Genomic DNA, 230,686 nt, shown 5'->3' on the forward strand with positions numbered 1-230,686 from the left:
CCGACCCAAAGCGCGCCGTCGGATCACGCGCGCGCTCGATCCTCCGAGACGAAAGACGTTCTCGAGTGTTTGCTCGATCGTGCCGCCAGTGCCGTCGACGCGCCTATCGGGATGCGGATGTTTCGGCTGAATATCGGCGAAGTATTTATCACAGCCGAACCGTCCGGCACCACCTGCCGGGCCGAAGCGGCAGAAAATGAGACACTGGCTGCACCCGACACCAGCAATGGCGAATATCTGGGCCGAGTTGCAGCTTATCTCGATCGCCTGAACCGGGAGGCGGCCGCCGATGAGATCGCGTTGCTTTGGGTTGCGACCTTCTGGCCGCAACGGGGGGCCTAAGGAACCAACGGCATGGGTTCCCGCCTTCTAAATTGCTTAATGGTAGCGCTTTTGTCCGTCGCCCCGGCATCAGGCGCATATGCCTCCTCGCCGGACGTTGCCGAACATGTGCCCGATAATCTGCTGCCATCAGGCGAGATATCCGGAACCGATCCCCTGCTTCTCGCAGACAGCGCATTACAAGGTCGGCGCTTCTTCGAGGCCGAAGCCTATCGCGCCCAGCTTGCCGCAGATCCGCGACCCGAAGCGATGCTACTGCGCGCCGAACTCGCCCTTCTATCCGGTAGCCCAGGCGAAGCTATCGCCTTGATTGATCGTCTAGGAGCAGATTCAACCTATGTTTGCCGCGCGGAAGCCGTCGCTACAACCGCCTTGCTGCAGCTTGGGCAGCCGGATTTGGCGAAAATAAGATCGGACGCCCTCGGCAATAGCTGTCGCGCCGACGCGTTCTACTGGCGTTCGAAGGGTCGAATTGCCTACGCCAGGAGCGACATCGACACGTCCGTCGCCGCCTTTCGAGAAGCTCTTGTCCTCCAGCCATCGGATCGAGGAACGGAAAACGACCTTGCCGTATCGCTCATCGCAGCGGGCGATGCCGAGCAGGCTTCTCGCCTCCTCGCCGCGTTGCTTCATCGCTCGCCTGACGCAACCGATGTATCGCTCAATCTCGATTTTGCGAATGCGATGCGCGGAATCGAGCCTGAGCGAAGACCACAAGAAGATGATGATATGTGGAGCCTCAGACTGCAGTTTGCCGGCCAAGGAGCGCGGCAAGCCAGCCGGCTGGACCTGGCCGAAGCGCTGTTGGCGCGGGCGATGATCAATCGCCCGCGCTACGATCATAACCTGTGGCAGCAATATGCGGAGGTCACCGGACGCGATGATTAACATCATTACCGCCTTCCAATTGCTCTTGACGCTGCTGCTGCTAGCGGCAGCAGCAACGGATATACGCCAACGTAGTATACCGAACATCATCCCCCTACTTATCGTCATCATCTTCGTCGTCGGCTGGATGGCAGGCTTTCCGTTTTCTGGTCTTTGGTGGGCGCATGGCTTTCACTTCTCAGCAGCACTGCTCGTCGGCATGCTTCTCTTTTATTTTGGATGGTTTGGCGGCGGCGATGCAAAGCTTTACGCAGCCTGCGCCTTATGGTTTTCTTTCAGCGACGCCATCTTGCTGTTGTTCGTCACAACCATCTCCGGCGCTATCATCGTGGTCGCGCGCATGCTTATCTTATTTGCAAGGTCGAGCGTTGCATCGAGCGGTCCGGCGAATGGCCTGCGGCAAAAGTCGTCATCGCGATCGATACCCTATGGAGTGGCAATCGCCGCAGGCGGCATCGTCTCCATCTTTTCTGTATATTAGGATCGGCTAACGTTTGAACATAGGCGGACCAGGGACAGGCGCATGAGGTGACCTGCGAACCCGTAGGGCAGCAGCGAAGCGGACGAGTGCGGCGGCGCGAATATTTTGAGCGAAGCGACCGCGAGGAGACTGCGCAGCCGGCGGGGAAATAGTCGCGCCTCCGCGTTTTGGGGCGCCGCGCCGGTCCAGGTCAATTCGCCCGTCGCCGGGAATGGTCCGGTGTCAAGGATGAAACGAGGAAGCACGGCGGCGCAGAACGGATCGCGAGAATTCGTAGCACCTACCGGACTCGCGATCCGCGCCCGTCGATCCACGACCGAGTTCAGTGCATGTACGGCGCACTGTCTCACTAGGGCCAGTTCAGGGCGGAACAGACCGCCAATCGCCGGTTAAGAAATGGGCGCGACGCTGTCGCAGATTGGCGCATCCTGAATTCCCGAACAAATTCCGGCTATGCAATCCGACACGACCAGATAGGACGGGCATACCTACTGCCGGAGTCGGGCCGTTTGCGACCCACGGCCCATTCTCCGGTGGCGAGGGACGAGGCATCTTCGATGTTTTTTCGTTGGGGCGGTGGGAGGGGGAGAGTCTGCACCGCCCCATATTTTCGACAAATTTGATAAACCCGCGAGCCGATGCCGCTTGCGGCGTCGGCTCGCGCGAACGAACGAAACAGCGCCGGTCGCAAAGACGGGCACGTAAATTTGCCGGCGCGAAATTGGGCGGGCGGCCGCATGGCGATCAAGGTCGATATAGGTAATTGAGCGGACCCGACACTTCGGGTCGACCGGGCTTGGCGATGGCAGCAGGCCCATATCTCAATGCCTATGCCGGTGAAGCGTCGTGGCGCAAGGACAATCGCCGCGTGTCTGGACGAAGTTGCTCGATGCCTTGGCTGGGGCGGGTGCGGTAACGAAGAGCACGGCGATCGATAGCACCTACATCAAAGCACAGCACTCGGCCTTCGGTGGAAAAGGGGGCACCAGACGCAGGCGATCGGCCGTTCGCGCGGCGGCTGGACAACCAAAATCCATGCCCTGACCGACGTTCTCGGCCGCCCCTATGCCCTTATGCTGACGGCGGGCAATGTCAGCGATGTGAAGGCGGCTCCGGCACTGCTCGAACGCGCCGGACCGATGCGCTACCTGCTCGGCGACAAAGGCTACGACGCAAACCGGCTGCGGAAGTCCTTGCGCGAGAACGGCACCAGCCCCGTCATTCCGGGGCGCCGCAACCGCAAGCGAGCCATCCGATACGATCAGCACCGCTACCGTAGCCGGCACCTCATCGAAAATGCCTTCTGCCGGATCAAAGACTTCCGCCGGATCGCCACACGCTACGACAAGCTCGCAGCCAACTTCCTCTCTGCAGTAGCGTTGGCCACAACCTTGGCCTTCTGGCTCTGAATGAGTCTCAGCCCTAGGTCAATGTGGAGCTGAATAGCCGTATCGTGCAATCGATATGACCCATGTCGATCATCGACTTGTGCGGCTGGTCTTGTAGTGCTTCGACTATACCAGCCAGTTTCGAACGCTTCGGTCGCCATCATTGCCTCCCGCGTAGTGCGATATCGGGATGAGAAACGCGCGGTTCGACAGAAGCTACCATTGGAGAGGCGAATTCCCTCGGCTCGTCGATAAAAAAGGAGGCCGGCAAGTCTTCGTTAACTCGATGCGGCGAGACTTGTTCCGTTGCAGAAGTGGGGGGCACAAAGCGGCGGGGAGCCGCACGACGGAGAGTCGATGTGCTCGAAAACCAGAAGATCCGTGTGGTGTCGGTTGCCGGCCCGCTCGGCGAGAAACTGACATTGGCCGATCTGCCGCCGCCCGAGACGACGCGGTGGGTCAGCCGACGCAAGGCGCAGGTTGTGGCTGCGGTCGATGGCGGATTGTTGACGCCGGCCGAGGCGTGCGACCGATATTGCATGGACCTGGAGGAACTGACGAACTGGCGGCGCCTGCTCGCGCGCGTCGGCATGCCTGGGCTGCGAACGACGCGCATTCAGCATTATCGCGAGGCGTTCCAGCCCGGAACGCTGCCTTCATAGCGTTGCACGCGGAATCGCCGCCAGCATGGCGCGTTGCGCCTTTCGATCATATTTGGTCACATGGCCAGTTGCCACGAATTGCCCCGTCATTTGGCGGGGCTTTTTAGAATGGCGCAGTGGCACTGGATACCTCGCCCCCCCCCCCCCGCGGGCGAGGTCGAAGGGCCCCGTCAAGGGGCGGGGCCCTTCATTTTTTCTCGAAAGAAAACAGCGTAACGCCTTTCACGCATACTCTGTTCTTTTCGGATCCGAATTCCGATGGCGTGATCGGTTATTACATGCTCGGCATGGGCGTTAACATCATGTGGCTGAAGGAAGAAGCCGGAGGCAGCGGCGCGGGCGGCGAACGAAGCTTCAATCGCGCGGCCACGCAGCGGTTACCCGAACTCGCCCGTCCAGCCATGTTTTCCCCTTTAATCAATAGGCTGAAATCGAGTCCCACCGCTGCGGCTAATTGAAATATCGGTTACATCGTTGATAACCAATATTGTTTGAACCCGATGCTGCCACAACCCGTCGCATGGCGCTTGCTTTTTTGTCACGCCCTCGACCTTTTTCCGGATCAGATAAAAACGGGCTCGCATTGCTTTCCGACGGTCTGGGAGGAGCGTGCCCGATGGCAAGAGATGTCAGCAAATCGCGTCGTACCGGAGCCGCATCGTCGCGGACACCTACCAACTCCATAAAGAAAAGGAGAAAGGCGGGACCTGCGGTTGCCAGGCCAGACTGGCTTGGCGAGCTCGAACTCGGTCCACTCTTTCCTTTTCCCTGGTTTCAGGACCATATCCGCAACCTTTTCGAGAGAGGTCGTCCCGGTCGCCCCGCGATCCGATCCGAAGATCTCGTCGCGTTGCGGATCGAGACGCGCAGCCTCGTCATCGTCCCCGGCCAGCCGCCGCGGCTGAAGAAATCGGGACGGGGATCTGCTTATCTGATCCTGCATTTCCCGCCGCAGTCGTTCGCGGAGGAGACATTTTTCGAACAGACTGCGGACCCCAGTCAGTCGGAAGAATTGCGGCCTCCGCCGGTCCGGGCCCGGATTGCCAATGAATCGCGCCTCGTGTTCACCGTGCCGAACGGGTTCGACATTGAATATTCGCTCGCCTCCGTGCTCGATGCGTGCCGTGACCTCCCCCTGAAGGTCGCAGCGAACGCAAAGCCGCGCGCCGCGAAACCGGGGCGGTTTCATTTCGAGGAATTGCTCGATATCGACCTTGTCCGAAAGCTTCCCGTCAAACGCCGTGCCGCGCTGGCGAGCGCTGCCGCGAGTACGCTGCGGATTGGTGCGGCGAGCGGTGACATTGCAACGGTCCGCGCGCGCCAACTGTCGATCGGTGCGGGCTTCTCGATGGAGGCGACGCTGCCGGGCGGTGTCATCGTCGATCCCGGTATCATCTTGCGGCCGGCCCGACCCGCCGCGCCAGGCGCGACGACCACGTCGATCGAAATGCCTTGGCGGCTGATCCTGTCGCCGCACAGCGGTGGGCGCTGGCGCCACACGAGCGACCTTGTGATCTCGCCGGCGACGCAGCGCACCGAGCTCTGGCATTCGCGGCTCGTCGTGCCGCGCGCCGACGGCACCGAGATCGAGCCGCCATATCCCGATCCCGGGCGGACGACGCGCGCGATCTGGGCGCTGTCGGGCGAGGGCGGCGAGGCGATGCAGCCCGCGATGCAGGGCAATTGGCCCGATAGCGACGCGCTGCCTTCGACCGCCAGTCAGAACCCTTTCCGTACAACGCTCAGCAATTTCGACCGCTACCAGATCCCGCATCTGTCATCGAACTTCGACGTCAAAGGCTATGTCCCCGAACCGCTCGATACCAATATGATGATGCTGACCGCGCTGGGCGGCTGGCTCGACTCGCGCGGCGCGTGGGATCCGCCGGGGCTGAGCGTCGAGGAGTGGGTGCACCGCGCGACAATGGGCCGCGACCATTATGTGCGCGTCGTCTATCGCGGCTATCTGTTTCCCTTTGGCCATCGCGTCGCGCTGATCAAGGTCAGCGAGCGCAAGTTCCACAATGGTAAGGCAACCGCCGAGCAGGCACCCGGCAACGTCGCCTATCTGCGCCAGCGCATGTTCATCGTCATCCGCGAGAAGGAGCGCAGCTATGACGAGGCCTCGTTCCTGAATGCTCAGTCGAGCGATGGCATCCGTCTTGCGCGCCAGTTTCCCTTCTCGCGCATCAAGCTGCTCACCGAAACCACGCCCGATATCGACATGCCCGAAAATTCGGACATCGATAACAACGGACAGCAGATGTTCTGGCCGCGGGTCGGCGGCAAGCCGTTCCGGTTCCAGTGTGCGGGGACCGATCTCGATGGCCGGCGGGTGCTCTTCGACCTGCCTATGATCTTCGTCGACAACACGCTGGCGGCGCCCCGAAAGCGGAACCCGACGACGAAGAAGCTCGATCCGAAATATGGTGTGGCGGAAAGCGCCGCTGTAGTCGCCGCCAGTGCGTACGGCGCGGCGGCGCCCGAATATAACAGCGCGCCGCTCGACTGGCAGCGCGTCGCCCTCGCGCCGAGCCTGAAATCGGGCGACACGTCGGTGCAGGTCGAGCTGATGGAGTTCGGCGGTTTTGCCGAAGCGGGCAACCAGAGCCTGCGCACCAACAGCGACCGGCTGACCCGGCCGATCTGGGTTCCGCGCATGGAGGAGGCGAGCGCGCGCATCGGCCCGATCGCGCATCTGTCGGGCAATCAGGGCGCACATCGGCTCGTCTTCAACCAGCAGTTCCTGCGCGCTGGCTTCGATCCCGCGCCGTCGGGCAACCGCGGCGAAGTGTTCGTCGATGTGATCGCCGGCACGGGGCCGAACCTCGATTTCTCGTCGCAGGGCGACAAGTCGGGCGGCTTCATGCAACCGAACCTGAAGCCCGCGGCGCTGTCGCGCCTCGCGGGGCCGGTGATGAGCGACCCCGCGCAATTCATTCAGGGCAAGATGCCCCCCGGCGCAGGCTTCCCGACATCGATTTCGGACCTGCCATTGCCGTTGCTGTTCGGCTGCATCCCGCTCGGTTCGATCATCGAGGCGGTAACCGACCTTACCGAAAGCCCGGACAAAGTGCCCAAGTTCGTCAGCGAGGCGAGCACCAAGGTCGAAAGCTTCGTCAACGGGCTCGTCCGCCTGTTCGAATTTATTAGCGCCATCGCTTCGCAGCCCGCGGGAATCGCGAACGCCGCGATGACCGCTTTCAAGGCGACGCTCGCCGATCTGGTCGCCCAGGCGCAAGCCTATGCCGCGGCCCAGGTCCAGCCGGTGGTCGCGGCCGCCGATACGGTGCGCGACCGCGTCGAGGATGTCGCTGGCAAGCTTGCCGCGCTGGCGGACAAACTGCTCGATGAGGCCGCAGGCAGTCCCGACCTCGCAAGTCTTCCTGCGAGCATCACCGCCGCGCGGGGCGCCGTGGCCGATTTGCGGACCGCGGCCAATGCCTCGCCGGGCGGTGTCTCGCTCCCGGCGGGCTTCCGCCAGAGCGCGCTCAACGCGGCGCAGAAGCTCGATGCGCTGCTCGCCGATCTCGAGCAGCTTCAGGCGCTCGTCACCGCGGGAAAGACGCTTTGGGACGCGCTCGACGGTATCGTCGGCGATCCCGGCGCGCTCTCTTCGCTGTTCGGCGATCCCACCGCGCTTCGTGCCAAGGTCGAGGCGCTGTCCGATGCGATCGGGCCGTTCCGCACCGCGCTGGAGAATTTCAACCTCCTCAGCGGCGCGCCGCGCAATGCGATCGTCGATGCGCTTGGTGTTGTCGAGGAGATATTGGACGGAGCCGAGGATCTGCTCCGTCTCGTCGAAATGCTCACCGGCGACGAACTGACGATCCGGTTCGACTGGAATCCGGAAATCAACAATTGGTCGCCGACGGGCAGCACGGCTGCCGCCGATGCGCTGTTCCGTGCCAACGACAAGCGCGGCCTGCTCGTCGCGGTAGTCGCCAAGGTCAAGAAGAACGGATCGTCGAGCCCGTCGATCAGCGTGACCTGCGGGCTCAAGCATTTCGATCTCGTGCTCATCGCGCCCGCAAGTTTCATCGAGCTCAATTTCGAGAAGATCGAATTTTCGATCGACAGCGCGGCGAAGATGGATGTCGATGTGCTGCTGTCCGACATCAAGTTCGTCGGGCCGCTGAGCTTCGTCGAGACATTACGCGACCTGATCCCGCTCGACGGCTTTTCGGACCCACCCTACCTCGACATCACCCCGCAGGGGATCGATGCCGGGTTCGATATTTCGCTGCCGTCGATTACCTGCGGTGTCCTCAATATTTCCAACGTCAGCCTCGGGGCCGGCTTCACGGTGCCGTTCATCGGTCAGCCGCTCAGCGTGCGCTTCAATTTCTGTCGCCGCGACCAGCCCTTCCTGCTGACCGTCTATATCTTCGGCGGCGGGGGCTTCTTCGGCGTGACGATTGATCCGGGCGGCGTCCAGATCCTCGAAGCTTCGTTCGAATTCGGCGCGGCCTTTTCGATCGACTTCGGGGTCGCGTCGGGCGGCGTGCATGTCATGGCTGGCATCTATTATCGCATGGAAGGCAACGATGCATCGCTTACCGGCTATTTCCGGCTTGGCGGCCATGTCGATGTGCTGGGGCTGATTACGGCGTCGATCGAGCTTTATCTCGAGCTCCGATACGAATTCAGTTCGGGCAAATGCGTCGGCAAGGCCGAACTGACGATCGAAATATCGGTCTTCATCTTCTCGGGCAGCGTGACGATCACCTGCGAACGCAAGTTCGCGGGATCGAACGGCGACCCGACCTTGCGACAGATGCTGGGCCATGCGCCCGACCTGCCGCTCGCGCAGGAGCTCCAGCAGATCGGCGAAAACGTCGAATATGCGTGGCGCGACCATCTCGAAGCTTTCGCCTGAAGGGGATTGGATCATGGCCAAGTCGCAGATCGTCTGGACCATCTTGCCCTATGGCGCGACCGCTGCGCCGGGCGAGCGCGGCACGCGCCGGCGCGTCAGCGTCGTCGTTTCGCCCCGACTGACCCCGGAAAGCGCCGACGAGCAGATCCTCGCTAAATTCCCCGCCTTCATGAAATGGCCCGATGTGATGAGCAGCGCCAAATTCTCGGTGATCAGCGGCGGCAAGCAGATCGGGCTCGAACTGATTTCGAAGGTCGACCCCGATCTCTGGCGCGAATTCTTCACGGACGAGACGCCCGTCGCGGGCTTCCAGTACATGGACATGAGCGCGGTCAACCTGCGCAGCTATTCGGTGCGCAACATGCTTGGCTATGTGAAGCGCCACTATGGCAAACTCGCCGTGCAGGCCGCTTCGAACCATCCGAGCCTGTTACCCTGGCGTGAGGCGCATCCCGACCTCAAGAAGATGCTCGGCGATGCGGGCACGCGCACGACGGTTATTCCCTTCGGGCGCGACAAGGTCGAGGTGGCGCTGCCCGGCTTTGGCCGCTTCTTCGACGAGAGTTTCGAGGCGGTCATCGACCGGCAGGTGTTCGGGCCGAAGGGTCTTTATCGCGGCGAGGTGCCCGGACCCGCAGCCAAGGACGAGGGCGGTCCCGCCTCAGCGGGCCGGAAAACGCGCCGTGCGATGAACCCCGACTGGTATAACCCGCGTCCGGGCGGGCCGGGCAGTCCGCTCGTTGCGCAGGCCGATGCGGCACTGATGGACCAGTTCCGCTCGGCGGATGAGTATACTCTCTATCAGGCCGACCGCTTCTATCGCCGCGAGCGCCCGAGCGACGCCGAAAGGCGGATGCGCCGTCCGACGTTCGAGAATGTTGCGCCGGCGCCCACTGTCCCCGACTATGATTTCCACCGCATCGTCGCCTCGCTCGCCAATTACCCCGACCTGCTGCGGCGCCTTGGCCTGATCCTCGATTTCGTGTTCGAGGACGAAAGCTGGCTCGAAGAGCGCATCGCCGCCGCGCCCGGCGGGTCGGCCGAAGGACGGCTACAATTGCATATCGACTGGCGCGAAGATCCGGGCGTGAGCGATGTGACACCGCATACCGCCTTCGCAGCCGACAAGGAGCGTTTCGTCGCGCGGCCGCGCGGTGAAGATAATGAGCGCGGGCTTCTGCGCCTCCAATATTCGGACGACAGCCACCGCGAGTCCAAAGGTCTGTTCGATATCTATCAGGTCGACCCCGACGGGGCAGCGCTCAAAACCGTGAACTTCACGCTGACGGCCCAAAACCTCGTAACCCGGCATCTTAGCCTGCGCCAGAAGCACGGCGAGGTGACCTATACGACCGGGGATCGTCAGGGCGTCGCTGCGCTGCGCAGCGGCGGACTCGGCATCTCGCGCCATGGCCGCGCCGTGGATGTCGCGACAGCGGCGGCCGCGGCGACGGCGAAGAATGACGCCATCGCCAACGGATCGGGAAGCGATATCACCCTCTTCGCCGAGGATGTGCATCGCGGCTATCGGGTCGATGTCGCGCCGGTTCCCGATTTCAACGAGGCGGGGCCTTGGCACACGCTCTGCGCCCGGGTCGGCGAATATCGCGTCGTAAACAGCGGCGCCTCGATCGATCTGTCGCCCGACGAGGGCTATGTCTCGGGAGCATCGACGACCTCGGGCGGCCCCGACAGCGACCGGCCCGACGACCATTATCTGCATGAATCGATGTTCCGCTGGTCGGGATGGAGCCTGTGCGCGCCGCGCCCGGGTCTTGCAATCAAGGCCGAGAAGGTCGAGGGGAGCGAGATCCAGGCTGAGGTACCGAGCGCGGGCGGCGAGGTGGCCGAGAAGGGAAGCGGCCTGGTCGCGACCTTCAAGACGCAGAAGGGCACGCTGCCGCGGCTGCGTTTCGGACAACTCTACCGGTTCCGTGCGCGCATCGTCGACCTTGCGGGCAACAGTCTGGCGGTTGACGATCCCACGCTCGGCAAGCTCGAACAGGCGAGCAATGCGGTCGGCTATTGGCGCTTCGAACCCATCGACCCGCCGGTGGTCGTGCATCGCACACGCGTGTCCGAGGGGGAATCGCTCGAACGGATGGTCATCCGCTCCAACTATAACGCCTCTGCCAAGGACTATCTCGCGACCCAGCCGTTCAAGGACGCCATCGCGCTGCCGGCGTCGCAGGACTTTGGCTATGGCGCGGTCAACGAGCGGCATCTCGTGCCGCCAAAATCCTCGCAGCAGCAATGCGAGACGCATGGCCTGTTCGACCCCTGGTTCGGCGATTGGGAGAAGATCAAAGAGGGATATGCGATCGCCGCGCGCGAAGCCGGCACGCTTTATGACGCTTTACCCGGTGCCGAGGTGGAACTCGTCACACCCGCCATCCTTGATGGCGTTGCCACCACCGACAGCGTCCCGCCCGCGATGCCCGACGCGACCAACCCGGTCGGCGACCGGCTCGCCGGCGGCCAATATGTCATTCACGCCGAAAAGCAGGTCGCGACGCCTTGGCTTCCCGACGGCGCGGCGGGCGGGACGGCGATCCGTCCGGCGCCTGGCCATATGCTGCCGGGTGTGACCGGAGAGAAGCAACTCGGGCCTTCGTGTGTCATTCGCATGACCCCGTCGGAGCAGTTCGTCATCCTGATCCGCAACGGCGAGAAATGGCCTGACAGCACCGGCTTCCGGCTGATCCTCGCCGAACGCGAGGCGGCGATCACCTCGCTGCCCTGCGCCGAGGAGTTTCCCGACGACGGCCCGCCGCTATGGGACGAGGCGGCGCGCACGCTGACCTTTTTCGTGCCCAAGGGGCGCGTCGTGCGCCTCGTTTATGCGAGCTTTGCAGACCCCGATTTCATCAAGGACTTCGGCATCCCGCAATGGACCGATGCCGGTGCGAACCGCAATTTCGTCTATCGCACTGCCATGCTCGGAGCGAACTGGCTGATCACGCCGTTCCGCGATCTGGTAATGGTCCATGCGACGCAGGCACCGGTGTGCGAGCCGGAGTTCGCCCTGATGACGCCGAACCGCCAGGCAGGATCGCACGACGTCCAGCTCTTCACTCGCGGCATACGGCTACATGGCCCCTCGACCGGCAAGTTCGAGATTGAGGCGGAGTGGAGTGAGTGGGTCGACGATCTCGCCAAGCCAGGTCCCGAACGCATTCTCCACAAAGGCCAACTCGGCGAGATCAAGCTTGCCGAAAATCACCGCAACGAATTCACGCTGCAACAGGCCGTGGCCGCGCAGATGATCGACCCGGAGGCGCAGCGCGGTGACGTTCATGCGCTCGGCGACACGCGGTTTCGCTTGATCCGCTATCGTATCCGCGCGACGACGCGCTTCCGCGAGTATCTGCCCCCGGCGGTCTATGCTGAGCGCGATGCGGTAACCCGGCTGGGGCCGGTGGCGGTGGGGCGGGCAATGGCGCTGCCGCCGGAGGATGACGCGGGGGCGCCGGTGCTCCCCGATGATGCGGGAAGCGACCAGCAGTCCTTCGTCCCGGCGAGCGCGGCGCCCCGCGATCCACGCGTCCTCTATGTCGTGCCGACCTTCCAATGGCAGGCCGCAAGCAACAACAATGCCAATAATCGCAGCGTGACACGCGATGGCAACGGCTTGCGCGTATGGCTCGACCGGCCCTGGTTCTCGTCGGGCGACGGCGAATTGCTCGGCGTGGTGATCTTCAAGGATGGCGGACGCTTCACCGACATACCGAAGGAGTTTCAACCGCTCGTCACCCAATGGGGCGTCGATCCCTTCTGGGACAGCAGCCTGCCCAAGACGCTGACCCGGGTCAGCGATTTTCCGGCACGCGTGACGTCGGAAGAGGCCCATTTGCAGGAGAAATCAGGTCAGGGCGACCCGTTCGTTGAAGTGGTCGGCCACCGCGTCCATTGGGACGCGGAACGCGGCCTCTGGTATTGCGATATCGAGATCGAACCCGGCACGACCTATACGCCCTTAGTCCGCCTGGCGCTAGTGCGCTACCAGCCCAATGCCCTGCCCGACGCGAAAATATCGAAAGTGGTTCTAGCCGATTTCGCGCAATTGTTGCCCCGGCGGCGCGCCGAGGTGAAATTTTCGGGAACGCGGGTCTTCGCGTCGCTGCGCGGCCCCAATCCGCGGTCGGGCCCGATGCTGTTTCCGGTCGATAGCGAGTATCAGGACATCTCGATCATTCCGGGGCCGCACGAAACCGGCCGCAACCGCGTCGAGCTGGTGCTCCAGACCCGCGACCCCGCGATCGACAGCGACCTTGCATGGGAGGATAGCAGCATTCTTGCCAGCCACGTCGTCGGGGCCGAGACGAGCGCATCATCGGCTGGTATCCTGCTCGAACCGGTCGACCTCGCTACCACCGCGCGCGAACGGGCCGTCATCCGGAACCGCATGGTAAAGGCTGTGCGAGAGGCTGCGGTAAAAAGCTTCGAAACCCGCTCCGGCGCAACAGTCCGACTTGATCCTTCGATCGAACTCAAGCGCATCCCGGGAATCGAGATTCCGACCTTTGAACTCGATCCGCCCTTCTGGGAGGCGACGGTGACGCTTGGCCCTCCGGGCGACCGGCCGCGCCGCTTGATGCTTCGTGAGTTCGAGCGCTTCTATTCCGATCATATTAAGCCCGAGCAGAAAGCCGGCGCAACGCGTCAGCGGCGCATTATCGAAGAAAGGCTAGTGTTCGCCGACATTATTGCGATCTGAAGCCGAAAAAAGGGGGACTGCTCGGGGCGTGGTTCCCTTCGTGTGGCTGCCTCTTGCGAATAGCGACTTTGATCAGCTCCGACATCAATGTGATGGCGGGAAAGGCGTGAATAACGATTTTGCGGGGCGCATTCTGGTATAATATGCTCCTCAAGATTGAGGGACGTCCGCTCTTAACCGAACCCGAAAAGAGCGACTTGCCTTCAAGCGGTCAGACGGTACCAAAGTGCTCTGACTTAGTATGCCCATTGCTGAATTATTCGTTCAGCGATCGTTCGGACTTGCGGCTTAATCTGGCTCCACACGTAGGAGAATTGCCATGAAGAAGCTTCTTGCTGCTGCGGTTCTTGCCGCTGTCGCAATCCCGAGCGCGCCGGCTCTGGCGGACCCGCCGCCTTGGGCGCCCGCGCACGGCAAACGCGCGAAGGACCGGGGTTTGTATGACAGCTACGGCCGCTATTACGAGCCGCGCCGACTCTCGCGCGGCGACCGCATCTGGCGCGCTGACGATGGTCGCTACCATTGTCGCCGTGATAATGGCACCACCGGCCTTATCATCGGCGGTGCTGTCGGGGCCCTTGTTGGCCGTGAACTCGATGGCGGGCGCGACCGCACGGTCGGCACGATCATCGGCGCGGCAGGCGGAGCCCTGCTCGGGCGAGCAATCGACCGCGGCGAACTGAAATGTCGCTGATATGAAGGACGGCGCGAGAGGGACCAGTCTGCTCGCGCCGTCTAATGACACCGCACGCTGTGGGGATGCGCGCGATGAAAAAATCTATCCGATCATCTGACCGCGCATGTGTCGTCCCTTTGTGACGCGGAGTCCCGGTATTCCTGCGCGGTCGAGAACGTGTCGCCAAGATCCTAGTTTTTTTCCGCTAAGGCGGTATCTCGCGCGAGCGTCTGCGAGCTCAATCAGCCCGCCATCAATCGCGGCCAGCAATTAAGCTTTGCGGGGCATGACGTAACCCCCTGATTTTCTCCAACTGTAATTAGAGCAAAGAAGGACCGCAGGCTGGCCCTGCGAGAAGGATGAAAAACATCTGACGCCGGGTCTGCCGAGAGCCCCGGCACCTGGGCTCGTTCGACACGAGTAATTCCAATGACGATGATATATCCGCCGAGTAGCGCAATCGATCTCATGATCGAGCCGCGCCCGACCATGCTGGGGTGCCTAATCAAGGGCAGTGTCCCGCTGCCGACCGCGACGCGAACCGACATCAAGCTCATGCGCTACCTGGCGTCGCTGATGCACAGCCGCGCGAGTCGCGATGTGCTGAACATGACTGGCTTGCTTGCTGACAGCCTGTACATTGAGACGGTCAACGTCATCGTGCGGGCAACCGCTTGCGCTTCGCCGCTGTTCCTCAGCGAGATGGAGGCCGAAGCGATCGCAACCCGGCATCCGGTCGTTTTGTTGCGGCATTCGCAGAGCCAATCGGTCAGTGACGTCTCGATCGACCTCGTTCTTCCCGACGATAGCGATCTTCTTTGGTTTCAGGGCTATCGGCTTTTCCGCGGCCTCTCGGGCGACAGTTGGCTCGTGCCCTCCGGTGACGGTCCCTCGGTCCGATTGTTGCCTCACGGACTGTTTCTGACCGAGCATTCGCCCTACGCCGACGACTGGGACCAGACCGCCGGCATCGAGCGGGCGAGCGCGCATCTCGACGCGCACTTCCGCGGAGGCTGGTCATGGCGATGAAAAAGCTACCTGCGATCGACGGCCTCGATTTTGTCCCGGTCGAAGGAGGCAGCGACCCCAACCTTGTTTTCGGTGTGGTCCGGCGGCGGATAGGTAGCGGTCCACTCCAGACCTCTCCCCATTCCGTACACCGACGCCTTTCGCCCGGGCGCAAGGCCGACGTCGCGGCGCCGTGGGAGCCGTCCTGTTATCGCTGGGACGTCCTGCTTCCGCCGATGGCGCACGACGACTGCCTCGATCCGAAGCGCCTGTGCGAGCAATATGAAGAACAGGCCTTCGAAGGGCAGAAGGATTTGCTCGTCATGATGACGATCCGCTTTCCGGATGCAGACCGGATTCATGCCATTTGGGAAGAGGTGCGTGCTTTCGCTCGCGAACGGCTTTGCCGCGAGCGAAATCTCGCCGTTATCGCCGCCTTCCACCTACCGGTCCAGATCGGCTCGACCAACCCGCCGCATGTCCACCTGATGGCGCTCGCCAGAGAGCTCAAATCGTACGGCTTTGCGGACTTTGTCCGGCCGTTTGCGGCAGATGCGGGTAAGGCGATGTTCGCTACCGAGTGGGCCGAATGGCAGGCACGGCAAGGACGCAGCGCCTGACGCTGTTGGCCTGCCGCCCGGCCACCTTCGGCGCCGAGAACAAACCCGAAAGAAGACCGCTCAGCTGCAGCTGGAGCGAAGAGAAGAAAGCAGCCGCTGTCCAGCCAGCGCTGCCAATGAATGGATCATATATGCCAAAATACCCCAACGCGATCGATCGAGCCGAAGAAATGGAAACGCTGAGGGCCGCGCTCGCTATCGTCCGGACCGCCGGGCTCGAACTCGACGAGAAAGTGCCAATCCTGCCCGTCAAATGCGCTCACTATCTGATCGCGGCCGATGCCGATCTGCTGATCGTTCCGGCCAGTGCCTCGACTGCCAAATATTATCAAGCCGTCGAGGACATCATGGGCCTTTCTCGCTGCGACGCGCTGATGGTCTATGTCGCGCGGCCGGGAACTGGATCGAACCGGGTCGTCGTCAACATCGGGATCCACGGGTTCGTGCCCTTATGGCATCGCGAATATCGCCCATGCCTGATCGAAGGTGTTCTCCATTTCGTACCCGATCAGGATGCGAGCAAACCCGCATTCAAGCTGACCAGGCGCGGGCTGACGCAAGCGGCCGATTTCGACGCGACGAACCCTGATTTTGCCTCGCCCACGAAGAGCGGTGCGGCATCGAAAATATGAAAAGGACAACGTGATGCTGGTGGCGACCATCGAGATCTGGCCTGGGGGTCATGAAGAAGGGAAATACAAGCTTGGTGAAATCACGGCCTCGGATATCTCGGACGGCAATGACTCTGCTTATCTGGTCCGTGTTCAATTCGACGGCTACGAGCCGGAAGGCTTGGCCGCAGTCAATGAAGAAATTCTGCTTTGGGACCACGACAGCAGTGTCGGCGCCATGTCGCTCATCCGGCAGGCGCTGGCCGTTGGGTTGCTTTTGCCCGACCCGACTTCCCGCGAATCCGAAGCTGGGCCTGATCAACCTCGCCGGACGCGCGAGACGATGGGCAAGGCTTCCGGTTCCTCGCGCTCTGAACCCGCCGCCAAGGCTGCTCCTACATTGTTTGCGCCGGAGAACCGGCGCCGGCTGAGCGGATCTGGCCTGCGAACCTTCGTTGCGATCGCCAATCTTTGGGGCCTGACCGAGGAACAGCGCCGGCTGATCCTCGGTTATCCGGCTCGATCGACTTATCGAGGCTGGATCAAGACAGCTTGCGAGTATCGGAGCATCACGCTGAGCGTCGATGTCCTCATACGGATTTCAGCAATGCTCGGGATTTATGCTGGCCTCAAGATCCTGTTTGCCGACGAGGAGGAAGGTTTCGTTTGGCTTCATCAGACACATGATGACCGAGCTTTCGGAGGAGCGGCGCCCATCGATCTCATCACCTCCGGGTTTCAAGATGCGCTGCTGACCGTGCGTCGCTTCTTCGAAGCTGCTCGCGGCGGGCTCTACATGTCCCCGTCATCGGACGAGCGCGATTGGCCGCCCTATGACGATAGCGAGATCAAATTCGTCGATAGGGAAGAGTGAGCGGCGCATCCGCAAAGCCGCCCCACGTCCCCTCGCTCATCATGCTGAATCGCGGCGAAGCTTCCGGGCCATTCGTTCGTGCCTGATCGCTGCCTCGCGAAGTCGGACCGCCAGAAACGAATCGTCGGTCGCGCTCGCTTTCAGGCGGGCGACGCGAGCTAGCTGTTCGTAATAAATGGCATCGCGTTCAGCCTCCATATCCAGCCCGATATCATCGTTAGGTCAACAAATGACTAAGTAGCGTGGGCGGTCAACTCATCGAAGACATATGACGATTCGTATGACAAAGATCCCGCCGAACCGTCGAAAGACAGCATATACGTCTCTGCGCAAGATCGCCGAGAGGCTGGGTGTTCCTTTTATCGTTCGTCCACCGGAAAAATTGTCGACTCTCGACGCCGGGCAAGTTGAACCTACCGACCCTAACGACTAGCCGGGATTGATCGCACGCCAAGGTCGATATGAGGCGATGCAATAGGCCCTCCCTTTTGGGGGTATCGGCGGGGGTATCGGGCCCCCACATACAGATTAAATCTCCGAGAATTTCGCACCAAGTTTCCCGCAAAGTGAATCCCACCCTGTCCGCCATCAGGCGAAATGCAACCGCCGATATTTCCCGCGAAAATAGAGCAAGGGGTCGCGGTGCGGTTCGAACTGCGCGCGGACCACACGGCCGACGAGGATGAAATGGTCGCCCGCTTCGTGGAGCGATTCGCGTTGGCATTCGAACGACACGAGCGAGCCGCCGAGCAGCGGCACGCCGGTTTGACCGGGCGCCCACGGCTGGTTGGCGAACCGGTCTTCGCCCTTCGCGGCGAAGCGGTTCGACGTCGGCTGCTGGCCGATTTGCAGGACATTGACCCCGAAATGCGCCGCGTCGCGCAGTATCGGCGCGGTTCCCGCCGTGTTGGCGATGCACACGAGCAGCAGCGGCGGCTCGAGCGAGACCGAGGTGAAGCTGTTCGCGGTCAATCCGACCGGCGTTCCCGCCGCGTCGAGCGCGGTGACGATCGTGATTCCGGTCGCGAAGCAGCCCATCGCGTCGCGCAGGGTGCGCGGGTCGGACCCCGCCTTGAACTCCATCGCCTCGCGCGGCTGACGACGCTCGAGAAATTCGAGGAGTTGCCCGAGCAGCGCCTCTTTCCGGTCCGATGCAAGCGCGAGGTCGCAATCGTCGATGTCGGCGCTCTCGCCCATCGGTAGCGCGGCGCTGAAGGCATCGCCGGTCGCGCTGCTTTGCGCGGGCGAGAAACCGCCGCGTATCACGAGGGTGGGAACCGCGACGCGGTCGGCAAGACCGTCGGCGATCGCCCCCTCGTCGGCAGGCATGTCGACAACGACCAGCCCGGCGGCAAGGTGGGCACCGTCGAGCGCTAGCGCGCGCGCGGCGACCCATCCGCCGTTGGCTGCGGCGACCACGACGGGGCGCGACCCCATCTGCGCCAGCACCAGGCGGAGATCCTCGACATGCGGCGCCAACTGCTGTTCGTCGCGCAGACCGAGGTTCACGACGCGCCGCCCCGACAGCACGAGCGCGTCGGCGACCTCGCGCCACCCGGCGCGGCCCTGCCCGATGCCGGGGACCAGCAACACCGCGGGGTCGTTCTCGTCGCCCAGCAGATCGGCCGCGAGGCGAACACCGCCGAAACCCTTATATTCGATGAGGCTCAAACATCCCCCTTGCCGCGCCGGCGGGCGCGGACGCCAGCGGGCTTCGATACGATCAAATTGCGAAGAATCGGATCATATCGAAAGCCGTCGCGGCGCGCCAGCGGCGAAGGTCAGCCTTTGGGCGCATCAGGCGCGCAGCGAGGCCAGCCGCTGATCGACGATCGCGTCGGCTTCCGTCATGATCCGGTCGATTAGCTCCTTGCAGGTCGGGATGTCGTGGATGAGCCCCTGCACCATCCCCGCCCAGAAGACGCCCTTCGAAAGGTCGCCGGTCTCGAGCAGTTCGCGCCCCGCCTTGCCGTTCACCAGTTCGGCGACGTCGGCGAAGGTCGCGTCGGGAACCGCGAGGCGGCGCACGACCTCTTCGCTCACCGCGCTCTTGCCGACGCGCGCGGTGTTCTTGAGGCTGCGGAAGATCAGGAAGCTGCCGCGCTCGTCATTCTCGACATAGGCCTGCTTCACATTGTCGTGGATCGGCGCCTCTACCGTTGCGCAGAAGCGCGTGCCCATGTTGATGCCCTCGGCGCCGAGCGACAGCGCTGCGACGAGGCCGCGCCCGTCGCCGAAACCTCCGCTCGCGAGCATCGGTATCTTCACCTTGTCGGCGGCCGCCGGGATCAGGATCAGGCCCGGAATATCATCCTCGCCCGGATGGCCTGCGCATTCGAAGCCATCGATCGAGATGATATCGCAGCCTGCGCGCTCTGCCGACAACGCATGCCGCACCGCGGTGCATTTGTGGAGGATGGTGACGCCGTGGGGCTTGAGCATCTCCCATATCTCGCGCACCGCCTGCGTGCCCGCGGTCTCGACGATCTTGACCCCGCCGTCGATGATCGCCTGCGCATAGGCTTTGTAGTCGGGCGCGTTGATCGTTGGGAACACCGTCAGGTTCACGCCGAACGGCTTGTCGGTCATCGACCGGCATTTTTCGATTTCCTCGCGCAGTGCCTCGGGGCTCGGCTGGGTCAGCGCGGTGATGATGCCGAGGCCGCCGGCGTTCGACACCGCGCTCGCGAGTTCGGCGTAGCCGACGCTCTGCATCCCGCCCTGGACAATCGGATGCTCGATACCCAGCATTTCGGTGATGCGTGTCTTGAAAGCCATATCGATCTCTCCTCAGCGGTCCTGCCCTTACGGCATCTTCGTTCCGGTCCATGAAATAACTTGACGCTTACGTCAACGTCGGGTTGACTAGAAAGAAAGTTAGATAGCGAAGGGAATCGGAATGGCGACGCACGAAGGCATATCGGAACGGGCGCGCGCCATTGCCGAAAAGGTCGAAAGCTTCGTCCGCGAAACCGTCGTTCCCTATGAAAGCGATCCGCGCCGCGACCATCATGGGGCGCCGACCGACGAGCTGGTGATGGAGATGCGCGAACATGCCCGCGCGGCCGGCGTGCTGACGCCGCATATCCTGTCCGACGGCAGTCACCTCAATCAGCGCGAGGCCGCGGTCGTCCTCATCAAAAGCGGGCTGTCGCCGCTCGGCCCGCTCGCGTGCAACACGATGGCGCCCGACGAGGGCAATATGTATCTGCTCGGCAAGGAGGGCAGCCCGGAACTCAAAGAGCGCTTTCTGGAACCGATGGTCGAGGGGCGCGTCCGCTCGGCCTTCTTCATGACCGAGCCCGCCGACGAGGGCGGTGCCGGTTCCGACCCATCGATGATGAAGACGACCTGCCGTCCCGACGGCAATCACTGGGTAATCAACGGCCGCAAGACCTTCATCACCGGCGCCCAAGGCGCGCGCGTCGGCATCGTGATGGCGAAGGCGGATGAAGGCGCGTGCATGTTCCTGATCGACCTGCCCGACCCCGCGATCCGCATCGACCATGTGCCCAATACGATCGACAGCTCGATGCCCGGCGGTCATGCGACGCTGACGATCGACAATCTGCGCGTTCCCGCCGACCAGATGCTCGGCGAGGCCGGCGAAGGCTTTCGTTACGCACAGGTCCGCCTCTCCCCTGCCCGCTTGTCGCACTGCATGCGCTGGCTCGGCGCGTGCATTCGCGCGCACGAGATCGCGACCGACTATGCCAATCGCCGCGAAGCGTTCGGCAAGCCGCTGATCGATCATGAGGGTGTCGGCTTCATGCTCGCCGAAAATATGATCGACCTGAAACAGGCCGAGTTGATGATCGACTGGTGCGCGGGGGTGCTCGACACCGGATCGCTCGGCACCGTCGAAAGCTCGATGGCGAAGGTCGCTGTGTCCGAAGCGCTGATGCGCATCGCCGACCGCTGCGTGCAGGTGATGGGCGGCACCGGGGTCACCGACAAGACGATCGTCGAACAGGTGTTCCGCGAGGTCCGCGCCTTCCGCATCTACGACGGCCCGACCGAGGTCCATAAATGGAGCTTGGCGAAGAAGATTAAGCGTGACTGGAAAGCCGGGCTCGCCTGACGGGCATGCCAGTTGACGGTCGTCGAAACGTAGCGTCAAAACGCTTGACGTTTACGTTAACGTCCGGATGATGACCGGAAACGGTAGGTAGAGGAATCAGGCCGATGTCGATCTTGTACGACGAAGGACAGCAGGCGATCGCGACCGAGTCGCGGCGCGCGATCGAAGCGCGGGTCAGCAAGGATGATCTGCTCCCCTTGCTCCAGATCAGCGGCAAATATCATGAGGGCTTCTGGGCCACGGCGAAGGAACAGGGCTGGACCGCGCTCGCGCTTTCCGAAGACTATGGCGGGCTTGATCTCGGCCTCGTCGAACTCGGGCTGATCGCGCATCAGGCCGGCCGGTCGCTGAGCGGCGCGCCGTTCCTGACGTCGAGCTTTGGCGCGGCGAAGGCCATCGAACTTTACGGCAGCGACGAGCAAAAGACGCGCTGGCTTCCGGGGCTTGCGAGTGGTGAGACGATCGGCGCCATCGCTTTCGCGCAGGGGCCCGATCCCCTGCCCGCCGCGCCGCCGGTTAGGCTGAATGCCGGTCAGGTCGAAGGAACCGCGGTCGGCGTTTCGGGCGGGCTCTTCGCCGATATCGCCATCGCGCTCGTCAGTGAAGGCGGTTCGCCGGTGCTGGCGATCGTCGACCTCACCGGGACCGAGCGCAAGGCGGTCGACAGCTTCGACAACAGCCGTTGTATCGCCGACCTGCTGTTCGCCGGCGCGCAGGCGGAAACGCTGGTGACCGGCGACGCCGCCCGCGCCGCGGCGCTCAACATCCTCGCGCTGCAAGCGGTCGTGACCGCGCATGAACAGACCGGCGGCGCCGAGGCGCTGATGGAGATCGCACGCGACTATGCGCTGACACGCAAGGCGTTCGGCCAGCCGATCGGCGCATTCCAGTCGATCAAGCATCGCATCGCCGAGCTCTATGGTTTTGTGGAACTCGCGCGCGCCAATGCGATTCACGCCGCGGCGCGCGAGGGGCAGGATGATTTCATCACCGCCGCCGCCGCCGCGCGCCTCTCGGCCACCGAGGCTTATGACACCGCGGCGCGCGACTGCGTCCAGATTCACGGCGGCATCGGCGTGACGTGGGAGATCGGGCTGCACCTCCACATGCGCCGCTCGCGTACGCTCGCGCTCGAGCAAGGGAGCAGCTTCTTCTGGGAAGATATACTCGTCGACCGGCTGGCAGGAGCAGGCGCATGACCGATCTCGGAACTTACCGCGCCAAGGCCGCAGCCTGGTGCGAATCGATGGTGCCCGCGTTCGGCAAAGCGGCACGCAAGGGGCTGAGCGTCGAGGAGGATCTCGCACTCGGCCGCCGCTATCAGAAGGCGAAGTTCGACGCCGGTTACGCCGGGATCAACTGGCCGATCGACCTCGGCGGCCAGGGGCTCGGCCATATCGAGAAGATCAGCTTCGAGGGCGAGGAGATGAAGCACGGCTTCCCCAACGTCTATTTCGGTATCTCGCTCGGTATGCCGGTGCCGGTGCTGATGCAGTTCGGCAGCGACCGCGAGTTCGTGAAGGAACGCGTGCTCAAGGCGCTGCAGGGCGAGGAAATCTGGTGCCAGCTCTTTTCGGAACCCTCGGGCGGCACCGACCTCGCCGGCTTGCGTACCCGTGCCGAGACCGACGGCAACGGCTGGAAGATCAACGGGCAGAAGGTCTGGACGAGCTGGGCGCAATATAGCGACTATGGCGTCATCGTCGTGCGCACCGATCCCACGGTCGCGAAGCACAAGGGTCTCACTTACTTCTGGGTCGACATGAGGGCGCCGGGCGTGACGGTGCGCCCGATCAAGCTCGCGGGCGGCGACTCTCACGTCAACGAAGTATTCTTCGACGATGTGAAGATCAGCGACGACCATCGCATGTCGCCGGTCGGCGGCGGCTTCGCTGTCGCGCTCGCGACGCTGATGATCGAGCGCTATGTCGCGACCGACAGCGCGGGATTCGGGCCGCATCTCGACCTGTTCGTCGAGCTTGCGAAGGAGGTGAAGCTGAACGGCCGCCCCGCGATCGAGGATGGCCGCATCCGCCAGCAGATCGCGCGCAACCATGCGATGCGCGCCGGCCTCGACTCGATCAACCGCCGCGCGCGGCTGATGATGCAGGCAGGCATGACGCCGGGTCCCGAAGGGTCGCTCAACAAGCTCGTCGCGGTGCGTTCGCGCCAGAAGCTCTCCGAGCTCGCGCTCGACCTGCAGGGAACGGGCGCCTTCCTCTTTGACGAGCATGCCTCGCCCAAGGACGACTGGGCGTCGAGCTGGATCAACGCACCGACGGGCCGCATCGCGGGCGGATCGGACGAGACTTTGCTCAACACGATCGCCGAGCGCATCCTCGGCCTGCCGCAGGACCATCGGCCCGACAAGGGCATCCCCTTCAACCAGATCCCCGCCTGAGGAGCCTCCCCATGAAAATCGATTCCAGCATATCGGCCGTGGTGACCGGCGGCGCATCGGGCCTCGGCCGCGCAACCGCTGACGCGCTGGCCGCGTCGGGGGTGAAGGTCGCGATCTTCGACATCAACGACGCGCTCGGCGAAGAGGTCGCGGCGTCGATCGGCGGGCTGTTCGTGCATGTCGATATCACCGACGAGCAATCGGTCCTCGACGGCTATGCCAAGGCGCGCGCGGCGCATGGGCAGGAGCGCGTGTGCGTCCACTGCGCGATGACCTCGCGCCGCGGCAAGACGCTCGCCTATGACAAGGAAACGGGCAGCTTCCGTCGCACCCCGACCGAGGATTACGCCTATGGCGTCGCGGGCATTTTGACCGCGAGCTATCGCATCGGTTCGATCGCCGCCGAAGGCATGGCGACGCTCCCCGAAATGGAAGACGGCGAGCGCGGCGCGATCATCTTCACCGCCTCGGTCGCCGCGCAGGACGCACAGATCGGACAGGTCATCTACGGCTCGGCCAAGGCGGGCGTGAACGGCCTCGTCCTGCCGATGGCGCGCGACCTGATGGACCTCGGCATCCGCGTGAACTCGATCATGCCCGGCGTGTTCGGCACGCCGCTGCTCGGCAATATGAACCCGAAGGTGAAGGAAAGCCTCGAAGCCTCGGTCCCCTTCCCCAAGCGGCTCGGCAAGGCCGAGGAATATGCGAGCCTCGCGATGGAAATGGTCCGCAACAATTATTTCAACGGCCAAGCGGTCCGCCTCGATGGCGCGATCCGCATGGCCCCCCGTTAATCTCTCCCGACGAAAGGAATTTCCCATGGCCGAAGCCTATATCATCGACGCCGTCCGCACCCCGCGCGGGATCGGCAAACCCGGCAAGGGCGCGCTGTCGCACCTCCACCCCCAGCATCTCGCCGCGACCGTCCTCGCCGCGATCCGCGACCGCAACAATCTCGACACCGCGACGGTCGACGACATCGTCTGGTCGACCTCGTCGCAGAACGGCAAGCAGGGCGGCGACCTCGGCCGCATGGCGGCGCTGTCGGCGGGTTATGACACCAAGGCATCGGGCACGACGCTCGACCGTTTCTGTGGCGGCGGCATCAGCTCGGTGAACTTCGCTGCGGCGAGCGTGATGAGCGGTATGGAAGACTGCGTCATCGCGGGCGGCACCGAGATGATGAGCTACACGACCGCCCATGCCGCCGAACAGGCGAACGCCGGCCTGCCGCCACGCCTGATGGGTTCGGGCCACGAAGCGCTCGACGAGCTTCACCCGCAATCGCACCAGGGAATTTGCGGCGACGCGATCGCGACGATCGAGGGCATCAGCCGCGAGGATCTCGACGCACTCGCGCTCGTCAGCCAGCAGCGCGCCGACCGCGCGATCAAGGAAGGCCGCTTCGCCAAATCGGTCGTGCCCGTGCACAATCCCGACGGCAGCGTCGCGCTCGACCGTGAGGAGTTCCCCCGCCCCGAAACCACCGCGGAGGGACTAGCGGCGCTGAAACCGAGCTTCGCCGGCCTCGCCGATTTCGACATGGGCGGCGGCTTCACCTTTAGGAAGCAGGTCAACCGCCGCTATCCCGATCTCGAAATCCAGCATTTCCACCATGCCGGCAACTCGTCGGGCGTCGTGGACGGTGCGGCGGCGCTGCTCCTCACGTCGAAGGACTATGCCGACAAGCATGGCCTGAAGCCGCGTGCGCGCGTCGTCGCCTATGCCAATATCGGCGACGATCCGACGCTGATGCTCAACGCTCCCGTTCCGGCGGCGAAGAAGGTGCTCGAAAAGGCGGGGCTCAAAAAGGAAGATATCGACGTCTGGGAAATCAACGAAGCTTTCTCGGTCGTCGCCGAGAAGTTCATTCGCGACCTCGACTTGCCCCGTGAGAAGGTGAACATCAACGGCGGCGCGATGGCGCTCGGCCATCCGATCGGCGCCACGGGATCGATCCTGATCGGCACCGCGCTCGACGAGCTCGAACGCTCGGGCGGCCGCTATGGCCTCGTCACCATGTGCGCCGCCGGCGGCATGGCGCCCGCGATCATCATCGAACGCATTTAAGGCACAGGAGAGCATCATGGCCGGGCCGTTGAAGGGTATCAGGATCATCGAATTTGCCGGCATCGGTCCGGGTCCCTTCTGCGGCATGATGCTCGCCGACCATGGCGCCGAGGTGATCCGTATCGATCGCCCCGGCGGCTTCATGGACCCGCGCGACCCGCTGAGCCGTAACCGCACCTCGATCGCACTCGACATGAAGAATCCTGACGCGGTCCGCATCGCGCGCGAGCTGTGCAAGAGCGCCGACGGGATCATCGAGGGCTATCGCCCCGGCGTGATGGAACGGCTCGGGCTCGGGCCCGAGGTGCTGCTCGCCGACAATCCGAAGCTCGTTTACGGCCGCATGACCGGCTGGGGTCAATTCGGCCCCTATGCGCAGGCGGCGGGTCACGACATCAACTATATCTCGCTGTCGGGCGTCCTCCACGGCATCGGCCGCGCGGGCGAAAAGCCGGTGCCGCCGGTCAATTATGTCGGCGACTTCGGCGGCGGCGGCATGATGCTCGCCTTCGGCATGTCGAGCGCGCTTGTCCACGCCGCGCGTACCGGCGAGGGGCAGGTAATCGACTGCGCGATGACCGACGGCTCGGCTTTGCTTGCCGGCATGACGTGGGGCTTCCTCGCCTCGGGCAGGCTGAAGGACGAGGCGGGCGTCAACATGCTCGACGGCGCGGCGCATTTCTATGACTCCTATGTCTGCGCCGACGGCAAGTTCATCTCGATCGGGTCGATCGAGCCGCAATTCTATGCGCTGCTGCGCGACAAGACTGGGCTGACCGACGACCCCGACTTCGACGCGCAGATGGACCCATCAAAATGGGGACCGCTCAAGGACAAGCTGACCGCGCTGTTCCAGACCAAGACGCGCGACGAATGGTGCGCGATCATGGAAATGACCGACGTCTGCTTCGCGCCGATCCTGTCGCTGGACGAAGCGCCGCAGCATCCGCACAATGTCGAGCGCGAGACCTTCCTGACCGTGGGCGGCGCGACCCAGCCTGCCCCCGCGCCGCGATATTCGGCAACGGTCAACGACACGCCGCGCCCGGCACCCGCCGTTGGCGGCGATGGCGATGCCGTGCTGGCAGGGCTCGGTTATGACGCCGACAAGATTGCGGCGCTGCGCGAAGGCGGCGCGGTCCGTTAGGGCTCAAGCACCGCGCGCGGCCATCGCTTCCCACAGGCCGCGCCCGCCGAAGCCGGCGACCTGACGCCCGAGAATTTGCGCCCAATGGGCGTCGTTGCCGTGCGTGCCGCGCCAGCGCATCAGCGGGATCGTCACGCGGTGGAGGTCATATTCCTCGGTAAAACCGATCGCACCATGGACCTGATGTGCGACGGCGGTGACGACGCCGACCGCGCGATTGGCGCGAAGCTTCGCCGCAGCAATTTCGAAGCCGGCGGCCGACGGATCGAGATCCACCGCGTCGAGGCGCGCCGCTAGCGCCGCCGCCGCCGCATCGACCGCGCGCACCTCGCACGCCATCACGGCGAGCGATTGCTGCACCGCCTGGAACTTGCCGAGCGGGCGACCGAATTGCTGGCGCATGTTCACATGGTCGATCGACAGGGCCAGCGCCTGCCCCATCGCGCCCGCCATCAGGCTGACGGTCGCGGCCGCGCACAGGACCTCACCGGTGCCGGGTAAAATGGTTTCGGCAATCGGCAGATCGGGCACAATCACGCCCGCAATTTGCAGCACGGCGTTCACGTCGCCCCAGTCGCCGCCGAAGCCGCCGTCTTCCTCGGGAACGAGCAGCAGGCCGAAACCAGCCTCTTCGACCGGCGCGATGCCAGCGGCCGCGGCATCGACGAACACCGCGCGCGCGGTATCGCACAGCATGTCGCGCGCCGCGCTCACCGAAGGCCCAGCCCGCGTGCGATGATCCCGCGGATCACTTCGCGCGTCCCGCCGCGCAGTGAAAAGCTCGGCGACGCGATGAGCAACGCGCGGAGCAGTTTCGCGAGATCGTCGGGATCGTCCCAGCCGCAAGTCACGATCGCCTGCACGCGGCGCGGCATATCCTGTTCGAAGGCATTGCCCAGTTCCTTGACCACCGACGCCTCGACCATCGGATCCTCGCCCGCCGCGAGCTTCGCCGCGGTCGACATCGAGAGCTGGCGGAGCGTCCACATTTCGGCGGTGAGTTCGCCGATCAGACCCGCGACCGCCGGATCGGGGGCGGGCCCCGCCGCATCGATCAACGCGACCAGCAGCGCGTGGCTCGACAGATAGCGTTCAGGGCCCGATCGCTCGAGGCCGAGTTCGGCGGTAACCTGTTTCCATCCCTGCCCGCGCTCGCCGACCAGGGCGCCGTGCGGGACGAGGACGTCGTCGAAGAAGACTTCGTTGAAATCATGATGCCCCGCCATGTCTATGATCGGGCGGATCGTGATGCCGGGGGTGTCGAGGTCGATCAGCAACTGGCTGAGCCCTGCATTGCGCTCGCTGCCTTCTTCGGTGCGAACGAGCGCGAGCATGATGTGTGAGAAATGCGCGCCGGTGGTCCAGATTTTCTGGCCGTTGATGCGCCAGCCGTCGGCGGTCTCGCGCGCTGTCGTTCGCACGGCGGCGAGGTCCGAACCGGCGCCGGGTTCGGAAAGGCCGATGCAGGCGTAGAGTTCGCCTTTCGCAATGCCGGGCAGGTAACGCTGCCGCTGTTCCTCGCTGCCATAGCGCAGGATCAGCGGCCCCGTCTGCCGGTCCGCGATCCAGTGCGCGCCGACCGGGGCCCCCGCCGCGAGCAATTCCTCGATCACGACATAGCGTTCGAGCGGATGCCGGTCGCCGCCGCCATATTGCGCGGGCAGCGTCATGCCGATGTAACCCGCGGCGCCGAGCGCACGGCTGAAATCCGCATCGAAGCTCGCCCAGCAATTCGCTCGTGCCACGACATCGCCGGTCGGCTGGTTCATCGCAAGCCAAGCCCGTAAATCGGTGCGCAGTGCCGCAACATCGCCGGGCGGATCGAACGGATAGAGCGCAAAGCCTTGCATGTCGTACCAGCCATGCAATAGCTTTGGTTAGGCAGCAAAGGATAATTGAAGATGGGCGAATTTTTGAGTGTCGAGCGGCGGGGCAAGATCGCGATCCTGACGATGATCAAGCCCGAAAGCATGAATGCGATCGGCACTCACGAGGATTGTCAGGACATCATCGACACGCTGCGCACCCTCGGCGACGACCGCGGCGTCAGCGCGATCATCCTGACCGGCAGCGGCAAGGCGTTCAGCGCCGGCGGGAACCTGAAAGGCATGCAGGACCGCACCGGCATCGGCGTGCTCGACCAGCCCGATTCCACGCGCGCCAATTACCGCAAGGGGGTGCAGGCGGTGATCCGCGCGCTGATGGACTGCGAGGTGCCGATGATCGCCGCGGTCAACGGCCATGCGATCGGGCTCGGCTGCGACCTTGCCTGCACCTGCGATATCCGCATCGCCGCCGAAAGCGCGAAGTTCGCGTGCAGCTTTATCAAGGTCGGGATCGTCCCCGGCGACGGCGGCGCCTGGCTGCTCCAGAAGGTGCTCGGCTATCCGCGCGCCGCCGAACTTTTCCTGACCGGCGACCGCTTTGACGCGGTGCAGGCAAAGGAATATGGTCTGGTGACGGACGTCGTGCCCGATGCGGATCTGCTCGACCGTGCGATCGCCATCGCCGAGCGGATCGTCTGCAACCCGCCCCGCGCGCTGCGTCTGACGAAGCGTTTGCTGCGCGAAGCGCAGCACAGCCGGATGAGCGATATTTTGGAATTGAGCGCAGCCTATCAGGCGATCGTCCATGAAACCGCGGATAACCGCGAGGCGATCAATGCGTTCGTCGAAAAGCGTCCCCCCATGTTTACAGGAGAATGACCATGCTCGCCGAGCGTGTCCTGCCGCTGTCCGGCATCCATAATTTCCGCGACTATGGCGGGTACGCCGTCGATGGCAACGGGCGGCTGCGCGACGGGATGCTGTGGCGTTCGGCGCATCACGAGGCGGCGACCGACGAGGATCTGACGGCGCTCGACGCGCTGGGGCTCGAGACGGTCGTCGACCTCCGCGGTGACGACGAGCGCGAACTTCATCCGTGCCGGCGCTCGGACAATTTCTCGGCGCGTGTGCTGTTCGCGGGCGGCGTGACCGCAGGCCTCGCGCCGCATCTGCAGGCGGCGGGCGGGACGATCGACGTCGCGACGGCGCGCGAGCGGATGATCGATACCTATGCCGGGATGCCCTATCGCCCCGCGCTCGTCGCGACACTGCGGCTCTATCTCGCCGCGCTGTCCGAATATGATGCGCCCAGCCTCGTCCACTGCGTCGCGGGCAAGGATCGCACCGGCTTTGCGGTTGCGATCGTCCACCGGCTGCTCGGCGTCCATGAGGATGATCTGATGCACGATTATCTGCTCACCAACACCGCGGGCAAGATCGAGGAACGCATCGCACAGGGCGCTGCGCATATCCGTTCGCGCTATGGCGCCGAAATCCATGACGATGCGATCCGCGCGCTGATGTCGGTCAACCCTTCCTATCTCGACGCCGCGCTCGCCACAGTGCGCCGCGACCATGGCGATATCCCGACCTATGCCGAGGCGGTGCTGAACTTCACCCCCGAAATGCGCGAAGCGATGCTCGACCGGCTGGTGGTCTAGGGGTCTATTCGCCCCTCACCAGCACCCCTCCCTGGACCACCGCGTCGACGCTTTCGAGCTGGCGCACGTCGGCGAGTGGGTCGCCGTCGACCGCGACGATGTCGGCATAGCGCCCGACCGCGATCGCACCGACGTCCTGCTCGCGGCCGAGCGCCTCGGCGGCGCTCTTGGTCGCAGCCTGGATCGCTTGCAGCGGGGTCATGCCGTAATCGACCATGACGCGGAACTGCTTGCCGACGTCGCCGTGCGGCATCACCCCGGCGTCGGAGCCGAACACCATGCGCACGCCCGCCTTCACCGCTTTGCGGAAATTGTCGCGCTGGATCTGCGCGATCTCGCGGTCCTTGCGCAGATTGTCCTCGAGCACGCCGTTCTTCGCGCCTTCGGCCTGGGTATATTCGGTGTTGTAGATATCCATCGAGAACCACACCGGCCGCTTGCGCGCCACCGCCATGCGGATGCCCTCGTCGTCGACCAGGCTGACATGTTCGATCGTATCGATTCCTGCGGCGATCGCGGCGCGGATGCCCTCGGCGCCATGCGCGTGGGCGGCGACGCGCAGCCCCCATTGATGCGCCTCGTCGGCGATGGCGGCGAGTTCCTTTTCGGAGACCTGCAACTGACCCGGCTCGGTGTTGCGCGAAAAGACGCCGCCGGTCGCGCAGACCTTGATCACCTCGGCGCCATATTTGCGCTGGCGGCGGACCTGATAGCGAAGCTCGTCGGGCGTATCACCGATGCCCTCTTCCTTGCCGTCCTTCTTCTCGAGGCTGGGCGGCAGGTAAGTGCTGTCGCAATGACCGCCGGTCGCGCCGAGCGCATAGCCAGCGGGGACGATGCGCGGGCCGGTGGCATAGCCCGCGTCGATCGCCTGCTTGAGCCCGATATCGTTGCGGTCGCTCGACCCGACGTTGCGCACCGTCGTGAAGCCCGCGCCGAGCATGTCGTTCGCATTCTTGACCGCGGTCATGCCCCAGAAGCTGTCGGTGAATTCGAGCCCGCGATAGCCGCCGATGTCGGCGGGACCATCAAGATGGACGTGCATATCGATTAGCCCCGGCAGCAGCGTCTTGTCGCCGAGGTCGACATGTTTGACGTTCGATCCCCAGCGCACCGTGCGCGCGTCGGCGATGTTCGTGATGCGGCCGTCGGCGCCGACGAAGATCGCGGGATTGTCGACCGTCTTGCCGGTCAGCACATCGACGTAACGCGCGGCGGTGATGACGGTCTGGCCGGCACCGTCCTGCGCCCGCACCGGGAGCGCGGCGGCTCCCGCCAGCGTCGTCGAGACAAAGATGATTCCCCGCAGAAAACTGCCGAACTTCACTCGCGATTGCATGTTTTTCCCGCCCCTTTTCAGTGCCCGCAAAATAGATGGCAAAACGGGACTTAATAGGACAGCAGAATTTTCACGCGGCGGTGATTTTATGTCGTGCCAGATAGTCGTAACCGGGACGGCAGGCATCGGCGACCGCCCGCCCCTCCGCCGTCAGTTCGGGTTGCGGTTTGTCGGGCGGACCGAATCCCGTACTCGACGCGACGGCATCGTACCAGTGCGAGGCCCAGACGCCATCCGTGTCGTGAATCCCGGCTTTCCAGCGCAGCATCGCGGGGTCCCATGCGATGTCGAGCGCCGCGCACAATTTCTGCAGCATCGCCGACGGATCGTGCAATATGTCGGCGCTGTCGATCACCGGCGGCGCGTGGCCAAGCCGGTCGGCCTCGCGGTCGAAAAATTCGACCTGCTTCGCGGTGCCGAGGTGATCGGGGCGCACCGCAACGCGCTTTGCCGCATAGCTCGCGATCACGCGCGCGGGGTCGCGGATCAGGAAGGCGTGGCGCAGGCCGGGAAGATCGTCATAGGCGATCGGGCCGACCATGTGGTGCGCCATATGCTTCTGGTACCAGAGCTTTGCGCCCGTCGGACAGGCGCCGGTCATGCTGCGCGCGACGCCATCCCAGTCGCAGTCCATCGACGCCATGACCGCGTCCATCATCGGCTGCGGATCGCCGGTTTCCTTAAGGTACGCGCCATAAAAGGGCTCGTCGCTGACGAAGCTGTCGGTGCGGCTGCCGAAACTGCGCATCATCGCGGTGGAGAGGTTGCGCGGCCCCGACCACATTGCGATGCGAACGCACTCGCTCACGACCGCGACTGCTCCGCGATGTCGCGCTCGATCAGCGCCTTGTAGAGGGTTTGCAATCGCTCCACCATCGCCCCCCTGCCCTCGGTCAGCTTACGCCCGTCGACCGTGTGCGCGGGTACGACGCCGGCGAAGGTGCCGGTGACGAACGCCTCCTCGGCACCATAGACGTCGGTGAGCGAGAAATTCTTCTCATAGACCGGAATGCCGTTTTCGCGGCAGATACGGATGACATTGCCGCGCGTGATGCCGCCGAGGCAGTAATCGCCGCTCGACGTCCACACCTCGCCCCCGCGCACGATGAAAAAATGGGTCGAATTGCACGTCGCGACGAAGCCGTGCGGGTCGAGCATCAGCGCCTCGTCGGCGCCGGCCTGTGCCGCCTGGATGCACGCGGTGATGCAATTGAGCTTCGAATGCGAATTGAGCTTGGGGTCCTGTACCGCGGGGTCACCGCGCCGGACATGGACGGTGAAAAGCGACAGCCCCTTCTCGACCGTCGCGGGGAGCGGATCCTTGTGCTCGGCGATGATCACGATCGTCGCGGGCGAGATGACGACACGCGGGTCCTGATAGGGCGTCGAACGAATGCCGCGCGTCACCATCAGGCGGATATGGCAATAGTCCATGCCGTTCGCGTCGATCGTGTCGTAAAGGCGCCGTTCGAGCGCGTCGCGCGTGATCCCGATATCCATCGCGATCGCCTTCGCGCCTTCCCATAGCCGATCCAGATGCTGGTCGAGGAATGCCATGCGCCCCTTGTGGACGCGAATACCCTCCCACACGCCGTCGCCGAGCATGAAACCGCTGTCGAACACCGATACGCTTGCCTGCGCCCGGGGAACGAGGGTTCCGTTGACGTTGATGAGGATCGCGTCGTTGCGCGGATCGGGAATGAAATCGTGGGTGCCTTGAGCCATGCCGCAAGGTTAGCCGTTGATCGCCGTCTGTCGAGAGGAAAGCCCGGCCCACCACGCGCCGAGCAGCGCGAAGGCGGTGCCGAGCATCGTGCCGCCCGCGATGTCGCTCGCCCAGTGAACGCCGAGCATGATGCGCGAGAAGCCGTTGAGGATGATCATTGCCACGGCGAGCGTCCAGGCGAAGGGCCGCCAGCGCGCCGGCGCGAGCCAGGCGAGGAGCAGATAGACCACCGCCGCGCTCGTCGCGTGGCCGCTGGGGTAGGAGAAGCTCGTCTGATGGTCGAGATGGTCGATCAGATCAGGCCGCGCGCGGCCGAAGCCGAGTTTGAGCAAGCTCGACGCGAGGTTCGAAAGCAGCGACGCGCCGCCGAGCGCGACCGCGCAGCGCGGCCCGCACCAGTGCCAGACGAGCGCGCAGAGCAGGATGACGATGATCCAGCGCGGGGTGCCGCCGCCGATCCAGCTTGCGCCTTGCATGAAGGCGATGAAGGCGGGGTCGCTTTCGTCGATGCGCAGCGAAAGCAGGTGCGACACCTGCCAGTCGGCATCCTGCGTCCAGCCCGCACCGACGGCGAAGCCGAGCGCGACGACGGCAAGGATCAGCGCGATCGCGGCAGCCACCTGCCTTTGGTTGCGGGTCCTCGTCACTACCGGCGTCACGACCAGTCTCGCCGTGCCGTTCGCGCCGCCGATTGGCGCCAACTGTCCAGATGGGCTGCGAAACGCCGCAACTGTTCCGCCCCGCCGTCGAAGTCATTGTCGATCAAGTGTATTTCCTCCATCGAACCATCGGCGCGGTAGCGAAGGTAAAGGCCGTGCCGCAGGCGGGCGCCCAGCTTCGCCGATGCCGGGCCATCGCCCGGGAGCCGGTCGGCGCGGTCGAAAAGCGCCTCGGCGATGGCATCGAGCGGCAGCGGGTTCGGCCGGGCGCCATAGCTCGGGTGAAAGCGGAGGGCCCCGTTTTCGATCTTCGCCGCCTCGCTGCGCGTGAGGCCCCGGAGGCCGTGCCGGCCGACATAGAAGAGGCAAACCCCGCCCGCGATCATCAGGAACGGGGCCTTGAACGGCGCCAGCGGGTCGCGATGCGGCGCCGGCGCGGGCAGCTCGATATCGGGCAGGCGGACGGTCCGCGGCGGCGCCTCGCGCTCGGCGTGCATCAGGCCGGCGACGGCGAAAGCAATCGCCGCCATCCCCAGGAAGAACAGCGCCTTGAGGACGCTGCCCGTCCGGGAGAAATGAAGGATCGACGGGTTCAAGCGCGCCTAGGGCCAGGACCCGTTAATCGCACGTTCGAGGCGTCGAAATGGCGAAGATATCGGGTTCGGGTGGATGCAGCGGGTAGCACCGCTACTCGCAAGGCCGCGCGGGCCCGAGATCGAAGCCATTTCGACGTCCCTTCGGGATTTGACCGATTTTGCCCATGGCTTCGTCGGCAAGTCTTGAAATATTGACATATTCCTACGCCTCGCCTCCTAGCCCTGAGCAAAATCGCTTCAAACCTCGAACGCGCAATTAACGGGTCCTGGCCCTAGATATGCAGCGGACGTCCGAACGCGGCGAGCACGCCCTCGTGCATCGTCTCGCTGAGCGTCGGGTGCGGGAAGACGGTACCGATGAAATCATCCTCGACCAGTTCGGCGGTCTTGCCGATCGTATAGCCCTGGATCAGTTCGGTGACTTCGGCGCCGATCATGTGCGCGCCCAGCAGTTCGCCGGTCTTGGCGTCGAACACGGTCTTGGTGAAGCCTTCGGACTCGCCCAGCGCGATCGCCTTGCCGTTGCCAATGAAGGGGAAGGTGCCCGCCTTCACCTCGTAACCGAGCTCCTTCGCCTTGGCTTCGGTCAGCCCGACGCTGGCGATCTGCGGGCGGCAATAGGTGCAGCCGGGGATGTTGCGGACGTCCATCGCGTGCGGGTGGTTGCCCGCGATCGCCTCGACCGCGATGATCGATTCGTGCATCGCCTTGTGCGCGAGCCACGGCGGCGCGGTGACGTCGCCGATCGCCCAGAGGCCGGGGACGTTGGTGCGGCACATCGCGTCGGTGTCGATATGCCCCTTGGTCGTCTTCACGCCGAGCGCTTCGAGGCCGATATTCTCGGTGTTCGGAACGATGCCGATCGCGACGATCGCGTGGCTGAACTCGGCGGATTGGACCTTCCCGTCCTTGCCCTTGATCTTCGCCGAAACGCCGTTGGCCGTCGCCTTCAGCTCTTCGACCCCGGCGCCGGTGTGGATCGTCATGCCCTGCTTCTTGAGCGCCTTTTCGAGGAAGGCCGAGACGTCGGCATCCTCGACGGGCACGAGCCGGTCGAGCATTTCGACGACGGTCACTTCGGCGCCCATGTCGCTGTAGAAGCTCGCGAATTCGATCCCGATCGCGCCCGATCCGATGACGAGCAGTTTCTTTGGCATTTCGGGCGGGACGAGCGCGTGGCGATAGGTCCAGATACGCTTGCCATCGGCGGGCGCAAACGGCAGGTCGCGGGCGCGCGCGCCGGTCGCGACGATGATGTTCTTCGCGGTCAGGGTCTCGCTGCCCTTCTCGCCCTTCACCTCGAGCTTACCCGGACTCGCGAGCTTGCCCTCGCCCATATGGACGGTGATCTTGTGCTTCTTCATCAGGAAGGCGACGCCCTGGCTGAGCTGCTTGGCGACCCCGCGGCTGCGCTTCACCACCGCGTCGATATCGGCGCTGATCTGCTGCGCGATCAGGCCGTAATCGCCCGCGTGCTGCATATAGTGATAGATTTCGGCCGAGCGCAGCAGCGCCTTCGTGGGAATGCAGCCCCAGTTGAGGCAGATGCCGCCGAGATTCTCGCGCTCGACGATCGCCGTCTTTAGCCCGAGCTGCGCCGCGCGGATCGCCGCGACATAACCGCCGGGCCCCGAGCCGAGAACGATGAGGTCGTAGTTGGTGTCAGCCACAATTATCTCCTTGTTCGCCATTCCGGCTCCGGAGTTTGTCGATCAACTCCCAGAACACGGAAGCGGCTATAGCCGCATAGGCGAGAAACCATATTTGCCTTGAATCTTCAGGCCAAACCCAACTGGCCGTGGCGGCCAGAATGGCGAGCGCGAGCAGTCCGACCAGCCAATGCAGAAGCTGTCGAACGAAGCGCATCGCCCTTCCCTGTTCAGGCCACCAGCCCCAGCGGGTTCTCCACCAGTTCCTTGAAGGTCTTCATCAGCAGCGCGCCGTCGGCGCCGTCGATCGCGCGGTGGTCGAAGCTGCCGGTCGCCGACATGACGGTCGCGATCGCAAGCGCGTCGTCGACGACATAGGGCCGCTTCTCGCCCGCGCCGATTGCCATGATCATCGCCTGCGGCGGGTTGATCACCGCGGTGAACTGCTTGATCCCCATCATGCCCATGTTCGAGATCGAGGCGGTGCCGCCCTGATATTCGCTGGGCTGGAGCTTGCCTTCCTTCGCCTTGGCAGCGAGTTCGGACATTTCGGTCGAAATCTTCGACATCGACTTGCCGCCCGCGTCGACGATGATCGGCGTGATCAGTCCGCCCGGGATGCTGACCGCGACCGAGATGTCGGCGCGGCTGTATTTGCGCATCACATCGCCGCCGAAGCTGACGTTGCAGGCGGGCACGCGTTCGAGCGCGACCGCGAGCGCCTTGATCAGCATGTCGTTGACGCTGAGCTTGACGCCGCGGCTTTCGAGGCTCGCGTTGAGTTCGCCGCGCAGTTTGAGCAGCGCGTCGAGGCGGATATCGACGGTCAGGTAGATGTGAGGGGATTCCTGCATCGACTGGCTCAGCCGGCGCGCGATTGTCTTGCGCATGCCGCTGAGCTTCTCGTCCTCGTGCGGGATGCCGAAATCGGGAATCGCGCCGGCGGCTGCCGGGGCCGGAGCGGCCGCGGCCGGCGCGGCGGTTGCGGCCGCAGGGGCTGCGGCGCCCGCCGGGGCGCCTTCGAGGTCGGCCTTGACGATGCGGCCGCCCGGGCCGGTGCCGGTCACGCCCTTGAGGTCGATGCCCTGTTCGGCGGCGAGACGCTTGGCGAGCGGGCTCGCCTTGATGCGGTCGCCCGATGCGGCGGGGGCGGCAGCCGGCGCAGGTGCCGGGGTCGGCGCAGGAGCCGCAGCGGGCGCCGGCGCCGGCGCCGGCGCTTCGGCCTTGGACTCGGCCTTTGGTTCGGCGGCGGGCGCGGGCGCAGGCGCCGGTGCAGCCTTCGCGCTCGACGCATCCTCACCCTCGCTCGCGATCGTCGCGATCACGGTGCCGACCTTCACATTGTCGGTACCCTCGGCGACGAGAATTTGCGCAATGGTGCCTTCGTCGACCGCCTCGAACTCCATCGTCGCCTTGTCGGTCTCGATCTCGGCGAGCAGGTCGCCCGACTTGACCGTATCGCCCTCCTTCACCAGCCATTTGGCGAGGGTGCCCTCCTCCATCGTCGGCGAGAGAGCGGGCATTTTCAGTTCGATTGGCATGTCTAGGCTTGTCCCTGTCAGTCTTGCAGGCGGGGCCTGCCGCTACGGATTCTTCTTCGCCATAAGCCCTGTACCGATCAAGGTCCAGCGGGCCAGCTTGCGTTTCATACGAATGTGACGCACTCTTTGGGCCAAGCAAAAACACGAGGGGTCGGGGTGATGCGGACATATCTGGTGGTGATCGATGACAGCCCGGAGGCGTCGCTGGCGTTGCGCTTCGCGGCGCGGCGCGCGGCACGAACGGGCGGAGGCGTCGTCGTGCTCGCGATCATTCCGCCGCATGATTTCGTCGCCTTTGGCGGGGTTCAGGCGACGATCGAGGCCGAAGCGCGCGAGCATGCCGAGGAACTGACCGCCGCGGCTGCCGATGCGGTGGTGCAGGAAGCGGGCGTGACGCCGCAGATATTGATCAAGTCGGGGAAGCCCGTGGAGGTCGTGCGCGAATTGATCGGCGCAAGCGACGAGATCGCCGCGCTGGTCCTCGCGACGGCGCCATCGGGAGCGCCCGGGCCGCTGGTCACGCATTTCACCGGACAGGATGCGGGAACCCTCCCCTGTCCGGTGATGCTGGTGCCGGGCGGGATTGATATCGCCCGGCTCGACGCGCTGAGTTAGGACCGGGTCGCTATTCAGCCCCTGGCGGCCTGCAAATGGCGGCCTTCCGCGCTTCCTGTGCTCACGTGCAAGAAGCACGCTGCGCTCCGGATCACGGAAAACCACCATTTTCGACTCTCCAGGAACTGAATATCGGTCGGTCCTAGGCGGCCGCGACGCGCGGCGTCGCCACCGCTTTCCATTCGAGGATCGCGAAACCGAGCACGCCAAAGGCCTGCGCGACGACCACCGCGATGCCGATGCCGGTCATTCCCGCGGCAAAACTCGCGACGACCGCGAAGCTCGCGGCGACCCAGCCGAGATTGCCGACCGCGATCAGCTTGACCAGCGCGGCGTTCGGCACCTTCTGCAGCGCGGCAACGACCATCAGCAGCGCGGCGGCGAGACAGATCCAGCCACCGATCGCGACGACATCGGCGGGCAGGCCGAGCAGCGCGCCGACCGGCGTCGCGGCGAGCAGGCCGATGGCGAAGACGCCGGTGCAGGTCACGGCGTCGGCGATGAGGATATTCTTGAGGTTGCGGATCGACATAGTGATTCTCCTTTCGACCCGCCCCAATTGGACCGCGAACGGAATGACGTCGATTACGCCAGAGGTAATGGAAAAACCGAAGCCGGGGGTATAGCGGACGTTACGAAGGAGAATGATGATGAAGCCCGCAGCCCTTGGCGAACAGCTCCGCGAATGGCGCGTCCGGCGCCGGATGAGCCAGATGGACCTCGCGCTCGACAGCGAGATTTCGACGCGGCATCTGAGCTTCATCGAAACGGGGCGTTCGAAACCGAGCGCGGCGATGCTACAGCGGCTCGCCGATTGCCTCGAGGTGCCGCACCGCGCACGCAACGCGCTGTTGCTCGCAGGGGGCTATGCCCCCGACTATCAGGAGCGGCCGCTCGACAGCGCCGAGATGGCGGGGATGCGGGCGATCGTCGAGCATGTGCTGAAAGGGCATGAGCCCTACCCCGCGCTCGCGGTCGATCGCCACTGGAACATGGTCGCGGCGAACGCCGCGGTTGCGTTGCTGATGCAGCTCGCGGCGCCCGAATTGTTCGAGCCGCCGGTCAATGTGCTGCGCGTCGCGATGCACCCGAAGGGACTCGCCCCGCACATCGTCAATCACGGCGAATGGCGCGCGCATCTGCTCGAACGGCTCGATCATCAGATCGATGCGAGCGCCGATGCGGGATTGATCGCGCTGCGCGAGGAGCTTGCGGGCTATGGCGCCGGCGCCGACGCGCATGAGGGCAGCGCGGCGAACGGCATCGCGGTGCCGCTGATCCTCGACACGCCGATGGGGCAGATTCGCTTCGTGTCGACGGTGACGATCTTCGGTACGCCGGTCGACATCACGCTGTCGGAACTGGCGATCGAGGCCTTCTTCCCGGCCGATGCCGAGAGCGCGGCCCTGTTGCAGGCCATGGCGGGATCACAATAAAACGTTATCGCCGCCTTCGCGGGGACGCCGATGTTACAACTCGCTGGAGCGAGCCATTTTAATCGTCCGGCTTGGCGCCTTGCGTCACTATTATCAGCTCGTTGCCCGAAATATTCAAGTCACGATGGTCTTTACTGGACAAGCACTCTTCTTAACAGATAGGAGCGGGTTCAAGCGGGGGCTAAGTGATTCAAATCCGGATATTCGTAGCGGCTATGGTCTCGGCGATCTTTGCCACGACCGGCTACGCGCACGAAGCAACGAACCAGGCAGAGTTTGTCGCACGGGGCTCCGTGGAGCAGCCGGCCAGCGTCACCCTTTCGGCTGCCCAGCTTTTCAAACTGGCTGACGAGGCACGAGCGCGGCACGATTTCGCAACGGCAGAAACCGTCTACCGGGCGCTTGCAAAGGACCGCGACCTCGAACTGCGCACCGAAGCGCGGTTCCGCCTCGGCATGATGCTGGCCGACGACCTTAAGCGCTATTCGGATGCGGCGATAGAATTTCGCCGCATTCTCGACGACAAGCCCGACGTCGGCCGGGTACGACTTGAGCTGGCGCGCATGCAGGCCGTGCTCGGCGACCTTGGTGCGGCGCGAAGGGAGTTGCGCGCTGCCGAGGCCGCCGGCCTGCCGCAGGAAGTGGAACAGCTTGTGCGCTTCTATTCGCGCGCGCTCGATGCGCGCAAACCCTTGGGCGGTTCGATCAAGGTGGCGCTGGCACCCGACAGCAATATCAACCGTGCCACACGCTCCGATACGCTAGGCACGGTTATCGGTGACTTCATACTCGACGAGGCGGCGCAGGCGAAATCGGGGATCGGTCTCGATCTCCAGGGGCAGGGTTATATCCGCCTCGGCATCGAGCCCGGGGCGGACCTTCTGGTACGGGCCTCCGGCAGCGCCCTGCTTTATCGCGCCGCCGACTTCAACGATGTCAACGTCGGCATTCAGGCCGGCCCGCAATATGTATGGGGCGGCAACCAACTCACTTTTTCGTTCGGGCCGTCGTGGCGCTGGTACGGGCGCAAGCCCTATAGCAGGACGATCGGCGGTAACGTGAGCTGGCGACGCCCGACGGGCAAGCGAAGCCAGGTGCGGATCGACGGAGGCATCGCGCATCAGACCAACAAACGTAACCCGCTTCAGACAGCGGATAACTTCACCCTGTCAGCAAGCTTCGATCGGGCGTTCAGCGCACGAACGGGCGGTGGGCTGCAGATATACGGGTTCCGCGAGGCCGCGCGCGATCCGGGCTATTCGCTGGCTAGCGGAGGAGCCTCGATCTATTTGTTCCGCGAGCTGGGGCGCGCCACCGTGATCGGCACATTGGGGTACGGCCATCTCGAGGCTGACGCTCGACTGTTTCTCTATCCGGAACGCCGGGTCGAGGATCGTTACAATGCCAGCCTCGCGGTGACGCTGCGGGCTTTGCGTCTTGGTGGCTTTGCGCCGCTGGTGCGCCTCAATTGGGAGCGCAACCGCTCTTCGATCGAAATTTACGACTATCGCCGCGTCGCTGCCGAATTCGGTGTCACATCGGCGTTCTAACGGGGGATTTTCCATGCGATCTGTACATTCTAAAAAGCTCGCGGCGATGGTTTCGTTGACGGCGCTGAGCTTGATGCTGGCCGGCTGCGGTGGCGGCGGCGGCGGTGGCGTCAGTTCAACACCCGTTCCGACTCCTGCGCCCTCCCCGACGCCGGCACCTACCCCGACGCCCACGCCTACTCCGACGCCTGCTCCTACTCCTACTCCGACGCCCACCCCGACGCCCACTCCTACCCCGACACCTACGCCTACTCCTACCCCGACGCCCACACCCACTCCGACGCCACCCAAAATAGTCGGAAAACCAACGGTCAATTCGACATTTGTGTCTTCGGCCAACACCGCCAGCGTCGATTATGATGTCGGCCGGGCTCAACCAGCGTCCGGCGGTGCGGTGGCGGATGCCAAGCTGTCGTATGACGCCAGCACGGACAGCTTCACCCTCGATGTCGGCTCAGAGCAGCTGGTGTTCGGACCGGGCGATGCGAAGACCCCATCCTCCAACCTGCTTCGTTATGAAAAAATTGATGGGAACAAGATCACGCAGCTGGACCTCGATTGGGGCATGCGATCCGACTGGACCACGACCCCCGATTATGTGGCACTCGGCCAGCTCATTTCCCGGCAACGCGACGTTACCACCGGCATCGATCGCTATCGGTCGATCGATTTCGCCTTCGGCCATCCCAGTGTCGCGTCCGCCGTGCCCAAGTCCGGGAACGCCGCATATGACCTGACCTTCAGCGGCACTCGTTCCTCCAATGCCACGGGTAATCTGCTGGATATAGGAGGGCGCGGAACGGCGCTGGTCGATTTCGGAACCGGGCAACTTGAAATATCGGGTCAGACTTCGTCCTTCAATTTCCTCGGCGATGGCATTTCCGGTGCCGAGAGTCTCGGGGAGGTCAGCGCGAGCGGTGCGATCATCGCCGACGAAAATCGCTTTGCAGGCACCTTCACTGCAAAAGCGGGAGCTTCCGACACCTATACGGGCGACATGACCGGATCTTTCTTCGGTCCCGCTGCTGAGGATATCGGCGGGACGCTCTATGGTGCCTCGGGCTCGCTATATTATAGCCTCGCTTTTGCCGGCTATGGCCTGCCGGAGACCGCAGCCGGCGACACACTCGCCAATCTGAAAGGAGTGACGCGGTTCCGGACGGTCCGAACGACCATCTCGCTGCCTCGCTCGGAGCTCTTGAACCCGCCATTGGGGGAAACGATCCTCTACAACGCCGACACCGGAACCTATACGGTTCCCAGTCGGCCGAATCCGGGACTTACGCTTGCAATCGGCTCCGCCAATCGCGCTGCGGACAAGGACGCGGGCGACTTGCGTGCCTATGCGGGGACAGCGGAGGTCGCCGGTACGATGATAGATTATTCGGTTGGCGTGTTCGACGGCGATGCCGATGACATCGAATTGACATATGCCAGTTTCATGCGCGTTTTCACGCATCGCGATGGCGATAGCGGCAGCGACGGCCTCGAATATATCGGCTTCGGCAGCTTCACTCCGCCCGATCAATTGCCGCGGAGCGGCAGCGCCACCTATGCCGGACGCCTTTTCGGCGATATCGACGACGGTTCGAAACTTATTGCCTCGCTCACCGGCCGATCCGATCTTACAGCGAACTTCGGAACGGGGGAACTGACGGCGAGCCTGTTCCCTACCCGCGTTGCGCCCGACGGAGGTCTGACCACGCTTGGCCGGTATGATTTCGCCGGGTCGATCGACGCTTTCACCGCTGCCTTCACCGGAGCATGGAATTTAGGTACCGGGAGCCTGGCCGGTCGTTTTTACGGCAACGCTGCCCAAGAATATACGGCTGTTTTCAACATTAAAGATCCAGCGGTGGGCAATATGACAGGCATCGCTCTAGGTAAGCAAACGGCCCCGTAGGCAGCCGGTCGTCATCGTCTAGCGAACGCAAATCCGGAAGCACTAGCCGGACGATAACATCGACGTCCCCGCCTTCGCGGGGATGTCGAGAGAGACTATTACCGCTTCCGCCCCTTATGCTTGATATTGGCGGGGCGGCCGCGCTTGCCGACCATATGCTTTCCCGCCTTGTCCTTGCCGGTTCTCTTCAGGCCGTCGCGTCGCGGCGGGCGGTTACGGAAACCGCCTTCGGGCGCGTCGGGCAGCTCGAAGCGGAGTGCGCCGCTGATCGGATTGGCATCCATCAGCCGCAGTTCGATCCGCTGTCCGACGGTATAGCTTACCCGTCCATGCTCGCTGTCGAGCGTTCGCGCCGCCTCGTCGTAGAAGAAGCGTTCGCTGCCCAGGGTCGAGACCGGCACGAGCCCGTCGCCGCCGAGCCCGTCGACGGTCGCGAAAAAGCCGAAGGGTTGGACCCCGGTGATGCGCGCGACGAGGATTTCGCCGGTCTTGGTCGCGAGGTAAGCCGCAACATAGCGATCGACGGTCTCGCGCTCGGCCTCCATCGCGCGGCGTTCGAGCGCGCTGATCGTCTCGCCGATGCGCGACAATCCTTTGGCGTCGGCCTCGCCCAGCCCGGTGCGCGCCGGCAGATCCTTGGGCTTGCCGGGCACTTCGAGGCGGTAGCCGTCGACGAGCGCGCGGTGGACGATCAGGTCGGCGTAGCGGCGGATCGGCGAAGTGAAGTGCGCGTAGGAACCGAGCGCGAGGCCGAAATGGCCCGCGTTGGCGGGTCCGTAATAGGCCTGCGTCTGGCTCCGCAGGATCGCCTGCATGATCTCGGGCAGCCGGTCGTCTTCCGAAAACCCGTCGATCAGACGGTTGAACACCGCCGGCGTGATGACCTGCCCCAGCGCGAAGCTCTGTTCGAAGGTTTCGAGATAGTCCTTGAGGCTCACGAGCTTCTCGCGGCTCGGCGGTTCGTGGATGCGGTACATCACCGGCGACTTCTTCGCCTCGAGCGCCTTTGCCGCCGCGACGTTCGCCGCGATCATATAATCCTCGATCAGCCGCATCGAATCGAGCCGGTCGCGGACGCGGATCTCCGCAATGCCGCCCTGCTCGTCGAGGATCACCTGCCGCTCGGGCAGGTCGAGGTCGAGCGGCGCGCGGGCGGCGCGAGCCTTCGCGAGGAGCGCCCAGCACGCCCACAGATTTTTGAGCGTCGGGAGCACGTCGGCGTCCCATTCCTCGCGCGGCGTATCGGCGTCATAGGCCGTCTGCGCATGTTCATAGGCGATGTTCGCGCGCAGCCGCACGAGCGCGCGCGTGAAGCGCCATGACGTCACCTTGCCATGCCTGTCGATCACGAGATGGCACGCCATCGCGGCCCGATCTTCGCCCGCCTTCAGCGAACAGACGCCCGCCGAGAGGGTTTCGGGGAGCATCGGCACGACCTGATCGGGGAAATAGACGCTGTTGCCGCGCCGCCGCGCCTCGCGGTCGAGCGCGCCGTCGGGGCGCACATAATAGCTGACGTCGGCGATCGCGACGATCGCGCGGAAACCGCCCTTGTTGCCGGGGTCTTCGTCGGGGACCGCCCAGACGGCATCGTCATGGTCGCGGGCATCGATGGGGTCGATGGCGACGATCGGCAGGTCGCGTAGATCCTCGCGGCCGTCGGGGGTGAGCGGAAGTTTCGCCGCCTTCTCCGCCTCGGCGAGCGTTTCGCCGTCGAAGACATGCGGAATTTCGTGTCGCGCGATCGCGATCATGCTCAGCGATTTGGGCGCGAAGGGATCGCCGATGCGGTCGATGACCTTCGCCTTGGTCGCGGGCCCGCGTCCCGTCAGTTCGGCGCGCACCAGATCGCCGATCTTGGCATCGCCCTTGTCGGCGACCGCGAAGTCGAAGCGCGCGCGCTTGTCGGCGGGACGGAGCCAGGTCATCGGCTTGCCGCCCGGCCCCACATCCTCGACGAGCACGCCGATCACCATCTCGGCGCTCGCCTGCAGCCGTTTCATCGGGTGCGCGACATGGCCGCTGCCGCGTTCCTCGGTGCGGGCAAGGATGCGGTCACCGACGCCGAGCGCGCCTTTGCGTCCCTGCTCCATCACGCGGAGGCGCGGCGCGGGACCGGCGCCTTCCCAGCGGTCGGGCACCGCCCAGACGTTGCTGCCCTCGATCGCCGCGACGCGCAGCACGGTCACGCGTGGCAGGCCGCCATGTTTGTGAAAGGCACGGCCCGGCGCCAGATCGACGAGCCCCTCGTCGGTCATATCCTTGAGCAGCGCCTTCAGCGCGATCTTGTCATTGCCGTGGAGCGCGAAATGCTTCGCGATCTCCCGCTTTCCGACGGGCTGATCGGACGCCGTAATGAAGTCGAGAATCTGTTGGCTGCTGGGCAAGCCGGGCGAACTATTCGAACGTTTTTTCATTGGCCGAAAGCTATAAGCGCGCCGGCGGGCTTTACCAAGCGATAGCACGCGCTCGTCATCATCAGCCGTAAGCGATCCAGCGCCCCGAGGCGCCCGCCGCGAGCCAAAGGAGCAGCGACGCGGCGGCCATCGCCTGCGCCGGGCGCGGCGCTCCGTCCGTCCAGCCCGCGATGCGCGCGCGCCATATCCACCGAAAGGCGACGGCGTTCGCCAGCGCCGCTGCGATGATGATCAATTTTCGTTCGAAAATGGCCGATCGGGCTAGCGCCGCGCCGTCGGCGGCGAACAGGACCGTGCCGCTGGCCACCATCAGGGCCAGCCCGCCGATGGCGACGGGCGTCAGCGCGCGCGACAGTTCCGCCATCGGCAGGCCCCGCCACAGGCCGATGAACCGCAAGTCGACGACGCCGATGCCGCCGACCAGCATGACGAGGCCCAATAGATGCAGCGTATTGGCGACGGGATAGACGAGTGCCGATCCGCGCGACCAGGGTCCGACGCCGACCGCATCGAGCCACGCGGCGGCGGCGGTCAGAACGGGCTCCACGCGCCCCCCCTCAGCGCAGTTCGACCGTCTTCTTGCCGATCATCACGCGCTCGACACGCATTTCGGTGGCGCCGTCGCGCCGGAGATAGCCGGTCAGGCGAAAGCGTTTGCCGGGCTCGACCTCGGCGCGCGTCAGCCCGCGCGCTTCCATGCGGCCGACCGGGGCCAGGATGACGTCCCAGAGCTTGCCCTTCCAGCGCATTTTGGCGCTGCCATGCGGGTTTCCCCACGACAATTCGGTGAAAGACGCGGTCAGGGTGACCGGCTTGGTCTCGTCATAGGACGACCAGCCATGATGGGCCGCGGCGGGAAGCGCGGCCAAGGCCAGCGTCGTTGCCGCGATCAACAGGGGGTAGCGCATCGACAGTCTCCTTCGAGCCCCTCGATGCGAAGGCTAGAACGCCGCACCCCCTAGCGCAAGGTCGCCGATCAGTAAGTCCGCCCGATCAGCACGCGCTCAACCGCCGGTTCACCGGTGAAGAAGCAGACGCCGTCCGCTGGCGCGGCGTCGAGCGGCGTGTTGCGCATCGTCAGCTTGAGCGCCTTGAGCTGCTCGACGATCTTGTCGAGCTTAGCGCCGCTCGGACGCGACCATTGCACCTCGGCCCAGCCGACGAACTTGTCGTCGCCGGCGAAATGCGCCTTCAGATCGGTAACGTCGCGGCGGATATTGGCGTGGAGCCGCTCGCGCGCCTCGCCGTGAAGGCTCGACTGGATATCCTCGAGCGTCGCGACCGCCTCGGCGACGAAATCGCCTTTGGCGACGAACGCCGAGTTGAGCTTGCCGTCGTCCTTGTAGAGCCGGTCGCGGCGGATCACCGCGACATTGCCGCCGGCGACGTCGCGCGGGCCGACCTCGACGATGAGCGGCGCGCCCTTCTTGACCCAGCCCCAGCGCTTGGTCTGCGCCTTGTTTCCTCCGGTGTCGAGCAGCACGCGCACGGGTTCGCGGAACGCGTCGAGTGCCTTCAGCTGCGTTTCGAGGTCGCGGCAATAGTCGAGGATCGCGGTATCCTCGTCATTGTCGCGGAGCATCGGCACGATGACGATCTGGTGCGGCGCGATGCGCGGCGGACAGCGCAGCCCATCGTCGTCGCCATGCGTCATGATCACGCCGCCGATCATGCGCGTCGACGTGCCCCAGCTCGTCGTGTGGCAGAGGCTGTGTCCGCCGTCCTTGTCCTGATAACGGATGTTCGCGGCTTCGGCGAAGCCGGTGCCGAGATAGTGCGAGGTGCCGGCCTGCAGCGCCTTGCCGTCCTGCATCATCGCCTCGATCGAATAGGTCGCGACGGCGCCGGGGAAACGCTCATTCTCGGGCTTCTCGCCCGCGATGACAGGCATAGCGAGCACGTCCTCGGCAAAGGCGCGGTACATTTCGAGCGCGCGCAGCGTTTCGGCCATCGCGTCGTCCTTGTCGGCATGCGCGGTGTGCCCCTCCTGCCAGAGGAATTCGCTCGTGCGTAGGAACATGCGCGTGCGCATCTCCCAGCGCACGACGTTGGCCCATTGGTTGACCTTCAGCGGCAGGTCGCGCCAGCTCTGCACCCAGCGGCTCATCGCGCTGCCGATGACGGTCTCCGAAGTCGGTCGAACGATCAGCGGCTCTTCGAGCTTCGCTTCCGGATCGGGGACGAGCTTGCCTTTGCCGTCGGCGATCAGCCGGTGATGGGTGACGACCGCCATTTCCTTTGCGAAACCATCGACATGGTCGGCTTCCTTCTCAAAGAAACTCAAGGGAATGAAGAGCGGGAAATAGGCGTTCTGGACGCCAGCGTCCTTGATCGCGGCGTCCATCACCGTCTGGATACGTTCCCAGATGCCATAGCCCCACGGCTTGATGACCATGCAGCCGCGCACTCCCGATTCCTCGGCGAGGTCGGCCTCGGCGATGACGTCCTGATACCAGGCGGCGAAGTCGGCCTGACGGGTTACGCTGAGCGCATGCTTGATCATCTGTCCTGTTTTCTGTGCTTGGGAGCCGGCAGAGCGGCCCCGGTTATTTCTTGGCGAGCTCGGCCTTCAGCTCGGCGATTTCGGCCTTCAGCGCGGCGATCTCGGCATCTTTCGCCTTGCTGTCCGCGGCGCCTGGCATAAAAGCCCCCGCTGCCTGCTGGAACATTTCCATGTTGCGGCGGGTGAGTTCGGCGAGCGGGTTCGCGCCGAGCGCGCCTTCGAACGCCGAACGCACATCCTGCTGGTTCTTGCGAAACGCCGTCATCGAGGCTTCGAGATATTGCGGAACCATCGACTGCATCTTGTCGCCGTACATGCCGATCAGATGGCGCAGGAAATTGACCGGCAGCAGCGTTTCGCCGCGCGTTTCCTCGTCCATGATGATCTGCGTGAGCACATTGTGCGTGATGTCCTCGCCGCTTTTTGCATCGACGACGCGAAAATCGCGGCCATCGCGGACCATCGTGCCCAGATCGTCCAATGTGATATAGCAGCTGCGTTCGGTGTCATAGAGCCGCCGGTTGGCGTATTTCTTGATCGTGACGACGTCGTCTTCCGCTGTCCCCTTGGACTTCGCCATTTTCACCCGCGCTCCCTGCATGACCGGAACCTGGCGACCGCGCCGCACCGGACAGGCTGCCGCATTAGCATCAAATTATGATGCATCGCAACAATCGCAGGCCCAAATGCTCCGCAGCGGGTGTCGGCAGGCGAATCGCGAGTAGGCCTCCCCGGCTCGATCGCGACAGAAAGGATGGCGCGCGCCTGCATCCTGTCCGGCAAAATCACTCGGACTGTCGCAGGTGCGACGGCGCGGGCTAAAAAGGACTCTTTTGCAATTTAGTTACACAAGAAACGTTGTTCACGACATTGTCATTCGAACGATGCCGAACTTCGGGCAATTCATGTCTTTCAAAGACAAGCATATTATCCATATGCGTTCCCCAATCACCGACTTTACTGTTGCGCAAATGACACAGGCCGAGCGCCATCGGCGAGGCGTGACATAAAAATGCCACGCGGGACTTGTGCTCGCGGTTTTTTTGCGTCTTTCTGCGGGTAATCCGTTCATTTTCCGATTTTCGAACGGGCTAACCGGGGAGTTACATTGATGAAGAAGTCGCACCTGCTTTTGGGTGCTACCGCCTTTGCGGTAGCGATATCCGTGAGCCAGCCTGCGTTCGCCCAAGATGCTGCCGCGGCGGAAGCCGCTCCGGCGGATGAGGCCACCAGCAGCACTGACACGCAAGCCATCGTCGTCACCGGCTCGCGCATTCGCCGCGACGAGTTTTCGGTCGCCGAACCGATCACCGTGGTCACCGCCGAAGAAATCACCCAGGCGGGCTTTAACAGCGCCGCCGACGCGCTGCAGAGCAATGCCGTCACCCAGGGTGCGGGCCAGATCAACAACTTCTATGGCGGCTTCGTCACCGATGGCGGCACCGGCGCCAACACGCTGGGTCTGCGCAACCTCGGCCCCAGCCGTACGCTCGTCCTGCTGAACGGCCGCCGCCTCGCACCCGGCGGCACGCGCGGTTCGGTTCTCGCGGCCGACCTCAACGTCCTGCCGACTGCGATTGTCAGCAGCATCGAAGTGCTGAAGGCCGGCGCTTCGTCGATCTACGGTTCGGACGCCGTTGCCGGCGTCGTCAACATCATCACCGACAACAAGCTTCGCGGCCTGCACATCGAAGGCCAGATCAACGTGCCGGAAGTCGGCGCGGGCATCGACAAGCGCGTCGCCGCCTCGTTCGGTTTCGAGAGCGATCGCCTCAACATCATCGGCTCGGTCGAATATCGCAAGCGCAACAAGCTGGCGCGGAACGACGTGCCGTGGCTCGACTGCCCGATCGGGGGCTTCCTGACCGGCGAAGGCACCGAATTCGGCTCGGGCGATGGCGTCGGCTTCGACGGCACGTCCTGCTTCACGCTCGACAACGGCGGCGTGACGATCAACACGCTCGGCCTTCCGACGCGTGCGGCGATTGGGCGCACCAGCGGTACGGTCGGCAACTTCAACCGCTTCGTCCCGGCTCCTGGCCAGACCACCGGCCCGTTCCCGGGCTATCTGGGCGTCGGCACCTATGACCGCGACACCTTCGACCCGATCCAGGAAGAAGAGCCGCTGATCACCGAGGCGGAAATCTACACCGGCTATCTGTCGGGCACCTATAGCACCGACATTCTCGGCAGCGCCGAAATCTATGGCGAGGCGCTCGTTACTCGCCGCAAGTCGGCTTCGCCGCTCTATCGCCAGCTTTCGCTCGACTATGTTCAGGGTAGTCCCCTGCTCCCCGTCGAACTGCGCGATGGTGCATTCCTCAACCCGAACGAAACCTCGGGCGGCAGGCTCGTTGCGGCCCGCGGGTTCATCGGCTTCGGGCTCACCGATTCGCGCCAGCAGGTCGATTATGCCCGCGTGTCGGGCGGCATTCGTGGCGACTTCTTCCTGCCGCAGTGGCGCTATGACGCCTATGTCGGCAAATCGTGGAATGATGGCACCTATGAGATCGAATCGTTCCTGATCGATCGCATGGCCCAGTCGCTCGATGTGGTGGATAACGGCGACGGCACCTTCAGCTGCGCCAGCCTTGCGACGAATCCGAACTGCGTCGCCGCGCCGGCGCTTTCGGCCGACGTGATCGGTGGTCGTTTGCCGCAGGATTGGAAGGACTGGATCCTAGTCAACACGATCGGCAAGACGCAGTTCCGCGAAACGACCTTTGCGTTCAACGTCGACGGTCCGCTGTTCGCGATGCCGGGTGGCGACGTTCAGCTTGCGCTGGGCGCCGAATATCGTCGGCAAAGCATCAACGATCAGCCCGACGTAAACTCGCTGAACGGCAATCTGCTCGGTCTCACCGCCGCGACGCCGACGGTGGGCAAGGATAACGTCAAGGAAATCTATGGCGAAATCTTCGTCCCGATCCTTGCCGACACGCCCGGCTTCTATCGCCTCAACCTGACGGCTTCGGCTCGCTATACGGACTATAAGTCCTATGGCTCGGACACGACGTTCAAGATCGCAGGCGAATGGGAACCGATCCGTGGTTTCGGTCTGCGCGCGAGCTATGGCACCTCTTATCGCGCCCCGGCTCTCGCCGAGCAGTTCCTGGGTGCGACCAGCGGCTTCCTGGGCAGCACGCTCGATCCGTGCGATGATCTGCCGCCTCCGGCCGATCAGAGCCCGAACGAGCAGATCGTTGCGGCGAACTGCGCCTCGATCGGTCTGCCTGCCAACTTCCAGCAGACCAGCGGCATCACGACCTTCCGGGTCGGCGGCGCCGATGCGGGACTGGAGGCCGAAACCTCGAAGAACTGGTCGGTCGGCGTGGTCATCCGTCCGGTTCTGCCCGAATCGGTCGGTCAGCTCTCGCTGTCGCTCGATTATTTCGACATCAAGGTCAGCAACGGCGTTGCCGATCTCGATGCCGGGACGATCCTGAACCGCTGCTATGGGGACGCCAATTTCGACCCCAACGCCGGCTTCTGCCGCTTTGTCGAACGCGACGCGAACAACGCGCTGACCGTGACGAGCAGCTTCGTCAACTTGTCGGAAGACATCCGCAAGGGCTTCGAGTTCAACGGTCGTTATGCGCGTGACCTCTTCGGCGGTCGTTTCACGCTGAACGCCAACGTCACCAAATATACCGAGCAGTCGAGCCGCCTCTTCCCCGAAGAGTTCCTGACCGACATGAACGGCACGGTGGTGAACCCGGACTGGGTCGGCAGCTTCGATGCCACCTACCGGTTCGACAACGTCACGCTGCGTTATGGTCTTGACTGGATCGATGGCGATCGCGACCGGACGTACGAGTTCTTCGCCTATGACGAACTCACCGGCGTGTCGGATCCGGAACTGGTTCAGCTGTATCGTGATAATTATTATCTCGAAGCGGCGAACTACTTCCTCCACTCGGCTTCGGTGCAGTTCAACATTGCAGAGAAGTATGAGCTGACGGTCGGTGTTCAGAACCTGTTCGACACCCAGCCGCCGCGTATCTCGGCAGTCGGTTACACGACCATCGGCAACGCGCCGCTGTATTCGGGTTACGACTATCGCGGCCGCACGTTCTTCGCGAACGCGTCGTTCCAGTTCTGATCTTCACCGATCGGAAAAGAATTTGGGCCCCGAACGCAAGTTCGGGGCCCTTTTCTTTTGTCCTGTTCAAGGAGCCGATCGCGCCGTCATAGCCAATCGCGTTCGAACCGCGCACCTAGTCCTGTCAGCAGCTCATATTGCGAAAGACCGCAGCGCACCGAAGTCGATGGCAGATCATAGTCGAGGGCCAGCCAGTCGCCTTCGTCGATCGCGCGGACATCGCTGACGTCGAAGGCGATCAGGTCCATCGATACGCGGCCCACCAGCGGCAGCATATGCGTTTGCCACCTCGCAAAGGCGCCCGATCCGGCATGGCAACGTAGATAACCGTCGGCATAACCCATATTGGCCACCGCGATCCGGCTGTCGCGCCCTGCGGTCCAGGTTGCGCCATAGCCGACCGTTTCGCCCTGGCACACCTCCCGCACCTGCAACACGCGCGCCTCGGGGAACGCCACTTGCCGGATATGTCCCGCGGCTTCGCCGCGCGGCGTGCCGCCATAGAGCGCGATCCCGGGGCGCGTCAGATCGAACGCATAGTCGGCGCCAAGGCAGACGCCGGCGCTGTTCGCGAGGCTATAGCGCCGCGCGGGAATCGCCTGCCGGACCGCGCTGAACGCCGCCAACTGGCGCACATTTTGTTCGCTGTCCTCATCGGCCGAAGCGAGATGGCTGTGCAGCGTTTCGATGGTCAGGCCGTCGAGCGCGCCGCCGGTCGCCTCGTCGACGCGAAGCCCGAGGCGGTTCATCCCGGTATCGATCATGACGTCGCACGGACGCCCCTCGCCCGCCTCGCGCCAGCGAACGATCTGTTCGAGGCTGCCGAGTACCGGGCGCACCGGGAGCGTACGCGCGGCGATCACGTCGCTCGCGCCGACGCCGTGGAGGACCGACAGCGATACCCCCTCCGGCAACGGCATCAGCGCGGCGGCCTCGGCCCAGGTCGCGACGAAAAAGTCGCGGCATCCCGCGGCGGCAAGGTACCGCATCACCGCGCGGGCGCCGAGACCATAGCCACCGGCCTTGATCGCCGCGCCGCACGCCGCGCCGGCGCTTTGGGCCGCGAGCCAGCGCCAGTTGGCGACGAGGGCTTCGGATGAAAGACGTAAGCGGAGCGGCGACGGTATGGCGATCATTCCCCGCCCCTATACGGCTTGGCAGGCTCCGCCAATGGGGGCGATCAAACCGCGGGCTTGTCCCATTGCCCCTCGACCGGATCCTTCAGCATGAAGGCCGTGACGAGGAAGGCGACGAGCACGACGCCCCAGGTGTACCAGAGCCCCGCATAGGCGTTGCCGGTTTTCGCGACGATGAAGCTCGCGATCAGCGGTAGAAAACCGCCGAAATAGCCGGTTCCGAGATGATAGGGGATCGACAGCGACGAATAGCGGACGTGCGGCGGGAACATCTCCGACAGCAGCGCCGCGACCGGGCCATAGGTGAAGCCCGAGAGCGCACTCAGCCCGAGCAGCGCGAGGAATATGACGGCGATGCCGCCCGCGTTCGGCACCTGCTTCGCGAAATCATAGCCCGTCGCTTCGAGTGCGGGCCGGAGCAGTTCGGGATCCTCGCTCGCGACCTCGCGGTTTCCGATGCGGATCTTGACGCTGTCGAAGCCGCTGCCGGTCTGAACGATCGCATAAGGCACGCCGAGCTTGGTGAGCTCGCCGAGCGTGCGGCTGCACGCGGTCGCCTGCTGCTGCGCGAACGGGTCGAAGCTGCATTGCGAACCCGTCACGGTCACGGGCGCGCGCTCGGCGGCGGCCGAAAGCGCGGGATTGCCGACGCTGCCCATCCACCAGAAGAGCGGGAAGAGCAGCACCAGCGTCGCGGCATAACCCCAGACGATCGGCTTCTTGCGGCCGATCCGGTCGGAGAGTTTCCCGGCCCAGATGAAAAAGCCCATGCCGAGCGCGGCGGCAAAGCCGACGATGATCTCGGCGGCGGTGTCATCGACCTTCATCGGCCCTTTGAGGAACGAGAGGCCGGAGAACATCGCGGTATACCAGATCACGGTCAGGCCCGCGGCGATGCCGAACAGCGCGATGAAGATGCGGCGCGGGTTACCGGGATAGGTGAAGCTTTCCTTGAGCGGGTTTTTGGCAAGCTCGCCCTCCTTCTTCATCGCCTGAAACACCGGGCTTTCGGACAGCTTGAGCCGCATCCAAAGCGAGATGGCGAGCAGGATCAGCGACAGCAGGAAGGGAACGCGCCAGCCCCAGTTTTCCCACATCGCGTCGGGCATCAGCGCCTTGCAGCCGAGCACGACGATGAGGCTCAGCACGAAACCGCCGACGACGCTCGCCTGGATGAAGCTGGTGTAGAAGCCGCGCTTTCCGGGCGGTGAATGTTCGGCGACATAGATCGCCGCGCCGCCATATTCGCCGCCGAGCGCAAGGCCCTGCAGCACGCGGAGCAGGATGACGATGATCGGCGCCGCGATGCCGATCGTCGTCGCCGACGGGATCATGCCGACCCCCGCGGTCGCGATACCCATCAGCGTGACGGTGACGAGGAAGGTATATTTGCGCCCCAGCCGGTCGCCGAGAAAGCCGAACAGCACCGCGCCCAACGGGCGGAAACCGAAACCGACCGCGAACCCCGCCCAGACGAGCAATATTTCGAGAGTCGCGTTATCGCTGGGGAAAAAAGCCTTGCCGATGATCGCCGCAAGCGTGCCGTAGATGAAGAAATCATACCATTCGAACACCGTGCCCGCCGACGATGCGGCAATGACCATGCGGATATCTTTCGCGGTCGGCTGATAGTCCGCGCCATGGTCGGCGACGGCGGCTGCGTCGGTCATAGTCTCTCCCCTGCCCCATTTCCGTTGCCGGGGCTTTGCGCCATCTCTAGCGGGCGCCGGACGGTGCGCAAGCCTTCTTGGCGTAGCGTCATTCCGGTGGCAGACTGGACGCCATGCAGTTCATCGACCTATCGATCCCGATCACCAACGACGTCGTGTCCGACCCGCCGGTGATGCGTCCCAACATCACCTATATGACGCATGAGAACACGTGGGAGCAGATCGCGATGTTCTTCCCCGGGCTGACCCGCGAGGACCTGCCCGATGGCGAAGGCTGGGCGGTCGAGATGCTGTCGCTCAGCACGCACAACGGCACGCATATGGACGCGCCCTGGCACTATCATTCGACCACCGACAGCGGCGCCTCGCCCGCCCCGTCGATCGACGAGGCGCCGCTCGACCTCTTCTTTCGTCCCGGGGTGAAACTCGACTTTTCGGATCGCCCGCACGGCCATGTCGTGAGTGGCGCCGAGGTCGAGGCCGAACTGGCGCGGATCGGCCACGATCTCCAACCGCTCGACATCGTGCTTGTCCAGTCGGGTGCGATCTATGGCACCGACAATTTCACCGATCAGGGCTGCGGCATGGGCGCCGAGGCGACACTGCACCTGACGGAGCGCGGCGTGCAGGTGGTCGGCACCGACGCGTGGAGCTGGGACGCGCCGTTTAGCCACACCGCGAAACGCTGGGCCGAAACGCGCGACCCATCGATCATCTGGGAGGGGCACAAGGCAGGGCGCATCCGGCCCTATTACCAGATCGAAAAGCTCACCAACCTTGCCGCGGTCCCGGCTACGGGTTTCACCTTCAGCTGCTTTCCAGTGAAGATCGAGCGTGCGAGCGCAGGTTGGATCAGGGCGGTGGCGCTGGTGGGCTAGACGTTCCGCGTCAGGAGGATCCAGAGCGTCCAAAGGCTGAGCGCGAGCAGCGTAGCGAAGGTCGCCGCTACGCCGACCTGACGCCCGAGCGGCGCCTGGCCCGGCTCCGATGGCGTGTAAAGGCCGATGATGTGTCCGACGCGGCCGATCAGGAAGATCGCGCCGATGATCATCAGCGCCATATGGTTCGCGCGTACAGTTTCCAGCAGCCCGAGCAGGATGATCGTGATCGGCGCATATTCGGCGAGATTGCCGTGCGCGCGGCTGGCGCTGATCAGCTTGGCGTCGCCATGATCGCCGAACGCGGCCTTGAGGCGCAAGCGCTGGCGGACGGTGTCGATTGCGGTGACGAGTAAAAGCAGCGCGCAAACGGCCGCGACAAAAGCGGTAACCGGTAAAGTCATCGTCCCTCTCCCCTGTGTCGCGCGCAGCCTAACCGGCAAGCGCGGTGCAGGAAAGTCAGAAGAGGCGCGAGCCGTTCGGCACTTCTTTATCGGGCGCGAAGAGGATCACCGCGCCTTCCGCGTCGGCGAAACCGAGCGTCAGCACTTCGGACATGAACTTGCCGATCTGGCGCGGCGGGAAGTTGACGACCGCGGCGACCTGCCGCCCCGCGAGGTCTTCGAGCGGATAGCGGTCGACGATCTGCGCGCTGCTTTTCTTCACACCGATAGCGGGGCCAAAGTCGATTTTCAGCTTAAACGCGGGTTTGCGCGCTTCGGGAAACGGCTCGGCCTCGACGATCGTGCCGATGCGGATATCGACGCGGAGGAAATCGTCAAAGGTGATCGGATTGGCAGCGCCCGCATCAGATTCGTGGTGCATGTGCATTCCAACAAACTCCGTTTGCCCTGAGCCTGTCGAAGGGCCGTTCTTCCTTTCAACGCCGTAGAGGGAAGAGCGGTGCCTCGACAAGCTCAGCACGAACGGGCTTTGAATTACTCCATTTCCAGGATCACCGCGTCGACCGCGAGGCTGTCGCCCTGCGCCGCGTTGACCGTCTTCACGACGCCCGTCTTTTCGGCGCGGAGGATGTTTTCCATTTTCATCGCCTCGACCGTCGCGAGCGGCTGGCCTGCCTCGACCTTGTCGCCTTCGCCGACGTGCAGCGCGACGAGCAGGCCGGGCATCGGGCAGATGAGGAATTTGGAAAGATCGGGCGGGACCTTCTCGATCATGTGGCCCGCGAGCGAGGCGATATGCCAGGGCAGCACGCGCACATCGTGGATGCGCCCGCGCGTCGTCATCTTCCAGCCCGTGCGTGTCTTCGCGACCTTCACCGCGAGTTCGGTCTCGTCGATCTCGGCGATCACCAGCCGGTCGCCCGGGGTATATTCGAGCGCGATGTCGATCCGGTCGCCCTCGACCTTGATATGCTTCTCGCCCACCTTGACCTTGTGCGCGGCGCCGTCGATCGACACCTGCCATTTGGCGGGCGGTTCGAGCCGGTCGCCGAGCTGGCCGTCGGTGCGCCGCGCGCGGTCGGCCTCGGCGCTCGCCATGAAGCCAGCGATCGCGGCGAGCGCGCGCACAACGTCCGCCCCTGCATCCGCGCCGTGGAAGCCCTCGGGATATTCCTCGGCAATGAACCCCGTCGTCAGCTCGCCCGAGCGGAAGCGCGGATGCTGCATAATCGCCGAAACAAAATCGATATTGTGGCCGAGCCCTTCGAGCTCGAAGCGGTCGAGCGCCGCAATCTGCAGATCGGCGGCTTCGTCGCGCGTCTCGCCCCACGTCACCAGCTTGGCGATCATCGGATCGTAGAAGATCGACACCTCGCCGCCCTCCTCGACCCCCGCATCGACGCGCACGCCATCGACCCCGCGCTCGTCGCCTTCCCACGCCGGAACGGGGGTGCGATAGCGCACGAGACGCCCGGTCGAGGGCAGGAAACCGCGATAGGGATCTTCGGCATAGACGCGGTTCTCGATCGCCCAGCCGTCGATCTTGACGTCGTCCTGCGTCATCTCGAGCTTCTCGCCCGCGGCGACGCGGATCATCTGCTCGACCAGGTCGATGCCGGTGATCGCCTCGGTCACCGGATGCTCGACCTGCAGGCGCGTGTTCATTTCGAGGAAGTAGAAGCTTTCGCCCGTCGGGTCGGCGCCCGAGACGATCAGCTCGACCGTGCCCGCGCTGTAATATCCGACGGCCTTCGACAGCGCGACGCATTGCTCACCCATCGCCTTGCGCATTTCGGGCGAGACGAAGGGCGACGGCGCTTCCTCGACCACCTTCTGGTGGCGGCGCTGGATGCTGCACTCGCGCTCGTTGAGGTAGAGCGTGTTGCCGTGCTGGTCGCCGAGGATCTGGATCTCGATGTGGCGCGGATTGAGGATGAACTTCTCGATGAAGACACGGTCGTCGCCAAAGCTGTTGAGCCCCTCGCGCTTGGTCGCCTCGAAGCCTTCGCGGACGTCCTTCTCGTCATAGGCGAGGCGCATGCCCTTGCCGCCGCCGCCGGCGCTGGCCTTCATCATCACCGGATAGCCGATCTCGTTCGAAATCTCGACCGCATGTTCGGTGTCGCGGATCTCGCCGACGAAGCCGGGGACGACGTTGACACCCGCTTCCTTCGCGAGCTTCTTCGACTCGATCTTGTCGCCCATCGCGGCGATCGCGTTCACCGGCGGGCCGATGAAGGCGATATTTTCCTTCGCCAGCGCCTCGGCGAAGCTGGTGCGTTCGGACAGGAAGCCATAGCCCGGATGCACCGCTTCGGCGCCCGTTGCCTTGCAAGCGGCGATGATCTTGTCGGCGATCAGATAGGATTCGGACGCGGGCGACGGGCCGATATGCACGGCTTCATCCGCCATCTGCACGAAGGGCGCGCGCGCATCGGCGTCCGAATAGACGGCGACGGTCGCGATGCCCATGCGGCGCGCGGTCTTGATGACGCGGCAGGCGATTTCGCCGCGGTTGGCGATCAGGATTTTCTTGAACATCTCTCTCAATATTCCTCGATCAAATCTTTGAGTTGTTTGATGCGCGCCTCGGTGAGCTGCGACATGCATCCGCTGATCATCATCGGCTCGGCCGAACCGCCGCGCATCGTGTAGCCCTCGCCGGCGCAATGCTTGTCGCGATAGGTCAGCCAGGCGCGCTGCGCGGCGAGGAGCGTGTCGAAATAGCCGGGGCGATTGTCCTGCGAGCGGTCGAAATCGGCGTCGATTTCCTTCATGCGCGCCGCAGTCAGCTTCCACTGGGCGTTCATCGCCGCATCGGCGCGTTCATATTCCTGGTAGGCGCAAGCGTTGAGTTCGAATTGCGCCATTGCGTTGTCGCAATCGACCTCGGGTTCCTGCGCAGCCGCAGCCAGCGCCATGAGCGTTGCCAATATCATTCCGCGGCCTCCAACTCAGCATCCCGCCGCATCGGCTCTTCGCTCTCCATCGGCCGCAGCCCCAACTTGGCAAACAAGGCGGCGTCGGCATTGTCGCCGCGGTTGCCGGTGGTGAGCAGCTTGTCGCCGGTGAAGATGCTGTTCGCGCCCGCCATGAAGCAGAGCGCCTGCGTCGCCTCCGACATGCTCTCGCGTCCTGCCGACAGGCGCACCATCGACTTCGGCATCGTGATGCGCGCGACCGCGATCGTGCGGACGAATTCGATATCGTCGATCTTCGCGAGCGGCGTGTCGGCGAGCATGTCGCCGAGCACGGTGCCCTTCACCGGCACAAGCGCGTTGACCGGCACGCTTTCGGGATGGCGTTCAAGCGTCGCGAGCGCGTGGATGAAGCCGACGCGGTCGGCGCGCGTCTCGCCCAGCCCGACGATCCCGCCCGAACAGACGTTGATCCCGGCGTTGCGGACTTCATCGAGCGTGTCGAGCCGGTCCTGAAAGGTGCGGGTCGAGATGATATTCTCGTAATTCTCAGGGGAAGTGTCGATATTATGGTTGTAATAGTCGAGCCCCGCGACCGCGAGCGTCTGCGCCTGTTCCTTCGTCAGCATGCCCAGCGTCATGCAGGTTTCCATGCCCATCTGGCGCACGCCCTCGATCATCTCGACGATCGCGGGCATGTCGCGGTCCTTGGGGTTGCGCCAGGCGGCGCCCATGCAGAAGCGCTTCGAGCCCGAATCCTTCGCCTGGGCGGCCGCCTGCAGCACCGCGCGCACGTCCATCAGTTTGGTGGCCTTGAGCCCGGAATCCGCCGATTTGCTCTGCGAGCAATAGCCGCAATCCTCGACGCACCCGCCGGTCTTGATGCTGAGCAAGGTGCAAAGCTGCACCTCGCCGCGTGCATGATGGCGGCGATGGACGCCCTGCGCCTCCCACATCAGTTCGTCGAACGGCAGGTCGAACAGCTCGGCGATTTCTTCGCGCGTCCAGTCGGTACGCGGCAGGTCATCCTGTTCGGCGTTGGGAGAGAGGTTCATGTTCGTCGACCCTTTTCGTTATTTGCAGAAGCGCGTCAGCGCGGCGCCATAGAATTCGAACGGCGGTGTCTCGCCCGCAAGCGGTTCATAGCCGCCATCGGCCCAGGCACGGCGATCGGCATAGGGCACCGAGACCTCGCGGCGATCGGCGTCGCTGCCATAATCGCCGACGCTGTAGAGGGTGAGATCGATATCGGCCTCGGGATCGTCGCAATTGAGGCGGATGATCCCCTTGTTCACGAACTTGTCGCTCGTCTCGAAATAGACGTCGCGCCATGGCCCCTTGGAGTTTTCAAGCCGGGCGAACCAGTCGGTGAAATAGACGTCGTCGAGCTGCTGACGATAGACATGCTCAACAGCGATATCCGGGCGAAACGCGCTTTCACGGCCGCCGGCCTCCGCCGCCGCCGTCTGGCTCGCCGCCAGCCCCGCCAGCATCAGACCCAGCGCGCGGATCACGCGGCATCCTCCAGCGGCGGCATATTGTGGCCGAGCAGGCGCAGGACGTCGGCGGCGCATTCGACGACGTTGCTGCCCGGACCATAGATGCCCTGCACCCCGGCATCGCGCAGATACTGATAATCCTGCGGCGGGATGACGCCGCCTGCGATTACTTTGATGTCGCCGCGGCCCGCCTCTTTCAGCTTGCCGATCAGTTCGGGGATCAGCGTCTTGTGCCCTGCGGCGAGGCTGGACGCGCCAACGACGTCGACGCCGCTGTCGAGCGCGAGTACCACGGTTTCCTCAGGCGTCTGGAACAACGGGCCCGAGACGACGTCGAAGCCCATGTCGCCGAACGCCGACGCGATGACGTTGGCGCCGCGGTCGTGGCCGTCCTGCCCCATCTTGGCGACGAGCAGCTTCGGCTTACGCCCCATCCGGCGTTCGACCGCCGCGACGCCGTCGAGCACCTGCTGCCAGCGGTCGTCGCCCTCGTAAGGCGCGGCGTAGACACCTTTCACCGGGGTCGGCTGCGTGCCGTAGCGCTCGAAGCTTTCTTCCATCGCCGAGCTGATTTCGCCAAGCGTCGCGCGGGCGCGCGCGGCGTCGACCGCATGGGCAAGCAAATTGGTCTCGATCGACTGCGGCGCGGCGGCGGCCTTGCGCAGCGCGTCGAGCGCGGCCTGGCAAGCGGCTTCGTCGCGGCTCGCCTTGGTCTTGTTGATCCGCGCGACCTGCGCCTCGCGCACCTTGGTGTTGTCGACCTCGAGCGTTTCGAGCAGGTCCTCGTCCTTCAGGCGATATTTGTTCACCCCGACGATGACATCGTCACCGCGGTCGACGCGCGCCTGCCGCGCCGCGGCGGCGGTCTCGATCATCGCCTTGGGCCAGCCCGCGGCGACGGCCTTCGCCATGCCGCCCTCCTTCTCGACGCGCTCGATGATCTCCCACGCCTTGTCGACCAGCTCCTGCGTCAGCGCCTCGACATAATAGGAGCCGCCGAGCGGGTCGACGACCTTGGTCATCCCGGTCTCTTCCTGGATGACGATCTGGGTGTTGCGCGCGATGCGGGCGGAGAAGTCCGTCGGCAGCGCGATCGCCTCGTCGAGCGCGTTGGTGTGCAGCGACTGCGTCCCGCCGAGCATCGCCGCCATCGCCTCGATCGTCGTGCGCATCACATTGTTATAGGGGTCCTGCTCGGTGAGCGAGACGCCCGACGTCTGGCAATGGGTGCGCAACATCTTCGACCGCTCGTCCTTGGCGCCGAGGTTGGTCATCACGCGGTGCCAGAGCACACGCGCGGCGCGCAGCTTCGCGATCTCCATGAAGAAGTTCATGCCGATCGCGAAGAAGAAGGATAGGCGCCCCGCGAACTTGTCGATGTCGAGGCCGCTCGCGACGCCGTAGCGCACATATTCGGCGCCGTCGGCGATGGTGAAGGCCAGCTCCTGCACCTGCGTCGCGCCGGCTTCCTGCATATGATAGCCGGAGATCGAGATGCTGTTGAACTTCGGCATCTCGCGGCTGGTATAGCCGAAAATGTCGGAAATGATCCGCATGCTCGGCTCGGGCGGATAGATATAGGTGTTGCGGACCATGAACTCCTTGAGGATGTCGTTCTGGATGGTCCCGTCGAGCAGCTTGCGTTCGACCCCCTGCTCCTCGCCCGCGACGATGAAGAAGGCGAGGATCGGGATCACCGCGCCGTTCATCGTCATCGAAACTGACATCTGGTCGAGCGGAATGCCGTCGAACAGGATCTTCATATCCTCGACGCTGTCGATCGCGACCCCCGCCTTGCCGACGTCGCCGACGACGCGCGGATGATCGCTGTCATAACCGCGGTGCGTCGCGAGATCGAAGGCGACCGACAGGCCCTTCTGCCCCGCCGCGAGGTTGCGGCGATAGAAGGCGTTCGATTCCTCGGCGGTCGAAAAGCCAGCGTACTGCCGGATCGTCCACGGCCGCCCCGCATACATCGACGCGCGCACGCCGCGCGTGAACGGCGCGAAACCGGGCAGGCCGGGGTCAGCGGTCACGTCCTCGGCCGTGTAGAGCGGTTTGACGTCGATCCCCTCGGGGGTCGCCCAGGTGAGGTCCTTGCCCTTCACTTCCTTGTCGGCGGCGGCGACCCATTGGTCGATGGTCGGCTTGTCGGTCATATGCAGTCTCGTTCATGTGCGCCCCGGCGCAAGCCGGGGTCCAGAAGGCGTGGGCCCCGGCTTTCGCCGGGGAACACGGGTCAGTGCGCCGCTTTCGGCATCTCCATAATCTCGGTCAGCACCCCGCCCATATCCTTGGGGTGCAGGAAAAAAATCAGCGTCCCGTGCGCACCGATGCGCGGTTCGCCGAGCACGCGCTTGCCCATCGCCTCGAACTCGGCCTTGGCTGCGTGGATGTCGGGGACTTCGTAGCACATATGATGCTGGCCTCCTGCGGGGTTCTTTTGCAGGAAGCCGGCTATCGACGCATTACCCGGCAATGGTTCGATCAGCTCGATCTGTGTGCCGTTCAGCGCGCCATCGGCTCCGGGCGTATCGACGAAACACACCTTCACCCCCTGCTCGGGCAGGTCGAACGGCTCGTGAATCTGCGTCGCTCCCATCACGTCGCGGTAAAAGACGATACTGTCGGCGATCGACGGCGTCGCGACGCCGATATGATTGAGGCGACCCAGTTTCATCTCATTCTCCTCAGCAACCCGGAACCTGGTCCTTGCCGACCGGTTCATATTTGCCGCTATTCAGCACATATTGCTGCTTGAAGGACCGCGTGCCGGTGTAGGCGACGGTAAAGCTCTTGTCGGGCACGGCCGCAGCGATCCGGCCTTCATATTCCTGTTCGGTCTGGCCGATTCCGGCGCCCGAGCTCATCCCGTTGGTAAAACCGCCACGGTCGACCGGCCCCTCGGGCGTCAACTCGGTCACCACAGCCGAGCCGATCGCGCAGCCCTGCCACACGCCGCCGCCCGCGGTGATCAGATAGGGATTGCGCCCGAGGAGGTTCGTGAAGGCCCAGCTCGTCGCGGCGTTGCCCACCGTGCCGGTGGCGCCGATCCCGATCCATTCGCCCTGTTTGACCCAGCCCGCAGCGCTCGACTTCAGATAATGGATCGCGTTCAGTCCCCCTTCGCTGTGCCCCGCATCGTCGAGCGACCCGGCGCTCAGCAGCACGCCGACATTATTCGGCAGCAGGTGGATCGCGACCGGGCGGAAACGATAGGCCCGTTCGTCGATCGTCCGGGTGGCCTCTGCCCCGGCGCCTTTGGGAAGCCCGAAGGCCGTGCGGAACGCCATATCGATCGTCGTGTCCTCGTCGCTGCCGAGCGTGATCGGAAAGGCTTCCTTCTCCGCATCGACCGGCGTGTCGGGGTCGAACGCCGATGCTGCCGGCGCCGAAAGTCCGGACAGGAGAGCTGCAAAGGCAAGAACGGATTTACGCATCTCGATACCTCATCTGATAGTCGAACATCGCGGCCGCGTTTCCGGGCCGCAGTCCCTAACTATCTCATCCACAGCGAAATTTTAGTGCCCGTTGTCACAGCGGAATATTGTCGTGCTTCTTCCACGGGTTTTCGAGACTCTTGTTCCTGAGCTTCCGTAGCCCCAGCGCGATCCGCTTGCGCGTGTTGTGCGGATGGATGACCTCGTCGATATAGCCGCGCGAGGCGGCGACGAACGGGTTGGCGAAGCGATCCTCATATTCCTTCGTTCGCTCGGCGATCTTTTCGGGGTCGCCGATGTCGCTGCGGAAGATGATCTCGACCGCGCCCTTCGCGCCCATCACCGCGATTTCGGCGGTCGGCCAGGCGTAGTTCAGGTCGCCGCGCAGATGCTTCGACGCCATCACGTCATAGGCGCCGCCATAGGCTTTGCGCGTGATCACCGTGATCTTCGGCACCGTCGCCTCGGCATAGGCGAAGAGCAGCTTGGCGCCATGCTTGATGATGCCGTTATATTCCTGCGCGGTGCCGGGCAAGAAGCCCGGCACGTCGACGAAGGTGATGATCGGAATCTCGAACGCGTCGCAGAAGCGCACGAAGCGCGCCGCCTTCTTCGACGAATTGATGTCGAGCACGCCCGCGAGCACCATCGGCTGGTTCGCGACGATGCCGATCGTGCGCCCCTCGATACGGCCGAAGCCGCAGATGATGTTCGCGGCATGCGCCGGCTGCACCTCGAAGAAGTCGCCCTCGTCGACGGTTTTGCGGATCAACTCGTGCATGTCGTACGGCTGGTTCGCGTTCGGCGGGATCAGCGTGTCGAGGCTGTCCTCGGCACGGTCATAGGGATCGCTCGTCGGGCGGACGGGCACGCCGCTGCGGTTGTTCTCGGGCAGATAATCGAAAAAATCGCGCGCCGCGAGCAGCGCCTCGATATCATTCTCGAACGCATTGTCGGCGACCGAGCTTTTGGTCGTGTGGGTAATGGCGCCGCCGAGTTCCTCCTGCGTCACCACCTCGTTGGTCACCGTTTTCACGACGTCGGGACCGGTGACGAACATGTAGCTCGAATCCTTCACCATGAAGATGAAGTCGGTCATCGCGGGGCTGTAGACCGCTCCGCCCGCGCAGGGGCCCATGATCAGGCTGATTTGCGGCACGACGCCCGATGCCAGCACATTGCGCTGGAACACCTCGGCATAGCCGCCCAATGACGCGACGCCCTCCTGAATGCGCGCGCCACCCGAGTCATTGAGTCCGATGACCGGCGCGCCGACCTTCATCGCATTGTCCATCACCTTCATGATCTTTTCGGCGTGCCGCTCCGACAACGATCCGCCGAACACGGTGAAGTCCTGGCTGAAGACATAGACGAGGCGGCCGTTAATCGTGCCCGACCCGGTGACGACGCCGTCGCCGGGCACCTTCTGGTCCTGCATGCCGAAATCGGTGCAATTATGCTCGACATAGGTGTCGAGTTCCTCGAACGAGCCTTCGTCGAGCAACACGTCGAGCCGCTCGCGCGCGGTCAGCTTGCCCTTGGCGTGCTGCGCGTCGATGCGTTTCTGACCGCCCCCAAGGGCTGCGGCGGCGCGACGGCGTTCCATTTCGGCGATATTGGCGGACAAAGCGGCTCTCCATCAAAATTCGAAAGCGTCGTCTGCCCGCTTCGCATCGCCGAGGCAAATGTGAATTTGCAAAATTGCGAAGTCCGATTTTGCAAAATTTGTTGCGCGCGTATAGGCTCCTCATCCGTTGGGACAACGTCGAGGCGCAATCGATTACGTCTCAAATCGATTGCGCCTCGGCAACCTGCCGAAAAACTCGAGGAAGGAATGCGATGGCTCGGCAGCGCATTTTTGCCGGAACCCGGCTGAAGCAGCTCCGCTTGGATCGCGGCACGATGCAGGCCGTCTTTGCGCAGCAGCTTGGTATTTCGACTTCCTATCTCAGCCAGATCGAGCACGACGACCGCCCGCTGACCCCCGCGCTTCTCGAACGACTGCAACGCCTGTTCCCGCTCGAATGGGAAGAGGTTGCGGCCGATGCCGGCGATCGCCGGGCGGGTGCGCTGCGCGAAGCCGCCGCCGATCCCCTGTTCGCTTCGGCGCCGCTGCCGCCCGAGCAACTCGAACGCGCGGCGCTCCAGCAACCGCAGCTCGCCGACCAGTTCGTCGCGCTCCACGCCGCCTATCGCCGCGCGGGGCAGCGGCTGCAGATAATCGACGAAGCGTTGACCGGCGGCACCGCCGAGGGGAGCCGTCTGCCGTGGGAGGAGGTGCGCGACTGGTTCCACGATGCCGGCAATTATGTCGACAGCATCGACCGTGCGGCGGAGGCGCTCGCGGGGCAATTGCGCGGCAAGGAGCCTTCGCCCGCGATCGAGACGATCGAGCGGCGGCTCCGCGACGCGCTCGGCATTTCGATCGTCTATCAGCAAAGCCAGGTGCTGCGCGATTTCGATGCGACGATGCGCCATCTGGTGATCGACCCGTCGCAGCCTGCCGAAACCCGGCGCTTCCAGCTCGCGCATCAGCTCGCCGCGCTCGCGCTCGCGAAGGAAATCGCCGCGGTGGTCGAGGCTTCGCCGCTGCGCACCGCCGCCGCGCGCCAATTGCTCCATGTCGGCCTCGCCAATTATGCCGCGGGCGCGGTGCTGATGCCCTATGCGCCCTTTCGCGCCAGTGCCCGCGCGGTGCGGCACGACATCGACCGGCTGCGGCTCGAATATGGCGTCAGCTTCGAGCAGGCGTGCCACCGGCTCTCGACGCTCCAGCGCCCCGGCGCGCGCGGTATTCCGATGTTCTTTTGCCGCGTCGACATGGCGGGCAATATTACCAAGCGGCACAGCGCCACGCGCCTGCAGTTCGCGCGCTTCGGCGGCGCCTGTCCGCTGTGGATCGTCCACGAGGCCGCGGCGATCCCCGACCGCATATTGTTCCAGCTCGCCGAGACCCCCGACGGGCTGCGCTATGTGTCGATGGCGAAGGGCCTCGTGAAACCCTCGGGCAGCTATGCGCGCAGCCCCCGGCGCTACGCCGTCGCGCTCGGGTGCGAGGCGCAATATGCCGGTGATTTCGTCTATGCCGACGGAGTCGACGTCGCGGCACCGCAGGCCGCGACGCGCATCGGCCCGTCGTGCCGCATCTGTCCGCGCGACGATTGCGACCAGCGCGCCTTCCCGCCGAGCGACCGCCCGATCCTCGTCGACCCCGACCGGCGCGACGTCGTGCCCTACCGGATCGGCTAGAGTTTCACGATCCCGCGCTCGATCAGGCTGTGCGCCGTCGCGAGGATCGCTTCCTCGGGCGGGCGCATCGTCCAGCCGAGCGTCGCCATGGCATGGCGGCTGTCGCCGCCGCGAACATTGCCCAGCTCGGCGACGAGTTGTTTGAGTTCGGGGCGCACGAGCGCGAGCAGCTTGAGCAGCCAGTCGGGCATCTTCCGCGTCGGCACCTTCCGCGCCTTGTCGCCAAGGTTCGCGGTCAGGATGTTCGCGACGTCGATCATCTTCAGAAACGGTCCCGAGCAGACATAACGTTCGTCGCGGATCGCGGGGGCGGTGAGCGCGCGATAGTGGAGATCGGCGACGTCGCGCACGTCGATAATGCCGAATCCGATGTCGGGGCACATCGGCACCTTGCCTTCGAGCAACTGTTTGACCAGTTCGATCGAGGTCAAGAGATCGTCCGAAAGCAGCGGCCCGAAGACCGCCGCGGGATTGACCGAGGCGAATTCCATGCCGCCGCCTTCGGCCGCGACCCAGTTGCGTGCCGCGCGCTCGGCGACCGTCTTCGAGCGCGGATAGGGCATCACGGCGGGGTTATCGAGGTTGGTCCAGTCGGCTTCGTCGTAAAGTTCGCGCCCCTTGCCATGGCCATAGGCGATCGCCGCCATCGACGAGGTGAGGACGAAGCGTCGGACGCCGGCCGCCTTGGCGAAGCGCAAGGCGCGGAGCGCGCCCTCGCGCGCCGGGACGACCAGTTCGTCGGCATGCTTCGGAACGCCGAGCGGAAAGGGTGAAGCGACATGCGCGACATGGCTGCATTCCGCCATCGCTTCGGCCCAGCCGGCGTCGCGCTCGAGGTCGGCAGCGAAGAAGCGCAGCTTGCCTTTGTCGACGTTCAGCCAGCCGCGCACCTCATCCTCGCGCTTCAGGCTGCGGACCGTCGTGTTCACGGTCCAGCCATTGTCGATCAACTGCCGGATCAGGAAACCCGCGATATAGCCGCTGCCGCCGGTGACCAGTGCCGTGCCCGCCATACGCCCCTCCCCTGTTTTGGAGCGGGGAGGGTAGCAGGATTATTTGAGCAGGACGAGTTCCTCGGCCATGCTGGGGTGCAGCGCGACGGTGGCGTCGAAATCGGCCTTGGTCAGCCCCGCCTTCACCGCGATCGCCGCCGCCTGCAGGATTTCGGGGGCATCGGGGCCGATCATGTGGAGTCCGACAACCTGGTCGGTCGCGGCGTTGATGATCATCTTGTACAGCGCGCGCTCGTTGCGGCCCGCGAGGACATTCTTCATCGCGCGAAAATCGCTGGTGTAGACGCGGATGCTGCCGAGCTTGTTGCGCGCCTCGGCCTCGGTCATGCCAACGGCACCGATCGGCGGGTGGCTGAACACCGCGCTGGGGACGTTGCTGTAATCGACCACGGTCGGCTTCTCGCCATAAAAGGTATCGGCGAAGGCCTGTCCCTCGCGGATTGCCACTGGAGTAAGCTGGATGCGGTCGGTGACGTCACCCACCGCGAATATGCTCGGTACCGACGACTGGTTCGTCTCGTCGACCTTGACCGCGCCCTTGTCGTCGAGTTCGACGCCGAGTTCTTCGAGCCCCAGATTCTTGGTGTTCGGGGTGCGTCCGGTCGCCATCAGCACCGCATCGGCCTCGATCGCATCGCAGCCTTCGAGATGGACGGTGAGCGTTCCGTCGTCCTTCTTTTCGATCGACTGGAACGGCGCGTTGAACTTGAAATCGATGCCCTTGGTCATCGAGATCTGGAGCAACCGGTCGCGGATCTGTTCGTCATAGCCGCGCAGGATCGTGTCGCCGCGATTGACGATTGTCACCTTGCTGCCGAATTCGTTGAAGATGCCGGCAAATTCGTTGGCGATATAGCCGCCGCCCGCGATCACGACGCGCTTCGGCAGCTTTTCGAGATGGAAGACCTCGTTCGAGGTGATCGCATGTTCACTGCCCGGAAATTCGGGAACGTGCGGCCAGCCGCCGGTGGCGATCAGGATGCGTTCGGCGGTGAGTTCGGTCCCGTCGGCAAGCCTTACCTTCTGCGGGCCGGCGACCGTCGCGCGCGTCTTGAGCACGGTGACCTTGTGGTTGTCGAGCGTCTGGCCATAGAGGCCCTCGAGCCGGTCGACCTCGGCAAGCACATTGTCGCGCAGCACCGGCCAGTCGAACTTGCAGTCGGGCACGTCCCAGCCGAACTTGCGCGCGTCGTGGATATCCTCGGCGAAATGGGCGCCGTAGACGAGCAATTTCTTGGGCACGCAGCCGCGGATGACGCAGGTGCCGCCAACCCGATACTCCTCCGCCACCGCGACGCGCGCGCCATGCGAGGCCGCGATGCGCGAGGCGCGGACGCCGCCCGAACCGGCGCCGATGACGAAGAGATCATAGTCGAAATCGCTCATGGAGTACCCCTGGATTGGACAGGCAGGCATTCGCGCCCGGCGCCTATGTGGTTACACGGGCGCGGCTTGCCAATCGAAATTTGCATTCAGTGCCAGCGGCGAGGCCTTCAGTCGCCGAGCGCCGCCTGCATCAGCGCCTGCGTCGCGGCGTCGAACTCCACCGTGCCTTCGGCAAGGCCTTTCGCCATCTCCTTGCCCAGCTCGACCCCGAACTGGTCGAACGGATTGATGCCGAGCAGCACGGCGTTGGCGAAGACGCGATGCTCGTAGAAAGCGATGAGCGCGCCGAGGCTGCGCGGCGTCACCTGATCGAGCAGAATCGTCGTCGAGGGACGGTCGCCCGGATAGTTGCGCGCGCCATCCTCGCTTGCCCGCCCCGTCATCAGCGCCGCGCCCTGTGCGATACAATTGGCGACGAGCGTTTCGTGATGGGCATCGTCGAGCAGATGATCGGGCTCGCGCGCGACGACGAACTCGACCGGGGTCAGATGCGTGCCCTGATGAAGCAGCTGGAACACCGCATGCTGTGCATCGGTGCCGACGCCGCCCCAGGTGATCGGCGCGGTCTGCTGCGCCACGGCCTGCCCCTCGAATGTCACCGACTTGCCGTTCGATTCCATTTCGAGCTGTTGCAGATAGTCGGGAAGCAGGCGCAGCCGCTCGTCATAGGCGAAAACCGCGCGCGTCTGGCACCCGAGGCGATTGGCGTAGACCTGATCGGCGAAGGCCGCGAGCAGGCAGATATTGTCGGCGCCGTCGGCGAGGCGGAAATGGCGATCCATTTCGGCCGCCCCTTCGAGCAGATCGGCGAACGCATCCCAGCCGAGCGCGAGCGCCGCGGGAAAACCGATCGACGACCAGAGCGAATAGCGACCGCCGACGGTTTCGCTGAACGGCAGGATGCGCGTTTCGTCGATGCCCCATTCCATCGCGCGCTCGGGCTTCGCGGTGAGCGCGATGAAGCGGCCCACCGGGTCCTCGACCCCCGCCTCGTCGAGCCATTGCAGCGCCGAATTGGCGTTGAGCAAGGTCTCGGTCGTGGTGAAGGTCTTCGATGCGACCGCGACGAGCGTATGTTCGGGGCTGAACTTGGCGAAAGCTTCGTCGAGCGCCGCGCCATCGACGTTCGACACCACCGCGACGTCATAACGATCGGAATGACGGCCGAGCGCATCGATGAGCAGGTCGGGACCGAGCGCCGATCCGCCGATGCCGATGTGAAGCAAATGGCGGATCTCGCCGAACGCGCCGGCTTCGATCGCGTCGATCATCATCCGCATGCGCTGATGCAGCGCCTGCGCGACATGGACCGATTCCGGCGCGCCGTCACCGCGCTCGGCGCTATGTTCGGCGGCGCGGTCTTCGGTCGGATTGGCGATGCCGCCCGAAAAGAGCGTCTTGCGCCGGCCCGCGAAACCCTGCGCTTCGGCGAGGCCCGACAGGATGGCGATCGCCGAACTGTCGAGATGCGTCTTGGCGAAATCGAAACGGATGTCGGCGACGCTCCGTACCAGCGCCTGCAGGCGCGTCTCCGGATCGGCCGCAACCAGATCGGCAAGCCTCTGCGGCTGCCAGTCGGAAAGCGCCTGCCAAGCGTCGGGTGCGGTCGTCATCGTTTTATATCCTCGAAGGGGGGAGTGAATCGCGACCTTTCTCTAAGCCCGCCGCCCGCGCGGCGCCAGTGGCGTCCGCCGATATTCGCTTGACGTGGCAACCTATTCATCGCCAATGCCGCAGCATGACCAATGCCAGCTTTGCCGCCGATGTGACGCCTCCCACCGGACCCACGCCGCCCGCCCCGACCCCCGCGCCGGTATCCGCCAAGGAAGAGGCCGTCGATACCGTTCGTTTCCTCGCGCTGCTCGCGATCGCGGTGCTGATTTTCCGCAGCTTTTTCCTGTCGCCCTTCAACATTCCGTCGGAATCGATGCAGCCGCGGCTGCTCATCGGCGACTATCTGCTCGTGAACAAGATGGCCTATGGCTATTCGAAATTCAGCCTGCCGTTCAGCGCGCCGCTGATCCCGGGGCGCATTTTTCCGCGCACGCCCGAGCGCGGCGACGTCGTCGTGTTCAAGGCGCCGCCGGTCAACGACAATGACTATATCAAGCGCGTGATCGGCCTGCCCGGCGACAGCGTGCAGGTGAAGGGCGGCATCGTCTGGCTCAACGGCAAGCCGCTGAAGCGCGAAGCCATGCCCGACTTCGTCATCCCGGTGACGCCGAACATGATCGAAGCCTCGCGCGCGACGGGCACCCTGCCCTGCTATTCGCCCGAGTTCGAGGAAGTCGCCGCCGACGGGACGCGCCAGTGCCGTTACAAGCAGTTCAGGGAAACGCTGCCCAGCGGCAAGAGCTATGCGATCCTCGACATCACAACGATCGCCGAGGACAACACCCCGCTCGTCGTCGTGCCCGAGGGGCATATGTTCCTGATGGGCGACAACCGCGACCGCAGCGCCGACAGCCGTTTCCCCGCGATGGAAAATCAGGGCATCGGCCTCGTTCCCGAGGAAAATCTCGTCGGCCACGCGCTCGTCGGCATGTTCTCGACCGACGGTTCCGCAAGCTGGATCAACCCGATCAGCTGGTTCACGGCGGCGCGCTGGGGCCGCATCGGGGACGGTTTTTGAGCGATACGCTGGACACCGGGGCGCTCGCCGGGATTATCGGCTGCACCCCGGATGATCTCGCGCTTTACGACCTTGCGCTGACGCACGGCAGCACCGGGCGCGCCGATTATCAGCGGCTCGAGTTCCTCGGCGACCGGGTGCTCGGGCTCGTCATCGCGTCGGAGCTTTACACGCGCTTTCCCGCCGCGAGCGAGGGCGAGATGTCGTCGCGGCTGCATGTGCTCGCATCGGGGGCGACCTGCGCCGCGATCGCACAGCGGCTCGACCTCCCCGCGCTGATCCGCTTCGGCGCACAGGCGCGCAACGACGGCGGCCGCTACAGCGACAATATCGCCGCCGACGCGATCGAGGCGCTGATCGGCGCGCTCTATCTCGACAAGGGCGCGGAGGCGGCCCGGCAATTCATCCTGACGCATTGGAACGAAATGATCGACGGGCAGCAGGCGGCGCCGAAGCACCCCAAGGCGGCGCTCCAGGAATGGGCGCTCGCGCGCAAGCGCCGCCCGCCCGAATATGAAATCGTGTCGCGCGAAGGCCCCGACCATGCGCCACGCTTCCGCGTCGCGGTGAGCGTCGGCAAGCTCGCGCGCGCCGAGGCCGAGGGCGCCAGCAAACAGGCGGCCGAGAAGGCTGCGGCCGCGGCGTTACTCGCCGAACTCGAAGGACAGGAAAAATGACCCAGCATTGCGGTTTCGTCGCCGTCGTCGGCGCGCCCAACGCGGGCAAATCGACCCTCGTCAACGCGCTCGTCGGCCAGAAGGTCGCGATCGTCAGCCCAAAGGCGCAGACGACGCGCACGCGGCTGATGGGCGTCGCGATGGACGGCGATACGCAGATCATCCTGATCGACACGCCGGGCATCTTTGCCCCCACGCGCCGGCTCGACCGCGCGATGGTCGCCGCAGCCTGGGGCAGCCTCGAGGAAGCCGAGGCGATCCTCGTGATGGTCGACGCCGCCGCCAAACTGACGGGCCGCGTCGAGCGCGTCCTCGAAGGCATCGCGAACCGGCCCGAGAAGAAATATCTGATCCTCAACAAGGTCGACCTGACGAGGAAGGACAAGCTGCTCACGATCGCGACCGAACTCAATGCCAAGGTCGCGTTCGACGAGACCTTCTTCATCTCGGCGAGCAGCGGCGACGGCGTTACGGAGCTCAAGGCGCACCTTGCCAAGCTGATGCCCGAGGGGCCGTGGCATTTCCCCGAAGACGAGGTCAGCGACGCGCCCGAACGCATGCTCGCCGCCGAGATCACGCGCGAACAGCTCTATCGCCAGCTCCACGAGGAACTGCCCTATCAGTCGACGGTCGAGACCGAGCTGTTCAAGACGCGCCCCGACGGCAGCGCCGAGATCCACCAGCAAATCTTCGTCGCGCGCGACAACCAGCGCGCGATCGTGCTCGGCAAGGGCGGTGCGCGCATCAAGGAAATCGGCGCCCGCGCGCGGGCCGAGCTGACCGAGCTGATGGGCCGCAAGGTCCACCTGTTCCTGCACGTCAAGGTCAAGGAAAATTGGGACGAGGACCGCGGCGTTTATCGCGACATGGGGCTCGACTGGGTCGATTGAACAACAGCAACGAGGGGCTAAAAATGATCAAACCGGCTTCCATCATTCTTTTCGACCGTCTGTTTCTGGGGTCGCTGATACTCGGGGTGCTGAATTTCCTGTTCGCGTGGAGCGACGTATCGGAGAAGCTCGCGAGCATGCCCGAGTTTGCGGCGATGGGCTTTGGATCGGGCTTCATCATCGGCACATTCGCCGTCGGCATGATCATCAACCTGATCATCTGGTATTTCATTTCGGCGCGAGCGAGCAAGATCGCCAAATGGATTTTGGTGGTCTTTTTCGCGATCGGGCTGTTGTCGATGCTGAGCAACCTCAACAATCCGCTTGGCCCCCAAGGCATCTCGCTGGGCGTAGCGATCATCATCACCGTCATTCAGGGCGCGGCGGTCTATATGCTGTTCCGGCCCGATGCCGTGGCATGGTTCAATCGCACCCCGCCGGTCGATCCCGACACCTTCCGCTAGGCGCTAGATCCGGCGGCAATCGTTCGGCGGCGGGTTGCCGTCGAAGCGTGCGGTGATCCAGCCGATCGTTTCCTGCGCGCTGTCCTTCGCGCTCGTGCCATGGTCGCCGGTCATGTCGATCCAGCGTGTCGGCGTGCCGCGCCGGCACGCGGCCTTTGCGAATTTGCGTGTCACCGCGGGCGCGACGATCGTATCCTTGCTGCTCTGCGCGATCAGCAGCGGTCCGGGCACACGCGCCGGGTCGACGCTGTTGGCGCGTTCGAACGCGCCGAAAGGCTCGATCTTTTCGATATCCTTGCCCTTCGTCGCGCGGGCGACGGTCAGGATGCCGAGGATCGTGCGGAGCTTCGGCTTTTTGTGAAACTCGACGCAATTATTCTGCGCCAGCCGGTTGATGATGCCCTGGTTGGTGCGATTGGCGATCGGATCGAGCGAAAAGCCATAGAGCGTCGACCAGCTGTGAAGCGCGAAGGATAGGAGCAGCGCGCGCGCATTTTTGTCGCTGCCTTCGCGCAGATTGGCGCCGAGGTCGGTCGGTGGTGCCGCCGCCGCGGTCGCGACGAGCGTCAGGTCGGGCGCATAGCTGCGCGCGGAGATCGCAGTCCAGAGCGCCGCATGGCCGCCCTGCGACTCCCCCCAGACGGCGAAATTGCTTCCCGCCGCCGCGCCCGGAATTTCGCGCGCCGCACGCACGGCATCGAGCACAGCGTTCGCGGTATCGGGACCGACGAGGAACGGGTGCATCGTCGGGCTGGCGAGGCCGATATAGTCGGGCGCGACGACGACATAGCCGCTGCGCACCGCATTCATTCCCGCCGAATATTCGAAGAAGTTGGGACTGAGCGACGGCGCGCATTTCTCCGCGACACCCCAAGCTCCGTGGGTCCAGGCGATGACGCGGCGCGGACGCGGCGAGATCGTCTCCATCGGCGCGGCGACGATGCCTGTGACGGCGAGGCGCTGGCCGTTGCCGCCCGTCGTCCAATATTGCACGCGCCACGCCTGCGTGCCGGGCGGCGTATCGGTCATTGGTTGTGCGGAGATCAGGTAGCGCGGCGGCTGGGCCGACACCGGTGCGGCTACAAGCGCGAAGAAGGCAAGGAAAGCGGCAAGCAGATAGCGCATGGGCAAGTCTCCCCGATGCGCCAGCCTAACATGAGATTACAGAATCGGGAACGTCGGCCGTAACACTCCCCAACTTCGTCATCCCCGCGAAAGCGGGGACCCAGCGAGCAGCCGTCGCAGCTGGGTTCCCGCTTTCGCGGGAATGACGAGTTCTCGGGAACATACTCCGTTGCTTGCGGTTACTCGGCCTTCTTCTTTGCCGGAGCCTTTTTGGCCGAAGCCTTCTTCGCCGCGGCCTTTTTCTTCGGCGCCGCTTTCTTCTTGCCCTTTGCCGGCCCCTTCGCCGCGCGTGCGTCTATCAGCGCGATGGCTTCTTCGAGCGTCAGCGTTGCCGGGTCGGCGGTCTTGGGCAGCGTCGCATTGGTCGTGCCGTCGGTCACATAAGGACCAAAGCGCCCTTCCATCAGCTTCATCTCGCCGCCGCTCGTGGGGTGCGGGCCGAAGGTGTTGAGCGGCTCGGCCTTCGCCCGCCCGCGCCCGCCGCCATTTGCCGCCTCGGCGATACGGACGACCGCGGCGTTCATGCCGATGTCGAAGATCTCCGCAGTGCCCGTCAGCTTGGCATATTTGCCGTCGTGGAGCAGATAGGGGCCGTAGCGCCCGAGCCCGGCCATGATGACCTTGCCGCTTTCGGGATGCACCCCGACCTCGCGCGGCAGGCCGAGGAGCCTGATCGCATAATCGAGATCGAAATCCTCGCCGGGAATATCCTTCGGGATCGACGAACGCTTCGCCTCCTTGCCATCGCCGAGCTGGACATAGGGGCCGAAACGCCCGCTGCGCTTGGTCACTTCCAGCCCGCTTTCGGGATCGGTGCCCAGCGTCTCGGGCCCCGTGTCGGCGCCGTCGCTGCCGCCCGGTTGCGCGAACTTCCGCGTGAACTTGCAGTCGGGATAGTTGCTGCACGCGATGAACGGCCCGAACTTGCCGCCGCGCAGCGCGAGCCGCCCGGTGCCGCAATTGGGGCAGAGGCGCGGATCGCTGCCGTCGCCCTTGTCGGGGAAGAGATAGGGGCCGAGGAACTCGTCGAGCGCCGCGGTGATCTCCGACGGCTTCTGTTCCATCACTTCGCCGGTGCGCGGCTTGAAATCGCGCCAGAAGCGTTCGAGCACCGCCTGCCACTGCGCGCGGCCGCCCGAGACGTCGTCGAGCTCTTCCTCGAGCCCTGCGGTGAAGTCGTAGCCGACATAGCGTTCGAAGAAGCGTTCGAGGAAGGCCGTCAGCAGCCGCCCGCTCTCCTCGGGGATGAAGCGGTTCTTCTCGACCGTCACATAGGCGCGGTCCTTGAGCACCTGCAGGATCGAGGCATAGGTTGACGGGCGCCCGATGCCGAGCTCCTCCATCCTCTTGACGAGGCTCGCCTCCGAATAACGCGGCGGCGGCTGCGTCTCGTGGCTTTCGACCTCGACACCGGTCTTTGCCGGCGCATCGCCCTTCGCCATCGCGGGCAGCAGGCGCGCATCGTCGTCGTCCGCACTATCGTCGCGGCCTTCGTCATAGAGTGCAAGGAAGCCGGGGAATTTCACCACCTGCCCCGTCGCGCGCATCACCGTCTTGCCGGTGCCGTCGGAAAGGTCGACGCTGGTGCGTTCGAGCCGCGCCGACGCCATCTGGCTCGCGAGAGCGCGCTTCCAGATCAGCTCATAGAGGCGCGCATGATCGCCGCTTCCCGCTTTGTCCTTCGAAAAGTCGGTCGGACGGATCGCTTCGTGCGCTTCCTGCGCATTTTTCGCCTTGGTCTGATACTGCCGTGGCTGGTCGGGGACATAACCGCCGTCATAGCGCGTCGCGATGGCTTTGCGCGCGGCGCTGATCGCGCTGCCGTCCATCTGGACGCCGTCGGTGCGCATGTAGGTGATCGCGCCATCCTCGTAGAGCGCCTGCGCGATACGCATCGTGTGGCTCGCCGAGAAGCCCAGCTTGCGCGCCGCCTCCTGCTGGAGGGTCGAGGTCGTGAACGGCGGCGGCGGGTTGCGCGTCAGCGGCTTGGTCTCGACCGCATCGACGGTGAAATGGCCCGCCTTCACATCGGCCTCGGCGGCGCGCGCGTCGGCCTCGGTCGTGATCGACAGCCGCTCGATCTTGTCGCCCTTCCAACGCGAAAGCCGCGCCTTGAACGGCGTTCCAGACATTTCGAACAGCCCGGTGACCGACCAATATTGCTGCGCAACAAAAGCTTCGATCTCGCGCTCGCGTTCGACTATCATGCGCAGCGTAACCGACTGGACCCGCCCCGCCGATTTGGCACCGGGCAGCTTGCGCCACAGCACCGGCGACAGGGTGAAGCCGACGAGATAGTCGAGCGCGCGGCGCGCGCGATACGCGTCGATCAGATCGTCGTCGAGCGCGCGCGGATGCGCCATCGCGTCGGTCACCGCCTGTTTGGTGATCGCGTTGAAGGTCACGCGGTCGACCGAGGCGGGGAGCGCCTTCTTCGCGCGCAGTAACTCCTGCACATGCCAACTGATCGCCTCGCCCTCGCGATCGGGGTCGGTCGCGAGGATCAGGCGGTCGGCGCCCTTGGCGGCGTCCTGAATTTCCTTCAGCCGCTTCGCCTTGTCGGGGTAAAGCTGCCACTGCATCGCGAAGCCGTCGTCGGGATCGACCGAGCCGTCCTTGGGCGGGAGGTCGCGGACATGGCCGTATGATGCCAACACCTTGAAATCGCGCCCGAGATATTTCTCGATCGTTTTCGCCTTAGCGGGCGATTCCACAATTACCAATTGCATGAAAAAATTCGTTCCCCGAAAACTCTTGCGTACATACGCGCGAGGGTGGCGCGGCTGGCGGGATCGTCAACCGAAAATTTCGGCCGTTTTGGACAGGCGGTTGCCGAACGCAAGATAGAATGTGGTCGCGGCCGCAACGCCGAACAACCAACCCGCCTGCGAAAGGGCGTTGGAAAAGAGCATCCAGCTCCACAAGGCGTCGTCATTCGGCAAGGAGATCAGCGAGCCCGCGGCAATCGGAAGGATTTGCCACAGGAACGCCAGTACCGCAACGATCGCACAGCTCAGCCAATATTGCTCGGTCCGATCCCAACTTGCGGACAGCGCTTCCGACACTCCCATGTCCTCTGCCAGCAGGGTCGGCACGGCCAGATACCAGCGCGCCGCGAGATAGATGCCGGGCAGGATCAGCAGCAGCAGGCCCAAGCCGACACCCAGGCCGAACAGCAACCCCACCCCAAAAACCGAGGCAATGCGCAGGCTCGTTTGCTGCGGCAACTCGACCCCGGCCATGCGCAGGATCGTGAGCGTCGCCCAGGCCTGAAGAACCAGATTTGCAGCCATGAAGGCGAACTGCACGCCGACGAACGCATCGGGATAGCGGGTTAACCCGACATCGTATCCGACGCCCGCAACGACCGATATCCCGTAGATGATCGTGAATGTCGCCGCGTCGGAACGAATTTTTGCCAAAGTATCCCGCGCGACGGGCGCCGCCAGCCTTGCATTGAACTCCATTTTGCACTCCCCCGCCACCTGCACCGCCGGAGAGGTGGCGGATGCTTGCGTCATCCGTCAAGAGGATAGAGCAGGCGCCCGCCATCAGGCCAACACCGCGCGATTCTTGCGCTGGCGGGCAAGGCGCATTGGTACATTTTGCCGAAGCGAAGGTGCCGAGCTGCATCAAGGATGTCGCGTTCGACGATCACCCGTTCTGCCAACTGAAGTCGGCGGGCAGGATGCACTTGCCGGCGTCATATTTGCCGACGCTGCGGATGATTTCCCGATCCTCGGGCTCGATGCGGCGGCCGCTGATCTGGCTGTCGATCACGCGGCGGACCAGCGCATCGAGCCGGGTGACGAGATAGCAATCGATCGCCGGCGGCGCGTGCGGATTTCCGACCCCGCTGTCGTCGGTCAGGAACAGGTAGCGCGACTGCGTCGCCGCCGCCATCGCGCGCATCGCATATTCGGCCTTGTCGGCGACGCCCGACGCGGCGACCGGCGTGATATGGATGCGCTTGGCGCGCGCCGCCTCGGCGGCGATCCATGTGCGTCCGAACTTGTCGTCGTGCGGCGGCGCATCGGCGACGAGCAACAGCGATTTCACCGCATCGGGACGCCAGTCCTGCCCCACCGCCCGGATCAACGCCTGATCCATCGCCTCGGGATAATCGCCGCCGCCGTTCGCCTGCTGCTGCGCCAGCGCGCCCTGCACGCGTCCGATGTCGCGGTCGAAGGCGATCGTGCGCGTGACATAATCGTCGCCGAGGTCGCGGTAGAAAACGAAGCCGATGCGGATGTCGAGGTCGCGGTGCTTCGCGGTGATCGCGCCGATGATCGATCGGAGTTCGGCCTGCAGATAGGCGATCTCGTCGCCCATGCTCCCCGTCGTATCGACGACGAGCATCAGGTCGAGCTTGGTCGCCTTCGTCGCCGCCTGGCTGGCGGTCAGCCCGACGGTCTGGCCGCCGTGCGCATCGGCGACGAGCACGGGCCGCGCATCGGCGATAGTACGGCCGCCCTTGCGCGCCGCGACGGTAATGCGTTCGCTCAACCGGTCGAGCCCAGGGAAGAACACCGCGCTGCCGTCGGCCTGCGTCGCCATGGTGATGCTGTTGCCGTCGGAGCAGGTCACGACGACATCGGCGAAGGGGATCGGCTGGCCGCTGCGGTCATGGACCTTGACCGTCACCACGCGGGTCGTGTCGACGCGCGGCAGCGCCCGCACCTCCTGCCCCAGATCGCCGCTACGGTTCACATAGGCTGCATAAAGCTCGGGATTGAGCAGGTCGCCATGCTCGCCCGCGGTCAATATGCCCGATTGCGGCTGCGGTCGCGGGCGCGGTGGATAGGGAGGCACGATGGTCGGGCTGGTCCGCGCATAGTCGCCCGACGAAGCGGCGGGGGGCGGCGGCGCCGACATGTCGCCCGCGCCGCGCTCGACGCTCGATCCAGTGACCACCACCGCCTCGGCGCCATCGTCCGAATGCGCCTCGGGCGCATAGACGGGGGACGGCGGCGGTGGAGGAGGAGGTGCCGGTGGCGGCGGTGCCATCGGCATCGCTTCGTCGCGCGAGTCGCGGCCGCCCCTGGTCTTGTAGTCCGCGTTCGATTGCTGCTGCGGCCGCGCCTCGGGATCGAGCCGCGGCAAGGGATCGGCGGTGCGGCAAAAGCCCTGCTGGCTTCCGGGCGCCTGCGCGTGGGCAGCGGCGATCGGCATCGGCGTCCGGGCCGATGCCAGGATGGCGAACATCGTGACGCCGGTCAGATATCGGCTACGCATCATCAATCTCCCCGCATGTGATACAATATCATCAGCCTGTCGCTCTGCCACTGAACCGTGGCTGAACCGGGATGAATCGTTATATTGCGGTGGCTTAGGGCGCTGTGCCGGTCATCATACCAGCGAAACCCGCGCCCCTGCATGCCGCTCGATCCGGCCTGCCAGCTCGAGTTCGAGGAGGACCAGCTGGACGGTCGCCGCCGCCTGCCCCGACTGCCGGACCAGTTCGTCTATCGCCACCGGTGTAGGGCCGAGCAGCTCGGCGACGCCGCGCCGCTCGCCCTCCCCCGCCTCGACCGGCGCAGCGGCCGCCGCATAGCGGCGCAACGGTTCGCGAACCATGCGCGTGTCGATCGGCCCGACCGCCTCCAGCACATCGTCGACCGTCTGGATCAAGGTCGCGCCCTCGCGGATCAGCAGGTTGCAGCCCTGCGCGCGCGGGTCGAGCGGTGATCCCGGTACCGCCATCACCTCGCGGCCATAATCGCCGGCGCGCCGGGCGGTGATCAGCGACCCCGATTTCGGCGCCGCCTCGATCACCACGGTGCCGTGCGCGACACCGGCGATGATCCGGTTGCGCGACGGAAAATGCCGCGCGAGCGGCTCGGTTCCCGGCGGCTGCTCGGCGATGAGCAGTTGATCGCTCGCGATCTTTTCCTGCAGCGCGGCATTTTCGGGCGGAAAGGCGACGTCGATGCCGCTCGCGATCACGCCCGCCGTCGCCCCGCCCAGCGCGCCGATATGCGCGGCGGTATCGACCCCGCGCGCCAGTCCGCTGACCACCGTGACGTCGCGCGCGGCCAGGTCCGCCGCAAGCTGGCGCGCGAAGCGGCACGCGGCCGCCGATGCGTTGCGCGCGCCGACGATCGCGACGCACGGGCGCCGCAGCATGGACGCATCGCCGCGCACGATGACGACGGGCGGCGCGCCCTCGACCTCGCGCAGCATCGGCGAATAATCATCCTCGTCGCTAAAGACGTGCCGCGCGCCGAGCGCCGCGACCCGCTCGACCTCGCGCTCGGCGACTTCGAGCGGCGCGATCCGCGCCCGCCCTGCCCCGCCGCGCAGCACGAGGTCGGGCAAGGCGTCGAGCGCGGCCTCGCCCGACCCGAACCGCGCCATCAGCTGGTGCCAGCTGACCGGCCCGACATGCGGTGTGCGGATCAATCGCAGCCGCGCCAGCCGCTCGGCGTGGGTCACGCACGCTCCTTGCCGGCGCCGACGCGCGGCTCGGTCCCGGCGCGCAATCGCGCGATATTCTCGCGATGCCGCCAAAGCACGATCACCGCGAGCCCCGCGAGCCCGATTGCATAGACCGGATAGCCGAATGCCAGCGCCGCGATCGGTGCCGACACCGCGCCGAGCATTCCGCCCAGCGACGAGATGCGCAGAAGCAGGACGGTGCCGAGCCACATGACCGCGAATATCAGCCCGATCGGCCAGGCGAGCGCCAACGCCAGCCCGAGCAATGTCGCAACGCCCTTGCCGCCCCTGAAATTCAGCCACACGGGATAGCAATGGCCGATCATCGCCGCCGCGCCCGCGATCATCGCGGCATGATTGCCGAGTTCGGGAACGAAATGCCGTGCGAGCAACACCGCAACCGCGCCCTTCGCGCCGTCGAGGATCAGGGTCGCCGCCGCCAGCTCCTTGCGCCCCGTGCGCAGCACATTGGTCGCGCCGATATTGCCCGATCCGATCTGGCGCAGGTCGCCCGCACCGAACAGCCGCGTCAGGATCACCCCGAACGGGATCGAGCCCAGCAGGTAACCCGCAGCGATCAGCAAAAAAATCGTCATAAAATCCCTGCTCCGTTCGGCCCCTTTTGCCGGGGTTGGAAAAAGCAATCAACGGATTCGGACAGACGATCGCCGAAATGGACAAATCCGTCGTCCCCGAGAAGCCGGGGCGACGGGCATTGACCTCTCACCGCCGCCTGCTAGGCGACGGACATGCAGTCCCCGCCCGCCAGCGCCCCCCTCCTTTTCTTCGATAGCGGCCTCGGCGGGCTCACCGTCCTCGGCCCGACGCGCGCGCTGCTGCCGACCGCGCCGATCGTCTACGCCGCCGATTATGCCGGGCTGCCCTATGGCAAGAAGAGCGACGAGGAACTCGCCGCGCGCGTTCCGGCGCTGCTCGGCCGCCTCGTCGAGCGGTATCAGCCGCGGCTCGCCGTCATCGCGTGCAATACCGCCTCGACGATCGCGCTCGGCCACGTCCGCGCCGCGCTCGACCTGCCGATCGTCGGCACCGTGCCCGCGATCAAGCCCGCGGCCGAAATGACGAAGACCGGCGTGATCGGCGTGCTCGGCACCGAAGCGACGGTTCGCCAGCCCTATGTCGACGATCTGAGCGCGCGCTTCGCCGACGGAAAGACCGTGCTGCGCCACGGCAGCCCCGGGCTCGTCACCGGCGCCGAAGCCAAGCTGCGCGGCGAGGCGGTCGATCCCGACGTGATCGCGCGTGCGATCGCCGGTCTGCGCGATCAGCCAGGCGGCGATGCGATCGACGTCATCGTCCTCGCCTGCACGCATTTCCCGCTGCTTCAGGACGAATTGCAGGCGGCCGCGGGGCCCGGCGTCAGCCTGATCGACGGCGCCGCGGGCATCGCAAGGCGCATCGCCCATCTCACCCAAGGTCAACTTTGGCCCGACACGCCCCAGCCCGGCATTGCCGTCTTCACTCGCAGCGACGACCGCCCGCCCCCGCCGCGCACCGCGCTCGCGCCCTATGGCATCGGATCGGTCGAAACGATCTAGTTCATTCCGCACCGCCGGCGCACGACGCCAGCCAGGCGCGATCCTCGGGCGCGGGGCCCTGCTCGCCCAGGTCGTCCGCACGCGGCATCCCCAAGTCCCGGCCCGCGCCGGTGCAGGAGTGGAAATCGCGTCCACCTTCGACCAGCCGCCCGCCGCACAGACCCAGCTTCCGGTCGATAGCCTGCCAGCCCACCTTCGCCGCGCCCGAAGGCGCGCGCCCGCTGCAATAGGTGTCGGTTTCCGACCCCGGGTCGCCGCAAATTTTCTCGATATGCGCGACATTGGCTTTCACCGTGCCGACAAAGCGCTGTTCATAATAGGCGTTGGTCGCGAAATAGCGCTGGACGCCGCATAGCCGGTCGCCGCGCTGGGCGAGCATTTTATACTCGCAGATTTCCGCGCCCTGATAGGTTTCGCAGCGCATCCAGCTTCCATCGAAAGGTGCCGGCGCCTGCGCGGGTGCCGGATTCGAGATCCAAAGTCCCGCGGCGATCGGCGCGATGGCGGTAATGACAAGACGCATGGCGGAATCATTCCTTTCCGTTTCCGTTCGACTCGCGACTAGCCGCCCCGGATCGAATGCAGGGTGCGATCGATCACAGCAACCGGCAAGGTCACGACGCGGTGGGACAATTTGCCCCAGTTCTGCGAATCGTTCGCACTGGCCTTCGACGCTTTTCGGCGTTATTGGCCCGCATGTTAATAGCCGCCGGGGGAGCGGCACCCAGAATTTGACTGGCACCTGACTGCGGGGCTGAAACGTGAATTACAACGATATCTTCGCACGCGCGATCGACCGGCTGCACGAAGAAGGGCGCTACCGCGTCTTCATCGATATCCTGCGCAACAAGGGCGCTTTCCCGAACGCGCGCTGCTTCGCCGGCCATAACGGACCGAAGCCGATCACCGTCTGGTGCTCGAACGACTATCTCGCGATGGGCCAGCATCCGAAGGTTGTCGCCGCGATGGAAGAGGCGCTGCACGACGTCGGCGCCGGATCGGGCGGCACGCGCAACATCGGCGGCAACACGCATTATCACATCGACCTCGAGGCCGAGCTTGCCGACCTGCACGGCAAGGATGGCGCGCTGCTCTTCACCTCGGGCTATATTTCGAACGAGGCGACGCTCGGCACGCTCGGCAAGCTGCTCCCGAACTGCATCATCTATTCGGACGAACTCAACCACGCCTCGATGATCGCGGGCATCCGCAATTCGGGCTGCGAAAAGCGCGTCTGGCGCCACAACGACCTTGAGCATCTCGAGGAACTGCTCGCCGCCGACGATCCCGAGGCGGCGAAGCTGATCGCGTTCGAAAGCGTCTATTCGATGGACGGCGACGTCGCCCCGATCCACGCGATCTGCGACCTTGCCGAGAAGTATAACGCGCTGACCTATTGCGACGAAGTCCATGCCGTCGGCATGTACGGCCCACGCGGCGGCGGCATCACCGACCGCGACGAAGCGGCGCACCGCGTCACGATCATCGAAGGCACGCTCGGCAAGGCGTTCGGCGTGATGGGCGGCTATATCGCCGCCGAGAAGAATATCATCGACGTGATCCGCTCCTATGCGCCCGGCTTCATCTTCACCACCAGCCTGTCGCCGGTACTCGTCGCGGGCGTGCTCGCGAGCGTGCGGCACCTCAAATCGTCGAGCGTCGAACGCGAGGCGCAGCAGGAAGCAGCCGCCTATCTCAAGCAGAGCTTTCGCGATGCGGGCCTGCCGGTGATGGATTCGACCACACATATCGTCCCGCTGATGGTCGGCGACCCGGTGCGTGCGAAGAAGATCAGCGACATATTGCTCGCCGAATATGGCGTTTATGTGCAGCCGATCAATTTCCCGACCGTCCCGCGCGGTACCGAACGCCTGCGCTTCACCCCGGGTCCGGCGCATGATGAGGCGATGATGCGCGAGCTCACCGAGGCGCTCGTCGAAATCTGGGACCGACTCGAATTGCAGCTTCTGAAGGCGGCGTGACGGCAGCGTGACGGGCGCACCCGGCTATGATGAGGTCGTCGTCGGACGCCGCTCGATCCGCGGTTTCCTCGACAAGCCCGTTCCGAAAGCACTGATCGGCGAAATCCTCGAGGTCGCGATGCGCGCGCCCTCGTCGTTCAACAACCAGTGCTGGAACTTCTCGGTTGTCACCGGCGAACCGCTCGCTGCGATCCGCCGGGGCAACACCGAAGGCATCCTCGCCGGCAAGCCCGACAGCCGCGAGTTCCGCCGCTTCGACGGCATTGCCGACGACCACCGCGCGCGCCAGATCGAGATCGCGAAGCAATTGTTCGGCGCGATGGGGATAGCGCGCGAGGACAAGGACGCGCGTCAGGACTGGGTGCTGCGCGGTTTTCGCCAGTTCGATGCGCCCGTCAGTATCGTCGTCACCTATGACCGCGTGCTGCTCGGCAGCGACATCGCGCCCTTCGACTGCGGCGCGGTGACCAACGCGCTGGTCAACGCGGCCTGGTCGCGCGGGCTCGGCTGCGTGATCAACAGCCAGGGCATCATGCAAAGCCCCGTCGTGCGCGAACATGCGCGCATCCCCGACGATCAGGTCATCATGATCTGCGTCGCGATGGGCTGGCCCGACGGCGACTTTCCGGCGAATGCGGTGGTGTCGAAGCGCAAGAGCGTCGAGGACGCGGTGCGGTTCGTCGGGTTCGAGGATTGATCGGCGAGATTATCTCCAGCGCGATTGGAGCGGGCATGGACTTTTTCGTCGCGGGCCAACTCGACCGTGGGCTGCGCCGGCATTTCTGGTTTCGACTGATCCTTCTTGCAGTGCTGGCAATTGCAGCAGGCCTCGCTGCCGGATCACTGCTTCGCCTTCTGATATAAAAGCAGGAACTTCGCGTGCTGCGGGCGGCACTATCACGACTGCCTTCGACAAGATCGATACGCCCCGATAAGGTGAAGAGTGAATCCGACCTCCCCTTGTTGAAAGATTTTCATGCCAGCACAGCGTTATAGCTACACCGCCATCGCGCTGCACTGGCTCATCGCGCTATTGCTGGCCTTCCAGATCGCGCTCGGCTGGGCGCTCGAAGGCAACAACAGCCCCGAACTCTTCGCGCGATACCAGCTCCACAAGTCGATCGGCATCACGATCCTGCTGCTCAGCCTCGCGCGGCTGGCCGTCCGGTTCATCCTGCCGCGCCCGCCCGCATCCGATGGTCCGGCGTGGACGCGCACGCTCGCCGGCATCGTCCATGGCCTCTTCTATCTGGTGATGATTCTCGGCCCGCTCACGGGTTGGCTGCTCGTTTCGACGGCCCGCGTGCAGGTGCCGACTTTGCTCTACGGCATTGTTCCATGGCCCCACCTGCCCGTCGGCCGCAGCTGGCACGAGCCCGCCGAGAGCATCCACGGCGCGATGGCATGGATCGCGATCGGGCTGTTCCTGCTCCATATCGCCGGCGCGCTTCGCCATCAGTGGCTGCTCGGCAAACCCGAGCTTCAGCGCATGATCCCCTTCGCGCGCGGCAAGGCCGTCGGTGCCGCGATCGGCGCGCTGGCGCTTGTCGCGGGCGCGTTCGCCGTGGGGCAGACGATCTATCCCGAGCGGAGCCGGACTGTCGTGGAGAAAACGATGCCGGTGCCGACTGCCGAACCCGTCGCGCCACCGGCTGCACCCGCCGCTTCAGTGGCCATGGATGCCGAGGCGCCCGTGGAGGATGTCGCCAAGGCGGCCCCCGAAGACACAGGCGAGCCGCTCGCCGACTGGACCGTCGCGCCGAGCGGGCACCTAGGCTTTACCGCGCGCTGGAACGGCGAAGCGGTCAACGGCAGCTTCGACCGCTGGCGCGCCGCCATCCGTTTCAGCCGCGACCACCTTGCCGAGTCGAATATTCGCGTGACCGTCGATCTTGCGTCGGCCGACACGGGCGACGGACAGCGCGACGATTCGCTGAAGGGCAGCGATTTCTTTAACGTCACCGCACGGCCGAACGCGGTCTTCACCGCGCGCGACGTCCGCCACCTGGGCGGCGACCGCTACGAAGCGCGCGGCACGCTCGACCTGCGCGGCGCCAGCAAGCCCGCGACCGTGCGCTTCACGCTGCGCATCGACGGCGACAAGGCGCGCGTCGCGGGGACCGCGCGCATCGACCGCACCGCCTTCGGCGTCGGTCAGGGCGAATGGGCCGCGACCGACGCGATCGCCGCCGCGGTCGACGTCGATTTCTCGTTCAGCGCGACGCGTCCAGCATCCTGACGGCCCCGTAGAAATGCGATCTAGTGCGGGCGCCTGTCGATCCTGACCGACCAGGTATAGCCGCGATACAGCCGGGTTACCGACATCCGCCCCCCGATATCGTTCGCCACTTCGCGCGCCGCCTCGACCAGCATCGCCCGCGGCTCGACATGAAAGCGCGCCAGCCAGCCGAGCAGCACTCCGCGCCACCAGGCGGGCAGTTCCTCCTGCTGGCCGAAATCGACGATGTGAAGCGAGCCATAGGGTGCCAAGTGGCGTGTCGCTTCGCGCATCGCGCCCTGCCAGTCGGGGATCATCGACAGCGTATAGCTCTGGAATATCCGGTCGAACCCGTCGGCCCGAAACAGCGCGTTCGGGTCGAAATCGGTCGCGTCGCCTTCTGCCACCCTGATCCTTTTGGCGAGCCCCGCGCGCGCGATCGAGGCCCGCGCAGTTTTCAGCATTTCGCCCGAGATATCTACGCCGTAAAAGCGCGCGCCCGGCCAGCACCGTGCGGCCGCGATCAGGTTGCGCCCGGTTCCGCAGCCGATTTCGAGTACCCGGCCACCTACCGGGGGCATCAGCTCGTCGATCAACCGGTCGCGGCCGAGCAGATAATATTTGCGGGTCAGGTCATAGATATGACGCTGCTCCCGATAAACGCCGTCCATCCGCGCGGCATGCCCCTCCCCCCGGCGCATGGCTCAGTCCTTCAAAACATAAAGATGGACCCCGCCATAGATCGCCGACCGGTCGCGGCGCGTATAGTCGAGCGACGCTTGTTCGCGATACGCCCAGCGACTTAGCAAATCGTCGGGAAGCCGTCCGGGAAGCAAGGTCGGCTCGGCCGCAGTGCGGAACAGCACGCGTGCGCCGGGCCGGGCCGTACGCGTCACCTCGGTCCACAGCGCCGCGAGCTGCGCGTCGCTCATCCAGTCCTGCGCGTCGAGGAAAATATAGCGATCGAAGCTTGCCGCATCGGCGGCCGCGAGCATGTCGGTCATATTCGCATGAAGCATCGTCACGCGCTCGGCACGCGCCTTCACTGCCGCATAATTCGCCGCCTGCAGATAGGGCGGCAGCGGCACCGTCACCCCTTTGCCATAACCGCGGCCGAACGCCTGCCAGGCGAAATAATTCTCATCGAGCGGGAAGTCGCACGCCAGCTTTTCGAGCCGCGCGCGCAGGACGTCGGCCATCGGTTTGCCGTCGGCGAGCGCGTCATATTGCGCGGGCGGAATGCCGAGACCGAACAGCGACGAGCGTTGGTCGGTAACCCACCGAATGAACTTCCGGTCGAAGAAGGGTGCGAACTTCGCTTCGAAGATCGCGCGCTGCTCCTCGACCGTCCGTGCCGCAAGAAACTGCCGGGGGTCAATGCGATGTATCCGCGCGACCAGATGCGCGAGGCCGATGAAGTTGCCGAGCAGCCCGCGCTTGTAAACGCCGCGCGCAAAACCGTTGATCCGGCGGCGCCCGACAAGATCGCGCCCCTCCCAATAACGCCGGCTCGTCTCGTCGAGATGCGGGCGGACAAAGGCGCGGTAATCGGCGATGTTCGCGCTGCTGTCGGCATCGGCGAAGAAACGGCGAAAGCTGAGATAATCGGGCAGCCGCTGGATCGCGACGCGCTTCAGATGGTTGAGGGCGACATGCGCGGTATTGAGGTCGACCGCGACGATCTCGGCAGGATCGGCGGTTAGATAGGAAAAGACGTTGCAACCCCCGCTCGCGATCGTCGCGATCCGGTTGCCCGGTTCGATCGCCAGCGCCTCCATGTCGACGACCGGGTCCTCCCATATCTGCGCATAAACGAGGCCCTTGAAGGCGAGCGCGAATGCACGGTCGAGCAGGCGCTGCTTCTGTTCGGCATCTTCGCGCACGACCGCGGCGGCGATCTTGCGATTGGGCTGGCTGGCCATGGGTGACGGTCTCCCGGAGATAGGTGGATCCGGGGCCGCGCATGGCAGCTTATGTTGCGATTCCCGCGTCGTTTCGATGACAAATCGGCGACAGCGTCAAAAAACCATCCGTCATTCCCGCGTAGGCGGGAATGACGGAAAGGCCTCAAATCAGTCTCTGCAATATCCTTCGCCTTCCTTGACGATCAGGCATTCCTTCTTGCCAGCGAGATATTTGAGGCCGGTTTCGTCGCCATTGCCGCGGTGCAGGCTCAGATCCTCACTGCCACGCTTGAATCGAATGCCATGCTCGCTGTCTTCGCCGTCATAGGTCCCCTTGGTATCGAGGTCCGACTGCATCTCGAGCTTGTATTTGCCGGGCTCGGCGGGGGTGATCGTCGCATACATGCCCTCGACCCCGGTCCACTTGCCCGCCCAGCTGGCGAAGCGATGCGGCGCGGTGGCCGGATCACTGGCTTCGGCGGTTTCGGGCGGCGCGGTTTCGACCGGAACCTCGGTCGTCGTCGTATCGGTCGGCGCGGGCGCCGGCGCTTCCGCCTTTTCGCAGCCTGCCAGCAGCACGAGCGCCGCGGCACTCGCCAAAATCACGCTTTTCTGCATCTTGCTTCTCCTTCCCCGTCCCAACGCATGCCGGCGGATAAGTTTCCGCCGGCCTATTCGGTGATGATCTCCGCGAACTTCAGCGGGTCGACATTGCCGCCCGACAGGGTGACGAGTGTCGCGTCGGTCACCGACACCTTCCCGGCGAGCACCGCCGCGAGCGCCGCCGCACCGCCAGGCTCGACGACGAGGTGCAATTTCTCGAACGCCAGCCGCATCGCGTCGCGCACCTCGCTCCGCGTCACGACGGCGCCCTTCACGCTGCGCGCCTGCAGCACCGCGAAATTGATCGGCCAGGTTTCGGGCGTCTGAAGCGCGTCGCATTCGGTCGGATAAGCCATATCCTCGACCGAGAGGATTTTGCCCGCGGCAAGGCTACGCGTCACATCGTCCCAGCCCTCGGGCTCGACCGCGACGATCTCGGCATTGGGCAAGGCGAGCGCGAGCCCCGCCGAGAGGCCGCCGCCGCCGCAACAGGCGATCACCTTGTCGGGACCGTCGATGCCGCGCGCCTTCATCTGCGCCGCCGCCTCGATCCCGGCGCTGCCCTGCCCCTCGATGATCCACGGGTCGCCATAGGCATGGACGAGCGTTCCGCCGCGCTCGGCGAGCAGCTTGGCGGCGACCGCATCGCGCGATTCGGTGACGCGATCGTAAAGCACGACCTCGGCGCCGAGCTTGCGCGTCGCGGCGAGCTTCATCGTGGGCGCGTTGCTCGGCATCACGATCGTCGCCTTGATTCCCAGCCGCTTCGCCGCCCAGGCGACGCCTTGCGCATGGTTGCCGCTCGACACGCCGACGACGCCCTCATTGGCCTGCTCGGGGCTGAGGTCGGTCAGCCGGTGCCACGCGCCGCGGATCTTGAACGCGCCGACGGGTTGGAGGCATTCGGCCTTGCACCAGACCGTCCTGCCGTCGATCTCCAGCGGCAACAGCGGCGTTTGCGGCAGCAATGCAGCGACTTTCGCCGCCGCGCGTTCGACCCCTGCGAGCGTGGGCGCACGTGTCGGATCGATCAGGGTATCGGGGCTTTGCTGTGTCATGGCTTCGTCCTATAGGGCGCGGCATACAACACAAGCCGCAGCATAGCGGGCAGGAGATTTTTCATGAGCAAGGTATTGGTGATCGGCGCAGGCGGCGTCGGTTCGGTCGCGGTGCACAAGATGGCCATGAATCCCGACATCTTTCCCGACATCACGCTCGCGAGCCGCCGCAAGTTCAAATGCGACGCGATCGCCGAGTCAGTGAAGGAACGCACGGGCGTCACGATCAAGACCGCCGAGGTCGACGCCGATCATATCGACGCGACCGCGGCGCTGATCCGCTCGATCGGCGCGACGCATGTCGTCAACCTAGCGCTCCCCTATCAGGACCTCACGATCATGGAGGCGTGCCTGTCGACCGGCGCGCATTATCTCGACACCGCGAATTACGAACCGCGCGACGAGGCGAAGTTCGAATATCACTGGCAATGGGCCTATCAGGACCGCTTCAAGGAGGCGGGGCTAATGGCGCTGCTCGGCTCGGGTTTCGACCCTGGGGTGACGAGCGTCTTCACGACATGGCTGCGCAAGCATCATTTCGACCGCATCGACACGCTCGACATTCTCGACTGCAACGGCGGCGACCATGGCCAGCATTTCGCGACCAACTTCAATCCCGAGATCAACATCCGCGAAGTGACCGCGGTCGCGCGCCACTGGGAAAATGGCGACTGGGTCGAAACCCCGCCGATGTCGGTGAAGCAGCAGTTCGATTTCGAGGCCGTCGGCCCGAAGACGATGTACCTCATGTATCATGAGGAAATCGAAAGCCTGAAAACGCACCTGCCCGAGATTCAGCGCATCCGCTTCTGGATGACCTTCGGCGAGGCTTATATCACGCATCTGACCGTGCTCCAGAATGTCGGCATGACGCGGATCGATCCGGTGATCTACGAAGGCCGCGAGATCGTCCCGCTCCAGTTCCTGAAAGCGGTTCTCCCCGAACCGTCGAGCCTCGGCGAGACGACCAAGGGCAAGACCAACATCGGCGTCATCGCGACCGGCCTCGGCAAGGACGGCAAGGAAAAGACGCTCTACCTCTACAATATCTGCGACCATGAGGACGCGTTTGCCGAAACGGGCAACCAGGCGGTGAGCTATACCACCGGCGTGCCCGCGATGATCGGCGCGGCGATGATGGTCACCGGCACGTGGAACGGCGACGGCGTGTTCAACATGGAGCAGATGGATCCGGATCCTTTCATGGACATGCTCAACAAGCACGGCCTGCCGTGGCAAGTGAAGGAACTGGACGCGCCGCTCGATTTCTGATCGCGGTTCGATCCCGAGCCATCGTCAACGATAAAACTCCGTTCGTGCTGAGCTTGTCGAAGCGCCGTTCTTCTTTCGATGTTGCAAAGACAGGACGGCCCTTCGACAAGCTCAGGGCGAACGGTTTTTTGTGCCCGAACAATTGAGAGACATCCTATGAGATTGGCCTTCGCAATCCTCGCGGCGATTGCACTTTCAACCCCCGTCGCCGCCCAATCCGACGACGCCTACGCCCCCGCCCGCGCGATCGTCGCCGATATCGGCAAGATCGTGACGCCGAACGGCGTGCAGGAGACGTTCGAGGTCACGCTCGGCGGCGCGCGGCAGGTCGTGAACGTCCGCGGCTCGGACCGCGACAATCCGATCCTGATCTTCGTCCACGGCGGTCCTGGTGCCGTCGAGATGCCCTTCGCCTGGGCCTTCCAGCGGCCATGGGAAGATGTATTCACCGTCGTCCAGTACGACCAGCGCGGCGCGGGGCGCAGCTATCCGCTGAACGACCCGGAGGCGCTCGCGCCGAGGATGACGCCCGAACGTTATCGCGACGACGCCATCGAGCTGATCGAGTTGCTCAAGAAACGCTATGCCAAGCGCAAGGTCGTGTTGATGGGGCACAGCTGGGGTTCGTTCGTCGGCCTGTCGGTCGCTGTGAAGCGCCCCGATCTTCTCTATGCCTATGTCGGCGTCGGCCAAGGCATCGATTTTCGAGAAGGCGAAAAGGCGGGTATGGCGTGGACGCGCGCCAAGGCGCTGGCGGCGGGCAACACGGAGGCGGTCGCCGCGATCGACGCGCTCGCGCCCTATCCGCAAGGCGAGTTCACGATCGCCAAGGCCGACGGCTGGCGCAAATATGCGATCCCCTATGGCTCGCTGATCTATAACAAGCCCGACCTCAAATATTATTTCCAGACCCCGCGCCTGTCGCCCGAATATACGCCCGCCGATGTGCAGGCTTGGGGCAAGGGCAGCGCATTTTCGGTGACGACGCTCTGGCCGCGGCTCGCCGACGTCAGCTTCAATTCGGTGCGCAAGATGGACGTGCCGATCGTCTTCCTGCTCGGGCGGCATGATTATACCGTGCCGTCGCCGGTGGCGGCCAACTGGTTCGGACAGGTCAAGGCGCCTTCGAAGAAGCTCGTCTGGCTCGAACATTCGGCGCATATGCCGATGGTCGAGGAACCGGGGCATTTCTTTGCCGCGCTGCTCCGCGACGTGCTGCCGCTGACGAAGGATCTCAAATGACTGCCTGGCTCGCGCCGATCGGCCTGCTGTTCGTTTCGAACATCTTCATGACCTTCGCCTGGTACGGCCAGCTCGGCGCGGTGTCGCGGCCCATCTGGCTCGCGGTGCTGATCGCGTGGGGCATTGCCTTCTTCGAATATTGCCTCGTCATCCCGGCGAACCGCATCGGCTATGGCGTTTACAGCGCCGCCGAACTCAAGACCTTGCAAGAAGTGATCACGCTGATCATATTCGCCGGGTTCGCGGTCTTCTGGCTCGGTGAGAAGCTGACCTTGAATCATCTCGTCGGCTTCGGTCTGATCGCGGCGGGGGCGTTCTTCATCTTCAAGGGACCGATCCCGGTCTCATAGGAAATACAGCGACATGGAAACCCGTGCCGGCGATCCCGGAGCCTTTGCCCGCTTCGACCTGACCCGCGTCCCCTCTCCCGCCTTCGTCGTCGATGCGGCGAAAGTGCGCGCCAATCTCGCGCTGCTGCGCCATATCGGCGATGCGTCGGGCGCCCGCGTGCTCGCGGCGCTCAAGGCCTTCTCGATGTGGTCGCTCGGTTCGACGGTTGCCGATTATCTCGACGGCGTGTGTGCCTCGGGCCTCTACGAAGCCAAGCTCGGCCGCGGCGAATATGGCGGGGAAGTCGCGACCTATTGCGCCGGCTACAAGGAAGCCGACCTGCCCGAGATCGCGGCGCTCTCCGACCATCTGATTTTCAATTCGCCGGGACAGATCGCGCGTTTCCGCCCGCTGCTCGACGAACTGCGCGCGAAGGGCGAGACGTTCGACATCGGCCTGCGCATCAATCCGATGCACAGCGAGGGCGAGGTCGCGAAATATGATCCCGCCGCGCCGTGCAGCCGCCTCGGCTTCCCGATCAGCCAATTGCTGCCCGAGCATATGGAGGGCGTCGACGGCGTCCATATGCACAGCCTGTGCGAGCAGGACTTCCCGCCGCTGCAGCGCACCTGGGACGCGGTGCAGCCGATGCTGCGCCCCTTCTTCAGCCAGCTCAAATGGATCAACTTCGGCGGCGGGCACCATGTCACCCGCGCCGACTATCAGGTCGACGACCTGATCGCCTTCCTGAAGCAGGTGCGCGCGGCGACCGACTGCGACGTGATGATCGAGCCCGGCGAGGCGATCGCGCTCGACGCGGGCATCCTCGTCGGCGAGATCCTCGACCTGTTCGACAATGGCATGCCGATCGGCATCACCGATATTTCGGCGACCTGCCACATGCCCGACGTGATCGAAGCGCCGTACCGCCCGGCGATGCTGGGCGAAGGCAGCGAGGGCATGCCGACACGTCTCGGCGGCCCCTCGTGCCTCGCGGGCGACGTGATCGGCGACTATCGCCTCCCCGGCGGCGCGCGCATCGGCCAGCGCTTCGCCTTCCTCGACCAGGCGCATTATTCGATGGTCAAGACGAACACCTTCAACGGCGTGCCGCTGCCGTCGATCTGGCTGTGGGACAGCGAGAGTGACGAACTGAGGCTGATCCGCGGATTCGGCTATGAGGATTTCAAGGCGCGGCTGAGTTAGAACACCGTGCGTCCCCGCGAAGGCGGGGACCCATCTCCTGCCGGCTCAAATTGGCACCAACCGAAGATGGACTCCCGCCTTCGCGGGAGCACACGGCTTTTCAATTTTCCGTCGTACCCATCTCCGCCAGCGCCTGATGGATGTCGCTGACCACGACCGATCCCTCGCCGACCGACGAGGCGACGCGCTTCACCGATCCCTTGCGGACGTCGCCGACGGCATAGATGCGCGGCCAGCTCGTCTCGAACCGGCTTGGCATGCGGTCGAGCGACCAGCCCGCCTTGACGAGCTCGAGCGGCGCGATGTCGGTGCCCGTCTTCACGAAGCCGCGCTCGTCGCACACCATTTCCTTGGGCAGCCAGCTCGTATTCGGGCTCGCGCCGAGGAAGAGGAACAGGAAACCGCAATCGCAATGCCCCTCGTCCCCGGTTTCGCGACAACGATAGGTGAGCCCCGCCAGATGTTCTTCGCCGTGTAGTGCGACGACGTCGGTCGACGCGATGATCTCGATATTCGGATGCTCCTCCAGCCGCTTGACCAGATATTCGGACATCGTCTCGCGGAGGCTGCCCCGACGGAAAATAACATAGACCTTCTTCGCGACGCTCGCGAGATAGATCGCGCCCTGCCCCGCCGAATTGCCCGCCCCGACGATCGTCACCTCGGCATCGCTGCACAGCTGCGCCTCCATCGGCGTCGCGCCATAATAGATGCCGCGACCTTCATATGCTTCGATGCCGTCGATCGGCAGGCTCTGATATTTCGCGCCGCTCGCGACGACCACCGCGCGGCTCCTGAGCTTGCGTCCGTCGGCGAGGTGCAGGCAATAGGCATCGCCATCGCGGTTAATCGAGGCAGCGCGCACCGGCGACACCAGCCGCGCACCGAATTTCTGCGCCTGCACCGTCGCCCGGCGCGCCAGCTCGTTGCCCGAAATGCCAGTCGGAAAGCCGAGATAGTTTTCGATTTTCGACGAGGTTCCCGCCTGCCCGCCGGGCGCGAGCGAATCGAGTGCGATCACCGTCAGCCCTTCGGACGCGGCATAGACCGCCGCGGCCAGCCCGCCGGGCCCGCTTCCCACGACCAGGACATCGGCCGTCGCGCCATCGGGAAGCAGGTCGAGGCCCAGTCCTGCCGCGAGCTGCTCGGGCGTCGGCTGGACCAGCAGTTCGGCCGCGCCGAGGATCGCCACCGGCAATTGCTCCTCGGTCAGCCCGCGCTCGGCGAGCAGATGCGCGGCCACCGGGCCATCGGCGGGGTCGAACCAGCGATGCGCGACGCCATGCTTCATCAGCAGGTCGCGCATCGCATAGACGCTGCGGTCCATCGCCGCGCCGATGATGATCGTGACCGCAAAGCCGCGATGCTTGCTGAATTCGCGCCGCGCCGACAGCACGCGGACGAAGATATCCGAAAAATGGCTGTTGCCCGCGATCAGCCGCTGGAAATCGGCGTGAGCGATGCGGAGGATCTCTCCGTCGGCGCCCATTTCGACGCGCGACAGGTGGCGCTGACCGGTTAGCACCGACAGGTCGCCCGCGAACTGCCCATGCTCCATCCAGCCGACGCGCTTTCGTCCCTCGTCGGTCGACGCGAAGATGTCGGTGTGACCCGAAAGGGTGACGATGCAGTCGGGCGCCATCGCCCCTTCCTCAACCAGCAGGTCGCCGGCCTTGTGCGGCTCGGTCGTGCCGAATGCCTTCAGTTCGTCGAGTTCGGTATCGGTGAAGGTGTGATTCACTTCGGCGCGGGAGACCATCAAAGCTTCGCCCTGTTTTCGTCATCCCGATCGCTGCCGGGGTGACTCGATGAAATGGGATGAGCCCGTCCCTAGCGCGGCACCGGCGCCTTGTCTCGCATTTGCGCGGCTCGGCGCGGACCGGCCCCGGTTCGCCCCCGACTGTTGCCTTGGCGTTACAAAATTGCGCCAAAGGGTCTTTACAGGGGGGATCCCCCTCCATATATGCGCTCTCCGCTGCCCCAGGGGGACTTCCAATAACCGCAAGGCAGCCTTGGATGTTTAACGTTATTTTTGGGGGTCCCTTGAGTTGCACCAGCATCATAGCGCCCACGGGCTGATTCAGGCACTTTCGCCGATCGAACCTGTTACGCTTGTCCGCCCGCACGCCGCGCGGCGCGCAGCGCGTTTCTTCATCGAGCGATTTCCCGGCACGACCATGTATGCGGTCAAGGCGAATCCGTCGCCCGACCTGCTGCGTGTGCTGTGGGATTCGGGTGTCACCCATTATGACGTCGCCTCGATCGCCGAGGTGCGGCTGGTCGCCCGCACGCTGCCGCAGGCGACGCTCTGCTTCATGCACCCGGTAAAGGCTGAGGAAGCGATTTCCGAAGCCTATTGGAAGCACGGCGTGCGCACCTTCTCGCTCGACACGCTCGACGAGCTCGAAAAGATCGTCCGTGCGACCGAGGGCGCGCAGGATCTGAACCTGCTCGTGCGTCTTCGCGTCTCGTCGGATCATTCGAAGCTTAGCCTCGCCGCCAAGTTCGGCGCCGAGCCCGACGAGGTTGCCGAACTGCTGATGGCGACGCGCCAGGCCGCCGACGCGCTCGGCATCTGCTTCCACGTCGGCAGCCAGGCGATGACGCCGCACGCCTATGCGCAGGCGATGGAGCGCGTCCGCGCCGCGATCGTCGCGGCGTCGGTGACCGTCGACATCATCGATGTCGGGGGCGGCTTTCCGTCGTCCTATCCGGGCATGGAACCGCCGCCGCTCGATGCTTATTTCGAGACGATCCACCGCAGCTTCGAAAGTCTGCCGATCAGCTATTCGGCCGAACTTTGGTGCGAACCCGGCCGCGCGCTGTCGGCCGAATATAGCTCGCTGATCGTCCGCGTCGAAAAGCGCCGCGGCGACGAGCTCTATATCAATGACGGCGCCTATGGCGCGCTGTTCGACGCGGCGCATGTCGGCTGGCGTTTCCCCGTCTCGCTGCAGCGCGACGCGGGCAGCGACGCCGAAATGGTGCCGTTCAGCTTCTACGGCCCGACCTGCGACGATCTCGACCATATGGCTGGCCCCTTCTTCCTGCCCGCCGACATCAAGGCCGGCGACTTCATCGAGATCGGCATGCTCGGCGCCTATGGCTGCGCGATGCGGACCAAGTTCAACGGCTTCGGCGCCGACGAGACCCATGTCGTCAGCGACGAACCGATGGTCAGCCTCTACACCGGCGAAGTCGAACAGGAACGCCGCAGCGCGACGGTGACCAAGCTGTTCTGACGGACGGCAAACCGGAAAAAAGAAAAGGGCCGGCGCAGCGATGCGACCGGCCCTTTCGCTTTTGGGCGGGGGCGCTAGATTGCGCCGCCCATGCAGCCTTTCCATCATCTCCTCGCCAATAACCTGATCGCCAACATCACCAATTTCACGGTGTGGTTCGCGCTGACTTTCTGGACCTTCCTCGAAACCCAGTCGGTATTCGCGACGGGGATGATCGCGGGCATCTATCTCGTGCTGACGGCGATGCTCGGCATCTGGTTCGGCAGCCTCGTCGACCATCATGGCAAGCGCAACATGATGCTGGTCTCAAGCATCGCCTCGCTGGCTCTCTACGCGGGCGCGCTCGGTGGCTTTCTGCTCGATCCCGACATCCGCAGCGCCGAAACGCGGAGCCTGACGCTCTGGCTCTTCATCCTCGTTTCGATGCTGGCGGTGATCGCCGGCAATATCCGCATGATCGCGCTGCCGACGCTCGTCACCCTGCTCGTGCCCGAAGACCGGCGCGACAAGGCGAACGGGCTCGTCGGCATGGTCAGCGGGATCGGCTTTCTCACCACCTCGGCGATCAGCGGCTTCCTTGTCGCGTGGGGCGGCATGGCCGGAACATTGATCTTTGCGATCGGCTTTTCGCTGGTGGCGATAGCGCATCTGCTCGTCGTCCATGTCGACGAGCCACGCGATGCGGACGGCCACGCCGAGACGCGCCGTATCGATCTCGCCGGCACCTTTCGCCTCGTGCTCGCCATTCCCGGGCTCTTCGCGTTGATCCTCTTCTCGTCCTTCAACAATCTTCTCGGCGGCGTGTTCATGGCGTTGATGGACGCTTATGGCCTGTCGCTGATGAAGGTCGAGGAATGGGGCCTGCTCTGGGCGGTCATATCCTGCGCCTTCATCCTCAGCGGCATCGTGATCGCGCGGACCGGGCTGGGCGCGAACCCGATCCGCACGCTGCTCTTCGTGTGCCTTGTCGAATGGCTGGTCGCCGCGGTCTTCACGATTCAATCGTCGATTCCGCTGCTCGCGGCCGGCTGTTTCCTCTGGATGTTCCTCGGCCCCTATGCCGAAGCGGCCGAGCAGACGACGCTGCAAAAGGTCGTGCCGTTCGAACGGCAGGGCCGGGTTTTCGGTTTCGCCCAGTCGGTCGAACTCGCGGCCTCGCCGCTCACCGCCTTCCTGATCGCACCGCTCACCCAATTCGTCTTCGTCCCGCTGATGACGACCGGATGGGGAGCGGACGCGATCGGCGACTGGTACGGCCGCGGGCCCGAGCGCGGCATCGCGATCGTCTTCACGATCGCCGGCGTCCTTGGCGTGCTGTTGACGCTCGCGGCGTTCGGCTCGCGATCCTATCGCCGGATTTCGGCGGCCTATGCTGCCGGAAATGGCAGTGGCGAAGCGGCGACATCTGCCGCTTAGGAAAATTGCGGAAGCCCCTTCCGTTTTACTTTGCAATCATTCTATCCTGCTCGCGCCAGGAAGAGGAGAAGCCATGTCCATGCTGTCGGGGATCCGCATCGTCGATCTGACGACCGTCATCTTCGGACCCTATGCGACACAGATGCTCGCCGATCTCGGCGCCGAGGTGATCAAGGTGGAAACGCCCGGCATGGGCGACATATCGCGCTATCTGGGCAGCGGCGTTCCCAACCCGACGATGGGGTCGATCCACCTCACCGTGAACCGCGGCAAACGCTCGATCGCACTCGATCTCAAAAAACCCGAAGACGCGGCGGTGCTGCGCGACCTGATCGCGGGCGCCGACGTCTTCTTCCACAATGTGCGGGGCAAGGCGATCGCGCGGCTCGGTTTCGATTACGAGGGCTGCAAGGCGATCAAGCCCGACATCATCTATGTCCACGGCACCGGCTTCGGACAGGACGGGCCCTATGCCGACCTCCAGGCCTATGACGACGTCATTCAGGCGGCCACAGGCACCACCAGCCTGCTTCCCCGCGTCGACGGCAACCCGGCGCCGCGCTACTTCCCCTCGCTGATCGCCGACAAGATCGCCGGCCAGTTCGGCGCGCAGGCGATCCTCGCGGCGCTCGTCCACAAGCTCAGAACCGGCGATGGGCAGCAGGTCGAAGTGCCGATGTTCGAATGCTTCGCCGCCTTCATGCTCACCGAACATCTGCGCGACGACACGCTCGACCCGCCGATCGGCCCCGCCGGCTATCCGCGCCAGCTCGACCCGACGCGCCAGCCTTTCCCGACGCGCGACGGTTATCTCGCGATCGTTCCCTACACTCCCGAATCGACGGCGCGGCTGCTGGGCCTGCTGGGGAGTGCCGACCTGCTCAGGGCGCCCGAATATGAGGCGGCAAAGGCCAAAGGGCAGCACATGCCGATCATCTATAGCGAAATCGCGCGCAAGACGCCGGCAAAGACCAGCGCCGAATGGCTGGAACTGTTCGCCGCCAACGACATCCCCGCGATGGCGGCGCGCGACCTTCAGGACGTCAGGAAAGACCCGCATCTGGTCACGACCGGATTTTTCCGCCATCGCACCCATCCCGATGTCGGCGCCTTTCACGAGATGCAGCCGCCGGTGAAATATGGTGCGATGCCGCCGCGCGACCTCGGCTTCGCGCCGCGCGTCGACGGCGACGGCACGGCGATCCGCGACGAACTCGCGACCCGGCACGGCTGATTTTGGCAATTGCATATCGGCGCGTCATGCCTAGCATCGCCGCGACATGACAAAAGGGGGAGCCATATGACGCCGAACATCCTCGCACCGGGCGCGGTGCTGATCCTGTGGACGCTCGTCATGCTGGTCTGGGTCGCGGTGACGCGTTTCCGCGCGCTCGCCAAATCGGGTATCGATCTCAATAAGGCGCCGCCGGGTGGCCGTGGCGGCGACCTCGAAGGCATATTGCCGCCCGTCACGAACTGGAAATCGCACAATTACACGCATCTGCTCGAACAGCCGACGCTCTTCTATGCCGTCATCCTGATCCTGCACGGTGTCGGCGGCTATCCCGCCTATATCGTGTGGATCGCCTGGGCCTATGTCGCGCTGCGTATCGTGCACAGCTTCTGGCAGGCGACGGTGAACCGCATACCGGTGCGCTTTGCGATCTTTGCGGCTTCGACCTTGTGCCTGCTGGCGCTCGCGCTGCTTGCGGTCATCGCCACTTTGGGTTGAGGGGGAAACTATGGATACCAACGCTATATTGGGACCGGTCGCGACGCTCGCGCTCTGGTCGATGGTCATGTGGGTGTGGATGTATGCGACGCGCATCCCGGCGATGCAGCGCGCAAAGATCGACGCGGCCAAGATGGTCGGCGGCACCGGCAAGGGGCTCGACGACGTGCTGCCGCCCGAAGTGCAGTGGAAGGCGCACAATTACAACCATCTGATGGAACAGCCGACGGTCTTCTATGCCGTCGCGATCGCGCTGGCGGTCGGCGGCATGGGCGGCGGGCTCAACACGCAGATCGCGTGGGTCTATGTGGCCCTGCGCATCGTCCACAGCCTGATCCAGGTGACGGTCAATCGCGTGATGTGGCGCTTCCTTGTCTTCGCGCTGGCCAGCCTCGCTTTATTCGCGCTCTGCGTGCACGCCTTCATGGGATTTGTGCTGCATTGAGAAGAACCCGTCGCCCCCGCGACGGCGGGGGCCGCTGGAGATGTAGTGTAAGGCCGGCGGCGGCCCCCGCCTTCGCGGGAGCGACGATTTATTTCGAAAAGCGCGCCGCCAGTTCCACATGGGTCGACCATCGGAACTGGCCGACGGGCTGGACCCAGTCGAGCGCATAGCCGCCCTCGACCAGCATTTTCGCGTCGCGCGCGAAGCTTGCGGGATTGCAGCTGACATAGGCGATCGCGGGCACGGTCGACGCCGCGAGCTGCTTCACCTGCTCCTCGGCCCCGGCGCGCGGCGGGTCGAGGATGATCGCACCGAAACGATTGAGCTCGGCGGGAACGAGCGGGCGGCGGAACAGGTCGCGATGCTCGGTCGCGACCAGCGCCCGCGCCCGGTTCGCGGCGCCGGTCAGCGCGGCGATCGCATCGCGCGCGCCCTCGGCCGCATAGACTTTGCGTTCCGCCTGTACCGACAGCGCAAAGGTGCCCACGCCGGCGAACAGGTCGGCCACCGCGCCGGCGTCGCCGATCGCCTCGGCCACCGCATCGACCAGCGCCGCCTGCCCCGCTGCCGTCGCCTGCAAAAAGGCAAAGGGCGGGACTTCGACCAATATGTCGCCGAAGCGCATCGTCGGCGGCTCGGGCTGCCAGAGGATTTCGAGCCCCTCGCCCTGATCGATTGCAAAGCGCGCAAGATTATGCGTCCCGGCGAAATCCTGCAGCGCCATCGCGGCGTCGAGCCCCTCGGCCTTCACACCTTCCAATATCAATTCGACGCCCTGATCGAGCATTTGCAGCTTGACCTTCACCGGGCGCCGCGGCTGCGCGATCATCACGAGCAATTCGCGTACGGGTTCGATCAGCGCGAACAGTTCGGGCAGCAGCAGCGGACACATTCGCATGTCGACGATCTGGTTGCTCTGCGCGGCGTTGAACCCGATCGCGACCTGCTTGCCCGTGCGCAGCGCGGTCAGCGCGGCGCGGCGGCGGCTCTGCGGCGGAGAAAGACGCGCGGGACGCACATCGCCATGGGGGACATCCTGTCCCTCCAGCCCGCCGACAACCCGGTCGCGCACGAAATCGGCGAGCGCCGGTTCGGCGACATGCTGCAACTGGCATCCGCCGCATTTGCCGAAATGGCGGCAGACGGGGTCGGTGCGGTTTGGCCCCGGAATGATGATGCCGTCGTCGCGCACACGGTCGCCGGGAACGCCGCCCGCCACATGGCGGCCGTCGCCCGTCACGCCATCGCCGCGCGCGGCGATGCGCTCGATCAGCGCAGCTTCGCTCATGTCAGTCCCTTATCAGATCGTCGGCTATCAAGCCGGGGCCTATACGCGCGGCCTGCGCGATATGCCAGCCCACTGCCGCCACGGCCGCATCGAACGCGTCGCCGCCGCGCGCCAGCATCGCACCGCACGCTCCCGCGAGCACGTCGCCCGTCCCCGCCGTCGCGAGCCAGGGGCTCCCCGGCCACGCCGCGACCACCCGGCCATCGGGCGCGGCGATCACCGTGTCGGCGCCCTTGTAGATGACGACCGCACGCGTACGCGCCGCGGCGGCCTTGGCCTTGTCGATCTTGCTGCCGTAGGCTTGCGGAAAGGCGCGCGCGAACTCGCCTTCGTGCGGCGTCAATATCGCCTTGCGCGGCGTTTCGGAGAGGCGGGGCAGCGCCGCGTCGATCGCCGCGGCGTCGAGCACGAGCGGCTTGCCCGAATCGAGCGCCGCCTCGACGTCGAACAGCAATTCGTCGCCCGCCGGAAATCCCGGCCCGATCACGACCGCGCCGACGCGCGGATCGTCGAGCCGCTCGCCGAACTTCGCATCGCTTTCGGCGATGATCGCCGAAAAGGGCGCCCGCTCGCTGCCGTCGAGCACGACATAGCCCGCCCCCGCGCGCAGCGCCGCCGCCGCGGTCAACCCCGCCGCGCCGCGCATCGGTCCCGCAAAGACCAGCACCATGCCCCGCGTGAACTTGTGGGCCTTCGCCTCGGGTTGCGTCTCCCGCGTCCTCGGCAGCGTCCGCATCGTCTTGCTCGCCGATATGCCGATCGGTGCGAGCAGGACGCGGCCGCAGGCGGGCGCGGTCGGCAGCAGGACGTGCGCGGGCTTCAATGCGCCCAGCGCGAGCGTCACATCAGCGCGAAGCGGCGGGCTCCAGTCGGCGCCGCCGTCGCTGTCGACGCCGCTAGGCACGTCGACCGCCAATATGCGCCGGTCGGAAAAATGCCCAAGGATGCCCGCAAGATCGTCGGCGATGGGCCGCGAAAGGCCGACGCCGAACAGCGCATCGACGACCAAGGGAGCGGGCGCGAGGCGGCCATTGAGGGTTTCGACGGGGCCGCTCCACCCCGCCCGCGCCGCCTTCGCCAGCGCGGTCACGGGTTCGGCCAGCGCCGCGACGCGCACCGAGGCGCCGCGTTCGGCGAGCAGTCTCGCGGCGACATAGCCATCGCCGCCATTGTTGCCGGGGCCGCAAAGGATCAGGATCGGCGCGCCCGCCGCCATCCGCCAGGCGGTATCGGCAACGGCGGCGCCTGCAAGCTCCATCAGCTCCGAAAGCGAGGTGCCCTGTACCGCGCACGCCGCCTCGGCCTCGCGCATCGCATCGCTGGTCAGGATCGGGGCGTCGGCGGGAACGGACATGGCTCCGCCCTATCACGATCGCGCGAACGCGCCTACTTCGCGCCGCCCGTATTCGCCGGCAGGCGATAGCGGTCGTGCCCGATGGCGACCTCGATCATATTGTTACCGACGATGCTGACCTTCGCCGGTTCGGCGCCATCGGCCGACACGACCCCGCGCCCGTCAGTGGTGATCTGCAGCCTGCGGTAACCGACATTGGCGCGCCCGACGACGAGGATCGTGCCGTCCGCACCGCTCATTTCATCGACGGTGCAGGTGCGGTCGAACAGTTTCGCGCCTTCCAGCGCGCATTCGATACGGCCATTCTCGGCGGCTTCGCGCGACCCGCGTGCTTCGGCCTCGGCGAGATCGCCATTGTCCGGGGCACGATCGCAGCCCGCGAGCGCGATCAGCGTCAGCAATGCCCCCCCAAATCGCTTCATCCCTTGCCCTTCAGCTGCGACAGGTCGCGCACCGCTCCTCTTGCGGCGCTCGTCGTCATCGCGGCATAGGCCTGAAGTGCTACCGAAACCTTGCGCGGGCGTGCTTTCTCCGGCTGCCAGGCCGCGTCGCCCTTCGCCTCCATCGCGGCGCGGCGCTCGGCAAGGACGCTGTCGGCCACCGCGAGGGTGATCGTTCGCGACGGGATGTCGATGTTGATGAGATCGCCATTCTCGACCAGCCCGATCGTGCCGCCCTCGGCCGCCTCGGGCGAGACATGGCCGATCGACAGCCCCGAGGTGCCGCCCGAAAAGCGCCCGTCGGTGATCAGCGCGCAGGCGGCGCCGAGGCCCTTCGACTTCAAATAGCTCGTCGGGTAGAGCATTTCCTGCATCCCCGGCCCACCCTTCGGCCCTTCGTAGCGGATCACGACGACGTCGCCCGCCTCTACCTGTCCGGTGAGGATGCCCGCGACCGCGGCGTCCTGGCTTTCATAGACCTTCGCCGGACCCGAGAATTTGAGGATGCTCTCGTCGACCCCTGCGGTCTTCACGATGCAGCCGTCGAGCGCGATATTGCCCGACAGCACCGCGAGCCCGCCATCCTTGCTGAACGCATGGTCGGCCGAGCGGATCACGCCGCCCTCGCGGTCGAGATCGAGGCTGTCCCAGCGCCGATCCTGGCTGAACGCGGTCTGCGTCGGCACCCCGCCGGGCGCCGCGAGGAAGAATTTCTGCACCTCGGGGTCATTCGTGCGGGCGATATCCCATTTATTGAGCGCATCGCCCAGCGTCGCGCTGTGCACCGTCGGCAGGTGCGCGTGGAGCAGCCCCGCGCGCTCGAGTTCGCCGAGGATCGCCATGATCCCGCCCGCGCGGTGGACGTCCTCCATATGCACGTCGCTCTTCGCCGGCGCGACCTTCGACAGGCACGGTACGCGGCGCGACAGCCGGTCGATGTCGGTCATGGTGAAATCGACCCCGGCCTCGAACGCCGCGGCGAGCAGGTGGAGCACGGTGTTCGTCGATCCGCCCATCGCGATGTCGAGGCTCATCGCGTTCTCGAACGCCTCGAAGGTCGCGATATTGCGCGGCAGCACGCTGTCGTCGCCCTCTTCATAATGGCGCTTGCACATTTCGACGACGATCCGCCCCGCGCGCAGGAACAATTCCTTGCGGTCGGCGTGCGTCGCGAGCGTCGAACCATTGCCCGGCAGCGACAGCCCCAGCGCCTCGGTCAGGCAGTTCATCGAGTTCGCGGTGAACATGCCCGAGCACGACCCGCAGGTCGGGCACGCCGAACGCTCGATCGCGGTGACTTCCTCGTCGGTGTATTTTTCGTCGGCGGCGGCGACCATCGCGTCGACCAGATCGAGCGCGACCTCCTTGCCCTTCAGCAGCACCTTGCCGGCCTCCATCGGGCCGCCCGACACGAACACCACCGGAATATTGATGCGCAGCGCGGCCATCAGCATCCCCGGCGTGATCTTGTCGCAGTTCGAGATGCACACCATCGCGTCGGCGCAATGCGCATTGACCATATATTCGACGCTGTCGGCGATCAGGTCGCGGCTCGGCAGCGAATAGAGCATGCCGTCATGCCCCATCGCGATCCCGTCATCGACCGCGATCGTGTTGAATTCCTTGGCAACCCCGCCCGCCGCCTCGATCTCGCGCGCGACCATCTGGCCGAGGTCTTTCAGGTGAACATGCCCCGGCACGAACTGGGTGAAGCTGTTGACCACCGCGATGATCGGCTTGCCGAAATCATCGTCCTTCATCCCCGTCGCGCGCCAAAGGCCGCGGGCACCGGCCATATTGCGGCCATGGGTTGTGGTGCGCGAACGATAAGAAGGCATTTGGAGAGTTCCTGATAATATTATTTCATAAAATGGCGATCAAATGCGCCTCTACACGCCTATGTGCCGATGTTCAACGCCACTTTCTCGCACATACGCGCCAGTCGCTCGGCGAACAGCGCCTGTCCCGGCGCCTCGCCGACCAGATCCTGGCGCATCTCGATCCCGACATAGGGGATGGCATTGGCTTCGGCATGGCGGTTCATCGTCGCGTTGAGCAGCTTGCCCGAATAGGGCTGCTGGTCGCCGACGATCATCCCTTCGGCCTCCAAAGCCGCGATCGCCGCGCCCGCGAGCCGGTCGTCGTCATTATAGAGCACCCCGACATGCCACGGCCGCGCCTGATCGGGATGCGCCGCGAGCGACGGCGTGAAGCTGTGGAGCGACAGGATCATCGCGGGCCGCGCCGCCGCGATCGTCGCCGCGATATGGTCGTGATAGGGCCGGAAGAAGCGCGCCAGCCGCGCCTCGCGCGCATCGTCTTCCAGCGCATTGCCCGGCACCGCATGGCCGTCGCTCGCGATCGGCAGCACCCCCGGCGCATCCTCCTCGCGGTTGCAGTCGACGACAAGCCGCGACACGCCGCCGAGGATCGCCGCATCGACCGCGCCCGCTTCGACGAGCCGCGCCGCGACCTCGGCGACGCCGATGTCGATCGCGATATGGTTCGAGAGCAGCGCCGGATCGATACCCAGGTCGATGTCGTCGGGCACATGGTTCGACGCATGATCGGCGATCAGCAACAGGCCGCCCGCGCGCGCTTCGCCGATCTGCCGCCACGCTTCGCTCACCTCAATGCTCCCGCCATCGTCCACCAACCCGGATGCCGCTCCGCGAGCAAGGCCGCCGCCGCGTCGCGCTCGGCCGCCGCGTCGAACAGCGCGAAGCAGGTCGCTCCCGAACCCGACATGCGCGCCAGCCAAGGCCGCAGCGCACCGAGTTCGAGCAAAATGTCGGCAATCGCCGGGCACTGCGCGATCGCCGCGCGCTGCAGGTCGTTGCGTGCGCCGAGCAACCCCGCGCGCGGCTCGGCGCCGGTGAACAGCGGCCCGCGATCGATCCCGTCCCAAGCGGCGAACACGGGGCCCGTCGCGACCGGCTGACGTGGATTGACCAGCAGCACCGGCGTTCCGCCGAGCCGCAGCCCCGCCACGGCGCTCAATTCTTCGCCCGTGCCGACACCAAGACAGGTCTCGCTCGCCACACAAGCGGCGACATCGGCGCCCAGCGGGCTCATAATTCGCGCCAGCGTCACGTCGCCGATCTCGGGCAGAAAATGGCGCCGCACCAGCCGCGCCATCGCCGCGGCGTCGGCCGACCCGCCACCGATCCCCGCCGCAACGGGCAGCGCCTTGGTCAGCGTCACCGCGAGCGGCGGCACCCGGTCGGCGCCGTAGCGGTCGCGGAGCAGCGCCAGCGCCCGCAGCACGAGATTGTCGCTGCCCGCGCTTAGCCCGTCGGCGAATTCGCCGTCGATCGTCAGGCTGTCGGCGTCGGCGAACTCCGCCGCGATCGCATCGCCTCCGTCGACAAAGGCAAACAGCGTCTCGATCGCATGATAGCCGTCGGGACGCCGCGCCCGGACATGCAGCGCGAGGTTGATCTTGGCCCAGCCGGTCTCGCTAAACGCCGTCACGGCGCCGTCGTGGCGGGGGTCAGCCCGTCGCGCAGCTTTGCCGTCAGCCGCGTCGCCATCTCGGCATCGGCGAGCAGCGCCGCGGCGCGCCAATTATATCGCGCGCGAAACTTCTGCCCCGCCTTCCAATAGGCGTCGCCCAGATGTTCGACGATCACCGCATTGTCGGGCTCGCCGCGCTGCGCTTTTTCGAGCAGATTCACCGCATCGTCGGTGCGCCCGGTGAGGAAATAGGCCCAGCCGAGCGAATCGCTGATGCTCGCATTCTGCGGCTCGCGGCGCCACGCGGCTTCGATCCGCGCCAGCGATTGTTCGATGTCCTTGCGCCGTTCGAGCGCCGAATAGCCGGCGAAGTTCAGGATCGACGCGTCGCCGGGCCGCAGCGTCACCGCCCGCTCCATCAGCGCTTGAGCCTCGTCCCACTTCCCCGCTTGCAACAGCAGGTCCGCGCGCGCGATCAGCAGGGTGCCGCGCAGCGCTTTGTCGCCTTCGTCGGCGCCCAGCGCCGCCTCGAGCCGCTCATAAGCGCGTCCCGCCGCCGCAGAGTCGCCCGATCGCCGCGCGATGTCGGCAAAGCGGACGAGCAGCCCGCGCGCGGGATTCGCGTTGGCGGCCGCCTCGGCAAGCTTCGCCGCGCCCGTCAGGTCGCCCGCCTCGGCCATCAATTCGGCGCGGCGCATCATCAGCACCGCCGGCAGCTCCTCGCGCCCGCTATCGAGCAGCGCCATCGCATCTTCGGACTGGCCGTTGCGGTCGAGCGCCTCGACAAGCGTGGCCCGAACCGCCCAATCCTCGTCGTTGAGCCAATAGGCCGCACGCGCGAACAGCAAAGGCAGCTTCGCGCTGCCGTTCGGCGTCCGGGCAAGGCCGTCGGCCAAAATGCCGAGCCATTGCGCCACGCCCTCACGCGGGGTCGAAACCGGCTGGTCGGGCAGCAGCAGCATCGGGTCTTCGCGCTGCCCCGACGCCAGCGCGATCCGCCCGCGCAGCCGCCCCGCCGCGTCGCTTTTGCCCGCCTTGTCGAGCGTTGCCGCGACCCGCATCCCGACGAGCTGGCTCGTCCGGTCGGTCAGCGTGATGCTGTCGGTCAGCGACGCGGCCGAATCGGCGCGCTTCGCCGCGATCTGGACGAGCGCGACCTGCAGCGTCAGCGCGGGTTCGGGCCGTGTCGGGCTGTTCACCGCGAGCAGATGCTGCTCGGGAAACTTCTTGCGCGCGCCGATGTCGATCCACGCATTCACTGTCGGCGTGATCAACCGCGCAATCGTGTCGGCGCCGGTCTTGTCCACCCGCCCCGCCATATAGGTGCGGGCGGCATCCCAGTCCGACCGGCGCATCGCATCGACCATCAGCACCAGTTGCGCGTCGAAACGGCGATCGCCCGCCGTCCACAGGCTCTGCGCAGCGGAGCGCGCGGCATCAAAGTCGCCCGCCTCGATCGCCTGTTCGAGCATCCGTCCGCGGATACCGGGCAGCCCCGGCGCCACGCTCGACACCGCGGCCAGCGCCGATAGCGCCGCCGCCGGCGCCCCGCCCTCTTCCGCCAAGCGCGCGCGCACGAGCGCGTTGAGGACCTCACCGCTATCGTCGGCGGCATGCACAGGCACCGCCGCCGCGACGGCGGCGGCGATCAGAAAGAAGCGCGCGGGCTTACATGTTCGGATAATTGGGGCCTCCGCCACCTTCAGGGGTGACCCAGTTGATATTCTGGGTCGGGTCCTTGATATCGCATGTCTTGCAGTGAACGCAATTCTGCGCGTTGATCACGAATTTCGGATCGCCTTCCTCTTCGCCGACGATCTCGTAAACCCCCGCGGGACAATAACGCTGCGCGGGCTCGTCATAGAGCGGCAGATTATAGGCGACCGGGATCGACGGATCCTTGAGTTGCAGGTGAACCGGCTGATCTTCCTCGTGATTGGTGTTCGAAATGAACACCGACGACAGGCGGTCAAAGGTCAGCACGCCGTCGGGTTTGGGATAGTCCGGTTTCGGCATGATGTCGGCGCGATAGAGGCTCTCATTGTCCGGATGATGCTTCATCGTGAAGGGGACTTTGATCTTGAACGTTTCGAGCCACATCGTCATGCCCGACAGGATCGTCCCCGCAAGGTCGCCATATTTCTCGACGAGCGGCAGCACGTTGCGCACGACGCTCAGTTCCTTCTTGACCCAGCTGTCGTCGAAGGCCGCCTGATATGCGTCGAGCGTGTCGCTCGACCGGCCCGCGGTGACCGCCGCGAACGCCGCTTCGGCCGCCATCATCCCCGATTTCATCGAAGTGTGCGTGCCCTTGATGCGCGGGACGTTCAGGAAGCCGGCGCCGTCGCCGATCAGCGCGCCGCCCGGAAAGGCGAGCTTCGGCACCGACTGGAGCCCGCCGTCGCTGATCGCGCGCGCGCCATAGGAGACGCGCTTGCCGCCCTTCAGGATTTTCGCGATCGCGGGATGCGTCTTCCACTTCTGCATCTCCTGAAAGGGGGAGATGTGCGGATTGCGGTAGTTGAGCCAGGTCACGAAGCCGAGCGCGACCTGCCCGTTCGCCTGATGATAGAGGAAGCCGCCGCCATTGGCGTTCTGATCGAGCGGCCAACCCTGCGTGTGGATGACCCGCCCCGCGGCATGGTTCGCAGGGTCGATGTCCCAAAGTTCCTTGACGCCGAGGCCATAGACCTGCGGCTCGCAATCGGCGTCGAGCGCGAATTGCGGCTTGAGCATCTTGGTCAGATGGCCGCGCACGCCTTCGGCGAAGAAGGTATATTTGGCATGGAGTTCGAGGCCGGGGGCGTAATCGGCCTTGTGGCTGCCATCGCGCGCGACCCCCATATCGCCGGTCGCGACGCCTTTGACCGACCCATCCTCGTTGTAGAGGATCTCGGCGGCGGGAAAGCCGGGGAAGATTTCGACGCCCAGCCCTTCGGCCTGTTCGGCGAGCCAGCGGCAAAGATTGCCGAGGCTGCCCGTATAGGTGCCCTCATTGTGCATGAAACCGGGCGAGATGAATTCGGGAAGGCCGAATTTCTTGTTCTTGGTCAGAATCCAGTGCTGATTGTCGTTCACCGGCACTTCGGCGAGCGGGCAGCCCTGTGTCCGCCATTCGGGCAAAAGTTCGTCGAGCGCCCTGGGGTCGATCACCGCCCCCGACAGGATGTGCGCGCCGACTTCGGACCCTTTTTCGAGGATGCACACCGACAATTCGCTGCCGGCCTCATTCGCCAGTTGTTTCAGGCGGATCGCCGCCGAAAGCCCCGCCGGACCCGCGCCGACGATGACCACGTCATAGGGCATCGATTCCCGTTCGCTCACCGCAAATACCTTTCTGCCGTCCCCGCGCCGATCATTCATCGTGTCCGGCGCTCATTCTGTCACGAATTGCGATGCCCGCCAATTGACGCGCCCGTCAACTGTCTGTTTCAAACAATTTCATGGGAGGGCAAAACTCTGCGTTGCTGGCGGAAAGCATCCGCGACTGGTGGTCGCTGGCGGGCGTCGATGCGCTTGTCGGCGAGGAACCCGCGGGCTGGCTCGTCGTGCCGCCGGCGAATGACGCTGCGGCAGCCAAGCCCAAACGCGCGCCCGATAGCGATCCCGAACCGCTCCCGCTCCCCGCTGCGCTCCAGCGGCAGGAGGCGCCCGAGACTATCGAACCGAAGGGACCGGTCGTATTTCCCGACGACTGGACCGAATTTCAAAACTGGCTGGCGACCGGCGCCGACGTGCCCGGCAGCCAGTGGGACGCGCGACGCGTGCTTCCGGTCGGCGAAGCGGGCGCGCCGCTGATGCTGCTCACCGCCTGGCCCGAAATCGATGATCAGCGGGACGAGACGCTTTTTACCGGCGCCGCCGGACGGCTGCTCGACGCGATGCTGCAAGCGATCGGCGTCGCGCGCGGCGACTGCTATGTCGCCAGCCTCGCGGTGACGCGCCCCGCGGGGGGCCGCTGCGACGGCGAAGATGCGGCCGAACTCGACCGCCTGCTGTGGCATCATCTGCGGCTCGCCAAACCCGAACGCCTGCTGCTGATCGGAAGCGACATCACGCGCATGGCGACCGCGACGGCGTTGCCCGACGCGCGCGGAAGGTTACTGAATATTAACCAAGATGGCGCCAAGATGGATGCGGTGGCTGTGGCGCATCCCGCGATGTTGCTGGCCCGGCCCGCCCAGAAAGCGGCGGCTTGGGATAGCCTGAAACTGTTCAACCGGGGACGTTGACAGATGGAAAATATGACCAGAAACCTTCTCTCCGGCGCCGTAATGGCGCTTTCGCTCGCTGCCGCCGCACCGGCGTTCGCCGCCGATGCCGGCGACCGCGATTTCGCGTCGGGGCGGCAGACGGTGCCCGACATCCTTTCGTCGAAGCAGAAGCAGCTTTACACGCAGGTCCTCACCGCGCTCCGCGGCGAGCGCTGGTCCGAAGCCAAATCGCTGCTCGATAGCGCCGATAACGGTCCGCTCACCGATTTCCTGCGTGCCGAATTGCTGACCGCCGCGAACAGCCCGCGCGCCGAAGTCGCCGACATCATGCCGATCCTGTCGCGCTCGCCCTATTTGCCGCAGGCGGCGCAGCTCGGCCGCCTCGCGACGAAACGGGGCGCGACCGATCTGCCGACGCTTCCCTTCGAAGCGCGCCTCGCCTGGGCGGGCAGCGCACCGCGCCGGCTCGGCGCCGACAGCGTCAGCGACCCGGCGGCCGCGCGCCTCGCCGCGACGATCCCCGACAGGATCAAGAACGACGATCCCGCGGGCGCCGAAATGCTGCTCAATGCGGCGATCGACCAGCTCAGCCCCGAAGCGCGCGCCGAATGGACGCAAAAGGTCGCCTGGTCCTATTATATCGAGAATGACGATCAGAATGCGCTGCGCCTGTCGCTCGCATGCACGCAGGGCGGCGGCGCCTGGGCGACGCAGGGCGCGTGGGTTCAGGGTCTCGCCTCGTGGCGGCTTCGCGATTACCGCACCGCGCTCGCCGCGTTCGACCGCGTCGCCAAGGAAGCGCCCGACAGCGAACAGCGCGCCGCCGCTTATTATTGGGCCTCGCGCGCCGCGGTCGCCGCGGGCCAGCCCGCCCTGGTGCAGCCGCGTCTGCGCTCCGCCGCGGCCAATCAGGAAACCTTCTACGGCCTGCTCGCCGCCGAATCGCTCGGCGTCGAGGCGGCGATCCAGCGCGAGAATGTCCGCGCGGACCGCAGCGCGTGGCGCGCGCTCGAGGATCTGCCCAATGTTCGCATCGCGATGGCGTTCGCCGAGATCGGCGAGGATGTCTATGCGGGCCAGGCGCTGCGCCATCAGGCCCAGATCGGCAATTCCGACCAGCATGCCCAGTTGATCGCGATGGCGGGCGCGCTCAGCCTGCCCGAAACACAGCTCTATCTCGCCCACAACACCCCGCACGGCCGCAAGCCCGCCGTGCAGGCCCGCTATCCGCAGCCGAAATGGGAGCCGAAGGGTGGCTGGCGCGTCGATCCGGCGCTGGTCTTCGCCCACACCTTGCAGGAATCCCGCTTCCAGCGCGGCGTCGTGAGTTCGGCGGGCGCGACCGGGCTGATGCAGGTGCGCCCCGGTACCGCGCGCGATATCGTGCGCTGGGAAGGCGCAGTCGCTGCACTCGGCGACCTCAAGACCCCCGCGGTGAACATGGATCTCGGCCAGCGTTATCTGCAATATCTCAGCCGCGATCCCGCGACAGGCGGCCAGCTGCCCAAGGTGATCGCCGCCTATAATGCCGGTCCCGCGCCGATCGCACGCTGGCAGACCGAGATCCGCGACAATGGCGATCCGCTGCTCTACATGGAATCGATCCCCTATTGGGAAACGCGCGGCTATGTCGGCATCGTCCTGCGCAACTACTGGATGTACGAAGCGCAGCAGGGCAAGCCGTCGGTCAGTCGCGCCGCGCTCGCGCAGGGCAAATGGCCGCGCTTCCCCGACGGTAAGGACCGCACGCGTCTGACCTATGCCGGCGATTTCGCGAATGCAGATTGACGAGAGCCTGGCGTTCAGGCCCGTCCGCATCGCGCTCCTGACGATTTCGGACAGCCGCAGCGCCGCCGACGACCGGTCGGGCGACAAGCTCGAGGAACTTCTGACCGGCGCCGGTCATATCCTCGCCGCGCGCGCGCTCATCAAGGACGAGACCGCCCTGATCGTCTCGCGCCTCCACAACTGGATCGACGATCCCGAGGTCGACGTCGTCATCACGACCGGCGGCACCGGCCTCACGGGCCGCGATGTCACGCCCGAGGCGCTCAACCGGCTCGACGGCAAGGATATTCCTGGTTTCGGCGAGCTGTTCCGCTGGCTCAGCTATCAGACGATCGGCACCTCGACGATCCAGTCGCGCGCCTGCGCTGTCGTCGCGCGCGGCACCTATATCTTCGCGCTCCCCGGTTCGACCGGCGCGGTTGCCGACGCATGGGAAGGCATTTTGTCGACCCAGCTCGACAGCCGCCACAAGCCCTGCAACTTCGTGGAACTGATGCCGCGATTGATGGAATAATCCTTTCGTCATCCCGGCGCAGGCCGGGATCTCGCCGTATCGCTTCCCCGCCGAGATCGGGATTCCGGCCCTTGCCGGGATGACGAAATCGGATTTTGTTCTTTATATGTTCCCATGGCCGAGCTATGCTCGACCCATGGACTCTCCAAAGCCCCTGCCCCCGATTGCGGGCCGCGGCGCCCCGACCAACTTGCGCCCGACCCGCACCGGATCGCTCGACCGCGAGGCCGATGGCGACTGGCTCGACCTAGCCGAGGAGATCGACGGCGAGGCGCCGCGGCTGCGCACGACGGTCACCGTCGAGCACCCAAAGACGATCATCGCGCGCAATTCCTCGCCCGATGTCGGCTTCGACCGCTCGATCAACCCCTATCGCGGCTGCGAGCATGGCTGCATCTATTGCTTCGCGCGCCCGACGCATGCCTTTCACGACCTCTCGCCCGGGCTCGATTTCGAAAGCAAGCTCTTCGCCAAGCCCGACGCCGCGAAGCTGCTCCGCGCCGAACTTGCCAAGCGCAATTACAAGGTCGCGCCGCTCGCGATCGGCACCAACACCGACGGCTATCAACCGATCGAGCGCGAATGGGGCATCACCCGCTCGGTGGTCGAAGTGCTCGCCGAAACGCGGCATCCGCTGATCATCACCACCAAGTCCGACCGCGTGCTCCGCGATATCGACCTGCTCGCCGACATGGCGCGCGACAATCTGGTCGGCGTCGCGGTGTCGGTGACCACGCTCGACCCCGCCATCGCGCGCACGCTCGAGCCGCGCGCGCCGCCTCCGCGCCGCCGCCTCGCCGCGATCCGCAAGCTGATCGACGCCGGGGTGCCGACACAGGTCAATATCTCGCCGATCATCCCCGCGATCACCGATCACGAGATCGAAGCGATCATGGCCGCCGCCGCCGAAGCCGGCGCGATCCGCGCCTCCTATATCCTGATGCGCCTGCCGTTCGAAGTCGCGCCGCTGTTCCGCGCCTGGCTCGCCGCGCACTACCCCGACCGTGCCGACAAGGTGATGCACATGGTGCAGGACATCCGCGGCGGGCGCGACAACGACGCCCAGTTCTTCACGCGCATGCGCGGCCATGGCGTCTGGGCACAGCTCATCCGCACCCGCGTCAAGCGCGCCGCGCGCGAACATGGCATGGACCGGAGCTTCCTGCCGATCCGCAGCGACCTGTTCCGCCCGCCCGAGCGCGACGGCCAGATGGAGCTGTTCTAGGCCTCCGCCAGCGACCTCAGCCGATAATCCTTGTAATCATCCCGAATCTGGCGCTTCAATATCTTGCCCGTCGCGGTGTGCGGCAGTTCGTCGACGAAGACGATCTCGTCGGGCAGCCACCATTTGGCGACCTTGTCCTTGAGATAGTCGACGATCGCGGCCTCGTTCACCTCGGCGCCCGGCTTCTTCACGATCAGCAGGATCGGCCGCTCGTCCCATTTGGGATGATAGACGCCGACCGCCGCGGCTTCCTGCACCCCCGGCGCGCCGACCGCGGCGTTTTCGAGCTCGATCGAGCTGATCCATTCGCCGCCCGACTTGATCACATCCTTCGCACGATCGGTGATCTGCATGACCCCGTCGGGATGCAGCACCGCGACGTCGCCGGTATCGAACCAGCCGTCGGCATCGGCCGCGTCGGCATCGGCCTTGAAATAACGCTGGATGATCCACGGGCCGCGGCATTGCAGCCGCCCGCTCGTCTCGCCGTCACGCGGCAGATCCTTATCCTCGTCGTCGACGATGCGCAGTTCGACCCCGAAGGGCGGACAGCCCTGCCGCGCGACGATGTCGACACGCTCGTCAAAGCTCATCTCGTCCCAGTTCCACGGCCGTTTGCCCATCGTCCCGATCGGCGAGGTTTCGGTCATTCCCCACGCATGGCCGACGTCGATCCCCGCCGTCATGAACCGTTCGATCATCGCGCGCGGGCACGCCGACCCTCCGATGATCACGCGGTGCAGCTTGCCATAGCCGATGCCTGTCGCGTCCATATGCGCGAACATCGCGATCCACACCGTCGGCACGCCGGCGCTGTGGGTGACGCCCTCATCGTGCATCAGGTCGCACAGTATCTGCGCGTCGTTGGTCGCAGAAAACACCAGCTTCGCGCCGACGGTCGCGGCGGCAAAGGGAATGCCCCAGCTGTTCGCGTGGAACATCGGCACGATCGGCAGGATCACGCTGCGGTTCGACATGTCGAACACGTCGGGCTGGATTTCCGTGATCGCGTGGATGACGTTCGAGCGATGCTCGTAAAGCACACCCTTCGGATTGCCCGTCGTCCCGCTGGTATAGCAAAGCCCGACCGGATCGCGCTCATCAAGGGAAACCCATTCGAAGCTGCCGTCCTCCGCGTCGATCAGGTCGCGATAGGAAAGATAGCCCTCGCGCGCCGGGGCGTCAAACAGGATGAAATGCTCGACGGTCGGCAATTGCGGGCGAAGCCGCTCGACGATCGGCAGGAACATCGCGTCGAACAGCAGCACGCGGTCCTCGGCATGATTGACGATATAGATCAGCTGTTCGTCGAACAGCCGCGGGTTCACCGTATGCAGCACGCCGCCCATTCCCGCGGTGCCGTACCAGCTGACCAGATGATGGCCGTGGTTCATCGCCAGCGTCGCGATACGGTCGCCCTTTTGCATCCCTAGTTTCACCATCGCGGCGGCAAAGCGCCGCGCGTCGGCGCCGACCTCTCCCCAGTTTGATCGCGTCATGCTGCCGTCGGCCCATCGCGAAACGATCTCGCGCCCCGCATGTTCGCGTGCGGCATGGTCGATCAGGCTCGTGACGAGCAGCGGCTGGCCCTGCATTCCCATGGTGCGGCATCCTCAAATATATATCGTTGCCGGCAATGGATAGGGTCGGAAACCCCCGATACGCAAGGGGGAAGGAAACTCAGCGCACCCGAAATTCGCGCGGCGCGACGAGCGACAGCGCGGGCTCGGTCACGCCCGCGATCATGTCGAGCCGCGATACCGTGTCGGGGCCGAGCGCGAAGCCGCGGCCGAGCTCGATGCGAATTTCGTCATCGGTCAGCGGATCGATCGTGGTGACGATCACCCGGCCCTTCGCATCGTCGCGCTTGACGATCAGCCGCGCGATGTCCTCGATCGCCGCCGGCATGTCGACGCGGCAGGTCAGCTGGAGCGCGGCGGTCGCGGCCATATCGGCGAGCGACTGCGCCCCGCGCACGGTGACCCGCGGCGTTTCCTCGCCTTCGAGCAGATCGAGTTCGACCGACAGCATCGCACAGCAGCCATCGGCCGCCAGCGCTTCGAGCGTCTTGCCCGCGATTTCGTCGAAGCAGCTCGACTGGAACTGGCCGCTGCGGTCCGACAAAGTGAGGTTGAGGAAGCGGTTGCCGCGCTGCGATACGCGTGGGCGCGCGCTTTCGACCATCGCCGCCATCACCATCGGGATGCGCGTGCCCGGCGACATTTCGACATTATCACAGATGTCGCCATAGGAGCGCGCGCCGCGCGCCGAGACGATTGCCTCATATTGCTCGACCGGGTGCGACGAGAAATAGAAGCCGAAAGCATCCTTCTCGCGCGTCATCCGCTCGGCGAGCGTCCACGGTTCGGCGGCGGGCAGTTGCAGCGCCGGGGCAATCGCGACGTCGCCGCCGAACAGCCCGCCCTGCCCCGTCGACCGTTCGTGCGCCGAACTGTTGGCGCAGGCGAGCAGACTTTCGGCGCCGGCAAAGGCGCGCGGGCGATCGGGCTCGATACAGTCGAACGCCCCCGCCGCCGCCAGCGCCTCGATCTGGCGCCGGTTGAGCAGCTTGGGGTCGATACGGCTCGCGAAATCGTCGAGCGAGACGAAATCGCCCTTCGCCCGCTCGGCGACGAGCGCCTCCATCGCCTTCTCACCCACGCCCTTGAGCGCGCCGAGCGCGTAGCGGACCGTCAGCCCCTCATCGCCGCGCCCGACCGAGAAATCGGCCTCGCTGTCGTTGACCGACGGCGGCGCGATTCCGACGTCGAGGCGTCGCATATCGTCGATGAAGATCGACAATTTGTCGGTCTGGTGGCTGTCGAACGACATCGATGCGGCGAAAAACTCGTGCGGATAATGCGCCTTCAGCCATGCGGTCTGGTACGACAGCAGCGCATAGGCGGCAGCATGGCTCTTGTTGAAGCCATAGCCCGCGAATTTGTCGATCAAGTCGAACAGCTCGTTCGCCGCCTTGGGCGCGATCTGGTTATGCTCGCCGCAGCCCTTCACGAAGGTCTCGCGCTGCGCGTCCATTTCGGCCTGGACCTTCTTGCCCATCGCGCGGCGCAAGAGGTCGGCGCCGCCGAGGCTGTAGCCGGCCAGTATCTGCGCCGCCTGCATCACCTGTTCCTGATAGACGAAGATGCCATAGGTTTCGGCGAGGATGCCTTCGAGCAGCGGGTGCGGATAGGCGATCTTCTCGCGCCCGTTCTTGCGCGCCCCGAACAGCGGAATATTGTCCATCGGGCCGGGGCGATAGAGCGCGACGAGCGCGATGATGTCGCCGAAATTGGTCGGTTTCACCGCCGACAGCGTGCGCCGCATGCCTTCGGATTCCAGCTGGAACACCCCGACCGTCTCGCCGCGCTGGAGCAGTTCGTAAACCGCCGTATCATCCCACGCGAGCGCGTCGAGATCGACGTCCACGCCGCGCAGCGCGAGCAGCCGCTTCGCTTCCTTCAGCACCGACAATGTCTTGAGGCCCAGAAAGTCGAATTTCACCAGTCCCGCGGTCTCGACATATTTCATGTCGAACTGCGTCACCGGCATGTCCGAGCGCGGGTCGCGATAGAGCGGGACGAGCTGGTCGAGCGGGCGGTCGCCGATCACCACCCCGGCGGCGTGGGTCGAGCTGTGCCGCGGCAGGCCCTCGAGCTGGCGCGCCATATCGAACAGGCGCCGCACCCCGTCGTCCTGCTTGTATTCGGTCATCAGCTCGGCGACGCCATTCAGCGCGCGTTCGAGCGTCCATGGATCGGTCGGATGGTTCGGCACCAGCTTCGCGAGCCGGTCGACCTGGCCATAGCTCATCTGGAGCACACGGCCCGTGTCCTTGAGCACCGCGCGCGCCTTCAGCTTACCGAAGGTGATGATCTGCGCGACGGTGTCGCGGCCGTATTTCTCCTGCACATAGCGGATCACCTCGCCGCGTCGCGTTTCGCAGAAATCGATGTCGAAGTCGGGCATCGACACGCGTTCGGGATTGAGGAAGCGTTCGAAGAGCAGGCCGAGCTTCAGCGGATCGAGATCGGTGATCGTCAGCGCCCAGGCGACGACGCTGCCCGCGCCCGAACCGCGCCCCGGCCCTACCGGAATATCGTGCGCCTTCGCCCATTTGATGAAGTCGGCAACGATCAGAAAATAGCCGGGAAAACCCATTTGCGTGATGACGTCGACCTCGAAATCGAGCCGCGTGACATAGGCTTCGCGGTCTTCGTCGGAGAGGTCCGGATAGTGCGCGAGCCGCGCCGCCAACCCCGCGTGCGCGTCGGCCTTGAGTTGCGCCGCTTCGCCCTCGCGGTCGCCCGCAAGGCTCGGCAGGATCGGCTTGCGTTTCGGCGCCATGAACGCGCAGCGCTGCGCGACGACCAGCGTGTTGCGGATCGCCTCGGGCAGGTCGGAGAAAGCGTCCTCCATCGCCTCGGCGGGCTTCAGCCACGCCTCGGGGCTCGACACGCGGCGATCCTCGCTTTCGACATAGGCCGACTGCGCGATGCACAGCATCGCATCGTGCGCGGGATGGAATTGCGGCTCGACGAAATTCGCGGGGTTGGTCGCGACGATCGGCAGCGCGCGCGCATAGGCCAGATCGATCAGCGCCGCTTCGGCCGCGATCTCGGCCTGATCGCCGCGCCGCGACAGTTCGATGTAGAGCCGCCCGCCGAACAAGGCTTCGAGCTGCTCGACATAATCGTCGGCCGCGCTTTTCTGCTCGCCCGCGAGCAGCCGCGCAAGCGCGCCCTCGCCACCGCCGGTCAGGCAGATCAACCCGTCGGTCTTGCCCGCTATGTCGGACAGCAGCACATGCGGATCCTGCTCAACGGGGCGGCCAAGATGCGCCGCCGACACGAGCGCGCACAGATTGTCATATCCCGCATCGTCCTGCGCATAGAGCGCGAGCCAGTCGATCAGCGGCGCGCCGTTCGCCAGCCGCTGCCCGGGCCGCGCGACGCTGAGCAAGGTTCCGACGATCGGCTGCACCCCCGCCGCCTTGCACGCCTCGCCAAAGGCCATGACGCCATAGAGCCCGTTGCGGTCGGCGACCGCGATCGCCGGAAACCCGCGTTCGCGCGCGGCTTTCGCAATCGCCTTGGGCTCGATCGCCCCCTCCAGCATGGTGAAACTGGAAAAGACGCGCAGGGGAACAAAGGGGCTGTAGGCCATTGGATGACGCTACAGTGACAGCGGTGATTCTGCCAAGGCCTAACCCAGCAGTTCCTCGATCTCTTTGCGCAATTGCTCGGGCTTCGTCGTCGGCGCGTGCCGTGACACCGTCTTGCCGTCGCGGTCGACGAGGAATTTGGTGAAGTTCCACTTGATCCCGCTGCCGAGCAGCCCCGATTTTTCCTTCTTCAAATGCTTGAAGATCGGATCGGCATCATCGCCGTTGACGTCGATCTTCGCCATCAAAGGAAAGCTGACATCATAGGTCAGCGAACAGAAATTCTTGATCTCTTCGGCATCACCCGGTTCCTGCGCGCCGAACTGGTTGCACGGAAACGCCAGTATCTCGAACCCGCGATCCTTATAGTCGCGGTACAGCTCTTCCAGCCCCTCATATTGCGGGGTGAAGCCGCATTTCGATGCGGTGTTGACGATCAGCAGCACCTTGCCGCGATAATCCGCAAGCGACTGCGTCCCGCCGCCGGGCAATTTCGCCGAAAGATCGTAAAGCGCCATAATCGGTCCCCTCCTGCCGGCGTCAGCCTACGCCTCGATATGCCCTTCGTGCAAGCGGAGCACGCGGTCCATCTTCGCCGCCAACCGCTCGTTATGCGTCGCGACGAGCGCCGCCGAGCCATGATCGCGCACAAGACCGACGAACTGGTCGAACACGCGGTCCGCCGTCGCCTCGTCGAGGTTGCCCGTCGGCTCGTCTGCGAGCACCAGCAAGGGCCGGTTCGCCAGCGCGCGCGCCACCGCGACACGCTGCTGCTCGCCGCCCGACAGCTTGCTCGGCTTGTGGTGCAATCGCTCGCCGAGCCCCAGCCGTCCGAGCAAATCGGCCGCGCGCTCTTCGGCATCCGCCTGCCCCGCGCCGCGAATGAGCTGCGGCAGCACGACATTCTCGATCGCGTTGAAATCGGGCAGCAAATGGTGGAACTGATAGACGAAGCCGATCTTCTCGCGCCGCGTCTTCGTCCGCTCGCCCTGCGCGAAGCGCGTGACATCCTCGCCGTCGATGCGGATCGTGCCGCCGAAGCCGCCTTCGAGAAGCCCGACCGCCTGCAGCATCGTCGACTTGCCCGATCCCGAGGGGCCGAGCAGTGCGACGATCTCGCCGCGGCGCAGCGACGCATTGACGCCGCGCAGCACCTCGATGGTGACGTCGCCCTGCGTGAAGCTGCGCTTCAGCTCGACCAGTTCCAGCGCGACATCATTCATAACGCAGCACCTGCACGGGGTCGGTATTCGCGGCCTTGTAGGCGGGATAGAGCGTCGCGAGGAAGCTGAACACGATCACCATGATCACGATCGCGGTGATCTCGACCGGGTCGGGCTTCGACGGCAATTCGGTCAGGAAGCGGATCGACGGATCCCACAAGGGCTGGCCGGTGAGGAATTCGACCCCGCGCAGCACGCCTTGCCGGAAATAGAGCAGCGCGAAGCCGACGATCAGTCCCGCGATCGTGCCCGCAATGCCGATCGACAGCCCGATCGCCATGAAGATGCGCATCACCGCGTCGCGCGGCGCGCCCATCGTCCGCAAAATCGCCATGTCGCGCGTCTTCGCGCGTACCAGCATGATCAACGACGAGATGATGTTGAACGACGCGACAAGGATGATCAGCGACAGGATGACGAACATCGCAACGCGCTCGATCGACAACGCCTCGAACAGGCTCGCGTTCATCGATCGCCAATCGGACACGACCGCTTTGGCTGCGAGCTTTTCGGCCAGCGGCTGCAATATCTCGCCAACCTTGTCGGGGTCCGTCACCTTGACCTCGATCATCTGCACCGCATCGCCGGTGAGGAGCAGCAACTGCGCATCCTCCATCGGCATGACGATATAGGCCTTGTCGAAATCATAGACGCCGATCTCGAAAATCGCCGACACGCGGTAGCTGATCTCACGCGGGACCGTCCCGAACGGCGTCGATCGGCCTTGCGGATTGATGATCGTCACGTTCGACCCGACCTGCGCCCCCAAATTGCGCGCCAGCTCGCTACCTATCGCGACGTTGCCCGAACCCGCCGTCAGGCTGTTCAGACTGCCTTGGAGCACCTTGCCGCCCAGCGTCTCGTTGCTCCGAATGTCGGGAACCGTCATGCCGCGCACGAGCACGCCTTCGACCCGCCCGCTGAAGGTTGCAAGCAGGGGCTGCTCGATCAGCGGCGTTGCCGAAGTGACCCCCGATGTCGCGCGCGCCTGCTTCAGCACCTCCTGCCAATCGTCGATCCGCCCGCCGAAACCCTGGACGACCGCATGGCCGTTCAGCCCGACGATCTTGTCGAACAGGTCGCTGCGCACGCCGTTCATCACGCTCATCACGATCACCAGCGCCGCGACGCCCAGCATCACCGCGGTGAAGCTGAACGCCGCCGCTACGAAGATGAACCCCTCGCCGCGCTGCGGAAGCAAATAGCGTTTGAAGATGGTGCGCTCGTACGGACGCAGGATCATGAAGCGATCGGCCTTTGCGGCGCATGGGCAGTTACACGCATAGCGCCGCTTTAGGCAGGTCAAACACCGCTGGCAATGGGCGCGAGCGAGACGCCAAACCCCAAATGATTATATGAATGTGTTGCCCATAGGTCACAGCGGCCCGCAAAATCGGGCCCAACTGGCCGTGAGAGGGTGACAAAGCGGCCCCCAAGACCTACCCCAAGGCTTCTGGTTCAACGCGGCCCAAAGGCCCGGCTCCAGGGAGTGCAGGCCTTTCGCCAGGCCTGCAACAAGGGGGATGGCGATGTTCGTCACAGGCGCCCGGGTCTCGCAAAACGAGGCCCGGGCGTTGTGATTCCGACGCGAAGCGTCGCCCCCGCGAAGGCGGGGGCCGTTGTCGGTTTACGCCGTCTATGCGGGATCAGGGCTCCAGCGCCCCCGCCTTCGCGGGGGCGACGGATAAACTACCCCTCGCTTTCGCTGATATCCTCCAACATCTCCGCATCGAGCACGCGCACGCGGCCCTGCTCAAGCGAGATCACCCCCGATTCCTCCCAGCTCTTGAGCTGGCGGTTGATATGCTCGCGGCTCATGCCCGCGAAATTGCCGAGTTCGGTCTGGCTCAGCTCGACGCGCTGCGACACCTCGACATCCTTGCGGATCAGCCGTTTCAGATAGCGCGCCAGCCGCGGGCCCGACGCATAGGCGCGGTCGCTCTCGATCGTCTGGTCGGCGGTGCGCAGCCGCCGTGCGAGCTGCTGCATCAGCGACCAGGTGAATTCGGGATGGCTTGCGGCGAAGTCCTTGAGCGCGTTGCGGCCGAGCTGGAGCGCGCTCCCCGCGCTCGTCGCGGTCACCGATGCGGTGCGCTCGCCGCCGTCGAGCAGCGCGATCTCGCCGAGCACCGCGCCGGGTTCGGCATAGGCGAGCACGATTTCGCGGCCGCCCGAGGTCAGCATCGACACGCGCGCGGTGCCTTCGGTCAGGATCAGCATCATGTCGCCCGGGTCGCCCTGGACGAGCAACTCCTTGCCCTTGACGAAATTGACCTGCACCGCGCGGCGCGCGATTTCGGCCCAATCCTCGATCGTCAGGCCGGAAAAGATGCTGTCGGGGCCCTGCAACTCGGCGAGTTTCGCGTGATCCATCTGCCCCTGCACCCCTTTACGTCGTTCTAAACCAGCCGGCTCTGCTTCACCGCCGCTTCGATGAATCCCGCGAACAAAGGATGCGGGTCGAACGGCTTCGACTTGAGTTCCGGGTGGAACTGCACCCCGATAAACCACGGATGGTCCGGGCGCTCAACGATTTCCGGCAGCATGCCGTCGGGCGACATGCCCGAAAAGACGAGCCCGCCCTTTTCGAGTTGCTCGCGATAGGCGCCGTTGACCTCGTAACGATGGCGGTGGCGCTCGCTGATGTCGTTGGCGCCATAGACGCTCGCGACATGGCTGTTCGGCGACAGCTTCGCTTCATAGGCGCCGAGGCGCATCGTTCCGCCCAGATCGGTATCGGCGCCGCGCTTCTGCAGGCCTTCGTCGCTCATCCATTCGGTGATCATGCCGACGACCGGCTCGCCCGTTGGCCCGAATTCGGTGCTCGACGCATCTTCGATGCCACTGGTGTTCCGCGCGCCCTCTATGCACGCCATCTGCATGCCGAGGCAGATGCCGAAGAAGGGCACGCCGCGTTCGCGCGCGAAGCGCACGCTCGAAATCTTGCCTTCGGACCCGCGCTCGCCGAAGCCGCCGGGGACGAGAATGCCGTGCATCGGCTCGAGATTGGCGGCGAGATCCTCGTCGCGCTCGAACATTTCGGCGTCGAGCCAGCGGATATTGACCTTGACCCGGTGCGCCATGCCGCCATGGACCAGTGCTTCGTTGAGCGACTTATACGCGTCGGGCAGCGACACATATTTGCCGACAACGCCGATCGTGACCTCGCCCTCGGGATGCTGCTTGCGGTCCATGATGTCGTACCAGCGCGTCAGATCGGGCGCGGGCGCGTCGTGAATACCGAAGGCGTGCAGCACTTCGCTGTCCAGCCCCTCGCCATGATATTGGACGGGGACCGAATAGATGCTGTCGGCGTCGAGCGCCGGGATCACGGCTTCCTTGCGGACGTTGCAGAATTGCGCGATTTTCGCGCGTTCGGTCTCGGGCAGCGGCTTTTCGCAGCGGCAGAGCAATATATCGGGCTGGACGCCCAATGACGCGAGTTCGCGCACGCTATGCTGCGTCGGCTTGGTCTTCAATTCGCCCGCGGCTGCGATGTACGGAACCAGCGTGACATGGACCGAGATCGCGTTTTCGCGTCCGACCTCGTTCTTGAGCTGGCGGATCGCCTCGATGAAGGGCAGCGATTCGATGTCGCCGACCGTGCCGCCAATCTCGCACAGCACGAAATCGAGATCGTCGGTCTCGGCGCGCGCGAATTCCTTGATCGCGTCGGTGACGTGCGGGACGACCTGCACCGTCGCGCCCAGATAGTCGCCGCGGCGTTCCTTGGCGATGATACCCTGATAGATGCGGCCCGAGGTGACATTGTCGCTCTGCCGCGCCGCAACGCCGGTGAAACGCTCGTAATGGCCGAGGTCGAGGTCCGTCTCCGCCCCGTCGTCGGTCACATAGACCTCGCCGTGCTGATAGGGCGACATCGTGCCCGGATCGACATTCAGATAGGGATCGAACTTCCGGATACGGACGCGATAGCCACGCGCCTGCAACAAGGCTGCGAGGCTAGCTGCCATCAAACCTTTGCCAAGCGAGGAGACCACGCCGCCGGTGATAAAAATGAACCGCGCCATGGGAGGAAAGACTTACTCAACGGGAGGGGGACGGCGCAAGCCGTCGAATCGCGCGCACGGAAAATATTTCCGCCGTGCGGGTTGGGTCGGAGGCCGAAGCCGCCGGTTATTTCTTGGCGGGGGGTGCCTGCGCCGGTGCCGGAGCGGCTTCCTGGCTTGCCGCCGCGGCGGCCGCAGCCGCCAGCGGATCGTCGCTCGCCGGGGCCGGCGCCGCATTTGCGGGCGCCTGCTGCGCCGGGCCGGTCAGCGACGAGGAGGGGGCCGCACCGCTCGTCTGCGCCGATTTCGACAGCGAGGTGTCGATCGTCGACCCGCTGCGGCCGACCGAGGCCATCGCCGCGAGCAGGATCGACAGCGCGACGAACGCCGTCGCGAGGACCGTTGTCGCGCGAGTCATGAAGTCCGCCGCGCCGCGCGCCGACAGCAGGCCCGCGGGGCTGCCGCCGACGCCCAGACCGCCACCTTCGGACTTCTGCATCAGGATGACGCCGATCATCACCGCGGCGACGAGCGCCTGCAGGACGAGTATGAAGGTGAAAAGGCTGGACATCATGATTTCCCGAACTTGCGCGGCCTCACACGGACCGCGCACGCGGCGCACATAGAGATGAAGCGGCTTCGCTTCAACCCATACCTAATCGTCGCCCCCGCGAAGGCGGGGGCCGCTGGAGAGGTTCGCTAGGTCGATTGCGGCCCCCGCCTTCGCGGGGGCGACGGAATTGATCAACCCAACTCCGTTGCAGCCGCCACGATCGGCACGAACTTCGCTGCCGTCAGGCTCGCTCCACCGACCAGCGCGCCGTCGACATCGCCCGCGCCGAGCAGCTCGGCCGCATTGTCGCCATTGACCGATCCGCCATAAAGAATGCGCATTTGCTCGGCGGCGTCTCCGAAACGCGCCGCGAGCGCGCCGCGGATCGCGCCGTGCATCGCCGCCACATCGGCCACGGTGGGAACCAGCCCCGTCCCGATCGCCCAGATAGGCTCATATGCGATGGCAAGGCGCTGCGCATCGAAAGCGTCGGGCACCGAATCCGCGATCTGCGCCAGCACATAGTCGATCGCCCCGCCCGATTCGCGCACGTCGCGCGGCTCGCCGACACAAAGGATCACAGACAATCCGGCGGCCAGTCCGGCTTCGGCCTTGCCGCGTACCTCGACGTCGCTTTCGCCGAAGCCTTCGCGCCGTTCGCTATGCCCGACGATCACGACGCGCGCGCCGATGTCGGCGAGCATCGGCGCCGCGACCGACCCGGTGAAGGCGCCTGAAGCCGCGCTGTGGCAATCCTGCCCGCCGACCACGCCGCCCGGCGCCGCCGCAACCATCGGCCCGATCAGCGTGAAGGGCGGACAGAGTGCGACATCGACGCCCGGATGATCCGCCGCCGCGGCGAAGATCGCCTGCGCCTCGGCGAGCGAGCCCGACAATCCGTTCATCTTCCAGTTGCCGACCACATATTTGCGACGCGTCATCTATTCGCCTCTCCGACTATTCAAACCTTGCCATCGCCCCTAGCGGCGCGCGGGCGGCATAGGCAAGACGCGTCACACGCCCACGAAAACCCCTTCCAGCCTTGATACCGCACCGCCGCGCCTCTAAAGCAGCGCGCAATCGCGCTTACCCGCGCCCTGCCGGAAAGAATGCCCGCTTCATGATCACCGCCATTCGCGCCATGTTTTCCTCGACGATCGGCAAATTCCTCGCCCTCGCCTTCGTCGTGCTCGTCGGGGTCGCCTTTGCGCTCAGCGACGTCACCGGCAACTCGACCTTCGGCGGGATCGGCGGCGCCAATGTCGCGAAGGTCGGCAGTGAGAATATCGGTGTCGGCGAACTGCGCGAGCGCGTCCGTCAGACCTATAATCAGGCGCGGCAGGACCAGCCCGGGCTGACGATGGCCGCCTTCGTCGAATCGGGCGGGCTCGACCAGGTGCTCGATCAGCTCGTCGAAGGATCGGCCTTCGACCAGTTCGCGACCGAATTGGGTTTCGGCGTCAGCAAGCGGCTGATCGACGGCCGCATCGCCGACCTGCCCGCGTTCGCCGGGGTGTCGGGCAAGTTCGACCAGACGGTGTTCGAGAATTTCCTGCGCCAGAACGGGATCAGCGAGGCGCAGCTGCGCCGCGACCTGCGCCAGCAGCTCCTGGTCGAACAGCTCGCCGCGCCGATCGCCCAGATGCCGCGCATCGCGCTCGGCATGGCGCAGCCCTATGCCGCGCTGCTCCTCGAACAGCGTCGCGGTCAGGCGACCTTCATTCCCGCCAGCCCCTTCGCGCCGACCGCCGACCCCGGCGACGCGGCGCTCCAGACCTTCCTGTCGCAGAACAAGGCGAAGTTCACCGTGCCCGAACGCCGAGTGGTCCAATACGCGCTGTTCGACCGCGCCGCGGTTCCCGTTCCCGCGGTCACCGACGCCGAAATCGCCAAGGTCTACAAGGACAATGCCGCGCAATATGCCGCAAGCGAAACGCGCCGCTTCGCGCAGGTAATCCTCCCCGACCAGGCGGCAGCGAACGCGCTCGCCGCGAAGGTGCGCGGCGGCACCTCGCTCGCCGCGGCGGCGCAGGCGGCGGGGCTTTCGGCCTCGACCACCGGCGACCTGACCGAATCGGCCTATGCCGCGACGACGACCGCCGCCGCCGCGAAGGCCGCTTTCGCGGCGCAGCGCGGCGATGTGGTCGGGCCGACGCAGACCGGCCTCGGCTGGACCGTCGCGCGCGTCGAGGATGTCACCGCCAAGCCCGCGCGCACCCTCGCTCAGGCAAGCGAAGAGATCCGCACCGAACTCGCCAAGAACAAGGCGAACGAAGCGATCGTCGATTATTACAACGCGATTCAGGATGCCGTGAACGGCAGCGCTTCGGTCGAGGAAATCGCCGCCGACCGCAAGCTCCAGCTCGTCGAAACCCCCGCGCTGCTGCCGAGCGGCCGCGCGCCCGGCCAGCCCGCTTTCGTGCCCGCGCCCGAACTCGCTCCGCTCGTCGCGCAGGCGTTCCAGGCCGCGGGCGAAGGCGAAGGCCATATCGCGACGATCGTCGAGAATGAGAAATTCGCCGTCTACGCGGTGAAGTCGATCGTCGCCGCGGCGCCGCCGCCCTTCGCGCAGATCCGCGCCGACCTGCTCAGCGAATGGCGTTTTGCCGAAGGGCAGAAAGTCGCCCGCGACAAGGCGCGCGCGATCGTGAAAGCGGTCGAGGGCGGCAAGAGCCTCAATGAAGCGGTTGCCGCGGCGGGGCCGAACATCGGCAGCGTGCAGGCGATCGGCGGCCGCCGAGCCGAGCTTGGCGCCGACGGCAAGCCCGTTCCGCCCGAACTCGCCCTCCTTTTCTCGATGGCGAAGAACAGCGTCAAGACGCTCGAAATCCCGGGCAATCGCGGCTGGATGGTCATCGCGCTCAACGACGTGCAGCGTCCCGATCCGAAAGCGATCGAGCCGCAACGCGTCGCCGCGATCGCCCAGCCGCTCGCCCCCGCTTTCGGCAACGAGCTGATCGAACAGCTTGCCGCCGAGGCGAAGCGCCGCGTCGGCGTGACGATCAACAAGGATCTCGTCGCCCAGCTGCGCGCCGAACTCACCGGCAACGCGCCGGTCGTCGAATAAGGGTGAGCCTCGAAGGAAGAGCCGCGGCGCTCGAGGCGCTGGCGCGGGGCCGCGGCGCGGTCGTCTGGCAGCGCCTCATCGCCGACGTCGAAACCCCCGTCTCGGCGGCGCTCAAGCTCATCGAGCCGGGCCGCGGCGACTGGGTCCTCGAATCGGTCGAAAGCGGCGAGACGCGCGGACGCTACAGCCTGATCGGGCTCGACCCCGACCTGATGTTCGAGGTCAAAGGCGACGCCGCGCGGATCAACCGCGACTGGCGCCGCGACCGCACCGCTTTCGCGCCGCTCGAAACCGGCGCGCTGCAGGCGCTTCGCGACCTCGTCGCCGAATGCCGCTTCGACGTGCCCGAGGGGCTGCCGAAGGCGCTCGCGACGCTCGTCGGCTTCTTCGCCTATGAAACGATCGGCCTCGTCGAGCGCATCCCGCGCGCGCCGGGGGCGGGCCTCGGCCTGCCCGACATGATATTCGTGCGCCCGACGGTGATCCTCGTCTTCGACCGCCTCGCCGACGAACTGTTCCTGATCGCGCCGATCTGGCCCGACGCCAAGGGCGCGATCGACCGGATGATCGACGCCGCGCAGGATCGTCTCGAAACCATCGCCGCGCGCCTGTCGAGCGCCAGCGCGCACGCCGATCGCGCGGCGACCGCTACGCTGCCCGAGGCGATCGCGGCGAACCCCGCCACCACGCCGGCGCATTTCGCCGACATGGTCGCGGCGGCGAAGGATTATATCGCCGCCGGCGACATTTTTCAGGTCGTGCTGTCGCAGCGCTTCTCGACCCCCTTCGACCTGCCGCCCTTCGACCTCTATCGCGCGCTCCGCCGCGTGAACCCTTCGCCCTTCCTCTATTTCCTCGACCTGCCCGGCTTCGCGCTGATCGGCTCGTCGCCCGAGATCCTCGTCCGGGTGCGCGACGGCGAGATCACGATCCGCCCGATCGCCGGCACCCGCCCGCGCGGGCGCACGAGCGCCGAGGACGCCGAAAATCGCGAGAGCCTGCTCGCCGACCCCAAGGAGCGCGCCGAACATCTGATGCTGCTCGACCTCGGCCGCAACGACGTCGGCCGCGCGGCGATCGGCGGCAGCGTGACGGTCACCGACAGCTATACGGTCGAATTCTACAGCCACGTCATGCACATCGTCTCGAACGTCATCGGCCGCATCGCGCCGGGCAAGGATGCGATCGACGCGCTGTTCGCGGGCTTCCCCGCGGGCACGGTGAGCGGCGCGCCTAAAGTGCGCGCCTGCCAGATCATCGCTGAACTCGAAGCCGACGCGCGCGGGCCTTACGCCGGCGGCGTCGGCTATTTCGCGCCCGACGGCAATATGGACAGCTGCATCGTGCTGCGCACCGCGATCGTCAAGGACGGCGAAATGCACGTTCAGGCCGGCGCGGGCATCGTCGCCGACAGCGACCCCGCCTATGAACAGCGCGAGTGCGAGGCCAAGGCCGGCGCGCTGTTCGCGGCGGCACGCGAGGCAGTGCGGTTGGCGGGCACGCCGGGATATGGGCAATAGGGCGCGGGCGGATAATTTGAACCCGCAATCGGCCTTGCGCACCCGTTCCAGCGGCCCCCGCCTTCGCGGGGGCGACGGATCAGCTGCTCAACCGCCATCCCGTGCCGGCAGGCTCAGGGTAAAGCGCGCCCCCTGCCCCGGCGCGCTGTCGACCGTCAGGTCACCGTCCATCGCACGCGCCAGCCGGCGGGCGATGTAAAGCCCCAGTCCCGATCCGCCGCTGTCGGTGCGCCCGAGCCGTTCGAATTTCTCGAACACCACCGCCTGCTGTTCGGCGTCGATCCCCTGCCCCTGATCGGCAACGGTCACCGTCGCGCGGTCGTCTTCGCGGTCGACGCGGATCCATATCTGCGAATTTTCGGGCGAATAGCGGATCGCATTGCCGAGCAGGTTGAGCAGCACCTGCAGCACGCGGCGGAACTCGCCAAAAGCCGGCGCCCGGTCGTCGGTGCGCGGCGCGTCGATGCGAATACCCTTTTCCTCGGCCTTCATGCCGAGCAGGCCCACCGCGCGGCGGGCGAGATCGCCCAGATCGATTTCGTCGCGCGCCGCCTTGAACCCGGGACGTTCGATATTCTGCAGGTCGGCGAGGTCGTCGACGAGGCCGAGCAGATGCCGCCCCGCATGCGCGATGTCGCCGGCGTAGCGCGCATAATCGGCGCGGATCGGCCCGTCGAATTGCCCCGAAATCGTCTCCGCCGTCGCAATGATGCGGCTCAATGGCCCGCGCAGCGCGCCGTCGATGCGGCGGCCGAACTGCGGATCCGACAGCGGCAGCGATCCGAACGCGGGATCGACGAGCGCGCCCGTCTTTTGTTCGCCCCCCGATGGCACTTCGGCGACGACCGCGCTCCCGCGAAAGCCGGTGAAGCGCCCGGTCGCGTCGAACAGCGCTTCTCCGGCAAGCTCCATCGCCATCTTCGCGGCGCGGACACGCTGGCCGTCGAACCGCGCCTGCCGCGCCAGACCGCGCAGCACTGGGAAACGGCCGTCGTCGTCGGGTTGCAGTTCGAACAGTTCGGAAAGCGAGCGCCCTTCCCAGCCTTCGGGGACCGGCGGGGCATCGGGCGCAGCGCGCAGCGCGACGATACGCAGCTGCTGGTCGCATTCCCATGCCCAGCTTTGGGGAACCACAGCCCCTTCGGCAATCGCCGGTGTCTGCGGCTGGACCAGCGGCCGCGCGCGCCAGTCGGTGATCTCGAGGCTCGCGCCGTCGGCGTCGGGGGTGATGCGGACGAGCGCGTGGATGTCGCTATGATCGTCGGCGGCGTAGAGCGGCCGGCTGATATCGCGGTGCAATCGCTGCGCGAGCGTGACGAGGCGCGCGAGATGCGGCAGCGCGAGCGGCTTGTCGAGTCCCGCGCCCGCGCGCTGTTGCAGGCGCAGCAGCGGCGCGTCGGCGCTGACCAGCGCGCCCGACCGGTCGATGCGGCCGCGGATGACGCGCTCGTTCACCGTGCGGGCCCCGCGGTTGGAAATTCGTCCTGGTCGGCGTCGCTCACCGCGCGCGCCGGCAGCATCGCCAGCGAGGCTTCGATCGGCGCCAGCGCCATATGATCGAGCCGCAGCGGCGCGAACAGCGAGGGCAGCGCCGCGCTCTCGGCGGTCAACAGCGCGAGCGCCATGTCGTCGTAGCCGCGGCGATGCGCGGCGGCCGCGAGCGCGATCAGCACCGGCCAGTCGTGCCGCGCGATCGCGGACGCCGCGGCATCGGCCGCATCGGCGCCCAGCACGGCATAATAGGCGCGGCCCGCCTCGGCGATTCCGCTTTCCGCCGCCTGGCGGTCGGTTTCGGCGCGAACCGCGTCGCCCAATCGGGCGGCGCGCTTGGCGTCCTTGCTCACTTCGGCAAGGCGCCAAGCCGCGATATCGAGCAGCAGCGCCCGGAAAATCTCGCCATCGAGGTCGGGAATCGCGATCGCCGGATTGCCGAGCGCGTCGAACCGGCGGCGGTCGGCGATCTGCACCGCCAGATAGGCGCGGGCGACATCGGAAAGTTCTTCTCCGATAACAGGGCTCTCGTCATTCCCCGCTTCGGGCTCGGACAGCAGCGGGGGGGGACTGCTGCGCTGCGCCGATTGTTCGCGCCAGCGATGCTCCTCGGCGCGCGCGAAGCAGACGCCGGCGATGCGCGTGGCGGAGGGCAATCCCCTGCGCAGCCATTCGTTCCACAATGCGGCGGGGTCGATAGCGGGATCGAGCCGCGCCGCGACGTCGATGACCATCCGCCGCGCGATCCCCAGCGACAAGGCGCGCTGCTCCTCGGTCAACCGGCCCGCGGCAGGCGCGGCCAGATAATCCGCCATTTCGCGCAGGCGCGCCGACAGCGTCGGCGACGGCGGGTCGATGCCGGGGGAGAGGATCGATTCACTCATGCGCGTCCGCCAATATCAGCATGACGTTAATAGGCCTTAAACCTTGAAGGCGGTTGTTTTACCGCGCCTCCGGGCGGCGCGCGAGGCGGAGCCAGAGCAGGGTCTGGAGCAGCGCGAGCAGCGGCAGGACCGCGAACATCAGCGGGGCAAAGCCGAACAGCAGCGCGGGCGCGAGCAAGATCCACGCCTCGTCGGCATCGGGCAGCAGCCAGTGAAAGCGCCGCCGCTCGCCCGAATCCTCGTAAAGCACGCGCGCGAGCAAGATCGTCGCGGCGAGGCACGGCGCGAGCGCGGCCTCCGAAAAGGGCGGCATCTCCTTTCCCGGCCCGGCGAGCGACAGCAGCCAGGGAAAGACCGCGAGCAACACCCATGCAAAGGTGCGAATGACGTCACGCGCGCGGTCCTGCGCCGCGCTTTCGGCGCGGAACGCCGACAGGAAACGCATCGCCGCCAGCCCCAGCCCGCCGAGGACCGCTACGAGCGCCCCCGCCGCCGCGAGACCACTCGTGGCCAGCAGCGCAACTGCCAACCATAGCAGCGCGGTGACATACGGCAGATAGCGTGCGGTTGCCGGCGATTTGACGAGCAGCGGCCCCGCGAGCCGGATGACCGGCATCATGATCGCCGACCGCCCGAGCCCCATGCCGCCATATTCGACCTGTTGCAGGCTCGATTGCTCGATCAGCGCCGCGGTCGGGCGATCGACGACGATCGCGATCTCGCCCTGTTCGAACAGCGCCGGCTCGCAATAGAGCCGCCGCGCTCCGGCCTGCACCGCGAGACGCAGCAAGGTCAGCATCATGTCCCATTCGCCCGGCATGCCTGCGAGTTCGGCGACCATCGGCTGCGAGATCGAGGCGAGCCCGCCCCAGCGCCGCGTCGCATCGATCCGCTCGAAGGCCTGCGTCAGCATCGTGTCGCCGGTGACGAGGATCGCGGGCGATCCGGGCCTCGCGATCGCCGCATAATGGGTGCCGCTCGCGCGCAGGCCATCGGCGACGAGGATGATCCGGTCGTCGGCCTCGACCAGCGGCACGAGGTCGCTTGCCGTTCGCACCGGGGTCACCTTGATCCCGCGGCGGCGAATGCGGTCGCAGGTCGCGAGCAGTTCGGCGGGGACCGCGGCGACCGCGACCGCGATATGCGTCACCCCGACATCGGCGAGCCGCACCGCCTGACGCTCGAACAGCGTCTCGCCGGCGACGGTGACGAGCGCGCGCAGCGACCCGTCGGGCAGCGTTTCGGAAGCGCCGACCAGCGCGATCAGGGCCATCGGCGCCAGCTTTTCTCGGCAGCGGTCATCGCGGTGAAGCTTTAGGGCCGGCGAAGCGATTGGCAAGCCCCGCGATGCGCCGCGATGACGTCACGCCTTCACCTTGTTTTCCCGCGCCTTCGTCACCGTTTTCGCATGTAAAAAAATCCCGGCAAAGCGACCGAATCGCTGGTCTTTCCTGCCCCCATCGGCTAGACCAAATCCATCTCCCGAAAGAGCAGAAAAAGGCCGGGTCTTGACCGAAGAAAATACGCCTATGCAGCCGTCCGACGACGGCGTTTCGCCGATCAATATCGTCGACGAAATGAAGACGTCCTACCTCGATTACGCGATGAGCGTGATCGTCAGCCGCGCGCTCCCCGACGTGCGCGACGGGCTGAAGCCGGTGCACCGCCGCATCCTCTACGCGGCGCAGGAAGGCGGCTTCATTCCGGGCCGCCCGTACAAGAAATCGGCGAAGATCGTCGGCGACGTGATGGGTAATTATCACCCGCACGGCGACAGCGCGATCTATGACGCGCTCGCGCGCATGACGCAGGACTGGTCGCTGCGCGTACCGCTGATCGACGGTCAGGGCAATTTCGGCTCGATGGACCCCGATCCGCCGGCGTCGATGCGTTACACCGAAGCGCGCCTCGCCAAGACCGCGATGGTGCTGCTGAACGATCTCGACAAGGACACGGTCGACTTCCAGCCCAATTATGACGCGAGCCGCGACGAGCCGACGGTGCTCCCGGCGCGCTTCCCCAACCTGCTCGTCAACGGCGCCGGCGGCATCGCGGTCGGCATGGCGACAAACATCCCGCCGCACAATCTGGGCGAAGTCATCGACGCGACGCTTGCGATGATCGACCGCCAGCTCGAAGGCGGCCCGCCGGTCACGCTCGAGGAGTTGATGGCGATCGTCCCCGGTCCCGACTTCCCGACCGGCGCGATGATGCTCGGCCAGGGCGGCGCACGCAATGCCTATGCCACCGGACGCGGCTCGATCATGATGCGCGCGACGCACATCATCGAGGAAGGCAGGAACGACCGCCAATCGATTGTTCTGACGTCGATTCCGTTCCAGGTCGGCAAGTCGGGCCTCGTCGAGAAGATCGCCGAGGCGGCGCGCGACAAGCGCATCGAGGGCGTCGCCGACATCCGCGACGAATCGAACCGCGAGGGCGTGCGCGTCGTCATCGAGCTGAAACGCGACGCGACCGCCGAAGTCGTCCTGAACCAGCTCTGGCGCCACACCCCGGCGCAGTCGAGCTTCCCCGCCAACATGCTCGCGATCCGCGGCGGCCGTCCCGAAATGCTGGGGCTGCAGGACATCCTCACGGCGTTCATCGCCTTCCGCGAGGAAGTCATCACCCGCCGCTGCAAGTTCGAACTCGCCAAGGCGCGTGACCGCGCGCATATCTTGCTCGGTCTCGTCGTCGCGGTGTCGAACCTTGACGAAGTCGTCCGCATCATCCGTGGTTCGCCTTCCCCCGCCGCCGCCCGTGAAGCCCTGCTCGCGCGCGAATGGCCGATCGGCGAAATCGCGCCCTATATCCGCCTCGTCGAAGCGATCGAGGGCGAGATGGAAGAAAGCGCCACCTATCGCCTCTCCGAAGTGCAGGTAAAGGCGATCCTCGACCTGCGCCTCCATCGCCTCACCGCGCTCGGCCGCGATGAAATCGGCAAGGAACTCGGTGAGTTGGCGGCCGAGATTGAGGAACTACTTTCGATCCTCGCCGACCGCGTCAAACTCTATGGCGTGATGCGCGAGGAACTCGTCGCGGTGCGCGACGAATTCGCGACCCCGCGCAAGACGCTCGTCGCTCCCGCCGCCGACGGCATCGACGATGAGGATCTGATCGAGCGCGAGGAGATGGTCGTCACGGTCACCCTCGACGGCTATATCAAGCGCACCCCGCTCGACACCTTCCGCGCCCAGCGCCGCGGCGGCAAGGGCCGCGCCGGCATGGCGACGAAGGACGAGGATGTCGTCACCGAGCTGTTCGTCACCTCGACGCACACGCCCGTCCTCTTCTTCTCGACCGCGGGCAAGGTCTACCGCATGAAGGTGTGGCGCCTGCCCGAAGGCGGGCCCGCGACGCGCGGCCGCCCGATGATCAACCTGCTGCCGCTCGCGCAGGGCGAGACGATCTCGACCGTACTCCCGCTGCCCGAGGACGAGGCCGAATGGGGCAAGCTGCACGTCATGTTCGCAACCGCGAAGGGCAGCGTGCGTCGTAACAGCATGGACGCCTTCACCAACGTGCCCTCGAACGGCAAGATCGCGATGAAGTTCGAGGGCGACGACGAGGACGACCGCCTGATCGGCGTCGCGCTGCTCGACGAAAGCGACGATGTGCTGCTCGCAACGAGCCAGGGCAAGGCGATCCGCTTCGCCGGCGACGACGTTCGCGAGTTCCAGAGCCGCAATTCGACCGGCGTGCGCGGCATGCGCCTCGCCGACGGCGACGCGGTCATCTCGCTGTCGATCCTCCACCGCGTCGGCACCAGCAGCGAGGAACGCGAAGCTTATTTGCGCGCCGCGCCGTGGAAGGACAATGAAAACGAACCGACGCTGCCTGGCGACCGCATGGCGGAACTCGCCGGGCGCGAACAGTTCATCCTCACCGTCTGCGCCAACGGCTATGGCAAACTGTCATCGGCCTATGAATATCGCCGCACCGGCCGCGGCGGTCAGGGGATCACCAACATCGACAACATCGGCCGCAACGGCCCGGTGGTCGCGAGCTTCCCCGCCACCAAGGTCCATCAGCTGATGCTCGTGACCGACCAGGCAAAGCTCATTCGGATGGGCCTCGATTCGATGCGGGTCATCGGTCGCGGCAGCGCCGGCGTGCGCCTGTTCGACGTCGCCAAGGACGAGCATGTCGTCTCGGCGGCGCTGATCGAGGAAAGCGACGAGGAAGACGTCGAAGGCGAAGCGGGCGTAGCACCCGAATCCGAAACCCCGACCGAGGCAGCGCCCGAATGACCGCATCGACGGCCTTCAAGGTGCTGACCCAGCAGCAATGGGCCGATTTCGAGCGCGAGCGCGTCTTCCGCGGCGCGCCGGTGGATATCGCCGACGGCTATATCCACCTGTCGACCGCCGATCAGCTCGAGGCGACGATCGCCAAATATTTCGCCGACCAGACCGGCCTGATGATCGCCGAGGTGGACCTCGTCCTCCTCGGCGACGCCATCCGCTGGGAACCCGCGCGCGGCGGCGACCTCTTCCCGCACATCTACGCCGAACTCCCGATCCATGCGGTCGTGAGCCTCCAGAAGCGCGACTGCTGACAGCCGCATCTTGCTTCGTGCGCTGAAATTCCCCACCATCGTCGGACCTTACGCCGTCCGTTCTTTGGGGAAGAGAGAAGATGCGCCTCCTGTTGATCGCCGCCCTGCTGGCCTCCGCCGCGCCCGTTGCCGTCCACGCGCATGAAGAGGCCGCGCCCGCCGCGCAGTCGAAGCCCGTCCCCAAAGAGGAATTGCTGAAGCCCCCGGCCGATGCGGTGCGCTATTCCGTCGTCTCCGAAGCCGGCAAGCATGGCGACCAATGGCGCTGGCAGCTCACCGATGGCCGCACCGCTTATCGCTGGTCGCAGGAACTGCGCGGCTGGATCACCGAGATGGATCAGGTCACGACCTTCGGCCCCGACGGCACGATCGCGGCACTCACCGTCCGCGGCGTCACCATGTCGGGCGACGCGGCCGAGGAGTTTCGCGTCGCAAACGGCCGCGCGAGCTGGAAAACCGCCAATGATGCGGGCGAAGCCGCCGCCGGCGGCTGGTATATTCCGGCAGGCGGCGTCGGCATCGCCAACGCGCCGCTGATCGACGCGCTCGCCGCCGCGGGCGACGCCGGGCTCGCCTTCCTGCCGAGCGGCAAGGGCCGCATGACCTTCGGCCCGACCGAGGTCATTCAGGGGCCCGGCGGCGCCAAGACGGTCCAGCTCGCCTTCATCAGCGGCATCCTGCCCTCGCCGCTCCCCGTCTGGCTCGACGAAAACAAGCGCCATTTCGCCGACATCAGCTATATCTCGGTGGTTCCGGCAGGCTATGAGGGCGCGCTCAAGCAACTCCGCGACGTGCAGGAAAAGGCGACGGCCGAAGCGGTCGCCGGCGTCGCCAGCCGTTTCCTGACGCCCGCCGCCAAGGCGCCCGTGCTGTTCGACAATGTCCAGCTGTTCGACGCCGACAAGGGCACCTTTCTCGCATCCCGCGCGGTCCTCGCGCAGGATGGCAAGATCGCCGCGATCGGCGCCGCCGGATCGCTGAAAGCCCCCGCCGGAACGCGCGTGATCGACGGGCGCGGCAAGACGCTGGTGCCGGGTATCTGGGACAGCCATCTTCATATCGGCGACGATTGGGACGTGCTCTCGAACATGGCGAACGGGATCACCAGCTTCCGCAGCCCCGGCACGACCTTCGACCGCGCCGTCGACGCGACGAAGCGCCGCGCCGAAGGTAGCTTGCTGATGGGCGAGCCCTTCATTTCGGTGATCATCGACAAGAAGGACCCGCTGGCGGCGCAGGGCGCCGAGGTGGTCAGCAGCGCCGAAGAAGCGATCGCGGCCGTGCGCCGGGTCAAGGAAGCGGGCCTCTGGGGCGTCAAATACTACACCTCGATGAACCCGGCGTGGATCGCGTCCGCCGCCGCCGAAGCGCACAAGCTCGGCCTCCATGTCCACGGCCATGTCCCCGCGACGATGAAGCCGAGCGAGGCGGTCGCCGCGGGCTATGACGAGCTCACCCACCTCAATTTCGTCGTGATGGAATCGATGCCGCGCGAGGTGATCGACAAGTCGAACACAAGGGCGCGGATGGAAGGGCCCGCGCGCTATTTCAAGGACGTCGACCTCGACGCCCCGCTGATGAAGGGCTTCATCGCCGACCTCGCGGCGAAAAAGACGATCGTCGATCCGACAATCGTGATCTTCGAAGGCATGCTGACGCAGGACGGCGGCAAGCCGCATCCGGCTTATGCCCCCTATATGGGCATCATCTCGCCCGTCATCGAACGGTCCGCGTTCACGGCGGGCGGTTATCCGCTCGTCGAGGGGCTGACGCGCGACGACTATCGCAAAAGCTATGCGAAGATGGTCGAGCTCGTGCGCCGGCTGCACAAGGCGGGCGTGCCGATCGTCGCCGGCACCGACGGTTGGGGAATCGAACTCATCCGCGAACTCGAAATCTACCGGCAGGCGGGCTTCACCCCCGCCGAAGCGATCCAGAGCGCGACGATCCTTCCGGCGCGCGTCGTCGGCGCCGACAAACGCACCGGCTCGATCGCGGTGGGCAAGGAAGCCGACATGGTACTGGTCGACGGTGACGCCGCGACCGACCTCGGCGCGCTCCGCCGCGTCGTGACCGTGGTCAGCGACGGCTATGTCATGGACGCCGACGAACTGCGGACGGCGGCGGGATATAGCGGACCGCCGAAGTAGCGGGCCGGGGCCGGCCCGCGATCAGTTGCCAGCGTCGGTGCGCGCCGGCATCTGCATCAGGTTGACGAACGACATCACGACCGCGTCGTCCTGATTGGTCACGGTCATCCGCATGGTGAGCACGCCGCGATCGGGCTTGCTTCGCGAGCGCGCGACGTCGAGGATCTCGCGCGTGATGCGCAGCACGTCGCCGGGACGCACGGCGAGGCGCCACTGAAGATCGTCGATTTTCAGGCCGAGAAGCGGCGTATCGCCGAAAGGCGCTTTTTCGACGAAATCGCGCATCACGACCGCGGCGACGTGCCAACCGCTGGCGATGATGCCGCCAAAGCGCCCGTTCGCCGCCGCCGCGGTGTCGATGTGCATCGGCTGGGGATCATATTCGCTCGCGAAGCGGATGATATCCGCCTCGGTCACCTCGATCGGACCGCCATGCCATTGCTGGCCGATCTTCAGATCATCGAGGAAAACGGATTTCGACATCGGGGTCTCCATGGCCCCGTGCGCCCGGCGGCTGCGGACGGGAGGCGATCGCGACGATTTCGCGGCCGCCCCTATAGTCGATGCTTGTGTAGGCCTCAATCGGCCGGATCGGTATCAGCGTTTCCGGGCTTTCCACGCACGCACCGCCGCCATCGTCTTTTCGACATGCGCCTGCGGCTTGCTGTCGGTGTAGCTCAGCAGGATCGTCCCGTTGGGGGCGATGACATAGGATGTCCGGTTCGACAGCATCGAACCGTCGGGGCGCCGCATCGTCGAATCATATTTCGCCGCGACTTTCGCCCCCGGATCTGCGGCGACAGCGAATTTGTCGCGGCATTCGGATTTGGAAAATTCGGCGACGCGATCGATATTGCCAGCGGTGACGCCGACGACGCGCGCGCCCAGCTTGTTGAAGTCGTCGCTTGCTTCGGCGAACAGATGCGCCTCGATCGTGCAGCCCGGCGTGAAGGCGGCGGGGAAGAAATAGAGCACCACCGGCCCCTTCTTCAGCGCCTCCTTCAGCGACAGGTTGAACGGCTTGCCACCCTGCGCCGCGCTCAGCGTGAAATCGGGCGCCTTCGCGCCTTGCTGAAGCGCAGCGATGCCCTGTGGCGCGACGACCGCCAGAGACAGGCCGAGACCCGCCACCATCGCGAATTTTGCCAGGAATTTCATCGGCGGCCTCCATAGCGAACGGCGGAACTATCTTCGCCGGAAGCCACTCTACTACCTTATTCGCAGACCGCAATCGGCCGACCGGCCGACGCCGCGCCGGCGCGAACCATAGCTCGCGCGGCGCAAACGCCAGCCGGCGCCCTCGCCGATCAGCAGCGGCGACCGCCGCGATCGATCTCGCGTCCGATCAGAGCGCCCGCGGCGCCGCCGATGATCGTGCCGGGCAGGCGGTCGCCGTAACGATCGACCTCGCGGCCGAGCAGGGCACCCGCGGCACCGCCGACGATCAGGCCCGTCGTCCCGCTGCCGCGCCGGCAATAATAGCGGCGGTCGCGATAATGGTTACGCCGATAATCGCGTCGATAGTCGCGCCGGTAATCACGTCGATAGTCGCGGCGGTAATCGCGATAATCACCGCGATCGCCGTAATAGCCATGGCGGTGATGGCGGTCGCGCGCCTCTGCCTCGGCTGGCAGTGCCGCGACGGTGCTGGCGCCAATCAACGCCGCCAACGCCAGTTTCTTGAGCAGGAACATCTGTCTTCTCCGTCTTGCCCCCGCAGAGCAGATTAAGGCGGCGAAGATGGCGCCTGGCTGAACTGCCGATGCCTTACCGCCCCACCCCCTTCGGTTCGGCGATCTTTCGGGGCGCTTTACCGCTGCCGATTGACCGCACGCCGCAATCGGCGCAGCATCCTTGCCATGACGCTCACCATCACCCCCAGCGGTCAGGCGTGCGGCGCGCGCGTGACCGGAGTCGACCTGACGCGGCCGCTCGACGCCGGAACGATCGCGAACATCCGCGCTGCATGGCTCGACCATCATGTCCTCGCCTTCCCCGACCAGAAAATGAGCGAAGCGGATCTCGAACGCTTCACCGGCTATTTCGGCGGCTTCGGCGACGATCCCTTCATTCGCCCGATCCCCGGCCACGACCATATCATCGCGGTGAAGCGTAAGGCCGACGAGACCGCGCCGCTCTTCGCCGAAAACTGGCACAGCGACTGGAGCTTTCAGGCGCGCCCACCCGCCGGCACCTGCCTCTTCGGCATCACAATCCCGCCCGTCGGCGGCAACACCGAATTCGCCAACCAGCACGCCGCGCTCGACGCGATGCCCGCCGATCTACGCGCGCGCGTCGAAGGGTTGCAGGCGATCCACAGCGCCCGCGCGGGCTATGCGCCGCAGGGCATGTATGGCGCAAACGACAAGGATCGCAGCATGGATATCCGCTCGGGCGACGAGGCGCTCGAAACGCAGCTCCATCCTTTCGTCCGTGACCATCCCGAAACGGGCCGCAAGGGGCTCTTCGGCTGCGCGGGCTATATCATCGGCTTCGACGGGCTCGACGACGCCGAGGGCCTGCCTTTGCTCTACGAACTGATCCAGTGGCAGGGCCGCGAGGAATTTCGCTATACCCATGTCTGGGAGCCCGACATGCTGATCATGTGGGACAATCGCTCGGTCCTCCACCGCGCGACCGGCGGCTACGACGGCCACGACCGCCTGCTCCACCGCACGACGATCGCGGCGTGGGACGGGGCGGCCTGACGGTGGCTTCGGGGGGCGACGGCTGATTTCGGCCGAAACCCGCCCAACCGCCTCGCCATCCCGACACACCGCCGAAACCCCGCCGGCTCCTCACGCGTTCATCCCGTCAGAAGGAGCAATAACCATGACCCTCCCCAACGACACCCTCATCCTCGTCGCCGACGGCCGAAAGGCGCTGTTCCTGCGCAATCAGGGCGACGAGCAGCGGATCGACCTGCGCACGGCCTCGCACCGCGAGCGCGACGACCGCAAGGACAGCGACATCAAGACCGACGCCTCGGGCCAGTCGCCCGCCCCCGCCGGCACCGGCCTTCCCGGCGGCACGATGGGCGAACCCGATTTCCATCAGCAGGAGGAAGACCGCTTCGCGCGCGACCTCGCCGAAAAGGTCAATGCGATGGCGCTCGCCGGCCAGTTCGACGCGCTGGTCGTCGTCGCGCCGGCGCGTACGATGGGCGAATTGCGCCCGCTCTGGCACAAGGAGGTCGGCGCAAGGATCGTCGGCGAGCATGTCAAGGAAATGACCGACCGCCCGATCCCCGACATCGAGGCGCTGCTCGTCGGCGAGGCCGCGCCCCCTTCCTGATCAGGCGTGCGCCTCCTTGGACAAGGTGCTGACCACGCCCCACCCGATCAGCGCCTGTCCCCCGAAATAGAGCGGCCAGACGAGCCACATCGTCACGTCCTTGGACAGCACCCCGCCCTCGCCCACGAAGATGAACAGGTCGCTCGCTAGGAAGAGCATCGCGCCGGTCCCCGTGCGATAGCGCGGGAAACGGCTGGTCCAGGCCGCGGCCGCCATCGCGGCGACGAACAGCGAATAGACGGCAGCGTGCCACCAGCCGGGCGCGGGGCTCAGCATGCCCCACACGATCACCAGCGTCGCGGGCATCGCCAGCCAGCCGAGCAGACGCTGCGACGGCGTCATCGCGGCCCGCCGGTTGGTCAGATACAGGATGATCGCGATGAGGTGCCCCACCACGAACGCGACCGCCCCCGTTTCAAGCCCCTTCGCATCGAGCAGCCAATCGCCGAGCGCTCCTAAACCGAGCGCCGCCGCGATCAACCAGCCGTTCCTTTCGCGCGCATTCGCCGCCGCCCATAGCGCCAGAAAGCCAACGCCGGTCGCCTTCCACGCCCAGATCGCGGGCCCGTCGAGCCGCTGGAACACCGCGACAAAGAAACTGATCCCGCCCGCCAGCGCCAGCCACCACAGCCACCGCGCCCGGTCCCAACCCTGTTCGCTGCTCATCGCCCACCCCTTTGCATCTTGCTTTCAATGGGCCTAGTGCGCGGCGGACGAACTGCAAGTCAACGTTTAGGGTAAATAGTGGCGCACGACATTCACATCATCGGCGGCGGTCTCGCGGGCTCCGAGGCGGCGTGGCAGCTCGCCGAGGCGGGCTATCGCGTGCGCCTCTCCGAAATGCGCGGGGGCGGCGACATGACCCCGGCGCATCAGGGCGACACGCTCGCCGAGATGGTGTGCTCGAACAGCTTCCGCAGCGACGACGGCGACAGCAACGCCGTCGGCCTCCTCCACCGCGAAATGCGGTCGCTCGGCTCGATCATCATGCGCGAGGCCGACGTGACCAAGGTCCCCGCCGGATCGGCGCTCGCGGTCGACCGCGACCTTTTCTCGGGCGGCGTCACCAAGGCGCTGTCCGAGCACCCCAACATCACCATCGTCCGCGAGCGCATCGACACGCTGCCCGCGGAGGGCCTGACGATCGTTGCCACCGGCCCGCTCACCGCCGCCGGCCTCGCCGCCAGCATCGGCGCCGCGACCGGCAAGGACGCGCTCGCCTTCTTCGATGCGATCGCCCCGATCGTCTACCGCGACAGCATCGACATGGACGTCGCGTGGATGGCGAGCCGCTGGGACAAGGTCGGGCCGATCGGCGACGGCAAGGATTATATCAACTGCCCGATGGACAACGAGCAATATCACGCCTTCGTCCAGGGGCTCGTCGACGGCGAAAAGACCGACTTCAAGGATTGGGAAAAGGACACGCCCTATTTCGAGGGCTGCATGCCGATCGAGGTGATGGCCGAGCGCGGCCCCGAAACCTTGCGCTTCGGCCCGATGAAAGGCGTCGGCCTCGACAACCCGCGCACCGGGCGCTGGCCCTATGCGGTCGTCCAGCTGCGGCAGGACAATGCGCTCGGCACCCTCTGGAACATGGTGGGCTTCCAGACCAAGCTCAAGCACGGCGCGCAGGTCGAGCTGTTCCGCACCATCCCCGGCCTCGAAAAAGCCGAGTTCGCGCGCCTCGGCGGGCTCCATCGCAATAGCTTCATCCGCTCGCCCGAGCTGCTCGACGGCCAGCTCCGCCTCAAATCCGCCCCGCATATCCGCTTCGCCGGGCAGATCACCGGCTGCGAGGGCTATGTCGAAAGCGCAGCGATCGGCCTCGTCGCCGCGCGCTTCGCCATCGCCGAGCTCGGCGGTCGCGCCCTGCCCCCGCCGCCGCCCGAAACCGCATTGGGCGCGCTGCTCGGCCACATCACCGGCGGCGCCGACGCGTCATCCTATCAGCCGATGAACGTCAACTTCGGCCTCTTCCCGCCGCTCACTGAGGATGTGCGCAAGAAGGACCGCAAGCTCGGCTATACGCAGCGTGCGGGCGCGAAGCTCGCGGAGTGGATGAAGCAGGCCGACGGGGTCGTCGCCTAACAACTACACTTCGCCTTCACCGCCCGCTTCGGCGCAGTCGTCGCGAACTCGGTGCGCGTCAAATCCCCCGACTTGTCGGCATCGGCGCCGGCGAAGCGCGCGCCCGTCGTCACCGCCCATTCCTCGAAGGTCAGCAGATTGTTGCCGTCCTTGTCGAGCTTGCGGAACGCCGCGGTGCGCGACGACATCAGTTCGACGCGGCTGATCTTGTCGTTGCGGTCGCGGTCGAAACGGTTGAAGCGCCGCTCCTCGCGCGATGCCTCCTTTGCGGCGGGCAGCGCCGGCGGCGCCGGGCCGCGCTTCGGCGCATTCGCCGCCGCCACCGGGATTGCTGGCAAGGCGGGCGGCGGGTCGGGCAGCACCTCCTCTTCGGCGATCTGCGTATAGCCCTTCCACATGAACAGCCCGCCGGTAAGGAGCAGCGCGCTCGCCACGCCGCCGATCAGAAATCGGGAAATCGCCATCCGCCCCTCCGCGCCGGTTGATACGCCCTGACTATCACGGCGCCGCGCGCGCCGACAAGAAGCGCCGCCATTATGGCTGCGAAATTCAATCGAAAAAGCCTCTCGAAATCGCCCTGCTAATTGCTACATTCGATCAATGCACAATTACCTCCCCTCGCTGAAGCAGATGCAATATCTCGTCGCGCTCCACGAGCACGGCCATTTCGGCCGCGCCGCCGACGCGTGCAACGTCACCCAGTCGACATTGTCGGCGGGTATCCGTGAGCTCGAGACTTTGCTCGGCCAGACGCTCGTCGAGCGCACCCGCCGCGTCGTGCGCTTCACGGTGCTCGGCAACGCCATCGTCGAAAAGGCGCACCGCGTGCTGCGCGAGGCCGAGGAACTCGCCGATATGGCCGCCGCGGCGTCGGCGCCGCTTGTCGGCGAACTCCGGATGAGCGTCATCCCGACGATCGCGCCCTTCCTCCTCCCCGGTCTGCTGCCGCGGCTGCGCAAGGAACGGCCGTCCTTGAAGCTCTTCCTGCGCGAGGAACCGAGCGCGCAGGCGTGCGAATCGCTCCACCACGGCACCGTCGACTGCGTGCTGCTCGCGCTCCCCTATGCGTGCGGCGATGTCGAAGCCGAAAATCTGTTCGACGACGCGCTGTTCGTCGCCTTTCCCGGCGAGCAGAGTGAAGACCTTCCCGCCATGGTCAGCGCCGACCAGCTCGACCCGGCGCAGATGCTGATGCTCGAGGACGGGCATTGCCTGAAGGACCATGTCCTCGCCGCGTGCAACCGCCCCGAACTGCGCGCCGGGGCGCGGATGATGGGCACCTCGCTCCACACGCTCGTCCAGATGGTCGACAACGGGCTCGGCATCACGATGCTGCCGCAAATGGCGATCGAGGCCGGCATCCTCGACCACACCGACATCGACACGCGCCCGCTCGATTCGGAGCATGATTGGCGCACGATCGCGCTCGTCTGGCGCAAAGGCAGCCCGCGCGCCGACGAATTCCGCCTGCTCGCCGATATTTTCCGGAAGCATCAGGTCGCATGACGAAGGACTGAAACCGACCGATTGCCGCCATGATGGCTCTCGTCACCCCGGGCTTGACCCGGGGCCTGCCTTGTCCTTTTCGACGTTGTGCAGGAGGAAGGCGGGTCCCGGGTCAAGCCCGGGATGACGAACAGAGAGCGTCCGCTCACCACCCCGAAACGGACATTCACGCGTCTTATGACCAGCTATCCCCACCGCTCCGCACGGCGCTGATCGCCCTCGCGCTCCTCGACCCACGCCACCCGCCCGTCGGCGAAGCTCTCGCGCTTCCACAGCATCACATCGGTCTTCAGCCGGTCGATCAGAAACTCGCACGCCGCCAGCGCCTCGGCGCGGTGCGCGCTGCTCGCCAGTACCAGCACGATCGTGTCGCCGGGCGCCATCGCCCCGACGCGGTGGATCAATGTCAGCGCCGACAGCTTCCAGCGATCGGCCGCCGCATGCGCCAGCGCGGCGAGCCCCGCCTCTGTCATCGCCGGATGATGTTCAAGGAACAATTCGGTCAGCCCGTCGTCGCCGCGCACCCGCCCGATAAAGCTCGCGCTCGCGCCGTGGCCGCCGGCGTCGTGCAGGTCGAACTCGGCGGTGACGTCGATCGCCGCGGGCTGGACGAGAACGCGGATCATCCGCCGGTGACCGGAGGGAACAGCGCGACCTCGCGCGCGCCCGAAAGCGGCGCGTCGGGCCCCATCATCGCCCCGTCGATCGCCGCGCGGATGCGGTGCGGCTCGGCGAAAGCCAGCGCGCCGCGCTCATCGCGCGCGCTTAGCCACGCGAGCAGCGCGGCGACGTCGGCCACATCGGCGGGCACCTCGACGGTCTCGCCCGCAACGCCCATCCGTTCGCGCACCCAGGAAAAATAGGCGATCTCGAGCATCATCAATCCATATGCTTCAGGCCGACGCGCAGATAATCCCAGCCGGTGATCAGCGTCAGCACCGCGGCGCCCCACAGCGAGACGAGCCCGACATTCTTGATCCACTCCATCGCCGGCAGGGCGCCCGCAAGGATCAGCGCGCCGAACGCGACGAGCTGGAAGGTCGTCTTCCATTTGGCGAGCTGCGTCACCGGCATCGACACCTGCAGCGTCGCGAGGAATTCGCGCAGGCCCGACACGATGATCTCGCGCAGCAGGATCATCAGCGCGGCGACGACATGATAACCGGCGATGTCGCGCGTGAAGACCAGCAGCAGGATCACCGCCGCGATCATGATCTTGTCGGCGATCGGGTCGAGAAAGGCGCCGAGCCGCGACACGATCCCGCGCGAGCGTGCAACATAGCCGTCAAAATAGTCGGTAATGCCCATCAGGCAGTAAAGGCCGAACGCCAGCGCATAGTCGATCGCCAGCGGCTGGTGCGACCCCTCGCGTACCCCCGGCCACAGGAGGAATAGCAGGATGGGAACCGCGAGGATTCGCGAAAGGGTCAGGATATTGGGAAGGCTAAGCATGACCCCTCATGGCCTGGATGTTCAAGAAATCGGCTTTGACCCCGCTTCCCCTACTCGATAAGCCCCCCGGGCGACAACCAAGGATGCTCAAAAGAATGGATCACGCATGACCGGCTCTTTCGCGTTGCTGAGACACCGCCGGTTCCTTCCGCTCTTCGTCACCCAGCTTCTAGGCGCGTTCAACGACAATCTGTTCAAGAACGCGATGGTGCTGTTCGTCGTCTACGGCGTCTTCAACAGCGAAGAGCAGGAAACCTTGTTCAGCGCGGTCGCGACCGGCTTGTTCATCCTCCCCTTCTTCCTGCTTTCCGCGCTCGCGGGCCAACTCGCCGACACGCGCGACAAGGCGCGGATCATCCGCATCGTCAAATTCTGCGAAATCATCATCATGCTAGTCGGCGGGCTCGGGCTCGTCCTCGCCTGGATGGGCTTCGCCGTCCACCTGATCGCGATCCCGTTGATGATGCTCGCGCTCTTCGCGATGGGCATCCACTCGACCTTCTTCGGCCCGATCAAATATGCGATCCTGCCGCAGCATCTTAAAAGCGACGAGGTGCTCGCCGGCACCGGGCTCGTCGAGGCGGGCACCTATATCGCGATTCTCGCGGGCACGATCCTCGCCGGGGTGATCGACGTCGAATGGGCGGCGCTCGGCGTCGTCCTTGTCGCCGGCCTCGGCTATTGGACGGGGCGCAAGGTGCCCCCCGCCCCGCCCGAGCATGAGGAAACGGGGATCGACTGGCACATCATCCGCTCGTCGATCACGCTCGTCCGCGGCACGATGCACATCCCGCGCCTCTATCTCGCGATCCTGTCGATCAGCTTCTTCTGGACGATCGGCGCGGTGCTGTTCATCCAGTTCCCGCCGCTCGTGAAGAATATCCTCCACGCCGACAAGAGCGTCGCCAGCCTCTTCCTCGCGATCTTCTCGATCGGCATCGCGATCGGTTCGGTCGCGGTGAACCGCCTGCTCAAGGGGCAGGTATCGGCGCGCTACAGCCCCGCCAGCGTCATCGTCATGGGCGTGTTTGTCGTCGCCTTCTATTGGGTCTGCCGCAACTGGGGCGCCGAACCGGCGGGCACACTCTATGACATCGGCGGCTTCCTCGGCCACCCGTCGGTCATCCCGCTGCTCGCCGCGCTGCTCGGCATCGCGATCAGCGGTGGCATGTTCGTCGTGCCGCTCTATGCCTTCCTCACCACGACCGTCCCCAAGGACCAGACCGCGCGCACCGTCGCCGCGAACAATATCGTCAATTCGGGCGCGATGGTCGCCGGCTCCCTGCTCGCGATGGGTCTCGGCTTCGCCGGGGTCGGCGTCGTCGACCAACTGCTGATGAGCGCCGCGATGTGCCTGATCTCCGCCTGGCTCGCGGTCAAGCTCCACCGGGCTTGCGATTAGGGGCGGCTTAGGGGTGGGGAGCGGACGCTCTCTGTTCGTCATCCCGGGCTTGACCCGGGACCCGCCTTCGCCCTGCCCAACGTCGAAAAGGATAAGGCAGGCCCCGGGTCAAGCCCGGGGTGACGAGTAATGCGATTTCCACAATCGGTCGTTACCGGACACCGACGGATACGGGCTGCTCATTCGGCGCCCAGATGTATAGCGCTACGATTATCCGCCAAGCGGCCAACGCTAAGATGACCAAGCCCACCGGAAGCAGTAACTGCAGCAGCAGATTTGGCGAGTACGACGTGAGGAAAATTTCAATTAGGACTGTCCATGCAACGGCGGCGAGCAGCACGGCGATAATGCATGCAACGGCGGAGCGGCGAATCCATATCTTCATTCGCGAACTGTGCGGTTTAGTCGGCAGGTCCGCAATCGGTCATCAGCGGATGGCGCGAGTCATTCCGCGTGTTGGCGTGCGAACGCCGCCGCGGCGCCGAACAGGCCCGGTTGCGGGTGGGTGATCAGCTTGACCGGCAGCGCCGACATGAAGCCTTCGAACCGTCCCTTTTCGATGAAGCGTTCGGGGAAGCCCGAGCGGACGAGGCTGTCGCGGATGCGCAGGCCCAGCCCGCCCGCCACCACAACGCCGCTGGCCCCCTGCGCCAGCGCGAGGTCGCCCGCGACGCTGCCGAGCGACAGGCAGAAGCGGTCGACCGCTGCCGCGGCGAGGCTGTCCTCGCGGTTCATCGCCCGGGTCCAGATCGCCTTGTCGTCGAGCGGTGTCACCGCGCGTCCTTCGAGCGCGGCGAGTGTTTCGTAAATATCGACGATCGCCGGGCCCGACACGATCCGCTCGACCGATACGCGGCGGTGGCGTTTGCGCAGCCGCGCGAGAATCGCATCCTCGATGCTGTCGAGCGGCGCGAAGTCGATATGGCCGCCCTCGGTCGCCTGAACGCGATATCGATGGCCGTCGCGCCAGATATGCGCAACGCCGAGCCCGGTGCCGGGGCCGATGACGGTGATCGTACCGGAGGCGGGAAGCGGCTCGTCGGGGCCGGCGAGCCGCTCGAAATAGCCCTCGTCGGCCTGTGCGACCGCATGGCCGACGGCTTCGAAATCATTGACCAGCACATAGCGGTCGACATTCAGCTTTTCGCCGATCAGCGCCGGGCGGATGATCCACGGATTGTTGGTGAAGCGGATGATCTCGCCCCGCGTCGGCCCCGCAATCGCGATGGCCACGGCACGCGGCAGGGCTCCGCCCTGCTGCCGTTCGAAATCCTGCCACGCGGTCTGGAAACTCGCATGATCCTTGGTGTGCAGCGTCGTCGCTTCGCCGAGCGAGAGCACCCGGCCGCCTTCGACTTCGGCGATGGCAAAGCGCGCGTGCGTGCCGCCAATGTCGACCGTGACGATCTGTTCGCTCATAACTCTCCCTTGCCGGCCTACGTTACCGGTTCGGCCTTGGCATGTCCGATGGCCCATGGCGATGCAACAGGGCATAGCTATGCGCGTGCTTGCCTTCATTGCGCAAATCACTTAGATGAGAATCATTCTCAATAAGGAAGTTTGCCATGCCCGACGCCGCACCCGCTCCCACCCACGACTGGAACGGCGACAGCGGCGATCGCTGGGCCGCCAATCTGGCGCGGCTCGATCTGATGCTCCAGGACTTCGGCGGCGCCGCGGTTGCGACGGCCGATGCGAAACCGGGCGAGCATATCCTCGACATCGGCTGCGGTTCGGGCACGTCGACCTTCGCGTTGGCCCGTTGCGTCGAACCGGGAGGACATGTCCTCGGCGTCGACATATCCGAACAGCTCGTCGCGATCGCGCGCGCGGAGGCGCCCGCCGGAGCGCCGGTCGAGTTCCGCCTGGCCGATGCCGCGACGACACCGCTGCCCGCGGGGCGTTTCGACCTTCTCTTCTCGCGCTTCGGCGTGATGTTCTTCGACGACCCGGTGGCGGCGTTCGCGCATATGCGTGGGGCGCTGAAGCCCGGCGGGCGGCTCGCCTTCGTCTGCTGGCGCGGCGCGGCGGAGAATGACTGGGTGCGCCTGCCGATGTCGGCGATCCGCGACATCGTCGACGTGCCCGCCGCCGATCCCGAAGCGCCCGGCCCCTTTGCCTTCGGCGACAGGGAGCGGCTGGCACGCATTCTTGCCGCGGCGGGATTCACCGCCATCGACATCGCGCCGTTCGACGCCGCCATCGCCTATGGCCGCGGCGCGACGCGCGAAGAGGCGGTCGACGATGCGCTCGACATGGCGTTCCAGGTCGGGCCGCTGTCGCGCGCGCTGGCCGATCAGCCGGACGATGTTCGCGCCCGCGCCGCCGCGGCGGTGCGCGCAGCACTCGCGAAACGGCCCGGCGACACCTCGGTCCGGATCGACGGCGCCGCCTGGATCGTCACCGCGCGCGGCTAGGTTAAGGGAGACGCATTTTTTTTCCAAGGCCGCGCGGACAGCATTCCGTCTTGTGATTGTCGCCGGGAAGAGGTCCCGGTCCCGATCTCAAGAGGAACCCGATGCGCAAGACCTTGCTGGCCTCCACCTGCCTGGCCACCCTAATTTCGACCGCCGCCCATGCCGAAACGACGATCACCACCGCGACGACGACGCCGGTGCGCACGTCGACGATCAAGTCGGGCGCGCCCGACGATATCAAGATCACCTCGGCCGGGTCGATCAAGCCGACCGTCGCCGGACCGGCAGTGACGATCGACAGCAATCACAAGGTCGTCAACGAAGGCACGATCGAATTCGCCAACGTCGACGGGGCGACGGGCATTCTCGCGGGTGCGGGAACGTCGGGCGGCATCACGAACGCGGCGACCGGCAAGATCACCATCGGCGAAACCTATACCGCGACCGACATCGACAAGGACGGCGATCTCGACGGCGCGTTCGCGATCGGCAGCAACCGCGTCGGCATCGCGACCGCGGGTGCCTTTACGGGCAATATCGTCAATGCGGGCGCGATCGCGATCGAAGGCAATGACTCGGCGGGCATCCGCCTTGGCGGTCCGCTGACCGGCAAATTCACCAACGACGGGACGATCAGCGTGCTCGGCGACCGCGCGCTCGGCGTCGGGCTGCAGGATGTGACGGGCGATGTTCGCCTCGCGGGCAAGATCACCGCCGTGGGCGTCGATGCGATCGGCGCCCGCCTCGCTGGTGACGTCACCGGCGCGCTCGTCGTCCAGGGCGATATCGCCGCCACCGGCTATCGCGTCACCACGCCGCCCGCCGACCCGTCGAAGCTCGACGCCGACGACCTGTTGATCGGCGGCAACGCGCTCGCGGTCGAAGGCGATGTGACCGGCGGCATCGTCCTCGCGGTCGCGCCCAAGGACGCCAAGCCCGACGACAAGGACGAGGACAAGGACGGGATCGAAGACGCCAAGGAAGGCAATGCCGTCGTGCGCTCCTATGGCTCGGCTGCGGCGATCCGCATCGGGTCGGCCGACCGCGATGTCGCGATCGGCGCGGTTGCCGGAACCGGCACCGGCCTCGGCTTCATCATCGACGGCGCGGTGCTCGGCGACGGGCTTTATGCGGGCAAGGACGGCAATGGGATCCAGATCGGCGGCCTCGGCGGCGCGGTCACCATTGCCGGCGGCATCGGCATCGGCAGCACCGGCAGCGTTACGGCGAAGTCGAAAGACAAGGCCGCCACGGGCATCCGCATCGGCAGCGGCGCGACGACCCCCGAGATCCGCAACGCGGGCAAGATCGAGGCGTCCACCGGCGGCAAGGACGCCGGCGCGGTGGCGACGGCGGTGATCGTCGAAGCCGGCGGCGATGTCGCGCTGATCCGCAACAGCGGCTCGATCGCCGCCAAGACCGGCGGCGACGGCGGCACCGCGCGCGCGATCGTCGATCTGTCGGGAACCGTCGATACCGTCGAAAATAGCGGCACGATCAGCGCCAGCGGCGCGCTTGCCTCCTCGGACCGCAATATCGCGATCGACCTGTCGGCGAACGGCAATGGCGCGACCGTGAAGCAGACCGCGGTGGCCTCGGGCGTCACAGCGCCCAGCATCGTCGGCGACGTCCGCTTCGGCGGCGGCAACGACGTGTTCGATATCGCCGACGGTTCGGTGAAGGGGAACAGCTTCTTCGGCGCAGGCGACAACAAGCTCGCGCTGTCGGGCGATGCCACTTATGCCGGCAATGCCCGCTTCGGCGCCGGCAGCGACACGATGACGCTGGCCGGAACCTCGAAATTCACCGGGCTCGCCGATTTCGGCGGCGGCACCGACACGCTGACGATCGGCGGCACCTCGACCTTCGCGGGCACACTCGCCAATTCGCAGGGCCTCGCGGTTTCGGTGGCCGGCGGCACCTTCGACGTCGGCGGCGCGGCGACGATCTCCTCGCTTGCGGTGACCGAGAAGGGCACGCTTACGGTGATGCTCGACAGCGGGGCGACGGGCACGGCGCTGCAGGTCACCGGCAACGCGAGCTTCGCCGAGGAATCGAAACTCGCGCTCAAGCTGTCGAGCATCGAGCAGGCCGAGGGCCAGCATATCGTGCTGACCGCCGGCACGCTGACCGGCGCGGACAAGCTGACCGCCTCGCAGACGCTGCTGCCCTTCCTCTACAAGGGCACGCTGACCTCGAACGCCACACAGCTGATCGTTGACGTGTCGCGCAAGAGCACGACCGAATTGGGCCTCAACCGTTCGGAAACCGGGGCGTTCGACGCGGTGCTCGACGCCGTCGTCGCCGACGAGAAGATCGAGGACGTCTTCCTTGGCATCACCGACGGCGACCAGTTCCGCAACCAGCTCGGCCAGATGCTGCCCGAGCATGAAGGCGGCGTGTTCGAAACCGTCACCTCGGGCTCGCGCGCCCTGTCGCGCTATCTGCAGGATCCCAACGCGCCGTTCCAGGACGAGGGCAAATGGGGTTATTGGGTCAACCAGGCGGTCTGGGGCACATCGAAGAGCGTCGGCGACACGGCGAGCTATGACGTCAGCGGCTGGGGCATTTCGCTCGGCGCCGAGATCGAAAGCGACGTCGGCAATTTCGGCGGTTCGATCGGCTATCTCAGCGGCAAGGACGGCAACGGCAGCAACGCCAATGAAGTCAGCACGAGCCAGTTCGAAGGCGCGCTGCACTGGCGCCTGCGCTCGGACGGCTTCATGGCGAACGCCCGCGTCTCGGGCGCGCCGATCAGCCTGAAGGGCACGCGCATCTTCCGCGCCGAAGCCGGCGCCGAGGACATCGAAAAGACGATGAAGGGCAAGTGGGACGCGACGCTGTGGTCGGCTTCGGGCTCGCTCGCCTATGACACGCGCGTCGGCGGCCTCACCCTCCGCCCGATGGTCGCGGTCGACTATTTCAAGCTGAAGGAGGACGGTTATCAGGAAACGGGCGGCGGCGACGCGCTCGACCTGACGGTCCTGAGCCGCGACAGCGACGAACTCGCGGTATCGGGCACGATGACGCTCGGCCTCGAATTCGGCGGCGCCGACGAATATGACGGCTGGACGCGCTTCGAACTCGAAGGCGGCCGCCGCCAGATCGTCAGCGGCATGCTGGGTGCAACGACCGCGTCGTTCAAGGACGGCACGCCCTTCACGCTTGTTCCTGATGACCGCACGAGCGGCTGGGTCGGCCGTTTCCGCGGCATCGCCGGCAACTCGGCCTTCCAGTTTGCCGGTGAAGTCTCCGCGGAAGAACAGCAAAGCCATATCGGCTGGGCGTTCCGCGCGAGCCTGCGGGTCGGTCTCTAGCCCCCCGGGGCCGACCCCGCCCGCAAGGGGGAAGCGTTACCCCTACCCATGCTTCCCCCTTGCCTAGGGCATGAACGAATGAAGAAGACGATGCTTGCACTGTCCATCCCCGCTTTCCCGGCACCGCGGTTGCGCGGTGGAGCCTGGACGCTATATGACGGCGTCATCAGGGGGACGTATGGCGCAGGGCGAAGCGGCGCTTACCGACGGAAGATGGCGTTCCAAAGCAAGCAATCCATGACCCATTCGCATGATCGAACCGACGCCGTCCAGGGCATCGAAGGCGTGTTGCTCGCCAACCGCGACCGTATCGTGCGCTTCCTCGAGGTTCGCGGTGCGGGCGACGGTGCCGAGGATCTGTTTCAGGACCTGTGGATGCGGCTTACCGATCGGCGCATGGGGCCGATTTCGGACCCCCTGCCCTATGTGATGCGCGCCGCGAACAATCTGATGCTCGACCGCTATCGCTCGGCGCGCCAGCGCGAGCTGCGCGACAAGGCATGGGGCGAAGCATCGGCGACGCAAAGTCCGTCGAGCGAAAGCACCCTGATTTCGCGCGAACAGCTAACGCTCGTCGAAAGTGCGATTGCGGCGACGGGCGAGCGCCCCGCCCGAATTTTCAGGCGCTTTCGAGTCGACGGCATCCATCAACGCGATATTGCCAGCGAAATGGGGGTCAGTCTGAGCACCGTCGAAGCCGATTTGCGCAAGGTCTATGCGAAGCTCGCCGAAATCCGGAGGCAGTTCGATGCAGGTTGACCCGATGAACGCCGAAGCGCGCGCGATCGACTGGCTGGTCCGCCAGCGCGATCCCGGCTTCGCCGACTGGGACGGCTTTGCCGACTGGCTCGCCGAAGATGGCGCGAACGCCGCGATCTATGACGCCGTCGCGAGCCTCGATCGCGACCTCGACGCGCTGCCGCCCTCCCCCGCGCCGTCGGTGGTGATGATCCCAGCCGCCCCGCGCCGGCCTTCGCGGCGCGCCTGGTTCGGCGGCGCCATGGCCGCCGCGATCGTCGGGGTGGTCAGCATCTCGGGGCTCGGCCTGTTGGGTGGCGGCGACCGAATCGAGACCCTTGCGGGCGAACATCGCGCCATCACCCTCGCCGACGGGTCGAAGATCGAGATCAACGGTGCCTCGGTGGTCGAAATCGACGCGGATCGTCCGCGCTTTGCCCGGCTGGAAGCGGGCGAGGCGATGTTCCATGTCGTGCACCGCGACAACGATCCCTTTGTCGTCGAGACGGGCGGCGCGAAGATCGTCGATCTCGGCACCGCCTTCAACGTCGTGCGCCGCGACCGTCAGACCTCGGTAGCGGTGTCCGAAGGCATCGTCCTCTATAACCCCGACGGTGACAATGTCCGGCTGGTCGCGGGCAAGGGCATCGAAGCGCGCGATGGCGACGCCAAGCCGCCTGTCGTGCGGGATGTCGACGTCGCGAACGTCGGCGGCTGGCGCAGCGGGCTCCTGGTCTACAACGGCACGCCGCTCGCCGTCGTCGCCGAGGATCTGAAGCGCACCGCCGGGATGCAGGTGAGCATCGCGCCGGAGGCGACCGACCTGTCGTTCCGCGGCGCGCTGATCATCGACAAGAACCGCGACCGCACGATCGCCGACCTCGCCGCGCTGTCGGGGACGAAGGCCGCGCGGCAAGGCGATGGATGGATTTTGACCCGCTGACCATGCACCCGCGCCTTTCTCTCGCTGTCGCAGCGATAGCGCTGTGCCTGCCCGCGCAGGCGCTGGCGGCGGACGAGCGCGCGTTCAATGTGCCCAAAGGCAGCCTGTCGTCCGTTCTCCCGCTGATCAGCCGGCAGGCGGGCGTCAGTATCAGCGTCGCCGATGCGAAGCTGTGGAAGGCGCGCGTCAAACCGGTGCGTGGGCGAATGAGCGTCGAGCGGGCGATCGAGCGCCTGCTCGATGGCTCCGACGCGCGCGCGGTGCGCGTCAGCGCAACAAGCTGGCGCATCGAACGGCGCCCCGCCCGCGTCGCAAAGGCGGCCCCTCCGCCGCGATCGGTGCCGCAGCCGCGGGCGCGCGAGCCGGCGAACGACATGATCGCGGCGGCGCGGGACGAGATCATCGTCACCGCGTCGAAGACCGACCTTCCCCATTCGCACTTCGCGGGCGTCGTCACCCAATTGGATGGCGGCGATTTGGCGTTTGGCGGTGAACGCGGGATGGATTCGATCCTCTCGCGGACCGCGACCGTTTCCTCGACCCATCTGGGTTCGGGGCGCAACAAGCTGTTCATCCGCGGCATCGCCGATTCAAGCTTCACCGGCCCGACGCAATCGACCGTCGGGCAATATTTCGGCGACATCCGCCTCAGCTACAACGCGCCGGACCCCGACCTGCGCCTCTATGACATCGACAATGTCGAAATCCTCGAAGGGCCGCAGGGCACGCTCTATGGCGCGGGCTCGCTGGGCGGCATCATCCACGTCGTGCCGAAAGCGCCCGATCCGCGCGCGATGAGCATCCAGGCGATCGCCGGCCTGTCGGTCACCCAGCATGGCGATCCGGGCGGCGACATCGCCGCGATCGCCAACCTGCCGGTGGGCGAGGACGGCCATGCGCTGCGCCTCGTCGGCTATATGCTCACCGACGGCGGCTATATCGACAATCCGCTGCGCGGCCAGAACGACGTCAACCGCGTCCATGTGCGCGGCGGACGAGGCACCTTCCGCCTTGAGGCCGGCGACGGGTGGACGGTCGATTTCGGCGGCATCTATCAGGCGATCACCTCCGACGACGCGCAATATGCCGACAAGGATGCGCCGCCGCTGACCCGCGCCTCGATGGTCGAGCAGAATGCGACCGCCCGCTATGGCATGGGCACGATCGTCGTGATGAAGGATTGGGGCGACCTCTATTTCCAGTCGTCCAACGCCTTCATCGACCATCGTCTCTTCGAGCGGTTCGATGCGAGCCTGCCCGAATCGCGGCGCGGGGACGGGGACGGGGACGGCGTCGCCATGGGCGCGGTCGATGTGGAGCGCCTGTTCGCCCCGGTCGAGATCACGCCCATGGCCGATGTCCCGCGCGTGCTCGACCAGCATAACGACACGCGCATGTTCGTCAGCGAGAACCGCCTGTCGCGACCCTATCACGACGGGCTCGGCTGGGTGGTCGGCGCGAGCTTCGTCAACAATCGCGCACGGCAGGACCGCGAATATGCCTATGGCCCGCTTCGCGCGGTCCTGCCCGGCGTGACCAACCGGATCACCGAGGTCACCGGCTATGCCGAGGCGACCGTCGAAATCATGCCGAACCTGATCGCGTCGGGCGGTCTGCGCCTGTCGCATGCAAGACTGGGCGGCGAGGCCGAGGGTGTATCCTTCGCGCTGGCGGAGGCGAACCGGGCAACGACCGCGTCGCGCAACGAAACCGATCTGCTGCCGTCGGTTTCGCTGCTGGCGACCCCGCTCGACAATGTCAGGCTCTACGCGCGCTATCAGGAAGGTTTCCGCCCCGGCGGCCTCGCGGTCGACGGCAATTTCGTGCGGCGCTTCCTCAACGATCAGGTCCGCACCTGGGAAGCGGGGATGCGTTTCGGCGACAAGGGACGGAGCCTGCTCGACGCGAGCATTTCGATCTCGCACAGCCGCTGGCGCAACATCCAGGCGGATTTCATCGACAGCAGCGGCTTTCCGACCACCGCCAACATCGGCGACGGCCGCATCACCAGCCTGTCGGGTGCCGTCGCGATGCGGCCGACCGATGCGCTGACCTTTGAGCTGGGTGCGGTCTATAATCACAGCCGCGTCGATGACCTTTCGCCGCAGATCCTGCCGGTTTTCGCCGCGGCGCCTGCGCGGCTCGGCCGGATCCCCAACGTCGCGAGCCATGCGGTGCGCGGATCGGTCAATTATGCGACGATGATCGGCGACGAGGATTTCCGGGTGAACGGCTGGGCGAATTATATCGGGCCCTCGCGGCTCGGGATCGGTCCGGTGCTCGGCGAAAGCCAGGGCGACTATGTCGATACGGGGCTCGCGATGCGGGTCGGCAACAATCGCCGCGGGCTGTCGCTGACGCTCACCAACCTGTTCGATTCGCGCGGCAACCGCTTTTCGCTCGGAACCCCGTTCCTTGAGGGGAACGAGGGTTTTCTTACTCCGCTGCGCCCGCGCACGCTGCGGATCGCGGTCGACGTGGCTTATTAGCGAATGGCGGCTTTGGAGCAGTAAGCAGCCATTGCTTCCTCCAGCTTCGTCATCCCGGGCTTGACCCGGGACCCGCCTTTTTTTTCCTGACGACAGCGAAAAGGCAAGGCAGGCCCCGGGTCAAGCCCGGGGTGACGGTAAGGGGGAATGTCCGTCGCTATCCCGGTCAGTCCGCCAGCGTGATCCGTTCGTAGCGGTCCATATGGAAGTCGGCGCTGCCGAACTGGCCCTCGATCATCGTCGCGCGCTTGAAATAGTGGCCGATCGCCAGTTCCTGCGTGATGCCGATGCCGCCGTGGGTCTGGATCGCATTCTGCCCCACGAAGTTCGCGCCGCGCGCGACCTTGTTCTTCGCCGCCGACACCGCCGCCATGCGCTCGTTCGCGGGCAGAGCCAGTTTCAGCGTCGCCATGATCGTCATCGACCGCGCCTGTTCGACCTCCATGAACATGTCGACCATGCGGTGCTGGAGCACCTGGAACTTCGCGATCGGCACGCCGAACTGCTTGCGCTGCTGCGTATATTCGAGCGTGCCTTCGTGCAGTTTCTGCATCACGCCGGTCGCCTCGGCGCAGACGGCGACCGTCGCTTCGTCGACGATCTGCTCGACCAGCGGCAGGCCGGTGCCCTCACCGCCGAGCAGCGCGTCGCCGGGGATCGCGACATTTTCGAAATAGATTTCGGAGGCGCGGCTGCCGTCGACCGTCGGATAGTCGCGGCGGACGATGCCCGGCAGATTGGCGTCGATCAGGAACAGCGAGACGCCGTCACTATCGCGCTGACCGCCGCCGGTACGCGCGGTGACGAGCAGGTGCGTCGCCCAGGGCGCGGCGTAGACGACGCCCTTGTGACCGTTCAGCACATAGCCCGCGCCATCCTTCTTCGCGGTGGTGCGCAGATTGGCGAGATCGTAGCGCCCCTGCGGCTCGGCATAAGCGAAAGCGACGATCGCATTGCCCGCGATGATCTCGGGGATCATCGCGTCGGCCTGCGCGCCGCCGACGGCCTTCAAGGCGCCGCCCGCGATGACGACGGTCGGCAGATAGGGCTCGATCCCGATGACCTTGCCGAGTTCCTCCATCACGATCGCATTTTCGAGCGCGCCGCCTCCGAGACCGCCATGCTCTTCGGCAAAGGGGGCGCCAAGCATGCCGAGTTCCTGCGCGAGCGCGGTCCAGATGGCAGGGTCGCGACCGGTATCGCCACCCGTGAACTTCTGGCGTGTCTCGAAATCATAGGTGTCGCTCAGGAAGCGGGCGAGCGTGTCGCGGATCATGTCCTGCGTTTCGGTGTAGGTGAAATCCATTTTATTATCCCCGTCGCCCCCGCAAAGGCGGGGGCCGCTGTAGGTTTGAACTGCGGCGCTGAGTCAGGCCGATTGCGGTCCCCGCCTTCGCGGGGACGACGCCGACGTCAGAGCCCCAAAACCATCTTCGCGATGATGTTGCGCTGGATCTCGTTCGATCCGCCATAGATGGTCGTCTTGCGCATGTTGAAATAGGTCGGCGCGGCGCGGTGCGCATAATCGGGGCCGATCGGATGCTCGTTGTCGCCCTCTCCGAAGCCGCGAAAGTAAGGCGCGCCATAATGGCCGACGGCTTCGAGCGTCAGTTCGGTGAGACGCTGCTGGATTTCCGAGCCCTTGATCTTGAGCAGGCTCGATTCCGGCCCCGGCCCCTTGCCCGCATTCGCGCCGGCAAGGCTGCGAAGTTCGGTGAATTCGAGCGCGGTCAGGTCGACTTCGAGTTCGGCGACCTTGCGCTTGAAGAAGGGATTCTGAAGCAGCGGCTTTTCGCCGTCGAGTTCGGTGCGCGCGATGTCCTTCACCTTCTCGATCCCGCGCTTCGACGCCGCGACGCCGGCAATGCCGGTGCGTTCGTGCGCGAGCAGGAATTTGGCGCAGGTCCAGCCCTTATTCTCTTCATAGACGCGCTGCGATTGCGGCACGCGGACGTCCTCGAGCCAGACCTCGTTGACCTCATGCTCGCCGCCCAAGGTGATGATCGGGCGGACGGTGATGCCGGGCGATTTCATGTCGATGAGGAGGAAGCTGATGCCTTCCTGCTGCTTCGCATCCTTGTCGGTGCGGACAAGGAAAAAGCCCCAGTCCGCGTGCTGCGCGAGCGTCGTCCACGTCTTCTGCCCGTTGACGATATAATCGTCGCCATCGCGCACCGCCGTGGTGCGAAGCGAGGCGAGATCCGAACCCGAACCGGGTTCCGAATAGCCCTGGCACCACCAATCCTCGCCCGACAGGATGCGCGGCAGGAAATGCGCCTTCTGCTCGGGGGTGCCGAATGTGTAGATGACGGGGCCGACCATCGCGAGGCCGAAGGGCATCAAGCGGATGCAGTCGGCGCGCGCGGTCTCTTCGGACCAGATGAAGCGCTGCGTCGGAGTCCAGCCGGTGCCGCCATATTCGACCGGCCACGCGGGCGCGATCCAGCCCTTTTTGTACAGAATTTTATGCCAGGCGAGGAAATCCTCCTTGGACAATTCTTCGCCCTCGTCCTGCTTGCCGCGGAGCTCCGCGGGATAATTTTCGGCGATGAATTGGCGAACTTCCTGTTGGAAGGCCAAATCTTCGGGGCTGAATTCCATGTCCATCACGAATCTCCCATTGGGCATCGGCGCTCTTATAGTGGGCGCTCACCTTTACGTAAACGGCAAGTTGCTACTTGCAACCTTCCTTGCCCCGATGATTGCGCCTATCATCCCCGCTTGTCCAGCATGTGCGACAAGCCGCGTGCGGACCGGGAGGGGGCGAAGTATGACCAGAAATCAGCGGGCCGCGCTGTGGATCGCGGCGATCATCGGCGTCGGGGCGCTGTCAGCATGGCTGTTCCAGCGGCCGATCGGCATGTGGCTTTTCGACCGAGCCGTCGAGCGCGGCGTCGCGCGCGATCCGCTCGCCGCCCTCCCCGACGGACTGCATGTCGGCCTGTGCGGCACCGGTTCGCCGCTTCCGGCGCGCGAACGCGCGGCGTCCTGCACCGTCGTCATCGCGGGCAAGGCGATGTTCGTCGTCGATGCGGGCGAAGGCGCGGCGCGCAATATTTCGCTGATGGGGCTGCCTAATGGGCAAATCCGGGCGCTTTTCCTCACGCATTTTCACTCGGACCATATCGACGGCATGGGTCCGATGATGCTGCTGCGTTGGACCGCCAGCGGGAACCGCTCGCCCCTACCCGTCCATGGCCCGACGGGCGTCGAGGGGGTGATCGCGGGGTTCAACGCCGCCTACACGCTCGACAATGGCTATCGCACCGCGCACCATGGTGCCCAGATCACGCCGCTCGCCGCCGCCGGAGCGATCGCGATGCCTTTCGACGTTCCGGCCTCGCCGACGGTAGTTTATGATGCCGGGGGGCTCCGCGTCACCGCCTTCGCGGTCGATCATCGCCCGGTGCAGCCCTCGGTCGGCTATCGCTTCGACTATAAAGGGCGCAGCGTCGTGATCAGCGGCGATACGGCCGCGTCCAGATCACTCGAAACCGCCTCGCAGGGCGCCGACCTGCTGATCCACGAGGCGCTCCAGCCAAAGATGGTGAAGACGCTCGCCGCACAACTCGACAACGTCGGCCGCAAACAAACCGCGCAGATCATGCGCGACATCCTCGATTATCACGCGAGCCCGGCGCAAGCGGCCGACAGCGCACGCACCGCGGGGGTGAAGATGCTCGTGCTCAGCCATGTGGTGCCGTCGATGCCGTCGCCCTATCTGAACGCGGCGTTTCTCGACGGGGCCGAGGATCATTTCGACGGACCGATCATCGTTGGCGAGGACGGCGAATATTTCTCGCTGCCCGCGAACGGCACGGCAATCGAACGCGGACGCTGGTTTTAGGGCCTGTCCTGAAGTCGCGTAACGAGCACGACGGCGCCCTCGCTGGCATAGGGGCCGCGCACCTCCACGATCGTCAGATTGACGTCGACGGCCGACCCGTCGCGCGTCACCATCTGTGAAGCGAGGCGGGCCGGATCCCCCGAGCGGAAGACCGATTCGAGCGCATCGACGAAGACGGCGCGCTGCCTGACGGGTAGAAGCGCGGAAAAGCGCACGCGGCGGATCGCAGCCGGATCGACGCCGACCAGTGCGGTGAGCATCGCATTCGCCGACTCCACCGTTTCACGGACCGAAATGCTGGCGTGACCGATGCCGCCATCGATCTCGATTGCACTCAGCATCGCAGCCCGCATGCCGCCGGCCGCGACATCCTCCATCGCTTCGCTGATGTCGCGCAGCACGATCGCACCGCCGACCGGCGCCGGAACCAGATCGACGTGCAGCCATTGGCGCGGTCGCAGCAGCCCGGGCAGATCGCCCGAGAAACGTTCCCTGTGGCCCAGCAGGCGCACGATATGATGGCTGACAAGACTGTCGCCGAACGAAGGCAGGGCGGCGATCAGCGCCTCGCCGATCAGGCCGGCCGCCGGCATTTCGAGCATATCGGACGCCGCGGGATTGACCGCGACGATGCGCCGCTGCCGGTCGATCAGGATCACCCCGTCGCGAACCGATTCGACAAGACCGGCAAGCGAAGCCTGCAACATATCCGAAGCCGTCGCGACATCGCGGGCGGTCTTGTCGCCCAGACGACGATAATCGTCGAGCGAGATCAGCACATGCGCGTCCTTGCCGTGATGCGTCACGACGACGGGCTTGCGCGCCGACTGCAATCGCCAATTGGCAAAGCCGCGAATGAAATCCGCCGCCGATACGCGCTGTGGTTCTTGTGCCGTCGCCACCATATCCCCCGAAAACCCGTCCATCCCCTACCCCCATAACTCGGCGGCCGACTGCTTTCGGTCTGGAAGGGATCAATCGGTCGCCTGTTGTGTCCGCAACGGCACCACTCTGCGTGCGATCAGACCAGCCGCGCCTTGCCGCAGCGCAGCGCATTGACCCGCGTATCGGCCTGCCCGACCTGCAGGCCGAGCAGGCCCGTCAGGTCCGATAGCACGCTGTCGAGCACCGGCGCCGCGAGCGCGACCGTTTCGCCGACGACGTTCGTCAACGCTTTCAGGTTCAGCCCAAGGCCGAGGACGTTGACGTCGAGTTCCATATCGTCCGCGAGCGACCCCGCCGCGCCCGCGACCAGCCCGGTGCTCGACACCGTCTTCACCCGCCCTTCGTCGATCTCGCTGCGCGAAAAGGCGACGGGCTTTTCATCGAGGTCGGACAGGGTCAGTTCGGCCCGTGCGTCGACGCTGACGAGCGGCAATTTCACTACGCGCGCGGGCTGCGGGTCGAGCTGCCGCTGCATGTCCTGAAAATCGTCATTGGGCACCGTCCCGATTGCCACCATCGCCGGCGAGGTCACAACGCCAAGCGAGACGGCGGCGTTGCTGTTCGGCGCACAATCGATGTCGGTGATCCGCGCCGACGCCGACCCGAGCTCGGCGAGCAACGGCACATGGACGCTGGCAAGCGGCGTGGAAACCCGCGTGTCGACCTTCAGCCGGACCTGCGCGGTGCGAACGATAACATCATTGGTATCGGTCACCGCGATGAGCGGCGAATCGGCGGGCGGCTCGCCGACGAGTAGCGCGATATCGACGCCCGATCCGCCGGGCAGGCTGCCCGCGAGCGACAGGTCGACCTGGCGGTTGGCATTGCCGAGGAGCAGCATCGTGCGAAGCAGGCTGAGCGCATTGACCTTGACCGGATTGGCGGCGTCGATGCGGATGCTCGACGAGCGCGGACCGAGGTCGATCGCCCGCGACGGCAGCAGCGCGCGCGGCAGCGCGCTATCGGCGATATGTTCGAGCGCGCTCGCCGCCTGCCCGTCCGACGCGCTCGCCAGCGCCGATACCACCTGCGGCAGCGTCGCCTGCGTGTTCAGCGTCTGACCGAAGGTCAACACATCGGCATCGAGTTCGGTGCGGAGCGCGTCCGAAAAGGCGAGCAGGTCGATGTCGGTGCTGGCGAGCGCATTATAATCCATCACCGAAAGATTGACCTCGCTGCCGGTCAGGCTCGACAACAGCGCGTTGGGCAGGCCGCCGTTCAGCGCCGCGACGCGCGATCCGAGCGAAAAGGCGGCATAGCCGCGCCGTGCGCCCGTCGCGGTCGCGCGGATGATGCTGTCCTGCCGGCCCGTCAGGAAGCTGCCGAAGAACAGCGGGCGATCGCGCATCAGCGTGATGCGTATCGCGTTCGGCGACGCGCCGCCGCCGGTGAAACGCAGCTCGGCCTGAACCGAGGGGTCCGCCGCATAGGTGCCCGGCGTCAGCGCGGCGATTTCGATGCCGCAATCACAATTGGCCGCGATGATCCGTTCCGCCGCCGCAAGCTCCTCGCCGGGCCGCCCCGCCGCCGCCATCGCGGCGGCGTCGGCGATCCCCTGCAATTTACGGCGATCGAGATAGAGCGAGCCGAGGTCGACCGCAAAAGCCGCCGACCCGATCAGCATAGCCATGCCGAAGGCGGTCGTGATGCTGATGCTCGCGCGGCGGCTGCGGACGAGGCGGCGAAGAAAGGAGGGGCGCGCCACGATCAATCGACCGGCAATTCGAAGGTCGCGCGGGCGTGGATGACATGGTCCGGCGACGGAACGAGGCTCGAGCGCAAGAGGCTGCCCTGCGGCGCGGTATAGGTGACGGCGACGGTAATCGCCTCGCTCGTCTCGGAGACCGCGACGCTGTGCGTGCCGCCGACGGCCTGCAGGCTGCGCGCCACCGCGCGGGTCGCGACCGCGCTGCGGTCGGCGGCGTCGAGCCCGACGATCGAGGCCCGCGCACCATCGTTCGCGGCCTGCTGCACATCATGCGCGAGCATGAAATATTGGCCGTAGACGAGAATGCCCATCAGCAACGCGAGGAGCAGTGGCAGCACCAGCGCCATTTCGACGATGGCGGCGCCGCGCTCTTCGCGCGCCAGGGTAAGGCCTGTGACGCCCATCTTGCGAATGCGCCGCGAAATTCTGCTGGAGCCGGTCATGCAGCCAGAATGGCGCGGGCGAATGAAAGCGGCGTCGAGAAGACCCGACGCCGCTTTTATGTATTTTGCAGGATTTCGCCGCGCATCATGTCGCGGCGATCAGCGGCATGGCGGCAGCTATTGCGGGATCGTTAATCGCCGCAATATTCCGCTGTGCGCAAAATGCGCTTATTCGGCGCCCTCCAGCTTGTCCTGCGTGCGCAGATCGAAGTCCGACGCGTCGTGGCGTTCGCGAAGCTGGCTCGCCGGATCGCCGGTCACGCGGTTGACCATGCGCCCGCGCCTGACCGCCGGGCGCGTCGCAAGCTGGTCGGTCCAGCGCTGGACATGCTTATACTCGTCGACCTGCAGAAATTCGCCCGCGTCATAGACGAGCCCCTTGGCGAGCGCGCCATACCAGGGCCAGATCGCCATGTCGGCGATCGTATAGTCGGTGCCCGCGATATATTCATGTTCCGCGAGGCGCCGGTCGAGCACGTCGAGTTGGCGCTTCACCTCCATCGCGTAGCGATTGATCGGATATTCCTGCTTCGTCGGCGCATAGGCGTAGAAATGGCCGAAGCCGCCGCCGAGGAAGGGCGTGCTGCCCATCTGCCACATCAGCCACGATAGCGTCTCGGCGCGCGCCGCCGGTTCGGTCGGCAGGAAGGCGCCGAATTTTTCGGCGAGATGGATCAGGATCGCCCCCGATTCGAATATGCGGATCGGCTCGGCGCCGCTGCGGTCGACAAGTGCGGGAATCTTGCTGTTCGGATTGGCGCCGACGAAGCCGCTCGAAAACTGGTCGCCCTCGCCGATGTTGATCAGCCACGCGTCATATTCGGCGCCGCTGTGTCCCGCCGCGAGCAGTTCCTCGAGCATCACCGTGACCTTCACCCCATTGGGCGTGCCGAGCGAGTAAAGCTGGAGCGGATGCTTGCCGACCGGCAGCTCCTTGTCGTGCGTCGGCCCCGCGACGGGCCGGTTGATATTGGCGAAACGTCCGCCGCTTTCCTTATCCCACGTCCAGATTTTCGGCGGCACATATTCGCGGTTATCGGTCATCGGGGGCTCCTCAGCTGATTTTTATACTGACCGGTAACTTAATGGGCGATTGCCGTTTGTCCACCCTCCCCGGCTCAAATAATCCTTGCCGCGCGCAAAGCGGTGACCGCTTCGGCATCATAACCGAGCTCGGCGAGGATCGCGTCGCTATGCTCGCCGACGCACGGTGCGCGCGCCGGATCGACCTTGTCGCTTCCGGAAAGATGGATCGGTGCGCGGATCACCGGGACGGGTGCCGCCGCTCCCGGATAATCGACCGGCTCGACCAGTCCCATCGCCGCCACCTGCGGCTGCGCGAGTGCCTCGCCCGCGCGCAGCACCGGCGCGGCGGGAACGCGCGCGGCGGCGAGTTCGGCGATCGCGTCGGCGCTTGTCCGCTCGATGCACCAGCACTGCATGATCGCGCTGAGTTCCTCGCCATTGTCGCCGCGCAAAATATCGCTGGCATAAAGCGGATCGTCGATCAATTCGGGGCGCCCGACGAGTTCGGCCCAGCGCGCGAAGATGCCGCTGCCGACGATCTGGGTGACGATCCAGCCGTCGCGGGTGCGGAAAATGTCGGTCGGCCCCGAACTGAAAGCGCGATTGCCGATCGGCTGGCGGTCGATGCCGTTCAGCGCATGGTCGATGGTGAGCGCGTTCGACAGCGCCAGCGCGGTGCCGAGCAGCGATCCCGACACGCACTGCCCCTTCCCCGTCGCCTCGCGTTCGCGCAGCGCGAGCATGATGCCGAAAGCGCAGTGGAGCGCGGTGCCGAAATCGACATAATTGACCTGCGCGCGATAGGGCTGGTCGGGCGTGCCCGTGAGTTGCACCGTTCCCGACATCGCCTGCCCGACCGCGTCGAAGCCGACGCGGCTGGCGAGCGGCCCCTCGCTGCCGAACGCCGATGCGGTCGCAAGGATGATGCGCGGGTTGATCGCGGAAATACTGTCGTAATCGAGGCCCAGTTTGACCAGCGCGTCGTGCGGGAGGTTGGCGATCACGACATCGGCGGTTTCGACCAGGCGGCGGACGATCTCGCGCCCCTCGGCGCTGCCGGGCTTCAAGGTCAGGCCGCGCTTGGCGCGGTTCATCTGCATGAACATCGCGCCCGATCCGTCTTCGGCAACCGGCACCGTATAGCGATCGTCGTTACCGCCCGGCGCCTCGATCCGGATCACGTCGGCGCCATAATCGGCGAGCAGCGCCGCACAATAGGGGCCAGCGATATAGCGGCCGAAATCCAGTACCCTGATCCCTTTTAGCGGCACGCCTCGCCCTCCCGGTCATAGTCTTTCGACCGGGCTAGCAGCCGCCCGTCGAGCCTGCCAGCGCCTTCGTCGAAAGCTGCCGCTTGCATGTTCGCGCCCGGACCATATGCTCGGCACATAATTTCAAACGGGGATAATTTCATGGCGCGCTTCGCTCTCGCCCTTGCGGCGGCTTTGGCTTGTTCAACCTCGGTCTGGGCGCAAGCCGCGCCCGATGCCGACACGAAGAAGGAGGACAAGTGGGACGTTAACGCCCCGCCGGGCCTCGCGACGCGCAAGGTCCAACTGTCGGTCGACGAGGGCAGCTGGATGAACGTCGATGTCGCGCCCGACGGCCGCACGATCGCCTTCGACCTGCTCGGCGACATCTATACGATGCCGATCGAGGGCGGCACGCCGACGCGGATCGCCGAGGGGCTCGCTTATGAGCATCAGCCGCGTTTCTCGCCCGACGGCAAGCGCATCGCCTTTGTCTCCGACCGCGCGGGCGGCGACAATATCTGGCTGATGAACCGCGATGGCAGCGACAAGCGCCAGATTTCGAAGGAAGATTTCCGCCTGCTCAACCAGCCGAGCTGGTCGCCCGACGGCCAGTTCCTCGTCGCCAAGAAGCATTTCACCACGGGCCGCTCGCTCGGCACCGGCGAGGTGTGGATGTATCATGTGTCGGGCGGCGCGGGCGTGCCGCTGGTCAAAAAGCCCAATGAACAGCATCAGAAGGAACTGGGCGAACCGATCTTCGCCGCCGACGGCAAGAGCGTCTTTTATACGCGCAACGTCACGCCCGGGCCGATCTTTGAATATGCGCAGGACAGCAACACCGACCTGTTCCACATCGAAAACTACAGCCTCGAGGATGGCGAAATCAGCACCGCCGCGTCGGGGCCCGGCGGCGCGGTGCGTCCGACGCCGTCGCCTGACGGCAAGCGCCTCGCCTTTGTGCGGCGCGAGGGGACGCAATCGAAGCTCTACGTCAAGGACCTCGCCTCGGGCGTCGAGCGGAAGGTCTATGACGCGCTCGATCAGGATGTGCAGGAAACCTGGGCGGTCACCGGGGTCTATCCGAATATGGCGTGGACTCCCGACAGCCGCGAAATCGTCTTCTGGGCCGGCGGCAAGCTGCGCCGCGTGAGCGGCAACGGCGGCGAGGCGCGGATCATCCCGTTCGCGATCAACGATGATCGCGTGATCGTCGATGCGACGCATCCGGCGGTCGAGGTCGCCCCCGACAGCTTTGCGACAAAAATGCCGCGCTGGGCCGAAGTGTCGCCCGACGGCCGCAACGTCGTCTTCGAAACGCTCGGCAAGCTCTGGGTCAAGCCCGCGAACGGCGGCAACGCCCGGCGGCTGACGAGCGCCAAGGACGCCGCGATGGAATTGTGGCCGAGCTGGTCGCGCGACGGCAAGTCGATCGTGTTCGTGCGCTGGACCGACGCGGGTCTGGGCGAAATCCACGTCACCGGCGCGAGCGGCGGCGCGTCGCGCAAGGTGACGACGGCGCCGGGCCATTATGCAGAACCACGCTTCTCGCCCGACGGCAAGACGATCGTGTTCGAACGGCGCGGCGGCGGCGGGCTCACCTCGGGTCGCTGGGGCGAAGATCCCGGCGTCTATCGCATCGCTGCTGCGGGCGGCACCGCCGAACGGATCGCGAGCGATGGCGCCAAGCCGCAATTCGGCGCGGCTAGCGACCGGGTGTTCATGGTCACCGCGGAGGGCGGCAAGAGCCAGCTTGTCAGCACCGACCTTCATGGGCAGGACAAGCGTGTCCATGCCAACGGCGAGCTCGTCAGCGATTACGAGATTTCGCCTGACGGCCGCACGCTCGCCTTCCGGCAGAATTACGACGCCTATGTCACGCCGTTGATGCCCGGCGGGCAGGATGTGTCGCTCGGCACCAAGAGCGCGGCGCTTCCCGTTACCCGCGTTTCAGGCAGCGGCGCCGAATATATGCACTGGTCGGACGGCGGCCGCCGCCTCCACTGGAGCCGCGGCGCGACGCTGCTCGGCGCCGATCTCGCAAGCCTCTTCGCGAACGCGCCCCTCGACGAAAAGGCGCCGAAATTCACTCCGCCGACCGATGGCGTATCGCTGTCAATGACGCGCGAGGTGGCGAAGCATGAAGGTGTCGTCGTCATCACCGGCGCCAAGATCGTGACGATGGCCGACAAGGACGGCGGCGTGATCGAGAACGGCGCGATCGTCATCGACGGCGACCGCATCACCGCGGTCGCCCCCGCTGGATCGATCACCGTTCCCGCGGGCGCAGTGACGGTCGATGCGACCGGCAAGACGATCGTCCCCGGCTTCGTCGATGCGCACGCGCACGGCTCGCACGGCGAGGATGAGCTGGTGCCGCAGCAGAATTGGTCGGAGATCGTCAACCTCGCGATGGGCACGACGACGAGCCACAATCCCTCGTCGCGCGCGTCGGAGATTTTCGTGTCGTCCGAAATGCAGCGCGCGGGCCTGATCCTCGCGCCGCGCATCTTTTCGACGGGTGAGGTCATCTATGGCGCCAAGGCGGCGGGCGTCTATGCCGAGATCAACGGCTATGACGACGCGCTCGCACACGTCCGCCGGTTGAAGGCGCAGGGCGCGCACAGCGTCAAAAATTACAACCAGCCGCGCCGCGACCAGCGGCAGATGGTCGTCAAGGCGGCTCAAATGGAAGGCATGACCGTCGTGCCCGAGGGCGGGTCATTGTTCACGCAAGACGTGACGCTGATCCAGGACGGCAACTCGACCGTCGAGCACAACATCCCGCTCGACATCTTTTACAAGGACCTCGTCCAGCTGTGGGGCCAGACGCAGGTCGATTACACCCCGACGCTGGTCGTCACCTATGGCGGCCCCGCCGGCGATCCCTATTGGCGCGCGCATACGAACGTCTGGGAGCATCCGATCCTGACGAAGCATATCCCGCCGGCCGAACTCGCCGCGAACAACAAGCGCCGCGTGATCGCCCCCGAAAGCGACTATGTCGACGATGATTCGGCGCGCGAGGCGGGCAAGATCGCCGCGGCGGGCCGCATGGTGTCGATCGGCGCGCACGGCCAGCAGTCGGGGCTTGGCGCGCATTGGGAAATCTGGTCGTTCGTCCGCGGCGGCTGGAGCAATATCGACGCGCTGCGCGCCGCGACGATCATGCCCGCGACCTCATTGGGTTATGCGAAGGATGTCGGCTCGCTCGAGGCGGGCAAGCTCGCCGATCTGGTGATTCTCGACGCCGATCCGACGCAGGACATCCGCAACACCGAGAAAATCCACCGCGTGATGCTCGGCGGGCGGCTCTATGATCCGCTGACGATGAACGAGGTCGCGACGGGCGACCGCACCCGCGCTCCCTATTGGTGGGAGGCTGACAAGCCCTGATCTGAAACAAATGCTGTTCACCGAAATCTGTTTCACAGGTGATGATGGATGCGAGCTGCGAGCATGGGTTTCGCAGCCCTGCCCGAAGATCGACAATCCGACTCCGATCGTCCTTCTCCACGGCGGGGGCCCCGATCATCGGATGTTCCTGCCGCTGGCGGAGAGCATGCCCGGCGATTTCACGGTCATCCTGCCCGACATTCGCGGTTATGGCCGGTCGCTGTGCCGCGACGCTTCGTGCCACCGGTGGAGCCAATATGCGTCCGATGTCATCGCTTTGTTGGACGCATTGGGCGTCTCGCGTGCCATCATAGGCGGCGCCGGGCTCGGCGGAACCATCGCCCTGCGTGTCGCGGTCGAGCACCCCGGACATGTTTTGGCGGTAGTGGTGATCGGACTCGAGGATATCGAGGATGACGAGGCGAAGCAGGCTGAAATCCGCTTGATGGACGAATTCGCCGAGCGGGCCAGACGGGATGGCATAGCGGCGGCGTGGGAACCGCTCTTTCCGCATTTATCGCCGGTCATCGGAACGCTGGTCCGCGACGCCATTCCGCGATCCGATCCGGCAAGCATCGCCGCAGCCGCCGCGATCGGGCGTGATCGATCCTTCACAAGTCCGCACGAACTCGCCGCGATCGCCGTCCCCACGCTCCTGTTCCCGGGAGCGGATGCCAGACATCCCGAAGAATTGGCAAAGGCGGTGGCAGAAATCATCCCGAAGGCCGAGGTTGCCGGGGTTTCAATGTCGGACCGGATGGAAACCAGCGACGATTTTTCCCGCGCCTTTGGACCTGAAATCACACGCTTTGCCAGCAGAATCCGGAACGAGATCGACGGATAACAGCCCGCCTCCTATCCGGGCATGATAGAAATCGCCCTTTTGCGACTAGAGGGTTGCAACATCATCGGACCCCCGCTAGGGGCGTCTCCTCTCAGCGAGGAGAGTTGGCTGAGTGGTCGAAAGCGTCGCACTCGAAATGCGAAGTGCCGGCAACGGTACCGAGGGTTCGAATCCCTCACTCTCCTCCATTTTTCTGCATATTCGACCACAACCAACCGCCCCGGCCGAGACCGGGGCAGCGGATAATGGGCTCACCTGACCGTGACGAGCGACGGTGCCGCGAGGGCCCCGACGACGGCACCGACGATCAGGAAAAGCACTATATACACGATCACCACGACGACCGTGTAGCCGAGCGCCTTGTCCTGCGGCGCCTTCATCAGCACCGGCAGGCCGAGGTAAAGCAGATAAAGCCCGTATAGCGCGAAGAGGAGGCCGATGACCGCGAGCGCCGGCAATATCCCGAAAATGCCGCCGACCCAGCCGGCGGTCGCCGAATAGGCCGCGACCTTCAGCGCCTGCACCTGATCCTTCTGCCCGCCAAAATTGGGGGCGAGCCCGTCGATCACCAGCGCAAGGATGAAGACGGTCGCGAGCGACAGACCGTAAGAGACGATCGCCGAAACCAGCGCGGTCGCCAGCGGCGGATGGTAGGTTACGCCCAGCATCGTGATACCGAAAACCTGCCCGCCGATGAACCCGGCGAGCGGGCCGATCGCGGCAAGGACCAGTACATAGGGAATATAGATCGACTGCGTCGTCGCTGGCTCGGCCGCGATCACCGGCCAGGTCTCCTTGGGCTTGAGCAGGATATCCTTCGCGCGCTGAACAATTCCCGAAGCGGGTCCGGAGATATTGGGTGGTACGTCAGCCATAATGCTTCTCCCCTGAAGGTGCGGCCCGCAACCCGAACGGGAAATGCACAAGCCAGAGGAGCAATTTAGCCCATATGGCCAATGCATCTGTAACGCTGATCACAGCCGATTCGGCAAACCGCGGCCAGTGCGAATGTAACGGACTTGAAACGTGCGTAAACAGCCATAGATTGACCATATGACACCCGAGTCCTCTTCCGAACTTCCCGCCGCCGTTACTGCCCCGCTGATCGGCCGCGCGCGCTTTGCGCCGGGCGACATCGTGCGACACCGCATGTTCGACTTTCGCGGCGTCGTGTTCGACATCGACCCCGTCTTTGCGAACACCGACGAATGGTATGAGGCGATCCCCGAGGAAATTCGTCCGGCCAAGGAACAGCCCTATTACCATTTGCTCGCCGAAAACGGCGATTCATCCTATATCGCCTATGTCAGCCAGCAGAATCTCGTCGCCGACGGCGACGGCGGGCCGATCGATCATCCGCAGATCGAAGCGATGTTCGACGGGCTCGATCACGGCCGCTACCGCGTCCGCGCGATCCATCGCCACTGAGCGCGATCGTCAGGCTTTCAGCTTCCAGCCCGACGCGAGCAGGCGATAGGTGATCACGCCGAGCAGGATATTGACCGCGACGAGCACGAGCGTTGCGGTCAGCACCGGATTGGCGATCGTCGAATCGACCGTCCCGATGAAGCCATAGCGAAAGCCCATGATCGCATAATAGACGGGGTTGCCGTGCGCGATCGTCTGGAACCAGGGCGCCAGCTTTTCGACCGAATAGAAGGTCCCCGACAGCAACGCGAGCGGCGTCACGACGAAATTGGTCACCGCAGCGGCATGGTCGAATTTTTCCGCCCACACCGACGTCATCAGGCCAAGAAAACCGAGCATCATCGCGCCGAGGATACCGAATAGCGCGACTGCCCACAAATGATCGGATCCGACATGGACGCCGGGCCAGAAGAGCATCGCGAGCCAAAGCGCCAGCCCGACGAGGATAGCGCGCGTGATCGCGGCGCCGACCAGCGCGATGATCAGTTCGCCGACCGCGAGCGGCGGCATCAGATAATCGACGATCGTCCCCTGGATCTTGCCGACCAGCAGCGAGAAGCTCGAATTGGCGAAGCTGTTCTGCAGCATCGCCATCATGATCAGACCGGGCGCGATGAAATCGGCGAAGGGCACGCCGATGACGGTGCGCCCCGCGCCGCCGAGCGCGACGGTGAAAATGACGAGGAACAGGAGCGTGGTGATCGCCGGAGCCCAGATTGTTTGCAGCTGGACCTTGAAAAACCGCCGCACCTCCTTGACATATAGGGCCTGCATACCCGGCACGTTCAGCGTGTGGATGTGCGGGACGCCGGGTTCGGCGAAAGTCGGAACCGCGCGGATATTCGCTGAGTCGGGGTTCGAAATTTGGGGCTGGTCGTTCATGGCGTTCTCGCCTATCGCCTCCCCGATCTTACCGCAAGCTGGGCCGTCACGACATCGATCCGAAAGGATCGCAATGCGGACGATATGGCCCGCGGCGTGGAATGATGAGGAACAATAGATGTCATGGACTGACGAGCGCATCGAACAGCTGCGCAACATGTGGGAAAAGGGCCTCACCGCCAGCCAGATCGCCGACGAACTCGGCGGGGTCAGCCGCAATGCGGTGATCGGCAAGGCGCATCGCCTCGGCCTGAAGTCGCGCCCCTCGCCGGTCAAGGCGACCGAAAAGGCTACCAAGCCGGTCAAGGCTGCGGCGCCGAAGCCTGCCGCGCCCTCCGCACCGCGTCCCGCGGCGCCGGCTGCGCCGCGCCCCGTGGCAGCGGCGCCAAAGGCCGAACCCAAGCCTCCCGTTCAGGCATCGAACGAGGATGGCGTCGAGGCCGCGCCCAAGCCCGACGCGCCGCGCATCGTTTCGATCGGCCCCGGCGGCTTTATCCGCCAGGGTCCCGGCGACCAGCAGGCGCCGATCCCGCCCGCGCCGCCGCGCCGGCTGGTGCCCGCGAAGCCGAGCCCCGAAATCGCCGACAAGACGAGCCTGCTCGACCTCAACGACCGCATCTGCCGCTGGCCGATGGGGCATCCGGGCGAACCCGATTTCCATTTCTGCGGCGAAGCGGTGAACCCCGGCTTCCCCTATTGCGTCGAGCATTGCGGGCGCGCCTATCAGGCGCAGCTGCCGCGCGGCACGCGCCGCCCGCCCCCGCCCCCGCCCTTTGGCGGTCCCCGGGTTCGCTGAGACGCGTCCGGTGAGGCCCTTCGGGCAGGATTTCGAATTCGCCCGCGCGCTCGGCCTGCAAATGGTCGAGCGCGGCGACGGGCGCTGCACCATGGCGATCGATATCGAGCGTGAGCGGCATTTCAACCCGCAGGGCGTCGCGCACGGCGGCGTCGCCTATTCGCTCGCCGATACCGCGATGGGCGGGGCGCTGTTCAGCACGCTGGACGATGGTTTCTGGTGCGCGACGCTGGAAATCAAGTTCAACTACCACGTCGGCGTGCGCGAAGGCCGGCTGACCTGCGACGCGAGCGTGCTGCACAAGGGCAAGCGCGTCGCCAACATCGACGCGCGCCTGTTCCAGCACGACCGCCTCGTCGCGAGCGCCAACGGCAATTTCGCGATCTTCGCCGCGCCGACCGCGCGATAGACAAGCGAAAGGCGCCGGATCGTTGACCCGGCGCCTCCCTTTCCGCTCCCAAGAGGTCAGAAGCGGTAGCTCAACGTCCCGCGCACGCTGTGCGTCTGGAAATTCGGGTCGCTGCGGCGGATATCGGTCCCGCCGCCGTTCAGCAGGAACGGGTTGGTCGCCGGGTCAGCGGTGCCGGCGCCGACGTTCACGACATAATCCTTGTCCTTGACGTCGGTGTACAGATATTCGAGCCCGAGGCCGATATTGTTCGTGACCATCACCTCGGCACCGCCGCCGACGGTATAACCCCAAGCATTGGTCTTGCCATTATCGTCGAAGCTGTTGGCGGTATTGGTCGTCACGAACTTGTTGTCGAGCCGCGCATATGCGCCGCCGCCCGTGACATAGAAGAGGGCGCCGCCGCCCGGCGTGTAGCCGGCACGCAGGCGGGCATTCGCCTGATAATCGGCCTCGCGGCTCATCGTATAGCTCGCCGGAGTGGTCGAAAAGCCGCTAACGCTGTCGCGTGCTTCGCTGCGGCCGCCTTCGATCACCGCGCCGAGCACGAAATTGCCCATGCGCTTGTCATAGCCGAGACGCCCGAAATATTCGGGGCCGTCCTTGTCGTTGCGGCAGCCGAGATTGGCGGTTCCGGTGGCTGCACCGTTACAGAAGCCCGGCGAGAAGGCATCGGTGCCGCCCACGGTCGTCACCTGATCGCCATAAGTGCCGTCCTGGTCGGTGTCGAAAATCAGGGTTTCACCGCGGTCGCTTCCCTGTAGCGAAGCGCCGCCGCCGATCGAGATATAAGGACCGTCGAAGTCCTGCGACGCATCGCGATTGTCCTGCGCGATGGCCGGAAAGGCAAACATGGAAGCCGTCGAAACGGCGAGGAGAGCTACGAATTTCATTGTTATTACTCCACTTTTTGATGACTTTGCAGTCGCCAGTGCAACCCGGCGGCGCCCGCCAAAGTTCCTTGCCCCGACCGAAATGCGATGAACCGAGCCCCCGGCGAGATGCGTATGCGCGGCCCAAAACCGCGCTTGCCAGCGCCCTTCCCCGCCCCTTATAGCCAATCCATGAGTCACGATTTGTTCGACGCCGCTAACCCCGCCACCGACAGCTACAACGCTTCGCAGATCGAGGTGCTGGAGGGGCTCGAACCCGTTCGCCGCCGCCCCGGCATGTATATCGGCGGCACCGACGAACGCGCGCTCCACCATCTCGCCGCCGAGGTCATCGACAATAGCATGGACGAGGCCGTCGCCGGCCACGCGACGCGCATCGAGATCACGCTCGACGTCGGCAACCGTCTGACCGTCGTCGACAACGGACGCGGCATGCCGGTCGACCCGCATCCGAAATTCCCGGGCAAGTCGGCGCTCGAAGTCATCATGACGATGCTCCATTCGGGCGGGAAGTTCGAGGGCAAGGCCTATGCGACCTCGGGCGGCCTCCACGGCGTCGGGGTCAGCGTCGTCAACGCCCTGTCGACCGACACGGTGATCGAAGTGGCGCGCAGCAAGCTGCTCTATCGCCAGCGTTTTTCGCGCGGTACCCCGCTCGGCGGGCTCGAGGAACTCGGCCCGACCCCCAACCGCCGCGGCACCAGCGTCTCCTTCGTCCCCGATCCCGAAATCTTCGGCGAGCATGGCCGGTTCAAGCCGCAGCGCCTCTATCGCATGGCGCGTTCGAAGGCCTATCTGTTCGCGGGCGTCGAAATCCGCTGGAAATGCGCGCCCGAGCTGATCGGCGACGACACGCCGGAGGAAGCGGTTTTCCAGTTTCCCGGCGGCCTCGCCGATCACCTGAAAGAACAGATCGGTACGCGCGAATGCGCGACCGCCGAGCCTTTCGTGGGGCGGCAGGAATTTCCGGGCGAACAGGGCCGCGCCGAGTGGGCGATCGCCTGGCCTTTGTGGTCGGACGGCTCTTACAGCTGGTATTGCAACACCATTCCGACCCCCGCGGGCGGCACGCACGAAGCGGGGCTGCGCGCGGCGCTCACCAAGGGGCTCCGCGCCTTCGGCGAGTTGATCGGGCAGAAGAAAGCGGCGCAGATCACCGCCGAGGACGTGTTCAACGGCGGCGAGATGATGCTGTCGGTCTTCATCCGCGATCCGCAGTTCCAGAGCCAGACCAAGGACCGGCTGTCGAGCCCCGAGGCCGCGCGCCTCACCGAAAATGCCGTGCGCGACCATTTCGACCATTTCCTGTCGGACAATATGGACCGCGGCCGCGCTTTGCTCGGACTCGTCCTCGACCGGATGGACGAGCGGCTGAAGCGCAAGGCCGAGCGCGAGGTCAAGCGCAAGACCGCGACGAGCGGGCGCAAGCTGCGGCTGCCCGGCAAGCTCACAGACTGTGCGAATGACGGCCCCGAAGGCACGGAATTATTTATTGTCGAAGGCGACAGCGCCGGCGGCAGCGCCAAGCAGGCGCGCGACCGTAAGACGCAGGCGATCCTGCCGATCCGCGGCAAGATACTGAACGTCGCAAGCGCCAGTGCCGACAAGATCCGCGCCAATCAGGAAATCGCCGACCTCGCACTCGCGCTGGGATGCGGGATGCGCAAGGATTGCGACGCCGATCGCCTCCGCTATGAAAAGATCGTGATCATGACGGACGCCGATGTCGACGGCGCGCATATCGCGACCTTGCTGATGACCTTCTTCTTTCAGGAAATGCCCGACATCGTGCGCGAGGGGCATGTCTATCTGGCGCAGCCGCCGCTTTATCGCCTCACCGCGGGCAATCTCTCGGCCTATGCGCGCGACGACGCGCACCGCGCCGAGCTCGAAGCCACGATGTTCAAGGGCAAGAAGGTCGAGGTCGGGCGCTTCAAGGGCTTGGGAGAAATGAACCCCAACCAATTGAAAGAAACGACGATGGATCCGGCGACGCGCTCGATGCTGCGCGTCACGCTGCCGCAGGAATATGAGGAACGGCATCAGGTCAAGGATCTGGTCGACCGGCTGATGGGCAAGCATCCCGAGCACCGTTTCCAGTTCATCCAAGCCAATGCCGCGACGCTCGACGAGGCGGCGATCGACGCCTGAGGAGAAAATTTTCGCGTCCCCGTCAGAAAGTCGCATCGCCCTCGACTAAAAGGGTATGCGACACGAAAAACCGGAGACCGACGTGGCCGAGGCGGATCAGGATCGGCTTTTCGCGGAAGTGATCGACCGCTTCGGCGGCGCACTCGCCCGTCTCGCGCGCGGCTATGAAGCCGATGCAGACCTGCGGCGCGACCTCGAACAGGAATTGCAGGTCGCGCTGTGGCAGAGCTTCGCCACCTTCGACGGCCGCTGCTCGCTCAGCACCTGGGTGTGGCGCGTCGCGCACAATCGTGCGACGTCGCACATGCTGGCGCGCAAGCGCCACGCGCAGCGCGGCTGGTCGTCGATCGAGGATGTCGAGATCGCCGACGTCGACGCCATCCCGTTCGAGCGCGCCGACAGCGACCGCGCGATGGCGCTGATCCTGTCGATCATCGACCGGCTCGATCCGCCCGACCGGCAGATATTGCTCCTCTATCTCGAGGGCGTTGCCGGTGCCGAGATCGGGGCGGTCACCGGCGTCTCAGCCGATGCGGTCGCGACCAAGATCCACCGTTTCAAATCCATGCTGACGCGCCGCTACGCGCAGGCCGGAGACGCATCATGACCCAGTTTTTCGACGACGACGGCCTACGCAGCCTGTGGCGGCAGGGCGGCACGGCGCTCGCCGCGCTGCCGCTCGCCGAGATCAAGGCGCGCGCCGCGACCTTCGACCGGGCGATCGGCCGGCGCAACCGGCGCGAATATGCCGCGACGCTGTTCGTCACGCTCATCTTCGGCCTCTACGCGCTGATTCTGCCCGAACCGCTCCTCAAGGCGGGTAGTCTGCTGGTGATCGCGGGTGGGTTCGTCATGGCGTGGCAATTGTCGCGGCGGACCTCGCGACCCGATCCGGACGCCGAGGCGACCGACATACGCGCCTATTACCGCGCCCGGCTGGCGACCGAGGAGCGGATGCTGGCGAGTGTCGGGATCTGGTATCTCGGGCCGCTGATTCCCGGCCTCGTGGTTTTCATGGCCGGCCTCGCCGCGGCGGGCGGCTTCGGCAGCGCGCTGGGCTTTGCGGCCTTCGCAGCGATCCCGGCGCTGATCTTCATCGGCATCTGGTTGCTCAACCGGCGCGCGGCCGCCATGCTGCGCGCGCAGATCGAACGGCTCGATGCGGTATCGCCCCCAACCGAAGGAAAAGAAAAATGAAATGCTTGCTGGCGCCGGTGCTGCTCGCCGCGGCCACCCTTTCCGGCGCGCCGTCGGCCGCCCATGCGATCCAGCCGCCCCAAGCCGCCCCGGCCCAAGGCAGCGCGTTCGAGCGGCGCGCGGCAGAGCTCGTCGACCTGCTTATCGGCAAGATCGCTTACGCCGATTATTTCGACGCGGCTTTCCAGAAGGCGGTTCCCAAAGAAAATTTCGATGCGATCACCGCCAGCCTTATCGCGCAATATGGCCAGCCAGTTTCGGTCGACAAGGCGACCTCCACCAACGGTCGCTCGGGCACCGTGTTGCTGCGGTTCGAGAAGGGCGTCGGCACCCTCTCGCTCGAGGTCGGCGCCGGGCGGGACGCGAAGGTGTTCGGGCTCGTTTTCACTAATTTCGAAATGGCGAACGACAGTTTCGACAAGGTCGCCGCCGAACTCGCCGCGCTGCCGGGGGCAACGGGTTTCCTCGTCGCCGAACTGGACGGTGCGGCCATCCGCCCGCTCGCGTCGGCGCATGCCGATACGCAATTCGCCGTCGGCTCGACCATCAAGCTCTATATCCTCGACGAACTCGCCGCCCAGATCGCGGCGGGCGAACGGAAATGGAGCGACGTCGCGCCGCTCTCGCACCTCAGCTTCTCGTCGGCGGGCACCGCGAACTGGCCGAAGGGCATGCCCGTCACGCTCCAGACGCTCGCCAACTGGATGATCTCGGTCAGCGACAATGGCGCGACCGACACGCTGATTCACCTGCTCGGCCGCGAACGCATCGAGGCGCGGATGAAGAGCGCGGGACACAGCGCGCCGTCGCGCAACATCCCGCTACTCACGACGGTCGAGGCGTTCGCGCTCAAGGGCAATAATTTCAACGACCTGCGCCCGCTCTTTATCAAGGGTGATGATGCCGCGCAGCGCCAGCTGATCGAGAGCAACCAGAACCGCCTCACGCTGTCGAACGTCGACGGCGTCAGTTTCGTCGAGGGTCCGCGCTTTATTGACAGCCTCGAATGGTTTGCGAGCCCGAACGATATCGCACGCGCGATGGCCGACCTCCGCGCACGCAAATCCGATACGACGATGTCGGCGCTCGCGATCAACAATGGCGTCGGCCCGGCGGCGGCCGAACCGTGGCGTTACCTCGGCTACAAGGGCGGTTCCGAAAACGGCGTATTGTCGATGAGCCTGCTCGGTGAGCGCAAGGCCGACGGGAAATGGTTCGTGGTTACGGCGAGCTGGAACGATCCGAAAGCCAATCTCGACGCCGGCCGGCTCGTCGGGCTTGTCACGCGGTTCCTCGCGCTCGCAGCGCGTGCCCCGCATGCAGCGCCACGGCCAGACACCCGGCCAGCAACACGGCGTCCTTGAACAGGAATTGTGCAACCGAACCCATGAATGGAAAGCCATAGCCTTCCTCCCACAGCGGGACGCCGAAACTGAAGCTGAGTGTGACGAGGAAGGTGCAAACTCCCATCAATCCGCCGAGCAGGCCCGCTCGATGCGACCACGCCCCCAGCGCGATCAATGCGCCGGTCAGCAATTCGATCGAACCGATGACATTGCTTGTTCCCTGAACGCCGATCAAAGGATACATCCACGAAAACAAGGGGTAATGCATCGCGATGCGCGCGACGCCCTCGGCTTCGTAGAGCGCGAATTTCGCGACGCCAAAGAAAGCGAAGACGAACACTATCGACCAGCGCAAAGCGGCGATGGCCAGAAGCTGCGACGGCAGCTTGTCCAAAATTTTCAACATGAATGACCCCCGAATGTTGGTTTCGGGGTTATTCGGTCAGCTGTCGACTTCGGTTACTTCAATTTTCCGTCAGCGCGGCAACCAGCGCCTTGACCTTCGCCTGCCGCCATTGCGGCGTCGGCGCGACGAGCCAGTAGCCACGCTTGACCGGAAACGCCTCGCGGACCAGCCGCACGCGTCCGGCGGCAATATCGGCCTCGGCGAGCATCGCGGGAACATTGGCCTGCCCCAGCCCGTTCGCCGCGGCGTCGATCGCCAGCCCCGCGTCGCCGAGCCGCAACGCCGGTTCGCCCTCCTCGACGGGGCACCCTGGCCATGCGATGCGCGTCTCGCTTTCGCTCCCGGGCCCCGCAACGGTCACCATCATCGCGTCGGCGAGCGCCACGCCTTCATGTTCGCCCGCGCCATCGGTCCAGAAGATCGCGAGGTCGAGGTTCGCTTCGGTAAAATCGATCCCGCTGTCGGCCGACACCAAAGTGAAGCGCACGTCGGGCGCTTGCTGGCTGTAACGCGCGAGCCGCGGCGCGAGCCATTTGGCGGTCAGGTCGCGCGGCGCCGCGATCGTCAGCGATTGCGACGATTGGCCCGCCTGCATCGCGCGCACCGATTCCTCGAACTGCAAAAAACCCTGACGCAGCGCGTCGAGCCCGGCATTGGCCTCGCCGGTCAACTCCAGCCCCTTGGGTGTGCGGCGGAACAGCACGACGCCGAGCATATCCTCGAGCGCGCGAATCTGCTGCCCAACTGCGGCGGGGGTCACCGCCAGCTCGTCGGCGGCGCGCGTGAAGCTCAGGTGCCGGGCAGCGGCGTCGAAGACGCGGAGCGCGTTGAGGGGCAGGTGCGTGCGCTTCATGACGCGGTCGCGGGCGCCACGAGCGGGAAATGCGGGATCGCGACGAGCATCTGCGATCCGTCGCCGAGCTCCATCGCATAGCTGCCGACCATCGAGCCTTCGGGTGTCGGCAGCGGGCAACCCGATACATAGTCATAGGCGCCGCCGGGCACGATCAACGGCTGTTCGCCGACGACGCCTTCGCCCTCGACTTCGCTCGTCTGGCCGCGTCCGTCGCTGATCCGCCAATGGCGGCTGATCAGCTGCACCGCATCCTCGCCGTGGTTCTCGATGCGCACATGATAGGCCCAGAACCAGCGCCCGAGCGCGGGGTGCGACTGTTCGGGCAGATAGCTGACCGCGACGCGCACGGTGATCGACCCGGTGGTCGCCGCAAAGGGGAAGAAGGAGTCGATCATTTCCATGGCAGATTCGCTTAAAGACCGACCTTGGTCAATGCCTGGTCGAGGTCGGCGATCACGTCGCGCGGATCCTCGAGCCCGATATTGATACGAAGCATGCCTTCGACGACGCCCATATCGATGCGGGCTTCTTCGCTGACGCCGTAGTGCGTGGTCGACCAGGGGTGACAGCAGAGGCTGCGCGAATCGCCGATATTGTTGCTGATGTCGACGAGTTCGAGCGCGTTGAGGAAGGCCATCGCCTGCTCGCGCCCGCCATCGAGCACGAAGGAGAAGATCGGCCCGCACGCGCTCGACTGGCTCATCGCCAGCTCATGTTGCGGGTGGCTCGCCAGCCCCGGGTGGAGCATGCGCGCGACACGCCCTTCGATCGCCTTGCCGACCGCGAGTGCATTTTCGGACTGGCGCCGCGCGCGCAGGTCGAGCGTTTCGAGGCCCTTGAGCACGACCCACGCGTTGAACGGCGACAGGTTCGGCCCGGTGTTGCGCTGGAACGGCAGCAACACGTCGTTGATGAACTTTTCGGTCCCGCAGACCGCGCCGGCGAGCACGCGCCCCTGCCCCTCCATCAGCTTGGTCGCCGAGTAAGCGACGACGTCGGCGCCGAAATCCATCGGGCGCTGAAGCACGCTGGTCGCAAAGGCGTTGTCGACTACGGTGGTGATGCCGTGCGCTTTCGCGAGGCCGCAGACATGTTTCATGTCGACGATGTCCATCGTCGGGTTGGCCGGGGTTTCGAAGAAGAAGACCTTGGTGTTCGGCCTGATCGCCCTTTCCCATGCGTCATTGTCGCGACCGTCGACGACGGTGGTTTCGATCCCGAAGCGCGGACAGAGATGGTCGACGAGCCAGCGGCACGAGCCGAACGCCGCCTTCGCCGCGACGATATGGTCGCCCGCCGACAATTGGCACAGCAGCGCGGTGGTCATCGCCGCCATGCCGGTCGCCTGCACACGGCACGCCTCGGCGCCTTCCATCAGCGCAATCCGCTCCTCGAGCATCGCGACGGTCGGGTTCTGGAGGCGCGAATAGGTCATGCCCTGTTCTTCGCCGGCGAAACGCGCCGCGACTTCCTCGGCGCTGTCATAGGTGTAGCCGGAGGTCAGGAAGAGCGCCTCCGACGTCTCGCCATGCTCGCTGCGCCAGGTGCCGCCACGCACGGCCTGCGTCGCGGGGCGCCAGTTGCGTGTCTTGCTGCGATCGAGACCCGTATCTTTTTTCATCGTCTTATCCGTTTCGCTAATTTTTCAGGGCCGAAACCACCGCATCGCCCAATGCCGCGGTTCCCATATTGCCCCCCAGATCGGCGCCGCGGCAACCGTCCGCCAGCACCCTGGCGACCGCCGCTTCGATCCGCGCCGCGCTCGCCTCGTCGCCGCCCGAGTGGCGCAGCAGCATCGCAAGGCTCAGGATCATCGCCAGCGGGTTGGCGATGCCCTTGCCCGCGATGTCGGGCGCACTGCCGTGGATCGGCTCGTACAGTCCCCGCTTGCCTTCGCTCAGCGACGCCGAGGCGAGCAGCCCGATCGAGCCGACGCACATCGACGCCTGATCGGACAATATGTCGCCAAAAAGGTTGCCGGTGACGACGACGTCGAACTGCCCCGGATTGCGCACCAGCTGCATCGCGGCGTTGTCGACATACATATGGGTCAGCGCGACATCGGGATAGTCGGCGGCGACCTCGATCACCACGTCGCGCCACAGCTGCGAGGTTTCGAGCACATTCGCCTTGTCGACCGAGCAGAGCCGCTTCGCACGCCCCTGCGCCGCGCGGAAGGCGACATGCGCGATCCGGCGCACTTCGCTCTCGCTGTACGACATGATGTCATAACCTTCGCGCTCACCGCTCGCCGTCGTGCGCGTGCCCTTTTCGCCGAAATAGACGTCGCCGTTGAGTTCGCGGACGATCAGCAGGTCGATCGCCGAGGCGACCTCGGGACGCAGCGCCGAACTGTCCTCGAGCCCGGCGAACAGCTTCGCCGGGCGCAGGTTGGCGAACAGCCCGAGTTCGGCGCGCAGGCCGAGGATCGCCTGTTCAGGGCGCAGATGGCGCTCGACAGTGTCGAAACGCGGGTCGCCGACCGCGCCGAACAGCAACGCATCGGCGGCTTTCGCTTTCGCGAGCGTTTCGGGCGGCAGCGGATGGCCGGTCGCCGCATAGGCCGCGCCGCCGACGAGCGCGCGGTCGAGCGTCACGGAAAGACCGAGCGCGCCAAGGACCTTTTCCGCCTCCGCCATGATTTCCGGACCGATACCGTCGCCAGCCAGCAGCAGGATTTTCAATGCGTCGCCCTTTCGTGTCTCGCCAGCCGCTTAGACAGCGGCGGCGCGTCACGCAACCGCCCTGCCCAGCCGATCGAGCAATCTTTCCCTTACGGACAGCAAGTCGCGGTTGCGGCCGTCGAGGACATCGCGGGCGAGGAAGTGGCCGGTGATTGCGAGCAAGTCGAGTATGTCGGCCATCGTCGGATCGGGCGCTGCCTTATCGGGATCGTCGTGCCGCATGAACGGCGGAAGGCGAAGCAGGCGTTTTTCATATCCGGCGGCGGCGGCGGCACTGACCGCGCCGCCCGATTTGGGGCTTACGAAGGCGATATCGCCGGTCGATCCCGTGACGACGCATTCGCCGAGATCCAGTCCGAAGCCCAGCTCGGCAAGCAAGAGCAGTTCGTAACGGCCCAGCGCCAGCGCCCATTGGCGCGCCGAGGCCGCGACGCCGATCGCGTCGAGCACCGCGCCCAGCGCCGAATAGAGCGCGGGATATGGCTGGTTTTCGGGCAAGGTCGCCGCGGTGAGGCTCGTCGCCCAGTCGATCGCGGCGGCCGCCAGCGGCTCGGCGAGCAGCGGGGCGCGGCTTTCGAGCAACTCGACGGTCGCGCCGCCCAGCTGCTCCTCGGTCCGCGCGCGCAGTTCAAGCACCACCAGATTGCCCGGCATCAGGATCGGGCGCAGCCGCCGCGAACGCCCGCCACGAACATAGCCCGCGACCAGCCCCGCCTCGTCGGTCAACGCGCGCAAAATCGCGCCATGCTCGCCATGCGCGCGCACCGCACAGACGATCGCATCGGCGGTCAGGCTGGCCAAAGCGCCATCTGCGTCTGCGTCACCAGCGCGACCTCGGCGCCATCCTCGGTGCGGATGCGCGTCTGCCACACCGACAGCCGCTTGCCGATCTTCACCGGCGTCGCCTCGCCGACGAGCGTCGTTCCGACCGGGCCGGCGCCGAGGAAATTGGTCTTGCTCTCGATCGTCGTCGTCCCGCTCGCGCCTTCGGGTAGCGTCAGAAACGCCCCGACCGCGCCGAGGCAATCGGCGAACGCCATGATCGCGCCGCCATGGACGATTCCGCCCGCAGTGCAGATTTCGGGCCGCACCGCCAGCTTGCCCGCGACGCGGTCCTTCGCTCCCTCGTGGATCGTGACGCCGAGCGTCGCCGCCAGTGGCATGGCTGCTGCAAAATCCATAATCCTCCCCTCACCGTCCCGAACGATAGAAATCATGCACCGCCTGCGCGACCGCGGCGCTCACCCCCGGCGCCTTCTGCAAATCCTCGAGGCTCGCGCCGCGCACCGCGCGCGCGGTGCCGAAGTGCATCAACAGCGCCTTCTTGCGCGCGGGGCCGATGCCCGGCACCTCGTCGAGCGGCGAGCTGCCCATCGCCTTCGCGCGTTTCTGCCGGTGCGCGCCAATCGCGAAGCGGTGCGCCTCGTCACGGAGGCGCTGGATGTAGAAAAGCACGGCATTGTTCGGCGGCAGCGTGAATTCGCGGCCGTCGGGGTGGTAGAAGGTCTCGCGTCCCGCGTTGCGGTCGGGGCCCTTCGCGACACCCACATAGGTCAGATCGTCGATGCCGAGTTCGGCCAGCACCGCACCCGCCGCCGACACCTGCCCCTTGCCGCCGTCGATCAGCACGAGGTCGGGCCACTCGCCCTTCGTCCGCTCGGGATCCTCCTCGATCGCGCGCGCGAAGCGGCGCTGGAACACTTCGCGCATCATCGCGAAATCGTCGCCCGGCTGCGTTTCGGCGCGCTTGATGTTGAACTTGCGATAGGCGCCCTTGATCCAGCCCTCGGGCCCCGCGACGACCATCGCGCCCAATGCATTGGTCCCCTGGATGTGGCTGTTGTCGTAGATTTCGATGCGCCGCGGCGGATTGTCGAGGTCGAACAGCTCGGCGAGCTCGCGCCCGAGCTTCGCCTGGCTGCTGCTCTCGGCGAGGCGGCGGTCGAGTTCTTCGCCGGCGTTGCGCACCGCCTGTTCGAGCAGGCGGCGGCGGTTGCCGCGCTGCGGCACGCTGATTTCGACCTTGCGGTTCGCGCTCTCGCCCAGTGCTTCGGCCAGCAGCGCGCATTCGTCAGGCTCGCGGTCGACAAGGATCGTCTTCGGCGGCGGCACGCCTTCGTAGAATTGCATCAGGAAGCTCGCCATCACCTCGGCCTCGGGCACCCCCGACACATGCGCGGGGAAGAAGCTGCGATGCCCCCAATTCTGCCCGCCGCGGATGAAGAAGCCCGCGATGCACAGCTGCCCGCCCTTCGCCGCGAGCGCGAACACGTCGGCGTCGCCGAGACCATCGGCGTGCACCGACTGGCTGCCCTGGATGAAGGTCAGCGACTTCAGCCGGTCGCGGATCACCGCCGCCTGCTCATAATCCATCGCCTCGGCGGCGCGCGTCATCGCGTCGCCGAGCCGCTTCTGCACCGCGGTCGAGCGGCCTTCGAGGAAGTCCTGCGCGTCGCTGACCAGCCCGGCATAATCTTCCTTGGAGATGCGGTCGACGCACGGCGCGCTGCACCGCCTGATCTGGTAGAGCAGGCACGGGCGCGAACGGTTGGCGAAAAAGCTGTCGGTGCAGCTGCGCAGCAGAAAGGTCTTTTGCAATGCGTTGAGCGTCTGGTTCACCGATCCCGCGCTCGCAAAGGGCCCGTAATAGCGCCCCTTGGCGCGCCGCGCGCCGCGGTGCTTCTGCACGCGCGGGAAATCATGGTCGGCGCGCAGCAGAATGAAGGGAAAGCTTTTGTCGTCGCGCAGCAGCACATTGTAGGGCGGGCGGTAACGCTTGATCAGCTGCGCCTCGAGCAGCAGCGCCTCGGCCTCGCTCGTCGTCGTGACGATCTCCATCGCGCGCGTCTGCGACACCATGCGCTGCAGCCGCTGCGGCAGGCGCGCGACCTGCGTATAATTGGTCACGCGGTTCTTCAGCGCGCGCGCCTTCCCCACATACAGCACGTCGCCGCGCGCATCGAGCATCCGGTAAACGCCGGGGCGCGTCGGCAATTTGCGCACGACGCTGCGGATCGCTTCGGCGCCGCGCTCGAGGTCGGGCTGGTCGCCTTCGGCGTCGCCGCCGCGGATCACATAGGTCGCTTTTTCTTCGTTGAATCGGTCGGGAGCATTCGGGCGGGCCATGATTTTGCATGTAGGCGATGGCGATGCGACCCGCCATAGTGCGCGAGGTAAAAGCTCATGGGAGGGGTCGCATGAATTTACGTGGAAAGCTCGCGCTGGTCACCGGGGGCAGCGACGGCATCGGGCGCGAGATCGCGCTGCAACTGCAGGGCGCGGGCGCCGAGGTGATCGTCACCGGCCGCTCGGCCGAGAAATTGCGCGCGATGGCGGCGCTCGGTTTCGGAACGATCGCGGGCGACCTCTCGACGCCGGTGGGCGTCGATGCGGTCGTCGAAGGCGTGGCGGGCAAGCCGCTCGCGCTGCTCGTCAACAATGCCGGTGTCGGCAGCGAATATGAGCTGGACCGACCCGACACGCTCGACAGCGCGGCGCATTGCATTCGCACCAACCTCGACGCGCCGATCGCGCTTTGCACCCGGCTGCTCCCGACGCTTCGTGCCCAACCCGAAGCGGCGATCGTCAATGTCACCTCGGGCCTCGCGATCGCGCCGCGCGCGGGCGGGTCGGTCTATTGCGCGACCAAGGCGGGACTGCGCAGCTATACGCAGGCGATCCGCCACGCGCTGAAGGACAGCAATGTCCGGGTGATCGAGGCGCTGCCGCCAGTGGTCGAAACCAATATGACCGCGGGCCGCGGCGGCAAGAAGATGAGCGCCCACGACTGCGCCGCCGAAATCGTCCGCGGCATCCGCACCGGCAAAAGCGAGGTCAACGCCGGGATGGTGAAGCTGCTTCAGCTGGTGCACAGCATATCGCCCGCGCTCGCGCGGCGGATCATGATCCGGTTTTGAGGCGACTCCAACGTCTGTTTTTGGGTCGATTCCGTCACCCCCGCGAAGGCGGGGGTCGCCGTCAGCCTTGCGCTACTTCTCCAGCGGCCCCCGCCTTCGCGGGGGCGACGGCTTTTCCTCAACTATGCGGCTTGATCAGATATTTCTCGCCCGTGCGCTTCGCATTATAGGCCTGCGCCGTGTCGAGGTTCAGCGCCTCGGTCAGCGACACTTCATGGCTGTAATGGCTCTTGAAGGTCGCCGTCAGTTCGTCGACGATGCGCTTCCGCATCCGTCCGATGACTTCCATCCCGGCCTTCGCCATGAACGGCGTCAGCAGGAAGCCGCCGAGCGCCCAGGTCAGCCCGAAGCTGCGCGCCGAGAAGGTCGTCGGCGACAGGTCGAGCGCACCGTAGATATAGACCTGCTTGAAGGTGTCCGAGCCATAGCGGCTGTAGCTCGTCATCCGTTTGACCGCCGCAGCCTCCATCGCGGTCAGGATCTGGCCTGCAAGCTTGCCGCCGCCGGTCGCGTCGAAGCCGAGCGTCGCGCCCGTCTCGACGATCGCGTCGACCAGCCGCTCCATGAAATCGTCGGCGCTGCTGTTGACGATATATTTCGCGCCGATGCCCCTCAGAATTTCGACCTGCGCGTCGCTGCGCACGATGTTGACGAGCGGGATGCCGTCCTTCGCGCAAATCTTGACGAGCATCTGGCCGAGGTTCGACGCCGCGGCGGTGTGGACGATCGCGCTGTGATTCTCCATCCGCATCGTCTCGGTGAAGGCGAGGCTGGTCAGCGGATTGACGAAGCAGGAGGCGCCATCGGCGGGGTCGGTGCCGTCGGGAAGCGGCATCACCATCTGGACGGGCAGGCAGCGATATTCGGCATACATCTCGCCGCCGAGCAGGGCGACGGTCTTGCCGACGAGCGCCTGCGCTTCGGGCGAGTCCCCTGCCGCGACGACGGTGCCGCAACCTTCATTGCCGATCGCGAGCGCGTCGCCGATCCGCCCACCCATCGCGCGCATCCCTGCGGGCGGCACATCGGCAGTGAGAACGGGCAGGCCATCGCGCGTCGACGCCCGCGCAGTCGACATGTCGGCGCCGCCGAACAGCAAGCCAAGGTCCGACGGGTTGATCGGTGCAGCGAGCACCTTCACCAGCACTTCATGCGCCTTCGGCACCGGCATCGCACGACGCTCAAGCGATACCTCGAGTTGTCCTTCGGGCTTCACGAGCGTCAGCATGGTGAGGTTGGTTTCAGGCAGGTCGGTCATCATGCGTCTCCCGTGTTCGGTTTCTCGATGAAACCGAAATAGGATGACAGGATGGCGCTGGCAATCGCCCACCGCGAAAAATGCGTCCGGCGGTATCGGGGGCTTCCTGGACCTGATCCGGGATCCATCACGGCGGTGAGACGATGATCCTCCTCGTCGCCATCAAGTCAACCGGACCGAGATTCCGCCATCGGCGATCATCGGGCTTCCCGTCATGAAGCTCGACCGATCGGAAAGGAGAAACGCGGCCGCCTGTGCGATCTCCACGGGGGCCGCCATTCGCTTCATCGGATGCAATCCGGCGATAAACTCCAGAGCGGCCGGGTTCCCTTCCCCAGCGGCCGGCGTGATCGTGCCGCCGGGTAACAGAGCATTGACCCTTATGCCCTCGGCGGCATGGTCCGATGCCAGCGACTGGGCAAAGCCGATCAGTCCCGCCTTGGATGCCGCATAAGCCCCCATGCCGGGCATGCCGCCGTTGCTGAAACCCACGAACGACGAGGTGAAGACGATCGAGCCCCGACCGCGCGCCGCCATCGCCGGTATCTGCGCCCTGGCGGCCAGAAAGGCGGCCGTCAGATTGATCGAAATGACGTCGGTCCAGTTGTCGATCGCCATATCGGGGACAGGCTGCATTTCGCCGACGATCCCGGCATTGTTGAACGCGCCGTCCAGTCGGCCGAACGCCTTTGTGGCAAGATCGACAAGTGCCCCCGCATATCCCTCGTCCCTCACGTCGCCGGCGAGGAACACCGCCCGGCCACCCGCTTGACCGATCGCCGCTGCAAGGGCTTCGAGTTCCGCGCCCCGGCGCGCGCCCAGCACCACATTCGCTCCTTCGGATGCAAACAGCTTCGCCGCCGCCGCGCCGATCCCGCTGCTCGCACCGGTGACGATGATGGTCTTGTCTTCCAGTTCCATGACTTGCCTTTCCTGACATTGGTCATGGCGGTGTATCGACGCGGCGGAGCGCGCGGCGACCCGATTCTTGCGCTCAAATCGCCTTTCACCGAAACGGGGCGGCGACGCCCGGCATCATGACGCTAGTCCGCGGGCGAATATTCGGCAGCGAAGCGCAGCGCATCCTCCGCCAACTCCTTCCGGCAGATCAGCAGGTCGGGCAGATAGGTATCGGCGTTATTATAGCGAAGCGGCGATCCGTCGACGCGGCTGACGTGCAACCCCGCCGCCTGCGCGACCGCGACGGGCGCGCAATTGTCCCACTCATATTGGCCGCCGGTGTGGAGATAGATATCGGCCTCGCCGCGGACGACCGCCATCGCCTTGGCGCCCGCCGAACCCATCGCGAGCAGTTCGGCGCCGAGGCGTTCGGCAACGAAGACCGCTTCGGCTGCGGGGCGCGTCCGGCTGACGAGCATCTTGAGCGGCTGGTTGGCGGGCTGGAGCGGCACCGGCGCGCCCGAAGTCAGGGTCAGGCCGAGCCCCGGCAAGGCGACCGCGCCGACAGTGGCAATGCCGTCGATCGCCAAGGCGACATGCACCGCCCAATCGTCCCTGCCCTCGCCATATTCGCGCGTGCCGTCGAGCGGATCGACGATCCAGACGCGGCTTTGCCCGCAGCGGGCCGCATTGTCCTTCTCTTCCTCCGACAACAGCGCATCGGCAGGGCGCGCGGCGCGGATCTCGCGGCACAGCATGGCGTTGGCCTGCTGGTCGCCCGCCTGCCCCAGCGCCTTGCCCGCGAGATCGCCCCGCGCACGCAGGTCGAGCAGGATCGTCCCCGCCGCGGTCGCGAGCCGTTCGGCCAGCTGTTCGTCGCTTTCCCGCGCTGTCATGTCCTATCCCAACAAGCGATCGATGATCAGGTCCGCCGCCGCTTCGGGCGTCATCGCAGTTGTGTCGATCCGGATTTCGGGGTTTTCAGGCGCCTCATAGGGGCTGTCGATGCCGGTGAAATTCTTGAGCTGTCCCGCGCGCGCCTTTTTGTAGAGGCCCTTGACGTCGCGGCGCTCCGCTTCGGCCAGCGGCGTATCGATGAACACTTCGATGAACTCACCTTCGGGCAACATGCCGCGCACCATCTCGCGCTCTGCGCGGAAGGGCGAGATGAAGGCGGTGATGACGATCAGCCCGGCATCCGCCATCAGCTTCGCGACCTCGCCGACACGCCGGATATTCTCGATCCGGTCGGCCTCGGTAAAGCCAAGGTCGCGGTTGAGCCCGTGGCGGACATTGTCGCCGTCGAGCAGGAAGCTGTGCCGGTTCATCCGGTGCAGCTTCTTCTCGACGAGGTTCGCGATCGTCGACTTGCCCGATCCCGACAGGCCGGTGAACCACAGCAGCGCGGGGCGCTGGTTCTTGAGGTTCGCGCGCATGTCGCGGTCGATGTCGGTCGCCTGCCAATGGACATTCTGCGCGCGGCGCAGGCTGAAATGCAGCATGCCCGCAGCGACGGTAGCATTGGTCAGCTTGTCGATCAGGATGAAGCCACCGAGCGTGCGGTTGTCGCCATAGGCCTCGAAGGTGATCGGCTTGTCGGTCGACAGTTCGACGACGCCGATGCCGTTGAGGTCGAGCGTCTTCGCCGCCAGATGGTCGAGCGTGTTGACGTTGATCTCATACTTCGGCGCCTGCACCGTCGCCGAGACGCTTTGCGTCGCGAGCTTGAGCCAATAGGCGCGGCCCGGAATCATCGCCTCGTCGGCCATCCAGACGAGCGTTGCCTCGAACTGGTCGGCGGCCTCGGGCGGCGCGTCGGCAGCGGCGATCACATCGCCGCGCGAGCAGTCGACCTCGTCGGTCAGCGTCAGCGTCACCGACTGGCCGGCGACGGCTTCGCCCAGGTCGCCGTCGAGGGTAACGATGCGGTCGACGGTGGTGGTCTTGCCGCTCGGCAAGATACGCACAGCATCGCCGGGCTTTACCTTGCCGCTCGCAAGCTGGCCCGAGAAGCCCCGGAAATCGAGGTTCGGGCGGTTGACCCATTGCACCGGCAGCCGGAAGGGCTTCGCTTCATCGGCGGCGCTGCCGACCTCGACATGTTCGAGATGCTCGATCAGCGCCGGCCCCTTGAACCAGGGCGTATGGTCCGAGAGCGCGGTGATATTGTCGCCCTTGAAACCCGAAATCGGGATCGCGGTGAAGTTGGTGATGCCGATTTCGCTCGCAAAGGCGCGGTACGCCAGCGTGATGCGGTCGAACACGCTCTTGTCGTAGCCGACGAGATCCATTTTGTTCACCGCAAGCACGATATGCTTGATGCCGAGCAGGTGCGCGAGGAAGCTGTGGCGGCGCGTCTGCGTGAGCACACCCTTGCGCGCATCGATCAGGATGACGGCAAGGTCGGCGGTCGAGGCGCCGGTGACCATGTTGCGCGTGTACTGCTCGTGCCCAGGCGTGTCGGCGACGATGAACTTGCGCTTTTCGGTCGTGAAAAAGCGGTAGGCGACGTCGATCGTGATCCCCTGCTCGCGCTCGGCGGCGAGACCGTCGACAAGCAGCGCGAAATCGATCTCCTGTCCCTGCGTGCCGACGCGCTTGCTGTCGGCTTCGAGCGCGGCGAGTTGGTCCTCGAAGATCATCTTGCTGTCGTAAAGCAGCCGCCCGATCAGCGTCGACTTACCGTCGTCGACCGAGCCGCAGGTGATGAAGCGGAGCAGCGACTTCTGCTGATGCTGTTCGAGATAGGCGTCGATATCCTCGGCGATCAGCGCGTCGGTCACGTAAACAGGATCGGTCATCAGAAATACCCCTCCTGCTTCTTCTTCTCCATGCTGGCGTCACCGCCATCTTTGTCGATGATGCGCCCCTGGCGCTCGCTGGTGGTGGTCAGCAGCATTTCCTGGATCACTTCCGACAACGTGCTGGCCTCGCTCTCGACGGCGCCCGTGAGCGGGTAGCAGCCAAGGGTACGGAAGCGCACCGAACGTTCCACCGGCGTCTCACCCGGCAGCAGCGGGAAGCGATCATCATCGACCATCAGCAACAGCCCGTCGCGCTCCACGGTCGGCCGCGGCGCGGCGAAATAGAGCGGCACGATCGGGATATTCTCGCGCGCGATATATTGCCAGATGTCGAGCTCGGTCCAGTTCGAGATCGGGAAGACGCGGATGCTCTCACCCTTCGCCTTGCGGGCGTTGTAGAGGTTCCAGAGCTCGGGACGCTGCTTCTTGGGATCCCAGCCGTGGCTCGCGGTGCGGAAGGAGAAGATGCGCTCCTTGGCGCGGCTCTTTTCCTCATCGCGGCGCGCGCCGCCGAAGGCGACGTCGAAGCCGTGAAGATCGAGCGCCTGCTTCAGCCCCTCGGTCTTCCACATGTCGGTGTGGAGCGGGCCGTGGTCGAACGGGTTGATCCCGCGTTCCTTGGCTTCGGGGTTCTGATAAACGATCAGGTCCATCCCGCTCTCGGCCGCCATCCGGTCGCGCAGTTCGTACATCGCCTGGAACTTCCACGTCGTATCGACGTGCAGCAGCGGGAAAGGCGGCGGCGAGGGATAGAAGGCCTTGCGCGCGAGATGGAGCATCACCGCGCTGTCCTTGCCGACGCTATAGAGCATCACGGGCTTGGTGGCATCGGCCATCACTTCGCGCATGATATGGATGCTCTCGGCCTCGAGCCGGTCGAGATGCGTCAACTCGGACGACAACAAACTTCGTCTCCTCACACTTCCGCCGTGCAGCAGCGGAATAGGCTATTTCAAATTCCGTCATACGTCCAAACGGACGGGGTGGATGAGGCCGCCGTAGCTCCGCGCGACGTTGACGGGCAAACGTTATGGCCTTTCGGCGCTGCAAGCCAGACTTGTAGGAGACGGCGTCAGCTGGCTCCGTCGACCCGCGTTCGCCGCCATTCGGTGGCGATTGCTCCGATGATTTCGAGCGGATGGGCTAGGCGCGGCCCGATCTCGGGTAGCGCGCGCCACGCCGGATCGAGGAGCAGCCCGAGCTCGCGGCGAAAGTCATAGCCCGCGACCTTGAGCGGGACGATGCCCTCGATCGCGAGCGACATTGGGGCGGTAGTGATGCCGACGCCGGCCGCGACCATGCGCAGGCAGCGTTCGTCGCTTTCGCTGCGCAACGCGAAGCGCGGGCGAACGCCGTGCCGCGTGAAGAAGCGGCTCGTCGCATCGAGAAACTCGCACGAGCGGCGCGCGATCATCGTCTCGGCGGCCAGTTCCTCGGGCGCCACCTCGATCCGTCCGGCGAGCGGATGGTCCGCCGCCACAAACATCGCGAGCGGTTCCTCGTAAAGCGGCACGACATGGTCGCCGCACTCGCCGTCGCGGAGCGCGACAAGCGCCATATGAAGCCGCCCGCTGCCGAGCGCCGAGCGGAGTTCGGAGTCGCTATTTTCGACGAGTTCGATCGAAAAGCCCGGGCGCAACGCCGCGGCGATCGCCTGCAGCAATTCGCCCGGCGCCGAGCGGATGATGCCGAGCTTGAGTTCGGCCGCCTGCCGGTCGGCGTCGCGCCCGAAGCCGTCGGCGGCGCGAAAGCCGCGTTCGAGGTCGCGCGCGATCGGCAGGAAGCGCCCACCCGCCTCGGTCAGCCGGATCTGGCGGCGGTTGCGGATGAAGAGCGGGGTGCCGACGAGCTTTTCGAGTTCGGCGATCCCGGTCGACAACGCCGGCTGGGTCACGCGGATGCGAAGCGCGGCCTGTGTGAAACTGCCCGCGTCGACCACGGCGAGGAATTGGCGGATATGAGCGCGTTTAATCATAGATTTTACTTATGATAAATGTGCAATCGTTTCAATTTCCCTATGCTGGAATTTTGATGCACACTCGCGCGCAATCCCGCCCTCCATCGACAGGTCCCTCATGCGCGCCACCCCCGATTTCGATTTCGCGCTCGGCGAAACCGCCGACATGATCCGCGAAACCACCGCCCGCTTTGCCGACGAACAGATCGCGCCGCTCGCCGCCAAGGCCGACGCGCAGGACTGGTTCCCGCGCGACGAGCTGTGGACGGCGATGGGCGAACTTGGCCTGCACGGCATCACCGTCGAGGAAGAGTTCGGCGGGCTCGGGCTCGGATATCTCGAGCATGTCATCGCGGTCGAGGAAGTGAGCCGCGCGAGCGCCGCGATCGGCCTCTCCTATGGCGCCCACTCGAACCTGTGCGTCAACCAGATCCGCCGCTGGGGCAATGCCGAGCAGAAAGCGAAATATCTCCCCAAGCTGATCTCGGGCAAGCATGTCGGCAGCCTCGCGATGTCCGAAGCCGGCGCCGGCAGCGACGTCGTGTCGATGAAGCTGAAGGCCGACAAGGTTCAGGGTGGCTATGTCCTCAACGGCACCAAATTCTGGATCACCAACGCGACCTGCGCCGACACGCTGGTGGTTTATGCCAAGACGAGCCCCGAGGCGGGATCGCGCGGGATCACCGCCTTCCTGATCGAAAAGGACATGCCGGGCTTCGCCATCGGGCAAAAGATCGACAAGGTCGGCATGCGCGGCTCGCCGACGGCCGAACTCGTCTTCACCGACTGCGAAGTGAGTGAAGAGCAGGTGATGGGTCCCGAGAATGGCGGCGTCGGCGTGCTGATGTCGGGGCTCGACTATGAACGCGTCGTGCTCGCCGGGCTCCAACTCGGCATCATGCAGGCGTGCCTCGACACGGTCATTCCCTATGTCCGCGAGCGCAAGCAGTTCGGCAAGCCGATCGGTTCGTTCCAGCTGATGCAGGCAAAGGTCGCCGACATGTATGTCATGCTCCAGTCGGCGCGCTCCTATGTCTATAACGTCGCCAAGGCGTGCGATGCGGGGCAGACGACGCGTTTCGACGCCGCGGGTTGCATCCTGCTCGCCAGCGAAAATGCGGTGAAGGTCGCGGGCGAAGCGATCCAGGCATTGGGCGGCGCGGGCTATACCAAGGACTGGCCGGTCGAGCGTTACTGGCGCGACGCCAAGCTGCTCGACATCGGCGCGGGCACGAACGAGATCCGCCGCATGCTGATCGGCCGCGAACTGATCGGCGCCGGCGCGTGATCTGGCTCTGGCTGTCGGCCGCCTTCATGGTGACGACGGCCGGGGTTCATTCGGTGCTCGGCTACCGGCGGATGATCGTGCCGCTGCTGCGCGGCGAAGCGGAGCCGCTCGCCGACCCGCTGACGCGCCGGATCGTCCGCTTCGCATGGCATGCGACATCGGTGCTGATGCTGATTTCGGCGGCCGCGACCGCCTGGCCGGGCACGCCCGACAGCCTGCTGATCGTCATCGGCACCGGCTGGCTCGCCTCCGGGCTGTTCGACGCCGCCTATACCAAGGGCCGCCATGTCGCCTGGCCGGCGCTGAGCGGTGCGGGCATCTTCGCGCTGATCGGTGCGTTGACATGACCATGCGCGGGCTCGTCCATCACATCGACCTGACGGTCAGCGACAAGGCGCGCTCGCGCCCCTTCTACGACGCCCTGCTCGGCTTCCTCGGCTATCGCCGTTCGGCCGACGACGAGCGCGGCAGCGACTGGGACCGCGATGGCGAGCCCTTCCATTCGATCGGCATCGTCGAGGCGCGGGGCGAGGGCGCGACGCGGAGGCACGACCGCACTTCGCCGGGCCTGCATCATCTCGCATGGGCGGCGGAGAGCCGCGAGGATGTCGACGCGCTGCACGATCTGCTGCGCGGCATCGGCGCGACGATCCTCGACGCGCCCGCCGACTATCCGCGCTATGGCCCGACCTATTATGCTGTCTTCTTCGCCGATCCCGACGGTCTGAAGCTCGAGTATGTTTTCGGAGCGACGGGCGCATGACCGAATTTCGCGTCACCGGCTTCGATCATATCGTGTTGTGTGTCCGCGATGTCGCCGCGACGCGCAAATTCTACGAGCGCGTTTTAGGCATGACCGCGCGTGAAGAGCGCCCCGGAAAATATTCGCTGCAATTCGGCGAAAACAAGATCAGCCTGCAGGATGCCGCCAACAGTCCAAGCATCGCGCGCGACACCGTGCCCGGCAGCGGCAATTTCTGCCTGCTCAGCGACACGCCGGTCGCCGAATGGCGCGCGCATCTGTCGGCCGAGGGGATCGAGATCATCGACTACGGGCTTCGCGACGGCGCGACCGGGACGATCGACTCGCTCTATTTCCGCGACCCCGACGGCAATCTGGTCGAAGTCAGCAACCGGGTCGATCGCCGGTGAGCCAGACCTTGCTCGATGCCCTGCAATATTATGGCGCCGCCGCCGCGACGCTTGCAGCGCTGCTCGTCTCGCTCAACCTCGGCGAACGATGGAATGGCTGGGCATTCGTGATCTTCGTGACGAGCAGCCTCGCGCTGATCGCATGGGGGTTTCTGCAACCCGACAGCGAGGGCATCGGGTGGCAGAATGTCGCGCTGCTGTGCATCAACCTCGTCGGCGTCTACAGCCACCTGATCCGCAAGAAGCCCACGCGGAACGAGGGCGGGACCGACTGAGTGCCCCGCCCTTCCCCATCATCAGCCCCAGACGCGGACGCGCTTGTCGGGCGCGAGGTAGAGCTTGTCGCCTTCCTTGACGTCGAACGCCTTGTACCAGGCGTCGAGGTTGCGGACGGTGAGCGCGCGATAACTGCCCGGCGCGTGGCCGTCGGTCGCGACGCGCGCGCGCAGCGCCTCGTCGCGCATCTTGGTCGCCCAGGTCTGCGCATAGGCGATGAAGAAGCGCTGGTCGCCGGTGAAACCGCCGATCACCGGCGCTTCCTTGCCGTTCAGCGACGCGCGATACGCGTCATACGCCGCCTGCAGACCCGCGACGTCGGCGATATTCTCGCCCAGCGTCAGCTTGCCGTTCACCGCGAGGTCGGGGAACGGCTTGTAGCTGTCGTACTGCGCGGCGAGCGCCGAGCCCGCTTCCTCGAACTTCTTGAGGTCGGCGGCGGTCCACCAGTTGCGGAGCGCGCCGGTCGAGTCGAACGCCGCGCCATTATTGTCGAAGCTGTGGCTGATCTCGTGGCCGATGACGGCACCGATCGCGCCGTAGTTATAGGCCGGGTCGGCCTTGGCGTTGAAGAAGGGCGGCTGGAGGATCGCGGCGGGGAAGTTCAGCGCGTTCTGCACGGGCAGGTTGACCGCGTTGACCGTCTGCGGGGTCATCCACCATTCGGCCTTGTCCATCGGCTTGCCGATCTTCGCGAGCTGGTGGGCATATTCGGCCTTCCCGCCCGCAACCTCGTTCGCATAGGCGTCGGTGGCGCTGACGCTGTAGCTGCCATAGTCGCGCCAGCTTTCGGGATAGCCGACACCGACGACGATGGTTTCGACCTTCTTGATCGCTTCCTTCTTGGTTTCGGGCGCCATCCAGTCGATGCCGTTAACGCGCGTCGCAAACGCCGCCTTGATGCCCTTCACCATGTCGCCGACTTCGGCTTTGGCGGACGCCGGGAAATATTTCTCGGCATAGACGCGGCCGACGGCGTCGCCGAGGTCGGTGTTCAGCGCATCGAGCGCGCGCTTGTCGCGGCTGCGCTGCTGCGGTGTGCCCGCAAGCGTCGTGCCGTAAAAGGCAAAGTGTGCATTGTCGATCGCACTCGGCAGCACGTCGCTATGGCTGTTGATCTGGTGAAACGTCAGCCAGTCCTTCCACGCATCGAGCGGCTCCGACGCCACAAGCGCCGACAGGCTGGTGATCGCGTTCGCGTGGTAGGCGCCGAACTTGCCCGCCTTGTCGAGCTTCGCCGCGGCGAAAAAGGCGTCCCAGTCGATACCGGGCGCCTTCTTGGCGAAATCGGCCTTTGCCCAGACATCGGCCGATTGGGTGAAGTCCTCGCTCTGTTCGCGGCTGGCGTGCGCGCGCGCGATCTTGAGTTCGAGGTCATAGATGCGCTTGGCCTTCGCCGCCGCGTCGCTCTGCCCCGCCGCGCTCAGCAGCTTTTCGATATAGGCCTGATAGTCGGTGCGGATCTTGGCCATCTTGGGGTCGGCCGAGAGATAATATTCGCGCTCGGGAAGCCCGAGACCGCCCTGCAGCATATAGGGGATCACCTCGCCGGGGGTCGCGAGCCCCTGCGTCACGAAGATGCCGAAAAGATTTTCGGTGCCGAAGTCGGTGGCGTTGAGCGGGTCGACGTCGGCGCGGGTCTGTTCGCCGAGGACTTTCGACAGCGCCGCCTTGTCGGCGATCGCGGCAAAGCGCGCGAGGTCGGCCGCGACCGGCTTGATTCCCGCGGCGTCGATCGCCTGGGTGTTCATATAGGCCTTGTAGAAGGCCGCGATGCGCCCTTCATCGGTGGCCGGCTCGCCGCCCTTCTGGACAATCGCGCCAACGAGTTCGCGGACGCGCTTCTCGGTCTCGAGAAAGGCGATGTAGAAGGCGCCGATCGACGAGCGGTCGGTGGGGATTTCGGTCGTCCTCTGCCAATTGCCGTTGGCATAGGCGTAAAAGTCGTCGCCGGGCTTCACGCTCGTGTCCATCGCGGCCTTGCTGATCCCGAGTTCGGTGCCGACGGTGTAGCTGGCCTCGGCCTTGTCCGCTTCGCCGCCCTTCGAACAGGCGACGGGCCCCGCAACGATCGCGGCGGTCGAAAGCAATATGGCGAAAACGGCTTTTTTCATGAGAATGACCTTGTTTTTAAACGGGCATGCGAGGGGCATAGGCCTGTGACGAACTGGTTTCAACGCCAACCATTTTCGGCCTGCGGTCCTTGTCGCTCGACGAGCGGCGGGATAGTCCGGGCTGATTTCAGAGGAGATTTCGAGACGTGAGCGCACCTGTTCTGGGCACGATGGTGAATAGCGAGAGCGACGCGTTCCGCGCCAATGCCGCGCACAATCGCGCGCTGCGCGACGAACTTTACGCGCGCGTTGCCGAGGCCGGTCTCGGCGGCAATGAAAAGTCGCGCGAGCGGCACACGAGCCGCGGCAAGCTGCTGCCGCGCGAGCGCGTCGAGCGGTTGCTCGATCCAGGCTCGCCCCTTCTCGAGATCGGCCAGCTTGCGGCGTGCGACATGTATGGCGGCGAGATTCCGGGCGCGGGGATGATCGCGGGCATCGGGCGCGTATCGGGGCGGCAGACGATGATCGTCTGCAACGACGCGACGGTGAAGGGCGGCACTTACTATCCGATGACGGTGAAGAAACATCTTCGCGCGCAGGAGATCGCCGAGGCGAACCGCCTGCCCTGCGTCTATCTGGTCGACAGCGGCGGCGCGAACCTGCCGCATCAGGATCAGGTCTTTCCCGACCGCGACCATTTCGGACGCATCTTCTTCAATCAGGCGAATATGTCGGCGAAGCGCATCCCGCAGATCGCGTGCGTGATGGGAAGCTGCACCGCGGGCGGCGCCTATGTCCCCGCGATGAGCGACGAGACGGTGATCGTCCGCAATCAGGGCACGATCTTCCTCGCTGGCCCGCCGCTGGTGAAGGCCGCGACGGGCGAGGAGATCAGCGCCGAGGATCTCGGCGGCGGCGACCTGCACGCGAAAAAATCGGGCGTCGTCGATCACCTTGCCGAGAATGACGAACATGCGCTGACAATCGTGCGCGATATCGTCAGTCATCTTGGCGCCGACGACGGCTTCAAGGTCGAGATGAAGGAACCGCGGCCGCCGAAATATGACGCGGAAGAACTATACGGCATTATTCCGCAGGATGTCCGCGCGCCCTATGATGTCCACGAGGTCATCGCGCGCATCGTCGACGGCAGCGAGTTTCACGAGTTCAAGGCGAATTACGGCGCGACGCTCGTCTGCGGCTTCGCGCATATCTGGGGTATCCCCGTCGCGATCCTCGCGAACAATGGCGTGTTGTTCAGCGAAAGCGCGGTCAAGGGGGCGCATTTCATCGAACTGGCGCAGCAGCGGCGCATTCCCCTGCTCTTCCTCCAGAATATCTCGGGCTTCATGGTCGGCGGAAAATATGAGGCCGAGGGCATCGCCAAGCATGGCGCGAAGCTGGTGACGGCGGTGGCGACGGCGACGGTGCCGAAGATCACCGTGCTGATCGGCGGCAGCTTCGGCGCGGGCAATTACGGCATGTGCGGGCGCGCCTATAGCCCACGCTTCCTCTTCACCTGGCCCAATGCGCGGATCAGCGTGATGGGTGGCGAACAGGCGGCGTCGGTGCTGGCGACCGTCCACCGCGACGCCGACAAATGGACGCCCGAGGAAGCCGAAGCTTTCAAGGCGCCGATTCGCCAGAAATATGAGGATGAAGGCAACCCCTATCACGCCACCGCGCGCCTGTGGGACGATGGCATCATCGACCCCGCGCAGACGCGCGACGTGCTCGGCCTCGCCTTTTCCGCAACGCTGAATGCCCCGGTCGAGGACCGCGGGTTCGGCGTGTTCAGGATGTGACGATGTTGCAACCGAGCCACCCGTCATTCCGGTTCCGCAGCGTCGTGCTTTTTCCGCTTATGGCGCTTCTGCCGGCACCGGCTGTTGCCCAGACGCCGATCAACGTGCCTTCGGCCAAGCTTCCCGAACGATCGCCCGAAGAACGGCTGGAGCAAGGGGTGCGGAATCTGTTCGAACTGCTTGCCGAACCCGATCCGCGTTACCAGACGTTCGTCCACTTCACCGACAAGACACGGCTTTGGTTTGTCATGACGAGCGGTGGGCTCGCCGATGCCGAATTGACCGACGGCCAGGTCGCCCGCGACATTCTGGCGGCGATGTTCGGCCCGGAATCAGGGATCACCCCGAGTTTCGGCGCACCCGACGTCACAATCGACGGCGCATTCGGGCGCGCGACTTTGCCCATCACCGTTCATGAGGGAACCAAGCCACCGGAATGCGGGACGGCTTATGTCGATGCGGTGCTGGAGCCGCCGGGTCCTTGGGCAAAGACGCTCGAGCAAGGCTTGTGGCGCTTCACCCAGATTACCCTGTCATTCGAAAAGTTCAGGAAATGCCCGGCATGATCACTTCCCTCCTCATCGCCAATCGCGGCGAAATCGCCTGCCGCATCATCCGCACCGCGCGCGAGATGGGTATCAGGACCGTTGCGGTCTATTCGGATGCCGACGCGAAGGCGCTGCATGTGCGCGAAGCCGACGAGGCCGTGCATATCGGGCCGTCGCCGGCGCGCGAATCCTATCTGATCGGCGACAGGATCATCGCCGCCGCGAAGGCGACCGGCGCCGAGGCGATCCATCCGGGCTATGGCTTTCTGTCCGAGAATGCAGAGTTCGCACAGGCGGTTGCCGATGCCGGACTCGTGTGGGTCGGGCCGAAGCCGTCGTCGATCACGGCGATGGGCCTCAAGGATGCCGCGAAGAAGCTGATGGCCGATGCCGGGGTGCCGGTGACGCCGGGCTATATGGGCGAGAATCAGGACCCGGCGTTTCTCGCCGAACAGGCCGCAGCGATCGGTTATCCCGTGCTGATCAAAGCGGTCGCGGGCGGCGGCGGCAAGGGGATGCGCAAGGTCGACGCTGCGGCCGATTTTGCGGACATGCTCGCCTCGTGCCAGCGCGAGGCGGCGGCGTCGTTCGGCAACGACCATGTGCTGATCGAGAAATATATCCTGACCCCGCGCCATATCGAGGTGCAGGTCTTCGGCGACACGCACGGCAATGTCGTCCACCTGTTCGAGCGCGACTGCTCGCTTCAGCGGCGCCATCAGAAGGTGATCGAGGAGGCCCCCGCTCCCGGCATGGACGAAGCGACGCGTTCCGAGCTTTGCGCCGCCGCTGTTCGCGCCGCGAAGGCGGTCGACTATGTCGGCGCGGGGACGATCGAATTCATCGCCGACGCCTCGGAAGGCCTGCGCGCCGACCGCATCTGGTTCATGGAAATGAACACGCGCCTGCAGGTTGAGCATCCAGTGACCGAGGAAATCACCGGCGTCGACCTCGTCGAATGGCAGCTGCGCGTCGCATCGGGCGAGCCGATCCCCCTGAGGCAGGACGAGCTGGCGATCAACGGCTGGGCGATGGAAGCGCGGCTTTACGCCGAAGATCCGGCCAAAGGCTTCCTACCCTCGATCGGTACGCTCGAACTGTTCCAGCTGCCCGAGCATAGCGGCCGCGTCGATACCGGCGTTTATGAGGGCGCCGAGGTCTCGCCCTTCTATGACCCGATGATCGCCAAGGTCATCGCCTGGGGCGAGGATCGCGAGGAAGCGCGCGAATTGCTGTCCGAAATGCTCGAGGACAGCGCGATCTGGCCGGTGAAGACCAACTCGGCGTTTCTGCTCAATGCGCTCGACCATCCCGATTTCGTCACGGGCACCGTCGACACGGGCCTGATCGGCCGCGACGGCGACGCGATGACCGCGGAGCCGGTGCCGACCGCGCAGGCGCTGACCAACGCCGCGATGGCGATGGTGCCGCGCTCGCTGCAAGCGGGTTTCCGCCTCAACGCGCCCGACGTGCGCAGCGCGCCCTTCCTGCTCGACGGCAAGCGCGTCGAGGTCGAACTCCACGGCCCCGGCGCCGAAGCGCCCGCTCCCGCGATGCTCGTCGCCGAGGGCGGATCGGTGTGGCAGCTCGCCCCGTGGCGCGCCGACGCTAGCGCGGGCGGCGCGGCGGGTGACGGCGCGATCCTCTCGCCCATGCCCGGCAAGGTGATCGCGGTCGATGTCGCGGCGGGCGACAAAGTGACCAAGGGGCAGAAATTGCTGACGCTCGAAGCGATGAAGATGGAACACAGCCTGACCGCACCGTTCGACGGTGTCGTCGCCGAACTCAATGCGACCGCAGGCGCGCAGGTTCAAGTAGAGGCATTGCTCGTACGAATCGAGGCGGCAGAGTGAGCGAATTCATCCTCCGCGACGCGACGGTGGCGGACCTTCCCGCCATCCTCGCGATGCTCGCGGAGGAGACGATTCCGCCCGGGCGCGAAGCCGATCCATCGGACCCGCGCTACCTTGCCGCCTTCGAGGCGATCGACGCCGACCCGAACCAGCGCCTGATCGCCGCCGACCTCGACGGGCGCGTCGTCGGGACGATGCAATTGAGCTTCCTTCCTGGGCTGTCCTTCGTCGGCAGCTGGCGCGGGCTGATCGAGGCGGTCCGCATCGTGGCCGACCTGCGCGGGCAGAAGCTCGGCGAACACATGATCCTGTGGGCGGTCGAGCAATGCCGCGCGCGCGACTGTAAGCTCGTCCAGCTCACATCGTCGGCGACGCGCACCGACGCGCACCGTTTTTACGCCCGGCTCGGTTTTGCCCAAAGCCATGTCGGCATGAAACTCCAACTAAGGGACTGATCATGGCAGGACGCTTTTTCGACGAATGGCAGATGGGCGACAGGCTGACCCACGACATTCGCCGCACCGTCACCGAAACCGACAATCTGCTCTTCACGACGATGACGCACAATCCGCAGCCGCTCCACCTCGACATCGAGGCGGCGAAGGCCTCGGAATTCGGGCAGATCCTCGTCAACGGCACTTTCACCTTCAGCCTGATGGTCGGGTTGTCGGTCGGCGACACGACGCTCGGCACGCTCGTCGCGAACCTTGGGTACGACAAGCTCATCATGCCGAAGCCCGTGTTCATCGGCGACACGCTGCGCGCGGAAAGCGAAGTGATCGGCCTCAAGGAATCGAAATCGCGGCCGAATGCGGGTATCGTGACCTTCCTCCATCGCGCGATCAACCAGCGTGACGAGATCGTCTGCCAGTGCGAACGTTCCGCGCTCATCAAGAAAAAGGACGCCTGATGCGCCTCCGTTCCCTCCTCTTCGTCCCCGGCGACCGGCCCGAGCGTTTTGCGAAGGCGGCGGCCTCGGGCGCCGACGCGATCATCCTCGACCTTGAGGATTCGGTTTCGCTCGCGAACAAGGAGGCGGCACGCAGCGCGGTCGCCGACTATCTTTCGGGCGAGCGTGAGGTCATCACGCTGGTGCGCGTCAACCCGCTCGACGGACATATGACCGCCGCCGACGTCGCCGCGATCGCCGGCGCCCGCCCCGACGCGATCATGCTGCCCAAGGCCGAAGGCGCGCCGAGCATCCTTCAGCTCGATACCGTGTTGCGCAGCGAATCCGCGCGCGATGCGTCGCTGCCCGCCGTCCTGCCGATCGCGACCGAAACGCCCGCCGCGATCTTCACCCTCGGCAGCTACCGCGAAGTGAAGGACCGCCTGCTCGGTCTGACCTGGGGCGCCGAAGACCTGCCCGCCGCGATCGGCGCGACGACGAGCCGGCATGACGACGGCAGCTATACATCACCCTATGAGACCGCGCGCGCGCTGACCCTGTTCGCGGCACATGGCGCGAACACCGCCGCGATCGACACCGTTTTTCCCGCGATCAAGGACGAGGCCGGCCTCGCCGCCTATGCCGCCCGCGCGCGGCGCGACGGCTTTACGGGCATGATGGCGATCCACCCCTCGCAGGTCGGCCCGATCAACGCCGCCTTCACGCCCTCGACCGAAGAAGTGGCGCGCGCGCAGGCGATCGTCGATGCTTTCGCGGCCAACCCCGGGGTCGGCGTGCTCCAGGTCGACGGCAAGATGGTCGACGCGCCGCACCTCAAGCAGGCGCATCACATCCTCTCGCTCGCCGACTAGCTCTTTCGCCGAAAGGGCCGATGACGCCGCATCCAGTCGCGGCCGCGATGCCAGCTTTTCTTGAGGCCGCGCTCGGTCAGGCTTTCGAACATGTCGTCGGGGCTCGTCGGATCGAGCAGTTCGTTGCCGGCGATGAATTCGTCGAACGGCCCCGGCTTGGTCAGGTCGAGCAGTTCGAGCGAACGACCGTCGCCGCGCAGCGCCTCGATCGTCGCGATCAGCGATCCCGTCGTATCGAACCGGCGGCCGACTTCGGCCGGATCGACGTCCAGATGCTCTGCGATCAGCGATTCGCGCAGGCGCCGGATCACCGGCTCTACCCCCGCGTTCGCGGGTAAGGCGGCATCGATCGTTACGTCGCATTCGCTGTCGAGTCCCATCGAGCGATTGTTCATGTTGGCGGACCCGACGCGGATCATCCGGTCGTCGATCACCGCGGTCTTGGCGTGAACATAGATCGGATCACCCTTCACCGTGCGCGGATAATAGACCTTCAGCCGGTCGCCATGCTTCGCTTTCGCGATCTCGCGGACGAGTTGCACGCGCGCGGCGTCCATCGCCATTTGCTCAAGCCAGCCATCGGCGGTTTCGGGCATCACCATCACGAATTCGGGCGGATCATCCTCGTCGAGCCGCTCGGCTATTGCGGCGGCGATCTTGGCGCAGGTGAAATACTGGTTTTCGAAATAGATGAAGTGCTTCGCCGCGGCGATCATGTCGAGATAGAGCTGCTCAATCTCGCGGATTTCCTCGCAGTCCCCATATTCGGCGCGCGTCCGTGAAATCGCCACATCAACGCCCTCGAAATCGGGCTCGAGATCGTCGGGCCAATTCTCGCCCTTGCCCGTCAGATCGCGGAGCGGCTTCTTGGTCGCGCGCTGCCAGCGTTCGTTGCCGAGGTCGGCGAGCGCATTGCCCACCGGTCCCGCGAGGATCATCGTGCTGTCGTGCCACGGCATATAGGCTTTGCCGTCAGGCGCCGTGCGGTGCGGATCGCCATCCTTGTGGTCGCGCGTATCCCAGCGGCGCGATCCGACGTCGATGCCGCCACACACGGCGAGATGGTCGTCGAACACCGCGACCTTCTGGTGATGGCTGCACCCCACCGGATGCGCGCTGTCGAGGCGGAAGCTGATCGCGCGCGTCAATTTCCAGCGCGCGACCATCGACAGGATACGCGGCACCGCGAATTGCTTCAGGGCGCCGAAATTCCAGCGAAGGATATCGATGTCGCGATCGGGTTTGTCGCGCGCGAGGTCCAACAGATAATCGCCGAGCGGTTCGCCCTTGCCCCTGTCGTCGGGGGTCAGCGCGATGCGCGGGTCGAAATCCCAACCGATGAGCAGAATGCGCTCCTTCGCATCCGCCATCAATCGTTTGAGGAGCTTATAATAATCGGCGGCGTCGACGATCATCCGCGCCTTGTCGGCGCGCTCGATGCGCCAGCAATTGCGGCCTTCGACGACGATTGGTGATAGCTCTGTCCCCATCGCCGCCACCACGCATGATGGCGGCGATAGTTGCAAGGGCTAAAGTCAGGCGGCGACGAACTGTTCGGGCGTCAGGGCCATCATCGCGTCGCTGCCGGCCTCGATCTTGCGGCGCAGCGAGCCCGCGTCGGGCAGGAAGCGTTCGGCGAAATAGCGCGCGGTGACGAGCTTGGCTTCGAGGAACGCCTTGTTGCCGCGGCCTTCGGCGAGGGCTTTCCCGGCCGCTTCGGCCATCATCAGCCACATCGACCCCAAGGCGACGATCCCCAATATGTGCATATAATGATGCGCGCCGGCGCCGACATTGTTCGGATTCGCCATGCCGTTCTGCATGAACCACATCGTCGCGGCCTTGAGCTCGCCATTGGCCTTTTCGAGCCGGTCCGCGAAATCGGCGAGCGCCTCGTCGCCCTTGGCGCGGCCGCATTCCTCGTCGACGACCGCAAAGAAGGCCTGAATGGCGCGCCCGCCATTCTGCGCGAGCTTGCGGCCGACAAGGTCCATCGCCTGCACGCCATTCGCGCCTTCATAGATCATCGTGATGCGCGCATCGCGAACATACTGCGACATGCCCTGTTCTTCGATATAGCCGTGGCCGCCGAACACCTGCTGCGCGTTGGTCGCGACCTCATAGCCCTTGTCGGTGCCATAGCCCTTGATTACCGGGGTCAGCAGGCTGACGAGATCGTCGGCGCGCTGGCGCTCCTCTTCGGTCTCCGCAAGATGCGCGAGATCGACCTGCAGCGCCCCCCAGGTGCAGAGCGCGCGCAGTCCTTCGACCGTCGCCTTGCCGTCCATCAGCATCCGGCGCACGTCGGGATGGACGAACAGCGGGTCGGCCTTTTCCTGCGGATCCTTCGGCCCGGTCAGCGCGCGGCCCTGGCGGCGATCCTGCGCATATTGGACGGCGTTCTGATAGGCGACATCGGCCTGGCCGAGCCCTTGGATGCCGACGCCGAGGCGCGCGGCGTTCATCATCACGAACATCGCGGCGAGGCCCTTATTCTCCTCGCCGACCATCCAGCCTTTCGCGCCATCATAGTTCATCACGCAGGTCGAATTGGCGTGGATGCCCATTTTGTGCTCGATCGACCCGCACGACAGCGTATTGCGATCACCGAGCGAGCCGTCGTCGTTCACGACGAACTTGGGCACGATGAACAGCGAGATGCCCTTGACGCTGTCGGGCGCGTCGGGAGTCTTCGCCAGCACGAGATGGATGATATTCTCGGTCAGGTCATGCTCACCCGACGAGATGAAGATTTTCGTGCCCGTGACCGCATAGCTGCCGTCGGCATTCGGCACCGCCCGCGTGCGGATGAGCCCGAGGTCGGTGCCGCAATGCGGTTCGGTCAGGTTCATCGTCCCGCCCCATTCGCCCGCGATCATCCGGGGAACATAGGTCGCCTTCTGCTCGTCGGAGCCCTTGACGAGGATCGCGGCGGTCGCGCCCTGCGTCAGCCCCGGGTACATGGCGAAAGCCTGGTTGGCGGCGTTGCGATATTCCTCGACCGGAAATCCGATAACGTGCGGCAACCCCTGTCCGCCGAATTCCTCGGGCGCGGTCAGCAGGCCCCAGCCGGCGTCCGAATAGGCCTTATAGGCCTCCTTGAAACCCTTGGGCGTCGTCACCGAGCCATCGTCGTGGCGCGTGCAGCCTTCGAGGTCGCCCGACTGGTTGATCGGAAACAGCACTTCCTCGCAGAATTTCCCCGCCTCGGTCAGCACCGCCTCGACCATGTCGGGGCTCGCATTGGCGAAACCGGGCAGGTTCGCATAACGCTCGATGCCGAGCACGTCGTTGAGGAGAAACAGCGTGTCCTGCACAGGGGCGCGATAGACGGGCATGGGAAATCCTTCTGAAAAGCGGTTCGATGTCAGCTTGCCCGGGGAGGCAGCGGGTCAGCAGCCGGGCGGCCTATTGGCCCGCGTCGACTTTCTTCACCGTATCGATGAAGCGTGACAGCTCATCTACAGCGCTGTCAATATCGTCGCGCTGGCGGCGCAGGAGCGAGATGCGCTCTTCGCATTTTTCGATCGTCACCTGGCGCTGCAATTTGCGGCCGTCGCCGACGTCGTAGAGGTCGATCATCTCGCGAATGTCGGCAAGGCTGAACCCCGTCCGCTTCGCGCGCAAAATCCATGCAAGCCGCGCGCGATCACGCTTCGAATAAATGCGCGACAGGCCTTTGCGCGACGGACTGATCAGCCCCTCGTCCTCATAGAAACGCAGCGCACGCGCCGTCACCCCGAACTCGGTCGACAGGTCGGTGATGCTGAATTGCTCGCGCCCCAGATGATCGGGCGTATCGATATGGGCGTGGCCGTAGGGTTCGGTCATGCCGAGGAAACTAGTTTCCGTTGACGTGAACGTCAATAGCGCCGGATCGGGCGATTTCGGGACAGGTCAGTCCGCGCAGGGACGCGTCATATTGCCGCTTCGATCGGTGATCCGCAAGTCCCCCGCATCATCGGCCGACCAGCTCGCACGCGGCAGCCGCAAACCCGAAAGCGAGGCGCGGTTCGGGCACAGGCGCGCGCATTGCGGCGGCAGGCGGCCCGGCAGGCGCAATTCATCCTCTTCCTCGTGCACCAGCGCCTCGCAGCCCTCCGCACCGGCGAAGCGCATCCGCCATTTGTCGCCCTCGCGCACCATCGTCCCGGTCGCGAGGCAGGACAGGGTCGTTCCGAAGGAGGCGGTGACCGCAAAGCGCCATTTCCCGGCGCCGTCGGGAACGACGCACATCGCGTCGCGGCCGAGATCGTGCCGGCGCTCGAACACGCCGACCGGCGAGTCCGCTTCGGGACGAACGACACCGCGCTCGCGCGCCGCGAGCTCAAGCGGATTGCGCGCATCGATCCCTTTCGCCTCGGGCTCGGGCCGCTCGCACCCCGCGAGCAGCATTGCCGCCAGCACCAGAAGGGCTTCAGCCTTGCGCATCGTCCGCCAGAAAGGTCAGGCCCCCGTCGGCCTCGATGCGGCGATAGAAGCAGGAACGGCGCCCGGTGTGGCACGCGGGACCCGCGGGCTTGACGCGCAGCAGCAGCGCGTCCTGATCGCAGTCGACACGCATCTCGACGAGTGTCAGGCCGTTCCCCGAGGTTTCGCCCTTGCGCCACAGCGACGCGCGCGAGCGCGACCAGAAATGCGCCTGCCCGGTTTCGCGCGTTTTCGCGATCGCCTCTTCGTTCATATGCGCGACCATCAGCAGCACATGGCTGTCGGCGTCGGTGACGATCGCGGTCACCAGCCCCGCGGCATCGAAACGCGGAAGAAATCGGTCGGTCGTATCGCGCTGATCATCCATAAAGGGCGCTCTAGAGCAGGATCGAAGCCGCTGCCACCCCGTCCCTCGCCTCCTCTGTGACAATATCGTGATTAGGGGGGCGACATTTGCGTTTCTCCTCCCTATATGCGCGCCAGTCACTGCCCCCCTGCCCCCTGGAACGACATGCTGACGACCCATCCTTTCGACGACGACAAGCTCCGCGAGGAGTGCGGCGTATTTGGTATAAATGGCGCCGACAGCGCCGCGGCGGTTGTCGCGCTCGGGCTCCACGCCCTGCAGCACCGCGGACAGGAAGCCGCGGGCATCACCGCCTTTGACGGCAAGGATTTCCATACCCACCGCGCGATGGGCCATGTCGCGGGCAATTTCGACCGCGACGACATCATGCGCCAGCTGCAGGGTCCCTCGGCGATCGGCCATGTCCGTTACTCGACGACGGGCGAGACCGCGCTGCGCAACGTCCAACCGCTGTTCGCCGACCTCGCGACCGGCGGTTTCGCGGTCGCGCACAACGGCAATATCTCGAACGCCGCTGCGCTGCGCAAAGTGCTCGTCCGCCGCGGTTCGATCTTCCAGTCGACGAGCGATACCGAGGTGATCATCCATCTCGTCGCGACGTCGAACTATCGTTCGCTGCTCGACCGCTTCATCGACGCGCTGAAGCAGGTCGAGGGCGCTTACTCGCTGATCTGCCTGACCGCCGAGGGCATGATCGGCTGCCGCGATCCGCTCGGCATCCGCCCGCTCGTGATCGGCAAGCTAGGCGATGCGCATATCCTCGCCTCCGAAACCGTCGCGCTAGATGTGGTTGGCGCCGAATTCGTGCGCTCGGTCGAACCCGGCGAGCTCGTGATCGTGCGCGACGGCCAGCTCACCTCGCACCGCCCCTTCGCGGAGCAATCAGCGCGGCCGTGCATCTTCGAATATGTCTACTTCTCGCGCCCCGATTCGATCGTCGACGGGACGAGCGTCTATTCGGTGCGCAAGGCGATCGGCGCCGAACTCGCGCGCGAAAACCCGGTCGACGCCGACCTCGTCATCCCCGTCCCCGATTCGGGCACGCCCGCGGCGATCGGCTATGCGCAGGAATCGGGCATTCCGTTCGAACTCGGCATCATCCGCTCGCACTATGTCGGGCGCACCTTCATCCAGCCGGGCGACAAGGTCCGCCACCTCGGCGTGAAGCTCAAGCATAACGCCAACCGCGCGTTGATCGCTGGCAAGCGCATCGTGCTGATCGACGATTCGATCGTGCGCGGCACAACGAGCCTCAAGATCGTGCAGATGATGCGCGATGCCGGCGCCGCCGAAGTGCATATGCGCATCGCGAGCCCGCCGACGCAGCACAGCTGCTTCTATGGCGTCGACACGCCCGAACGCGCGAAATTGCTCGCGGCGCAGATGACGGTCGGCCAGATGGCGAATTTCATCAACGCCGACAGCCTCGCCTTCCTGACGATCGACGGCCTCTATCGCGCGCTCGGCGAGGCGGACCGTAAGCATGACGCTCCGCAATATTGCGACGCCTGCTTCACCGGCGACTATCCGACCACGCTGACCGATTTCGACGAGCATGGATTAGAAGATCAATTTTCGCTGCTTGCCGAACGGGTTGTCTGACACAATGACCAACAAGTCTGAAGAATTGGCGGGCCAGGTCGCGCTCGTCACCGGGGCGAGCCGCGGCATCGGCGAAGCGATCGCAGAATCGCTCGCGGCACGCGGAACGCATGTCGTGATTACCGCGCGCACCGCGGGCGGGCTCGAGGAGCTCGAGGACCGCATCCACGCCGCCGGCGGCAGCGCGACGATCGCGCCGCTCGACCTCACCGACGGCGACAGCATCGCGCGGCTGGCGAGCGCGATGGCCGAACGCTGGCAGCAGCTCGACATGCTCGTGCTCAACGCCGCGATGCTCGGCACGCTGACCCCCGTCGCCGCGATCGACGGCAAGGAATTCAACAAGCTGCTGACGCTGAACCTGATCGCACAGCAGGCGCTGATCGCGAATTTCGACCCGCTGCTTCGCCGCGCCGCAAACGGCCGGCTGGTCGCGCTGTCGAGTAGCGTCGCACGCGAACCGCGGGCCTATTGGGGCGCCTATGCGGCTTCGAAGGCGGCATTCGAGACGCTCGTCACCAGCTATGGCGCCGAAATGCGCAATATCTCGACCCTGCGCACCGCGATCCTCGATCCCGGCGGCACGCGCACCCAGATGCGCGCGCGCGCCTATCCCGGCGAAGATCCGCAGAGCATCAAGGACCCCGTCGCGGTCGGTGAATATGTCGCGAAGCTGATGGTCGAGGGCTTCGACAGCACCGCTTTCCACGCGCTGCCGAAGGTCATGGAAAAAGCTTAACGCCATCTTCGTTTTCCTGCGCTAAGACACTCGCATAAGAGGGTTTGCGAGGGCGCGGGAATAATGACCAAGACTATTTTGCGATCGGCGATCGCCGCAATCATCGGCATCGTCGTCGCGTTCGGGCTGATCTGGCTGGCGCAATATGCCGGCAGCGAAATTTCGCCCGATGTTTACGATCTCGATAGCGGCGAAATCCTGATCCCCGTCGGCTCGACGATCGCGCTGATCGCCGGCTGGTTCCTCGGCACCTTCGCCGGCGGCTGGCTCGCGATGCGCGTGTCGGCGGGCACCGGTCCCGGCTGGATCGTCGCAGGCGCGGTCATCGGCGCGGCGCTCTATCGTGCGGTCACCCTCGCCGACAGCTGGTGGATCATGGTGTTGGGCGTCGCCGTCCCACTATTGGCGGTGTGGCTGGCGCAGCGCGCGGCGAGCATCGTTACCGAATAACGCCTCGCCCCCGCGAAGGCGGGGGCCGCTATCGGCGTTGTGCTAGGTTGCCAGTGGCCCCCGCCTTCGCGGGGGCGACGTTTATTTCGCCTCTTTATCCACCGCCGCCTGCACGCTCTTGTAAAAGGCTTCGCGCGCGGCGCCAACGCCTTCGGGATCGGTCGCGGTCGGCCAGTTGCCGTTCGACGCGATCACCAGCTTGCGCTTCGGGTCGATGAAAATTCCTTGGCCAAAGATGCCCTGCGCCGCGAAGCTGCCGTCGTCGTTGGTCCACCATTGATAGCCGTAGCCGCGGCCCGGCACGTCGATCCCCGCCTGCTTCGTCGTTGCGGACGCGAGCCAGTCGTCGGGCAGCACCTTCTTGCCGCCCGCGACGCCCCCGTTCAGGATGAATTGGCCGAAGCGCGCATAATCCTTGAGGCTCGCCGACATGCAGCAGCCGCTGATCTCGTGCCCCGTCGCGCCGAGCATCCACACCGCATCCTGTTCCATGCCGAAGGGCTTCCAGATCTTTTCGGACAGATATTGCGACAGCGTCTTACCCGTCGCGCTCGACACGAGCACGCCGATCAGATTGGTCTCGCCGGTCTTGTACACCCACTTCGACCCTGCCGGAGCTTCGCGCGGCAAGGTCTTCATATAGCTGACGGTAATGTCCTCGCCCGCGACGGGCTTTTGCAGGTTAAACAGCGCGACGTCGGATTTGGGGTCGGTATAATCCTCGTTCCATTTGACGCCCGAGGTCATCGTCAGCAGCTGCTTTACCGAGACATCGTCATAGGCCGAGCCCTTGAGGCCGGGGATATAGGCGGTGACCTTGTCGTCGAGGCTCTTGATATAGCCGTCCTTCACCGCCGCGCCGACGAGCGTCGAGGTGAAGCTTTTCGCGACCGAGAAGCTCGTCCAGCGGCCCGCGGCGCCATAGCCGAGCGCATATTTCTCAAGCCGGACCTTGCCGTCCTGAAGGATGATCAGCCCCGCATTGCGCTGCTTCGCCATATGGGCATCGACATCGCCGAGGTCGAGCGGCTTGCCCTGCGGCAGCGGATAGACGGGTCCGCCTGCTGCGACCGTGTTAACCACGACCTTGGGGACCGTCTCCATCGTGCGGAATGCGGCGTCGCGTTGATCCTGGGTCCAGAACAGCACATTCAGATCCTTTGGCAGTTTGTCGGTGGTCTCGGTGGGTGCGGGCGCACTACACCCCGCCGCCGCGGTGCACAGCAGCACCGCCGCCAAAAATCTTCGCATATGCTTTCCTCCCCTGTTTTCAGGCTGTCTTTTCGAGCGTGACTTGCGCGACGTCGATCCCGCCGCCGCGAAAGCCGCCCTCGCAATATTGCAGATAATAGCGCCAGAGCCGGATGAAGCGCTCGTCGAACCCCGCCGGAAGCTGCTCGGCCGCGACCGCCGCGTCGAAGCGTTCGCGCCACTGGCGCAGCGTCTCGGCATAATCGCCGCCGAACCGCTTTACGTCGCGCCACGCGAGCCCCCTCGCCTCGGCGAGCGCACGAAAGCGGCTTTCCGAGATCAGGCAGCCGCCCGGGAAGATATAGGCCTGGATGAAGTCGCTGCTCGCGGCATAGCGTTCGAACAGCGCGTCGTTGATCAATATATACTGGATCGCCGCCTTGCCGCCGGGGCGGAGCAGCCGCGCGATCGCGTCGAGATAGGCGGGCCAATAGGCCTCGCCCACCGCCTCGACCATTTCGACGCTGGCGATCGCGTCATAGGGACCCTGCGCGTCGCGATAATCGCACAGCTCGATCCGCGAGCGTCCCGACAGGTCAACCGCGTTCAGCCGCGCATCGGCAATTTCGGCCTGCGCCGTCGACAGGGTGATGCCGGTATAGAGCACGTCGTGCCGCTCGACCGCGCGTTCGGCGAGCGCACCCCAGCCGCAGCCGATTTCTAGTAGCCGGCTTCCCGAACGCAGGTCGAGCCTGTCGAGGATCGCATCGATCTTGGCCGCCTGCGCATCCTCGAGCGACTGGCGCGGGTCGGCGAACAGCGCGCTCGAATAATTCATCGCAGAATCGAGCCACAAGCGATAGAAATCATTACCCAAATCATAGTGGGCATGGATGTTCCGCTTGGCTCCGCGGCGGTCGTTGCGGTTGAGCGAATGGATCGCGCGGTTCAGCCAGCGCCAAGGCCCCCGCGCACGTCCGGCATTACCCAGCGCCTCGCCATTGCGCATGAACAGGTCGAACAGCGGCACCGGATCGGGCGACGACCATTCGCGCGCCTCAAACGCGCGATACCAGCCGACCGATCCCGACAGCGCGAGGCGCGCCAGCGCCGTCCAGCTGTGCAGATGGACGACCGCCACCGGCCCCTTGCCGCGCCCGCCGAGCAGCCGCACGCTGCCGTCGGGCAGATGTCCCTCGATCGTGCCCTGCGCCAGCCCCGCGTCGATCCGGTCGAGCAAGCGGTGGAAGAGGCGCGCGGGCGCCAGCGTGATCAGCCGCGCCATGCCGCCGCCCGCGCGATAGGCGCGATCGGCGCGGAGCAGTTCCTTACCGCGGCGCGGGCTGACATGCGTGTTCATTGCCACCTTCCTGCCTCAAACGCGCCGCGCTGACAATCGGTTGAAACGCGCGCCGCCATGACGTCACGCGCGTACGGTCATTCGGGATAGCTTGCCGTATCGGGCGCGGTCAGCCGCACCTGAAACCGCTCCTGAGCGAGCGGGTGCATGAACCGCTGATCGCGGAGCAGGATAGCCTCGCCGTCCTTTTGCGCGACGGGCATGCGCGACCAGAACAGGAAAGCGCGCGCGGGGGGGTCGGCTTTGACCCAGGTTTCGATCCGCGGATCGTCCACGCCCGTAGGACTGCCGGTCAAATCGACGTTGCCGCCGACGCCCGGCACGAAGCTGGCGGTGCCGTAGCGATCGGCGGTGCGCCAGAAGATATCGCGTTTCCAGAAGGCGAGCGGCGGCGGGCTCGCGACGACGAGCGCGTCCTTGCGCCCGCCCGCCTCGAGCGCAGTCGATGCCATGCGCTCGGCGGCGCCGGTGATCAGGCCATTGACGAAGATATAGGCGCACACCGCAGTGAAGCCGATCCATGCCGGCCGCTGCCACTGCACCGCCGCGCGCCGTTCGCGGCGCAGCGATAGCCAGACCGACATGCCGAGCGCGATCCATATCCACAAGTCGATGATGAAGATGCTGTCGCCATAGAACCAGCGATGGCTGAACGGTTCGAGCAGGCGGATCCCGTAATTGTTGAGCCAGTCGAGCGCCGGGTGGCTAAAGCAGCCGATGTAAGCGAGCGCAAGCAGCCAGCCCTTGTGAACGGGCAACCGGCCCGCCGGCCTTTTGCCGCGCCGCGCCTGCCAGCGATCGAAGGCGAGCATCAGCGCCCAGAGCAGGATCGGCAACAGGATGAGCGCGATCGGCCCGTGCGTGATCCCGCGCCGCATCGGCAGTGATTCGATGCCGTAAATAGCGCAGCCGGCGTCGATATCGGGCAGGTTCGCCGCGATGATCAGCGTCGGCATCGCAAGCCCGGTCTTCTTCTTGAGCCCCATCTGGCCCAGAACGGCGCCCACAAGGCTATGCGTCAGATTATCCATGTCGACCGCAGATCAGAGTTGCGGCCCGCCTTCCGTCACCGTCCAGGTCTGTCCCTTCTTGAGCAGGCTCTGGAGATCGGCCTTCTTGCCCTCGGCCGCCGCCTTGTTCTGACGGACGACATCGGCTTCGAACGTCGGGCGCGGATCGTCGTAGAGGACGCCAAGCGCCATCGGGAACTCGCCGAAGCGCATCTCGACGAGCATGTGCGCGACGCTGCGGTTGGTGACGTCATGGACGATCACGCCCGCGCTCTCCCAATCGCCGTCGACGACATCGACGGTCTTGAGATGCAGTGCCTCCGCGTCGAGCGCGATGCCTTTGGTGCCCTTGGCATAGAGCATCGGCTCGCCCTGCTTCAGCCAGAGCTGACGGTCCTCGGCGCCCTTGGGCGCGGCGAAATCCTCGAACACGTCTTTATTATAGACGATACAGTTCTGGAAAATCTCGATAAAGGCAGCACCCTTGTGCGCATGCGCGGCCTTCAGCACATTCGGCAATTCCTTCGACACGTCGAAGCCACGCGCGACGAAGCGCGCGCCCGCGCCCAATGCGAAGGCGGCCGGCTGAGCCGGGCGGTCGACCGAGCCATAGGGGGTCGAGGGGCTCGTCGTGCCGACGCGGCTCGTCGGCGAATATTGCCCTTTCGTAAGACCATAGATCTCGTTGTTGAACAACATGATCTGGCAATCGAGATTGCGGCGAATGAGGTGCATCGTGTGGTTGCCGCCAATCGACAGCCCGTCGCCGTCGCCGGTGACGATCCAGATATCGAGCTCGGGGTTGGCGAGCTTCAGCCCCGTCGCGAACGCCGGCGCGCGGCCGTGGATCGTGTGGAAGCCATAGGTTTCCATATAATAGGGGAAACGCGACGAGCAGCCGATGCCGCTGACGAACACGGTATTTTCAGGCGCGGTGCCGATCTCGGGCATCGTGCGCTGCACGGCCTTGAGGATCGCATAGTCGCCGCAGCCGGGGCACCAGCGGACTTCCTGATCGGTTTCCCAATCTTTCAGCGTGGTGGTGCGCGCGATGGTGGTCATTTCGTTCATGAGATTAAGATTCCTGACCGCTCAAAAATTTCAAAATGAAAAAACTTTCGACGAACATCGCCAACACTATGCCTGACCAAGCTGCGATCATCGATCCGTCGGATGAATGGTAGGACGCCCACAAGCCACCGACACAAAGCGAGAGAGAACCCAGTCGCCAGATAGCCGCATGGGCACGACCAATTTTCTTTGGCTCAGCATAAGGTTTATAGAATTCTTCCGACCGATGCGCGCGCAGCCAAAGGTGGAACAGAATGAAACCGATTAGGACCGATATGATCAGCGAATTCAGCAGTGCTCCACTGGCGCTGGCCACCAGCCATCGCCAAGCCATGCTCCAAAGAAACTTCCACTGCCCCTTGGCACTTGCCAGAGGGTGAGACAGAGGCAGCTTCGGCGTCAACTCAGCGAGCTCTCAATAGCCGCTTCGATTTCGGCGATGGTGAAGGGCTGGCCCGACACCTTGTTCACCGGCTTCGCATCGACCAGATATTGGTCGCGCAGCACGGTCTTCAATTGGCCGGTGTTCATTTCGGGGACGATCACCCGGTCATAGCTTTTCAGCAATTCACCGAGGTTCGCGGGCAGCGGCCAGATATGGCGGATATGGATATGGCTGACGTCCGCCCCCTCGGCGCGCTTGCGGCGCACCGCCTGATGGATCGGGCCGAAGGTCGAGCCCCAGCCGACCACCGCGAGCTTGCCGCCCTCGGCGCCGAGTTCGACGACCTGATCGGGCACCCTGACGCCGTCGATCTTGGCCTTGCGGATGTCGGTCATCGCCTGGTGGTTGCCCGGCGCATAGTTGATGTGCCCGGTATCGAGTTCCTTCTCGATCCCGCCAATGCGGTGGAGCAAGCCCGGCGTGCCGGGCTTCACCCAGGGCCGCTTGAGATTCTCGTCGCGGCCATAGGGCAGGAACCCGCCCTCGGGCGCTTCGGTCAGGAACTCGACTGGGAAGGCTTCATAGGTCGTCAGGTCGGGTACCGCCCACGGCTCGGCCGCGTTGGCAATGTAGCCGTCGGTGAGCAGCATCACCGGCGTCATATATTGCACCGCGATGCGCACCGCTTCGATCGCACATTCGAACGCGTCGCCGGGCGAGCGCGCCGCGACGACGGGCATCGGCGCGTCGCCGTTGCGGCCATAGACCGCCTGATAGAGATCCGACTGCTCGGTCTTGGTCGGGAGGCCCGTCGATGGGCCGCCGCGCTGCGAATTGACGATGACGAGCGGCAGCTCGGTCATGATCGCGAGGCCCATCGCCTCGCCCTTCAGCGCGATGCCGGGCCCCGACGAGCTGGTGACGCCGAGCGAGCCGCCATAGCTCGCGCCGATCGCCGAACAGATCGCCGCGATCTCGTCCTCGGCCTGGAAGGTCGTGACGTCATATTCCTTGAGCCGCGACAGATGGTGCAGGATCGCCGACGCCGGCGTGATCGGATAGCCGCCGAAGAACATCGGCAACTTCGCGAGCTGCGCGCCCGCGACAAGCCCGAGCGCGATGCCCTCGGCACCGGTCAGCGTACGATAGAGGCCCGGCGCCGCCGGCGCGGGATCGACATGATGCTGCTTGAGCGGCCCCGCGAGCTCGGCGGTCTCGCCATAGGCGTGCCCCGCGTTGAGCGCCGCGACGTTCGCGGCCGCGAGATCGGGCGCCTTCGCAAACTTGGCATTGAGCCAGTCGACGAGCGGCTGGCGGTCGCGGTCGAACATCCAGAGCGCAAGCCCCAGCGTCCACATATTCTTGCAGCGCAAGGCTTCCTTGTTGCCGAGCCCGAAGGGTTTGACCGCGTCCATGGTGAGATGGCTGATGTTGAGCTTCAGAAGCTGCCATTTCGCGAGGCTGCCGTCGTCGAGCGGGTTGGCGTCATATTTCGCCTTGGCGAGGTTGCGGTCGTTGAACTCGCCCTCGTCGGCGATGATCAGCCCGCCCGGCTTCAGTTGCGGCACATTGGTTTTGAGCGCCGCGGGGTTCATCGCGACAAGCACGTCGGGCGCGTCGCCCGCGGTGTCGATCGCCGACGAACCGAAATTGATCTGAAAGGCCGAGACGCCAAACAGCGTGCCCTGCGGCGCGCGGATTTCGGCGGGAAAATCGGGGAAAGTCGCAAAGTCGTTGCCCGCGAGCGCCGACGACAAGGTGAATTGCCCGCCGGTCAACTGCATTCCGTCGCCGCTGTCGCCGGCGAACCGTACCACCACCGCATCCGAAAGGGGGGACTGCCGCTCGCCGTCGGCCCGGTCCTCTACCGCTGTCGCCATGTTTTCCTCTGCCTCAAATCTTGCGAACCTGTGACATGGGCGTAGGCCTCTGCGCCCCAAGCCGCAATTGAGAAAAAATTGTGCGCCACAAAGGGTGAAGCACAGGTGAGTTTCGTTTCGGGATTGAATTTGCCCCGCCGATACCGAATAGCAGGACGAAATTTCGATCAGGGAGAGACGCGAATGACCGACGGCACCACCCCTTACATGCGCCCCGACGTGGCGGCTTTCCTTGCCTTTCTGAACGCGCAGGAAGGCCCCAAGATGGAAGAACTGCCGCCCGCAGGCGCGCGCGAAATGTTCCGGGTGATGGGTCAGCTTGCCGATGTCCCGCGCGGCGAGATCGCGAAAGTCGAAGATCGCACGATTCCTGGCCCGGCGGGAGATATTGCGATCCGAATCTATGACAGCCATCCGGGCCGCGAGACGGGGCCGGTGATGGTCTTCTATCACGGCGGCGGCTGGGTGATTGGTGACCTCGACACGCACGACCCCTATTGCGCCGAAGCCGCGCGGCAGCTCGACATGCCGGTGATCGCGGTCGATTATCGGCTTGCGCCCGAACATCCCTTCCCCGCCGCGCCGGAGGATTGCGAGGCCGCGACGCGCTGGATCGCCGACAATATCCCCTGCACCGGGCTGGTGTTGTCGGGCGAAAGCGCCGGGGGCAACCTCACCATCGCGACCGCGCTGACGCTCCGCGACAAGCCGGCGTCGAAACCGGTGATCGCGATTCATCCCATCTATCCCGCGGTGACGACGCACGACGACTGGCAAAGCTATCGCGATTTCGGCGAGGGCCATTTGCTGACCCAGGGCAGCATGACCTGGTTCGGCAATCATTATGCCGCCGATCCCGCCGACTATCGCGCGTCGCCGCTCGATTTTCCCGCCGAAGGCCTGCCGCCGACCTTGCTCATCACCGCGGGCCTCGACCCCTTGCGCGATCAGGGCCGCGCCTATGCCGCGAAGCTGATCGAAGCCGGTGTGCCGACGACCTATCGCGAGGCGAAGGGCAATATTCACGGCTATATCAACCTGTCGCAGGGCATTCCGAGCGCGCGCGAAGATATTCGCGGTGCATTGACGGTATTGAAGGCGATCGTCGCCGAAGCTACCGGGGCGCCATGATCGACCACAGCAAACTTCCCTATCGCCCCTGCGCGGGCGTCATGCTCGCCAACCGCGACGGCCGCATCTTCGTCGGCCAGCGACTCGATACGACGACCGAGGCGTGGCAGATGCCGCAAGGCGGGATCGACGACGGCGAAGATGCCGAAACAGCGGCGATCCGCGAATTGGGCGAGGAAACCGGCGTCCATGGCGGGCTGGTCGAGATCATCGCGCGCGGCCGCGAGGAATATTTCTACGACCTGCCCGACCATCTGATCGGCAAGATGTGGGGCGGCAAATATCGCGGCCAGCGCCAGCACTGGTTCCTGATGCGCTTCATGGGGGACGACAGCGACGTCAACATCCACACGAAGCATCAGGAATTCCGCGCGTGGAAATGGGCCGAACTGAACGAGATCGAGAAATTGATCGTGCCGTTCAAGCGCGTGCTTTACCGCGGGCTGGTCGAGGAATTCGGCCCGCTCGTCTGATCCTTCAGCGCGGTCGCGGTGCGAAAGACATCGGCGAACATCGCCGGTGTCAGCCGCCCCGTGTTCGTATTGTAGCGCGAGCAATGATAGCTATCGACCAGATACCTCCCATCGGGCAGCGCGTGGACCGCGCCGTGCGCGAAGGGGTGCGCGGCAAGGCGCTCGCCCGCCGCGCGTAACGCCGCATCGTGCGCGATCCGTCCGAGCGCGATGATCACGCGGACGTTCGGGAGCGCCGCAAGCTGGCGTTCGAAAAAGGGCCGGCAATTCGCGATTTCCGAAGGGATCGGCTTGTTCTGCGGCGGCAGGCATTTGACGCTGTTGACGATGATCGCGCCCTCGAGCGTCAACCCGTCGTCGATCCGCGCCTCATATCGCCCCAGGCTCAGCCCGAATTCGGCGAGCGTCGCGAACAGCAGGTCGCCCGCATAATCGCCGGTAAACGGTCTCCCCGTCCGGTTCGCGCCATGTTTGCCCGGCGCCAGCCCCGCGAACGCCAGCCAGGCTTCGGGATCGCCGAAGGCATGGACCGGCGCGTTCCACCAGTCGGGGTGCTCGGCCTGGCATTCGCGCCGCAGCGCGACGAGCCGCGGGCAGCGCGGGCAATCGCCCGGCGGCTCGGTTCCGGGCAACGGGCTGTCAATTTCCATGCGTCTGCGATAGGCGCGGCAGCATGGACAACGCAACGCCGCTCCCGCTCTATGCGATCGGCCTCGGGTCGAACCGCCGCCACGCGCGCTACGGCGATCCGCGCGCGGTGCTGCTCGCCGCGCTCGCCGCGCTCGAAAGCGACGACATCGAACCCGTCGACGCGAGTCCGATCATCGCCAGCGATCCGCTCGGCCCGTCGCGCCGCCGCTATGCCAATGCCGTCGCGCTCGTCGCCTCGCCGCTCAGCCCGCCCGAAATGCTCGAACGCCTGCAGGGCATCGAGGCGCGCTTCGGGCGCCGCACCGGCCAGCGCTGGAGCGCCCGAACGCTCGACCTCGACATATTGCTCTGGTCGGGCGGCGCATGGTCCGACGCGGCGCTGACGATCCCGCACCCCGCGATGGCGCAGCGCGCTTTCGTGCTTGGTCCGCTCCGCGCGATCGTTCCCGAATGGCAGCATCCGCTGACTGGACGCAGCATCCGCCAACTCGCCGCGCGCCTGACGCGTCCGAAGCCGGTTGACCGGCGCGCCTCGGCGCACTAGGGCGACGGCTCACTTCGCAAGCCCGCTTCGTCGGCGCCGCGTTGGGCCCTTAGCTCAGTCGGTAGAGCAACTGACTTTTAATCAGTAGGTCGCTGGTTCGAACCCAGCAGGGCTCACCATTCCGGATCAAGGACTTAGCCTGTGCTTTGCAGGTTCGAAATCAAGATGGTTTTGGCGCCACATAATCACCGGGAAAGCACGGAACTCGCTTTCTAAAGGCATCCGGGGCCTCTTCTTGGTGCGGACCGCGCGCTATTTTAGCCACCAAACCGCTTTCGTCAGTTGCTCGACATGCCGGCCCCATAGCTCAAGCGCCGCTCGCTTTTCCTTCTGGAAGTCATAGCATTGATAGACACCCACTAAGCCAGCTAGCGTGCCGGACTTATGGTTCAGAACCGCTTCGATGATCGCTGTTCGGATGCCTGGCGCCTGCATTCCCGTTGCAACGGTCCGCCGGATATCATGAAGGCGCCACGGCTCTCCCATATAGGACTTCGATCCTCCAGTCGTAACGCGCACGCCGAACCCTGGCAGTCCAGTGTCCCAGAGAAAAATATCCTTCTTGTCGGGGTTGAGAGCGTCGACAACTCTTGTCGTGATAATTCCGATGGCCATGGCACACCTCACGCAATCACCGGTCAATCAGTGATGAACGGAACTTCGATCGCCGTTCCACCTGCCGAAGTGAGAAACGGACGGGTTCGCAAATTGGTTCGGTAACTGGCCTGTTGCGGTGCTGGCATTGGCCGTTTGCGGACTGTCTACTCCGGGAAACGGTCCCCAAGAAGAGTCATTTTCCTTGCCCCGCATCGGCATTGCCCCTACTTACGATCATAACTGACTGTAAGTGGAGAAGATATGGAGCGTCGTGATTTTCTGGGCATGACAGGCGTGGCGGCAAGTGCGGTATTGATGACGCGCCCGGCGACGGCTGCCCCCCGCAAAAAGCACACCGGGTTCCTCTGGGGCACGGCGGGCGCCGCCTATCAGGTCGAGGGCGCGAATGTCGCGAGCGACCTCTGGGTTATGGAACATGTCTCGCCGCCGATCTTCGCGGACAAGTCGGGCGACGCCTGCGACGTCTACCATCGCTTCGACGAAGATATCGCGCTCGCCGCATCGCTGGGTTTCAACACCCACCGATTCGGCATCGAATGGTCCCGGATCGAACCCGAACGTGGACAGATTTCCGAAGCCGGCCTCGCTTATTACCGGCGCGTCCTCGAATCCTGCGAGCGCCGCAAGATGAAGGCGGTCGTCACGCTGAGCCACTTCACCGTCCCACGCTGGGTTGCCGCGAGCGGCGGCTTTACCGATCCCGCGAATGTCGATGCCTTTGCAGCCCACTGCGCGCGCATCGTCAAAAGCATGGGCGAGAAGATCCATCTCGCCATTACCTTCAACGAACCCAATCTCGCGACCGTGGTGCGCTGGAGCGGACTGTCCGAGAAATATCGGCCCTATATCGAGGCGGCGCAGAAGGCGGCGGGCATTTCGCAAAATGCGCCGAACTGGTCGAGCCCGATGCTCGCGGGCGAGCGCCAGTATGACGGGATCGTCGCGGCGCACACCAAGGCGCTCGAAGCGATGCGTGCCGCCGGAGCGAGTTTCCCGATCGGCCTGTCGCTGGCCATTCCCGCCGATAGCGCGGCGGGCGGCGACGACCAGGGCCTGAAGCGCAAACAGTCCGAGATGCTCGACCGCTGGCTTGCCGCTCCGGGCGACTTCATCGGCATCCAGACCTACACGGGCGGCGAAGTCGGACCCGACGCCGATGTTCCGCCGCCGCCGGGCGCCGAAGTCACGCAAATGGGCTATGCTTTCACCCCAGGCGCGATCGAGGACGCGATCCGGCTCGTCGCCCGCCGCACGGACCGGCCGCTCTATGTGACCGAGAATGGTGTCGCGACCGAGGATGACCAGCGTCGTATCGCCTATATCCAAGGCGCCGTGGCGGGTGTCGAGCGCTGTCTCGCCGACGGCATCGACCTGCGCGGCTATATCCACTGGTCGCTGCTCGACAATTGGGAATGGGTCGCGGGTTATCGCCCCAAATTCGGCCTCGTTGCCGTCGAGCCCAAGACATTCCGGCGCATCCCCAAGCCGTCGGCTCGCTATCTAGGCAAAATCGCCAAGCGTGGCGGCTTGGCCTGAGCAAGAGGGCGCGGCGTCGGCACAAGGCCGGTGCCGCGCGCGCTCCGCTTATTTAGCCGCGGCTTCCACCAGCGTCCGGATGCCCGGCCCGATCTTCACGATCAGATCGGCTGCGGGTTGCGGGCGCAGGAAGGAATCAAACGGCCGCCACGATGCCGCTTCTTCCTTTTCCAGTCGTGCCAGCAGTTCCTTGGCGTTTTCCACCTGCGCGGCAGTCAGCGGCCGTCCCGTCTCCAAAGCCTCGAGTGCATCGAGGCCGGCTGCCGCGACAGCGGCGATCAGGGTCGCGGTTGGGCGCGCGGGTTCCAGCATCGGATTGCCGGTCGCGATCGCGCCAAAGCGCGCTTCATTGGCTCGCCAATCGCCGAGCTGCGCCTTGAGCGGAGCGCCGAGCGCGCGTTCGCCGGCGACATAACGCTTTGCCTCGTCGGCAAAACGACGCGCGGCGAGACTGTCGACCGGCGCCGTATCGGCGAGCGCGTTTAAAGGCTGGACGATGCGCTGACCCGCCAGCATTGCCTTGATGCGGTGATCGTGCGCCATGTTACGCACCGGACCGGTGATCGCCAGCAGGTCGGCCACGGCGCCATTGTCGTCGGGCACGATGCGCGCGGCGATCCGCTGCCGGTTCGCCCGATCGTCGAGGCCGCTGACCGTGAGCTGCGCCGATACGATCGCGAGCCGGCGATACATATCCGGCGCATCGGTGACGCTTGCGGGCGACCAGAAGCGTTCGGCGAGCGCCGCCGCGCGCGGCCAGAGATGATGGTCGATCAGTTCGTCGGTCGCAATCTCGCCCCAGAGCGGCGCCTCCGCCCCGATCAGCAACTTCTCCTGCTCGGCCGACAGCGGCGCGTGCGGAAAGTCGACCAGCGCGTCGGTGACGAAATTCGCAAGCAGCGGGCTGAGGCCGCGCAGCGCCTTGGCATGTTCGGGCGTCAGTCCGGCGGCGGCGGTCGCCGCGGGATCGATGCCATAATGATAGTCGGCGGGCATGAGCAGGTTGAGATAATAGCCCGCCGACATGATCGTCCGGTGCCCCTTTGCGGTCGCGTCGGCCATCGCGTTCGACGTCTGCCAGGCTTGGACGATGCTATCCTTGGGCAGCCCCGCACCCGACACTTCCTCCCATCCGATGACGGTCTTGCCGAGCCGGCGCACGATGTCCGCCGCGCGGCGCAGGAAGAACGCCTCGACCGCCTTGCTGTCCGCGAGGTTTTCGCGCGCCATCAGCGCCTGCACATCCTCCGCGTCGGCCCATACGGTCTTGCTGACCTCATCGCCGCCGATATGGAAATGCGGGTCGGGAAACAGCGGCGCCATCTCGCCGAACAGGCGTTCGAGAAAGCGATACGTCTTCTCCGACGCCGGATTGAGCGCGACTTCGGGCTGGCCGAGGAACATTGTCTTCGAGAAGGTGCCGACTTCGGGATAGGCGGTGACGATCGCGCGGCTGTGCCCGGGGACGTCGAACTCGGGCACGATGCGGACGCCCCGATCGGCCGCATAAGCGACGAGATCACGAATTTCCGACTGCCGATAATATTCGCCATCGGCGTTGAGCTTTGGGTATTTCAGGCTTTCGACCCGAAAGCCCTGATCGTCCGACAGGTGCAGGTGCAACGTGTTGAACTTCAGCCGCTCCATCGCATCGATCTGCCGCTTGAGCGTCGCGACCGAAATGAAGTGCCGCGCGGGGTCGAGCATGATGCCGCGCCAGGCAAAGCGCGGCGCGTCGGTGATCGTCTGGTGCGCAATGGCGATGCCCGCTGGCGAAAGCCCGGCGAGTTGCCGTAGGCTTGCATAGGCGCGCAGTACGCCGGTGGGGCCGTCTGCTTCGATCGCTACACCTTCGCTCCCCACGGTCACGCGATAGGCTTCGCCGCGATCGACCCCACCTTGAGCAGACCGACACGTAGCCCGCACCGCGATCGGTTTCGCCGGGTCGAGGATCAGCCCTGTCTGCCGCAAAATATCGCTGCCAAGACGCGTTGCCGCGCGTTCCAGCAACGCCGCGTTGCCGCACCCCTCCCATCCGGTTTTGAGCGGTCCCTCGATGCGCAACACACCGGTGCCATCCGGGACAACAGACACGGGAAGCGGCATCAGCGCGGGTGCGGCATAGACCGGAAATGCAGCCAGCGTGGCTGCCAGCGCTCCAAAAAACTTCATGCCCCGCATCCTCATCTTCTCCGTCATTTCGCCGCTGCGGCGCGGGCTTCGGTC

General features: G+C 65.3%; 206 protein-coding genes, 2 tRNA genes and 1 pseudogene (2 of these 209 only partly in view). 95 read left to right on the forward strand and 114 right to left on the reverse strand.

Annotated elements, in window-relative coordinates; all coding sequences use genetic code 11:
* The 9 genes and pseudogenes from VFG17_RS16490 to VFG17_RS16530 all read left to right on the forward strand — a co-directional run.
* A protein-coding gene (locus VFG17_RS16490; RefSeq protein WP_325030444.1) for a tetratricopeptide repeat protein crosses the window boundary here: on the forward strand, positions 1-342 show its final stretch. It extends 573 nt beyond the left edge of the window; 342 of the gene's 915 nt are visible here — the last part of the coding sequence; the start codon falls outside the window, past its left edge; the stop codon is at positions 340-342.
* 12 nt (positions 343-354) lie between these two features.
* Positions 355-1,230 (forward strand): tetratricopeptide repeat protein, encoded by an 876-nt coding sequence (locus tag VFG17_RS16495; protein WP_325030445.1) that lies wholly within the window; start codon positions 355-357, stop codon positions 1,228-1,230.
* On the forward strand, positions 1,223-1,711 hold the full coding sequence (locus VFG17_RS16500) for an A24 family peptidase (RefSeq protein ID WP_325030446.1): 489 nt from the start codon (positions 1,223-1,225) through the stop codon (positions 1,709-1,711). Before VFG17_RS16495 ends, VFG17_RS16500 begins: the two co-directional genes overlap by 8 nt.
* Before the next feature lie 873 nt (positions 1,712-2,584).
* Positions 2,585-3,120, forward strand: a pseudogene (locus VFG17_RS16505) (IS5 family transposase); the annotation flags it as partial.
* 338 nt (positions 3,121-3,458) lie between these two features.
* On the forward strand, positions 3,459-3,761 hold the full coding sequence (locus VFG17_RS16510; protein WP_325030447.1) for a DUF1153 domain-containing protein: 303 nt from the start codon (positions 3,459-3,461) through the stop codon (positions 3,759-3,761).
* 263 nt (positions 3,762-4,024) lie between these two features.
* Positions 4,025-4,219 (forward strand): hypothetical protein, encoded by a 195-nt coding sequence (locus VFG17_RS16515; RefSeq protein ID WP_325030448.1) that lies wholly within the window; start codon positions 4,025-4,027, stop codon positions 4,217-4,219.
* A gap of 392 nt (positions 4,220-4,611) precedes the next feature.
* A complete protein-coding gene (locus VFG17_RS16520) occupies positions 4,612-8,640 on the forward strand; it encodes a hypothetical protein (RefSeq protein ID WP_325030449.1) in 4,029 nt (1,342 codons plus the stop codon).
* Positions 8,641-8,653: 13 nt separating this feature from the next.
* Entirely contained in the window at positions 8,654-13,357 is a 4,704-nt protein-coding gene (locus VFG17_RS16525; RefSeq protein WP_325030450.1) for a hypothetical protein, read from the forward strand.
* A gap of 319 nt (positions 13,358-13,676) precedes the next feature.
* Complete coding sequence (locus tag VFG17_RS16530; RefSeq protein ID WP_325030451.1) at positions 13,677-14,051, forward strand: glycine zipper 2TM domain-containing protein; 375 nt, start codon at positions 13,677-13,679, stop codon at positions 14,049-14,051.
* 84 nt (positions 14,052-14,135) lie between these two features.
* Here VFG17_RS16530 and VFG17_RS21620 read toward each other — a convergent pair whose 3' ends face one another.
* Complete coding sequence (locus VFG17_RS21620; RefSeq protein WP_414712963.1) at positions 14,136-14,303, reverse strand: DUF1153 domain-containing protein; 168 nt, start codon at positions 14,301-14,303, stop codon at positions 14,136-14,138.
* Positions 14,304-14,462: 159 nt separating this feature from the next.
* On the opposite strand from VFG17_RS21620, the gene VFG17_RS16535 reads away from it, so the two are divergent.
* From VFG17_RS16535 to VFG17_RS16550, 4 genes are read left to right on the forward strand one after another with little or no spacing between them, the layout of a single operon-like run.
* A complete protein-coding gene (locus tag VFG17_RS16535; RefSeq protein WP_325030452.1) occupies positions 14,463-15,062 on the forward strand; it encodes a hypothetical protein in 600 nt (199 codons plus the stop codon).
* Complete coding sequence (locus tag VFG17_RS16540) at positions 15,053-15,661, forward strand: hypothetical protein (RefSeq protein WP_325030453.1); 609 nt, start codon at positions 15,053-15,055, stop codon at positions 15,659-15,661. Before VFG17_RS16535 ends, VFG17_RS16540 begins: the two co-directional genes overlap by 10 nt.
* On the forward strand, positions 15,631-16,293 hold the full coding sequence (locus VFG17_RS16545) for a hypothetical protein (protein WP_325030454.1): 663 nt from the start codon (positions 15,631-15,633) through the stop codon (positions 16,291-16,293). Before VFG17_RS16540 ends, VFG17_RS16545 begins: the two co-directional genes overlap by 31 nt.
* A 13-nt stretch (positions 16,294-16,306) precedes the next feature.
* Positions 16,307-17,146, forward strand: a complete 840-nt coding sequence (locus VFG17_RS16550; protein WP_325030455.1) for a hypothetical protein — start codon at positions 16,307-16,309, stop codon at positions 17,144-17,146.
* A 588-nt stretch (positions 17,147-17,734) separates the two neighbouring features.
* On the opposite strand, the gene VFG17_RS16555 is transcribed toward VFG17_RS16550, so the two are convergent.
* Both VFG17_RS16555 and VFG17_RS16560 read right to left on the reverse strand, forming a co-directional pair.
* Positions 17,735-18,817 (reverse strand): flavin reductase, encoded by a 1,083-nt coding sequence (locus VFG17_RS16555; protein ID WP_325030456.1) that lies wholly within the window; start codon positions 18,815-18,817, stop codon positions 17,735-17,737.
* A gap of 126 nt (positions 18,818-18,943) precedes the next feature.
* Positions 18,944-19,924, reverse strand: a complete 981-nt coding sequence (locus VFG17_RS16560; protein WP_325030457.1) for a nitronate monooxygenase family protein — start codon at positions 19,922-19,924, stop codon at positions 18,944-18,946.
* Between the two features lie 121 nt (positions 19,925-20,045).
* Between VFG17_RS16560 and VFG17_RS16565 the strand changes: the two genes are divergently transcribed.
* The 6 genes from VFG17_RS16565 (at position 20,046) to VFG17_RS16590 (ending at position 26,845) form a co-directional block, all read left to right on the forward strand.
* Positions 20,046-21,227, forward strand: a complete 1,182-nt coding sequence (locus VFG17_RS16565) for an acyl-CoA dehydrogenase (protein WP_325030458.1) — start codon at positions 20,046-20,048, stop codon at positions 21,225-21,227.
* A 104-nt stretch (positions 21,228-21,331) separates the two neighbouring features.
* Complete coding sequence (locus VFG17_RS16570) at positions 21,332-22,426, forward strand: acyl-CoA dehydrogenase family protein (protein WP_325030459.1); 1,095 nt, start codon at positions 21,332-21,334, stop codon at positions 22,424-22,426.
* Complete coding sequence (locus VFG17_RS16575) at positions 22,423-23,628, forward strand: acyl-CoA dehydrogenase family protein (RefSeq protein WP_325030460.1); 1,206 nt, start codon at positions 22,423-22,425, stop codon at positions 23,626-23,628. The genes VFG17_RS16570 and VFG17_RS16575 overlap by 4 nt, the downstream gene beginning before the upstream one ends.
* An 11-nt stretch (positions 23,629-23,639) precedes the next feature.
* A complete protein-coding gene (locus VFG17_RS16580) occupies positions 23,640-24,422 on the forward strand; it encodes an SDR family NAD(P)-dependent oxidoreductase (protein ID WP_325030461.1) in 783 nt (260 codons plus the stop codon).
* A gap of 25 nt (positions 24,423-24,447) precedes the next feature.
* Positions 24,448-25,698 carry an acetyl-CoA C-acetyltransferase gene (locus VFG17_RS16585; protein WP_325030462.1) on the forward strand — a complete coding sequence of 417 codons (1,251 nt, stop codon included), beginning with the start codon at positions 24,448-24,450 and terminating at the stop codon, positions 25,696-25,698.
* Between the two features lie 16 nt (positions 25,699-25,714).
* Positions 25,715-26,845, forward strand: a complete 1,131-nt coding sequence (locus VFG17_RS16590) for a CaiB/BaiF CoA-transferase family protein (protein ID WP_325030463.1) — start codon at positions 25,715-25,717, stop codon at positions 26,843-26,845.
* 3 nt (positions 26,846-26,848) lie between these two features.
* On the opposite strand, the gene VFG17_RS16595 is transcribed toward VFG17_RS16590, so the two are convergent.
* The gene (locus VFG17_RS16595; protein ID WP_325030464.1) at positions 26,849-27,559 is read right to left on the reverse strand and encodes an acyl-CoA dehydrogenase family protein; all 711 of its coding nucleotides are present in this window, start codon (positions 27,557-27,559) and stop codon (positions 26,849-26,851) included.
* Positions 27,556-28,695, reverse strand: a complete 1,140-nt coding sequence (locus tag VFG17_RS16600; RefSeq protein WP_325030465.1) for an acyl-CoA dehydrogenase family protein — start codon at positions 28,693-28,695, stop codon at positions 27,556-27,558. The genes VFG17_RS16595 and VFG17_RS16600 overlap by 4 nt, the downstream gene beginning before the upstream one ends.
* A 51-nt stretch (positions 28,696-28,746) precedes the next feature.
* On the opposite strand from VFG17_RS16600, the gene VFG17_RS16605 reads away from it, so the two are divergent.
* Positions 28,747-29,550, forward strand: a complete 804-nt coding sequence (locus tag VFG17_RS16605; RefSeq protein WP_325030466.1) for a crotonase/enoyl-CoA hydratase family protein — start codon at positions 28,747-28,749, stop codon at positions 29,548-29,550.
* Entirely contained in the window at positions 29,547-30,332 is a 786-nt protein-coding gene (locus VFG17_RS16610) for a tyrosine-protein phosphatase (protein ID WP_325030467.1), read from the forward strand. Before VFG17_RS16605 ends, VFG17_RS16610 begins: the two co-directional genes overlap by 4 nt.
* Positions 30,333-30,336: 4 nt before the next feature.
* Here VFG17_RS16610 and VFG17_RS16615 read toward each other — a convergent pair whose 3' ends face one another.
* The 7 genes from VFG17_RS16615 to VFG17_RS16645 form a co-directional block, all read right to left on the reverse strand.
* Positions 30,337-31,671: a metal-dependent hydrolase family protein gene (locus VFG17_RS16615; protein WP_325030468.1), complete on the reverse strand. Its 1,335-nt coding sequence runs from the start codon at positions 31,669-31,671 to the stop codon at positions 30,337-30,339.
* Positions 31,672-31,741: 70 nt separating this feature from the next.
* A complete protein-coding gene (locus tag VFG17_RS16620; protein WP_325030469.1) occupies positions 31,742-32,479 on the reverse strand; it encodes an HAD family hydrolase in 738 nt (245 codons plus the stop codon).
* Positions 32,476-33,396, reverse strand: a complete 921-nt coding sequence (locus VFG17_RS16625) for an aminotransferase class IV (protein WP_325030470.1) — start codon at positions 33,394-33,396, stop codon at positions 32,476-32,478. The genes VFG17_RS16620 and VFG17_RS16625 overlap by 4 nt, the downstream gene beginning before the upstream one ends.
* A 9-nt stretch (positions 33,397-33,405) precedes the next feature.
* A complete protein-coding gene (locus tag VFG17_RS16630) occupies positions 33,406-34,017 on the reverse strand; it encodes a phosphatase PAP2 family protein (protein ID WP_325030471.1) in 612 nt (203 codons plus the stop codon).
* A gap of 35 nt (positions 34,018-34,052) precedes the next feature.
* The gene (locus tag VFG17_RS16635; protein WP_325030472.1) at positions 34,053-34,652 is read right to left on the reverse strand and encodes a hypothetical protein; all 600 of its coding nucleotides are present in this window, start codon (positions 34,650-34,652) and stop codon (positions 34,053-34,055) included.
* A gap of 272 nt (positions 34,653-34,924) precedes the next feature.
* A complete protein-coding gene (lpdA, locus tag VFG17_RS16640; RefSeq protein ID WP_325030473.1) occupies positions 34,925-36,322 on the reverse strand; it encodes a dihydrolipoyl dehydrogenase in 1,398 nt (465 codons plus the stop codon).
* A gap of 209 nt (positions 36,323-36,531) precedes the next feature.
* A complete protein-coding gene (locus tag VFG17_RS16645) occupies positions 36,532-37,842 on the reverse strand; it encodes a pyruvate dehydrogenase complex dihydrolipoamide acetyltransferase (RefSeq protein ID WP_325030474.1) in 1,311 nt (436 codons plus the stop codon).
* 159 nt (positions 37,843-38,001) lie between these two features.
* Here VFG17_RS16645 and VFG17_RS16650 point away from each other — a divergent pair, with 159 nt between their 5' ends.
* On the forward strand, positions 38,002-38,457 hold the full coding sequence (locus VFG17_RS16650; RefSeq protein ID WP_325030475.1) for a universal stress protein: 456 nt from the start codon (positions 38,002-38,004) through the stop codon (positions 38,455-38,457).
* Between the two features lie 142 nt (positions 38,458-38,599).
* On the opposite strand, the gene VFG17_RS16655 is transcribed toward VFG17_RS16650, so the two are convergent.
* Complete coding sequence (locus VFG17_RS16655) at positions 38,600-38,989, reverse strand: hypothetical protein (protein ID WP_325030476.1); 390 nt, start codon at positions 38,987-38,989, stop codon at positions 38,600-38,602.
* Positions 38,990-39,107: 118 nt separating this feature from the next.
* Between VFG17_RS16655 and VFG17_RS16660 the strand changes: the two genes are divergently transcribed.
* The 3 genes from VFG17_RS16660 (at position 39,108) to VFG17_RS16670 (ending at position 43,346) form a co-directional block, all read left to right on the forward strand.
* Positions 39,108-39,893, forward strand: coding sequence for a helix-turn-helix domain-containing protein (locus VFG17_RS16660; RefSeq protein WP_325030477.1), 786 nt, complete (start codon positions 39,108-39,110; stop codon positions 39,891-39,893).
* Positions 39,894-40,108: 215 nt separating this feature from the next.
* Entirely contained in the window at positions 40,109-41,443 is a 1,335-nt protein-coding gene (locus VFG17_RS16665; RefSeq protein ID WP_325030478.1) for a surface lipoprotein assembly modifier, read from the forward strand.
* A gap of 325 nt (positions 41,444-41,768) precedes the next feature.
* Positions 41,769-43,346 carry a transferrin-binding protein-like solute binding protein gene (locus VFG17_RS16670; protein ID WP_325030479.1) on the forward strand — a complete coding sequence of 526 codons (1,578 nt, stop codon included), beginning with the start codon at positions 41,769-41,771 and terminating at the stop codon, positions 43,344-43,346.
* Positions 43,347-43,444: 98 nt separating this feature from the next.
* Here VFG17_RS16670 and VFG17_RS16675 read toward each other — a convergent pair whose 3' ends face one another.
* The 5 genes from VFG17_RS16675 to phaR form a co-directional block, all read right to left on the reverse strand.
* A complete protein-coding gene (locus VFG17_RS16675) occupies positions 43,445-45,763 on the reverse strand; it encodes a VacB/RNase II family 3'-5' exoribonuclease (protein WP_325030480.1) in 2,319 nt (772 codons plus the stop codon).
* Positions 45,764-45,824: 61 nt separating this feature from the next.
* Positions 45,825-46,310, reverse strand: coding sequence for a hypothetical protein (locus VFG17_RS16680; RefSeq protein WP_325030481.1), 486 nt, complete (start codon positions 46,308-46,310; stop codon positions 45,825-45,827).
* A 10-nt stretch (positions 46,311-46,320) separates the two neighbouring features.
* Positions 46,321-46,671: a DUF6152 family protein gene (locus tag VFG17_RS16685; RefSeq protein ID WP_325030482.1), complete on the reverse strand. Its 351-nt coding sequence runs from the start codon at positions 46,669-46,671 to the stop codon at positions 46,321-46,323.
* 68 nt (positions 46,672-46,739) lie between these two features.
* Positions 46,740-48,266, reverse strand: coding sequence for a proline--tRNA ligase (gene proS / locus VFG17_RS16690; RefSeq protein ID WP_325030483.1), 1,527 nt, complete (start codon positions 48,264-48,266; stop codon positions 46,740-46,742).
* Between the two features lie 43 nt (positions 48,267-48,309).
* A complete protein-coding gene (gene phaR / locus VFG17_RS16695; RefSeq protein WP_325030484.1) occupies positions 48,310-48,846 on the reverse strand; it encodes a polyhydroxyalkanoate synthesis repressor PhaR in 537 nt (178 codons plus the stop codon).
* A 531-nt stretch (positions 48,847-49,377) separates the two neighbouring features.
* Between phaR and VFG17_RS16700 the strand changes: the two genes are divergently transcribed.
* On the forward strand, positions 49,378-52,368 hold the full coding sequence (locus tag VFG17_RS16700; RefSeq protein WP_325030485.1) for a TonB-dependent receptor plug domain-containing protein: 2,991 nt from the start codon (positions 49,378-49,380) through the stop codon (positions 52,366-52,368).
* Between the two features lie 86 nt (positions 52,369-52,454).
* Here the strand turns inward: VFG17_RS16700 and VFG17_RS16705 are convergent, their stop codons facing one another.
* Both VFG17_RS16705 and VFG17_RS16710 read right to left on the reverse strand, forming a co-directional pair.
* The gene (locus VFG17_RS16705; protein ID WP_325030486.1) at positions 52,455-53,504 is read right to left on the reverse strand and encodes an alanine racemase; all 1,050 of its coding nucleotides are present in this window, start codon (positions 53,502-53,504) and stop codon (positions 52,455-52,457) included.
* Positions 53,505-53,548: 44 nt separating this feature from the next.
* On the reverse strand, positions 53,549-55,174 hold the full coding sequence (locus tag VFG17_RS16710; RefSeq protein WP_325030487.1) for an MFS transporter: 1,626 nt from the start codon (positions 55,172-55,174) through the stop codon (positions 53,549-53,551).
* A 113-nt stretch (positions 55,175-55,287) separates the two neighbouring features.
* On the opposite strand from VFG17_RS16710, the gene VFG17_RS16715 reads away from it, so the two are divergent.
* A complete protein-coding gene (locus VFG17_RS16715; RefSeq protein WP_325030488.1) occupies positions 55,288-56,052 on the forward strand; it encodes a cyclase family protein in 765 nt (254 codons plus the stop codon).
* Here VFG17_RS16715 and VFG17_RS16720 read toward each other — a convergent pair.
* The 10 genes from VFG17_RS16720 to VFG17_RS16765 all read right to left on the reverse strand — a co-directional run bounded on the left by VFG17_RS16720 (position 56,049) and on the right by VFG17_RS16765 (position 65,940).
* The gene (locus VFG17_RS16720) at positions 56,049-56,456 is read right to left on the reverse strand and encodes an MAPEG family protein (protein WP_325030489.1); all 408 of its coding nucleotides are present in this window, start codon (positions 56,454-56,456) and stop codon (positions 56,049-56,051) included. The two genes, VFG17_RS16715 and VFG17_RS16720, sit on opposite strands and share 4 nt — an antisense overlap.
* A 55-nt stretch (positions 56,457-56,511) precedes the next feature.
* Positions 56,512-56,883, reverse strand: a complete 372-nt coding sequence (locus tag VFG17_RS16725; protein ID WP_325030490.1) for a tRNA-binding protein — start codon at positions 56,881-56,883, stop codon at positions 56,512-56,514.
* A gap of 107 nt (positions 56,884-56,990) precedes the next feature.
* Positions 56,991-58,997, reverse strand: a complete 2,007-nt coding sequence (locus VFG17_RS16730; protein WP_325030491.1) for an acetyl/propionyl/methylcrotonyl-CoA carboxylase subunit alpha — start codon at positions 58,995-58,997, stop codon at positions 56,991-56,993.
* Positions 58,998-59,002: 5 nt separating this feature from the next.
* Entirely contained in the window at positions 59,003-59,395 is a 393-nt protein-coding gene (locus VFG17_RS16735) for a lysozyme inhibitor LprI family protein (RefSeq protein WP_325030492.1), read from the reverse strand.
* Positions 59,392-60,429 carry a biotin synthase BioB gene (gene bioB / locus VFG17_RS16740; RefSeq protein ID WP_325030493.1) on the reverse strand — a complete coding sequence of 346 codons (1,038 nt, stop codon included), beginning with the start codon at positions 60,427-60,429 and terminating at the stop codon, positions 59,392-59,394. Before bioB ends, VFG17_RS16735 begins: the two co-directional genes overlap by 4 nt.
* Before the next feature lie 18 nt (positions 60,430-60,447).
* Positions 60,448-60,888 (reverse strand): hypothetical protein, encoded by a 441-nt coding sequence (locus tag VFG17_RS16745; protein WP_325030494.1) that lies wholly within the window; start codon positions 60,886-60,888, stop codon positions 60,448-60,450.
* Positions 60,885-63,032 (reverse strand): methylmalonyl-CoA mutase, encoded by a 2,148-nt coding sequence (scpA, locus tag VFG17_RS16750; RefSeq protein WP_325030495.1) that lies wholly within the window; start codon positions 63,030-63,032, stop codon positions 60,885-60,887. The genes VFG17_RS16745 and scpA overlap by 4 nt, the downstream gene beginning before the upstream one ends.
* Positions 63,033-63,112: 80 nt before the next feature.
* Complete coding sequence (gene mce, locus VFG17_RS16755; protein WP_325030496.1) at positions 63,113-63,553, reverse strand: methylmalonyl-CoA epimerase; 441 nt, start codon at positions 63,551-63,553, stop codon at positions 63,113-63,115.
* A gap of 10 nt (positions 63,554-63,563) precedes the next feature.
* Complete coding sequence (locus VFG17_RS16760) at positions 63,564-64,313, reverse strand: hypothetical protein (protein WP_325030497.1); 750 nt, start codon at positions 64,311-64,313, stop codon at positions 63,564-63,566.
* Positions 64,314-64,407: 94 nt separating this feature from the next.
* Entirely contained in the window at positions 64,408-65,940 is a 1,533-nt protein-coding gene (locus VFG17_RS16765; RefSeq protein ID WP_325030498.1) for an acyl-CoA carboxylase subunit beta, read from the reverse strand.
* Positions 65,941-66,152: 212 nt separating this feature from the next.
* Between VFG17_RS16765 and VFG17_RS16770 the strand changes: the two genes are divergently transcribed.
* Positions 66,153-67,562 (forward strand): helix-turn-helix domain-containing protein, encoded by a 1,410-nt coding sequence (locus VFG17_RS16770; protein WP_325030499.1) that lies wholly within the window; start codon positions 66,153-66,155, stop codon positions 67,560-67,562.
* Here the strand turns inward: VFG17_RS16770 and VFG17_RS16775 are convergent.
* The 3 genes from VFG17_RS16775 to pgi form a co-directional block, all read right to left on the reverse strand.
* A complete protein-coding gene (locus VFG17_RS16775) occupies positions 67,559-68,575 on the reverse strand; it encodes an NAD-dependent epimerase/dehydratase family protein (protein WP_325030500.1) in 1,017 nt (338 codons plus the stop codon). The genes VFG17_RS16770 and VFG17_RS16775 overlap by 4 nt on opposite strands.
* Positions 68,576-68,614: 39 nt before the next feature.
* On the reverse strand, positions 68,615-69,961 hold the full coding sequence (gene gor, locus VFG17_RS16780; protein WP_325030501.1) for a glutathione-disulfide reductase: 1,347 nt from the start codon (positions 69,959-69,961) through the stop codon (positions 68,615-68,617).
* Between the two features lie 107 nt (positions 69,962-70,068).
* On the reverse strand, positions 70,069-71,574 hold the full coding sequence (gene pgi, locus VFG17_RS16785) for a glucose-6-phosphate isomerase (protein WP_325030502.1): 1,506 nt from the start codon (positions 71,572-71,574) through the stop codon (positions 70,069-70,071).
* Between the two features lie 125 nt (positions 71,575-71,699).
* Between pgi and lepB the strand changes: the two genes are divergently transcribed.
* The 4 genes from lepB to VFG17_RS16805 are packed head-to-tail and all read left to right on the forward strand — an operon-like array spanning position 71,700 to position 74,624.
* Positions 71,700-72,593, forward strand: a complete 894-nt coding sequence (gene lepB / locus VFG17_RS16790) for a signal peptidase I (RefSeq protein WP_325030503.1) — start codon at positions 71,700-71,702, stop codon at positions 72,591-72,593.
* Complete coding sequence (gene rnc / locus VFG17_RS16795; protein ID WP_325030504.1) at positions 72,590-73,270, forward strand: ribonuclease III; 681 nt, start codon at positions 72,590-72,592, stop codon at positions 73,268-73,270. The genes lepB and rnc overlap by 4 nt, the downstream gene beginning before the upstream one ends.
* Positions 73,267-74,160, forward strand: coding sequence for a GTPase Era (gene era / locus VFG17_RS16800; protein WP_325030505.1), 894 nt, complete (start codon positions 73,267-73,269; stop codon positions 74,158-74,160). Before rnc ends, era begins: the two co-directional genes overlap by 4 nt.
* 23 nt (positions 74,161-74,183) lie before the next feature.
* Positions 74,184-74,624 (forward strand): hypothetical protein, encoded by a 441-nt coding sequence (locus tag VFG17_RS16805; protein WP_325030506.1) that lies wholly within the window; start codon positions 74,184-74,186, stop codon positions 74,622-74,624.
* 3 nt (positions 74,625-74,627) lie between these two features.
* On the opposite strand, the gene VFG17_RS16810 is transcribed toward VFG17_RS16805, so the two are convergent.
* From VFG17_RS16810 to plsY, 6 genes are all read right to left on the reverse strand, one after another.
* Entirely contained in the window at positions 74,628-75,749 is a 1,122-nt protein-coding gene (locus VFG17_RS16810; protein WP_325030507.1) for a lipase family protein, read from the reverse strand.
* A gap of 179 nt (positions 75,750-75,928) precedes the next feature.
* On the reverse strand, positions 75,929-78,478 hold the full coding sequence (topA, locus tag VFG17_RS16815; protein ID WP_325030508.1) for a type I DNA topoisomerase: 2,550 nt from the start codon (positions 78,476-78,478) through the stop codon (positions 75,929-75,931).
* A 66-nt stretch (positions 78,479-78,544) separates the two neighbouring features.
* Positions 78,545-79,216: a hypothetical protein gene (locus tag VFG17_RS16820; protein ID WP_325030509.1), complete on the reverse strand. Its 672-nt coding sequence runs from the start codon at positions 79,214-79,216 to the stop codon at positions 78,545-78,547.
* A 187-nt stretch (positions 79,217-79,403) separates the two neighbouring features.
* Positions 79,404-80,984, reverse strand: coding sequence for a vWA domain-containing protein (locus VFG17_RS16825; protein WP_325030510.1), 1,581 nt, complete (start codon positions 80,982-80,984; stop codon positions 79,404-79,406).
* A gap of 114 nt (positions 80,985-81,098) precedes the next feature.
* A complete protein-coding gene (gene dprA / locus VFG17_RS16830; RefSeq protein ID WP_325030511.1) occupies positions 81,099-82,184 on the reverse strand; it encodes a DNA-processing protein DprA in 1,086 nt (361 codons plus the stop codon).
* Positions 82,181-82,783 (reverse strand): glycerol-3-phosphate 1-O-acyltransferase PlsY, encoded by a 603-nt coding sequence (plsY, locus tag VFG17_RS16835; RefSeq protein WP_325030512.1) that lies wholly within the window; start codon positions 82,781-82,783, stop codon positions 82,181-82,183. The genes dprA and plsY overlap by 4 nt, the downstream gene beginning before the upstream one ends.
* Before the next feature lie 153 nt (positions 82,784-82,936).
* On the opposite strand from plsY, the gene murI reads away from it, so the two are divergent.
* A complete protein-coding gene (gene murI, locus VFG17_RS16840) occupies positions 82,937-83,743 on the forward strand; it encodes a glutamate racemase (RefSeq protein ID WP_325030513.1) in 807 nt (268 codons plus the stop codon).
* Between the two features lies 1 nt (position 83,744).
* On the opposite strand, the gene VFG17_RS16845 is transcribed toward murI, so the two are convergent.
* Positions 83,745-84,266 (reverse strand): hypothetical protein, encoded by a 522-nt coding sequence (locus tag VFG17_RS16845; protein ID WP_325030514.1) that lies wholly within the window; start codon positions 84,264-84,266, stop codon positions 83,745-83,747.
* Positions 84,267-84,504: 238 nt separating this feature from the next.
* Between VFG17_RS16845 and hemA the strand changes: the two genes are divergently transcribed.
* The 3 genes from hemA (at position 84,505) to VFG17_RS16860 (ending at position 87,964) form a co-directional block, all read left to right on the forward strand.
* A complete protein-coding gene (gene hemA / locus VFG17_RS16850) occupies positions 84,505-85,725 on the forward strand; it encodes a 5-aminolevulinate synthase (RefSeq protein WP_325030515.1) in 1,221 nt (406 codons plus the stop codon).
* 7 nt (positions 85,726-85,732) lie between these two features.
* On the forward strand, positions 85,733-86,422 hold the full coding sequence (locus tag VFG17_RS16855) for a nitroreductase (protein WP_325030516.1): 690 nt from the start codon (positions 85,733-85,735) through the stop codon (positions 86,420-86,422).
* Between the two features lie 279 nt (positions 86,423-86,701).
* The gene (locus VFG17_RS16860; protein WP_325030517.1) at positions 86,702-87,964 is read left to right on the forward strand and encodes a YceI family protein; all 1,263 of its coding nucleotides are present in this window, start codon (positions 86,702-86,704) and stop codon (positions 87,962-87,964) included.
* A 20-nt stretch (positions 87,965-87,984) separates the two neighbouring features.
* Here VFG17_RS16860 and VFG17_RS16865 read toward each other — a convergent pair whose 3' ends face one another.
* The 4 genes from VFG17_RS16865 to VFG17_RS16880 form a co-directional block, all read right to left on the reverse strand.
* The gene (locus VFG17_RS16865; protein ID WP_325030518.1) at positions 87,985-88,644 is read right to left on the reverse strand and encodes a class I SAM-dependent methyltransferase; all 660 of its coding nucleotides are present in this window, start codon (positions 88,642-88,644) and stop codon (positions 87,985-87,987) included.
* A 3-nt stretch (positions 88,645-88,647) separates the two neighbouring features.
* A complete protein-coding gene (locus tag VFG17_RS16870) occupies positions 88,648-89,865 on the reverse strand; it encodes a DUF3419 family protein (RefSeq protein WP_325030519.1) in 1,218 nt (405 codons plus the stop codon).
* A 150-nt stretch (positions 89,866-90,015) separates the two neighbouring features.
* Positions 90,016-90,465: a hypothetical protein gene (locus VFG17_RS16875; protein WP_325030520.1), complete on the reverse strand. Its 450-nt coding sequence runs from the start codon at positions 90,463-90,465 to the stop codon at positions 90,016-90,018.
* Positions 90,466-90,518: 53 nt separating this feature from the next.
* Positions 90,519-91,508 carry a threonine ammonia-lyase gene (locus tag VFG17_RS16880; RefSeq protein ID WP_325030521.1) on the reverse strand — a complete coding sequence of 330 codons (990 nt, stop codon included), beginning with the start codon at positions 91,506-91,508 and terminating at the stop codon, positions 90,519-90,521.
* A gap of 63 nt (positions 91,509-91,571) precedes the next feature.
* On the opposite strand from VFG17_RS16880, the gene VFG17_RS16885 reads away from it, so the two are divergent.
* From VFG17_RS16885 to VFG17_RS16900, 4 genes are all read left to right on the forward strand, one after another.
* Positions 91,572-92,780, forward strand: a complete 1,209-nt coding sequence (locus VFG17_RS16885; protein WP_325030522.1) for a saccharopine dehydrogenase family protein — start codon at positions 91,572-91,574, stop codon at positions 92,778-92,780.
* 156 nt (positions 92,781-92,936) lie between these two features.
* Positions 92,937-94,022, forward strand: coding sequence for an alpha/beta hydrolase (locus VFG17_RS16890; RefSeq protein WP_325030523.1), 1,086 nt, complete (start codon positions 92,937-92,939; stop codon positions 94,020-94,022).
* Positions 94,019-94,372, forward strand: a complete 354-nt coding sequence (locus VFG17_RS16895) for a DMT family protein (protein ID WP_325030524.1) — start codon at positions 94,019-94,021, stop codon at positions 94,370-94,372. Before VFG17_RS16890 ends, VFG17_RS16895 begins: the two co-directional genes overlap by 4 nt.
* A 13-nt stretch (positions 94,373-94,385) precedes the next feature.
* Positions 94,386-95,558 carry a carboxynorspermidine decarboxylase gene (locus tag VFG17_RS16900; protein ID WP_325030525.1) on the forward strand — a complete coding sequence of 391 codons (1,173 nt, stop codon included), beginning with the start codon at positions 94,386-94,388 and terminating at the stop codon, positions 95,556-95,558.
* A gap of 100 nt (positions 95,559-95,658) precedes the next feature.
* On the opposite strand, the gene VFG17_RS16905 is transcribed toward VFG17_RS16900, so the two are convergent.
* Positions 95,659-97,317, reverse strand: a complete 1,659-nt coding sequence (locus VFG17_RS16905; RefSeq protein WP_325030526.1) for an FAD-dependent oxidoreductase — start codon at positions 97,315-97,317, stop codon at positions 95,659-95,661.
* Between the two features lie 289 nt (positions 97,318-97,606).
* Between VFG17_RS16905 and VFG17_RS16910 the strand changes: the two genes are divergently transcribed.
* From VFG17_RS16910 to VFG17_RS16930, 5 genes are all read left to right on the forward strand, one after another.
* The gene (locus VFG17_RS16910; RefSeq protein ID WP_325030527.1) at positions 97,607-98,800 is read left to right on the forward strand and encodes a type III PLP-dependent enzyme; all 1,194 of its coding nucleotides are present in this window, start codon (positions 97,607-97,609) and stop codon (positions 98,798-98,800) included.
* 90 nt (positions 98,801-98,890) lie between these two features.
* The gene (locus VFG17_RS16915) at positions 98,891-100,216 is read left to right on the forward strand and encodes an MFS transporter (RefSeq protein ID WP_325030528.1); all 1,326 of its coding nucleotides are present in this window, start codon (positions 98,891-98,893) and stop codon (positions 100,214-100,216) included.
* Positions 100,217-100,289: 73 nt separating this feature from the next.
* Positions 100,290-101,450, forward strand: a complete 1,161-nt coding sequence (locus VFG17_RS16920) for a CoA transferase (protein WP_325030529.1) — start codon at positions 100,290-100,292, stop codon at positions 101,448-101,450.
* A gap of 66 nt (positions 101,451-101,516) precedes the next feature.
* Positions 101,517-101,948, forward strand: coding sequence for an MAPEG family protein (locus VFG17_RS16925; RefSeq protein WP_325030530.1), 432 nt, complete (start codon positions 101,517-101,519; stop codon positions 101,946-101,948).
* Between the two features lie 10 nt (positions 101,949-101,958).
* Positions 101,959-102,393: an MAPEG family protein gene (locus VFG17_RS16930; RefSeq protein ID WP_325030531.1), complete on the forward strand. Its 435-nt coding sequence runs from the start codon at positions 101,959-101,961 to the stop codon at positions 102,391-102,393.
* 88 nt (positions 102,394-102,481) lie between these two features.
* On the opposite strand, the gene VFG17_RS16935 is transcribed toward VFG17_RS16930, so the two are convergent.
* Genes VFG17_RS16935 through VFG17_RS16970 form a run of 8 tightly spaced genes read right to left on the reverse strand, consistent with a single transcriptional unit; the run spans position 102,482 to position 112,255 of the window.
* Positions 102,482-103,681, reverse strand: coding sequence for a class I SAM-dependent RNA methyltransferase (locus VFG17_RS16935; RefSeq protein ID WP_325030532.1), 1,200 nt, complete (start codon positions 103,679-103,681; stop codon positions 102,482-102,484).
* A gap of 1 nt (position 103,682) precedes the next feature.
* Entirely contained in the window at positions 103,683-105,035 is a 1,353-nt protein-coding gene (locus VFG17_RS16940) for an NAD(P)H-hydrate dehydratase (protein WP_325030533.1), read from the reverse strand.
* 32 nt (positions 105,036-105,067) lie between these two features.
* On the reverse strand, positions 105,068-105,457 hold the full coding sequence (locus VFG17_RS16945) for a hypothetical protein (protein WP_325030534.1): 390 nt from the start codon (positions 105,455-105,457) through the stop codon (positions 105,068-105,070).
* Positions 105,454-107,313, reverse strand: coding sequence for a dihydroxy-acid dehydratase (ilvD, locus tag VFG17_RS16950; protein WP_325030535.1), 1,860 nt, complete (start codon positions 107,311-107,313; stop codon positions 105,454-105,456). The genes VFG17_RS16945 and ilvD overlap by 4 nt, the downstream gene beginning before the upstream one ends.
* 59 nt (positions 107,314-107,372) lie before the next feature.
* Positions 107,373-108,104, reverse strand: a complete 732-nt coding sequence (locus tag VFG17_RS16955; protein WP_325030536.1) for an N-formylglutamate amidohydrolase — start codon at positions 108,102-108,104, stop codon at positions 107,373-107,375.
* Positions 108,101-108,949 (reverse strand): 4-(cytidine 5'-diphospho)-2-C-methyl-D-erythritol kinase, encoded by an 849-nt coding sequence (locus VFG17_RS16960; RefSeq protein ID WP_325030537.1) that lies wholly within the window; start codon positions 108,947-108,949, stop codon positions 108,101-108,103. Before VFG17_RS16960 ends, VFG17_RS16955 begins: the two co-directional genes overlap by 4 nt.
* Entirely contained in the window at positions 108,946-110,556 is a 1,611-nt protein-coding gene (locus tag VFG17_RS16965; RefSeq protein ID WP_325030538.1) for a tetratricopeptide repeat protein, read from the reverse strand. Before VFG17_RS16965 ends, VFG17_RS16960 begins: the two co-directional genes overlap by 4 nt.
* A 43-nt stretch (positions 110,557-110,599) precedes the next feature.
* Positions 110,600-112,255, reverse strand: a complete 1,656-nt coding sequence (locus tag VFG17_RS16970; RefSeq protein ID WP_325030539.1) for an electron transfer flavoprotein-ubiquinone oxidoreductase — start codon at positions 112,253-112,255, stop codon at positions 110,600-110,602.
* Positions 112,256-112,395: 140 nt separating this feature from the next.
* Between VFG17_RS16970 and VFG17_RS16975 the strand changes: the two genes are divergently transcribed.
* The 4 genes from VFG17_RS16975 (at position 112,396) to VFG17_RS16990 (ending at position 116,672) form a co-directional block, all read left to right on the forward strand.
* Positions 112,396-113,163, forward strand: a complete 768-nt coding sequence (locus VFG17_RS16975; protein ID WP_325030540.1) for a uracil-DNA glycosylase family protein — start codon at positions 112,396-112,398, stop codon at positions 113,161-113,163.
* A 12-nt stretch (positions 113,164-113,175) separates the two neighbouring features.
* Positions 113,176-114,933 carry a lytic transglycosylase domain-containing protein gene (locus VFG17_RS16980; RefSeq protein ID WP_325030541.1) on the forward strand — a complete coding sequence of 586 codons (1,758 nt, stop codon included), beginning with the start codon at positions 113,176-113,178 and terminating at the stop codon, positions 114,931-114,933.
* Entirely contained in the window at positions 114,923-115,447 is a 525-nt protein-coding gene (moaB, locus tag VFG17_RS16985) for a molybdenum cofactor biosynthesis protein B (protein ID WP_325030542.1), read from the forward strand. Before VFG17_RS16980 ends, moaB begins: the two co-directional genes overlap by 11 nt.
* A 136-nt stretch (positions 115,448-115,583) precedes the next feature.
* The gene (locus tag VFG17_RS16990; protein ID WP_325030543.1) at positions 115,584-116,672 is read left to right on the forward strand and encodes a PA0069 family radical SAM protein; all 1,089 of its coding nucleotides are present in this window, start codon (positions 115,584-115,586) and stop codon (positions 116,670-116,672) included.
* On the opposite strand, the gene VFG17_RS16995 is transcribed toward VFG17_RS16990, so the two are convergent.
* The 9 genes from VFG17_RS16995 to tpiA all read right to left on the reverse strand — a co-directional run bounded on the left by VFG17_RS16995 (position 116,669) and on the right by tpiA (position 128,563).
* Entirely contained in the window at positions 116,669-118,273 is a 1,605-nt protein-coding gene (locus VFG17_RS16995; protein WP_325030544.1) for a long-chain fatty acid--CoA ligase, read from the reverse strand. The two genes, VFG17_RS16990 and VFG17_RS16995, sit on opposite strands and share 4 nt — an antisense overlap.
* 79 nt (positions 118,274-118,352) lie before the next feature.
* Positions 118,353-121,838, reverse strand: coding sequence for a DNA polymerase III subunit alpha (dnaE, locus tag VFG17_RS17000; RefSeq protein ID WP_325030545.1), 3,486 nt, complete (start codon positions 121,836-121,838; stop codon positions 118,353-118,355).
* Between the two features lie 39 nt (positions 121,839-121,877).
* Positions 121,878-122,354, reverse strand: coding sequence for a glutathione peroxidase (locus VFG17_RS17005; protein ID WP_325030546.1), 477 nt, complete (start codon positions 122,352-122,354; stop codon positions 121,878-121,880).
* Between the two features lie 27 nt (positions 122,355-122,381).
* The gene (locus VFG17_RS17010) at positions 122,382-123,059 is read right to left on the reverse strand and encodes an ABC transporter ATP-binding protein (RefSeq protein ID WP_325030547.1); all 678 of its coding nucleotides are present in this window, start codon (positions 123,057-123,059) and stop codon (positions 122,382-122,384) included.
* Positions 123,052-124,302, reverse strand: a complete 1,251-nt coding sequence (locus tag VFG17_RS17015; RefSeq protein ID WP_325030548.1) for a lipoprotein-releasing ABC transporter permease subunit — start codon at positions 124,300-124,302, stop codon at positions 123,052-123,054. The genes VFG17_RS17010 and VFG17_RS17015 overlap by 8 nt, the downstream gene beginning before the upstream one ends.
* A 446-nt stretch (positions 124,303-124,748) precedes the next feature.
* The gene (locus tag VFG17_RS17020) at positions 124,749-125,432 is read right to left on the reverse strand and encodes a Crp/Fnr family transcriptional regulator (protein ID WP_325030549.1); all 684 of its coding nucleotides are present in this window, start codon (positions 125,430-125,432) and stop codon (positions 124,749-124,751) included.
* A 26-nt stretch (positions 125,433-125,458) separates the two neighbouring features.
* Positions 125,459-127,090, reverse strand: a complete 1,632-nt coding sequence (locus VFG17_RS17025) for a CTP synthase (RefSeq protein ID WP_325030550.1) — start codon at positions 127,088-127,090, stop codon at positions 125,459-125,461.
* Positions 127,091-127,196: 106 nt separating this feature from the next.
* Entirely contained in the window at positions 127,197-127,643 is a 447-nt protein-coding gene (secG, locus tag VFG17_RS17030; protein WP_325030551.1) for a preprotein translocase subunit SecG, read from the reverse strand.
* Between the two features lie 170 nt (positions 127,644-127,813).
* Complete coding sequence (tpiA, locus tag VFG17_RS17035) at positions 127,814-128,563, reverse strand: triose-phosphate isomerase (RefSeq protein ID WP_325030552.1); 750 nt, start codon at positions 128,561-128,563, stop codon at positions 127,814-127,816.
* 179 nt (positions 128,564-128,742) lie between these two features.
* Between tpiA and VFG17_RS17040 the strand changes: the two genes are divergently transcribed.
* Positions 128,743-130,689 (forward strand): peptidylprolyl isomerase, encoded by a 1,947-nt coding sequence (locus VFG17_RS17040; RefSeq protein ID WP_325030553.1) that lies wholly within the window; start codon positions 128,743-128,745, stop codon positions 130,687-130,689.
* Positions 130,690-130,691: 2 nt separating this feature from the next.
* A complete protein-coding gene (trpE, locus tag VFG17_RS17045) occupies positions 130,692-132,209 on the forward strand; it encodes an anthranilate synthase component I (protein ID WP_325030554.1) in 1,518 nt (505 codons plus the stop codon).
* Positions 132,210-132,296: 87 nt separating this feature from the next.
* Here the strand turns inward: trpE and VFG17_RS17050 are convergent, their stop codons facing one another.
* The 3 genes from VFG17_RS17050 to VFG17_RS17060 are packed head-to-tail and all read right to left on the reverse strand — an operon-like array spanning position 132,297 to position 135,857.
* Complete coding sequence (locus VFG17_RS17050) at positions 132,297-133,664, reverse strand: HAMP domain-containing sensor histidine kinase (protein WP_325030555.1); 1,368 nt, start codon at positions 133,662-133,664, stop codon at positions 132,297-132,299.
* Entirely contained in the window at positions 133,661-134,584 is a 924-nt protein-coding gene (locus VFG17_RS17055; protein WP_325030556.1) for a hypothetical protein, read from the reverse strand. Before VFG17_RS17055 ends, VFG17_RS17050 begins: the two co-directional genes overlap by 4 nt.
* A gap of 58 nt (positions 134,585-134,642) precedes the next feature.
* The gene (locus VFG17_RS17060; protein ID WP_325030557.1) at positions 134,643-135,857 is read right to left on the reverse strand and encodes a hypothetical protein; all 1,215 of its coding nucleotides are present in this window, start codon (positions 135,855-135,857) and stop codon (positions 134,643-134,645) included.
* Between the two features lie 256 nt (positions 135,858-136,113).
* Here VFG17_RS17060 and gyrA point away from each other — a divergent pair, with 256 nt between their 5' ends.
* The 3 genes from gyrA (at position 136,114) to VFG17_RS17075 (ending at position 141,292) form a co-directional block, all read left to right on the forward strand.
* Positions 136,114-138,834 (forward strand): DNA gyrase subunit A, encoded by a 2,721-nt coding sequence (gene gyrA, locus VFG17_RS17065; RefSeq protein ID WP_325030746.1) that lies wholly within the window; start codon positions 136,114-136,116, stop codon positions 138,832-138,834.
* Positions 138,831-139,142: a DUF952 domain-containing protein gene (locus VFG17_RS17070; RefSeq protein WP_325030558.1), complete on the forward strand. Its 312-nt coding sequence runs from the start codon at positions 138,831-138,833 to the stop codon at positions 139,140-139,142. Before gyrA ends, VFG17_RS17070 begins: the two co-directional genes overlap by 4 nt.
* 80 nt (positions 139,143-139,222) lie before the next feature.
* Positions 139,223-141,292: an amidohydrolase family protein gene (locus VFG17_RS17075; protein WP_325030559.1), complete on the forward strand. Its 2,070-nt coding sequence runs from the start codon at positions 139,223-139,225 to the stop codon at positions 141,290-141,292.
* A gap of 21 nt (positions 141,293-141,313) precedes the next feature.
* On the opposite strand, the gene VFG17_RS17080 is transcribed toward VFG17_RS17075, so the two are convergent.
* The 3 genes from VFG17_RS17080 to VFG17_RS17090 form a co-directional block, all read right to left on the reverse strand.
* Positions 141,314-141,775, reverse strand: coding sequence for a MaoC family dehydratase (locus VFG17_RS17080; RefSeq protein WP_325030560.1), 462 nt, complete (start codon positions 141,773-141,775; stop codon positions 141,314-141,316).
* Positions 141,776-141,889: 114 nt separating this feature from the next.
* Positions 141,890-142,450, reverse strand: a complete 561-nt coding sequence (locus VFG17_RS17085; RefSeq protein WP_325030561.1) for a peroxiredoxin — start codon at positions 142,448-142,450, stop codon at positions 141,890-141,892.
* Between the two features lie 149 nt (positions 142,451-142,599).
* Positions 142,600-142,986, reverse strand: a complete 387-nt coding sequence (locus VFG17_RS17090) for a glycine zipper 2TM domain-containing protein (RefSeq protein ID WP_325030562.1) — start codon at positions 142,984-142,986, stop codon at positions 142,600-142,602.
* 165 nt (positions 142,987-143,151) lie between these two features.
* On the opposite strand from VFG17_RS17090, the gene VFG17_RS17095 reads away from it, so the two are divergent.
* A complete protein-coding gene (locus tag VFG17_RS17095) occupies positions 143,152-144,000 on the forward strand; it encodes a TauD/TfdA family dioxygenase (protein WP_325030563.1) in 849 nt (282 codons plus the stop codon).
* Positions 144,001-144,124: 124 nt separating this feature from the next.
* Positions 144,125-144,586 carry a host attachment family protein gene (locus VFG17_RS17100; protein ID WP_325030564.1) on the forward strand — a complete coding sequence of 154 codons (462 nt, stop codon included), beginning with the start codon at positions 144,125-144,127 and terminating at the stop codon, positions 144,584-144,586.
* Here VFG17_RS17100 and VFG17_RS17105 read toward each other — a convergent pair whose 3' ends face one another.
* On the reverse strand, positions 144,587-145,252 hold the full coding sequence (locus tag VFG17_RS17105) for a lysoplasmalogenase family protein (RefSeq protein ID WP_325030565.1): 666 nt from the start codon (positions 145,250-145,252) through the stop codon (positions 144,587-144,589).
* A 75-nt stretch (positions 145,253-145,327) separates the two neighbouring features.
* On the opposite strand from VFG17_RS17105, the gene trmFO reads away from it, so the two are divergent.
* The gene (gene trmFO / locus VFG17_RS17110; RefSeq protein WP_325030747.1) at positions 145,328-146,677 is read left to right on the forward strand and encodes a methylenetetrahydrofolate--tRNA-(uracil(54)-C(5))-methyltransferase (FADH(2)-oxidizing) TrmFO; all 1,350 of its coding nucleotides are present in this window, start codon (positions 145,328-145,330) and stop codon (positions 146,675-146,677) included.
* Here the strand turns inward: trmFO and VFG17_RS17115 are convergent.
* Entirely contained in the window at positions 146,674-147,141 is a 468-nt protein-coding gene (locus tag VFG17_RS17115; protein WP_325030566.1) for a hypothetical protein, read from the reverse strand. The two genes, trmFO and VFG17_RS17115, sit on opposite strands and share 4 nt — an antisense overlap.
* A gap of 136 nt (positions 147,142-147,277) precedes the next feature.
* Between VFG17_RS17115 and VFG17_RS17120 the strand changes: the two genes are divergently transcribed.
* Positions 147,278-148,183 (forward strand): hydrogen peroxide-inducible genes activator, encoded by a 906-nt coding sequence (locus VFG17_RS17120; protein ID WP_325030567.1) that lies wholly within the window; start codon positions 147,278-147,280, stop codon positions 148,181-148,183.
* Between the two features lie 185 nt (positions 148,184-148,368).
* On the opposite strand, the gene VFG17_RS17125 is transcribed toward VFG17_RS17120, so the two are convergent.
* Genes VFG17_RS17125 through pgsA form a run of 3 tightly spaced genes read right to left on the reverse strand, consistent with a single transcriptional unit; the run spans position 148,369 to position 149,635 of the window.
* Positions 148,369-148,809 carry a molybdenum cofactor biosynthesis protein MoaE gene (locus VFG17_RS17125; protein WP_325030568.1) on the reverse strand — a complete coding sequence of 147 codons (441 nt, stop codon included), beginning with the start codon at positions 148,807-148,809 and terminating at the stop codon, positions 148,369-148,371.
* Positions 148,806-149,063 carry a molybdopterin converting factor subunit 1 gene (moaD, locus tag VFG17_RS17130; protein ID WP_325030569.1) on the reverse strand — a complete coding sequence of 86 codons (258 nt, stop codon included), beginning with the start codon at positions 149,061-149,063 and terminating at the stop codon, positions 148,806-148,808. The genes VFG17_RS17125 and moaD overlap by 4 nt, the downstream gene beginning before the upstream one ends.
* Positions 149,063-149,635, reverse strand: coding sequence for a CDP-diacylglycerol--glycerol-3-phosphate 3-phosphatidyltransferase (gene pgsA, locus VFG17_RS17135; RefSeq protein ID WP_325030570.1), 573 nt, complete (start codon positions 149,633-149,635; stop codon positions 149,063-149,065). Before pgsA ends, moaD begins: the two co-directional genes overlap by 1 nt.
* A 106-nt stretch (positions 149,636-149,741) precedes the next feature.
* Between pgsA and VFG17_RS17140 the strand changes: the two genes are divergently transcribed.
* Entirely contained in the window at positions 149,742-151,037 is a 1,296-nt protein-coding gene (locus tag VFG17_RS17140; protein ID WP_325030571.1) for an MFS transporter, read from the forward strand.
* A gap of 444 nt (positions 151,038-151,481) precedes the next feature.
* Here VFG17_RS17140 and VFG17_RS17145 read toward each other — a convergent pair whose 3' ends face one another.
* Entirely contained in the window at positions 151,482-152,456 is a 975-nt protein-coding gene (locus VFG17_RS17145) for a glucokinase (RefSeq protein ID WP_325030572.1), read from the reverse strand.
* Between the two features lie 146 nt (positions 152,457-152,602).
* On the opposite strand from VFG17_RS17145, the gene VFG17_RS17150 reads away from it, so the two are divergent.
* From VFG17_RS17150 to VFG17_RS17170, 5 genes are all read left to right on the forward strand, one after another.
* A complete protein-coding gene (locus VFG17_RS17150) occupies positions 152,603-153,454 on the forward strand; it encodes a class I SAM-dependent methyltransferase (RefSeq protein ID WP_325030573.1) in 852 nt (283 codons plus the stop codon).
* Between the two features lie 101 nt (positions 153,455-153,555).
* The gene (locus tag VFG17_RS17155) at positions 153,556-156,771 is read left to right on the forward strand and encodes an autotransporter outer membrane beta-barrel domain-containing protein (protein WP_325030574.1); all 3,216 of its coding nucleotides are present in this window, start codon (positions 153,556-153,558) and stop codon (positions 156,769-156,771) included.
* 237 nt (positions 156,772-157,008) lie between these two features.
* A complete protein-coding gene (locus VFG17_RS17160; RefSeq protein WP_325030575.1) occupies positions 157,009-157,530 on the forward strand; it encodes a sigma-70 family RNA polymerase sigma factor in 522 nt (173 codons plus the stop codon).
* Positions 157,520-158,452 carry a FecR family protein gene (locus VFG17_RS17165; protein WP_325030576.1) on the forward strand — a complete coding sequence of 311 codons (933 nt, stop codon included), beginning with the start codon at positions 157,520-157,522 and terminating at the stop codon, positions 158,450-158,452. The genes VFG17_RS17160 and VFG17_RS17165 overlap by 11 nt, the downstream gene beginning before the upstream one ends.
* Entirely contained in the window at positions 158,434-160,941 is a 2,508-nt protein-coding gene (locus VFG17_RS17170) for a TonB-dependent receptor (protein WP_325030577.1), read from the forward strand. The genes VFG17_RS17165 and VFG17_RS17170 overlap by 19 nt, the downstream gene beginning before the upstream one ends.
* 166 nt (positions 160,942-161,107) lie before the next feature.
* On the opposite strand, the gene VFG17_RS17175 is transcribed toward VFG17_RS17170, so the two are convergent.
* Positions 161,108-162,247 (reverse strand): acyl-CoA dehydrogenase family protein, encoded by a 1,140-nt coding sequence (locus VFG17_RS17175; protein ID WP_325030578.1) that lies wholly within the window; start codon positions 162,245-162,247, stop codon positions 161,108-161,110.
* Positions 162,248-162,354: 107 nt separating this feature from the next.
* A complete protein-coding gene (locus tag VFG17_RS17180) occupies positions 162,355-163,548 on the reverse strand; it encodes an acyl-CoA dehydrogenase family protein (protein WP_325030579.1) in 1,194 nt (397 codons plus the stop codon).
* Positions 163,549-163,711: 163 nt separating this feature from the next.
* Between VFG17_RS17180 and VFG17_RS17185 the strand changes: the two genes are divergently transcribed.
* Positions 163,712-164,788 carry an MBL fold metallo-hydrolase gene (locus VFG17_RS17185; RefSeq protein WP_325030580.1) on the forward strand — a complete coding sequence of 359 codons (1,077 nt, stop codon included), beginning with the start codon at positions 163,712-163,714 and terminating at the stop codon, positions 164,786-164,788.
* On the opposite strand, the gene VFG17_RS17190 is transcribed toward VFG17_RS17185, so the two are convergent.
* The 5 genes from VFG17_RS17190 to VFG17_RS17210 all read right to left on the reverse strand — a co-directional run bounded on the left by VFG17_RS17190 (position 164,785) and on the right by VFG17_RS17210 (position 170,181).
* Positions 164,785-165,690, reverse strand: a complete 906-nt coding sequence (locus VFG17_RS17190) for a PAS domain-containing protein (RefSeq protein WP_325030581.1) — start codon at positions 165,688-165,690, stop codon at positions 164,785-164,787. The genes VFG17_RS17185 and VFG17_RS17190 overlap by 4 nt on opposite strands.
* Before the next feature lie 119 nt (positions 165,691-165,809).
* Positions 165,810-167,438, reverse strand: a complete 1,629-nt coding sequence (locus VFG17_RS17195) for a TadG family pilus assembly protein (RefSeq protein ID WP_325030582.1) — start codon at positions 167,436-167,438, stop codon at positions 165,810-165,812.
* A 2-nt stretch (positions 167,439-167,440) separates the two neighbouring features.
* Positions 167,441-167,884 (reverse strand): TadE/TadG family type IV pilus assembly protein, encoded by a 444-nt coding sequence (locus VFG17_RS17200; RefSeq protein WP_325030583.1) that lies wholly within the window; start codon positions 167,882-167,884, stop codon positions 167,441-167,443.
* A gap of 168 nt (positions 167,885-168,052) precedes the next feature.
* A complete protein-coding gene (gene yghU / locus VFG17_RS17205) occupies positions 168,053-168,928 on the reverse strand; it encodes a glutathione-dependent disulfide-bond oxidoreductase (RefSeq protein WP_325030584.1) in 876 nt (291 codons plus the stop codon).
* Positions 168,929-169,002: 74 nt separating this feature from the next.
* Positions 169,003-170,181 carry a CoA transferase gene (locus VFG17_RS17210; RefSeq protein ID WP_325030585.1) on the reverse strand — a complete coding sequence of 393 codons (1,179 nt, stop codon included), beginning with the start codon at positions 170,179-170,181 and terminating at the stop codon, positions 169,003-169,005.
* Positions 170,182-170,322: 141 nt separating this feature from the next.
* Between VFG17_RS17210 and VFG17_RS17215 the strand changes: the two genes are divergently transcribed.
* The 3 genes from VFG17_RS17215 to VFG17_RS17225 all read left to right on the forward strand — a co-directional run bounded on the left by VFG17_RS17215 (position 170,323) and on the right by VFG17_RS17225 (position 174,588).
* Positions 170,323-173,556 carry an amidohydrolase family protein gene (locus tag VFG17_RS17215; protein ID WP_325030586.1) on the forward strand — a complete coding sequence of 1,078 codons (3,234 nt, stop codon included), beginning with the start codon at positions 170,323-170,325 and terminating at the stop codon, positions 173,554-173,556.
* 10 nt (positions 173,557-173,566) lie between these two features.
* Positions 173,567-174,400, forward strand: coding sequence for an alpha/beta hydrolase (locus tag VFG17_RS17220; protein ID WP_325030587.1), 834 nt, complete (start codon positions 173,567-173,569; stop codon positions 174,398-174,400).
* A gap of 98 nt (positions 174,401-174,498) precedes the next feature.
* Positions 174,499-174,588: transfer RNA gene (locus VFG17_RS17225), tRNA-Ser, on the forward strand.
* Positions 174,589-174,651: 63 nt separating this feature from the next.
* Here the strand turns inward: VFG17_RS17225 and VFG17_RS17230 are convergent.
* Positions 174,652-175,275: a Yip1 family protein gene (locus VFG17_RS17230; protein ID WP_325030588.1), complete on the reverse strand. Its 624-nt coding sequence runs from the start codon at positions 175,273-175,275 to the stop codon at positions 174,652-174,654.
* A 178-nt stretch (positions 175,276-175,453) separates the two neighbouring features.
* Between VFG17_RS17230 and hspQ the strand changes: the two genes are divergently transcribed.
* Positions 175,454-175,828, forward strand: coding sequence for a heat shock protein HspQ (gene hspQ / locus VFG17_RS17235; protein ID WP_325030589.1), 375 nt, complete (start codon positions 175,454-175,456; stop codon positions 175,826-175,828).
* 9 nt (positions 175,829-175,837) lie between these two features.
* Here hspQ and VFG17_RS17240 read toward each other — a convergent pair whose 3' ends face one another.
* Positions 175,838-176,710 (reverse strand): ABC transporter permease, encoded by an 873-nt coding sequence (locus VFG17_RS17240; RefSeq protein WP_325030590.1) that lies wholly within the window; start codon positions 176,708-176,710, stop codon positions 175,838-175,840.
* A gap of 118 nt (positions 176,711-176,828) precedes the next feature.
* Between VFG17_RS17240 and VFG17_RS17245 the strand changes: the two genes are divergently transcribed.
* The gene (locus tag VFG17_RS17245; RefSeq protein WP_325030591.1) at positions 176,829-177,506 is read left to right on the forward strand and encodes a GcrA family cell cycle regulator; all 678 of its coding nucleotides are present in this window, start codon (positions 176,829-176,831) and stop codon (positions 177,504-177,506) included.
* Positions 177,507-177,516: 10 nt separating this feature from the next.
* Positions 177,517-177,915 carry a PaaI family thioesterase gene (locus VFG17_RS17250; RefSeq protein WP_325030592.1) on the forward strand — a complete coding sequence of 133 codons (399 nt, stop codon included), beginning with the start codon at positions 177,517-177,519 and terminating at the stop codon, positions 177,913-177,915.
* Positions 177,916-177,971: 56 nt separating this feature from the next.
* On the opposite strand, the gene VFG17_RS17255 is transcribed toward VFG17_RS17250, so the two are convergent.
* Positions 177,972-178,808, reverse strand: coding sequence for an outer membrane protein (locus VFG17_RS17255; RefSeq protein WP_325030593.1), 837 nt, complete (start codon positions 178,806-178,808; stop codon positions 177,972-177,974).
* A 171-nt stretch (positions 178,809-178,979) separates the two neighbouring features.
* On the opposite strand from VFG17_RS17255, the gene parE reads away from it, so the two are divergent.
* The 4 genes from parE (at position 178,980) to VFG17_RS17275 (ending at position 183,520) form a co-directional block, all read left to right on the forward strand.
* Complete coding sequence (parE, locus tag VFG17_RS17260) at positions 178,980-180,959, forward strand: DNA topoisomerase IV subunit B (RefSeq protein WP_325030594.1); 1,980 nt, start codon at positions 178,980-178,982, stop codon at positions 180,957-180,959.
* Positions 180,960-181,041: 82 nt separating this feature from the next.
* Positions 181,042-181,566 (forward strand): sigma-70 family RNA polymerase sigma factor, encoded by a 525-nt coding sequence (locus VFG17_RS17265; RefSeq protein ID WP_325030595.1) that lies wholly within the window; start codon positions 181,042-181,044, stop codon positions 181,564-181,566.
* Complete coding sequence (locus tag VFG17_RS17270) at positions 181,563-182,156, forward strand: hypothetical protein (protein WP_325030596.1); 594 nt, start codon at positions 181,563-181,565, stop codon at positions 182,154-182,156. The genes VFG17_RS17265 and VFG17_RS17270 overlap by 4 nt, the downstream gene beginning before the upstream one ends.
* Positions 182,153-183,520, forward strand: a complete 1,368-nt coding sequence (locus tag VFG17_RS17275) for a serine hydrolase (RefSeq protein WP_325030597.1) — start codon at positions 182,153-182,155, stop codon at positions 183,518-183,520. The genes VFG17_RS17270 and VFG17_RS17275 overlap by 4 nt, the downstream gene beginning before the upstream one ends.
* Here the strand turns inward: VFG17_RS17275 and VFG17_RS17280 are convergent.
* The 8 genes from VFG17_RS17280 to uvrC form a co-directional block, all read right to left on the reverse strand.
* On the reverse strand, positions 183,438-183,905 hold the full coding sequence (locus tag VFG17_RS17280) for a YkgB family protein (RefSeq protein ID WP_325030598.1): 468 nt from the start codon (positions 183,903-183,905) through the stop codon (positions 183,438-183,440). The genes VFG17_RS17275 and VFG17_RS17280 overlap by 83 nt on opposite strands.
* 61 nt (positions 183,906-183,966) lie before the next feature.
* Positions 183,967-184,761 (reverse strand): LysR substrate-binding domain-containing protein, encoded by a 795-nt coding sequence (locus VFG17_RS17285; protein WP_325030599.1) that lies wholly within the window; start codon positions 184,759-184,761, stop codon positions 183,967-183,969.
* Entirely contained in the window at positions 184,758-185,159 is a 402-nt protein-coding gene (apaG, locus tag VFG17_RS17290; RefSeq protein WP_295326795.1) for a Co2+/Mg2+ efflux protein ApaG, read from the reverse strand. The genes VFG17_RS17285 and apaG overlap by 4 nt, the downstream gene beginning before the upstream one ends.
* Positions 185,160-185,176: 17 nt before the next feature.
* A complete protein-coding gene (locus VFG17_RS17295) occupies positions 185,177-186,385 on the reverse strand; it encodes a trans-sulfuration enzyme family protein (protein WP_325030600.1) in 1,209 nt (402 codons plus the stop codon).
* 16 nt (positions 186,386-186,401) lie between these two features.
* Positions 186,402-187,448 (reverse strand): 3-isopropylmalate dehydrogenase, encoded by a 1,047-nt coding sequence (leuB, locus tag VFG17_RS17300; protein WP_325030601.1) that lies wholly within the window; start codon positions 187,446-187,448, stop codon positions 186,402-186,404.
* A 48-nt stretch (positions 187,449-187,496) separates the two neighbouring features.
* Positions 187,497-188,249 carry a DNA repair protein RecO gene (gene recO, locus VFG17_RS17305; RefSeq protein ID WP_325030602.1) on the reverse strand — a complete coding sequence of 251 codons (753 nt, stop codon included), beginning with the start codon at positions 188,247-188,249 and terminating at the stop codon, positions 187,497-187,499.
* The gene (locus VFG17_RS17310; protein ID WP_325030603.1) at positions 188,237-188,629 is read right to left on the reverse strand and encodes a PaaI family thioesterase; all 393 of its coding nucleotides are present in this window, start codon (positions 188,627-188,629) and stop codon (positions 188,237-188,239) included. The genes recO and VFG17_RS17310 overlap by 13 nt, the downstream gene beginning before the upstream one ends.
* Before the next feature lie 10 nt (positions 188,630-188,639).
* Positions 188,640-190,574 (reverse strand): excinuclease ABC subunit UvrC, encoded by a 1,935-nt coding sequence (gene uvrC / locus VFG17_RS17315; RefSeq protein WP_325030604.1) that lies wholly within the window; start codon positions 190,572-190,574, stop codon positions 188,640-188,642.
* A gap of 71 nt (positions 190,575-190,645) precedes the next feature.
* Between uvrC and VFG17_RS17320 the strand changes: the two genes are divergently transcribed.
* Positions 190,646-191,365, forward strand: coding sequence for an SDR family oxidoreductase (locus tag VFG17_RS17320; RefSeq protein WP_325030605.1), 720 nt, complete (start codon positions 190,646-190,648; stop codon positions 191,363-191,365).
* A 118-nt stretch (positions 191,366-191,483) separates the two neighbouring features.
* Here the strand turns inward: VFG17_RS17320 and VFG17_RS17325 are convergent, their stop codons facing one another.
* The 6 genes from VFG17_RS17325 to VFG17_RS17350 form a co-directional block, all read right to left on the reverse strand.
* Positions 191,484-192,623 (reverse strand): zinc-binding dehydrogenase, encoded by a 1,140-nt coding sequence (locus tag VFG17_RS17325; RefSeq protein WP_325030606.1) that lies wholly within the window; start codon positions 192,621-192,623, stop codon positions 191,484-191,486.
* A gap of 162 nt (positions 192,624-192,785) precedes the next feature.
* Positions 192,786-193,544 (reverse strand): SDR family oxidoreductase, encoded by a 759-nt coding sequence (locus VFG17_RS17330; RefSeq protein ID WP_325030607.1) that lies wholly within the window; start codon positions 193,542-193,544, stop codon positions 192,786-192,788.
* Positions 193,545-193,666: 122 nt separating this feature from the next.
* A complete protein-coding gene (locus VFG17_RS17335) occupies positions 193,667-194,419 on the reverse strand; it encodes a 3'(2'),5'-bisphosphate nucleotidase CysQ (protein ID WP_325030608.1) in 753 nt (250 codons plus the stop codon).
* 3 nt (positions 194,420-194,422) lie between these two features.
* The gene (gene cysN / locus VFG17_RS17340) at positions 194,423-196,324 is read right to left on the reverse strand and encodes a sulfate adenylyltransferase subunit CysN (RefSeq protein ID WP_325030609.1); all 1,902 of its coding nucleotides are present in this window, start codon (positions 196,322-196,324) and stop codon (positions 194,423-194,425) included.
* The gene (gene cysD, locus VFG17_RS17345; RefSeq protein ID WP_414712970.1) at positions 196,324-197,175 is read right to left on the reverse strand and encodes a sulfate adenylyltransferase subunit CysD; all 852 of its coding nucleotides are present in this window, start codon (positions 197,173-197,175) and stop codon (positions 196,324-196,326) included. Before cysD ends, cysN begins: the two co-directional genes overlap by 1 nt.
* Positions 197,176-197,399: 224 nt before the next feature.
* Entirely contained in the window at positions 197,400-198,302 is a 903-nt protein-coding gene (locus VFG17_RS17350) for a LysR family transcriptional regulator (protein ID WP_325030611.1), read from the reverse strand.
* 100 nt (positions 198,303-198,402) lie between these two features.
* Between VFG17_RS17350 and VFG17_RS17355 the strand changes: the two genes are divergently transcribed.
* Genes VFG17_RS17355 through VFG17_RS17375 form a run of 5 tightly spaced genes read left to right on the forward strand, consistent with a single transcriptional unit; the run spans position 198,403 to position 200,999 of the window.
* Complete coding sequence (locus tag VFG17_RS17355; RefSeq protein ID WP_325030612.1) at positions 198,403-199,572, forward strand: isovaleryl-CoA dehydrogenase; 1,170 nt, start codon at positions 198,403-198,405, stop codon at positions 199,570-199,572.
* Positions 199,569-199,919, forward strand: coding sequence for a hypothetical protein (locus tag VFG17_RS17360; protein WP_325030613.1), 351 nt, complete (start codon positions 199,569-199,571; stop codon positions 199,917-199,919). The genes VFG17_RS17355 and VFG17_RS17360 overlap by 4 nt, the downstream gene beginning before the upstream one ends.
* On the forward strand, positions 199,916-200,335 hold the full coding sequence (locus VFG17_RS17365) for a VOC family protein (RefSeq protein ID WP_325030614.1): 420 nt from the start codon (positions 199,916-199,918) through the stop codon (positions 200,333-200,335). Before VFG17_RS17360 ends, VFG17_RS17365 begins: the two co-directional genes overlap by 4 nt.
* A complete protein-coding gene (locus VFG17_RS17370; RefSeq protein ID WP_325030615.1) occupies positions 200,332-200,724 on the forward strand; it encodes a VOC family protein in 393 nt (130 codons plus the stop codon). The genes VFG17_RS17365 and VFG17_RS17370 overlap by 4 nt, the downstream gene beginning before the upstream one ends.
* Positions 200,721-200,999, forward strand: a complete 279-nt coding sequence (locus tag VFG17_RS17375; protein WP_325030616.1) for a hypothetical protein — start codon at positions 200,721-200,723, stop codon at positions 200,997-200,999. Before VFG17_RS17370 ends, VFG17_RS17375 begins: the two co-directional genes overlap by 4 nt.
* A gap of 21 nt (positions 201,000-201,020) precedes the next feature.
* On the opposite strand, the gene VFG17_RS17380 is transcribed toward VFG17_RS17375, so the two are convergent.
* Entirely contained in the window at positions 201,021-203,114 is a 2,094-nt protein-coding gene (locus tag VFG17_RS17380; protein WP_325030617.1) for a M13 family metallopeptidase, read from the reverse strand.
* A gap of 146 nt (positions 203,115-203,260) precedes the next feature.
* On the opposite strand from VFG17_RS17380, the gene VFG17_RS17385 reads away from it, so the two are divergent.
* From VFG17_RS17385 to VFG17_RS17410, 6 genes are read left to right on the forward strand one after another with little or no spacing between them, the layout of a single operon-like run.
* Positions 203,261-204,859 carry a carboxyl transferase domain-containing protein gene (locus VFG17_RS17385; protein ID WP_325030618.1) on the forward strand — a complete coding sequence of 533 codons (1,599 nt, stop codon included), beginning with the start codon at positions 203,261-203,263 and terminating at the stop codon, positions 204,857-204,859.
* A gap of 2 nt (positions 204,860-204,861) precedes the next feature.
* The gene (locus VFG17_RS17390) at positions 204,862-205,425 is read left to right on the forward strand and encodes a hypothetical protein (protein ID WP_325030619.1); all 564 of its coding nucleotides are present in this window, start codon (positions 204,862-204,864) and stop codon (positions 205,423-205,425) included.
* Positions 205,422-207,260, forward strand: a complete 1,839-nt coding sequence (locus tag VFG17_RS17395; protein WP_325030620.1) for an acetyl/propionyl/methylcrotonyl-CoA carboxylase subunit alpha — start codon at positions 205,422-205,424, stop codon at positions 207,258-207,260. Before VFG17_RS17390 ends, VFG17_RS17395 begins: the two co-directional genes overlap by 4 nt.
* Positions 207,257-207,715, forward strand: a complete 459-nt coding sequence (locus tag VFG17_RS17400; RefSeq protein ID WP_325030621.1) for a GNAT family N-acetyltransferase — start codon at positions 207,257-207,259, stop codon at positions 207,713-207,715. Before VFG17_RS17395 ends, VFG17_RS17400 begins: the two co-directional genes overlap by 4 nt.
* Positions 207,716-207,717: 2 nt before the next feature.
* Positions 207,718-208,170, forward strand: a complete 453-nt coding sequence (locus tag VFG17_RS17405; RefSeq protein ID WP_325030622.1) for a MaoC family dehydratase — start codon at positions 207,718-207,720, stop codon at positions 208,168-208,170.
* The gene (locus VFG17_RS17410) at positions 208,170-209,021 is read left to right on the forward strand and encodes a CoA ester lyase (RefSeq protein WP_325030623.1); all 852 of its coding nucleotides are present in this window, start codon (positions 208,170-208,172) and stop codon (positions 209,019-209,021) included. The genes VFG17_RS17405 and VFG17_RS17410 overlap by 1 nt, the downstream gene beginning before the upstream one ends.
* Here VFG17_RS17410 and VFG17_RS17415 read toward each other — a convergent pair.
* The 5 genes from VFG17_RS17415 to hisI all read right to left on the reverse strand — a co-directional run bounded on the left by VFG17_RS17415 (position 209,018) and on the right by hisI (position 213,819).
* On the reverse strand, positions 209,018-210,511 hold the full coding sequence (locus VFG17_RS17415; RefSeq protein ID WP_325030624.1) for a phospholipase D-like domain-containing protein: 1,494 nt from the start codon (positions 210,509-210,511) through the stop codon (positions 209,018-209,020). The genes VFG17_RS17410 and VFG17_RS17415 overlap by 4 nt on opposite strands.
* 45 nt (positions 210,512-210,556) lie before the next feature.
* Positions 210,557-212,359: an acyl-CoA dehydrogenase C-terminal domain-containing protein gene (locus VFG17_RS17420; RefSeq protein WP_325030625.1), complete on the reverse strand. Its 1,803-nt coding sequence runs from the start codon at positions 212,357-212,359 to the stop codon at positions 210,557-210,559.
* 70 nt (positions 212,360-212,429) lie between these two features.
* A complete protein-coding gene (locus tag VFG17_RS17425; protein WP_325030626.1) occupies positions 212,430-212,852 on the reverse strand; it encodes a MerR family DNA-binding transcriptional regulator in 423 nt (140 codons plus the stop codon).
* 66 nt (positions 212,853-212,918) lie between these two features.
* Entirely contained in the window at positions 212,919-213,452 is a 534-nt protein-coding gene (locus VFG17_RS17430; protein ID WP_325030627.1) for a hypothetical protein, read from the reverse strand.
* A complete protein-coding gene (hisI, locus tag VFG17_RS17435; protein ID WP_325030628.1) occupies positions 213,439-213,819 on the reverse strand; it encodes a phosphoribosyl-AMP cyclohydrolase in 381 nt (126 codons plus the stop codon). Before hisI ends, VFG17_RS17430 begins: the two co-directional genes overlap by 14 nt.
* A gap of 144 nt (positions 213,820-213,963) precedes the next feature.
* On the opposite strand from hisI, the gene purF reads away from it, so the two are divergent.
* From purF to VFG17_RS17450, 3 genes are all read left to right on the forward strand, one after another.
* A complete protein-coding gene (purF, locus tag VFG17_RS17440; RefSeq protein ID WP_325030629.1) occupies positions 213,964-215,421 on the forward strand; it encodes an amidophosphoribosyltransferase in 1,458 nt (485 codons plus the stop codon).
* A 4-nt stretch (positions 215,422-215,425) separates the two neighbouring features.
* Positions 215,426-216,160 carry an SDR family NAD(P)-dependent oxidoreductase gene (locus VFG17_RS17445; protein WP_325030630.1) on the forward strand — a complete coding sequence of 245 codons (735 nt, stop codon included), beginning with the start codon at positions 215,426-215,428 and terminating at the stop codon, positions 216,158-216,160.
* 63 nt (positions 216,161-216,223) lie between these two features.
* Positions 216,224-216,610, forward strand: a complete 387-nt coding sequence (locus VFG17_RS17450) for a hypothetical protein (protein ID WP_325030631.1) — start codon at positions 216,224-216,226, stop codon at positions 216,608-216,610.
* 81 nt (positions 216,611-216,691) lie between these two features.
* Here VFG17_RS17450 and VFG17_RS17455 read toward each other — a convergent pair whose 3' ends face one another.
* The 6 genes from VFG17_RS17455 to VFG17_RS17480 form a co-directional block, all read right to left on the reverse strand.
* Positions 216,692-217,861: a serine hydrolase gene (locus tag VFG17_RS17455; protein WP_325030632.1), complete on the reverse strand. Its 1,170-nt coding sequence runs from the start codon at positions 217,859-217,861 to the stop codon at positions 216,692-216,694.
* A gap of 19 nt (positions 217,862-217,880) precedes the next feature.
* The gene (locus VFG17_RS17460; protein ID WP_325030633.1) at positions 217,881-219,161 is read right to left on the reverse strand and encodes a cyclopropane-fatty-acyl-phospholipid synthase family protein; all 1,281 of its coding nucleotides are present in this window, start codon (positions 219,159-219,161) and stop codon (positions 217,881-217,883) included.
* 77 nt (positions 219,162-219,238) lie between these two features.
* On the reverse strand, positions 219,239-220,192 hold the full coding sequence (locus tag VFG17_RS17465) for a metal-dependent hydrolase (protein WP_325030634.1): 954 nt from the start codon (positions 220,190-220,192) through the stop codon (positions 219,239-219,241).
* A gap of 12 nt (positions 220,193-220,204) precedes the next feature.
* Positions 220,205-221,242, reverse strand: coding sequence for a 2-oxoacid:ferredoxin oxidoreductase subunit beta (locus VFG17_RS17470; RefSeq protein WP_325030635.1), 1,038 nt, complete (start codon positions 221,240-221,242; stop codon positions 220,205-220,207).
* Positions 221,243-221,246: 4 nt separating this feature from the next.
* The gene (locus VFG17_RS17475) at positions 221,247-221,645 is read right to left on the reverse strand and encodes a hypothetical protein (protein WP_325030636.1); all 399 of its coding nucleotides are present in this window, start codon (positions 221,643-221,645) and stop codon (positions 221,247-221,249) included.
* Positions 221,642-223,507, reverse strand: a complete 1,866-nt coding sequence (locus tag VFG17_RS17480) for a 2-oxoacid:acceptor oxidoreductase subunit alpha (protein WP_325030637.1) — start codon at positions 223,505-223,507, stop codon at positions 221,642-221,644. Before VFG17_RS17480 ends, VFG17_RS17475 begins: the two co-directional genes overlap by 4 nt.
* 183 nt (positions 223,508-223,690) lie before the next feature.
* Here VFG17_RS17480 and VFG17_RS17485 point away from each other — a divergent pair, with 183 nt between their 5' ends.
* The gene (locus VFG17_RS17485; protein WP_325030638.1) at positions 223,691-224,638 is read left to right on the forward strand and encodes an alpha/beta hydrolase; all 948 of its coding nucleotides are present in this window, start codon (positions 223,691-223,693) and stop codon (positions 224,636-224,638) included.
* Entirely contained in the window at positions 224,635-225,111 is a 477-nt protein-coding gene (locus tag VFG17_RS17490; RefSeq protein WP_325030639.1) for an RNA pyrophosphohydrolase, read from the forward strand. The genes VFG17_RS17485 and VFG17_RS17490 overlap by 4 nt, the downstream gene beginning before the upstream one ends.
* On the opposite strand, the gene VFG17_RS17495 is transcribed toward VFG17_RS17490, so the two are convergent.
* A complete protein-coding gene (locus tag VFG17_RS17495) occupies positions 225,072-225,761 on the reverse strand; it encodes a uracil-DNA glycosylase (protein WP_325030640.1) in 690 nt (229 codons plus the stop codon). The genes VFG17_RS17490 and VFG17_RS17495 overlap by 40 nt on opposite strands.
* A gap of 23 nt (positions 225,762-225,784) precedes the next feature.
* Between VFG17_RS17495 and folK the strand changes: the two genes are divergently transcribed.
* Complete coding sequence (folK, locus tag VFG17_RS17500; protein ID WP_325030641.1) at positions 225,785-226,306, forward strand: 2-amino-4-hydroxy-6-hydroxymethyldihydropteridine diphosphokinase; 522 nt, start codon at positions 225,785-225,787, stop codon at positions 226,304-226,306.
* 43 nt (positions 226,307-226,349) lie between these two features.
* A tRNA-Lys gene (locus tag VFG17_RS17505) sits at positions 226,350-226,425 on the forward strand.
* 133 nt (positions 226,426-226,558) lie between these two features.
* On the opposite strand, the gene VFG17_RS17510 is transcribed toward VFG17_RS17505, so the two are convergent.
* A complete protein-coding gene (locus VFG17_RS17510; RefSeq protein ID WP_325030642.1) occupies positions 226,559-226,921 on the reverse strand; it encodes a hypothetical protein in 363 nt (120 codons plus the stop codon).
* Positions 226,922-227,164: 243 nt separating this feature from the next.
* On the opposite strand from VFG17_RS17510, the gene VFG17_RS17515 reads away from it, so the two are divergent.
* Positions 227,165-228,460 carry a glycoside hydrolase family 1 protein gene (locus tag VFG17_RS17515; RefSeq protein WP_325030643.1) on the forward strand — a complete coding sequence of 432 codons (1,296 nt, stop codon included), beginning with the start codon at positions 227,165-227,167 and terminating at the stop codon, positions 228,458-228,460.
* Between the two features lie 48 nt (positions 228,461-228,508).
* Here the strand turns inward: VFG17_RS17515 and VFG17_RS17520 are convergent, their stop codons facing one another.
* Positions 228,509-230,632, reverse strand: a complete 2,124-nt coding sequence (locus tag VFG17_RS17520) for a beta-N-acetylhexosaminidase (RefSeq protein ID WP_325030644.1) — start codon at positions 230,630-230,632, stop codon at positions 228,509-228,511.
* A gap of 23 nt (positions 230,633-230,655) precedes the next feature.
* On the reverse strand, positions 230,656-230,686 hold the end of the coding sequence (locus tag VFG17_RS17525) for a carboxylesterase/lipase family protein (protein ID WP_325030645.1). It continues 1,523 nt past the right edge of the window; only the last 31 of its 1,554 coding nucleotides appear in the window; its start codon lies beyond the right edge, outside the window; its stop codon occupies positions 230,656-230,658.

It is taken from the genome of Sphingopyxis sp. (assembly GCF_035686825.1).
In the GTDB taxonomy this organism is placed as follows: domain Bacteria; phylum Pseudomonadota; class Alphaproteobacteria; order Sphingomonadales; family Sphingomonadaceae; genus Sphingopyxis.

Excerpts from the sequence above, each read along its gene's own strand:
- VFG17_RS16495 (WP_325030445.1), top strand. The coding sequence starts at position 355 with ATGGGTTCCCGCCTTCTAAATTGCTTAATGGTAGCGCTTTTGTCCGTC.
- VFG17_RS16500 (WP_325030446.1), top strand. The coding sequence starts at position 1,223 with ATGATTAACATCATTACCGCCTTCCAATTGCTCTTGACGCTGCTGCTG.
- VFG17_RS16525 (WP_325030450.1), top strand. The coding sequence starts at position 8,654 with ATGGCCAAGTCGCAGATCGTCTGGACCATCTTGCCCTATGGCGCGACC.
- VFG17_RS16530 (WP_325030451.1), top strand. The coding sequence starts at position 13,677 with ATGAAGAAGCTTCTTGCTGCTGCGGTTCTTGCCGCTGTCGCAATCCCG.
- VFG17_RS16535 (WP_325030452.1), top strand. The coding sequence starts at position 14,463 with ATGACGATGATATATCCGCCGAGTAGCGCAATCGATCTCATGATCGAG.
- VFG17_RS16540 (WP_325030453.1), top strand. The coding sequence starts at position 15,053 with ATGGCGATGAAAAAGCTACCTGCGATCGACGGCCTCGATTTTGTCCCG.
- VFG17_RS16545 (WP_325030454.1), top strand. The coding sequence starts at position 15,631 with ATGGCAGGCACGGCAAGGACGCAGCGCCTGACGCTGTTGGCCTGCCGC.
- VFG17_RS16550 (WP_325030455.1), top strand. The coding sequence starts at position 16,307 with ATGCTGGTGGCGACCATCGAGATCTGGCCTGGGGGTCATGAAGAAGGG.
- VFG17_RS16560 (WP_325030457.1), bottom strand. The coding sequence starts at position 19,924 with ATGGCTTTCAAGACACGCATCACCGAAATGCTGGGTATCGAGCATCCG.
- VFG17_RS16565 (WP_325030458.1), top strand. The coding sequence starts at position 20,046 with ATGGCGACGCACGAAGGCATATCGGAACGGGCGCGCGCCATTGCCGAA.
- VFG17_RS16570 (WP_325030459.1), top strand. The coding sequence starts at position 21,332 with ATGTCGATCTTGTACGACGAAGGACAGCAGGCGATCGCGACCGAGTCG.
- VFG17_RS16575 (WP_325030460.1), top strand. The coding sequence starts at position 22,423 with ATGACCGATCTCGGAACTTACCGCGCCAAGGCCGCAGCCTGGTGCGAA.
- VFG17_RS16580 (WP_325030461.1), top strand. The coding sequence starts at position 23,640 with ATGAAAATCGATTCCAGCATATCGGCCGTGGTGACCGGCGGCGCATCG.
- VFG17_RS16585 (WP_325030462.1), top strand. The coding sequence starts at position 24,448 with ATGGCCGAAGCCTATATCATCGACGCCGTCCGCACCCCGCGCGGGATC.
- VFG17_RS16590 (WP_325030463.1), top strand. The coding sequence starts at position 25,715 with ATGGCCGGGCCGTTGAAGGGTATCAGGATCATCGAATTTGCCGGCATC.
- VFG17_RS16600 (WP_325030465.1), bottom strand. The coding sequence starts at position 28,695 with ATGCAAGGCTTTGCGCTCTATCCGTTCGATCCGCCCGGCGATGTTGCG.
- VFG17_RS16605 (WP_325030466.1), top strand. The coding sequence starts at position 28,747 with ATGGGCGAATTTTTGAGTGTCGAGCGGCGGGGCAAGATCGCGATCCTG.
- VFG17_RS16610 (WP_325030467.1), top strand. The coding sequence starts at position 29,547 with ATGACCATGCTCGCCGAGCGTGTCCTGCCGCTGTCCGGCATCCATAAT.
- VFG17_RS16615 (WP_325030468.1), bottom strand. The coding sequence starts at position 31,671 with ATGCAATCGCGAGTGAAGTTCGGCAGTTTTCTGCGGGGAATCATCTTT.
- VFG17_RS16625 (WP_325030470.1), bottom strand. The coding sequence starts at position 33,396 with ATGGCTCAAGGCACCCACGATTTCATTCCCGATCCGCGCAACGACGCG.
- VFG17_RS16645 (WP_325030474.1), bottom strand. The coding sequence starts at position 37,842 with ATGCCAATCGAACTGAAAATGCCCGCTCTCTCGCCGACGATGGAGGAG.
- VFG17_RS16650 (WP_325030475.1), top strand. The coding sequence starts at position 38,002 with ATGCGGACATATCTGGTGGTGATCGATGACAGCCCGGAGGCGTCGCTG.
- VFG17_RS16655 (WP_325030476.1), bottom strand. The coding sequence starts at position 38,989 with ATGTCGATCCGCAACCTCAAGAATATCCTCATCGCCGACGCCGTGACC.
- VFG17_RS16660 (WP_325030477.1), top strand. The coding sequence starts at position 39,108 with ATGAAGCCCGCAGCCCTTGGCGAACAGCTCCGCGAATGGCGCGTCCGG.
- VFG17_RS16665 (WP_325030478.1), top strand. The coding sequence starts at position 40,109 with ATGGTCTCGGCGATCTTTGCCACGACCGGCTACGCGCACGAAGCAACG.
- VFG17_RS16675 (WP_325030480.1), bottom strand. The coding sequence starts at position 45,763 with ATGAAAAAACGTTCGAATAGTTCGCCCGGCTTGCCCAGCAGCCAACAG.
- VFG17_RS16685 (WP_325030482.1), bottom strand. The coding sequence starts at position 46,671 with ATGCGCTACCCCCTGTTGATCGCGGCAACGACGCTGGCCTTGGCCGCG.
- proS (WP_325030483.1), bottom strand. The coding sequence starts at position 48,266 with ATGATCAAGCATGCGCTCAGCGTAACCCGTCAGGCCGACTTCGCCGCC.
- phaR (WP_325030484.1), bottom strand. The coding sequence starts at position 48,846 with ATGGCGAAGTCCAAGGGGACAGCGGAAGACGACGTCGTCACGATCAAG.
- VFG17_RS16700 (WP_325030485.1), top strand. The coding sequence starts at position 49,378 with ATGAAGAAGTCGCACCTGCTTTTGGGTGCTACCGCCTTTGCGGTAGCG.
- VFG17_RS16705 (WP_325030486.1), bottom strand. The coding sequence starts at position 53,504 with ATGATCGCCATACCGTCGCCGCTCCGCTTACGTCTTTCATCCGAAGCC.
- VFG17_RS16710 (WP_325030487.1), bottom strand. The coding sequence starts at position 55,174 with ATGACCGACGCAGCCGCCGTCGCCGACCATGGCGCGGACTATCAGCCG.
- VFG17_RS16715 (WP_325030488.1), top strand. The coding sequence starts at position 55,288 with ATGCAGTTCATCGACCTATCGATCCCGATCACCAACGACGTCGTGTCC.
- VFG17_RS16720 (WP_325030489.1), bottom strand. The coding sequence starts at position 56,456 with ATGACTTTACCGGTTACCGCTTTTGTCGCGGCCGTTTGCGCGCTGCTT.
- VFG17_RS16725 (WP_325030490.1), bottom strand. The coding sequence starts at position 56,883 with ATGCACATGCACCACGAATCTGATGCGGGCGCTGCCAATCCGATCACC.
- VFG17_RS16730 (WP_325030491.1), bottom strand. The coding sequence starts at position 58,997 with ATGTTCAAGAAAATCCTGATCGCCAACCGCGGCGAAATCGCCTGCCGC.
- VFG17_RS16735 (WP_325030492.1), bottom strand. The coding sequence starts at position 59,395 with ATGATATTGGCAACGCTCATGGCGCTGGCTGCGGCTGCGCAGGAACCC.
- bioB (WP_325030493.1), bottom strand. The coding sequence starts at position 60,429 with ATGAACCTCTCTCCCAACGCCGAACAGGATGACCTGCCGCGTACCGAC.
- scpA (WP_325030495.1), bottom strand. The coding sequence starts at position 63,032 with ATGACCGACAAGCCGACCATCGACCAATGGGTCGCCGCCGCCGACAAG.
- mce (WP_325030496.1), bottom strand. The coding sequence starts at position 63,553 with ATGAAACTGGGTCGCCTCAATCATATCGGCGTCGCGACGCCGTCGATC.
- VFG17_RS16760 (WP_325030497.1), bottom strand. The coding sequence starts at position 64,313 with ATGCGTAAATCCGTTCTTGCCTTTGCAGCTCTCCTGTCCGGACTTTCG.
- VFG17_RS16770 (WP_325030499.1), top strand. The coding sequence starts at position 66,153 with ATGGCTCGGCAGCGCATTTTTGCCGGAACCCGGCTGAAGCAGCTCCGC.
- VFG17_RS16775 (WP_325030500.1), bottom strand. The coding sequence starts at position 68,575 with ATGGCGGGCACGGCACTGGTCACCGGCGGCAGCGGCTATATCGCGGGT.
- gor (WP_325030501.1), bottom strand. The coding sequence starts at position 69,961 with ATGAGCGATTTCGACTATGATCTCTTCGTCATCGGCGCCGGTTCGGGC.
- pgi (WP_325030502.1), bottom strand. The coding sequence starts at position 71,574 with ATGACGACCGCACCCGACGCTTGGCAGGCGCTTTCCGACTGGCAGCCG.
- lepB (WP_325030503.1), top strand. The coding sequence starts at position 71,700 with ATGACCAATGCCAGCTTTGCCGCCGATGTGACGCCTCCCACCGGACCC.
- era (WP_325030505.1), top strand. The coding sequence starts at position 73,267 with ATGACCCAGCATTGCGGTTTCGTCGCCGTCGTCGGCGCGCCCAACGCG.
- VFG17_RS16805 (WP_325030506.1), top strand. The coding sequence starts at position 74,184 with ATGATCAAACCGGCTTCCATCATTCTTTTCGACCGTCTGTTTCTGGGG.
- VFG17_RS16810 (WP_325030507.1), bottom strand. The coding sequence starts at position 75,749 with ATGCGCTATCTGCTTGCCGCTTTCCTTGCCTTCTTCGCGCTTGTAGCC.
- topA (WP_325030508.1), bottom strand. The coding sequence starts at position 78,478 with ATGCAATTGGTAATTGTGGAATCGCCCGCTAAGGCGAAAACGATCGAG.
- VFG17_RS16820 (WP_325030509.1), bottom strand. The coding sequence starts at position 79,216 with ATGGAGTTCAATGCAAGGCTGGCGGCGCCCGTCGCGCGGGATACTTTG.
- VFG17_RS16825 (WP_325030510.1), bottom strand. The coding sequence starts at position 80,984 with ATGCGTAGCCGATATCTGACCGGCGTCACGATGTTCGCCATCCTGGCA.
- plsY (WP_325030512.1), bottom strand. The coding sequence starts at position 82,783 with ATGACGATTTTTTTGCTGATCGCTGCGGGTTACCTGCTGGGCTCGATC.
- murI (WP_325030513.1), top strand. The coding sequence starts at position 82,937 with ATGCAGTCCCCGCCCGCCAGCGCCCCCCTCCTTTTCTTCGATAGCGGC.
- VFG17_RS16845 (WP_325030514.1), bottom strand. The coding sequence starts at position 84,266 with ATGCGTCTTGTCATTACCGCCATCGCGCCGATCGCCGCGGGACTTTGG.
- VFG17_RS16860 (WP_325030517.1), top strand. The coding sequence starts at position 86,702 with ATGCCAGCACAGCGTTATAGCTACACCGCCATCGCGCTGCACTGGCTC.
- VFG17_RS16865 (WP_325030518.1), bottom strand. The coding sequence starts at position 88,644 with ATGCGCCGGGGGGAGGGGCATGCCGCGCGGATGGACGGCGTTTATCGG.
- VFG17_RS16870 (WP_325030519.1), bottom strand. The coding sequence starts at position 89,865 with ATGGCCAGCCAGCCCAATCGCAAGATCGCCGCCGCGGTCGTGCGCGAA.
- VFG17_RS16875 (WP_325030520.1), bottom strand. The coding sequence starts at position 90,465 with ATGCAGAAAAGCGTGATTTTGGCGAGTGCCGCGGCGCTCGTGCTGCTG.
- VFG17_RS16880 (WP_325030521.1), bottom strand. The coding sequence starts at position 91,508 with ATGACACAGCAAAGCCCCGATACCCTGATCGATCCGACACGTGCGCCC.
- VFG17_RS16885 (WP_325030522.1), top strand. The coding sequence starts at position 91,572 with ATGAGCAAGGTATTGGTGATCGGCGCAGGCGGCGTCGGTTCGGTCGCG.
- VFG17_RS16890 (WP_325030523.1), top strand. The coding sequence starts at position 92,937 with ATGAGATTGGCCTTCGCAATCCTCGCGGCGATTGCACTTTCAACCCCC.
- VFG17_RS16895 (WP_325030524.1), top strand. The coding sequence starts at position 94,019 with ATGACTGCCTGGCTCGCGCCGATCGGCCTGCTGTTCGTTTCGAACATC.
- VFG17_RS16900 (WP_325030525.1), top strand. The coding sequence starts at position 94,386 with ATGGAAACCCGTGCCGGCGATCCCGGAGCCTTTGCCCGCTTCGACCTG.
- VFG17_RS16905 (WP_325030526.1), bottom strand. The coding sequence starts at position 97,317 with ATGGTCTCCCGCGCCGAAGTGAATCACACCTTCACCGATACCGAACTC.
- VFG17_RS16915 (WP_325030528.1), top strand. The coding sequence starts at position 98,891 with ATGCAGCCTTTCCATCATCTCCTCGCCAATAACCTGATCGCCAACATC.
- VFG17_RS16920 (WP_325030529.1), top strand. The coding sequence starts at position 100,290 with ATGTCCATGCTGTCGGGGATCCGCATCGTCGATCTGACGACCGTCATC.
- VFG17_RS16925 (WP_325030530.1), top strand. The coding sequence starts at position 101,517 with ATGACGCCGAACATCCTCGCACCGGGCGCGGTGCTGATCCTGTGGACG.
- VFG17_RS16930 (WP_325030531.1), top strand. The coding sequence starts at position 101,959 with ATGGATACCAACGCTATATTGGGACCGGTCGCGACGCTCGCGCTCTGG.
- VFG17_RS16935 (WP_325030532.1), bottom strand. The coding sequence starts at position 103,681 with ATGAGCGAAGCTGCGCTGATCGAGCGCATCGCCGCGCGCGGCGATGGC.
- VFG17_RS16940 (WP_325030533.1), bottom strand. The coding sequence starts at position 105,035 with ATGTCCGTTCCCGCCGACGCCCCGATCCTGACCAGCGATGCGATGCGC.
- VFG17_RS16945 (WP_325030534.1), bottom strand. The coding sequence starts at position 105,457 with ATGAAGCGATTTGGGGGGGCATTGCTGACGCTGATCGCGCTCGCGGGC.
- ilvD (WP_325030535.1), bottom strand. The coding sequence starts at position 107,313 with ATGCCTTCTTATCGTTCGCGCACCACAACCCATGGCCGCAATATGGCC.
- VFG17_RS16980 (WP_325030541.1), top strand. The coding sequence starts at position 113,176 with ATGACCAGAAACCTTCTCTCCGGCGCCGTAATGGCGCTTTCGCTCGCT.
- moaB (WP_325030542.1), top strand. The coding sequence starts at position 114,923 with ATGCAGATTGACGAGAGCCTGGCGTTCAGGCCCGTCCGCATCGCGCTC.
- VFG17_RS16990 (WP_325030543.1), top strand. The coding sequence starts at position 115,584 with ATGGACTCTCCAAAGCCCCTGCCCCCGATTGCGGGCCGCGGCGCCCCG.
- VFG17_RS16995 (WP_325030544.1), bottom strand. The coding sequence starts at position 118,273 with ATGGGAATGCAGGGCCAGCCGCTGCTCGTCACGAGCCTGATCGACCAT.
- dnaE (WP_325030545.1), bottom strand. The coding sequence starts at position 121,838 with ATGGCCTACAGCCCCTTTGTTCCCCTGCGCGTCTTTTCCAGTTTCACC.
- VFG17_RS17005 (WP_325030546.1), bottom strand. The coding sequence starts at position 122,354 with ATGGCGCTTTACGATCTTTCGGCGAAATTGCCCGGCGGCGGGACGCAG.
- VFG17_RS17010 (WP_325030547.1), bottom strand. The coding sequence starts at position 123,059 with ATGAATGATGTCGCGCTGGAACTGGTCGAGCTGAAGCGCAGCTTCACG.
- VFG17_RS17015 (WP_325030548.1), bottom strand. The coding sequence starts at position 124,302 with ATGATCCTGCGTCCGTACGAGCGCACCATCTTCAAACGCTATTTGCTT.
- VFG17_RS17020 (WP_325030549.1), bottom strand. The coding sequence starts at position 125,432 with ATGGATCACGCGAAACTCGCCGAGTTGCAGGGCCCCGACAGCATCTTT.
- VFG17_RS17025 (WP_325030550.1), bottom strand. The coding sequence starts at position 127,090 with ATGGCGCGGTTCATTTTTATCACCGGCGGCGTGGTCTCCTCGCTTGGC.
- secG (WP_325030551.1), bottom strand. The coding sequence starts at position 127,643 with ATGATGTCCAGCCTTTTCACCTTCATACTCGTCCTGCAGGCGCTCGTC.
- tpiA (WP_325030552.1), bottom strand. The coding sequence starts at position 128,563 with ATGACGCGTCGCAAATATGTGGTCGGCAACTGGAAGATGAACGGATTG.
- VFG17_RS17040 (WP_325030553.1), top strand. The coding sequence starts at position 128,743 with ATGATCACCGCCATTCGCGCCATGTTTTCCTCGACGATCGGCAAATTC.
- VFG17_RS17055 (WP_325030556.1), bottom strand. The coding sequence starts at position 134,584 with ATGAGTGAATCGATCCTCTCCCCCGGCATCGACCCGCCGTCGCCGACG.
- VFG17_RS17060 (WP_325030557.1), bottom strand. The coding sequence starts at position 135,857 with ATGGCCCTGATCGCGCTGGTCGGCGCTTCCGAAACGCTGCCCGACGGG.
- gyrA (WP_325030746.1), top strand. The coding sequence starts at position 136,114 with ATGCAGCCGTCCGACGACGGCGTTTCGCCGATCAATATCGTCGACGAA.
- VFG17_RS17070 (WP_325030558.1), top strand. The coding sequence starts at position 138,831 with ATGACCGCATCGACGGCCTTCAAGGTGCTGACCCAGCAGCAATGGGCC.
- VFG17_RS17075 (WP_325030559.1), top strand. The coding sequence starts at position 139,223 with ATGCGCCTCCTGTTGATCGCCGCCCTGCTGGCCTCCGCCGCGCCCGTT.
- VFG17_RS17080 (WP_325030560.1), bottom strand. The coding sequence starts at position 141,775 with ATGTCGAAATCCGTTTTCCTCGATGATCTGAAGATCGGCCAGCAATGG.
- VFG17_RS17085 (WP_325030561.1), bottom strand. The coding sequence starts at position 142,450 with ATGAAATTCCTGGCAAAATTCGCGATGGTGGCGGGTCTCGGCCTGTCT.
- VFG17_RS17090 (WP_325030562.1), bottom strand. The coding sequence starts at position 142,986 with ATGTTCCTGCTCAAGAAACTGGCGTTGGCGGCGTTGATTGGCGCCAGC.
- VFG17_RS17095 (WP_325030563.1), top strand. The coding sequence starts at position 143,152 with ATGACGCTCACCATCACCCCCAGCGGTCAGGCGTGCGGCGCGCGCGTG.
- VFG17_RS17100 (WP_325030564.1), top strand. The coding sequence starts at position 144,125 with ATGACCCTCCCCAACGACACCCTCATCCTCGTCGCCGACGGCCGAAAG.
- VFG17_RS17105 (WP_325030565.1), bottom strand. The coding sequence starts at position 145,252 with ATGAGCAGCGAACAGGGTTGGGACCGGGCGCGGTGGCTGTGGTGGCTG.
- VFG17_RS17115 (WP_325030566.1), bottom strand. The coding sequence starts at position 147,141 with ATGGCGATTTCCCGATTTCTGATCGGCGGCGTGGCGAGCGCGCTGCTC.
- VFG17_RS17120 (WP_325030567.1), top strand. The coding sequence starts at position 147,278 with ATGCACAATTACCTCCCCTCGCTGAAGCAGATGCAATATCTCGTCGCG.
- VFG17_RS17125 (WP_325030568.1), bottom strand. The coding sequence starts at position 148,809 with ATGATCCGCGTTCTCGTCCAGCCCGCGGCGATCGACGTCACCGCCGAG.
- moaD (WP_325030569.1), bottom strand. The coding sequence starts at position 149,063 with ATGATGCTCGAGATCGCCTATTTTTCCTGGGTGCGCGAACGGATGGGC.
- pgsA (WP_325030570.1), bottom strand. The coding sequence starts at position 149,635 with ATGCTTAGCCTTCCCAATATCCTGACCCTTTCGCGAATCCTCGCGGTT.
- VFG17_RS17140 (WP_325030571.1), top strand. The coding sequence starts at position 149,742 with ATGACCGGCTCTTTCGCGTTGCTGAGACACCGCCGGTTCCTTCCGCTC.
- VFG17_RS17145 (WP_325030572.1), bottom strand. The coding sequence starts at position 152,456 with ATGAGCGAACAGATCGTCACGGTCGACATTGGCGGCACGCACGCGCGC.
- VFG17_RS17150 (WP_325030573.1), top strand. The coding sequence starts at position 152,603 with ATGCCCGACGCCGCACCCGCTCCCACCCACGACTGGAACGGCGACAGC.
- VFG17_RS17155 (WP_325030574.1), top strand. The coding sequence starts at position 153,556 with ATGCGCAAGACCTTGCTGGCCTCCACCTGCCTGGCCACCCTAATTTCG.
- VFG17_RS17160 (WP_325030575.1), top strand. The coding sequence starts at position 157,009 with ATGACCCATTCGCATGATCGAACCGACGCCGTCCAGGGCATCGAAGGC.
- VFG17_RS17165 (WP_325030576.1), top strand. The coding sequence starts at position 157,520 with ATGCAGGTTGACCCGATGAACGCCGAAGCGCGCGCGATCGACTGGCTG.
- VFG17_RS17170 (WP_325030577.1), top strand. The coding sequence starts at position 158,434 with ATGGATTTTGACCCGCTGACCATGCACCCGCGCCTTTCTCTCGCTGTC.
- VFG17_RS17175 (WP_325030578.1), bottom strand. The coding sequence starts at position 162,247 with ATGGATTTCACCTACACCGAAACGCAGGACATGATCCGCGACACGCTC.
- VFG17_RS17180 (WP_325030579.1), bottom strand. The coding sequence starts at position 163,548 with ATGGACATGGAATTCAGCCCCGAAGATTTGGCCTTCCAACAGGAAGTT.
- VFG17_RS17185 (WP_325030580.1), top strand. The coding sequence starts at position 163,712 with ATGACCAGAAATCAGCGGGCCGCGCTGTGGATCGCGGCGATCATCGGC.
- VFG17_RS17200 (WP_325030583.1), bottom strand. The coding sequence starts at position 167,884 with ATGACCGGCTCCAGCAGAATTTCGCGGCGCATTCGCAAGATGGGCGTC.
- yghU (WP_325030584.1), bottom strand. The coding sequence starts at position 168,928 with ATGACCGATAACCGCGAATATGTGCCGCCGAAAATCTGGACGTGGGAT.
- VFG17_RS17215 (WP_325030586.1), top strand. The coding sequence starts at position 170,323 with ATGGCGCGCTTCGCTCTCGCCCTTGCGGCGGCTTTGGCTTGTTCAACC.
- VFG17_RS17220 (WP_325030587.1), top strand. The coding sequence starts at position 173,567 with ATGCTGTTCACCGAAATCTGTTTCACAGGTGATGATGGATGCGAGCTG.
- VFG17_RS17230 (WP_325030588.1), bottom strand. The coding sequence starts at position 175,275 with ATGGCTGACGTACCACCCAATATCTCCGGACCCGCTTCGGGAATTGTT.
- hspQ (WP_325030589.1), top strand. The coding sequence starts at position 175,454 with ATGACACCCGAGTCCTCTTCCGAACTTCCCGCCGCCGTTACTGCCCCG.
- VFG17_RS17240 (WP_325030590.1), bottom strand. The coding sequence starts at position 176,710 with ATGAACGACCAGCCCCAAATTTCGAACCCCGACTCAGCGAATATCCGC.
- VFG17_RS17245 (WP_325030591.1), top strand. The coding sequence starts at position 176,829 with ATGTCATGGACTGACGAGCGCATCGAACAGCTGCGCAACATGTGGGAA.
- VFG17_RS17255 (WP_325030593.1), bottom strand. The coding sequence starts at position 178,808 with ATGAAATTCGTAGCTCTCCTCGCCGTTTCGACGGCTTCCATGTTTGCC.
- parE (WP_325030594.1), top strand. The coding sequence starts at position 178,980 with ATGAGTCACGATTTGTTCGACGCCGCTAACCCCGCCACCGACAGCTAC.
- VFG17_RS17270 (WP_325030596.1), top strand. The coding sequence starts at position 181,563 with ATGACCCAGTTTTTCGACGACGACGGCCTACGCAGCCTGTGGCGGCAG.
- VFG17_RS17275 (WP_325030597.1), top strand. The coding sequence starts at position 182,153 with ATGAAATGCTTGCTGGCGCCGGTGCTGCTCGCCGCGGCCACCCTTTCC.
- VFG17_RS17285 (WP_325030599.1), bottom strand. The coding sequence starts at position 184,761 with ATGAAGCGCACGCACCTGCCCCTCAACGCGCTCCGCGTCTTCGACGCC.
- apaG (WP_295326795.1), bottom strand. The coding sequence starts at position 185,159 with ATGATCGACTCCTTCTTCCCCTTTGCGGCGACCACCGGGTCGATCACC.
- VFG17_RS17295 (WP_325030600.1), bottom strand. The coding sequence starts at position 186,385 with ATGAAAAAAGATACGGGTCTCGATCGCAGCAAGACACGCAACTGGCGC.
- VFG17_RS17310 (WP_325030603.1), bottom strand. The coding sequence starts at position 188,629 with ATGGATTTTGCAGCAGCCATGCCACTGGCGGCGACGCTCGGCGTCACG.
- uvrC (WP_325030604.1), bottom strand. The coding sequence starts at position 190,574 with ATGGCCCGCCCGAATGCTCCCGACCGATTCAACGAAGAAAAAGCGACC.
- VFG17_RS17320 (WP_325030605.1), top strand. The coding sequence starts at position 190,646 with ATGAATTTACGTGGAAAGCTCGCGCTGGTCACCGGGGGCAGCGACGGC.
- VFG17_RS17325 (WP_325030606.1), bottom strand. The coding sequence starts at position 192,623 with ATGACCGACCTGCCTGAAACCAACCTCACCATGCTGACGCTCGTGAAG.
- VFG17_RS17330 (WP_325030607.1), bottom strand. The coding sequence starts at position 193,544 with ATGGAACTGGAAGACAAGACCATCATCGTCACCGGTGCGAGCAGCGGG.
- VFG17_RS17335 (WP_325030608.1), bottom strand. The coding sequence starts at position 194,419 with ATGACAGCGCGGGAAAGCGACGAACAGCTGGCCGAACGGCTCGCGACC.
- cysN (WP_325030609.1), bottom strand. The coding sequence starts at position 196,324 with ATGACCGATCCTGTTTACGTGACCGACGCGCTGATCGCCGAGGATATC.
- cysD (WP_414712970.1), bottom strand. The coding sequence starts at position 197,175 with ATGCGCGAAGTGATGGCCGATGCCACCAAGCCCGTGATGCTCTATAGC.
- VFG17_RS17350 (WP_325030611.1), bottom strand. The coding sequence starts at position 198,302 with ATGATTAAACGCGCTCATATCCGCCAATTCCTCGCCGTGGTCGACGCG.
- VFG17_RS17355 (WP_325030612.1), top strand. The coding sequence starts at position 198,403 with ATGCGCGCCACCCCCGATTTCGATTTCGCGCTCGGCGAAACCGCCGAC.
- VFG17_RS17365 (WP_325030614.1), top strand. The coding sequence starts at position 199,916 with ATGACCATGCGCGGGCTCGTCCATCACATCGACCTGACGGTCAGCGAC.
- VFG17_RS17370 (WP_325030615.1), top strand. The coding sequence starts at position 200,332 with ATGACCGAATTTCGCGTCACCGGCTTCGATCATATCGTGTTGTGTGTC.
- VFG17_RS17380 (WP_325030617.1), bottom strand. The coding sequence starts at position 203,114 with ATGAAAAAAGCCGTTTTCGCCATATTGCTTTCGACCGCCGCGATCGTT.
- VFG17_RS17390 (WP_325030619.1), top strand. The coding sequence starts at position 204,862 with ATGTTGCAACCGAGCCACCCGTCATTCCGGTTCCGCAGCGTCGTGCTT.
- VFG17_RS17395 (WP_325030620.1), top strand. The coding sequence starts at position 205,422 with ATGATCACTTCCCTCCTCATCGCCAATCGCGGCGAAATCGCCTGCCGC.
- VFG17_RS17405 (WP_325030622.1), top strand. The coding sequence starts at position 207,718 with ATGGCAGGACGCTTTTTCGACGAATGGCAGATGGGCGACAGGCTGACC.
- VFG17_RS17410 (WP_325030623.1), top strand. The coding sequence starts at position 208,170 with ATGCGCCTCCGTTCCCTCCTCTTCGTCCCCGGCGACCGGCCCGAGCGT.
- VFG17_RS17415 (WP_325030624.1), bottom strand. The coding sequence starts at position 210,511 with ATGGGGACAGAGCTATCACCAATCGTCGTCGAAGGCCGCAATTGCTGG.
- VFG17_RS17420 (WP_325030625.1), bottom strand. The coding sequence starts at position 212,359 with ATGCCCGTCTATCGCGCCCCTGTGCAGGACACGCTGTTTCTCCTCAAC.
- VFG17_RS17425 (WP_325030626.1), bottom strand. The coding sequence starts at position 212,852 with ATGACCGAACCCTACGGCCACGCCCATATCGATACGCCCGATCATCTG.
- VFG17_RS17430 (WP_325030627.1), bottom strand. The coding sequence starts at position 213,452 with ATGCGCAAGGCTGAAGCCCTTCTGGTGCTGGCGGCAATGCTGCTCGCG.
- hisI (WP_325030628.1), bottom strand. The coding sequence starts at position 213,819 with ATGGATGATCAGCGCGATACGACCGACCGATTTCTTCCGCGTTTCGAT.
- purF (WP_325030629.1), top strand. The coding sequence starts at position 213,964 with ATGCTGACGACCCATCCTTTCGACGACGACAAGCTCCGCGAGGAGTGC.
- VFG17_RS17445 (WP_325030630.1), top strand. The coding sequence starts at position 215,426 with ATGACCAACAAGTCTGAAGAATTGGCGGGCCAGGTCGCGCTCGTCACC.
- VFG17_RS17450 (WP_325030631.1), top strand. The coding sequence starts at position 216,224 with ATGACCAAGACTATTTTGCGATCGGCGATCGCCGCAATCATCGGCATC.
- VFG17_RS17455 (WP_325030632.1), bottom strand. The coding sequence starts at position 217,861 with ATGCGAAGATTTTTGGCGGCGGTGCTGCTGTGCACCGCGGCGGCGGGG.
- VFG17_RS17460 (WP_325030633.1), bottom strand. The coding sequence starts at position 219,161 with ATGAACACGCATGTCAGCCCGCGCCGCGGTAAGGAACTGCTCCGCGCC.
- VFG17_RS17465 (WP_325030634.1), bottom strand. The coding sequence starts at position 220,192 with ATGGATAATCTGACGCATAGCCTTGTGGGCGCCGTTCTGGGCCAGATG.
- VFG17_RS17470 (WP_325030635.1), bottom strand. The coding sequence starts at position 221,242 with ATGAACGAAATGACCACCATCGCGCGCACCACCACGCTGAAAGATTGG.
- VFG17_RS17480 (WP_325030637.1), bottom strand. The coding sequence starts at position 223,507 with ATGGCGACAGCGGTAGAGGACCGGGCCGACGGCGAGCGGCAGTCCCCC.
- VFG17_RS17485 (WP_325030638.1), top strand. The coding sequence starts at position 223,691 with ATGACCGACGGCACCACCCCTTACATGCGCCCCGACGTGGCGGCTTTC.
- VFG17_RS17490 (WP_325030639.1), top strand. The coding sequence starts at position 224,635 with ATGATCGACCACAGCAAACTTCCCTATCGCCCCTGCGCGGGCGTCATG.
- VFG17_RS17495 (WP_325030640.1), bottom strand. The coding sequence starts at position 225,761 with ATGGAAATTGACAGCCCGTTGCCCGGAACCGAGCCGCCGGGCGATTGC.
- folK (WP_325030641.1), top strand. The coding sequence starts at position 225,785 with ATGGACAACGCAACGCCGCTCCCGCTCTATGCGATCGGCCTCGGGTCG.
- VFG17_RS17510 (WP_325030642.1), bottom strand. The coding sequence starts at position 226,921 with ATGGCCATCGGAATTATCACGACAAGAGTTGTCGACGCTCTCAACCCC.
- VFG17_RS17515 (WP_325030643.1), top strand. The coding sequence starts at position 227,165 with ATGGAGCGTCGTGATTTTCTGGGCATGACAGGCGTGGCGGCAAGTGCG.
- VFG17_RS17520 (WP_325030644.1), bottom strand. The coding sequence starts at position 230,632 with ATGAAGTTTTTTGGAGCGCTGGCAGCCACGCTGGCTGCATTTCCGGTC.